The organism is Luteibacter sp. 9133, from assembly GCF_000800155.1.
Classification (GTDB): Bacteria; Pseudomonadota; Gammaproteobacteria; order Xanthomonadales; family Rhodanobacteraceae; genus Luteibacter; species Luteibacter mycovicinus.
Map to the genome: position 1 here is coordinate 635,172 of NZ_JUHO01000001.1, position 230,686 is coordinate 865,857.

Below are 230,686 nucleotides of genomic sequence, written 5' to 3' on the forward strand. Positions count from 1 at the left end.
CCCCGGTACCAGGTCGCAAGCTGGCGATGTGCACAGCCAATAACGCTTCCCGTGTGAGGATTCGCACGAGAACACTAGCCCTGTCGTAACGTGATCATCCGACAGCCGATCGGTGCTCAGGTACTCGTTTAATGCATGATAGATAGCGCCGTCTTCCACTTGCTTGTCAAGCTTGCTCCCAGATCGCGCGTGCGTAATGGCTTCAACTCCTGCTTCAATCTTGAGGAGTTGCTGGCCGAAGCTAACGATTCGCGCATCAGCAGTACGAGCGAGGTCGCTGGATAGGCGACTGTAGAGCTCAATAAGTCGGCGTTCCCGCTCGTTATCGGATTTCGCCAGAAGTAAATAAAGATGGAGTCCGGATTGCTTTCGAGCATCGCCAAGTGCAAGCGACTCTGACATGCTTCCTGTTTTTTCGAGTGCGCTTCTAGCGTGCGTCAACAGTACGCGGAGTGGTTCGGGATTCCAAAGTACCAATGCATCCAAAAGCTTATCGACTAAGACGCCCGCGTCCTCGCGCTTGTTTACGATCGCTACAAAGACATTTCCCGACGCAACCCAGGGTACGTCGCTTGTTGCCTGAAAATCTACTGAGTGCGGAGTATTTTTGGGTCGGTGGTCAATGGTCGATGCAGATAGTTGCAGGGCTAACTTACTGTCAATAAGTGCGCGCAGATGCTTTTCCTGAAGAGCACGCGGAACGTCAAATTCTTCTTCGAGCCGCTTCCGTATGGCTACCGCTTCAGGTGGTAGTGACTTCAGCGAAAGGTGAGCGTCAATAAGTGCTGCAGAAAGATCGTGCTCAAACTCATCGAATTGTCCAGTTGTTTCCCAGTATTGGCGTGAATCTTCGTCTACAGCCGGGCCCGCGCCGAGTGCATAAGCAACATCGCGTGCGACGGCAGGAGCCTCCGCAGATGTGTATATAACGACCAAGTTGAAGTGCTGTGAGGCGGCGAGTTTCTGAAGAATTCCAAGTGCGCGTGTCGGATCTTCTGGTCTCGATGGATCCAAGTGATAATCGAGGACCAAGAGGTCTGACTGATGTAAGTGTTTGTTGTCTTCGAATCGCTCGGCAACGTGAATGCCATTGTCGATATCACACAGCCAGCCCGAGCGCCGACACAACTCGAACAAGCCTACAGCTCGCGCGTGCTCTTGAAGACCGGTCTCGTCTTGCGCATTTTTCGTAGCGTAAGTCGGGAACTGGTCATCGAGGATTAAAGCGAAGCGTATCGGTTTTACGAAAGCTTCCTCGAGGAGGTCTCGCGGTACGTTAGGCATCGAATCCGTTCCTGAGTGAAATCTTGAAGTTTGCGCCGCTCAAAATCTTGTCTGAGGGCGACGTTACATAAGAAATTGTGTGGCCGCCGGCAGCTAACGTTTGCTGGCATAGATATAAACCGACGCCTCGGCCCCGAAGTCTTCGCGTGAAGAAGAGCTCAAAGAGATGGGGTACGTCGTCGCTATCGATGCCGGTTCCAGAGTCGCCAATGATAATTGACGAATCTTGTCGCTCGAGCCGAATAGCCTTCTTTGGTGTTCCGCTAATCCAGTGAACCGCGTTATTCAAAAGATTAATGAAGACAGGAAAAATGCGTGACGGGTACTCTGTGATAGTACTTTGCTTGAATTCGTCGGACGCCGAAAAATCTATACCCCTTTCCTCAAATGATCCGAAGAAACGGTGTAGATAGTCGAATATCTCATCACCCGAGATCTGCCTTCGGAGGTCCCTCCCCGAAACTTGCAGTTGCGACAGGAATCTAAGGCGCTCAACAAGCTCTCGGCGTGACGCGTCGAGACGAAGAAAAGCTGGTGTCCCGTGAACTTCGCTAGGCATCGACTTCATGCTGGCGGTCATTCTGCTATCTAAGGACTGCAGCTCGTGACCAAGAATCTCAACGCTAATTCCCACTTGAGCAAGGCTCTGAATCTGCTCGAGCTTTCGTTCAAGCGTCTCGCTGTGCGCTCCTGCATACGCGAAGGCGCTATCAAGGTCGACCCCGTTCGCGAGCTGCGATAGCGCGCGTAAGTATGGTTCGTAATAATTCCGATGTTGCTCGCCGAGCTTCTCTCTTATCTCATCCATCTCGTCCAAAATCGCAGCAAGAGACGCACGGCCGCTTTCGATGTCCGCGACTAGCGGGCTCGCTGCTTTGTAAAATTCACTTCCATCTGCGCTAAGTTGTTGATCAAGACGAGCGTGCTCAGCTCGCAATAGTTCGCCCGACTCCCTCCGCCAGTGCGCTAATCTGTCTGTAAGAGCTTTTTGATTGCTTGAGAGCCTTGAGCGAGCGACCTCGACGGGTGGCTTTGCGCGTAGATCTTGTACGCCAGAATTCCACTTTTCTTGGGTCGCAGTGAGGGATGATGATGCCCTTGCGAAACTATCCCGAAAGACGCGATAACGGTCTTCAAAGGTTCCAAGAGATTTTGGCTTCGGCGGTAGCTTCAAGTCGGCGCGCTGTCTAGCCGCTTTCTCAATCTTTCCTGCAAGTGACCATAATGCGTCTCCATCGCCTTGCGAAATGGCGAGATCGACCTCTTGCATGAGGTCTTGGGTTGACTCCATCAGCTCGCTAAGAAGCGTCTCTCGATCTCGCACGATGGCCCGAAAAGCATTCAGCTGAGAGCGACCGGCTGCTTTGGCCTTCTTGGCGGCGGCTTCATTTTCAGCCTGAATTGCAGGCAGCAGTTCGGTTCGTGACTGCGATCCATGTCCGAAGTACCGGCGGGCAGCAGTTCGGAGCAGCTCGATGACGAGCATTTGCATGGCACGACTGGCAGCGTTGTCTATGAGGCCTTCCCGTCCCGCTTTGTCGCGAAGGTTGGGATTCTCGGATCTAGTTATTCCGAGCCGGCCAAACATTCGGCGACTTGCCCAAAATTCTCGGCCGGCGTGGTGGCTTCTGCGCTCCTCGATCTTAAAGAAGTCGTTCTCCGGCCTGCCATAAGGCATGACACGGAGCCCGTCGCGGTACATACTGAGCCCCGAGTGTGTTTCTGCACGAGAGTGCACCGCTTGATGAATTTCGGGAGGCAGTGCTGATGACCGAAGCTCGACCTCATAGGTTCCGATGCTCACTTCAAATGGGCCCACAAGATCCTTTACGGCTGTGGGTGGCGGAGACGCAGGGGTGAGCTCGATTTCGCCGAGATCTCTACCGAACGCGCGCACTTTTCCTCGAAAGACGCCAAACTCGTCGAACCGGCCGAGAAGCGCGTGTTCGAGTCCTTCAAGAAATGCTGATCCGTAGTCATCGCTTCGGCCGAGTACTTCGTGCTCGCCCATGCGGTCGTGAACGACTACCCGATAACTCATCGATGAGTCACCAGCGTCACTGTAGGGATCGGAAAATCCTGTAAGCGTTCTTACAAGCGAGGCGCGAATAGCCTCTGATTCATCGGTATCGTACTGAGGAGTTCCTCGAATCCAAGCCGAGAGCGCACCGTTTATATCGCTTAAGAGTAGTGCAGTTCCAGAGTGCGTCTCGCCGCGCCAAAGTGCCCACGTCTCGAGGCAGTCGAGGGGAACGGATTGTGCGCTAACGGAGTCGTAAATTTGATTTGATGTTGTGGCCTGGGTTCCAGCATCAGCAGCCTCCGCTGCATCGAGCGAGCGCCAGGCGTTCGAGAGGCGTTCTCGGCGATCATCGGGTCCAGCGGAACCGTCAAGATTTTCCAGGATGGTAAACTTCATCTCTTCGAGTCGACTCTGCAACTCATCCGGATGCGAGAACTCGACTACAGGGATGCGTACATCGTGAAGGAGGACGAAGGGATTCTCGAACAGCCGCCAATCGACAAGTGCAGCAATGTATGCACTATCCTGTGACTTCGAGACAATTAAGACTGAAGAGGCGAGGGCTGCAACAGAGAGGCGCCCGATGCCTTTTTGTCCTTGCCTTGGACGCGCGGATAAGCCGAGTTGATCGCCGACTTCTTGGTCCTCCGAACCAACTTTTGAGGACGTACCTACTACGAGCCACTTGCTCACGAATTGCGTAAGCGACATGCCGTGACCGTCGTCGCAAATCAAAGCAACGTTGGTTGGGATTCGTTCGAAAATTTGAAGGTCTACAGACCTTGCATAAGCATCGTAAGCGTTCTTCCAGAGCTCACTTATCGCCGTAGGAACGTCTGCAATTTGTTCTCGGCCAAGGTGGTCAATGGTCCTTGCACGCGTTTGAAATGACAGGGCTTCGGTCATCGTTGTCTCGATCCTTGGGTCGATTGTATCGTTCCCAGAGTCAGGCGTAAGCGATCGGCCGGACGCCAAGATTTTTCCATTATTTCGGATATCGGCTTCTACGCGTGAATCTTTAACGACTGCTGCTCCGGCCGCGAATGGTCAGAAGAGTCCCTGATTGTCCATTGAGCCAAACCCTTGATAGACGGTTCTCCAAACCTGCACTCGACAGCTTGCTTTTCCGGACAGCGCGCACTCCCAGACAGTAACCACGAGCCAACCGAGCTCGACAAGTTGAGCGTCGTTTCTCTGGTCTCGTGCACGATTAGCGGCTATCTTTCGTGCCCAGAAATCTCGCCGGGTTGCTGGGAGACTGCCTTTGTGGCAGTCATGTCCGTGCCAAAAGCATCCATTGACAAAGATTATTGCACGGTATTTCGGCAGGACAATATCCGGCGTTCCGGGCAACGAGGTGACATGAAGCCGGAACCTAAAGCCTAGCTTGTGAAGGAGTTTCCGTGTTGCGATCTCTGGTCCCGTATGTCTCCGACGGATCCTTGCCGTCGATGCTGACTTACAGTTGGGCTCACTATTGCCCATGAGGGTCTTACAGTTTTCTGCGCGCGCGGACGTTCTCACAGTGACCTCGGGTAGTGCGTGGACATGTAGAAGCGCCGCTCGGTGTAGCTTCACCACGATGCCTTTCGTGAACTATCGCCGCGAGGCCTTGGCCCGCTTGCGATGATCCTCCCATCAGGGACTACGCGCGCCCGTTGGAGATTTGACTCGAGAACGGGTCAGCACTCAACCGGAATGCAAGCTTGACGGACTGAGAGGATTCGTTCGCGTCCGTTATTCTCACTGGTTCATGAAAATCAGATGGTTACTGCCGTCATCGGTCTGTATTCTCTCGCGCCTCCCACCGCAAGGAGCACCCGCGAGTGCATTGGAAGACCAAGTTCTGTCTAGGATTGACCCTGCTTTTCGCCGCAGTCGCCGGGGCCCTCTACCTCTCAGGTTTCCTCACCCTCACGCTCATCGGCGTGCAGACCCAACTCACCTGGAACCTCTGGTGGCTCTACTGGCAAGCCATCGCCTTGCCGCAATACGCCCCCTACGTCTGGAAGATCCAGCTCGCCGGTGCCGTGGGTTTCATCGTCCCGCTCGCCGCATGGATCGCCATGCTCGTCCCGCTGCTCAAGACGAAGCCACGCGCTCTCCAAGGCGACTCTCGTTTCGCCCGCCGATCCGATCTAGCCAGGGCTGGCCGTCTTAAGAAGTCCCCGAGCGGAATTGTTGTAGGCAAATTCGGCAGGCAGCTCGTTCGCCTCTCCGGCCAGCAGTTCGTCATCCTCGCTGCGCCGACGCGCTCGGGCAAAGGCGTCGGTGTTGTCATCCCCAATCTGCTCGAGTACCAGGAATCCATGGTGGTCCTGGACATCAAGCAGGAGAACTTCGACCTGACCAGCGGATGGCGCAAATCGCAGGGGCAAGAGATCTACCTGTTCAACCCGTTCGCCGAGGACCGGCGCACGCATCGCTGGAATCCGCTGAGCTACGTCTCACCGAAGCCATCGTTCCGGATCTCGGATATCCAGTCGATCGCGGCGATGCTGTACCCCGATGGCGACGACGCTCAGAAGTTCTGGGTGAGCCAGGCACGCAACGCCTTTACCGCGTTCGCGCTGTACCTCTTCGAGAACTACGACGTGGAGTGGCGGCTCAACGTGACCAGTGAGTCGTTGCGCTTCCCGACCCTGGGCGAGGTGTACCGTTTGTCCTCGGGCGACGGTCGGGACCTGCGGGCGTATCTGCGTGGCCTGTCGGAGAAGACATTCCTGGGCCTGGAAGCGAAGCGTGCCTTCGCCAACCTGCTGTCCCAGGCGGAAGAGACCTTTGCGTCGATCATGGGCACGTTCAAGGAGCCCCTCAACGCCTGGATCAATCCGGTGCTGGACGCGGCCACGAGCGACAACGACTTCCTGCTGACGGACGTGCGCAAGAAGCGCATGACGATCTACATCGGCATTCAGCCGAACAAGCTCGCCGAGAGCCGGTTGATCATCAACCTGTTCTTCAGCCAGCTGATCAACGTCAACACCAGGGAGCTCCCGCAGAACAATCCGGACCTCAAGCACCAGTGTCTGCTGTTGATGGACGAATTCACGTCGATCGGCAAGGTGGAGATCCTGGCTTCGTCCGTGTCGTACATGGCCGGCTACAACATCCGCCTGTTGCCGATCATCCAGAGCATGGCGCAGCTGGATGCGACCTACGGCAAGGACGTCTCGCGGACGATCATCACCAACCACGCCATGCAGATCATCTACGCGCCCCGGGAGCAGCAGGACGCGAACGACTATTCGGACATGCTCGGCTATACGACGGTGCGCAAGGAGAGCGTCAGCAAGGGACGTGAGCGCTCAGTCAGCCATTCGGACGAGCGTCGGGCCTTGATGCTGCCGCAGGAGCTGAAGGCGATGGGGACGGACAAAGAGGTGATTCTGTTCGAGGGTATCCCGCATCCGGTGAAGTGCGACAAGATCAGGTATTACGAGGATCGGCGGTTTACGAGTCGACTCCTCAAGCGGGTCGATGTACCCGCCCTACGGATTGACGAGGCGCTCAGTATGGCGAACAAGAAGGTGACGTTGACGGCCGCCGCGGGGCTAGCGGTGGCTGGGCTTTTCCAGGGTGCCGTGGCTGAAGCTCCGGCGACGCAGACTCATATCAGCCCGCCGCGAGCGGCGACGGCGCATCAAAAGACGACGGAGGTGGTGGGCCGGTTTGTCGAATTCGTGGAGGGACTCAAAGCGCCTTCCGATATCACGCCAGCCAACCTGGAGAAGGCATTGGCCATCAGGCTGGACCATGGGGATCGCAACTACGGCTACACCGGACCTACCCTGGGCGGCGGATGGTCGTTTTCGATCCTGTTTCTTGCCCCGGACGGGCCTACGAAAGCCGTCGTGCTGATGTTCGAGAACAATGATGTGTCAGCGTCGTCAGCGCCCGCTTGCCTGATGGATCTGGAGAGCACGCGAGCCGCATGGCGTGCAGCGGGCTACCGCGAGTCGGAAGATCGAGGCGAAATCGGCCAATTCCTTGCGTTGCTCTATTACAAGGGCGACGTCGAGGTAAACATAGACGCGCGGCGCATCCTGGTAGACGGCGAGCGTAAGTGCATCGGCATGGTGACTGTTACCGGATAAGCCCCAAGGAGGGGACATGACAAAGTTTGAGCCCGCGCTGGATGCAACTGTGGCGTATTTTGCAAATCAGCCAGGAGTGACGCCGGATCAGGTGAGTCAGCTCCGGAGCACGATTGAAGCCGATCATGACGTCCTGAAGGGACTTAACGGTCTGGCATCAACGGGACACTTGAATGGCTTCGCACCGTCGAACGAGAGCGTTCCCGTCGGTGCCCTCGACCCCAGGAGCGGAGTTGTGGCTTTGCCCGCAACGGCGCTCGACGGCTCGAGCGAGGGCGCTGGAAACAGCGACCTCCATTCGGTCCTGCGTGTTCAACGAATGGTCGGCGAGATGTCAGCGTCCACATACCCGGATGCGCAGGGAAGGTCGAGGCATGTCTCTGCCGATATGGTCGACAACCTTCAGGATGTGCTGAACGGCTCACCCGTGCTGGCCGGACAGATCAAGCGCGCGGCTAGCACTCCGGATCCTGTCTCACCAGGAAGTCGGCTTCTGGACCACATATCGGTAATGAAGAGCTCCGGTGGGACCGGTGGATCCTACGACGGCGACAAGCACACGATGAACATTCCATCGACGGCGCTGGCCTCGAAATCGTTTACCGCAGATCATGGGGCCTTCAGGTCTGGAAGCCTGACCTTTGTCATCGGCCACGAAGTACAGCATGCCTTCAATCGCCAGATGGCGGCCGAAGCAAAGCGCACGCTGGTGGCTGATGTGAAGGCTGTTGCCCGGGGTGCTTATTCAGTCCATGACTACACACACGTTGTCAAAACGTATCTTGATGCGACGCGAAGAGACGAGGCGTCAGCGGAAATAGGAGGCTGGAATGCCCTCCGCAGCCGCCTTCAGATGAACAATCGCACCGTTACAGCGGACGACATGCTTGCGAAGGATGCTTCTAGGATCGGTGACTTCGTTATCTTTGATGCGAAGACGAGGACAGCCAAATTGCGTCCGGGACTTGAAGTCAACGCTGATCTGACAATGCCGCAGTCTGAGAACAATATCGAGGCCATGGGGCGCAACTATTACGAGCGGCCATCGCCACGTCATATTCCCGAGGGCAACCGGAAGAATGTCATGAGCCTTGGTGAACGCGGCGAGCTGGATTACCCGAACCACTACGGCGCATACCCAGTACATGTCATTGCATGGGCGGAGTCGAATGCGCCGGTCAGGCCGGGCCCGAAGCCAGAGATTACCATCAACATGGCAGAGACGGGGCTTTGGGAGGACCTTCTGGAGCGAAACGGCCTCAGCCTGGGAGATAAAGTGGAAGACGATGCCGTATTACGACAGCAGTCAGCTTCCCTCCGCGCCGAAAGTCTTTGACCATACCGTTGGTGCACCCGCTAGATCGTCCTCTCGGCCGATTTCATGGGTTGACGAAGACAATTCCGGCCATCGCCTGAATACCCCTCTGCATCGCGAGGTGAGAGAAGGACTGCCTGACGGAACGTCCGAGGATCGCATCGCGGAGATAGCGCTAGCGGCTAAACGGGGCGGCATCGAAGCGGGCCAGATCAGAACGCTGGACGTCCAGGGCGACCGCCTGATGATGACGGGGGAGACAGTCGGCACCCGCGCAATCGTCGACCTGAGCAGCGCACCCCCGCCCGCGCAGGAAAGCAATCAACAGTTCCAGGCGACGGAGCAGGCACAGCAGCAGATGATCCAGGAGCAGCAGGCCCAGGCGCAGAGCGCTCAGCAGAGCGCTCCGGTCATGTCGATGGGGGGATAACCCAACCGTCCCTGTCTAGCTCTCAGCGTGCGCCCTTTACCCCCTGGAGCTGAAGGCGATGGAGACGGACAAGGAGGTGATCCTGTTCGAGGGTATCCCGCATCCGGTGAAGTGCGACAAGATCAGGTATTACGAGGATCGGCGGTTTACGAGTCGGCTGATGCCGAAGGTTGAGGTTCCGGCATTGGACATCAAAGGGACGGGAATCATGGAGAGCAAGGCAATCGCGGCGTCAGCGCTCACTGCCATGGTGATCGCAGGATTCTCGCAGGCAGCCGCGAGGTACCCGCAGGGTGAGTCAGTGGCTAACAATGCGCCGGCGAATATGGTCTCCGCAGCGCGCATGGTGCGGCCCATGAGCGCCGAGGCGGCGTCTCAGAAGATGCTAGCGTATATTACGGGTCTGACGTCGAGGTCCGATTTGTCCGTTGCGAGTATCGAACAGGCGATGGGCGTCGTACTCGAGATGCAAGACGGCATCGCTGGATACCAGAGCGCCGACGTCGGCGGCGGCTGGATTTACTTCGTGAAATTCATTCAGGAAACCCGTGCCGTAAAGCGTGGCGTGGCGTTCGAATTCTATAACCGAGACCGATCGGCCGACATTGGCGCCGTCTGCGCGCTGCCCATCGAGAGCTACAGGGCAACCCTCAGGGCATCGGGATACGAGGAAGATGAGCAGCGTGGCGAGCTCGGTGAGCATTTGTCGTCCCTTTATTTCAAGAACGACATCGTGCTTTCTATCGAAACGCAAGAGAGCTACATCGGCGGTAAGGCGGTGACGTGCGTTAGATCCATGCGCACCAACAATTGAGTCCCACGGCAAGGAGCCTGTAAGTGTCGCGTCCAAATCATCAGCTCGAAGCAACGAGCCATACATTCTCAACGCAACCGGGCGTGACGCCTGGGCATTTTTCCCTCGAACACTTCGCGGTTCTGCGGCCAGGCTTGGCAGCTGGCGTGAATGCGCTAGTGGCTACGGCGAGCCTTGGCCTCGCATTCGCGGCGCCGGCTGGGACGTTTGGCGAATTTGCCCAGGGCGCGCCAAAGGCGCCGGAGAAGACCGCTACCGAACTGGCTGCCGCCAGTACAGATGCTGCCGTTCCGAGTGTAGATGAGATATCCAGTAAGTTTTTTGCCTATGCAGGTTCGATCGTTCTTCGTTCGGAAGTCACACTCGACGGCTTGAGAACAGCTTTTGGTGTTCCCGTGAAGATGCGGGATGGTTTTGCCTCATATGGAAGCGGCGACCTTGCCTCGGATCTTTTCTACACCCTTCGATTCGTACCAAAGCACGGTAATCGAGAGTCGACATTCCGCATCGGGTTTGGTGAGTCGTCCGGGACGGATGGTCGCCTGAGAACCCTATGTGCTATGGAGTTCACGTTGCTGAAAGATCACCTTATCGCACTTGGCTACTACGAAACGATCATTCCGGACGAGATCGGGCGAATCGAGTCCGTACGCTACTCGCGAAATGAAATCGACCTGTGGGTGACGCCGTCACTGATCCACCAGCATGGGCGTGATTCCCATTCGACGATGTGTGTCGAGTCGGTATCGATGTTCGAGTAAACGAATTCAGGGAGGAAACATCATGGAACGGATCGACGTCCCCCCAGATTTGAGTAGCGGCCCGGTTTCGAGTCCGATCCCCCACGAGAAGTAGACTGGACGTGAAGAAGCGCTTTTCAGAAGAACAGATCATTGGCTTCCTGCGTGAGGTCGAGGCCGGCATGCCCGACAAAGATCTGTGCCGCAAGCACGGTTTCAGCGAGGCCTCGTATTACCTGTGGCGGAGCAAGTTCGGTGGCATGAGCGTGCCGGAGGCCAAGCGGCTGAAGGACCTTGAGACCGAGAACGGCCGACTGAAGAAGCTGCTGGCCGAGCAGCTCCTGGAAAATGAGGTCATTAAAGATGCTCTGCGATAAAATGGTGAGCGAACCGGACCGGCGTGAGCTGGTGCGCTATCTGGTCGACCGGGAACTGAGCGAGCGTCGTTCGCTGGCGATTGCCGACATGAGCGCAAGCGCCTACCGCTATGAGCCGCGCCCCGACCGTAACGTCGAACTCCGCCAGATGATCTGTGCGCTGGCAAATCGCCATAAACGCTATGGCGTGGGCATGATCTATCTGAAGCTCCGCCAGGCCGGGCAGGCGGTGAATGACAAGCGAGTGGAGCGCCTGTATCAGGAGGCCAGCCTCCAGGTGCGGCGGCGCAAACGAAAGAAAGTCCCGCCGACCGAAAGGCAGCCGCTGCTTCGTCCAGCGGCTGCGAACGAGGTCTGGTCGATTGATTTCGTGTTTGACCGCACCGCCGAGGGCCGCGTCATCAAATGCCTGTGCTAACGATTTGGCGAAAGGCTCACAGTGATTCCGGACTCAAGACCGGACCGCCATTGCTCTGGCTCATTTTTACTAGGCAACCGGAATCTGGCCCGACGAGGGCGCACTGATCATGATTCAACGGTAAATGCGCCATCGACCCAGGCGATCCAGGTCAATCGAGGTTCCCCGTGTGCCTCATTCGGGTTCGCCCTGAATTAGCTTGCGGATCCTTTCCGAGGATCGGACCCCTATTTCTTTTGCTACTAGTCGGCCGTTCTTGAATACTAAAGTTGCAGGAACACCCGTTACTCCATATTTTGCCGCTACGTCGCGGCAATCGTCGACGCTGGCTTCAACTATTCTGACGGACTCGGCAGCGGCGGCGGATTCGGCATCCGGTGCCGCCGTGATACCAGGTCTGTTCCAGTCCGCATTGAAGTAGCAAACTAAAACGTTCTCGCCCGTAAGGGCAATATAGTCCGACAGCGTCTTGTCGTCTGAGAGCTTGTCCATTGTCTGTTGCTCCTGAGGCGCTCGGCTACTGTTAGCCGAGATCATTAAATCACGGCGATCCGGCGTCTGCCGGGTGGTCGGCCGTCTGGCCGAATGCGAAAACGGCAAGGTCAAACAAACGTGTCTGTATTTTCGATTCGAGATACAGATATGCTCTGCAGCCGTCTCCAGTAAGGTCGATATCAGTGAGATCGAGCCTCCTTGCATGCTTATTCCTTACGGCTTGGGTAACCGGCCCCGCCTCGGCCAAGGACCTCGGCGTAGCGCCTCTCACCGGCCCCGACCTCGAAGACGTCACCAGCTACTACGACAACGGCGCCCAGCTCCTCAAAAGCCTCGAATACCGCGACGAGTACGGCAACTACCGCATCCTCGCCTTCGGCGCGAACAAGCAAGGTCCCAAGCTCGAGCCGAACGACTACGTCACCCTTCACGCCTACGGCTTTATCCAGGACCACGGTGGCTATGACACCCGATGGGAGATCAAGGACAACAACGGCAGCGAGCTCTGTGGCCTGCGGTTGCTGACGCCTCTGGTCGACGTCATCGATGGCGGCGACGGCAACGCCCTGGTCACGGTCCCCTACTGGACGGCCTGCGATGGCCTCGACGCCACCGTCGTCAAGCTGATCATGGTCTACAAGGACAAGAAGTACGCCATCCGGGGCAGCCTGCCGAACCAGGCGAGCGACGAGATCACCCGCACGCCGGGAGACAGCTTCAAAACCCTGCCGGAGGTCGTCCAGAAGACCGCGCTTGCCTACTATGCCAGGGTAGAGGTCGCCGCGAAGAAGGCGGCGGACTGGAGCGATCCCTCCTCAGGGAAGTAAAGGCTCTTGATCCAGGCCCGGTGATGTATGCAGGATAGGCGGTCAGGGGTTCACGGAGACTAACGGTGCTTGAACGCACATCGCGCCTGCTACGTATCGCTTTGATCGTCCCGCTGCTCGGCCTCCTTCCCGGTGTATCGACGGGCGCCGAGCCGAATGATTTCCCGCACTTCGTTGCTCACGCGCAAGTCATCTTCCAGGGCAAGGGTGACGACTTCGCCTCTTATGTCGCGCTTCACGACGCCTACGACCGGCTGACACCTGCGGCTCGCAAGGGCGCCGGCCAGCTCCTGTCCATGATCGACGCCATGTACGGGCGCTACGACGAGGCGAGTGGACACTACGCCGACACGTTCCCCGCCAAGGCGCCGCCGCTCTGCCCGTCGAGTCCGTACGCGCAGACACCTTTGGATGCGGCGATACTCACGGTAGCCGCCAGGTCACGCGTGCTGCTGATCAACGAATCCCACTCGATGGTCCAGGCGCGAGCGGCGATCATCGAGCTGCTTCCCACCTTGCGCAAAGCAGGCTTCACGGACCTCGCGCTGGAGGCTCTCAACCCGGCGAACGCCGATCCACTGATCAATGCACCCGCCGGCGCAGGACGCAGCGCCCTCCCCGACGACATCAAGGCAGGCTTCTACCTCCGCGAGCCCGTGTACGCGAGGATGGTCGAGAACGCGAAGTCCCTGGGCTTCGGCCTCGTCGCCTATGAAAGCGAAGACGTCGATCACCGACGACGGGAAGCCCAGCAAGCAGATCATCTTCAGGAATGGCTGAATTCGCACCCCAAAGGGCGGTTGCTCGTCATCGCAGGCTACTCGCACATCTGGAAGAACGAGGGCTGGATGGCCGAGAAGCTCATGGCGTCAACGGGTGGCGCCGTCGTGTCGATCGATCAGATCGATGGCCTTGGTGGATGCCGGGGACCGAAGCCAGCGGCCGTGCCGTCCCTGTGGCTCTCGTCGGCAGGGCAGGCCTGGACATTACACCCGGAGCGAGTCGACGCGACGGTAACCTGGCGTACGAGCGACCGGCGCGGTCACGCTTCGACCTGGTTGTCTCTTGGCGGGATGCGGAAGCCCGTATCGGTCCCGAGTGCATGCCACGGTAAGCGGCCATGTCTTGTGGAAGCGACGCGGGATGACGCGCGCGGTGGTGTCCCGGAAGATCGCCTCGTTACCTTTAAGGCATCGGAGTCGTCCATTCTGTACGTCACTCCTGGAAACTATGTCGTGGTCGAGCGAACGCTGAAGGACGTACGGAGACGAAGTCTCGACGTGCAGCGCGATGGGACCCCGGTCTGGAAGCTCCTGCCTTAAGGGACTCGCATAACGTAGCGCGGGCTGATCAGTTGGTCATGTTCCACGTTAGGATGCCCCATCGATCGGCAACTCACGCTGCCGGAAGGGGGTGCGCGTGAAGCGCGGCAGCCCTCTGACGTTTTGCCTGATTCTCTTGGCCCCGTCGTCGTTGCCAGGAGCAATTCAGCGGCGGATAGCAGATAGGACGATAATAAGAAAAGGACCGGGAATGCCCTCACACACACCAGACCCCTCATTAGCCGGCCCCCTCTACGGAAGGGATCCCTGGCCGCTCCGCTTCCACTCCCACAGTTTTGACGCAATCTGCTTCAACACGCTGGCATGCAGCATCGTCTACGACCGTCGCCAGTTTGGCACCCAGAAGCTTGACCAGCGCGGTGAACCTTACGACGACATCTCAGGTGAGCCATCTTTTGGAGCATGGCGTCAGCGCTGGACAGGACATCACAGTGTCACTCCCGCCAACGGCAGGACATTCCCGTCCGATGTTGAAATCAAATGGAAGTCACTGAGCGGTGACTGGCAAGCGGCAACGCTCGATCTGGACAAGATATTCAGGCGCCGCATCGTTCTCCACAACGTGGCCCGGGAGGACGTAAAGGAAGCCTGGCTGGACGCTAAGTCCGTACATCCCGTGAGCCCGGACGTTCTTGTTGAAGTTAACGACCGGACGATCAATGTCTTCATGCGCGCACTCGTCGTGACGGAAGTCGCGCAGGAGCCTGGCAATGCAAACAGCCATTACCGTGACGACCTGATGCTGGCATGGAGTCGCCGTGACTGATCGTAAGGCCATTGCCGCGACAAAGGTCCGGATTGCCGCCGATGGCATCGGCGATGATGGCGTAGGACATACCTGTCTTACGGATGCACAGCTGGATCCCTATGCCGTCGCCATCGGAGCCCTGAGCCACTTCGACGTACCCATACTCGTCAGGGCCGGCCATCCTCACGAAAGACTCTTCGTCGTCATGTTCGATGTGACCCAGCGAGAGAAAACGTCGGTCGTCGATCGCCCGCAGAACGTGTGCAAAATATCCGATGACATCAGAGCACGGGTCCAGCTTGGCAACGACGAGGTGCGAGGCGTCTACGTCACTGGCCCTGGCGTGCCGGACGGCTGGTTCGCACCGTTCACCGATCGCTACCGGAAGAAAATCTTCGAGCAGGGCATCCACCGGGCATACGATGACCTGATCGTGACAGCCAATCGCTGGAGGCGCGATGATCCTGACGCCGCTATCCGTGTGCACAGCATCGGCTTCAGCCGCGGTGCCAGCCAGGCCGCCGTATTCGCCCGGTTGCTCCACGAACGAGGAATCCCATACCTCGACAGCGAAGTGCGTTCCGCTCAGGGCTCGGTTCGCTATGAGCGATACATCACTGAGCCCGGGCAAACGATTCAGACGGTCGGACTTTTCGACCCCGTCGCGACCGGGTTGCCGATACTTTTCGATAGGCGGCTACCACCCAGTGTCGTCTCAGGACTTCAACTTACGGCGGTGCATGAGCGGCGGGTCGCATTCCGGTCGGATCAGATTCTCCCGCCCGGCTTGTCGGAGGACGGTCGCTTCCTGCATCTCATGCTTCCCGGCACTCATGCGGACGTGGGCGGCGGGTATTGGCGAGACGGGTTGTCGATACGTGCAGGTAACATCATGCGGAATTACAGCAACGCGCTGTGCGAAAGGCCTTACCTGACGCTGGACTTTGAGCCAATGGACCAGCGCCTGAATGTCATTCACCAGTCTCACGAGCACACGACGATCTCTCGCCTGGATCCCCGTGTGGCCGAGCGAGGCACTCCCAGCGGAACCAACACGGTTCTGGTTCCGGAGAAGGTGGATCGGTAGCTGCCACGTGGCACCTGGCGCGCCGTCAGCTGACCGTGCTTCCGTCACTTCTTCGGCACGTCATCCAACGTCATAAACATCTCCATCCCCGCCCAGTTCTCCGTCACACCACTAAGCACCCGACCATCGCACGTATACGTCGTCTCATTGGTGGTCGATTGCGCACGCACCTGGCTCGGGTCGGTGACGTCGTAGTTGGTAATCACACGGTAGTCGACAAAACGTGCGCGCCGGGCGGAAAGTATCTCCACGCCCATCGTCGGGATGGTCTGTTTTCCCCACACGTTGCCGTTCTTCTCGATGGGCGTACTCGACCAGGCTTTCAGGTCATCCTTCATGGCGTCGAGCCTAGCCTTTGCACGCAGCGAAGCTTTCCATGCCGGTGTGTTTGAAGGGCAGCTTGAGCGCTTTGAGGAAGCTCGGTGACGACAGGTCGGCGGAAGCATTCAGGGCGCCGAGCGCGTTGAGCGCCCGGGTGCCGATGGCCGGAATATCGACGCGTTTGGGCGGGGCTTCCGCCGCGGCAGCGAAGGGCAGGGTCGCTGTAAGGACGAGCAGGGGTAGCCGCGAGCGCGCCTGGGGTGTCGTTCCCGATGCCATGTAAGTCACTCCTTTGATGTGCCGCCGAAATGTACCGCATGGTGTTCGATTTTTTCTCAAGCCGAGGGCGATTGTTCAGCCCATAGCAGGTCCCTCACCCACGCGGCATACTTGCCGCCATCAAGGGGGGAATATGGCGTACGGAAAACGATGGGCAATGGCACTTACGATCGCCACGCTGCTCGGCAGCGGCCATGCATCGGCGCAGCGCGACGATCCTGACTATCCGCCCGTCGTGCCTCCCCTGGGGACCGTCGTCGCCAGCCCCGAAGCCTTCCTGACGAAGCTCTTCGGTAAGCCCATTGGCTGGATCATCAAAGCGACAGGCGACCTCGATGGTGACGGGCGCGACGACTGGGCGGGTGTCGTCCAGTGGGATGCCTCATCGGTGAACCAAGCGCAGCTCTTCATTCTGCTGCAACGGGCCGACGGAACGTTCGTCCTTACGGAGCAGTCCAGGGCGTCGGACACATACCGTGCCGGCGTCGAGTATCTGACCATCGAGGACCGTGGTGTATTGACCCTCCATTACAGCGTGTCCTGTTCAGCCACCTGCCACGCTGGCGTCAGGCTGCACTACAAGTTCTACAAAGGTGCCTGGACACTTGTGGGCAGCGACGAGGAGTCCTTCGAGACGGACTCCCAGGCCGAAACCCGCTATTCGACGAACTTCCTCACCGGGCGTACGGTCACGGACGTGATGGCAAGCAACGGAAAGGTCGCATCGTCGACGGTGGGACATACCGACAAAGCGCCCGCCCTGTTGCACGACGTAAGCGTGTTCGGCAATTAACGACCACAAGATCGGTTGCGCCTACAGACAACCGCAAGTTGATTTGCTAGTTTCACCTCGTTGCCTGCGTCGTCGCTGTCGAAGCCTCGCAGGCAACCATCGCTTAAAGCGGTGAGAAGCGCGGCCCAAGGGTGCTACCAACACCAGAGGGCCGCTGACCACAATAAACTCTAGGAAGTGCATCGTGGCTACCCCCGATCATACGGTACTCGCTCGCCCGCCGGATCCCCCCGGCGACAACCCCACCGGTCACCGGGACGTCTGCCGACCTCGCAGACACGGTTGAAGAACCGCGGCCGCAGCCGTTGAACCGCAAAGCGCGCTGACGCCGCCACACACTTCGTCAATCACGCCGCCCCGGCGCCTGGTCGCAGGCAGCCGATGAACCCGCGAATCCGTTTGATCCGCGGCACGCCCGGTTGTGCCTGGCGTGCCGCACCTGGAAACGCAAAAGGCGGCCAGCAAGGAGACTGCGATGTCGGTATCGAAGGAACATCAGACAGAAGGTCCGCTGTGCTATCACGCGGATCCGGAAGCAACGGCGCATGCGCTGTTGAATGAAGCGACCGAGTGGCTCCAGTTCGCGCGGGGGCTTACAGGGCTATTGGCCGATCTGATTCATGAGGCGGACTCGGTGGATTGCCGGCGCATGGCGTTGGGGCTCGAGGCCATTGGCGCGCTGACGAATATGGGGGTGCAGTGTGCCGCGCAGGCGCATGTGCGGATGTGTTGGGAGCAGGCGAGGGCGGAATCTTCGGAATGACTGACAAACGAGTCCCTCCTGATCGCCCTTGAGGCGCCGTAATCAAGCAATCCATAGGGTGAGGCCTGTCCGGGTTTCGTGAAGAAGCCCGCCGTGTGGCTGTTTGCCAGCCATGGAGCTCGGTAGACTGTATCGCGCACGTATCCGTCGCGGACTCTGATCGGATAAAGGTGTAGGAACTACGTTGATATGGAGAATCGAGGATGCCGTCGTACAAGCCGCTCGCTTCGCTAGCCGGACCCCTTTACGGGAAAGACCCTTGGCCATTGAGGTTCTTCGGGCATAGCTTCGCTGCCGCCTGCTTCAACACGATGGCATGCAGTCTTATCTATAGCGGGCACCAGTTCGGAACTCGTCGGCGGAATCGTGATGGCGAGCTTTGCGATAAGCCGTCCGGCCCTGTGCCTTTTGAGAACTGGCGCGACGACTGGAGTGGCAGCTACAGCATTATTCCCGTCGATGGTCGTGAATTTCCCGGCCCTGTGGAGATTGAGTGGACGTCCATGGATGGGACCAGTCATTCCCTCTCGATCAATCTTGATGAAATTTTCAAGGATCGATTGATCCTGCACAGAGTTACTCGTGACGAGGTAAAGGAATCTTGGCTGGATACGTTGTCGATTCAGCCTGAAGTTCCGAGCATTCTTGTTGAAGTCAATGATCGGACGGTCACCGTCTTTATGCGTGCCTTGATCGCCACGAACGAATACGTTCCGGAGGGTGCTATGGGGCGCTTCCGCAATGACCTGATTTCGGCTTGGACGCATACCTACTGAGCAGGGAGTGCTCGCAATGAATGATTCATCGGCACCCGTCGCAACGATCCGCTGAAGCACCTGATGCGCTACGCCAGAGAGAGAACCGGATGAAGTTCATGAGAGCCGCGGCGATATCCTTCATGGCCAGCTTTTGGCTGGCCGCGTCAATGACGAGTGCGGCCATGGCAGCACCTGCGAAGGCTGCCTCCGAGCCCACCTCAATCCATGCAGCCGAACGCTTTCTGTCGTTTGTCGCGGGCCTTGGTCGGCTGTCAGATGCATCCGCTGAAAGCCTCGAGAAGAAGCTTGGCGTGAGCTTTCAGCGTGAGGGCACAGTTTCCGGATACCGGAGCGCAGCCGGTCCAGGAGGGTGGCAGTACTTCATCGACTTCTATTTTCGAGATCCGCCCAGCCGGAATGGATTCAGCTTCGAGTTTGTCAACCTTGGCGGATCTGCCGACCTGTCCCCTGTGTGCTTCAACTTTGATCGACTGAGGAGCACCCTGCATCAGGCTGGTTTCGATGAGCAAAAACGAGTGGGAGAAATCGGGGAGTTGATTTCCTTCAACTACTTCAAGGGTGATCTCAAACTGGCCGTCCTGATTCAGTCGCCGACGACCGGCGACAGGAATCGAAACTGCGTCCGCCGCATACAAAGGCTTCAGTAGCGAACGCAGCGCACGCGGCCACGGCGAGGTAACATTCCCCGTCCCGAGCCAGCAAGGATTCCGCCATGTCCCCCGCGCCAGGCATCCCCCCGATCCCACGGGATGCCCTGCAACTGCCAGCCGACGTCCTCTGGCTGGCGCATTGCAAGGATGGCCCCATCCCTCGCGTCGCGGCGGAGGGTGTACGTGCGCTGTTGGAAACCGAACTCGAGCCCTGGAACTTGCGCTGGCAGGAAGACTTCCTCGACGTCCAGGCGCGCCTGCGTCACGCGAGCGCGGCGTTCTTCGCCGTCGATGAAGCCGACATCAGCCTCGTCGCCTGCACGTCGGCCGGGCTGGAAGCGATCTCGCTGGGGTATGCGTGGCAATCGGGTGACGAGGTGCTTATCCCCGCCGGGGAGTTCTCGAGCAATCGCCTTCCCTGGCTGGCGCTCTCAGCTCGCGGCCTCGTCTGCCGCGAGGTGGAGCTGTGGCCAGACCAGCTGGCCGCCAACCCCGCACCACCCCCGCCCGGCATCGAGCCCGAGCAACGCCTGCTCGATGCGATCACACCGCGTACGCGACTGATGTCGGTGTCATGGATCCGCTTTCAGGACGGCACACGGCTCGATCTGGATCGTCTGGGGCAGGGCTGTGCCGCTCGTGGCGTGCATCTCGTGGTCGACGGTATCCAGGGTGCTGGCACGATGGTCCCTTCGCTTACGCATGTGGATGCGTTCGTCAGTGGCGGTCACAAGGGCCTGCTCGGCACGCAGGGGCAGGGCGTGATGTGGACCCGTCCGACGTTTCGGCAGCGGTTGGTGCCTCTCGGTACATGGCTGTCCGCGCCCGCGGCGTTTTCGCAGTCGGGCACGCAGGCGGATGCGGGCGACCTCTGGGCGAGTGACGGGCGCCGGTTGGAGGCGGGTAGCCCGTCGATTCTTTCGTGTGGCGCGCTCGGTCATTCCGTGCAGCTGTTGCTCGACAGCGGCGGCGCGCGCGCTATCCAGGCGCACGTCATGGCGCTGCAACGGTTAGTACTGGAACGACTGCTTCCCCACGAGGAATGGTCCTCTGACGTCGCGCGTCTTCAGGGCTTGCTCGAATCCGACAGACTCGGACCGACCTTGTCGTTTCGTGTCGAGGACGATCGCGCCGAGCGGCTTCTCGCGACAGCGGCGAAGCAGAAGATCGGTACGAGTACACGCGAGGGCTACCTGCGCGTGGCGTTGCACGGCTGGCATTCGGTGAGAGATGTCGAGCGGACGGTGGCGTGGCTGACGCAAGTGGACATCCCCCGCTAAGCACGTCCATCCGCCAGCGGCTCCCTGTTCTCGGTCGCTTCCTGACAATTCGTCTGGGCTGATACTCCGCATGGAGGATCGAAGACGCTGTCCCGCACGCCTGTCGCCTCGTAAAAGCCAGAAAGCCGACAGGCATTCACCCGAGGCGGCGCCCAGACTCGGAAAAAAACGAGAGGGGACGTCGTGAACATCCGGATCATCACCCTGTTTCTTATCGCGTTTGCCGCAAACGTAAACGCAGGCACCGATGTCTGGCAGCCCACCGCCGGACATACGCAAATACCGTTGTGGCCGAAAGCACCGCCCGCGGCAACGCCTATGCCCGGTCCGGAATATGTCAGGACGAGCACGAAGCCCTTCGGCGGCAAAACGATGGTAACCGTCAGCAACGTGTCGCAGCCCACCATGACGGTCTACGCACCGAAAGGCGAGAATACGGGTGCTGCAGTCGTCGTATTTCCGGGGGGTGGCTTCGAGATTCTGGCCATGGATCTCGAGGGCACCGAAGCATGCGACTGGCTGACGTCCCGGGGCATCACGTGCGTGCTGGTGAAGTATCGCGTGCCGAGTCTGCCCTACGTGGCGGCTTGCGATTGCCGCCCGCACAACCGTGCGCTGTCGACACCGTCGTTGCAGGATGCGCAAAGGACCATGCGACTGGTGCGCTCGCATGCGGCGGAGTGGAAGGTCGATCCGCACAAGATCGGCGTGCTGGGCTTTTCGGCGGGTGGCTTTCTGGTGGCGGAAATCAGCACGGTTTTCGACCGCAAACTATACGCGCCGGTGGATGCTGCCGATAAGGAGAGTGCCCGGCCGGATTTCGCCATGCTGATCTACCCGGGGCATCTCGCCACCGACGACGACAAAGCCAATCCCAATCTTCCGATCACCGCCCATGTGCCGCCGTCATTTCTTGTCCAGGCGGAAGACGATTACACGGACGGCGTGCATCAGTCGCTGGTGTACTATGCCGCGCTGGCCAGGGAGCACGTGCCCGCGGAAATGCACCTGTATGCACAGGGCGGGCACGCGTTTGGCCTGCGCTCGACGAACCTGCCGATCAATGGATGGCCCGCACTGGCCGAAGCCTGGATGCGGACGATCGGTATCACCCACTGAAAACGCATGCGCTGGCGGATCACTCCCCCGCTGCGAGCAACTCGTCCAGCTGCGCGAACTGTTCCGGCAAGCCTTCCGCCGAGCCGGTGATCGCCTCGTCGCGCGCCGCTTCCGTCGGATACAGTTCGTGCAGGGTGACCAGCGTCTTGCCGTCCTTTTCTTCGAACGTCACGGTGGTCAGCGCGCCCTGGTCGCTTTCTTCGTTCGTCCATACGAGCCGCGTGTTCTCAGTCACTTCCTTGTAGGTACCGAAGAACGCCATCGGCTGATCGAAGGCCGGATGTTTGAACACCAGGCGATACGTGCCGCCGGTGCGGATGTCCATGTCGCCCGAGACCAGCGACATGCCGGCGGACTTCGGAATCCACCAGCGTTTGAACAGCTCCGGGTTGCGCCACGCCTCGAACACGAGGTGCACCGGCGCATCGAACGTGCGCGTCACGACGAGCTCGCGGTCGCCTTTGCGTTCCACGGCGGTGCGCTTGCTTGCGGCTGAACTACCTTCGCTTGCCATTGGCCTTCTCCTCGCGTTTAAGGTGGTCGACGATTTCATCCAGCGCGTCGAAGCGCGCGCTCCAGAGTTCGCGGTGCCGCTCGATCCAGGCGGCTTCTTCTTCCAGCTGACGTATCCCCAGCCTGCAGGTGCGCACGCGCCCGACCTTCTCCGTGGTCACGAGCCCCGCGTCTTCCAGAATGCTGACGTGCTTGCCCATGCCGGTAAGGGTCATGTGGAAACGTTGGGCGAGGTCGCTGACCGATGCGTCCGAACGGCCAAGCTGCTCCAGCACGCCGCGTCGGGTGACGTCGGAGAGGGCGGCGAAGGTGGCATCGAGGCGGGCTTGATAGTGAACCATGTGGTTCACTGTATGCCCGTGCAGGACGGTTTGCAATACCTCCGGGGCCTTGGCCACCGCGGTGGCATGGGCCTCCGTCTGGTGCGCCGCTTGCTTGCACTGAGGCACAACGGCACATCCCGCCTAGCAGTCGCCGAGGAAGTCGTAGTGGGTCACGCCGTTCAGGTGTTGAATGCGCGCGCCTGGAATCGCCTTCGCTGCGATATCCACGTTCGGCGCCGCCGGTGCGACGTTATCGGCTGTTCCCGTGGCTGGATGCAAGACGGTGATCGACAGGGTGGGCGAGCCGTCCGCATTGCGCAGCGCGGCGGTGGGTGTGGAGGATCGTTCTTGCTCCCCGACGTCGCGCTGGGTCTTTCATTCGACGGCTGACGGTCGTCTTCATCACCGTGACGTAATGCGATTCTCCGGAAATAGGTTTGGAGCCCGAGCTTGTTCGTCATGGCTTGGGACATTCGAGGCGGAGGGTAGATGCGTCTTTCAGCGCTTAGTACTCGCGACACACCATGTGACCACGCTGAGCATTTCGTCGCCCCAAGTCACTGGCCTCCGAGAATTCGAAAAGCGAAGTGTCTCTGTCCCGGTGCCAGTCCATTTCGGACCAAACGTATTGTGTGTCCCACGAAGCGGGACATCGCATCGACACGTACAGGAATGCACATGTGCCCATTACTGTAAGCAGCAGCAAGAAGCTCCGCCTGTCGATCTCACCAATAAGGGTCGGTAGCATCACTATAGACGCCACTTCAGTCCCGTCTCGGTTGAAAGAGAAGGGGTGGTTATGGCGTTGAGGGGGCTCCATAACGTTCGTTTCGATAACCGGTCTGACGACGCTTTGAAGTTCCGCATAACTCCGAACGCCGACACTACGGTCAGCAGCCAACAGGCTACGTGCGTAGCAAGAGCTAACACGAATAAACAGACGAAAATCACGAATGGCGATAAATCAGTTTGAGAAGCAGTATCGACAGTCCCGTTCCCGCGAGACGCCATAAGAGACCGACATCGCTGAGACGTGTGGGTTTTCGTTGACGGTGGCTGAGTTGCTACATCGGTTGCATTTGGCGCGCTGACGTAGCGGCGTGACCCGTGCAGGAAGCTGGGTCATTACATTTCTCTCATGGAGAGGGTTTGTGGTCAACGACATGTCTGGAGACATTGCCCGCCTCGTCATATACGTCTAATACGCGATGTTGGCCGTCTGCATCGAAGTTTTCAATCGAAAAGATGCGACCCCACTCTGCGGTCATCAGCGTGCCAGCTGGTTTTCCGTTTATATCGATACATGACTTCGAAAGCCCCGCCTCCCCCCATGCCGCATAAACAGTTCTTGCCGGTGCCTTGCAGGCATACCCTTGGTGCTGGTCGAGAACTGACCTGTTATCGCTTTTGGAACACGACGTCATCGAAACGACTACGAGCATGAGAGCAATTATCTGCGTTTTCATTTGTATGGGTCGGATAGATAGGGTCTCGGGATGGGAAGTCCTACTGGTTTCCCGGATTTGCACCCGCTTGCGCGGTGCCCATGCCAGCGTCTTGGGTGTCTGTCTTGAGCCAGTAATGATCAATCGGCCCGAGCTTTCCATCAAACGCTGGGTCGCGGCAAGCCCACACGGCCAACCTGACTTAAGACGTTTGGAGATGACCGTACACGCGCCGGGCCGGGTGATGGAATGTGTTGCGGGTCACTGGGTGCCGAGCTCAGGCGTAGTCTTCTCCAGAATCTTCATGGCCTTCGCGTTCTCGCTTTGCCAGGTCGCGATCTCGGCCTCGGAGGTCGGGGTCGATCCGGTCACTACCGGCGTGCCGTCGGGCCTCGTGATCGCGGGCCGGGGCGCGGCGGTCGGCTGGGTCATGGTCGCGTAGCTTTGGTGCGACACCACGGGTGGCGTGGCGAGCCTGGATGAGTAGTAATCGCTCGGCCGCGTCGCGTAATGCGGCGTCGGTGCATTGGCGCTCGCATGGGTGTTAGCTGCGCCCTGCGAGGTCGACCGGATGAGCGATTTGCCCATGTTGTCGAAAATGCGCGGGATGGACAGATAGCTGAGAAGGAGCACCGCGACCACGGCGATAAAGGCGACGATCGGCGTGCTGGACGTGGGTCTGCCACGCCTGCCATGCGCGTCGCCAGCCATCACCCAGCTCGGCCTGTCATCCAGCGGCGGCATGTCCACCTCGGGAATCGGCCCGAGCATGCTCCGTATCTCCGCACCACCGATCAGCTGGATCGGCATGAACTTCGCCGCTGACCGCATGGCGTGATCGGTGAACTCGCCGGAGGAGATCAGGATGGCGCGCTGTGCACCCTCCGTGTGCATCACGCCGATCAGTTCATGCACCGCGTTATGCGGCACCTGTCCCGTGTTCCAGTGCTTGCACTGCACGACGATGTATTCGCCGTCGCGGTACAGCTTGAGGTCGATACCGCCATCGGCCATGGCGTAGCCAACACCCGTGCCGGAGTGATCCACCCGGTAGCCTTGCCCACGGTAGTACTCGGCGACGCGTCGCTCGAAGTCGTCCCAACGCACCTGGGTGAGCGGGTCGCTCCAGCGCGAGCGGACGGGTTTCCAGCGGCGGCTCATGGGCCTGCGCCTGATCTGTTCAACGCCATGTCTTCCCCTGACGTCCGGGTGTCGAAGGTTTCGCGCACGGTCCGGGCGTTCCGGATCGATGGTACTGAGGCGGCGACGCGGTGGGCAATGATCATGTATGCCGATTCGGCCCGGTACGCCGGGACCTGGTGTCGCGGGCTGCAGCTCACTTGCCGCCGGTCACGTCCAGAAAGGTGCCGGTAATGAATGAGGCCTCGGCACCTGCAAGCCACAGGATCGCGCGCGCCACCTCGTCGGGCTGACCGCCACGCTTCATCGGTATGGATTCCTTGACGCGGTCCACTCGTCCCGGCTCGCCACCGCTGGCGTGCATGTCCGTGTAAATGTGTCCGGGGCGCACGCAGTTGACACGGATGCCCTCGGCGGCGACTTCCCTGGCGAAGCCAGTGGTGAAGGTCTCGAGCGCACCCTTGGATGCCGCGTAGTCGACGTACTCGTTCGGGCTGCCCAGTCGTGCGGAAGCGGACGAGACGTTGATGACGGATCCGCCCCGGCCGCCGTAGCGATGCGACATCCGTCGTATGGCGTGTTGCGCGAAGAGGATGGGGCCGATCGCGTTGACCGCGAAAATGCGCTGCATCCGGTCGAAGCTCAGATCCTCCAGACGGGATTGCTGCGCGAGAACGCCTGCATTGTTTACCAGCACGTCGATGCGACCGAACTCGCGGTCGATCGCGGCGAAGAGCCCGTCGATCTGCCTGGGATCGGCGCTGTCCGCGCGGACGGCCAGCGCGCGACGTCCGGCCGCTTCGACATCGGCAACGACGGCGAGTGCCGCGGACTCATCGGAGACGTAGGTGATCGCCACATCGTAGCCCTGGGCGGCGGCCAGTCGTGCCGTGGCCGCGCCGATGCCCCGGCTGCCGCCGGTGATCAGGATGAGCGGTGCCTGCGAATCGTCAGTCATGGTCGAAACCCTTATGTCGTGGAAGCGGTGGCGCGCAGATGAGGTTTCAGCAACATCACCAGCGGCGCAATCAGGGCGGCGGTCGCGGCCGAGGCGAGGATGCCGATCGTCTGATTGCTGTGATCGGCGATGGCGCCGTACAGGATGGGCGCGGCGCCGCCCGAAACGACAACGCTCGTGTAGAACACCGCGAACGCGCGACCGGTGTCACCGTCGGAGAGCTCCGGCACGGTCCCGTAAAGCACCGATGATGTGCCATTGAGCACGACACCGAGCAAGGGCAGCACGATGAGCGTAGGTATCAGCGGTGTGAGCAGCGTCGCGGCCATCAGTGCGGCCGTGGCGACCTCGGTCACGATGACGCTCCCGACCACACCCAGTCGCTCACCCAGCCATCCGCATGTCGCCTTGCCCAGCGCGCCACCGATAAAGAGCAGGGCCAGCGCGACGCCCACGGTCGGGGAGTTGCCGCCCTTGGCATGAATCAGAAACGGAAGGAACAGCAGATAGCCCATGCGGGTCGCCGTATCCAGCGCGCCGATGGTCGTCAGGATGCCGAAGCCGCCACGGCCGTGACCACGTTGCGTCTTTGCCCTGGCGCGTGCGATCACGGGAGTCTTCGGCGCCCAGGACCTCAGTCCCAGCGCGACAACGATGCCAAGCAGCGCCATCAATCCCAGCACGGGGCGCCAGGCGAGCACGGGCAACGTCACCGCGACAAGCGCCGGCACGATGGCCTTACCGAGGTCGCCGGAAAAGTTGTACATCCCCAGCGGTCGTCGCGATGCGTCGCCGTAGCTGTCGGTGACGAGCATCGAACCGCGTGGATGCTGGATGCTCGAACCCACGCCCGCCACGACGAGGCCGACGCAGAGTCCCGCGAAGCCGAGCGGCAGCGCCATGATCAGAAATCCCATGGCCGCGGTGACGGTCGCAAGTATCAGTGCGGACCGGGCCGATACGCCACGCAGGGCGCGATCGGCGGGAATCTGCAGGCCACCCATGGTGCCGTAATAGAGCGCGCGCACCAGGGCCAGCGCCGCATAGGACAGACCGAACTGCGCCTGCCACACGGGAAGAAAGGCATAGAGGCCGTCGGTATAGCCGTCATGCAGTGCGTGGGTAAAGCACGCGGCCAGCAGGTTGCGCGAACGGGGCGCTTGGGGTGTGCGTTCGCCGTCGAAGGTGACGGGGAGGTCGGTCGAGGCTGCCATGCGGCTATGCTAGATAAGCGAGAAATAATCAACAAGACAACCATGACTCACCTTATGCGTGAGCATAAATCACGGATAGCCATGCGCAACCTGCCACCTCTCCATTCTCTGAGGGTCTTCGAAGTCGCCGCCCAGACGGACAGTTACGCCGACGCGGCGGCGGAACTCGGCGTGACTCACGGTGCCGTCAGCCGTCAGATCGCGGTGCTGGAAACGTGGCTGGGCCAGAAGCTCTTCGTCAAGGACGGTCGCCGCATGGTGGCGACGCCGGCCGCGAGGCTGTTCGCCGCCGAGATCGGCCTGTCGTTCGATCGCCTGGTGGTGGCGGCCGAGGCGTGCGGACAGCCAGGCGCACGGCGCATCGTGCGCGTCAGCGCGCCGACCAGTTTCGCGATGCGCTGGCTGATCCCCCGGCTCGGTCGCTTTCACGCCGGGCATCCGGACACTGAAGTCGTTGTCACCACGGTATCGACGCTCTTCGAGGAACTGCGCGGCGGCGTCGATGTGACGATTCGGCGTGGGCCTGGGCGCGATCGCCTGTTGCCTCAGCATCGTGTCGTCCCCGTGCTGGATGACGTCGATACGCTGATCATGAGCCCCACCTTGTTTGCCCGCCAACCCGTGCTGAAACCGTCCGATATCCAGGGCCACACGCTGTTCGCCACGGAGACACGACCGGGCGACTGGCGTGACTGGCTCGAGGCCGCCGGTGTACATCACCTCGCAGGACTTCCGCGCCAGCGCTTCGATCATTTCTTTGTGACCCGCCAGGCCATCGAGGATGGTCTGGGTATCGGCATCGGGCCCTTGCCGATGCTGGAGATGGATGTCGCCAACGGACGGCTGATGACGCCGCTGGCGGATATCCGGGTGGTGCGGACGGGGTATGTCGCGATCGTCGGGCGGGAGTCTGACGAAGGTGGCTCGGTCAACCGGTTTGTCGAATGGCTTGTGGGGGAAAGGCCGACGACGATACTCGCCCAGGTTCAGCCATCAAGCCTCTGAGAATCTATTCAACATATGGACGCATGAAGTCTATAGTTAATTGATTTATAGAGATTTTGACAAAAAGTATCTATTCAAGTATCTATTCAGCGATGGCAAAGCCTGCGCCCATGACCGAGACCTTGATCAACGTGCTTCGTCGGCGCGGGCCACTTAGCGCGAGAGATCTGGGCGAGGCACTCGGCGTCAGCCAGCCGACGATTTCCCGGTTGCTCGACACCAGTGGGGCGGAGGTGACGCGTTTTGGTCGAGCCAGGCGTACGCGTTATGCAGCACGGCGCGATGTCCGGGGTCTCGGTTACGAGTGGCCGCTTTTCCGAGTCGATGCGCAAGGTCGACCTCACGAGTTTGGCCTACTTGCGGCGCTGCACGGCGGCGGATGTCTTCTGACAGGGGCCACTCCGGTGTGGTTGCGCGACGAGTTCGTCGATGGGCTGTTTCCCGGTGTGCCCTGGTTCCTCGACGACCAGCGGCCACAAGGATTTCTTGGCCGCCAGTTCGCGCAGCGCTGGTCGCGCGAATTGGGACTGCCCGCCGATGTGCTGCTCTGGGACAACGACGCGGTACTTACGGCGTTACTCCGTCACGGCGAGGATGGTCCGGGAAATTTCATTCTGGGCGAGGCTGCGCTCGAGCGTGCATTGCAAAGTGAGTTCGACGTCGTTGCCGAGGAGACTCGATGGTCTCGTTACGGTGACATGGCTAATGTAGCCATCGCCGGTGAAGCCGTCGGATCATCGGCGGCAGGCGAGCAGCCCAAGTTCACAGCCACGGTGATCGACGCGGAAGGTGCCACCCGCCACGTCATTGTCAAGTTCACCGAGCCGGTGGAAGCCGGTGCTACGGCACAGCGCTGGGCTGATCTCCTGATCTGCGAGCACCTGGCTGGCCAGCTCCTGGCCGAGCAAGGCAACGCCAGTGCGCCTACCGAATTGATCTGGTCGCAAGGCCGCCTTTGCCTTGAAGCGACCCGCTTCGATCGCATAGGCGCCTACGGGCGGCGAGGCTGCGTCAGTCTGGCGGCGTGGAGCGATGCGCACGACGGCAACCGCGACGACTGGGCCACTGCTGCCAGGCGCATGCATGAAGCTGGGTGGATCGACGACGCATCGCTGGCGCAGGTTCGTCAGCGCTGGTGGTTCGGCCGGCTGATCGGCAACACCGACATGCACTTCGGTAACCTCTCGTTCTTCCTCGATGACACGCTGCCAATGGCGGTGACACCGAGTTACGACATGTTGCCTATGCTATATCGGCCTGCTTCAAATGGCGCCATACCACCCCGCGTCTTCCAGCCCGCTGTGCCGAGTCCGGGGGATATGACGTACTGGCTGTGCGCTGCACGCTGGGCTGTGATCTATTGGACGCGTGTTAGTCAGCATGCGGAAATCAGTGAGGGATTCCACGATATCGCCAAGGCAAATATCGAAGCGATAGCCCGCCTGCGCGAGCGCTTCGATACCTGACATCCGTAGTGATCGGCGCAGGCCCTGCTGCTAAAGTTTTTCCCTGCCCGCACTCAGGACCCTCGTTATGGACAACATCGAACGCTTCGACACCGGTGTCCCGGCCACCGCGTTCCGCCTGTCCTGGGTAGCCTATGTTCGTCCCGTCGTGACCCTCGCTGCCGCGCTCGTCATCGCCTGGTTCCTCCCCGTGCTGTATCGGTCGATCCTTGCGGTGCTGGCGTTGGCCTGGTTCGTGTACTCGGTCATGGAGGCAAGAGAGGTACGCCTCTTCGTCAACGACGACGGCATCTGGGTACGCAGCGGCATCCTTCCCTGGAACCGCGGCGTCAGTGGAGTGAAGTGGCGTGACCTGGACGAAGCCTCGTTTCATACGGGCTTTTTCAGCTGGGCCGCCAGGTCCTATCGGGTGCGGATCGGTCACCGCTTTACGAAGAGCAGTGAGATCCTTCTGATGCACGTACACGAAGGCAATCGTGCGGTGGCGGAAATCAATGGGATTCATCGTGCAAGGATTTCGCGCGGGCACGAGTGATCGCCGCAGGAAGCTTTGACCGGCTTTGATCGCTGCCCGGCGAACCGCGGCTCACCGGACAGCGAACGACTTACATGCCCGCGGCATCCAGCAGAGCGTTACCGCTTTGTCCCGCGCTTCCGCTCGTCTTGTAGGCATTGAGAAGAATGCCCTTCTTGTCGAATTCGAAGACAGCGTCTTCGTGCTCGTTAGGCTGGAACGGCATGGCGGCGATACGTGTGAACGTATAGTTCCAGACTTCCTTGCCCATCACCTCGGACTTCTTTGGCGGCTGGCCGATGGCGGCGATGACGTCTTCTCGGCGGGTCTTGCCTTTGGTGAAGGAGTTCAGGGTCTCCTGGCTGATCTGGGTGCCCGTTTTGTGGTCGAGTGCGCTGCATCCGGCCATGGCGGCGACGGTCAGGGCTGCGACGGCAAAAGCTCCAGCGATCTTCATATGAGTTCCTCTCATGGTCTTGCGTGGGGATATCGTCAGCTGACGACCGCCCATTGTGCGTTGGCAAGAAACCGTTTGGGGCTGTCTTCACGCATTTTCAGACTAGTCCTATGCCGCTGCGCGGACGCGGCCCCGGCATGCGGGTTCTCCGACATCGACGACGTCAACTCCTTATTTACATTCCGCACCGCTTCCCGGTAGCCTCTCTTCCGCCCAAAACCATGGGCTACCTCATTTGCGCCACCGGACGGAGCAGTCAGTTGTTGAAGGTCAGGGATCCCCGCCGCCATTGCGCGGCGCAGGCTGCAAGCTCCACACGCGCCAAAGCTCATATCCATGAATCGCGACGTTTCTCCGTGCGAGGCGCATCTCTTTGCGACGCACGTGGACCGCTGGCGCGTGCCCGTGTGAAAGCACTTCGCGAACTACGTCACAGTTTCTGACAGGCACATCAGGGAGGCCACCGCATGGATGGCGGACGCATGTGTCTGTTTCCAAAGATCGACAATCATCGGTTGTGCTGCCCAGGCCAGCCACGATATCTCCAGGGGAACATCGAATGAATCGCACTTACCGTCTCGTATGGAACAGAGCCCTGCGCGTTGTCCAGGTCGCTTCGGAACTCTCGTCGAGCGAGGGCGCCGCAGCGGACGGCACGAATGCCGCGCCGCCGCGGATGACGCGTCTGTTCAGCGCGTTGCTGGCAGCCGGCCTTTGCTTATCGTCTGCCGTGGTCTTCGCGCAGAACGCGGCGCCTGGCGGCTCCGGCAACTCCGCGGCGGCCGGAACGGTCCTCTCGGGCGCGGGCGGCGCGGGTAACGGGACGGGCGGGCAGGCGACGCATGTCGATTCGTCCTTCGACGCGAGCGTGATCGACGGCGCATCCGCGAACAACGGCGTGGGTGGCTCGGGCGCGTCAGGCATCGACGACCCCGAAGGGGCGACAGGCGTGGGTGGCGCGGGTGGTGCCGTAGGCGCGCCCGGCACGGTGATCGTCGGCGGACGCGGCGGGGATGGCAGCACGGGCCATGCCCCGGGTGGCGGTGGCGGTGGCGGCGCGGGTGTCTATACCACGGCGACGAGCTACAACGTTTCCGCTACCACCATCACGGGCGGCGCGGGCGGCCATGGTGGCGGGCAGGATCTGATTGCCGGTGGGGCCGGGGGCGGTGGCGGTGGGGCCGGTCTGGTGTCGGGCGTCGCCAGCGGCTTCGTTCTCAATCTGTCAGCAGGGCAGTCGATCACGGGCGGTGCCGGCGGCGCGGGTGGCGCGGGCAGCACCACCGGCGTCTCGGTCGGTGGCGGTGGTGGCGGTGGTGGCGACGGCGTACTCATCACGGGTACGGCGGGTAAGGTCACCAATGCCAATGGAGCCACGATCACAGGCGGCGTGGGCGGCGCCGCCGGTGGGGGCAATTCGGCGTCGGGCGGCAGCGGCGCGTCCGGCGCCGGTATCCGTGCGCTGGCCTCGGGATTGCACGTCACCAACAATGGCACGATCGCCGGTGGTGCGGCGACCGGCAACGGCGCGGCGGGCAACGCGATCGTGACCCAGGACAGCGCCGACATCGAGAACTACGGCACCCTCGCGGGTGGCGCGTTCACCGGCGGCCATGCATCGGCGGTGCTCTTCAACGGCGCCGGCAATGTGCTGGGGCTGCACGCGGGTACCGTGATTCAAGGCGCCATCGAGCTTGCCAGTAACGCGAGCGCCTCGATCGTCGCGGATGCCGCCGTATCACTGAATGGCGTCACGCTCGACGGCGGCACGGCCGACGTCGTCTTCAACGCGACCAACGGCGGCTCGATCGACCTCGGTGGCGACCTTACCGGCACGGGCAACGTCCGTAGCACGGGCGTGGGCAGCCTGACGCTGGACAACGTCAACCTTACCGGCTCGCTGGCGCTGAGCCACACCGGCGGTACCCATACCGCGGGCACCGTGCAGACGACCGGCGCGCAGACCTACCTCGGTGGCGTGACGCTGGACGGCGCCACGCTGTTTTCCAGCGCCTCGAACATCGGCTTCAACGGCGTGACCGCCGGCACCGACGCCCTCAGCGTCACCGCCGGTGGCACGATCACCGCCAGCGGCGTGGTCACGCTCGGTGGCAGCAGTGTCTTCACCGCGCTCGGTCATGACATCACGATGACCAACGCGGGCAACCGCTTTGCCGGACTGCTGACCGCGACGGGCCGCAATATCGCCATTGCTTCGAACAGCGCGTTATCCGTGGGTCCGGTCAGCGCCACGGGCAATGTCACGCTGACCGGCACCGCCATCACGCTGCAGAACGATCTGCAGGCGACGGGCACGCTGACGCTCACCGGTGACAGTGTCACGCAGACCGCGGGCGGCGTAGTGGTCGGGACCCTGACGGGCAGCACGACCGGCGACTTCGTCCTTGCGAGCACCAATAACGCCATCGCCACGCTGGGTAACCTCACGGCGCAGAACGCGACGCTTGCGGGCGCCACACCACTCAACATCACCGGCACGGTCAACGTGCAGTCCCTCGCGTTGTCGTCGGCCGGCCGCTCGGTGCTGACCGGTACGCTCACGTCGACCGGCAACATCACGCTCCAGTCCGGGACGGAACTCGCCGTCGGTGGTGGCGGGACTACCGGTGCGCTTACCGGCAACGTGGTGGACAACGGCACGCTGTCGTTCAACCGTTCCAATAACGTCAGCTTTACGGGCGATCTCAGCGGCGCGGGTGCGCTGGTGAAGAACGGCGCGGGCAAGCTGTTGTTCGACGGCGACGGCAGCGGCTTCACGGGGAACACCACGGTCAGCGCCGGCAGCCTGATCGTCGGCAGCGCGGGGAACAGCACGGCGGTGCTTGGCGGCCCGACCGGCGCGGGTGCCGGCGTCACGGTCAATGGCAGTGGCACGCTCGGTGGCCACGGCACCATCGCGACGAACGTCGACGTCCTCTCGGGCGGTACGTTGTCGCCGGGCAATTCCGTAGGAACGCTGACGGTCGACGGCAATCTCACCCTCGAGCAGGGCAGCACGTTGCAGGCTGAGTTTGGTGGGCTGGGCTCGGGCGACCAGGTGGTCGTGTCGGGCAACCTCGCTCTCAACGGTGCCACGCTCAACGTCGTCGATGCCGGCGGCATGACCAACGGCGTCTACAATCTTTTCAGCACCGGTGGCACGCTCAGCACGAGCAACGGCGGTCTGGTGCTCGGCACGACGCCGGCGGGCCACCCGCTGACGCTGCAGTATCTGACCAGCTTCGGCCAGGTGAACCTGATCGATAACTCGACCTCGAACCTGAGCTTCTGGAACGCCAACGGCCTCGCCTCCGCTACGCAGATGGGCGGCGGCACCGGCGTCTGGTCGACCACCGCGCCGAACTGGACCGACGCCACTGGCACGCAGCCGAACGGTCAGATGTCGCCGCAGCCGGGCTTTGCCATCTTCGGTGGCGCCGCGGGCACGGTCACGGTCGACGGTACGCCAGGCCAGCTCCAGGCGACGGGCATGCAGTTCCTCACCGACGGCTACACGCTGACCGGTGACTCGGTACAGCTGCTGACCACCGATGGCACGACGCCGATCATCCGCGTCGGCGACGGTACGGCCAGCAGTGCGCCGTACACAGCGACGGTGTCCAGCGTGCTGACGGGCAACCAGGGCCTGGAGAAGGCTGACGCGGGTACGCTCGTGCTGACCGCGGCCAATACGTATACGGGTAACACTGTGGTTTCGGGTGGCACGCTTGCCGTCTCTGCCGATAACAACCTGGGCGATGCCGCCAATGGTGTGACGCTTCAGGGCGGCACGCTGGGTATTACCGGCACGTCCTTCACCACGACCGACCGGGCGCTGACTCTCGCCTCCGGCACGGGCGGCACGCTGGCGGTCGCCGATGCGGGCAACGTCTTCAACTGGCACGGCGGCATCACTGGCGCGGGTACGCTCACCGTGCAGGGCCCGGGCACGCTGCTGCTCGATCATGCCAACAGCTATACCGGCGACACCGTGGTCAACGGCACGCTGCAGCTCGCCGCGAACGGCGCCATCGGCACCGGTACGCTGGTGCTTAATGGCGGTAGTCGCGTCGCGCTATACGCGCCCGGCACGACGCTGGCCAATTCGGTCGTCGTCGGCGGCGAGACCACGCTCGACACCGGCGCGGGCACCGCCACGCTGACCGGCGCGGTGTCGTCCGCGGCGGGTAGCGACACCTCGCTCGACATCGTGCACAAGACCGGCACGGGCACGCTGTTGCTTGCGAACGCGTTCTCGCTGGGCGCCGTCAATATCGACGCCGGTACGCTGCAGATCGGCAACGGCGCGACCAGCGGCAGTCTGGCGGGTAATGTCGTGAACAACGGTGCGCTGGTTTTCCAGCGCGCCGACAACACGAGCTTCGGCGGTGTGCTCAGCGGCGCGGGTACCGTCAGCAAGCTCGGCGCAGCCAATCTGCAGCTCACCGGCGACAGCTCGGCATTCGCTGGCTCGACCACGGTGAGCTCGGGCAGCCTCCAGGTCGACGGCTCGCTCGGCGGCTCGCTCACCTTCGCCAGCGGCACGACGTTCACCGGTAACGGCACCGCGGGCAACGTCACCTTGCAGAGCGGATCGATCCTGTCGCCAGGCGGTGCGGGCATCGGCAAGCTCGCCACCGCGGGCGACCTCACCGTCGCCGCCGGCACGCAGTACTCGCTGGACCTCGACAATACCGGCCATAGCGACACGGTCAGCGTCGGCGGCAAGGCGACGCTGCAAGGGGGCTCCGTCGTCAGCCTTGCGAGTGCCGCAGGCAAGTGGAGCCCGACCGCGACGTACACGATCCTGACCGCCGCCAACGGCGTCAGTGGCACGTTCAGCAATGTGTCGAGCAATCTCGCGTTCCTGACGCCGCAGCTGGCGTACACCGCCAACGCGGTAAACCTCACGCTGATCCGTAACGACATCCTGTTTGCCGACATCGGTGCTACCCGCAACCAGAAGGCGACGGCAGCGGCGATCGAATCGATCGGCGAAGACCAGCCGGTGTTCGACACGGTGGTGAAGCTCGACGCCGCTTCGGCACGTCGTGCGTACGACCAACTGTCGGGTGAAATTCACGCCAACCTGCAGGGTGCCATCGCGGACGACGACCGTTACAAGCGCGAAGCGATCAACCAGCACCTGCTGACCCAGTTCGCCGATGAAACGGAAGACTCGTTCGCGACGTGGGCGTCGGCATGGGGCCATCGCGGCCACCATGAAGAAGACGGCAACGCGTCGAAGCTGGATGCCAGCGGTAGCGGCGTCTTCGTCGGTGCGGACAAGGGCATCGCGGATCGCTCGCGTATCGGTGTGGCGCTCGGCAGCGGTCGTGTCTCCGCGGATGCGCGCGACGATTCCGCGAGCGGCAATACGCTGACGGCGGCGATCTATGGCGGCGCGGACTTCGGCGACGTGATGCTTCAGGCCGGTGGCATCTACTCGCGTTACGACATCGACACGCATCGCACGGTCGACGTGGATTCGCTGGCCGGTCGCCTGAGCGGCACCACCAAGGCGCACTCGCTGCAGGGTTTCGTCGAAGGTTCGTACGAGTTCCGTTGGGACAGCGGTGCGCTGGCACCGTTCCTCAACATCGCCCAGCAGCAGCTTCGCACCAACTCGTCCGACGAGCGCGGTTCGGACGCCGCCCTGCACGTGATGGGCAGCAAGAGCGACCTGACCTACGGCACCCTCGGCGTACGCGGGCGTAAGGACTTCGGCGAAGACGGCCGCTTCGGCATCTTCGGCAGCGTGGGCTGGCAGCACGCGGCCGGCGACACCGACACGAGCAGCAAGCAGCGCTTCCTCGAAGGCGGCAACGCGTTCCAAGTGATGGGCACGCCGGTCGGGAAGAACGCGGGCGTGGGCGTCTTCGGTGTCCGTTTCCTCGCGACGCCGACCGTCACCATCGATGCCTCGTGGAATGGCCAGTTCGCCAGCGAGGCGAAGGACCAGTCGGCTCGCCTGGCACTCAACTGGGTGTTCTGATCGAAGGCCCGGGCCACGTTTCGGCGTGCGCCCGGGCCGTTCCGACTTACGGAACGTCGGGTACGACCGGGGCGGGAGTCTGTGCCACGCGCTCCGCCGTTCCGGCGTGAGGCTGGCTTGCCGACTGCTGCATGGCCTGCATCTGTGCCCGCTGGATCTCGTGGATGTACACGCCGTACATCACGCACAGCATCAAAGCCATCACGATCACGGCACCCACGGCGGCGAAGACCGGCGCGCGACCTGGTGTCCGGTCGTCCACGTCGGCCCAGGGCGCGGTGTCATTGGCGGACAGTACGGGAAGCGGCGGCTCGGAGACCTTGCCGAGCATGGCGCGTATGCCCACTCCGTCGATCAGCGCGACATGCGAAAACCGCGACGCCGCCTCGATGGCGGGGCGGGTGAATTCACCCGAGGTGACCACGATGGCGCGGGTGGCGCCGGCCGCATGCATGACGCCCATCAGCTGGTGCACGTCATGGTGCGGCACCTGCTGTGCGACCCAGTGCTTGCACTGAACGACGGTGATTTCGTCGCCACGCGTCAGCGTGAGGTTGCTGCCGACGCCGACGTCGTCACTGCGACCTGCGAGACCCGGGCCGGCATGCTCGACGATGTAGCCTCGTTCCCGATAGTAGGTGGCGACGAGTCGCTCGAACTCACTCCGCGATACACGGGTGAGTGCGTCGTCGTGCCGAAAACGCACAGGCTTGGTGAACCTCATCGCCAGCCACCCGCGATGACCAACCGAAAGTCGCGCCCATGGGCGCCGTGCAGGACTGCCATGGTATTCCCCCTGATCGAGCGTCGCGCCCCCTTGGTACGTCGCTGGATGCTGTGGAATATAGCGCGTTATCCTGTGGATTCCTGTAGGCGAACGCCTACATCGCATTGCCTAAGTAGGTAATCGTTTTCACTCGTAAGTAGTATCTGCGTACTCGACGAAGCAAGGACATCGTTTTGCGACATGCCATGAGATCGATCTTCATCGGCGCCGCGGTACTCGCGCCCGCGCTCAGCTACGCCGCAGGCTTCGACTGCGCGAAGGCATCCACTCCCATCGAGAAGGCGATTTGCGCATCCCCCAAGGTGTCGGCGCTGGATGGTGAGCTCGGCGACGCGTTCAAGGTCGCCCTGGCCGGCCACCCCGGTAAAGCCGACGCGCTCAAGCTCGATCAGCGTCACTGGCTGGCCAGTCGCGATGAAGCAATCAGCAGCCAGATACGCGACGAGCCAGGCAAGACGTTGTCCGGTGACGTGGCCCGGTATCGCGACCGTATCGACTTCCTGAAGGGTCTGGACGCACCCGTTCCTAAACCACTGGAGGTGATCGCCGCCGCGCTGCCGAAGCTCTCGGGGAGCCAATACGACGTGCTTCACGGGCTGGCGGCCAAGGGCGTGCCGCTGGTGGTCGCGAAGAGCAGCGACATGAGCAAGCCGTCCGACTTTCCCTACGAGGCGGATAAGACCGTCGCGAACGCGCTCACTGAAGAAAGCGGCGACGCGCAGTACCGCGTTCTCGCGGGATCGCCCGTGAGTTCCGTGTATTCGTTGCAGGGGACGGCGCACTGCTGGTCGGAGACGCCGTTCCGCATTGAAGGCAAAAAGGCTATCGCCGTCGAGGCCCCGGACGCCTGGAGTGCCGACTGCATGTCGTCGCACGAGCTTGTGAAGATTGCCGGCGATTACGCGGCGGTGGTCGTGGGCTATGGCGGGGCCGATGAGCTGAGGGTGCAGGCCGCCCGTTGGGAAGGAAAGGCCTTCGGCAAGGACGCGCTGCTGGTCGCGCGCTTCGACCACACGCTTTCGATCAAGGGCAGCGCCTGCGCACCGAAGCAGTCACCGTGTGACGACTTTGCGGCGACAGCGATGACCGTCGCCAGCCGCTTCGACCGCAGTCCGCTTGCCGACACGCTGGCGCGGCTGCCCCAGGGCGCCGACAAGGCGGCTTATGCCGCGGCGTACGCGTCGGCGACCGCTGACGACGGGATGGCAGCAAACAAGAGCCAGACGCGGCCGAGCCTGCCGGACTTCGGCACCGGTTTCACGGACGGTTCGATGGCGGATTACAGCGCCGAAGGCAAGTTGTTTCCGCTGACCTTCCGTGGAGAAACGCTGCTCGGCTATATCGACCACGGTCACGTCGGCTGGCGCGTCAACGACGACTGGATCGTCTCCGCGTGGCGGCTGAAGGCCGGCCAGCTCGAGCCGGTCGCCTCCGCCTACATCGAGGTCAAGCGCGGCGCGTTCCTGCTGTCGTCGATGGTGCCAGTGCCCGCGCCGGATCCGCACTGAGCGCTTACCAGCGCACCGCGACGTCCAGCCTCGCGCCCTGATCCTTCCCTCCACCGCCGAAGCGACCCTGGTAGCTCGCGCCCACCGTCGTATGACGACCGATGGCGAAGGTCAGGCCGAGGTCGGCGATACCGGCGTTTCTCGCGAGCGGGGCGCCCTGGATGATGAACGTGTCGCCGCCATCGAGGAACCGCTGACGATCGATCGGCGTGAGATCGCCATAGGCGCGCTGGTAACCGAGCTTTGCGTGCGCGTCGATACCATCCCCGATCGACATGCTGCTACGCAGGCCGGCGGTGACGACCGTGGCGTTTTCACGCGTGCCACGTATCACAAGCGCCGCATCGGCCTGTTGCTCGGTGAACCCATCCTGCTGCGTGCGGATACGCGCGACATTCGCAAACGGTGTGAGCGAAGCGGCCGACACGGCGATGCGATAACCGGCATCGAGCCATCCCTGCGCAAGGTTGCCGTCGTAGCGCGCCGAGGCGTGATGCGTGGCGAGGCCCGGAACGTCGAGTCCACGATGCGCATCCATACGCTGCCATGCATACGTCGCGCCTGCACTGAGCTGCCACGCATCGACGGTGGCGGCGGCATAAAGGCCCGCGACGCGGCTCTTCGCGTTGACGCTGTCGTTGCCACTGCGCGTGCTCAGGTCGCCGGCACCGCCAAGCGCGCCGACGCGTACGCCATCAAGGTCACGGTCGAGACCGGCCAGCAGGCCGCCGCCGTTCGATCGCGCGCGTTCGAACCCGATCGCGCTGCTGCCGCCCGCGTTACCCCAGTGTCCCCAGGTAGCCGTCCATGCGCCGCTGCCGGGAAGCGCGTCGTCATTCGAGGTGTCGAGGTGTCGCTGCACGGTGTCGCGCACCTGGCGCGCGTCGTCCGCGCGCGCGCTGCGCGACGAGGCGTAGACGGCGCCGGTAAGACTGTCGAGCGCAGGCATCACGTCGGCATGGCCGAGGACCGCCAGCGTATCGAACAATGCGCCGCCGATGCCCTGCGACTGAATCGCCGTGGCGGTCGATCGTGCGTTCCGATTCGTCGCGAGCGTCGCGAAAGCGATATCGTTGCGATCCAGTTCGAGATAGACGGCTTGCGCACCGTAAGCCAGTCGTGGCGTGAGGAAGGGCTTGTCGACGGTCACGCTGTCGAAGGTGCCAGTCACGCCGCCCGCTGCGGTCAGGATGGTATAGCGCGTCGACGGCTTCACCGTCGTGCCGCTGAAGCGCGCATCGACGAGCCCGCCTTGCAGGGTGGCGGTTCCGCTGGCGGCGATCAGGTCGCTTGCACCGGCAGGTGTCGCCGTCACGATATAGCGCGAGGCTGCCGCCAGCGTGACGTTCCCCGTAATGCGTAAGCTGCCGGTCGTGCCATCGCCAGCGACGCTGAGGCTGCTGCCGTTCGAAGCGACGAGTGCACCGATGGCGCCTTGACCCGTCAGTGCCGCGTCGATCCCAAGCGTCACGCTCCCGCCAAGCGTACCGCGCAGGTCGAGCGTTCCGGCATCGACCTGCGTTGCGCCTGTGAATGCCGAGCCATCGCCGATGGCGAAAGTACCCATACCGCGCTTGATCAATCGACCCGTGCCCGACAGCGCGCCATCGAAGGTGACATCGTCGGCACGGTCGAAGACCAGCGTCGCGTTGTCGACCACCGAGCCGATGAGCGAGCCCGCCTGAGCACCGTCGCCGACGATCAGTGTGCCGGCGTCAACCGACGTGCCGCCGCTATAGCTGTTGGTTCCCGTGAGAAGCAAGGTGCCCGCACCGAGTTTGTGCAACACACCGCTGCCGGTGATGCCCTGTGTGAGCTCTAAATCGCTCGCAGTCTCGATGCCGCCTCCGCCGCTTCCCACGGATACGTGGCGATCGCTGGTGAAAGCTCCGGTGTTGCGCACCACGCCACCGTCCAGCGTCACCGCATTCGATGCATCGCCGAGGCTGGCATCGCGTGCGATGGACAACCGGCCGCCGTTGACGGCAACGCCGCCGCTCCACGCGTTGTCAGCCGTGAGCACCAGCGTGCCGGCGTCGGTCTTCGTGAGTCCGTGCGTGCCCTGGACGACGCTGTCGATGGTCGCGGTGACGTTTGCGCTTGCCGCCGAACCGTCGCCCACCCGCACATTGGCCGGGCCGCTGGCGTCACCCGCCAGGACGAGCGGCGCGCCGGTCAGACGATAGCCGTCGCTCATTACCTGCATTCCCGTCACCGCGATGTCGCCGGCGCTCGCGTCCAGTGTCACGGTGCCCGCCGTTCCGCCGAAGACGGCGAAGCCGGGCTGCGGCGACATGGGCGCGGTGACGCTGCCGGTCGCGTCGGTGAAGTTCACCGAGGTGAGCGACCACGTGCCGTCTCCACCACCCATCGTCGTGGCGGAGGCGCGACCGTCCGCATTCCAGAAGGAGAGGGTGGTGCCCTGCGTGCTGAGCAGGTCGATAGCGTGATCGGCGGCAAGATAGCGCAGGGTCAGGCGGGCCCCGGCCGGCGTCGAGCCCAGCTGAATGCCCCCGTTGGTAAAGGTGGCCACGCCACCTACGTCGAACAGCCGGTAGACACCGGCGCCGAAGCCGGACGACGTGACGAGATGGAGCGTCACATCGTCGAAGGATGCGTCACCCCCGACGCTTATGCGATCGCCGATGCCCGTGTGGAGAAAATCCGCGCCAGGCGAACCGAGTTCATAGCTCAGGCTGCTACCGGACTGCATCGTCAGATCGCCACCGACGGTGAGCGTGCCCACGCTGTTGCCGGGGCTGATGCCGCCGCCGGACGCGATGGTCACATCGCCATCCACGCGTCCATGACCGGCCAGCGTGCCGCCGCTCTGCACGAGTGCATCGCCTTGCAGGTACGCGGCCGACCCGGCGACGGAGCCGACGGTCAGCGTGCCCTGCGCCACGGTGGTCGTAACGGTGTTGGTCGTGTGCCCGTCGATGATGAGCTTGCCGGTGCCCGTTTTGGTCAGCCCGGAGATATCGGAGATCGTGCCCGTGAGTGTTCCACTGCGGCCGGCGTCGACGTTGAACGTCACGCCGCTGCCAAGGCTGAAGTCATTGGCGACGGAGAGGTCGTCGGCGCCGAAGTCGAGGGCGAACTGGGCGCCCGCCACCAGGCCCGAACCGAAGGCGGTGCTGCTGGTGGCACGTACGCGGCTACCCGTATCGATGAAGGTCGAGCCGCTGTAGCTGTTGTTTCCCGCGATGGTGAGCAGGCCACTGCCGCCGAAGGCGAGACTGCCGTTGCCCGACAGATTGCCAGCCAGAGTCTGGTCAGCCGAACCGACCACGCTGAAAACGCCCCGGTTGACGACATCGGCGGCGATGCTGCGTGTGCCGCTCGTGGCGAACAGCTGAAGCGCGCCGGCATCGATCACGATGTGATCGGCGTTCAGCGCGCCGCTCAGCGTGAGCCACGCGCTGCCGGTTTTCGAGAGCGTGCCGATGGCGACATTGCCGGCGTACGTCGCATCGGAGGATTGCTGCACGCTGAGCAGTCCCGTCCCCGTGATGCTGCCACCCGTACCCGTCAGGTTGCCGAGGTTGTACGTCGCGCCGCTCAGCTGCAGTGTGCCGCCGGTGATGTTGTATGCCGCTCGTGCGCTGTTTGACTGGGTCAGGGCCAGGACGCCGCCGGAGAGCGACGTGCCGCCCGTATAGGAAGTGTTGCCGCTGAGCGTCAGCGTGCTGTCACCACTCTTGACGATGCCGCCTGCGCCGGTGATAGCGCCCGACAGCGTGGCGGACTGACCCGTGGGAACGCCGAGACTGGTGGCGCCGCCGAGCGTGATGGCGTTGGCGATGGACATGCCGTTGGTGGTGAGGGTCAGCGCGTTGTTACCTGCCAGCGCCAGCGTGCCGCTGCCGAAGGCCGCGTTGCTGGTGGCGCGTACGGACGATCCGTTGGCGACCGTCGTGCCGCCGGTGTAGCTGTTGTTGCCACCGAGCGCGACAAGGCCCGTGCCGCCGATGGTCAGGTTACCGGTGCCGGACAGGTTGCCGCTGATCGTCGTCGCCGCCGTGCCGAGGATCGCCAGCGTGCCCTGATTGGCGATGTTCCCCCCGACGACGCGCGTGTTCGCGTTGTTGGTGAGCTGCAGCGTGCCGGCGCCGATGGCGAGTTGGGCCGAGGTCACGTTACCCGTGAGCGTCAGCGTCGCGGCGCCGGCCTTTTGGAAGGAGGCCACGCCGACATCGCCCGCGTACGTGGCGGCAGTGGACTCCTGAACGTTGAACACGCCCGGTCCCACGATCGAACCGCCGGTACCGGACAGGTTGCCGATGTTGTACGTGCCGCTTCCCAGTTGCAGCGTGCCGCCGTTGACGATGTACGGCGCACGCGCGTTATTGGACTGTGTCAGCGCCAGCACGCCTGCATTGAGCGTGGTGGTGCCGGTATACGTATTGCTGCCAGAGAGGGTCAGCGTGCCCGCGCCGTTCTTGATGACGTCGCCGCCGCCGGTGACGGCACCGGCCAGTGTTGCCGTCGCGCCGCTGGCGATCTCGAAACGCGTGCTGCCACTCCGCAGAAACGCACCGTTGAGCGCCCAGCTCGCGTTGGCGGTCGCGGAAACGACGTCGAAGCCGGAGACGTTACTGGCTGTCGAGCCGTTGCCACCCAGGCGTAACTCGTTGGATGCGCCATAGGCATAAACGTCCCCCGTCAGCGACGTGCCGGTCGAAAGCGTGAGGAGGTTGTTGCCGCCGTAGAGGTCGAAGGCATGAGCCCGTGCGCCCGTGCCGCTCAGCCCGCCGATGACGGTGCCGGCGTTGACGAGGGAGGCGCCGCCGTTGTCGGAGACGATGCCTGCACCGCCGCCGCCCGCACCACCGGTGTCACGTGCCACACCACCGTTACCCCCGGTGACCGTCCCCTGATTGGTAAAGGTGGTGCCAGGTGCCAGCCACACGCCCGCACCTCCGCCACCGCCGCCGGCGCCTTGCCGGGTGGGGTCGGTCGCTGCGCCGCTGGCGCCACCGTTACCTCCGACGATCAGGCCGGCATTCGTGAGCGTCGCGCCGTTCGCCAGCGACGCTCCGGAGCCGCCGCCACCGCCGCCGCCCGCACCACCGCCGACGTCATCGCCACCATTGCCGCCGCTGCCGCCCCGAAGCGTCGTGCCCACGGGAACCGTGTTGCCCGCCGTCGTGAAATAGACCGAGACGCCGCCGCCTCCACCGCCCGCCGCGCCATTGGTCGAGTTGGCACCGTTGCCGCCAGTGAACGTCGCCGCGGCGAAGGTACTTGGGCCCGACGTGGTGATCGAGGCGTTCCCCCCGGCGCCACCGGCGCCGCCAGGGCCGCTGCCCGCCCAGCCCGCGTTGCCCGCGCTGCCGTTGCCGTTCGAGCCGTAACTGAAGAAGTTGAGCTGGTAATAGCCGCCGGCTCCGCCGACACCACCGCCGCCCGGTGAGCCGGATCCCGATCCGCCGGCACCGGCGTAGTTCTGGCGGGAGCCACCGTTATCCTGGCCGGCAAAGGCGATGGCCGGCGTCACAGCGCAGGCGGCAAGAATGCAGAGCGTCAGGGTACGACGGCGCGGCACGCGCGCACCGTATACCGACGTGCGTGCCGCCGGGCGAAAACGGATAACCATGTGGCACGAACCCCTGCTGATTAGCGACCGCGCGCGCGCGTCCCCCGAAGCCCTGCCTCGACGACGGGCAGGGCATCCCTGTGATCGCCGTCTCACGCACCCGTAAGTGCAATTTTGAGTGGCGCCACCAAGTGTGACGCATGTCACATATTTGGTGTATCGGCGCCTGGCGGCTTTCCTTTACTGGCGGATTTCGATCGCAACCGACATGAGCTAAGGGACGTTCCGGTGTGGCTTGCACCCGCCAGCTCACCGGTGGGAGCTGAGCCTGTCAGCGTTTCACGCCTTGCGGCGGCGCAAGGCATAGCCGATCGCCAGAATCGCAAACCACACCGGGCTCGCGATCAGCGCCTGACGCGTATCGCTTTCCAGGGCCAGCAACACCAGCACGAAGGCGAAAAACGCCAGACACACCCAGCACATGAACACGCCGCCCGGCATCTTGTAGGACGACACCGCGTGGAGCTCCGGGCGCTTGCGCCGGTACGCGATATACGCCGCCAGAATCAGCGACCACACGAACATGAAGAGAATCGCCGCCAGGGTCGTCACCAGCGTAAATGCGGTCACGAGGTTGGGCACCACGGCAACCAGCATCGCGCCGCCCAGCAGGCAGATGCACGAGAAGAGCAGGCCGCGCGAAGGCACCGCGGCCCTGGACAACGTTGCGAAGGCCGACGGAGCGTGGTTCTCTTCGGCCAGACCGAACAACATGCGGCTGGTCGAGAAGATGCCGCTGTTGGCGGACGAGGTGGCCGAGGTCAGCACCACGAAGTTGATCAGGCTGGCCGCGGCAGGGATGCCGGCCAGCAGGAACAGTTCGACGAACGGGCTCTTGCCCGGCACCACCTGGCGCCACGGCGTCACCGACATGATCACCACGAGGGCGAGCACGTAGAACAGGATGATGCGCACGGGGATCGAGTTGATCGCCTTGGGCAGGTTGCGCTCCGGGTCGGCCGTCTCGGCGGCTGTCGTGCCGACCAGTTCGATACCGACGAAGGCGAACACCGCGATCTGGAACCCGGCAAAGAAGCCACCGATGCCCATCGGGAAGAAGCCACCGTCACTCCACAGATTGGACAGGGAGGCGACGTGGCCATCGGGCGACCTGAACGCCCAGGCCACCATGCCGAAGCCGGTGACGATCAGTGCGCAGATGGCGATGATCTTGATCAGCGCGAACCAGAATTCCATCTCGCCGAACAGTTTGACCGTCGTCAGATTCAGCACCAGCAGGAGCGCCACGCACAGTACCGCCGGTATCCACGGTGCCAGTCCCGGGAACCAGAACTGGGCATACGAGGAGATCGCGATCACATCCGCGACGGCGGTAATGATCCAGCAGAACCAGTACGTCCATCCGCAATAAAATCCGGCCCATGGCCCGAGCAGGTCGGTCGAAAAATCGATGAACGACTTGTACTCGAGGTTGGACAGCAGCAGCTCGCCCATCGCCCGCATGACGAAGAACAGCATCACGCCGATGATCAGGTAGACGAAGAGGATGGACGGCCCGGCAAGACTGATCGTCTTGCCCGAGCCCATGAACAGGCCGGTACCGATGGCGCCGCCGATGGCGATCAGCTGCAGGTGGCGATTGGACAGGCTGCGCCTGAGGTGCTGCTCGGGGGACTGCTCCGGCGGAAGGGACATCGGCATGCTCGGGTCGGGACGGAAGCGGTGAACATACGGGGGTGGCCCCTATCCGGCAAGGATTCTCAGTGCGTTCCGGCGACGTGGGCTCAGCGAGGTCTCACCACGCTCGCCCCACCCAGCACCTGAGGCATCACCCGCGGCAGGAACGAGTGCGGAAAAATGGGTGTGACCGCACTCGCCTCATCCAGTCGGCGCAACTGCGCATCCGTAAACGTCACCTCCAGGGCCGCCAGGTTTTCTTCGAACTGCTCCGCCGTGCGTGCACCGAGGATCGGAATCACCGTCGGCATGTGCTTCGCCAGAAGCCAGGCGATCGCTGTCTGCGCCAGTGAATACCCAAGCTCGCCGGCAACCTGCCTGAGCACGTCGACAATGTCGAAGTTGCGCTCGGTCAAACCGCCCATCCCCGACACGACGGCAGAGCGCGTACCGCTCCATACATCCGCCCCCTTATGCTTCTCGATGTCTTCGCGCGTGTACTTGCCGGTGAGCATGCCCATGCCCAGCGGCGACCAGGCGAGCACGCCGAGACCCAGCTCCTGCGCCATCGGCAGGAGATCGTGTTCGACGGTGCGCTCGATCAGACTGTGCTCGATCTGCAAGGCCACCAGTGGCGCCCAGCCGCGCAGATCGGCCAGCGTCTGCATGCGCGCGACCTGCCATGCCGGTGTGTCGGAAATGCCGGCGTAAACGATCTTTCCCGCGGTGACGAGGTCGTCGAAGCCGCGCATGATCTCCTCGATCGGTGCCAGCCCGTCCCAGACATGCAGGTAATAGAGGTCGATGTAGTCGGTATCGAGACGGCGCAGGCTCGCTTCCACCGCGCGGACCATGTTGCGGCGGTGGTTGCCGCCGGCGTTCGGATGGCCCGGCTCGGTGTTGAGCGAATACTTCGTCGCGATCACGGCGTTGTCGCGGCGGCCGGCGAGGAACCTGCCGAGCAAGGTCTCCGACGTACCGCCCGTGTAGAAATTGGCGGTGTCGATGAAATTACCGCCGCGCTCCATATAGATGTCCAGCATGCGGCGCGATTCCGCTTCGGCGGCGCCCCAGCCCCAGTCGTCGCCGAAGGTCATCGTGCCCAGCGAGACCGGGCTGACGCGCAGGCCGGAGCGGCCGAGGGTGAGGTAGTCGTTCAGTCGCTTGCTCATGGTCCACTCCAGGAACGGGAAAGAGGCTGAAACCATAGGCGCCCGATTCCGCTGGATAAATGGGGTTGCTCGCCATAGGCTATGAAGTCCGGCTTCACAATGGGGGGTGCCCGATGTCGTCCGACCTGCTGCCCGCCATCGCCGCCTTCGCGCGCGTGGCGCACCACGCGAGTTTCACCCGGGCGGCCGCCGAGCTGGGCGTGTCGCCCTCGGCCTTGTCGCAATCGATGCGGAATCTGGAGCGACGCCTCGGCGTGCGTCTGCTGGACCGTACGACGCGCCGGGTCGGCGTCACCGAGATCGGTCAGCGTTTCCTCGACGATGCCCGTCCCGGGCTGGATGTCCTGTCACACGCGATGGACACGGTCACCGAGTTGCGTGAATCGCCCGCCGGCCTGTTGCGTATCAACCTCGCGCGTGTCGTGGCGGATGTCATTGTCCTGCCGCATCTGGCTGCCTTCACGGCCGCCTACCCGGAGGTGATCGTCGACCTGCATTGCGATAACACCTTCCTCGACCTGATCGACGGCGGTTTCGACGCGGGCTTTCGTATCGGCGAGAGCCTCGCGAAGGACATGGTGGCGGTACCGATCGGCGGTCCGCAGCGCATCGCGACCTTCGCCTCGCCCGGCTACGTCGCGCGGCACGGCCTGCCACGCACGCCCGCGGACCTGCTCGATCATCGATGCGTGTCCATCCGCCTAGCGAACGAACGCAGCGTGATGCTCTGGGACTTCGAGCAGGACGGCCGTATCGTCGAGGTCGAGACCACACCCGCCCTCATCAGCAACGATGGCGATGTGCTGCTCAGCGCGGCGCGGGCCGGTGTCGGCATCGGCTGCCATTTCGAGCCACTGGTGCGGGAAGACCTCGACGCGGGCCGTCTGGTCCCTGTGCTGGAAGACTACTGGCCCACGTTCGAGGCGTTCCATGTGTACTATCCCAGTCGAATGCACATGCCGCGGAAGCTGCGCGTCTTCATCGACTTTCTGCGCGAACGCCACGCGCCCGACGCCACCCAGGGAGCCATGCCATGACCGCCGATTATCACCAGGCCCTGATCGAGGCCTATATCGATGCCTACAACCGCTTCGATGTCGAAGGCATGCTGGTGACCCTCACCGATGACGTGCGCTTCGAGCACCATGCGGCGGGTGAGCTGGCCGTGGCGACGGATGGCAAAGCCGACTTCGAAAAGCTCGCCCGCGTCGGCGCCGCACTGTTCGCCTCGCGGGCGCAGACTCTGGTCGAGCTACGCGACGAGGGCGAGGTCGTGGTGGCGAAGATCGATTTCCACGGCGAGATCGCCGAGGACATCCCCGACGGGCCGGGCGCGGGCACCATCATCGAGATGCAGGGCACCTCGGAATTCAGCTTCCGCGACAGCAGGATTTCGCGGGTGATCGACCGCGGCTGACCGACGGCAGCGACTCAGGCGGCCAGCCTCTGCACGGCGGCGAGGAGGCTCTTGCGGTCGTACGGCTTGGGGAGGTATCCCATGGGCTCGCGAACCCATTCATGCTGCTCTTTCGCCTCGCCGGACGTGACCAGAATCGGCATGTCGCTGTGGCGCGTGGCGAGTTCCTGACCCGACACCGTGCCGGGCATGCGCACGTCGGTGAACAGCAGGTTGGCCTTGCCCGTCTTCAGCCAGGCCTCGGCTTCGTCACCGTTGCGCGCGGTGTGCACCTCGTAATCCCCCTCGAGGATCATCGCCGTGAGTTCGCGGATGGCGTCATCGTCCTCGACGAGCAGGACGACAAGCTTCGGGTCAGTGGTCATGGGACGGTACTTTTGAAGGAGTTAACAGCGAGGCAGATACCGGTTCCGACGTGAACCCGATGTCAATGAAAGTCGTCCGGTGGGTGCTATTCCATTGCGCCCGACGGGCACGCATCATATGACTTTTAAGGGGGATCACCATGACCGCACTGAGCCAGCGCACCATAGAAGCCATTCGCACGCACGAGGCCCAGCTGCTGGCCACCTGGCAGGCCAACCTCGAGACCAGTGGCGCGTCACGGGACGCCCGCATCAACCAGGTCGAGTTCGACGGCCAGACCCGCGACTTCCTCCGTCTGCTGGTCGGGGGTGCCAACGCCGGTGAGGGGAGCATCGCCAATCAGGAGTGGTCCGAAACGCGTGCCTTTCTCGAAAAGCTCTCGCGCAGCCGCGCCCAGCAGGGTTTCGATTCTCAGGCCACGGCCAGCTTCATCTTCTCGCTGAAGCGTCCCCTGTTCGACCTGCTGCAGACCGTCTATGCGTCCGAGCCGGTCGAGCTGGCACAGCAGCTCTGGGCGATTTCGGAGTTGCTCGACTCGCTCGGCATGCACACGATCCGTGCCTTCCAGAAGTCCCGCGAAGAGGTCATCGCCCGTCAGCAGGAAGAACTGCTCGAACTTTCCACCCCGGTGGTGAAGCTCTGGGAAGGCGTGCTGGCCCTGCCGATGATCGGCACGCTGGACTCGCAGCGTACGCAGGTCGTCATGGAATCGCTGCTCCAGCGTATTGTCGAGACCGGCTCGGAAATCGCCATCATCGACATTACCGGTGTGCCCACGGTGGATACGCTGGTGGCGCAGCACCTGCTCAAGACGGTCACGGCGATCCGTCTCATGGGCGCCGATGCCATCATCAGCGGCGTGCGTCCCCAGATCGCGCAGACCATCGTGCACCTGGGCCTCGACCTGCAGGGCATCGTGACCAAGGCCAACCTCGCCGATGCGCTGGCGCTGGCGCTGAAGCGCTCGGGTATCACGGTCTCCAGGGCCGACTGACGCCATGGACCGCATTCCTATCCTGCGCATGGGCGAGTTCCTGCTCGTCACCATCCAGGTCGACATGCATGACCAGCTGGCGCTGACGCTGCAGGACGATCTGTCCGAGCGGATCAGCCGCACGTCGGCGCGTGGCGTCCTGATCGACATCTCCGGACTGGATATCGTCGACTCCTTCATCGGCCGCATGATCGGGACGATCTCCGGCCTGTCCAGGATCATGGATGCCGAAACCGTGCTCGTCGGCATGCAGCCGGCGGTCGCCATCACCCTCGTCGAACTCGGCCTCACGCTTCCCGGGATCAGCACGGCGCTGGACGTCGAGCGCGGCATGAAGCTGCTACGCGAACGCGTGCACGACCAATGAGCGTACTCAAGAGCGGGTCGCAAGCCGTCCGCATCGAGCAGGACGTGGTCCTGGCGCGACAGACCGCCCGTAAGCTGGCGGTTGAGTGCGGCCTGCGTCTTGTCGACCAGACCAAGCTGATCACGGCGGCCAGCGAGCTCGCTCGCAATGCCGTGATCTACGGCGGTGGCGGCGACATGGACTGGGAGATCCTGGAGGAAGAACGTCGCAAGGGCCTGCGTCTGGTCTTTCGCGACGAAGGCCCCGGCATCCCCGATCTCAAACTGGCCATGACCGATGGGTGGACCTCCGGCGGTGGCCTGGGTCTCGGCCTCACGGGCGCGAAGCGTCTGGTCGACGATTTTTCGGTGGAGAGCACGCCGGGCGTCGGCACCCGGGTGATGATCTGCAAATGGACCTGACCTTCGATGGTGGCCTGACCGACGTCGTACCGGTGGAGGAGACCAGCCAGATCGGCCAGGCGAGGCGTGTCGCACAACAGATCGCCACGCAGGCCGGTTTCGATGCCACTGACGCGGGACGGGTCGCCCTGATCGCCACGGAACTGGCCACCAACGTGCTTAAGCACGCCCGTGGTGGCGAGATTCACGTGGCCACCGTCCCCGGGATCGATACCCGGGGTGTCGAGATCATCGCGGTCGATCGCGGCCCCGGCTTCAATCTGGCCGACTGCCTGCCCGACGGTTTTTCCACGGGGGGGACACGTGGTGAGGGCCTGGGCGCGGTGAAGCGTCAGGCCGATATCATGGACATGTACGCCGACGCGCGAGGGTCGGTCGTGCTGGCGCGCATGTATCCGAAGGGCTTCACACGCGCGGACATCCGCTTTGGTGCGAGTCACCATGCCCTGCACAGCGAGCCGGTCTCCGGCGATGGCTGGGGCATGGCACTCAACGCCGACGCCGCGGAGATCGTGATGGTCGATGGGCTCGGCCACGGCGTCGCGGCGCACGAGGCCGCGCGCGCGTGCATCGACGCCTGGCGAGCGACGCCGTTCGAGGAACCCGTGAGCCTGATGGTCTTGCTGGACACGGCGATGCACGGCGGCCGTGGCGGTGCGGTGGCGGTCGCACGGTTCGACCGCAGGAGCGAAATCCTTCGCTACACCGGTATCGGCAATATTTCCGCCGGGCTGCATACGCTGGACGGTTCGCGCGGGCTCGCCTCGCATCCGGGCATCGTGGGCGTGCAGGCGCGTCGGGCGCAGGCGTTCGATTTCCCCGACGTGGCCGGCCGCCTGTTGATCATGCACAGCGACGGTCTGCAGTCGCGCTGGTCCCTGAAGGATTATCCCGGCCTCGGCACTCGCCACCCGGCGGTGATCGCGGCGCTCCTTCACCGGGATTTCTGTCGTGGTCGCGATGATGCAACCGTCTTTGCGATACGACTGGAGGCCACGGCATGAGCGATCCCGAAGAGATCGAACGCCTGCGCGCCGAAAATGACGCGCTGCGGGCCGAGCTGGAAGAAACCAACCAGGGTGTGCTCGCGTTGTACGCGGAGCTCGACTCCCAGGCGGAGCAGTTGCGCCAGGCCTCGGAGCTGAAAAGCCGGTTCCTGTCGTACATGAGCCACGAGTTCCGTACACCGCTCGGTTCCATCCTGAGCATGACGCGTCTGCTGGACGACGAACTCGACGGCCCACTCACGGATGAACAGCATAAGCAGCTGGGCTTCGTCAGCGGTGCGGCGCGCGAGCTCAGCGATATGGTCGACGACCTGCTCGACCTCGCGAAGATCGAGGCTGGCCGGATCACCATCTCGCCGGCATGGTTCGAACTGATGGACCTGTTCACCGCGTTGCGTGGCATGTTCCGTCCTATCGTCGATGCGACGGATGCCGACCTCATCTTCGATGCGCCCGAGGGCATGCCGAAGCTCTACACCGACGACAAGAAGCTGGCTCAGATTCTGCGCAATTTCGTCTCCAACGCGCTCAAGTTCACGCCGCGCGGGGAAGTGCGCGTCACGGCGAAAATGGAAGAGGGTAACTTCGTCCGCTTCGCCGTCAGCGACACCGGCATCGGTATCCCCGAAGACCTGCAAGGCATCCTGTTCGAGGACTTCACCCAGATCGACTCGCCGCTGCAGAAGCGCGTTCGCGGCTCCGGTCTCGGCCTGTCGCTGTGCCGTCAGTTCGCCCATCTGCTGGGCGGGGAAGTCGGCCTGGAGAGCACGCCCGGTGTCGGTTCCGTGTTCCACGTCGTGTTGCCCCTGAAGTTGCCGACGGAGGCGCTCGATGCCGCGCAATAACCGCATCCTGATCGTCGACGACAACGCCCCCACGCGCTACGCGATGCGGCGCACCGTCGAACGGCACGGCTACACCGTGCTCGAGGCAGGGACGGGGACCGAAGGTCTCGCGATGATCGCGGGCAACGACATCGCCTGCCTCGTGCTCGACGTGAACCTGCCCGACATGAGCGGTTTCGATATCGTGCGCAAGCTGCGCGATACACCCGAAACGCTGTTGCTTCCAGTCGTGCACGTGTCCGCGGCGTCGATCGAAACGGGCGACATGATCACCGGCCTGGAAAACGGCGCGGATGCGTATCTCGTGCATCCGGTCGACCCCGATGTCCTGCTGGCGACGATCCGCACGCTCGTACGCGTGCGCGACACCGAACTGGCGCTGCGCGAGTCCGAGGCCCGCTTCCGCGAGATATTCACCAGCATCGCCGCGCCCATCGCCGTCGTGGATGCCAGCCTGTCCGTCGTCGAGTCCAACGAGGCGTTCCGTCGCCTCGTCGGTGAGGCCGGCGGAACGGACCAGCTCGATGGCTGCTTCGACGTGGGCCAGGATGAGCTGCTGGCGCAGATGCGCCTGCACGTCGCCGACAAGCATCGCTGGCGCGGCGTGCTGTGCATGAAATCCCGCACGGGCATCCGCGAAACCGAGTGGCGGATGACCCCGCACCGCGACGACACCGGTCTGGTCTTCGTCGACGACGTCACCGAACAGCGCCGGCGCGAGCGCGAGCAGCTCGAACAGATCGACACCGCGACGATGCAGCTGGCGCTGGAGATCGCCGAGCGCGAACGTACCGAGTCACAGCTGGTGCAGGCGCAGAAAATGGACGCGCTCGGCAAGCTCACCGGCGGCATCGCGCATGACTTCAACAATCTGCTGACCAGCATCATCACGGGTATCGACCTGATCAACCGCCAGGTCGAATCCGGCAAGCCGGAAGGCGTGCAACGATTCGCCGACGCCGCACTGGGCTCCGCCCGTCGCGCGGCCGCACTGACGCATCGCCTGCTTGCCTTCGCGCGTCAGCAGCCACTCAACACGCGCTCCACCGACGTCAACGAGCGCATCCTGTCGCTCGAAGACATGTTGCGCCGGACCATCGGTGAGCACGTGACGCTGGACCTGTTCCTCTCATCCACGCCGGTGATCGCCAGCGTGGATGCCAACCAGCTCGAGAACGCGGTGATCAATCTGGTGATCAACGCGCGCGATGCCATGCCCGGCGGAGGCACGGTCCGTGTGTCGACGCGACTCACTCATGTGAGCGGCGACGCCGAGCTGCCCAGCGGCGACTACGTGATGCTGACGGTCTCGGACAACGGGTCGGGTATCGAGCCGTCCATCCTGGATAAGGTCTTCGAACCGTTCTTCACCACCAAGCCGGTGGGGCAGGGTACGGGCCTGGGTCTGTCGATGATTTACGGCTTCGCGCGCCAGTCCGGCGGCCATGCGCGGATCAGCAGCGTCGTCGGGGAAGGCACGGACGTGTCCCTGCTCCTGCCGGTCGGCGAGGGCGAGGTCGTCACGCCGACGCCGCACCGCGGTCCCCTGGCGGGCGGCAACGGCGAGCGCGTCCTGATCGTCGAGGACACCGAGTCGGTGCGCATGATGGCCCTGGAGATCCTCACTGAGGCCGGCTACGTCTGTGTTGCCACGGAAGATACGGGCGAGGCACTGCGCATCCTCCGCGGAGACGACGATATCGACCTTCTGCTGACCGACATCGGCATGCCCGGCATGGACGGGCGGGAGCTCGCCGATGTCGGCCGGGCCTGGCGGCCGACGCTGCCGGTGCTGTTCATGACGGGCTATGCGGAAAGCGCCGCCGAGCGCACGGGTTTCCTCGGTCCCGGCATGGACATGATCACCAAGCCCTTCGAGATCGATGGCCTGCTGGAGCGTGTGCGAAACATGCTTGACTGAAGCAGGGGTCGTTGCCCCGCGTTCGCGCGACAACGACGGTTCGTCGACTGGAGATGCGGATGCTGAGGCGTTCAGCATCTCTTTATTCAGGAGACCTTCCATGACCGACGACTTTTCCGCGTCACGGCGTCGCATCGTCCAGACAGCGTCACTCGGTGCGGCCGCCGCCGCTTTTGCCGGCCCCACCTTTGCCGCCGTCGGTGCGACGGCTACGGGGGTGGGTGGCACACGCGGGCTGGTGGACCCCCGCGAGGGTTTTCCGAAACCACCCTTTGCGGCACAGAATCAGCCGTGGCCCGGCCTTGCCGGCAAAATGAATCCCCGGCCCGATCACGGCGAAACCAGCTACAAGGGCAGCGGTCGGCTTGCCGGCCGTAAGGCGCTGATCACAGGCGGCGATTCCGGCATCGGCCGTGCCGTCGCGATCGCGTACGCTCGTGAAGGCGCCGACGTCGCCATCAGCTACCTGCCGGATGAAGAGGCGGATGCGAAAGAAGTCATCGACCTGATCCGCAAGGCGGGACGCAAGGGCGTAGCCCTTCCCGGCGACATCCGCGATGAAAACTGGTGCAAGCAGCTCGTGCAGAAAGCCGTCGATGGCCTCGGCGGCCTGGATATCCTGGTGAATAACGCGGGACGCCAGCACAGCTTCGATTCCATTCTGGACATCTCCACCGAGTATTTCGACTGGACGATGAAGACCAATCTCTACGCGTTGTTCTGGATCACCAAGGCCGCCGTGCCGCATCTGCCGCCGGGTGCCGCCATCGTCAATACGACCTCGGTCAACGCGTACAGCCCCTCGGCCAACCTGCTCGATTACGCCACCACCAAGGGCGGAATCATGATTTTTACGAAGGCGCTGGCGAAGCAGCTGATCAAGAAGGGCATCCGTGTGAACGGCGTCGCGCCGGGCCCGTTCTGGACGCCGCTGCAGGTGTCGGGCGGCCAGACCGAAGAGAATCTGAAGAAATTCGGTGCGGATACGCCTATGGGTCGTCCCGGCCAGCCTGCCGAAATCGCGCCCATCTACGTCCAGCTCGCATCGTCCGAAGCGACCTACGAAACCGGACAGATCGTGGGTGCCTCCGGTGGCGCGGGCAACCCGTAAGCCGACTGCCAAAAACGCGGATACCCCCGGACCTCCCGTTCCCCTATCATGCGCCCACGATCGACAGGCGTTTGCAGGGGAAACGGGATGTCGGAAGCAAAAGGTGGCTCGCTGCTCGGCGACCGGCGTTATGCCGCCGAGATGGACGCGCTGCAGCGATTCGGCCGGATGGAAAAAGACGCCCAGCTTGGCGATGCGCAGGCGCAATTTCGTGTGGCCAACGCTTACGTTGAGGGAACGGCGCATGTGACGCCGGACGCGAAGCGCGCGGCGCACTGGTTCCGGCGTGCCGCCGAGCAGGGGCACCAGGAGAGCCAGTGCCGGCTTGCCGCGCATTACGCCGACGGCCTGGGGGTATCGCGTGATCCGTTCGAGGCGGCCGGCTGGTACCGCCGCGCGGCCGAAGCCGGTTTCGCCGACGCCCAGTGCGCGCTGGGTTCCCTGTATGCGCGCGGGCAGGGTGTGAACGTCGACCGGGCGGAATCCCTCCGCTGGTGGGGGCTTGCCGCCGACCAGGGCCATGTCCAGGCCTGTGTGAATCTTGGCGTGTCCCATTACTTTGGCCGCGGCGTGCCGCGCGACGCCGAACTCGCCTTCACGTACTACAGCAAGGCGGTCGAACGCGGCCAGCCCGGCGCGGTCGGCTACGCGGATGCGCTGTGCAGCGTCGCCCACATGCTCCGCGACGGCATCGGCGTGGCGCGCGACCCGGTCATGGGCGCACGCCAGTACCGCCGTGCGGCTGAACTGGGCAGTGCCAATGCGCAGTTCGAGCTCGGCAAGATCTACCTCGAGACCAGCGATCTGGACAGCGATCGTGAACAGGCGCGTCTGTGGCTGGGTAAGGCGGCGGAGCAGGGCGATGGCGAAGCCAGGCGTCTGCTCGATGAGCTGATCGCCTCCGACGATCGCCGTGCGGTCGTGCAGGACGCGGGCGGCGCGCGGCCGGCATCGGCAGGTTCACACGATGCAGCGTCGCAGTTCCTGCTCGGCCAGCGACTGGCGGCGGGCGACGGTGTGGCACGCAACGATACCGAAGCCGTGCGCTGGCTGACGCTCGCGGCGGAGCGCGGTCACACGGGCGCGCAGTTCGCGTTGGCCCGCATGGTCGAGGGAGGGCGCGGCGTCGAGCGCAATCCGGACGAGATGGTACGGTTGTACCGGTCGGCGGCGAACGCGGGCCACGCGGATGCCCAGTTCGAGCTCGGGGTACTTCACGAGCACGGCGACGCCGTGCCCGCCAACCTGGCCATCGCCCGGGCGTGGTATCGCAAGGCGGCGGCCCGCGGTCACCTCAAGGCGCTGCGTAAACTGGAAAAACGGCAGTGGTGGCAGTTCTGGTGACCGGCGTCGGGTGAAAGGCCTGGGCGTCTATTTTCCGCGTCCATGACTTCCGGCGCTTCTCCCCGCACCGACACGCGCCCACCATCGGCGGACCGAATCCAGGGTCTCCCCCGCATGCGCACTCCCCTCGTCAGCGCGATCGCCTTCGCGCTCGCCGGTTTCTCCGTCGTCGTCGCGGCCGCCCCAGCCGCCGACAGCAGCCATCTCGCCACCACCCAGCTGCCCCGCAGCGTGCGCCCGTCGCACTACGATGTAGCCGTGGTGCCGCATGCCGACAAGCTCGCCTTCGACGGCAAGGTCGCCATCACGGTCGACGTGCTCGAGCCCACCACGTCGATCACGCTCAACGCGGTGGACATGGCGTTCGCCAACGTCACCCTGGCGCCGGTCAAGGGCAAGGTGACGTTCGCCGCGCCGAAGGTCGCCATCAATGCCGATGCGCAGACCGCGACCTTTACCTTCGACCACGCCGTACCGGCCGGCAGCTATACGCTGTCGATGGATTACACGGGAAAGATCGGTACGCAGCCCAACGGTCTCTTCGCGATCGATTACGACACCCGGACGTCGGGCAAGAAGCGCGCGCTCTACACGCAGTTCGAGAACTCCGATGCCCGTCGCTTCATTCCTTCGTGGGATGAGCCGGCGTACAAGGCCACCTTTACGCTCACGGCCACGGTGCCGTCGGCCGACATGGCGGTCAACAACATGCCGGTCGCCACGAGCAAAGACGTCGGCAACGGCCTGAAGAAGGTGACCTTCGCGCAGACGCCGAAAATGTCGACGTACCTGCTGTTCTTCGGACTGGGCGAGTTCGATCGCGCCACCACGATGAGCGACGGTGTCGAGATCGGTGTGATCACGCAGAAAGGCCTGACCTCGCAGGCGCAGTTCACGCTCGACTCGGCCAAGGCCGTTCTGCACGAATACAACGGGTATTTCGGCGTGCCGTATCCGCTGCCGAAGCTCGACAATATCGCGTCGCCCGGCCAGAGCCAGTTCTTCGGGGCGATGGAGAACTGGGGTGCGATCTACACGTTCGAATATGCGCTGCTGCTCGACCCGTCGATCTCCACGCAGGCCGACAAGGAAGAAGTGTTCAACACCGCCGCTCACGAGATGGCTCACCAGTGGTTCGGTGATCTCGTCACGATGAACTGGTGGGACGACCTGTGGCTCAACGAAGGCTTCGCGTCGTGGATGGCGTCGCGTACCACGGCGCGTCTGCACCCGGAGTGGCACACGAACCTCGACGCCATTTCGATCCGCGAACAGGCGATGGGTCGCGATGCGATCGCCACCACGCATCCGGTCGTGCAGAAGATCGACACGGTCGAACAGGCCAGCCAGGCCTTCGATTCGATCACGTATTCCAAGGGTGAATCGGTGATTCGCATGCTCGAAGCCTACGTCGGTGCCGACACGTGGCAGAAGGGCGTGCAGTCCTATATCAAGGCACATGCGTACCAGAACACGGTGTCGGATGACCTCTGGAAAGAGATCGACGCCGCGGCCGGCAAGCCGGTCAGCACGATCGCGCATGACTTCACGTTGCAACCGGGTATTCCGCTCGTGCGTGTCGAGTCCGTATCGTGCGCCGCGGGTTCGACCACGCTCAAACTCTCGCAGGGCGAGTTCACCCGTGACCGGCCCGACAAGAAGCCGCTGCTCTGGCATGTGCCTGTGATCGCGAAGACCGTCGGCGGCGCACCGTCCACGACCTTGCTCGAGAACGGTTCGGACTCCGTCACGGTCGCCGGTTGCGGTCCGGTCCTGGTCAATGCGGGTCAGACCGCTTACTTCCGTACCTTGTATGCACCGGCGCAGTTCACGGCCCTGAAGAACGCGTTTACGAAGCTGGATCCCATCGACCAGCTGGGCATCGCCTCCGATGTGTGGGCACTCGGCATGGCTGGCCTTCAGCCAGCGTCCGACGTGCTCGACCTGATCAAGGCGACGCCGCTGGATGCCTCGCCCTTCCTCTGGGACGACATCGCCACCGACTTCACCTCGCTGGACAGCTACTTCAAGAACAACGCCAGGGGCCGTGCCGCCCTGCGCAGGTTCGCCAGCGCGCGGCTCTCGCCCAAGCTGGCTCAGGTCGGCTGGGAGGCGAAGGCGGGTGAAGAGGCGCCCGTCGCCAACCTCCGCGCTCACCTGATCGGCAGCCTGGGCAACCTGGGCGATGCGAAGGTGATCGCCGAGGCGCGCCGTCGCTACGAGACGAACGAGATCCCGCCCGAGTTGCGCAAGACCATCCTTGCCGTGGTCGCGACCAACGCGGACGCCGCGACGTGGGACAAGCTGCACGAACAGGCGAAGGCGGAGAAATCCCCGCTGGTGAAAGATCGCCTGTATGGCCTGCTGGCCGACCCCGTCGACGACGCGCTGGCGCAGCGCGCGCTCGACCTCGCCCTCACCGGCGAAGCCGGTCAGACCAACAGCGCGGCACTCATCTCCGGCGTCTCGCGTCGGCATCCGGAACTCGCGTTCGACTTCGCCGTGGCGCACAAGGATGCCGTGGACAAGCTCGTCGATTCCACGTCGGCAACGCGTTTCTACCCGATGCTGACCGCTGGCTCGTCCGACCTCGCTCTGGCCGACAGGATCAAGGCGTTCGCGGACAAGAGCATCGCCGCCAGCTCGCGCCGCGACACCGACACGGCGATCGCCGGTGTCCGTTATCGCAATCAGGTACTGACGCAGCGCATCCCGGCCGTGGAAGCGTGGCTCAAGAAAAACGGTTGATCCTCAGCTGAGGGGCGGACCCGCCGGTCGAGAGACCGGCGGGTTTTTTTGTGTTCCGGATAGGAGCATTTTGGCCATCCGACAATGACCATCGGTTGTATGACAAGCATATACGTGGATACCCACGCCTCACCGCGACGTTGACGGCTGAGCAGCCACGAGCGAGGTCGTTAGGGTGGAGAAGCGTGCCCGTGATGGGTAAACTTCAGGAACTCCCTAAGGATGAATGTCCTCAAGCGAAGGGACTTCGCACGTTGGCAAAGGCGTCATCATCTCGACGACGCAGCTCTGTGTCAGGCCATCGGCGAGATGGAGCGCGGCTTGGTGGACGCCGATCTGGGCGGCGCGCTTTATAAAAAGCGTATCGCTCGCGAAGGTGGTGGAAAGCGTGGTGGCTACCGCACGCTGTTGGCAGCACAGATGGGTTCGCGATACGTTTTCCTGCATGGCTTCCTGAAGAGCGATGTGCCGAACGTCACGTCTTCGGAGAAGAGGGCGCTTCAGTGTCTCGGTTACACCGTTTTATCCATGTCGACGAAAGCGGTCGCGCAGGCTCTTAAGGAAGGTTCACTACTGGAGGTTCGCTGTGACAAGCAAGATCATCGAATCCGCACGTAAAGACATGCTGGCCTTCCATAAGGCTGGTCTTATTGACGATGTAAGGATGCGAGAGTTCGAGGCGATTTGTGCGGCATCCGCACGCGAGGTTCCTTCGGACGACAACATCCTTTCGGATGAGTACCTAGGGGCTTCTCTGCAGCAAGCCTAAGCCGCGCAGGCGGCCATCAACGCATCCCGAAAACACGGCGCATCCACCAGCCGTGCCGCCAGCGTTCCCTTGAACGCATCCCCGGTGCCACAGATCGGCACGCGGTAAAGATCCGCCTGATCGCCATAACGATCGCTGCCGTGCGACACCAGGCAGCTCTTGTCCAGCGACACCACCACGGTGCCCGCGCAAAGGCGCCGGGCGAGGGCGTTGATCGTCGTGTCGTCCATGCCGGTCACCGCACTCGCGGTGATGTCGATCGACAGAAACCGTCCGCAGCACCGCGCGAATTCATGCAGGCTCAGCAGAAGGATATCGGTGCTGGCGAACTCGCGTACCGACAGACCCGGCGGCAGCGGGCCCGGATCGAGAATACGGATGAGCCGGTGCTCGCCCGCGAGGTCCAGCGTCGCGGCAATGGTGTCGATATTGGCTTCGGTCGAAGCCAGCAGGATCTTCGCGCCTTCGAACAGATCCTTCTGCGCCGCGACGAACGCCATCGACAGATGGTCATTGGCGCCCGACGACAGCGCGGACAAGGTCTGGCCTTTCGCATCGACAATGAGCGCCGTTCGCCCTGTGCGCACACCGGTCGTCGACTGCCAGCGCGCATCCACCAGCGGCGGAAGCCCCGAGGGATCGATGACGTCGTCACCAATGGCGGCGATCAGTCCCGTCGACACACCGGCCTGCGAAGCGGCGACCGCCTGGTGAAAGGCCTTGCCGCCCGGACGACGCTCGAAGCTGTCGGCATAGGCGGGCTCGCCAGAGCGGGGAAGGGCTGGCGTCTGCCAGCGCTCTTCCTCGCTGTAACCGCCGACAACGAGCAAGCGTACCGACGACACGCCTCAGAATCGCTCGAGCACGCCGGCGATGGTCGCCGTCATGAACGTGGCGATGGAACCACCCAGCACGGCGCGCAGGCCGAGGCGGGCAAGGTCGCCGCGACGGTTCGGGGCGAGGCCGCCGATGCCGCCGATCTGAATGGCGATGGACGAGAAGTTGGCGAAACCGCAGAGCGCGTACGTCGCGATGAGGCGGCTCTCCGGCAGCAGGTCCGGCAGATGCTTCGCCAGATCCGCATAGGCCACGAATTCGTTGATGACCACCTTCTGGCCGATGAAGCTGCCGACCAGGGTCGCGTCCTGCCAGGGCACGCCGATCAGCCAGGCGACCGGGGAGAGCACCCAGCCGAAGATGGTCTCGAGGCTGAGCTTGATCTCGTGGCCGCTGTGAACGGTCAGCCAGGTGTTGAGGCTGTGGTCGCCGCCGACCGTGCCGAGCCACTGCACCGGGCCGTTGACCAGGGCGATCAGGGCGATGAAGGCGAGCAGCATGGCGCCGACGTTCATGGCCAGCTTGAGGCCGTCGCCCGCGCCGGTGGCCGCCGCGTCGATGACGTTCGCGGTGGTTTTCTCGACGTCGATCTTGACCGTGCCGCGGGTGAGCGGCTCCTGGGTCTCGGGGACCAGGATCTTGGCCAGCACCATGGTGGCCGGGGCGGCCATCACGCTGGCGGTCAGCAGATGCTTCGCATAGAACATGCGCTGCGCCGGATCGTCGCCGCCGAGCATCGCCACGTAGGCGGCCATGACGGAGCCGGCGATGTGCGCCATGCCGCCGATCATGACGGTCATCAGCTCCGCCTGGGTCATCCGCTCGATGTACGGCTTGATGGTCAGCGGGGCTTCGGTCTGGCCGATGAACACGCTGGCGCAGACGCTGGTTGTCTCGGCGCCGGACACGCGCATCACCTTGGTGATCACCCAGGCCATGCCCTTGACGATCTGCTGCATCACGCCGATGTGGTACAGGATGCCGGTGAGGGCGGCGAAGAAGACGATGGTCGGCAGCACCTTGACGGCGAAGATCACGCCGAACTTTGAGCTGTCCAGCAGGCTGCCGAAGATGAAGCGCGAGCCGACGTCGACGTAATCCAGCAGATGCACGAAGCCCGTGGCGATCGCGTCGAACACGTCGCGACCCAGCGGCACCTTGAGCACGATGGCGGCGAAGGCGATCTGCAGGGCGACGCCGGTGGCGACCAGCTTCCAGTCGACCACACGCTTGTTATTCGAAAAGCAAAAAGCGATGCCGATGAGCACCGCCAACCCGAACAGGCCAAACAAAACGTGGCCGAACAGACCCAGCATCGCGACTTACCCCTATGAAGGCCGGGGGTAGCCCCGTGACCGCTCGTAAAAACGCGAGGTTACGGGAGGTGGTCTCGTGGGGCAAGGTACAGTGCGAAATTGGGGTGAAGACGGGTAATCTCGGAGGCATGAATCTGTTTCTCACCATCGCGATCGTGCAGATCGTCGCCCTGATCACGCCGGGGCCCGATTTTTTCTTCGTCTCCCAGCTCGCCGCCAGTCGTTCGCGGCGTGAGGCCTTTGCCGGTGTGATCGGCATCGCCCTTGGGGTGGCGGTGTGGGCCGCGCTGGCCTTGCTCGGCCTGCAGCTGCTCCTGCACCGGCTGGCGTGGCTGGAACGGGGAATCGCCATTCTCGGCGGCGCTTATCTGTGCTGGATGGGACTGCAGATGCTGCGCGCGTCGTGGAAGGCACCCTCCGACGCCGCTGTGCCCGTGGTCGATGTCCGTGGCTCCAGCGCCGGGCGGGCCCTGATGCGCGGCCTGGCGACCAATCTGGCCAACCCCAAGGCGGCTGTGTACTTCGCGTCGATCTTCTCCGCCTTCGTGGGCGATGGCATGAGTGGCGCGGCGCGGTGGGGCCTATGGGCGATGGTGACGGCCGAGACCGTGCTGTGGTTCGGGCTGGTGGCGGCGATCTTCGCGATGCCCGCCATGCGCCGGGCCTACGTGCGGGCCGGCCGCTGGATCGACGGCGGTGCGGGCGCGATCTTCACCGCCTTCGGCCTGCACCTGGTCTGGGCGGGCGTCAGGCGCTGACGACTCAGAACGGACGTTCCAGGTTTTTGATCACCTGAGCCAGGCTTTCGGCCAGGACAGCCAGATCCGGATGACCGACGCCCTCCAGCGCCGTGCGGGCGAGGTCGGCGATCAGGGCACGAACCCGCTCCGCCATGCGCTTGCCCGCCACGGTCAGCACGATGTTGACCAGCCGACGGTCGGCCTCGTTGCGGTCGCGCCGCAGCAGGCCGCGCTCGATGCAGGCGTCCACGGCATGGGTGACGGTACTGGCGTTGACCCCGCAGGCGCCCGCCAGTTCGGTGGAGATCATGCTGCCGCGCGTGGCCATCAACAGCAGCATGTCGCTCTGCAATGCCGTGATGCCGAACTCGCGCTGGGCGCGCCGGCCCACGGCGTCGCGAAGCCGGGAGCCGGCCAGCATCAGGTGCCGCCCCAGATCCACGGCGGTGGGCGTGTCGTTGCGGCCGCTCATGGGCGGATGGATCGCACGGTCATGATGAAGTGTCCTGCCTTCTGCCCGGCGCAAGGATACTCATGGAATGACGCCATGGATTGACTGAAACCGCATGTGTTTGTCGATTCCGTCCGGCGGCGGCGCGGAGTCAGTCGACGTTCCGGCGCCACGCGCCCGGTGGCATGCCTACCGTCCGGGTGAACACCCGGGTGAAGTGGCTCTGCTCGGCGAAGCCACAGGCCAGAGCGATGTCGGCCAGCGACATGGCGGTCGCCCGGAGCAACTCCCGCGCGCGGTCGATACGGCGGTCCAGCAGCCAGCGATGGGGCGGCTTGCCCAGGCTCCGGCGGAAGGCGCGCGAAAAATGATTGACCGAAAGCCCGCAGGCGTCGGCGACGGCGGACACCGGGAACGACTGGTCGAGGCGCTCTTCCATGAAAGCGGTGGCGCGACGTTCCTGCCAGCCGGCCAGGCCGCCGCGCGCGGCGCCCGCTTCGGCTCGCGGGCCGGCGCAGGGCAGAATGGCGCGCAACGCCAGGGCGACATGCGCCAGCAGAGGAGCGTTCGGCGCCTCGGCACGGAGCCCGTCGAACAGTACCTGCGCGAGCGTGCGCACCGCGGGCGGGTGACCGTGGGGTATCGCTCCATCGGTGTGGCGGCGGAACAGGATCGCTCCCCCGTTTTCGGTATCGGCCGGGCGGGTGGGGCGGTAGATGAGCAGCAGATCGTCATCCTGCCCGTCGACGGCGTCGATATGGATCTCGGTCAGCTGGTCGCGGTTGCGCAGATCGTCGACGCGTCCGTGTGCCGCCGACGCGCCACGATGTTCGAGGGCAGCCGAACGGCGCACCGGATCCACAATGATCGTGGCGGTACGTGGACGACAGCTGGCGGTGACAGATTCGGCGCGGTACATGGCCGATCCCCTTCAATATCGGATGGCCACCCAAGGATTGCGCACGCAAGGACCGCCTCCCTACCCCCATTAGAGGTAGCCCTTCATTTTTCATAAGCGCGCCGGTGATTTTCAGACGCCGTCGACTTCCTTGCGCTTGAGGATGTAGCCCAGTCCGCCCTCGCGGAACCACCGGTAACCGTATGGCTCGAGCAGGATCCGATGGCGGCCGTTCGGGTCCTGCTCGCTGTGATCGTCCGACAGCAGGTTGGTCAGGCGATCGTCCAGCGGGAACACCGCCTCGCACGGCGCGTCCGACAGGTTGTGCAGGAACATCACGCTGTTGCCCCGCCATGTGTAACGGATCATCAGGATCGCGTCGTCGTCCAGAGGCATGACTTCGAAGTCACCCCATGACACCTCCAGCACCTCCTTGCGCATGCGGATGACGCGTTCCATCCAGTTGAGCAGGGAGCCGGGGTCGCGGCGCTGTTCGGCGACATTGACGTGCGGGTAGCCGAAGGGCCCGTCGCTGATGACCTTGCCGACGGCACGCTTCGCGTCGGTGAACCCGGCAAACCGTTCCGTCGACCATTGCATCGGCGTGCGCGCGCACTCGCGCTCGGGCAACGAAAGATCGTCGCCCATGCCGATCTCGTCGCCGTAGCGGATGACCGGCGTGCCGGGCAGCGTGAGCATCAGCGAGTAAGCGAGCTCGAGCCGGCGACGGTCGTTGCGCAGCATCGGCGCCAGGCGTCGGCGGATGCCGCGGTCGTAAAGCTGCATGTCCTTGTCGGGACCGAACTCGGCGAAGACCCGCGCCTGCTGCGCCTTCGTCAACCGGCCCAGATCGAGCTCGTCGTGATTGCGCAGGAACAGCGCCCACTGACCGGTCGACGGCCGCGGTTTGGTTTTTTCCAGCGCCTTGACCAGGGGGCGCACATCCGCCGCCGCCAGCGCGTAAAACAGATTCTGGTTGACCTGGAAGTTGAACATCATCTGCAGACGGTCGCCGTCGTCGCCGAAATACTCCAGGTCGTCCTTGGGCAGCACGTTGGCTTCGGCAAGGATGATGGCGTCGCCCTGCCGCCACTGCAGCAGTTCGCGGAAGGAACGCAGCATGTCGAACTGCTCCTTCGGCTTCTTGACGTCGGCGCCTTTGGTGGCGATGACGAAGGGCACCGCGTCCATCCGGAAGCCCGACACACCCAGCTGCGTCCAGAAGCCCATGATCTTGAGGATCTCGGCCTGTACATACGGGTTGGCGGTGTTGAGGTCGGGCTGGAAATCGTAGAAGCGGTGGAAGTACCAGGCCTTCGCGCGCTTGTCATAGGTCCAGGTGCTCTTCTGCACTCCCGGGAAGACCATGCCCTCATCCGCGGTGGCCGGCTTCGTCTTCGACCAGACATACCAGTCGCGGTACTTCGACGAGGGGTCGCGGCAGGCCTCGCGAAACCACGGGTGTTTGTCCGAGGTGTGGTTCACCACGAGATCGATCAGCACGCGCATGCCGCGTTGCCGCGCCGCATGGGTGAACTCGACGAAGTCACCCAGCGTGCCGTAGCGCGGATCCACGTTGTAATAATCGGCGATGTCGTAACCGCCGTCGCGCAACGGCGAGGTCTGGAAGGGCATCAGCCAGACGGCGGTGACGCCCAGCCCCTGCAGGTAATCCAGTCGCCGGCTCAGACCCTGAAAGTCGCCGATGCCGTCGCCGTTGGAGTCCTGGAAACTGCCCACGGACAGGCAGTAGATCACGGCGTTTTTGTACCAGAGGTCGTTGATCATGACGGCACTCGCGGCTTCGGGTTCGCGAGAGCGTACGGGGGGACGTGTGAAGGCGTTTCCTACACAACGGATTGGCGAGGCTCAGCCATCGCCGACAGCCAGCCTGCTGGCGGCGCTCCCGCCCCGCTGGGAGGCAACCCTGTTAGCGATGCTCCGAGGAAACCGCATGCCCGATCGTTCATGGTGGCGCAACGGCGTCATCTACCAGGTCTACCCCCGCTCGTTCGCCGATGCCAACGGCGACGGCATCGGCGATCTCGACGGCCTCCGCGGCAAACTCCCTTATCTTGCCGACCTCGGTATCGATGCCATCTGGATCTCGCCGATGTATCCCTCGCCCATGGCCGATTTCGGCTACGACGTGAGTGATTACCGCGGCGTGGACCCGCTGTTCGGCGACATCGAACGGATGGATGCGGTCATCGCCGACGCCCATGCGCTGGGCCTGAAGATCATCCTCGATTTCGTACCCAATCACAGCTCGGATGAGCATCCCTGGTTTCGTGAAAGCCGGCGTTCGCGCGACAGCGCGTTCCGTGACTGGTATCTCTGGCGCGACCCCGCGCCCGACGGCGGTCCGCCGAACAACTGGCTGTCGAACTTCGGCGGCAGTGCGTGGACCTTCGATGAAGGCACGGGCCAGTACTACCTGCATCTCTTCCTCGACAAGCAGCCCGATCTCAACTGGCGACACCCCGCGCTGCGCGAGGCCATGTTCGAGTCGATGCGGTTCTGGCTGCGGCGGGGTGTCGACGGCTTCCGTGTCGACGTGCTTTACCACGTGATGAAGGACGCCGAATTCCGTGACAATCCGCTCAATCCGGCCTACCGCGACGGTATCGATTCCGAGGCCAACCGTTTTCTGCCGACCCATATCGCGGACCTGCCCGAAACGATGGACGTGGTCGCGGCGATGCGCGCCGTCGTCGATGAGTTTCCCGACCGCGTACTGATCGGCGAGTTGTACCTTCCGCTCGAACGCATCGTCGCCTACTACGGCGACCGGTTGCAGGGCGCGAATCTGCCCTTCAATTTTCTGCTGATCGGCGCCGCGTGGGACGCGCGCACCATCGGGTCGCTGGTGGAGCGTTACGAAGCGGCCTTGCCTCCCGGTGGCTGGCCGAACTGGGTGCTCGGCAATCACGATAAGCCGCGTATCGCTTCGCGCGTCGGCGACGCGCAGGCGCGTGTCGCGGCGATGCTCCTTCTGACCCTGCGCGGTACGCCGACGCTCTATTACGGCGACGAGATCGGCATGCGTGACGTAGCCATTCCGCGCGCCGAAGTCCGTGACCCGTTCGAGATCAATGAGCCGGACAAGGGGCTTGGCCGCGACCCGCAGCGAACCCCGATGCGCTGGACGCCGGCGCCCGGGGCGGGTTTTACCGACGGCACACCATGGCTTCGGCTCGGCGACGACGTCGCAAGCCGCAATGTGGAAACCGAGGCTGCCGATCCCTCGTCGATCTGGTCGTTGTATCGATCGCTGCTGTGGATGCGACGCGCCTCACGCGCATTGAGCATCGGCAGTGTCCGCATTCTCGGTGTCAGCGATCAGGCGCTGGCGTATGAGCGAGTCGATGGCGACGAGCGCATCGTGGTGTGCCTGAACTTCACGGAGGTTCCAGCCGTTCTTCCGATCGACGAGCCCGCCGGCCGCGCCGTGCTGTCGACCCATGGCGATATCCGGCAAGGTCCGTTGCGTCCCTCGGAGGGGCGTATCTACCTCTCGTGACCGAAGGGTGTCCCGCCGCCGATACGTGCAGTGCGCGTCACATCGCCCAGCGCAGGATCGCCGCGACGATGGCTATCAGAGCGGCAACCACGACCACATGTCGCAGGTACGCGCCGCCCGACACGCCACCGTCGTAACTGGCGTCGTCGAATTCATGCGATGCGTCGTGCGGGTGTCGCACGAAGGGGAGGCGGAAGCGTCGTTTTCGGGCCATGAGGCATCTTAGCCGTTACCGACCCGGGAGGTGTTCTTCAGTTCCTCGAGAATCTCCGGGCCGCGTACGTCGATATGGTCGAGATTGTTGACGTAGAAGCGGACGAACGGTTTTTCGGCATCCTTCGGCATCCAGGGCTTCGCCCAGACGAAGACCACGCAATAGCCATCGGCATCGGCGATGAGCTTGTCGAGGCGCGCCCGAAGCAGCTTGCGCACGGGATAGGCGTCGATGTCCTTCGCGGTGAGCGTGATGGTCGGGCGCAGTTCCTGGTCGTCGTGCCGGAAGGGGCGCGAGAAGCGGAGGTAGTACCCGCCTTCTCGGGTGGCCCGCAGCGATGCCGTGCCCCACCAGACCGCACGGGTTCCGGTCAGCTCGGCGGCTTTCTGGCGAAAGACGTTGCGGAACAGCGCCTCGTAGGTGGTGGTCTCTCCACCGATCTCCACTTCGGCCTCGGCGAGGTCTTTGTCGCGACGGTGCTCGAGGAATTTCTGGACGAGCGAGGAGAGGCGATAGTAGTGGCTGGGGCGGGGGGTGACGCCGGGGCGTGGGCCACGGGGCGTCGCGCCCGCTGCCGCGGTATCGCCGGCGGGGCTGGCTCCTGCACGGGTCGCGGCGCTTTCCGCGGATGGGGCGGTAACGGCGGGGAGGCGGCGGAAATGATCGGCGGGGCGTTCGGCCTCGAAGATGTCGGGGCGTTTTTCTTTTTTCGTCTCGTTCGCCGGGTGGGCGACTTCGCAGCTCGCCGCGTGATCTTCGATGCGCCGTGAGCGGAAATAAGGGCGAATGCGCAGGTTCTGCTCGGCTTTGTCGAGGCAGGCGCAGATCAGCTGGGCGGTGCAGGCGTGGCCCACGCAGAAAAAGGTGGGCGCGTCGCCGAGCAGGTCGGCCCAGTAGAGCTCGTAGGCGCGCTCGGCGGTCAGTGGCTCGTGGCGGCTGGGGGTGGTCGCTTCTTCGATCGACACGTTCGTGGTCCGGCGTCCCTGGTTGGGCCCACTTTACCGCGAGGTGGTTCCGCCAGCCTCCTAAAACGCCCCGAACCCGTGCGGTGCTTCAAGGCCAAGATCCCGCCGCACACCCCGCAGAAACGCGAGCACCTCCTCATACCTTCCGGAAGCGACCAGCGCTTCGGCGGTCTCACGACCCAGCACACCGATCGGGTCCTCGCGATACCACGCGATCCGGGCATCTTCGTCGGGCTCGAGCCGGGCCGCTTCACGCAGCACCTGCCAGGCGTGGGATTTGCGCGCGGGGCCCGGCGCGGAGCGGATATCGACAATGCGTGCGTACGACATGCGACTAACCTCGATGCGTTGGCGGGACGTCGCCGATACGCGGCGTAAACGCCAGCGTGCCTACCTTGTCATTCCCGATGCTTTCAAAAGAGGAGATCCACCGTGGCGAAGGTCCTCGTTCTTTATTACTCCACGTACGGTCATATCGAAAAAATGGCCAACGCGGTGGCCGAAGGCGCCCGTGAAGCCGGTGCCCATGTCGATATCAAGCGCGTGCCGGAAACCGTGCCCGAAGACGTGGCCCGCAACGCCCATTTCAAGCTCGACCAGCCCGCGCCCATCGCCCGCGTGGATGAGCTGGAGTCGTACGACGCCATCATCGTCGGCACGGGTACCCGGTACGGCCGGATCACCTCGCAGATGGCCGCGTTCCTCGATCAGACCGGCCCGCTCTGGGCACGTGGCGCGCTCAACGGCAAAGTCGGCGGCGCGTTCGCGTCCACGGCGTCCCAGCATGGCGGTCAGGAAACGACCTTGTTCTCGATCATCACCAATCTGTTGCACCTGGGCATGATTCCCGTGGGCCTTCCCTACAGTTTCCAGGGCCAGCTGAAGCTGGACGAGGTGACCGGCGGCAGTCCCTACGGCGCTACGACCCTCGCCGCGAGCGACGGTTCCCGTCAGCCGAGCGAAAACGAACTGGCCGGCGCACGTTTCCAGGGCAAGCACATCGCCGAAGTGGCCGCAAAACTTTTCGGCTGAGGCTCAGGCTTCCTGCCAGCGCGACCGCCGCCAGTGGCTCGGGCTCTGCCCGACCAGGCGGCGGAACAGGTTGCACAGATGCGCCTGGTCGGAGAGACCGCAGGCCAGCGCGATCTGGCTGAGCGGCTCGCGGGTCTGCAGCATCAGGCTCTGCGCCCGTTCGACGCGGCGACGCATGATGTACGCATGCGGCGGATCGCCAAAGGTGTCCTTGAAGGCGCGACAGAAATAACTGCTCGACAGACCGGCGATGCCCGCCAGCTGATCGATGGTGATCGGGAAGCCGAGATTGTCGTTCACATGAGCGGAGACGCGTCTTGCCTGCCACGGTGCGAGACCCGCACCGACGCGGCGACGAACCACCGGGTCCGCCGGCGCGGTCCGAGTGGCCGGACGGGCTTTCTCCTCACGTTCCAGAAGGGCCGCCACCTGGGCGACGCAGGCACGGGTCGTGGCCAGATCGGTTTCGACGGCGGTCAGGGCCTGCTCGAGCAGGTGGGCGACGGACGGATCGACGGCGCGGAGGCTGGCGGTCCCGGCGAAGGCTTCGGTCTCAAATCGCATCGTAGGCTCCATGTCGAACGTGGCATGGGCCATTCGCCCACCCTGACAGCCTAGGCGCGAAGTGGGGGTCGACAGAATTCTACATTCGGTCGTACGGTCCCATACCAAAGGGTTAACCGATCGACCCGTGCGCTTTCTTGTAGCGGTTGTGCCGTAACGGTCAAAAACCATCACCGGCGTGCAAGACGTCCTGACCCCGTTCGGACACGATCGCGGCCGAATCTGTCTACGTCGCCAGGCCAGAACCCGAGCCCATGTCCCTGAACAGGCCTTTGCACAGTCGTGCCTACGCCACCGTCGCGCAGCCGCGCAGGGGCGCGGCCGCGCTGCTGGTAGTCGCGGGAGCGTCGCTGGCCCTGTGCGTCTTCCTCGTCGACAGCTTCACTTCGCTGCAGGGGGCCGTCGCGGTCGTGTACCTCGTGGTGGTGCTGCTCATGGCCGCCACGGGCAGTCGTCGCGCCATCATCGGCTCGGCGGTGGCCTGCATGCTCCTGACCACGCTGGCCTTCCTGCGTGTGCATGGGGTGCCGACGCTGGAACCGGCCATGCGCTGCGCCGTCAGCCTCGCCGCCATCGCGACCACGGCCGTGCTGGCCCTGCGCAACCGCGAACGCATGGTGACGATCGCGGGACAGGCGCGCCTGATCGAGCTGACCCACGATTCCATCTTCGTCCGTGACATGGACGACGTGATCGTGCTCTGGAATGCGGGTGCCGAGCAGCTCTACGGCTGGACGGCGAACGAGGCACTGGGACGACGGGCCAGCGAACTGCTGGCCACCGCCTTCGCCGGCGATCGCGTCAAGGCCGACGCCGCGCTTTTCCGGGATGGTCGCTGGGAGGGTGAGCTGATTCAGGAGCATCGCGAGGGCCGTGTGGTCATCGTCTCCGTACGCTGTGCCCTGCTGCGCGACGAGCGCGGTGCGCCGCGGATGATCCTCGAGGCGGGCACCGACGTGACCGCACGCCGGGCCGCGGATGCGGCGCTGGTGGACAGTGAACGTCGCTACCGGGGCATCTTCGACACCGCCCGCTTTTCACTCTGGGAAGAGGATTACACCCTGGTTGTGGAGCGTCTCGCCGAACTGCGCGAGCAGGGCGTCGTCGAGCTGGCCTCCTACCTGGAGGCCCATCCGGAATTCATCCGGGAAGCCGCCGGTCTGGTGCGCGTCACCGATATCAACGAGGCGACGCTGCGCATGCTGGGTGCGCATAGCCGCGACCAGCTGATCGGTCCGCTCGACCGGTTTCTGCCCGCTACCGATCGCACGTTCGGCCAGGTCCTGCTCACCGTCCTGGAGGGCAATGGACTGGCCGAAGGCGAAACGCACATGGTCAACCTCAAGGGCGAGCGCCTGACGGTGCTCTTCGCCCTGAGCATGCCGCTCGGTACCTCGCGCTATGACCGCGTGCTGGTCAGCGTCGTGGATATCAGCGACCGCAAGCGCGCCGAGCGGGCGCTGATCTCGATGCAGGCCGAGCTGGCGCAGGCCGCGCGCGTCACGGCGCTGGGTGAGATGAGTGCGTCGATTGCCCACGAGGTGAACCAGCCCCTCGGTGCCATCGTCACGCTCGGGGAGGCTGCTCTTCGCTGGTTGCGGCGCCCCGAACCCGACCTCACCGAAGCCTGCGACGCCATCGAGCGCGTGGTGCATGACGCACGACGCGCCGGTGAAGTGGTGCACCGCGTCCGCAGTCTGGCCAGCAAGGAACCGCGACAGCACGTGCACTTCGATCTCGGCGCGCTGATTAATGAGAGCGCGCGGCTGCTCGAGGGTGAACTGACCCAGCACCACATCGTGCTCGAGGTGGACATCGCGCGCGACGCGCCCATGCCGCGCGGCGATCGCGTGCAGCTGCAGCAGGTGGTGGTGAACCTGATGGGCAACGCCATCCGCGCCATGTCCGCCGTGTACCGGCCACGCGTCCTGCTGATCCGCGGGCGGGCGTCCGCCGAGGGCCTGCTGGTGGAGGTCGAGGACAGCGGCACGGGTATTCCCGAGCACATCGCTCCCCACCTGTTCGACGCCTTCGTGACCACGCGCGGTGGCGGCATGGGCATGGGGCTTGCCATTTGCCGCACGACCGTCGAGTCTCATGGCGGGCGCCTGTGGGCGACCAACCGCTCCGAGGGGGGAGCGATCTTCCATTTCACGTTGCCCGTCGCGGTAGTCGAGGAGGTGCGCGCATGACCCGCTTGCCCGTGGCCAACGCCGCGCGGACCCCTATCGTCTGCATCGTCGACGACGATGCCTCGATCCGCGAGGCCTTGTCGTCCCTGTTCCGCTCCGTCGGCCTCACCGTCGCCACGTTCGGCAGCGCCGCCGATTTCCTCGCCCGCGACAACGCGGATGCGCCGGGCTGCCTGGTGCTCGACGTGCGTCTGCCCGGTGTCAGCGGACTGGACTTCCAGACCCAGCTGCTGGCGATGGAAAACCCCCTGCCGATCGTCTTCATGACTGGCTACGGCGATATTCCGATGTCGGTGCGTGCGATGAAAGCCGGCGCGCTCGACTTCCTGGCCAAGCCGTTCCGCGACCAGGACATGCTGGACGCCGTGACCAACGCGATCGAGCGGGATGCCTCGGGCCGTCGCGATGCCGATGCCCTGCACACGCTGCGTCAGGCGTACGCGTCGCTGACGCCGCGCGAGCGTGAGGTCATGGGGCACGTGACCACGGGCCTGATGAACAAGCAGGTGGGCGCCTTGCTGGGTCTGTCCGAGATTACGGTGAAGATCCACCGCGGCAACGTGATGCGCAAGATGGCGGCACGATCGTTGGCGGAACTGGTCAAGATGTCCGAAGCGCTGGGTGCACACACCTCCGTATGATTCCCACTGGCTGCGCGCGGGCGCACTGTAGCCAGCGTCACTCAGCGTCACTCAGCGCCACGGAGGATTCCAGCTTGGCCGGAAACAGGATCGTCGCGATCGTGGATGACGACGACGCGGTGCGTCTCGCCACCGTGAGTCTGGTCCGCGCGCTGGGGCACGAAGCGCGTGGGTTCGCCTCGGCGGAGGATTTTCTCCGGCCCGGCGGCGACGACGGGGTCGACTGTCTCGTGACCGATGTCCACATGCCCGGCATCGACGGCACCGTGTTGCAGCGTCGTCTCCTGGAGCGGGGCAGGACCTACCCCATCGTCTTCGTATCCGGCTTTCAGGACGACCACGTACGCGACAGCGTCATGGCCGCCGGCGCCTTCTGCTATCTCGGCAAACCCTTCGTCGGCGACACCCTCGTCACCTGTCTCGAAAAAGCTCTGGGCGTGCCGTAGGAGCGCGCCGCGCGCGCGACGTACTTGCGGTCACAATTGTTACCGGCCTTTGCTACGCTCGGCCCCATGACCCTGACCCTCTTCCTGCTCCTCCTCGTCATCGCCCTCGTGCTGATGCGTTTTCGCCGGCGCCTGAGCGGCCGCGTCTTCATGCTGCTGGCGATCGCGTGGCTGTTCTTCGCCGGCTGCGGGCCTTTGACCGGCATGCTGTTGAGCAACCTGCAGTCCGGTTATGCGCCCGACGTCACCCAGTGGGGCCAGCGCAACGTCATCATCCTGCTCGGTGCCGGGACCGTCCGTAGCGGAGCAGGGGGGATCGAGCCGAGCCTCTACGCCAACGGACGCATCCTGCGCGCCGCCGAGTTGTATCGCGCGTGCAAGGCGACGGGTGCGGACTGCAAGGTCGAGGTCAGTGGCGGCGATGCGATGCATCTGAAACAGGCCGAAGCCGACGTTTACGCGATCAGCCTGGATCGCCTCGGCGTGCCGCGTGCGGATCTCATGCTCGAAGCGCAGAGCATGAACACCTTCCAGAACGCCCAGTTCAGTAAGCCGTTGCTGGTGTCCTACGGCGCGGACAAGGTCGTGCTCGTCTCGTCGGCGGTGCACCTGCGTCGGGCGATGCTCTATTTCTCACATTTCGCCATTCATGGCGAACCGGTCCGTGGCGATTACGTGACCGCCCGCTACGACTGGCTGCCGACGTCGGAAAATCTGTCGTTCGCCGACTTTGCGATCCACGAATACGTCGGGGTCTGGCGCTATCGCCTCTACAACGTCATGGGCTGGAACGCGCCGAAGATTCCTGAAGAAAACGCAACGCCGCCGACGCATACGTAACATCCGGCGCCTTAAGCTGTTTTACCGTCCAGCACGAACCCGTACCTGAAGGAGTTGCCCGTGAAGTCTCGCTATATCCTTGCCGCGCTGCTGGCGACCGCCTCGGTGGTCCCCGTTTCCACGTTCGCCCAGGAAGCCGCTCCGGCGCCCGCGGCCAACCCGGCTTCGCAGATCCCGGCTGCCGACAAGCAGGCCATCCAGAACTACGACCTCAACGACGACGTGTTCAACCGCATCGTCAAGGTCTCGCAGGAAGCCAAGGCGCAGGGCATCAAGCCAAAGGACGCGAAGACGGATTTCTCGAAGATCCATTCGCTCGACGATCTGGCCGCCCAGGTGACCAATGCCGATCCGCGCATCGCACCGCTGATCAAGAAATACGGTTTCACCCCGCGTGAGTTCCTGCTGGCGAACCTCGCCGTCACCAATGCGGCCATCGCCTCCGAAGCCAAGAGCAACCCGCAGATGTCCGCGTACGTCGACCAGAAGAAGGTCAACCAGAAGAACGTGGCTTTCTACGAAGCGCACAAGAGCCAGATCAACGCGCTGATGAACGAAGACGACGCCGGTTCTTCGCAGTAACGGTTGGGTTCGGCCTCGGGGCTGCAACGCCGCTCCGAGGCAAGGGACCGAGGCAAGGGAGCCGTCGGCTGCCATTCTTGTCGCTAGGTCCTCCTCCGGCCTTCGCCTACGTGCGGAAGCGCTCCAAGAACGGCAGCGGACGACTCCCTCTCAGCGCGACAGTAATTTGCTAGCCGAGCAGAGCGGGTAGAGCAGAGCGCTGCGGCATCACCTGCAAATCTCGTGAAGTCGTCAATGCATTGCGCTGCAACACGAGGTCCTCTGGTTTGCGCTTGTGGCTTTGCATCCAAGAAACCTCATGAGTGGGTGGGTGCCGTCGGGTGTCGTGCTCAGAGCGATTCCGCACGTAGGCGAAGGCCGAAGGAGGACTTAGCGAAGAGCAGGGTAGCCGACGGCGCCCCTGCCTCAACGGCTTCGCTCCCAAAAAAAAGGGCGGAGCCAAAACTCCGCCCTTCATCATTCAAGTTTCAGCGAAATCAGTTCGTGCCGTGCAGCGCGTGCTTCAGATCGCGCATCTGGTCATGGCCGCTCTTCACCGAGACATAAGCCTCGTTGATCAGCGAGCGCGTGCCTGCGGTGATCTCGGTGTCCTTCAGGGCGTCTTCGTACTTCGCCTTGATGTGGTCTTCGCCACGCTCGACTTCGTCGACGATCGCGGTGTCGTCCTTCGAGCTCATCTTGGCGCGCAGCTCAACGAACATGCGATGCGCCTTGGCCAGCACGGTGCCGTCGTCTTCCGGCGTGCCGCCGAGCGAACGGACCTGCTGCTGCAGACGCTGCGTCACCTGGCGGCGCTCGGAAGCGCGGGCCTGGAAGGTCGCGGCGTAGCGCGTATTCTCGGCATCCTTAGCGGCTTCGCCGTAGCCCTCGGCGCTGTCGATGGTGGTTTCGATGAGGTTGTTGAGAACCTTGATATCGTGGTCGGTGCTGGTCATCGTCTGGGCTCCTTGGGGTGACTCGGGTCGAGTCGTTTCGGGAGCACAAGCTTCGCGTTCCGGGGGTGCACGGAGTCGTGAAAGTAGCGTCGCATGCATCAACACACGTGGGCTCCGTTCATCTAAGCCTGGCGCATACTTCAGCGCTGTAGTGCATCAAGGAAATACTTTCCATGGCATCCAAACGTCGCGCGCTGGTCACCGGCGCATCCGCTGGCATCGGTGAGGCCTTTGCCCGGGAACTCGCGAGACGCGGACACGATCTGGTCCTCACGGCGCGTCGTGCCGACCGGCTGGAAAAACTCGCCACCGAGCTGCGTGACAGTTACGGCGTCGAGGCGATCGTCGCGCCGCTCGACCTCGCGCGGACGGACGGCCCCGAGGCACTGGTCGCCGCGCTCGACGCGCAAGGCCTCACGATCGATGTGCTGATCAACAACGCGGGCTATGGCGTCACGAGGTATTTCGAAGAGCAGCCCTGGACGGCGCATGCCGCCTTTATTCAGGTGCTGATGACCGCACCCAAGGAGCTTGCCTGGCGCCTCCTGCCGGGCATGAAAGCGCGTGGTTACGGCCGGATCGTCAACGTCGCCTCGCTGGCCGGTCATGTGCCCGGTTCGGCGGGGCATACCCTTTATGCGGCCTCCAAGGCCTACATGATCAAGTTCTCCCAGTCGCTGGCGCTGGAGGGCAAAGGCACCGGCGTGCACGCCACGGCCGTCTGTCCCGGCTTCACGTATTCGGAGTTCCACGACGTCACCGGTTCCCGCGAGCTGGTGTCGAAAATGCCGTCGTATCTGTGGATGGATGCGGCGACCGTGGCCCGCCAGGGGCTGGATGCCGTTGACTCGGGCACGGCGGTTTACGTGAATGGCTGGGTCAATCGCGTCATCAAGACCCTTTTCAAACTGCTGCCCGACGGCGTGGCCCTCGCCATGGTGGAGCGGCAGGGCAGGCGCTTCCGGGCCGGTCCCCGCAGCCACTGAGGGCCTGCGGCGGCCCAGGCCCATGACCTATGGCATACGCCGGGCGCCCCGGCGGCGGCTAGCCTCGTCCGGTTCGCGGCGCGCCCTGCGCCGTTGTCGCTGTCATGGGGACCCCACATGTCGACCAAACGCAACGCGGCGCTTTCCGGCGCCGTCCTCCTCGGACTGATCGGGGCTTCCGCCTCGGCCCAGACCGTTACCACGGACGATTACAAGCGCGCCGATTCCTTCCTCGGCAACGCGGCCACCCTGGTGGACCACTCGGTCCAGCGCGTCACCTGGATCGATGACGGCCACTTCTGGTATCGCGACCACGACAAGGACGGCGATCAGTTCATCACGGTGGATGCCGCCACGGGTCAGGCATCACGCGCGTTTGATCGCGACAAGGTGGCGGCGGCGCTGAGCACCAGCACCGGCAAGAAGGTCGATGCGGGCAAGCTCCCGGTCAGCGCCTTCACGGTACGCCCTGACGACGGCCTCGACATTACCTCTCGCGGCAAGAACTACAGCTGCGACAAGGCCATCGGCAAGTGCGAGCTGGCGGCGGTCAGGAAAGACGCCAACGGCAAGGCCTACGGCGAAGAGCCGGGCCTGAAGTCGCCGGACGGCAAGTCCGAAGCCTTCATCCGCGACTGGAACCTGTGGACGCGCGACCTGGCCAGCGGTGCCGAGACCCAGCTGACCACCGACGGGATCAAGGACTTCGGTTACGCCACCGACAATGCCGGCTGGAAGCACACCGACGAGGCGATCCTCGTCTGGTCGCCGGACTCGAAGAAGATCGCCACGTTCCAGCAGGACCAGCGCAAAACCGGTGAGATGACCCTGGTCAGCACCAATGTAGGACATCCGAAGGTCGATACCTGGAAATACCCGCTGCCGGGCGACAAGGACGTGACCATGATCGAGCGCGTCGTGATCGACGTGCCGACGAAGAAGGTCGTCCGTTTTAAGATGCCCGCCGATCAGCACCGCTCGACCTTGTGCGACGACGTGTCGTGCAGCCCGGGCGTGTGGGACGATGTGCGCTGGTCCGCCGACGGCAGGAGCATCGCGTTTGTCTCCACCTCGCGCGACCACACGCATGAGTGGTTCCGTGTCGCCAACCCGGAGACCGGCGACGTGCGCACGGTGTTCGAGGAAAAAGCGAAGACGTATTACGAAAGCGGCAACGGCATGGCCAACTGGCAGTACGTGCCCGAGACCGACCAGGTGATCTGGTTCTCCGAGCGGAGCAACTGGGGTCACCTGTACATGTACAGCCTGAAGACGGGCAAGCTCGAGTCGCAGATCACGAAGGGCGACTGGAACGTCACCGAAGTGCTGCGCATCGATCCGAAAACGAAGACGATCTGGTTCCGTGGCGTCGGCCGCGAGAAGGGCATCGATCCGTACTACCAGCAGTTCTACAAGGTGGGCTTCGACGGCAAGGGCCTGACTCTGCTGACGCCGGAAAACGCCGATCACAGCGTCTCGCTGTCGAAGGACGGCACGTACTTCTTCGACTCGTATTCGACGATCGACACGCCGCCGGTAGCGGTGGTGCGTCGTGCCGACACGGGTGCCACGGTGAAGGAAGTGGCACGCGCGGACATCTCGCGTCTCAAGGCGATCGGCTGGGTGCCACCCACCGCGTTCACGGTGAAGGCACGTGACGGCAAGACCGATCTCTACGGCCAGATGTTCAAGCCATCGAAGTTCGATCCGTCGAAGAAATACCCTCTGATCGTCTACATCTATCCGGGTCCGCAGACCGGCTCGGTGCGCACGCGCAGCTTCGCTCCCGCACACGGCGACAACCAGGCGCTGGCTGAACTGGGCTTTGTCGTGGTGGCCGTCGATGGCATGGGTACGCCGTGGCGCTCGAAGGCCTTCCACGACGCCTATTTCCAGAACATCGGTGACAACACGCTGCCGGATCAGGTGCTGGCGGTAAAGCAGCTGGTGCAGAAGTACTCGTGGCTGGACGGCGACCGCGTGGGTATCTGGGGTCACTCCGGCGGCGGAAACGCCACGGCGACCGCGATGTTCCGCTATGGCGACGTGTTCAAGGTCGGTATCTCGGAGTCGGGCAATCACGACAACCGCAACTACGAAGACGACTGGGCCGAGAAGTGGCAGGGTCTTCTGGTTACCGACAAGGACGGCAAGAGCAATTACGACGACCAGGCCAACCAGAAGTGGGTCTCGGGTCTGAAGGGTCACCTGATGATCGCGCACGGTACGTTCGACGATAACGTCCCGCCGTACGAGTCGCTGCTGGTGGTCGATGCGCTGATCAAGGCGAACAAGGATTTCGACCTCGTCATGATCCCGAACGCGCATCACGGTTACGGTGACGCGACGACGTACATGACACGCCGCCGTTGGGATTACTTCGTGCGTTACCTCAAGGGGGAAACGCCGCCGAAGGAATTCCAGCTGACACCGATGCCGCCACGGGGTGGCTGATTAAAAAGAGGGCCGCCGAAAGGCGGCCCTTTTCGTTGTATTCGCCAGCGCGGGCCGGCTCCCACCAAGCCGGTATGCCTGACGTACGCACTCAGGCAGTCACGGCGGCGAACCGCATCGCCCCGGCATTCATGCAGTACCGCAGCCCCGTCGGGTCCGGGCCATCGTCGAACACGTGGCCCAGGTGGGCATCGCACCGCGCGCACTTCACTTCGATCCGCTCCTCGATCAGGCTGCGGTCGGTTTTCTGAACGATGTTCCGCTTCGAAATCGGCTGCCAGAAACTCGGCCAACCCGTGCCCGACTCGAACTTCGTCGCCGAGTCGTAGAGCGCCGTGTCGCAGCCGATGCAACGGTAGATACCGTTGTCATGCCGGTCCCAGTTCTCACCGGTGTAGGCCGGCTCGGTACCCTCGTGCCGGGTGATGTAATACGACTTGCTGCTGAGCTTGGCTTTCCACTGGTCGTCGGTCAGCACCACGCGCGCCTCGACCTTCGCTCCCAGCGGCTTCTTGTCGGCGGCGAATTCGTCGATCGTCACCGTGCCACCCGGGGACGGCGGGGCGTCGGCAGCCATCGCCGGGCGCGTGGCGCGGAAGAGGAAGGGCAGGGAAGCGGATGCCGCGACGGTGGCGGCGAAGACGCCCAGGAAGCGGCGGCGGGCAGGATCGGCGTTGCGCATGGAGCCTCCGGAAAGCAGGGAGGGCGCTCGGTGGCGCCCTCCCTATAAGACCGGCCCTTGCGGGTCTGGCTTACACGATCAGTCGTTGACCCAATGGCACTCGCGGTGGGTTTCGTACTGGGCGTTCTTGTTCTGGTGGTTCTTCTGAACCTGATTGCCGACGTAGCCGCCGGCGACAGCACCACCGACGGTCGCAAGGGTCTTGCCCTTACCGCCACCGACCTGATGGCCGAGCAGGCCGCCAGCCACGGCGCCAACGCCGGTGCCGATCAGGCGATTGTCATCCTTGGACTGGATCTCCTTGGTCTGGACGTCGCGGCAGACCTGATGCTGGCTGCGACGCGTCTGGGCATCGGCCGGCGGGGCGGATACGGCGGCGCCCGTGGCGACAACGAACATGGCGGCGGCGAGTAAATGGGTCTTCATGATCTGTCCTCTCTCTGGGGCTGCGACAGGGATACCTCCGGCCTCGTGATGGGGGGGTCAATCCCGCCCTCCGGAGCCGTTCTGGTGGACATTGCGTATGGCCGCGGTTTAATCGGCGTGCCCCGGGCCTCCGCGACCGCTTCGGTCAGTTCGGCCCCGAGCAACAGGATCAGCGCCGAGTAATAGACCCAGACCAGCAACACGACGACGCTGCCGGCGGGCCCGTACGGGCCGCCCACATTGCTGCGCTCCAGGTAGATACCGATCGCGAACTTGCCGACGACGAAAAGCAGGGCGGTCAGGCTGGCACCGATGACCGCGTCGCGCCACTCGATGATCGCGTCCGGCAGCACCTTATAGATGGCGCCAAAGATGACGACGAACACAGCCAGCGAGATCGCCGTCTCCAGCACATGCCAGCCGGTGGTGCCGCCACGGACGAAGACCGCGATCATCGCGCTGGCCGAGAAGGAGATCACCAGCAGGAAGGCCAGCGACAGCAGCAGGCCGAGCGCGTGCAGCCGGGCCCGCAGCCAGGTCAGAATCGCGTGCGAGGCTTTGCCGGGGCGTGGCTGCAGGCTCCAGACCCGGTTGAGCGCGCCCTGCAACTGGGCGAATACGGCGGAAGCGCCGATCAGCGTGACGCCAAGGCCGATCACCCCCGCCATGCTGCCGACATTGGGCTTCTGCTTGGCGTTCTCGATGACGAGCTTCACGGCATCCGAGGCGCGGGAGCCCACCAGACCGGTCAGGCTGTCGATCAGCTGCGCCTGCCACTCGGGGCGCAGTGAGGCGACCACCCAGAGCAACAGCACGAGCAGCGGCGCGAAGGACAACGCGGAGTAGAAGGCGAGGGCGGCGGCCCGCGTCATCAGCTCATCGTCACTGAACCCCTTTATGGTGGTTCGGACCACCCGCCATCCCATCTTCAACCTCGAATCCACGTGCCTGCCTCCCGTTTGTTTCATCGGGCAGCTTCGCGGCAATCGCGCGAAATTGGCGTGGAATGTGGGAGCGCGCCCTTTGGGCGATGGGCGGGGCGACGTCACCGCTTCGTTGGCTTTTCGCGCGCGGGGCGCGCTCCTACGGCGCGCGGGTGTGCATGGTGGCAATGGCTGCGGGGATGGCTTCAGCGCCGGCGACCTCGATCACCCGGTCGCCCATGGCGAAATCGGCCACCATCTCGTGTGCCCAGGTGCTGTGATACGGCATGTAGACACCCCAGCCGCCCAGTGCGACCACCGGGGCGATGTCGGATTTCAGCGAGTTGCCGACCATGGCGAAGCGGTCCGGCGTGAGCTCGAACTCCCGGAACAGGCGCGTATAGGTTGCCGTGTCCTTCTCCGAGACGATCTCGATCCGGTGGAAGACGTCGGCCAGCCCGCAGCGCGCCACCTTGGCCTCCTGGTGGAAAAGGTCGCCCTTGGTGATCAGCACCACGCGATGGTGGGCGGCCACGGCCTCCACGGCCTCACGGATACCCGGCAGCAAATCGACAGGATGGCTCAGCACGTCCTTGGCCAGCCGCACGATACGGTGGATATCCCGCGCCTCGATCCGGCCATCGGTCAGCTCGATGGCCGACTCGATCATCGAGAGGGCCATGCCCTTGGCGCCGTAGCCGAACAGCGCGATGTTACCGCGCTCGGTCGCCAGGAGCGATGCGCGCAGGCCATCCGCCGTCAGATCCACGTAACGACCAAGGATGCCTTCGAAGGCCGCCTGTGCGTCGTCGTAGAACTCCTGGCTGCGCCAGAGCGTGTCGTCGCCGTCGAAGCCGACCAGATCGATCATGAATACAGATCCTGCAGGAGCGCGCCTTGCGCGCGATAACCGTAAAGCGGAACCTACAAGCTTGGCGCGAAAGCGGTTCGCGCGCAAGGCGCGCTCCTACAGGGTCCCTATATGTACGAATTCACCGATATTGCCTGTCCCTATTGCGGGGAAACCATTGAGATCGCCGTCGATACGTCGGGCGGCAGCCAGACGTATATCGAGGATTGTCAGGTGTGCTGCCGGCCGATCGTGATACGGCTGGCGGTCGACGAAGGGGATGACACTTTCGACCTGACCGCTTCGGCGGAAAATGACGGGTGAGGTCGTTCCGTCGGGAGCTGACCCTGCTCACGATAGCCCGGATACGAAAAGGCCCGGGTTTCCCCAGGCCTTTCCGATCAACCACCGATGAGATCGCTTAGAACGCGACCGACATCTTCAGGCCGAGGATGAACGCGTCATCGTTCTGCTTGCTGCCGCCCGGATCCTTGATGTACTGCAGGTTGGGACGCAGTGCGATCGAGGGAATCGGCGAGTAGCTGTAGAACACTTCGGCAACCTTCTCGTAACCGTCGTTGACGACGGTGTCGGAGCCGGTGATCGAGTTGATCAGACGCTGGTTCTTGGCAGCGTAGCCGCTGGCGTGCGAACCACCGATGGCCGCGCCGATGAAGTCGTTCGGGCGATCGAAGATGCCCTTGTACTCCATGCCGAGCGAGATCTGGTTGTTCGTCGTCGAGGTGGCGTGGTCGGCCGAAGCGATGTTCAGGAACACCGTGGTGCCCTTGCCGCCGGCTTCGCCGTTGACCTGCTGCTGGAAGGTGATCCACGCGCCCTTGCGGGAGTCGTGCTGCAGCGCGCGGCCACCGAACTCGGCGAGCGGCTGATGATCGGTGTTGAGGTACAGGTCGTCACCCTTGGAGGTGTTGTACCAGACGCCGGCGCGGTACGAACCCGGCAGGCCGTTGACCGACGGCTTCCAGCCGAATTCCAGAGGAATCAGCGCGCCGGTGGTGCCGCTCGGGAAGTTCGGCTTCAGACCGTTGTGCGACGCGTAGGAGTCGTCGACGTATTTCGGGTTGACCTGATACGCGGCGATCTGCACGAAGGTTTCCTTCGTGGTGTCGAACTTGATGACCGTCGCCCACTGGCTGGTCGGCCAGTTGACCCAGTAATCGCCGACGATGTTACCCGGCTGCGCGCCGCAGAACGTCAGGTTCTGGAAGTCGCACGAGAACTGGTTGATGTCTTCACCGACCGGCAGACGGCCGATCTTCCAGGTCAGGCGGTCGTCAAAGAACTTCTGCACCAGCGAGAAGACCGTCAGGTGCCAGGTCTGGCCACGGCCGTAGACTTCCTGGATCAGCTGGTTGTTGCCGATGTTGGCGTCGGCACCGATGTTGCGACCGTTACGGTCGGTAACGACGATGTTGAACGCGGCGCCGTTCCAGCCCCAGAGTTTCTGCAGATCGAACGAAGCGCCCAGCTTCCACTGGTCGGTGTAACGCGTGATGTTCTTCGTGCCGCCGGAGTAGTTGTGCGCGGCTTCGCCACCGTACCCGAGGTCGAACTTGACGCCGGCGTCTTCGAGACGCGTGCGCTCACCGTTCCAGTCGCCGAACAGATATTTGCTGGTCGAGAGGTCGTCGGCATGCGCCGCCGTAGCGCCCAGACCGAGGCATGCGAGAAGCACGCCCGCGATGGGACCCTTTGCGAGTTTGTTGAGCATGTACCCTTCTCCCTGAAAAAATTATGCTTTTACGTTTATGGCTTTTGATTATCTTGGTTGCAATGCACAATGCTCCCCGCGCATTCAACCGCCGCATAATAATGTTTTTGTCAGACTAATGTGTGGGCATCGCGAATTCGGCTCCCGCGCTTTCATCGTGGTTCAGCCAACGCTGTGTAACGGCTTTCTGCCTCGTGTAGAACCGCACCGACTCGGGGCCATGCGCGTGATGATCGCCCATGAGGCTCTTTTTCCAGCCCCCGAAGCTGTGAAAAGCCATCGGTACGGGGATCGGTACATTAATTCCGATCATGCCGACCTGAACGCGATGGGCAAATTCGCGCGCCACCTGTCCATCCCGTGTGAAAATCGCCGTTCCGTTTCCGAATTCGTGATCGTCGACCAGTTTCAGCGCACTGGCGAAATCCGGCACGCGAACTACGCATAGCACCGGCCCGAAAATTTCTTCCTTATAAATGCGCATGGCCGGCGTCACGCGGTCGAACAGCGTGCCGCCGACGAAGAAACCCTGCTCGCAGCCCGCCACCTGATAACCACGTCCGTCGACCACGAGCTCCGCACCGGCCGCTTCGCCGTCGTCGATGTAGCTGGTGATGCGATCGCGATGCACGCCGGTCACGACAGGTCCCATCTCGATGGTCTCGTCCAGGCCGTTGCCGATGCGCAGGGCCTTCACGCGGGGGGCGAGCTTTGCCACCAGTGCGTCGGCGGTCGCTTCGCCGACAGCGACGGCGACCGAGATCGCCATGCAGCGCTCACCGGCGGCGCCGTAGCCGGCACCCATCAAGGCGTCGGCGGTCTTTTCAAGATCCGCGTCGGGCATGACGATCATGTGGTTCTTGGCGCCGCCCAGAGCCTGCACGCGCTTGCCCTTCGCCGAACCTTGCGCATAGATGTATTCGGCGATCGGCGTCGAGCCGACGAAGCTGACCGCGCGAACCAGCGGGTGATCGAGCAACGCGTCCACGGCGGTCTTGTCGCCATGGACGACATTGAAGACGCCGTCGGGGAGTCCTGCCTCCTTGAGCAGCCTGGCCAGCTCGACGCCGAGCGACGGATCGCGCTCGGAGGGCTTCAGCACGAAGGTATTGCCGCAGGCGATGGCCATGGGGAACATCCACATGGGCACCATCGCGGGGAAGTTGAACGGCGTGATGCCCGCGCAGACGCCCAGTGCCTGGCGCATGGTCCAGGCGTCGATGCCGTTGGCGATCTGCTCGGTGTACTCGCCCTTGAGCAATTCGGGAATGCCGCAGGCGTATTCGACGACCTCGAGGCCGCGCACGATCTCGCCCTTCGCGTCGGACAGCACCTTGCCGTGCTCCGCGACGATCACGCGCGCCAGGCGATCCATGTCGCGCTCGATCAGGTCCTTGAAGCGGAACATCACGCGCGCGCGCTTGAGTGGCGGTGTTTCCGACCAGGCGGGGAACGCGGCGTGCGCCGCGCGCACCGCGACGTCGATATCGTCGACGGAGGCGAGCTCGACCTCGGCGGCGGGCACGCCGCGCGCGGGGTCGTACACCGGGGCGGTGCCCGCGGGCGAACCACTGTACGGCTTGCCGGCGATGAAGTGGCCGATGCGGGGGAGGGACTGGGTGGACGGCTGGGCGGACATGCTCTGTTTACTCCGATGGCGGCGCGGTCAGCGCGCGATCATCCATTCGTGGGCGGGATCGTTGCGGAAATGCCATTCACGGCGCGGACCGGCCATGACGTTGAGGTAGTAGCCGCGGTAACCGTGCGGCATCACCACGGGGTGGTAGCCACGCGGCACCATCACCACATCGTGGTTGCCGACGGCCATCGACTCGTCGATGTCGCGCTCGTCGGTGTAGACGCGCTGAAACGCGAAGCCTTGCGGCGGATCGACACGGTGGTAGTAGGTTTCCTCCAGCACGCTTTCTTCAGGCAGTGCGTCCGTGTCGTGCTTGTGCGGCGGGTAGCTCGACGAGTGACCGGCGGGCGTCAGCACCTCGACCACGAGCAGCGACTCGGCGTCTTCGGTTTCCGGAAGAATGTCGCAGACGTAGCGGGTGTTCGCGCCCGTACCGCGCGCCGAACGCTTCATCGACGATGGCTCGATCAGGCGCGCGGCGAACTTGCCGGTGGCCGGTGCGGAAGCGAGTGCCAGCTCGGCATCGGTCCGCGCGGTGATCGTGTACACGGATGACGGCGGTGCATATACGGCATGCGGCGAGCGATCGTCGAAGACGCTGTCGCGGCCACCGAGGTCTTCCCACGCGTGGCCGGCCACCGCGATATCGACGCGCCCGACGAGCACCACGAGACACCCCTCGCGGTCGGCGGGCAGCGCGATCTCGACGGTCGAGCCCGCTTCGATACGCCTCGCCTCGAAACCCACGTGATGCCAGCGGGCGGTTTCCGGCGTGACTTTGACGATGGCTTCGCCGGTGGGCATCGCCTTGACGAGCAGACTCATGCGACCTCCCCGACCATCTCGCGGTCGAGCAACGAGCGAAGCGTGTCGTAACCCTTCTTCGCGTAACGGTAGCTGGGCGCCACCGTCGGATCCTGCTCCGCCTCGACCACCAGCCAGCCCCGGTAACCGTGGGTTTTCAGGCGATCGATGATGGCCGCGAAGTCGATCACGCCATCGCCCGGCACGGTGAACGCGCCGTTGAGCACGGATTCCAGGAACGTCCAGTGACGATTGCGCGCCAGACGCACCACGCCGGGGCGCACGTCCTTGCAGTGAACATGGCAGATGCGGGCGATATGGCGGTCGAGCACGGCCACCGGATCGCCACCGCCGAAATACGTGTGGCCGCTGTCGAACAGCAGGCCGACTTCATCGCCGGTATGCGCCATCAGCTGGTCGACATCATCCGGGGATTCGACGTAGGCGCCCATGTGATGGTGATACGCCAGGCGAACGCCACGGGACAGCGTGAATTTCGCGAACTCGGTGATGTTCTCGCCATACCGCTTCCAGTCGTCGGCGGTGCGGAAGCGGGGCCGCTTGTAGAGCGGCACCGGCTCACCCTGGATGGCATGAGCGACTTCACCGTACACCATGACCTGGCAGCCGTTCTCGGCCAGGAGGCGCAGATGCTTCTCGACGGCGACGATTTCTTCTTTCGCGGAGCGCTCGGCGACGCGCCCGGAGTACCAGCCGGACACCACGTCGAGTCCGTAGCCGGCCATCAGGTCACGCAGCTCGACGGGATCCCTGGGAAATTTATTGCCCAGCTCGAAGCCTTCGTAACCGATCGCCTTGCCTTCGGTCAGAGCGGTCGACAAGGGGATCTCGCCGCCGAGCGAGGGAAGGTCGTCGTTGCTCCACGAAATCGGGTTGATGCCGATACGGATGGGATCGTTCTTCATACGGGCGTGTTCCTGGCCTTGCGGCCCACGATGGCGGATTCGTAGCCGCTGCGCGCCTCGCGCACGGCCTCCCGCGTGGAAACTTCGGGGATCGCCACGTCCCACCATACGCCGCCCTCGTCGGTCGTACGCGTGTGGTCGGTGTCGATGCTGATCAGGTAGGTGCGGTCGGCGGCGCGGGCTCGCTCCATGGCGGCTTCGAGGCCGGCGATATCGGCGACGTGTTCCGCGATGGCGCCCAGCGAGCGGGCGTGGGCGGCGAAATCGACCGTCGGCGCACCGTGCTTTCCCTGGACGCAGTTGTCGAACATGTTGTTGAACGGCGCGCCGCCGGTGGCCTGCTGCAGGCGGTTGATGCAGCCGTAGCCGCGATTGTCCAGCAGCACGATGATGAGCTTGGCGTCCAGCATCACCGAGGTGGCGATCTCCGAGTTCATCATCAGGTAGCTGCCGTCGCCGACCATGACGATGACTTCGCGGTCCGGCCTGGCCATCTTGACGCCAAGACCGCCGGCGATCTCGTAGCCCATGCACGAGAACCCGTATTCCATGTGGTAGCCGCCGGGCGTCTCCGTGCGCCACAGTTTCTCGAGCTCGGCGGGCAGCGTCCCGGCGGCGCAGACGACGATGTCGCTACGTGCGGAAAGCGGCGATGAACGCTGCACCGCGCCGATCACTTCGCCGTCGTAGGGCAGACGGCCTTCCGGTGGCTGGCGCGCATCGGTGATGCGGGAAACGATGTCGACCCACTCACGCGCGACGTCCCGGGCGCGCAGCGTCCACGCTTCGGGAGCGGCCCAGTCCTCCAGGCCGAAGCTCAGGTCGTCGAGCACGCGCGCCGCATCGCCGATCACCTCCAGGCCGTTGCCCTTGAGCGCGTCGAAGGTGTTGACGTTGACCGAGAGGATCGGCACATGAGCGAACAGGGCGTTGGAGCCGGTGGTGAAGTCCTGCAGTCGCGTCCCCACGGCGATGATCAGGTCCGCCTCGCGGAGCAGGGCATTCGCCGCGGTGGACCCGCAGACGCCCGCGGGGCCGAGATGCAGCGGATGATTCCAGGGCAGGGCGCCCTTGCCCGCCTGCGTTTCACAGATGGGCACACCGTGCTTGTCGGCGAAGGCAAGCAGTTCCGGTGTGGCTTTCGCGTACAACGCGCCGCCGCCGGCGACGATGACCGGGCGCTCGGCCGCCTCGATGGCATCCAGCGCGTGCATCAGCTCATCGTCGGTCGGCTGCGGGGCGCGGAACACGATCTCACGCGGTTCGAAGAAGGCGAGCGGCCAGTCGTATGCCTCGGCCTGGACGTCCTGAGGTAACGCCAGCGTCACCGGGCCGCACAGCGCGGCGTCGGTCAGCGCACGGATGGCCCGGGGCAGGGCCGTCAGCAGCTGCTCCGGACGCATGATGCGATCGAAGTAGCGGGAGACGGGACGAAAACAATCGTTGACCGACACCGTGCCGTCGGAGAAGTCCTCGAGCTGCTGAAGCACCGGATCCGGCGCACGCGACACGAAAATGTCGCCCGGCAGCAGAAGCACCGGCAGACGGTTCACATGGGCCAGCGCCGCCGCGGTCACCAGATTGGTCGCGCCCGGGCCGATCGATGTCGTCACCGCCATCATGCGTCGACGCATATGCGCTTTGGCATACGCGATCGCGGCATGCGCCATGGCCTGCTCGTTATGCGCACGGTACGTCGGCAGTTCATCGCGGATGCCATACAGCGCTTCGCCCAGTCCCGCCACGTTGCCATGCCCGAAGATGGCGAACACGCCGCCGAACAACGGCGCCGACTCATCGCTGTCCGCATCGCGCCCGTGCAACGCCGCGAGATACCGTACGAGTGCCTGCGCCGTCGTGAGGCGCACGGTCGCACCGGCGGTGGTGGGAGCCAGCCCGGTTGACGATTCCAGCCTGTTCATGCCGCCGCACCTTCAGTGACTCGCTCCTGCGGCACCCGCCGTCCCTCGCGCCACAACGCGATCATCCGTTCGAACGCCGCGCGCGCCTGGCTCACCAGCGCCTCATCGTCGATCGTCCCGGACAGCCACGCTTTGGCCGGCTCACTGAACAGCGTGCGCCCCACGGCGAAGCCGCGGCAGGTCACGCTCTCCAGCGCGTCGGCGAATCCGGCGGCCAGCTGTTCCACCGGCGCATTCAGGCCCAGCAGCAAGACGCCGCGGCAGTGCGGATCGCGTTCGGCGATCAGGGCGTCGATCGCCGCCCACGCCCCCCGCTGCGGCGGACAAAGCTTCCACCAGTCCGGACGGATGCCGAGGTTGTAGATACGCTTCATGGAGCGCAGCACCAGATCGTCACGCTGCGAAGGGTCCTTGCAGCCCGGAGGAATGATTTCCAGGAGCAACTCATGGCCACTGATCTTCGCCGCGTCGTAGAGCGAGCGGATCTGCGTTTCCTGCTCCACGCGATCCATCGGCGTGGCATCCGGATCGAAGGCGACCAGGCACTTGATGACGTGCTCCGCCGGCCACGAGATCAGCTGACTGCCGATGGACCGGCCACGCTCCAGTTCCAGGGGGTTGGACCCCGGCACTTCCACGGGGCGGCCGATCCACCAGCCACGCCCGGTCGCGGCGTTCAACGCATCCTGACCGTAGCGGTCGTCGGCGAGCAGGCCAATGTGTCCGTGCAGTTGTCCGGCGCGCTCGGTCGCCGCCACCGCCTCGACCAGCAGCTCTTTCAGCCGTGGCAGGCGTGCTTCGTCACCGCCGGCGGCACGCGTCAGCTCGAAGAAGGGCGTGCGATGGTCGAAAGCGAATACATACAGCTCGTTCCACGCCTTGCGCGGCACGGCCGTGCGATGCAGATGCGAGAGCTCGGCATCGAGGTCCGGGCGACGGATGCCACCGTCGCGCGACAGGAAGGCATCGAGTTCAGCGCGACCGGGCATCGCCGGCGCACAGGCGTGGCGGGACACCACGATGGCACCGCATGCGTTGGCGTAGGCACACGAGCGCTCGATGGATTCACCATCCAGCCACCCGGTAAGGAAGCCGGAGAGGAAGGCATCGCCGGCACCGAGCACGTTGAGTACCTCGACCCGCGAGCCCTTGTACGTCGGCGCGTCGTCGATGTCCGAAGGGATGACTCCCTCGATGACGCTGCAGCCGACGGCACCGCGCTTCACGACCAGCGTCGCGGCACTGATGCCGCGAACCGCGCGGAGTGCCGAGAGCAGGTCCTCGCTGCCACCGGCGATGTGGAACTCTTCCTCGGTGCCGACGATGAGGTCGAACCCGGGCAGGCTGGCCTGCAGATGAGCGGTGACATGCTCCGCGGCGACGAACCGGCGCTCGCCTTCGCCGCGTCCTGTCAGACCCCAGAGCACCGGCCGGTAGTCGATATCGAGCACCGTGCGTACATCGTGCTTGCGCGCCAGTTCGATCGCGCGGGTGGCGGCGGCATGCACGCCCGGTTGCGACAGGTGTGTGCCGGTGACGGCCAGCGCACGGCAGCGCGCGATGAACGACTCGTCGATATCGTCGGGCGTCAGCGCCATGTCCGCGCAGTTCTCGCGATAGAACAGCAGCGGGAACGTCTCGCGATCCTTGATGCCGAGAATCGCCAACGCGGTAAGCCGCTCGTGATCGGTCTTCACCTGGCTGATGTCGCAGCCTTCGGCTTCCAGTGTCTCGGTGAGGAAGCGCCCCATATGATCGTCGCCGACGCGGGCGAGCATCGCCGAGCGCAGGCCTAGCCGAGCCGTGCCGAAAGCGACGTTGGCCGACGACCCGCCCAGATACTTGGCGAAGCTGGTGACGTCTTCGAGGCGCGCGCCGATCTGCTGGGCGTAGAGATCCACCGCGAGCCGGCCGAGGCAGGCGACATCGATGGGGCGGGAGGGGGAGCGGGGAAGGAGACTACGCATGGGGGTTATCCGTGTTCAGGCCGCGCGGCCTTCCAGTTCGTCGACCAGGCTCTGGATCTCGGTACCGCCGGCCATCATGTCGAGCACCGCTTCCTTCGTTACGTCGGTTTTGGCGAAGGTGCCCATGGACTGGCCGCGGTTGAGCAGCGTGAAGCTGTCCGCGATGGGGTAGGCGTGGTGCACGTTATGGGTGATAAAGATCACCGAGATGCCGCGCTCGCGGGCTTTGTGGATGAGCTTGAGCACGTTGCACGACTGCTTGACGCCCAGCGCCGCCGTGGGCTCGTCGAGGATCAGAACCTTCGCACCGAAGTGGATGGCGCGGGCGATGGCGAGACACTGCCGTTCGCCGCCGGACATCGTGCCGACCGGCTGGCCGGCATCGCGCACGCGGATGCCCATCTCCGCGAGTTTGTCGCGTGCGGTTTCGTTGGCGTACTGCATGTCGATGACCGAAATCACGCCGAACATCTTCTTGCGCGGCTCACGTCCGGCGAAGAAATTGCGCGCCACGCTCATCAGCGGAACGAGGGCCAGGTCCTGGTAAACCGTGGCGATACCATCGTCGAGCGCTTCGCGCGGCGAGTTGTACCTCACCGCCTTGCCTTCGACGCGATATTCGCCGCTGCTGGGCTGGTGCACGCCGGCGAGTGTCTTGATCAGGGTGGACTTGCCGGCACCGTTATCGCCGAGCAGGCAATGCACCTCGCCGCGTTTCAGGCGAAGGGTCACGCCCTGCAGCGCGATGACGGTACCGAAGAACTTGCTGACGTCGTCGAGTTCGAGAATGTAATCGTCGGCCATGGTGGCGCTCCTCACTTCGTGCTCGCAGCGCGGCTGCGGATGTAGTGGTTGAACAGCACCGCCAGCAGCAACATGCCGCCAAGGAACACGCGGTACCAGTCCGAATCGATGTTGGTATACGAGATGCCGATCTGCACGACACCGAAGATTAGCGCGCCGAAGCAGGCGCCGATCACCGAGCCGAAGCCGCCGGTGAGCAAGGTGCCGCCGATGACGACCGCGATGATGGCTTCGAATTCTTTCTGCAGGCCGCGATCGGCCGCGGCGGAGCCCACGTCGGCCACCTGCAGCACGCCGAACAGGCAGGCGCAGAACGCGGTGAGCACGAACAGGGAGATCTTCACGCGACGCACCGGCACACCGACGTTCTTGGCGGCGTTGGAGTCGCCTCCGACGGTGTAGATCCAGTTGCCGAAGCGCGTGCGGGCCAGGACGAAACCCGCTGCGACACCCATGACGAGCCACCACACCAGCACCTTGGGAATGCCGCCGACGACCGGGTCGCCGCTGGGCAGCTTCTCGATGAGGTTCATGCCGGCCAGACCGGTGAACAACCAGTGCAGGGTGGTGCCCGAGAACAGCGCGTTGATGACCGGGTCTTCGGCGAACTTGTCGCCCACGCCGCTGACGATGGTGCTGTTGGCGAAGCCGGTCGACAGCACCAGGGTCAGGCCGCGAAGGATGAACATGAAAGCCAGGGTGACGATGAAGGACGGCAGCTTCGTGCGGACCACGAGGTAGCCGTTGAGGGCGCCGAGCGCCATGCATCCGGCGAAGGCGAACAGTACCGACGCCCACAGTGGCCAGCCCATGTACATGGGCGGAATGGCGACGAGAACGCCGGCGAAGCCGATCATCGAACCCATCGACAGATCGAATTCGCCGGCGATCATCAGCAGGCAGGCACCTACGGCGAGGATGCCGAGGTAGCCCGCCACCTGGGCCCAGTTGATCACGCCATCGAGCGCGAACATGCCCGATCCGCCGGCGAAGATGCCGAAGAAGACGAAGACGAGCACGGTACCCGCGATCGAGCCCAGTTCGGGCCGGTCGAGCAGGATGCGCCACGGCGAGATCCGCCGTACGCGTTCGTCCGTGGAGGTCGGTGCTTCCGGCGCTGTCGCGCGGTTTTCCTGGATCATGTTGGAAACGCTCTCATTGATGGCGCTCATGGTTCACTCCCCGACGGTCAGCGGTACTGGCCGGCGTACTTCTCGACGGTGGACACGTTGTCCTTCGTGACGAAGGCGGGGCCTGAACTGACGCCCGTGGCGGTGTAGACGGGCTTGAGGTCGTACTGCTTCAGGCGGGCCTGGAACTTCGGGTTGGCCTTCAGCGCCTCGATGATCTTGGCCGGGTCCTTGGTGTTCTGGTCGTGCGCGATGACCAGCGCGGCGATGCCCATATAGCCCTGCAGGTAGGGCTGCTGGTCGATCGCGTACTGGATCGTGCCGGACTTGATGCCGTTGATGATGGCGGGCGACAGGTCGAACGTGCCGAAGTCGATCTTGCCGGCCAGGTGCATGTCGTTGACCACCTTGATGGTCGGCTCCGCGGCGTTGGGGCCGAGGGCGAGGATCGCCTGCGTCTTCGGGTTGCTGCGCAGGTAGGCACTGACCTTGCTGGCGACCACGGTCGGGTCCATGCCGCTGTCGATCATCGAGGTCTTGCGCCAGTCCTTCACGCCGATGGCCTCGGCGAAGCCCTGACAACGCTGGAACGAGGCATTGTTGGTGGCGTAATGGTTGACGCAGACGAAGCTGGTGACGCCCTTGGCCTTGGCCCGCTCGCCGGCGGCTTTGCCCGCGTCGTATTCGCCCTGGCCCACGTGCATGATGGCGCCGAGCTTCTTGCTCTCGTCCGGGGTGCCCGAGTTGATCGTGACGATGGGAATGCCCTTCGCGGAGACTTTGGCCGCGGGTGCCTTCAGCACGGCGAAGCTGGCGATATCGAAGGAGACGCCCTTGTAGTTGCGGGCGGCGGCGGACTCGAGCTGGCGGGCCATTTCGGCGAGGTCGCCATTGCCCGAGCCGCGGTAGTCGACCTCGACGCCGAAATCCTCACCGGCCTGCTTGATGGAGTTCTTGATGGTGTTCCACCACGAATCCGAATCGGCGGCGTGGGTGACGAGAACGTAGCGGTCGCCGGGAGCCGCCTGGGAGGCGGGGGCGGCGAGGCCGAGACCGAGGGCAAGAGCTGCCGCCAACGAGGCGTGGAACAGTTTGGAACGCATATGGCCTCCACAGATGACCGCCGTGCGGTCGGGTGATGGATATCGAACTGCGACGACGGCCGGGCGGCCGCTGTTTTTGCCGAAAGCGGACCGAGCATGGACCTGCTTTTCCATGGTTGCAATTTGCATTGCAGCAAAAAAATAAATGGAAAATCTGTTCCATATCGTGCTTGAATGCCGCCGGTCCCCCGTGGAGCGCCTGATGGCCAAACGCAGCGAAGCCGATGCCCTCATGCAGCGCATCGCCGATGAATTCGAGGCCCTGCCGCGCCAGCTGCAGGGTGTCGCCCGTTACCTTGAGGAACATCGCAGTTCCATCATGGTCCAGCGCGTCGGTGAGATCGCCGAAGGCTGTGGCGTGCACGCCTCGGCGGTCGTCCGCTTCGCCCAGCGCTTCGGCTACTCGGGCTTCACCGAGATGCAGGCGGTGTTCCGCAACGCGTTCACCGCGCAGACGGCGCCGCAGCGCAGCTACAAGCAGCGCATCCGCAGCGTCATCAAGGGCGGCACCGGCAGCATGCCGGCGGCGGAGATCGCCTCGCGCTTCATCGACGCCAGCCGCGCCGGTCTCGACGAACTCGCCGCCGGAATCGACGAGGTGCGTTTCCAGAAAGCGGTGGACATGCTTGCCGCCGCGGAGAATATCTACGTGATCGGCGTGCGCCGCTCATTCGCGATCGCCACATACATTGCCTACGCACTTCAGCACACGCAGAAGCGCGTGCACCTGGTCAACGGGCTGGGTGGCATGTTCCGCGAGCAGTTGCGCAGCATCGGAAAGGGTGATGCACTGATCGCGATCAGCTTTCCACCGTTCGGCAAGGAAACCCTTTACGCCATGCGCGTGGCGCAACAGCACAAGGCCGGCGTGCTCGGCATCACCGAGAGCGATCTCGGTCCGCTGGCGCGTCACTCGGATGTCCTGCTCAAGGTGAAGGAGGGCAGCGCATTCGCCTTCCGCGGTCTCACCAGCACCATGTGCCTGTGCCAGGCGCTGTTCGTCGCGCTGGCCTACAAGCTCGAACTGACTGTCGAAGAAACACTTCCCCGAGGAGAATACGATGATTGAAGTTGCCGTTTTCGGTGCCGGTCGCATTGGCAAGATCCACGCGGGCAACGTTGCCCGCCATCCCGAAGCGCGCCTGCGCTATGTGATCGACGTGCACGCGCCCTCCGCTCAGGAACTCGCCGACAAACACGGTGCGAAGGTCGCCAGCGTCGATGAAGCGCTGAACGATCCGGCGGTCGGTGCCGTGGTCATCGGCTCCAGCACGGACACGCACTCGGACCTGATTCATCGCGCGGCCGCCGCGGGCAAGGCGATCTTCTGCGAGAAGCCGGTGGACCTCGACGTGGAGCGTGCGCGTTCGTGCCAGGCCGCCGTCGAGAAAGCGGGCGTCACCTGCATGATCGCGTTCCAGCGCCGCTTCGATCCCACGTTTGCGTCACTGAAGAAGCGCCTCGATGCCGGTGAAGTGGGTACGCCGGAACTGCTGATCGTCACCAGCCGCGATCCGGGCGCGCCCCCGGTCAGCTACATCAAGAGCTCCGGTGGCATCTTCAAGGACATGCTGATCCACGATTTCGACATCTTCCGCTGGATCCTGGCCGACGAGGCCGTGAGCGTGCACGCGATGGGCAGCTGTCTGACCGACCCGGCGATCGAGGAAGCCGGCGATATCGACACCACCGCCGTCACCATCCGGACGAAGAGCGGCAAGCTCTGCCAGATCAACACGTCGCGGCGCGCCGCGTACGGCTACGATCAGCGTTTCGAAGTGCTCGGCAGCAAAGGCATGTTGCAGGCGGGCAATGTCGCGCCGACCCAGGTCGTCTCGCACACGTCGACCAGCATCGCGCATGACCTGCCGGAGCACTTCTTCCTCGAGCGCTATCGCGAAGCCTACGCGGCCGAGATTGCGCACTTCTTCGACGCGCTGGCCGCGGGCACGCCCGTTCGTACCACCATTGCCGATGGCATCAAGTCGCTGGAACTGGCGGAAGCCGCCGCGCGCTCATGGCGCGAAGGCAAGGTCGTCGAGGTGAGCATCTGACGATGGCCAACCTCCGTATCGGTCTGGCCGGCCTCGGTCGCCTGGGTCAGCGCTATGCAGAAAACCTCGCGCGCGCCGTGCCTCGCGCCGAGCTCGCGGCGGTGTGCAGCCCGGTCGAGGCGGAGCGCGCGTGGGCGCGTGACACGCTGGGCGTCGAGACCATCCACACCTCGTATGAGGAGATGCTGGCCGACCCTTCGCTGGACGCCGTGTTCCTCGTCACGCCCACCTCGCTGCACGCAACGCAGATCGAGCAGGCGCTGGACGCCGGCAAGCACGTGTTCTGCGAGAAGCCGCTGTCCCTGGAACTGGAAGACTGCCGCCGGGCTGCCGCCCACGCGGCGAAGGCCGGCAAGCGGGCGATGGTCGGCTTCGTCCGCCGCTTCGACGAAAGCTACCGCCATGCCTTCATGCACATCGAAGGCGGCGGCATCGGTCGTCCGTTTCTGGTGTACTCGCAGACGACGGATCTCGCCGATCCGAGCGGCGCCTTCCTGAAGTTCGCCCCGACCAGCGGCGGCATCTTCCTCGATTGCAGTGTGCACGATGTCGATCTGGCTCGCTGGCTGCTGGGCCGGCCGAAGGCGACCAAGGTCTATTCGACCGGTACGGTGGCGATGTATCCGCCGCTGGAGGACATCGGCGACGTGGACAACGGCATCGCCATCGTCGAGTTCGAAGGCGGCCGGATGGCCATGTTCTATGCGTCGCGTACGCAGGCCCACGGGCATGACACGCACACCGACGTGACCGGGACGGCCGGACGGGTCAGCGTCGGGCGTAACCCGCGGGCGGACCGGGTGGAGATTGCGGATGCCAATGGCGTGCGCAATACCGTGGTCCCGTCGTTCTATGAGCGTTTCGCGCCGGCGTTCGTGACTCAGGCGAAGCACTTCGTCGATGCGGTGCTCGACGACACCCCGTTCGACCTGACGATGGACGATGCGGTGGAGGCAACGCGGATCGCTGTGGCGTTGCGCGAGTCGCTGCAAAGCGGGCAGCCGGTCCTCCTGTGACCGGCGACCATCGACCGCCGGCGTGACCATGAAAAACGCTTCACCCGGCGCCGTGCCGCAGTGCAGCATCGAGGCGCTATAATCGGCCCATCATGTCTCTCCCATCCCTGGTTCCCCAACGCGGGCGGCGTTTCGCCGTGACGGCGCGGATTCTTTCCGCCGTCGTCTTCACCTTCATCTGCTACCTCTGCATCGGCATTCCGCTGGCCGTGCTGCCGGGTTTCGCACACCTGACGCTGGGGTACTCCACGGTTCTCGCCGGTCTGGCGGTCAGCGCGCAGTACCTTGCGACGCTGCTGAGCCGGCCGCATGCGGGACGGATGGCGGATGCGATGGGGCCGAAGCGCACGGTGCTTGCCGGTCTGGTGGTGCTTGCCCTTGCGGGCCTGTTCCTCGCTCTGGCCGCGCTGGTGCCGAAGATTCCCGCGTTGTCGCTGGTGCTGATCCTGCTCAGTCGTCTGGGCCTGGGGTTCGCCGAGAGCTGGGTCGGCACGGGCTCCATCACCTGGGGTATCGGCGGCATCGGCGGCGAGCACACTGCGCGCGTGATCTCGTGGAACGGCATCGCTACCTACGGCGGGATCGCCCTGGGCGCGCCGCTTGGCGTGATCCTGGCCCGTGACTACGGCTTCATCGCGCTGGGCGTCATCTCCTTCGCGCTCGGTCTGGTGGCTCTCCCCATCGCCCTGGCCAAGGCGGCGGTGGCACCCAGCCACGGCGAGCGCCTGCCTTTCCGGAGCGTGCTCTCGCGGGTCATGCCTTATGGCGCCGGCCTGGCGCTGGGGTCGATCGGCTTCGGCTCGCTGTCGACCTTCGTGGCGCTTTACTACGCCAGCCGGGGCTGGGAGGGCGCCGCGGTGTCGCTGTCGGTCTTCGGCAGCTGCTTCATCGGCGTGCGCCTGGTGTTCGGCAATGCGGTGGATCGCTTCGGCGGCTACCGCGTTGCGATGGTCTCGCTGGCGGTGGAGGCGCTGGGCCTGATGGTGCTGTGGCTGGGCGTGACCCCGCACGCGGCCATGATCGGTGCGGCATTGACCGGCTCGGGCTTCGCCCTGCTGTTCCCGGCGCTGGGTGTGGAGGCGGTCAGCCGCGTCAGCACGCACAACCGGGGCGCGGCGCTCGGTGCGTATTCCGTCTTCCTCGACGTTGCCCTGGGCCTGACCGGTCCGGTCGGTGGATGGGTCGCAGGCATCTACGATTACCCGGCGATCTTCCTGCTGGCGGGTTTTGCCTCGATCGCGGCGGTGATCCTCTCGGCCTCGCTTTATCTGCGTTTTGGCCGCGATGGGAACGCACGCGGGAAACCGGCCGACGCAAGGGCATAATGAGGTCCTGACCCCTCACGAGTTCCCTCCATGCCCTACGATCGCAGCTGGACCGGCTTCGGCATCATCGGTGCCCTCGAAACCGGCGGTATCGCGCTGCTGGTCGGCTTCATCCTCTATGCGCTGGTCCGGGCGTTCGGCAAGAGCAACGGCTGGAGCCATGGCAAGGACCTCAGCGTCGCGTTCGCCCTGTCGGTATTGCTCGCCGCCGGGCAGGACCTGTGGGACCTGTTCTACTTCAACTTCGTCCCCATCCAGTCGCCGACCCTGATCCGCCTGAAGCTGGCCGCGGTGCACGACCCCGACAGCATCGGCCTGCGCGTGTCGTTCGAACTGATGGGGGCGCTGATCGGCGTCTGCCTCGGCTGGGCGATCTTCTCCGGCGGCTTCAAACAGCTGATGCACGGCATGCGCAACAGCTGACCGTCAATGTAGGGGCGCGCCCCGCGCGCGATTCAATCCGGCGACACGCGTGAATGCCGTCAGCGCGCATGCCCAAACATCCAGCTCCACAGCTCCGGCGTCGCATACGCCTTTTCCCACGAGCCATGATTCACCCCCGGGAACTCGCTGTACTTCACCTCGGCCTTCCGCGCGAGCAGCGCCGCATTCATCTTGCGCGACTGCTCGGTCGGCACGACGTTGTCGTCGCCACCGTGGAAAATCCACACCGGCAGCTTGCCGATCTTCTGTGCGACCCACGCCGACGGATCGGTGCCCGCCGGTACGCCGTGCACGTAAAGGCGCTGGCCTTCGCCTTCCAGCGGCGTGACGCCGCCACAGATGATCGCCGCCGCGGCAAACGTCCCGGGATGATCCACCGCCAGCTGCCATGAGCCGAAGCCGCCCATCGAAAGGCCGGTCAGGTAGAGGTGCTTACGGTCGCCATGGAACTCGCTGATGCTCTTTTCCAGCGCCGCCATCGCCATGTCGGCATCGGCCTTGTCGGTCCAGGCGGTATCGTCCGGGGCCTGGGGCATCACGACCACCGCCGGAAAATCCATGTGCTGCTTCAGCCACGGCGGCAGGCCTTGCGACATCTGCTTCTGGTTGTCGCTGCCGCGCTCGCCGCTGCCATGCAGGAACAAAACGACGGCCGGGTGGGGCTTGATGTCGGCGGGGACGAAGACCTGATAACGGTAGGTCTTGCCGGCGACGTCGACGCTGCGCTCGACGAACTGCGCGGGCGCGGCGGAGGCGCCGACGGCGGTCATGGCGGTGAGGAAGGCGAGGGTGCGGAGCATGGACTGAATCCCGTCGGGTACCAATGTAGGAGCGCGCCCTGTGCGCGACATGGTCTTGCGTTGTCTCTCAAGGCTCTCGCGAAAAGGTGTCGCGCGCAAGGCGCGCTCCTACAGGCGAAGGGACACAAGGCGGTCGGTGGCATGCGTGCCCGTCAAAGCACCGGATCGAACAACCGGGCGACATGCAAGGCCACCCGCCGCAGGTACGACAGCCGCCGGTAGTCATTGGCGTTGACCTCGTCGGACTTCGCGAAATCCGCTTCCAGCATGGCTTCGACTTCGCCCGCGAACGCCTCATCGACATTCAGCGCCGCAATCTCGAAGTTCAGCCGGAAACTTCGGTTATCCAGGTTCATGCTGCCCACCACCGCCGTGTCCTCGTCGATCAGCATCACCTTCTGATGGACGAAGCCGGGCTGGTAACGAAACATGCGAATACCGGCGACGATCGCCTCGTGCGCATACAGCGTGCTCGCCATGAACACCGTGCGGTGGTCCGGCCGGCTGGGAATCAGGATGCGCACGTCCACCCCGCGGAACACGGCAAGCCGTAACGCGGCGAATACGGACGGGTCCGGCACGAAGTAAGGCGTGGTGATCCATACGCGCCGCCGCGCCGCATGAATGACCTGGGTGAAGAACAGCGAGCAGCTCTCCTGCCGGTCCGCGGGCCCGGTCGCCACGATCATCGTCGACGCACGGCCGCACCGCTCCGGCGGCGGCAGCGAGGGAGGGCGTTCCCCGGTGACCCAGTACCAGTCTTCGGCGAACACGCGCTGCAGATCGGCCACGGCGGGCCCCTCGATCTGCATATGCGTGTCGCGCCAGGGTGATAGCGGCGGGTTCGCGCCAAGGTACTCGTCACCCGCGTTGAGCCCGCCGACGAAACCACGCTCGCCATCGACCACGAGCACCTTGCGGTGATTGCGGAAGTTGAGCTGGAAGCGGTTGCGCCAGCGTCGCGTGGCGAAGCGACGGACCTCGACACCGCCCGAGCGCAGCGATTCCACATAGCGGTCGGGCAGGGCATGGCTGCCGATGCCGTCATAAAGCAGGCAGACCTGCACGCCCGCCGCGGCGCGCTCGAGCAACGCATCGCGCAGGCGACGGCCCAGAACGTCGTCGTGAATGATGAAGAACTGCACCAGCACGTAGCGCTCGGCCCGGGCGATGGCAGCGAACATGGCGGTGAAGGCGGCTTCCCCGTCGATATGCAGGGCCAGGGCGTGCCCCCCGTGCATCGCGCTGTTGATCATCCGCCCGATCGCGTCGTAGCGGTCGTCGTGTACCGGGACCGACGGCGCGAGCAGGCCGGTGTGGCCCGGATGCGCGGCTTCTTCGTGCAGCATGAAGAAGCGCGCCTGACGCTGGCGATGCAGGTCGACGTAGCCGCCGAAGTGGCTGGCGCCGAGAAACAGATAAGGCACCAGCGTGACGTAGGGAACGAGGACCAGCCCGAGCACCCACGCGAAGGCGCCCTGCGCCGTGCGGGCGTTCATGACCGCGTGCATGGCGGCGAGCACGCCCGCGGCATGCAGGCATAGCGCGGCGATGGCGATGAGCGTGGCGATCATGCGCCGGGGTCTCCACTTTCCAGTTTGCGACAACAGTGTTTGTCGCGGTTGAGTGTTTTTACACGAATGGCTCGCGAGGACAATGGACGTCATCGCTTTCCATCGAGCCCGTCCCATGCATGCCTCTTCGTCCCGCCTGCCTTTGCTGGCACTTGCGGTGGCCGCGTTCGCCATCGGTACCACCGAGTTCGTGATCATGGGCCTGCTGCCCGAAGTCGCCGCCGACCTGAAGGTAGGCATCCCGGCCGCGGGCATGCTGGTCTCCGGGTACGCCCTCGGCGTGGCGGTCGGCGCCCCCCTGCTGGCCGCGCTGACGGCGAAGCTGGAACGCAAACGCGCTTTGCTGCTGTTGATGGGCCTGTTCATCCTCGGCAACCTGCTCTGCGCCATCGCTCCGAATTACGAGGTGCTGATGGGCGCCCGCGTGGTCGCCGCGTTCTGCCACGGCTCGTTCTTCGGTATCGGCGCCATCGTGGCCGCCCACCTCGTGCCGGCCAACCAGCGGTCGCGAGCCATCGCCTTGATGTTCGCCGGCCTGACCCTGGCGAACGTGCTCGGCGTGCCCTTCGGTACGTTTCTGGGCCAGTGGGCGGGCTGGCGCTCGACCTTCTGGGCGGTAACGGTGCTGGGCGTGATCGCGACGATCGCGGTGGCCCGGCTGGTCCCGGCGCTGCCCCACCTCAAGGCCCCGCACATGGCGCGCGAGCTTCGCGTACTGCGCGAACCGCAGGTACTGATCGCCCTGGCGATGACCGTGCTCGGTTTCGGCGGCGTCTTCACCGTGTTCACCTATATCGCGCCGATCCTGCAACAGGAATCGCACGTGAGCCCGCACTGGACGGGAGCGGTGCTGGTGCTGTTCGGTCTGGGCACGACGATCGGCAACATGCTCGGCGGGCGTCTGGCGGACTGGAAACTGATGCCGTCGCTGATCGGCATCCTCGTGGTGTTGTCGCTGCTGCTGGCCGTGTTCGCCTGGACGATGCATTCGACCGTGGGCGCCATCGTCACCGTATTCGTCTGGGGGATCGCCGCGTTCGCCACCGTGGCGCCGCTGCAATCCCGCGTGGTGCATGTGGCGGGCGATGCGCCCAACCTCGCCTCGACGCTCAATATCGCCGCGTTCAACCTCGGTAACGCCGGCGGCGCATGGCTTGGCGGCGCGGTGCTGGCCGCCGGGTTCCCGATGCCGACGGTAAGTCTGGCCGGCGCTGCGGTTACCGTCACGGGGCTGCTTGCTACGATGGTCAGTGTCGCCCTGGAGCGCCGCGCCTCACCGGCGGTGCCCGCAGGCACCTGATACCCGTTCCCAGGAGTAACGCATGAAAGCCGTCGTCTACCGCAAGTCGCTGCCCATCGCCGATACGCAGAGCCTGCTCGATGTGGAACTGCCGGACCCCTCGCCCGGCGCCCGCGACCTGCTGGTCAGGGTCGAGGCCGTCTCGGTCAATCCGGTGGATACCAAGATCCGCCGCAACGTCGACCCCGCCGGTGCCGACAAGGTCCTTGGCTGGGATGTCGCCGGTACGGTGGTGGCGGTCGGCGACGAGGTCACTCGGTTCAAGGTGGGCGACAGCGTCTGGTACGCGGGCGAGCTGGAGCGTTCCGGTGGCAACAGCGCGCTGCACGTGGTCGACGAACGCATCGTTGGCCGCAAGCCGTCGACGTTTTCCATGGCCGAGGCGGCGGCACTTCCGCTCACGGCACTGACCGCGTGGGAGCTGATGTTCGATCACATGGGCATCCCGCACGGCACGACGGGCCGCCCCGCGACCCTGCTGGTCGTCGGCGCCGCCGGCGGTGTGGGCTCCATCGCGGTGCAGCTGGCCCGCCGGCTCACCGGCCTGACGGTGATCGGTACCGCATCGCGCCCCGAGACGCGTGCGTGGGTCGAGTCGATGGGTGCGCATCACGTGGTGGACCACTCGAAGCCGCTGGCCGACGAAGTGCGCGCGGTCGCTCCGGAGGGCGTCGACTACGTGCTCAGCCTGACCGCCACCGAGAAGCACTATGCCGCGCTGGTCGACGTGCTCAAGCCGCAGGGCAAACTCGGCCTGATCGACGACCCGGCCGAGGCGATCGACGTACGCCTGATGAAGCGCAAGAGTCTCTCGTTGTACTGGGAGTTCATGTACGCGCGGTCGATGTATCGCACCGACGACATGGCCGAGCAGGGTCGCATCCTCGACGAGGTGGCCAATCTGGTCGACGCGGGCGTCATCCGCACCACCGTGCGAGAGAACCTGGGCACGGTGAATGCGGACAACCTGCGTCGCGCGCACGCTTTGCTCGAGAGCGGCAAGGCGATCGGAAAAATTGTCCTGGAAGGATTCTGACAACCGGCAGGAGCGCGCCCCCTCGAGCGCGCATGAGCGTGCCCCGCGCGCGCGTAGGAGCGCGCCCTGCGCGCGAAAAGCCAACAAGGCGGCGACGCAGAACACCCCCTGTTGCGCGCAGGGCACCCCCCCCTGTCGCGCGCAAGGCGCGCTCCTACATTTAGTCGATCAGCATGGTGGCGACGTTCTGCGCCTGCTTGCGGATTTCCGGGATGGCGGTGGACTCCCACAGCGTCCCGCGCAGCATGCTCCCGATGGCGAACAGGTTGGCGCGCGCCTTGCCGTTGCCATCGAGCAGGTGGCCGTCAGGTACGGCGCGGAGGCCCATGCCCAGCGGATCGGGCTGGACGAGCCCGTCGACCACCAGCTGGCGCACGAGACGATGCTCCGTGCGCTGGGTGTCGGTATTCAGGCCGACGGTCTGGATGACCAGATCGTAGGACTCCGTGGATTCGCCACCACCTGGCAGGGCGCGCACGACATCCAGGCTGCCTTCCTGCGACAACCTCACCGCGCGCATGCGCCCGCGACCGCGTTCGAAACGGCCCTCGGCTTCGAGTTTTGCCACCGACGCGGCCACCTGCGGCGGCATGCGATGGCGTGCACGTTCCCACGCCCAGCGCGCATGACGCAGGAAGCGGGCACGCTCGGCGGCGGGTAGCTCGCGCCACAAACCCTGGGTATGCGGACGCATGCCGTCGACGACCGTGCGCCAGTCTTCCGCGCCGGCCGTGGCTTCGCGCAGGCGGCGCAGCCAGGCACGGACGTTGGGATCGTCCCGCATGGCTTCGATGAGTTCGGTGCCGTCATCCGCGGGCGCCGACGCGGCAGCCAGGTGCGGCTCGGGCAGCTTGCCGTGGCGCGACAGGGCGGTGAAGTGCGCCTTCGGCCAATGCGCCGACAGCTCCAGCAGGACGTCCACCGCGGTCAGGCCGAGGCCGATCACCAGCACGCGCAACGGACGGTCGTCGTCCTGCGCCGCGGCCATGAACGGCCAGGGATCCGTCACGTAACGACCGCTGGCGATCGCGGCGTCTTCCACGCCCGCGAGGGGGCGCGGGGGCAGTGAGCCGATCGCCAGCACCGCCGCGTCCGCGCGCGACGTTTCATCGCCGAAGCCGATGGTGACGCCTTCGGACGTGGGCACCAGTGAGTCGGCTTCGAACGGATGCACGTTGATATCGTGCCCGAACGAACGGGCATTCATGACCGCCTGCTCGACGCGCGAGCGCAGGAAATCGCCGTACAGCCTGCGCGGCAGGAAGTCGGAGCCTTTCACCTTCGGGTCGAGACCCTGGGCGTACTCGAGAAAACCGCCGGGTTTGCTGACGAACATGCCCATGGACGCCGCGCGGACGTTGAGCAGATGACGCCCGGAGGGCGTGCCGTAGGCGACACCGCGCCCGGCATCCGGCGCGCCGGCATACCAGTCCAGATGCAAGGGCTGGGGCGTACGCCGCTCCAGCAACTCACTTACCAGCGTCGCCGCTGCAGCGCCACCGCCGATGATGGCGACTTTATGAAACATGCTTTTGGTCCTTCGCCCGATGGCTGGGGTGGAGGGCCGTAGACCGTCAGGCCGTCAGGCGTCCCGCGATGATCGATTGCCTCGGTCGTGCGATCCAGTGTCCCGAAGGACCGGGCTGCTCATACGCGAGGTACTGTGCCAGATCGCCACCGTACACGTGAAGCGTGAGGGCCGTGTCATGCCGCGACAAATTGCGGCAGCGATGGGCATGGGTGTCCGTCGAGTCGAACCAGGTCGCGTCGCCCGGGCCCAGCCAGGTGCGGCCGATACTGCGAAGCGAATGCCGGTCCTCGCCCTTTTCAAACGATTCGACCTCGAGTGCGCCCGAGATGGTGGCCTCGAGGCCCCACAGCCTGCCGTGATCGTGCACGGGCGTGGCGTAGCCGGGCGGCCAGACCATGATCATCACGCTGACCGCCGGCTTCGACCGCTCGGCCAGGATCCACCGCTCGAAGCCCTTCCGGCGTTCGCGCAGCGGGCCGAGCAGATCGGTCAGCGCATTACTGTGTGCGTGGAGCGCACGACCGACCTCCCGCCCCATGGAGGCGAGATCCGGGTGCCCCACATCCGACAGGTCGAACGCGATGTCGCGCAAGGCCCTGACGATGGAAAAACGCTTACCCATGTGCTGGGCCGTCCCAAGAATCGACTGGCGGGAAGTGGAGCATGGCGTCCGTTAAACCCTCGTAACCCCGCGCTTTCGACTGACGCTTTAAACCTTCGATTCCGTACGTGCATCCAAGGCCATGAACCCGCCCACCGGGCGGCCTTCCACGGAGTGCAACGCCATGATCGTCCTGACCTCGCTTGTCGTAATGGCCGCCGGCTTCTGGCTGGTATTCGCCCTCATCGGCGCGGTGCTGAAGCTGGTCTTCGGCATCATCGGCGGCGTTTTCAGCGTGTTCGCCAGTCTGATCGGTGCCGCCATCGGTGGGCTGGCGTTGCTCCTTGTCGCTCCGATGGTCGCCCTGGCCCTGATCCCGGTGCTGTTGCCGGTCGCCGCGCTGGCGCTGATCGTCTGGGCCGTCGCACGCGCCACCCGCCGTCGCCCGGACGTGGTGGTGATGCCCGCCTCGCGTTGAGCATGAAGGGGAGCGACGGGCGTCGCTCCCCTCGCCTTGACCTCAGAGATTCCTGAGGTCGAAGCTGATCGGGATGCGCGCCCAGGCCTGAACCTTCTGGCCGTTCCGCTGAGCCGGCTGGAAGCGCCACTTCGCCAGCACCTGATCGCGTGCCGCCTTGTCGAGCACGGGATGGCCGCTGCTGCTCTCGATCACCACGTCCAGCGGCTTACCGCTTTCGTCCACCAGTACGCGCAGGGTCACCGTGCCGTGCATGCGGCCTTGAATAGCGGCGCGCGGGTAGGTCGGCGCGGGCGCCGAGACATAAGCCAGCGTGGCCTCGACGGGCGCCGGCTGGACAGCGGGTGGTGAGACGGGAGCGACCTGAACGGGCGCCGGAGGCACCATGGGCGCCGTTCCCTCATCCGTCGGCACCGCCGTCTGCACGGGCGGGCTTTCGACATGCCGGGTCACGGTCGTCACCGGATGGGGCGGTCTGACCGGCAACGGCTTGAGATCGATCGGTGGCGGCGGAACCGGCGTCGGCTCCGTCAGGTGCTCGATGAGACGTATGGGTTCCTGGACGAGGGGCGCCGTGGCGATATCCGCCACCATCGGCCGCATGACGGCGATGAGCGCGGCGGCGTTGAGGGCGATCGCCGCGCTCATCGCGACGATGCGGACGGTATCCGGATGCACTCCGGCAAGGACGTGCGGACGAGCGAACGACATGAGCCACCTCCTGCGATGGGGGGAAGGAGCAGCGCGGTCGGGAACACGGCCAGCGGGGACTGGCGGGGATCGTGTTCAGGTCCGATGGCAGATTAGGCAGGCTTCGCGGGAAGTTGCAATAGCGGACGTCTGGATGGCTATACCGGTTAGCGGTGACGCAATCAGTGCGCTACCAGCATGGGCACATCCGACTGCATGAACAGATACCGGGTCGTCCCTCCCAGGACCATCTCCGACAGCCGCGACCGTCCCCAGGCCCCCATCACGATCAAATCGGCCTTTTCCGCATGCGCGGTTTCGAGCAGTGCGGGACCCGGCGATGGACGTGCACCTTCATCGAGACGCCGCACCTCGGCCTTCACCCCGTGCGTGTCGAGCCAGCCACAGATGTCGGTGTCGGGCAACGCGCAGGTCCCGAGGTCTTCATCGCGGCTGCCGTCGATGACGGTTACGCGTGCGGCCTTGCGCAGCAGGGGCAACGACGATCGCACCGCCAGTGCCGATTCGCGACTGCCGCTCCAGGCGATCAGCACGTGCTCCCCCAGCGTTTCCACCGGCGCCGCCTCGGGGACCACCAGCACGCCACGACTGGAACCGAACACCGTGCGCGAGACGACACCGAAACCCACCGGCGCATCGCCGCGCATCGTCGAAGAACGCTCCATCACCAGCAGGTCGTAACCCGCCGCCGCGTGCGTAAGCAGGGTGACCGTGTCGCCGTTGCCGACGCGCCAGTTTCCCTTCAGGCCGCGGGCTGCCATGAGCGTCGCCCAGTCGCCCGACACCGCTTTTGCATCGGTGGCGCGCTGGCGCACCGCGTCCAGCTGCATCGGTACGGCTTCCGGCACCGTGAAGGCGGCGGCGGGAAGGTCGACCACGTGCAGCGCGTCGAGCCGTGAACCGAGTCGTGCCGCCAGACTGAGGGCCGCACGCAGGCCGGCGCCTTGCGGCGGAAGTCGGGTGATATGCACGAGCAGTTCGAGGGTCATGGCCCATGGAACAACGACGGGGGCGGTGCGGTCAATGTCCCAGTTGCGACCTTTTCTCAATAACGCCCCGGATCGGTTACCCTCGGGGTTCGACGTATTCCGGAAAAGCCCATGTCCTTCGACAGCGCAGAGCCGCGCTATCCCCTCGGTGAAGAAGTCGCCAGCAGCGTGATCCACGCGATCGGGCTCGTGCTCAGCATCGCGGGGCTTGCCGTGCTCGTGGCGTTCTCGGCCATGTACGGCGGCACGCGGGCCGTGGTGGCCAGCTCGGTATTCGGTGGCTCCCTGATCCTGCTTTACGCGGCGTCCACGCTGTATCACGCGATCCCAGGTTCGATGGCGAAGCGCGTCCTGCGCACCTGCGACCACATCGCGATTTTCCTGCTGATCGCCGGCACGTACACCCCGTTTACGTTATTGGCGCTCCCGGGTGCCTGGGGTTGGGGGCTGTTGGTGACGATCTGGAGCGTCGCGATCATCGGCAGTCTCGCCGAGCTCGGTCTGCTGAAACGCTATCGGAAGGCGGCCGTCGCGATGTACGTGGCGATGGGCTGGGTGGCCGTGGTGGCGATCGAACCGCTGCGTGCCAATGTGCCGACAGGCGGCCTTCTGCTGCTTCTGGCCGGCGGCCTCTGCTACACCGGCGGCGTGCCGTTCTACATGGCGCGGAAGATGCCGTACCACCATGCGATCTGGCATGTGTTCGTGCTCGCTGGCAGCGTGCTGCACTACCTGGCGATCCTGCTTTATGTGATTCCGGACGCCCCGGGGCATTGAACGGTCCCGGCCGCCGATCTGTAGGAGCGCGCCTCGCGCGCGACACCAAAACATCGCGCGCAAGGCGCGCTCCTACAGGTGGTTACCGCCTTGCGGCGGTCATTTTTTATTCAATACGGCCGGCACGAACCGCGTACGCACGGCGTCAGCCAGCAGGTCCGGCGGCAACAGCCCCTGCGCGATCAGGAAATCGTTGAAGGCCTTGCGGTCGAACTTGTCGCCCAGCTTCGTCTGCGTCTCCGCGCGCAACTGCAGGATGCGCGTATAGCCGTAGAAGTAGGCCGTCGCCTGGCCCGGTGAATTGAGCGTGTAACGATCCAGCTCCTGCCGGGCCATCGGTTCGGACAAGCCGACGTCGTGCACGAGAATGTCGTGCGCACGATCGCGCGACACCAGGCCCAGGTTGAGCATCGGATCCAGGAACGCCCGCGCCGCACGCAACAGGCGGAACTGCAGCGCGATGAACTGACCCGCTGGCGGCTCGTACGGCATCATCTCCGCTTCGGAATACAGCGCCCAGCCCTCGACGTTGACGCTGTTGAAGGCGAACATGCTGCGCGTCAGCGATACACCCTGTTCCACCATCGCGGCGAACTGCAGCTCGTGGCCTGGCCGTCCTTCATGCGCGGTGAGCGTCCATGCCGCCGCCTCGAAGGTGAAGTCGTCGTAGGTCTGCGTCGCGTCGCCGTCGGCCGGTGGGTTGCCGGTGGTCAGCACGAAGGTGCCACGCTGGCCGGTATTGCCGACGAAGGGCGGCGGATCCATGTGCGGTGCGGGTGTGCGCGCATTCTCCGCTTCGGAGGCGACGCGCATCGCCATCTGGCGCTTCGGCAATTCGACGATGCGCTGCGTGCGAATGGTGTTTTCGATCTTGCCCAGTACCTCGTGATACACCGGCTCGACCTTGTCCTTCGCCAGCTGCTTTTTCTTCAGCGCTTTCAGTACGTCGCGGTAGTCGCCATCGGGAAGACCCTCGGCTTTAGCGACGACGGGCGCCAGCATCTGCAGCGCATACGTGGTCTCCATGAATTCCAGCTGCGCGCGGCCGATCAGGTCGCGCGGGGCGATGTCGAGCCCGACCTGCCTGAGGTTGTACGCATACAGCGGCTCGGGCAGGCGGAAGTCGGTACGCGCGCGAGGCAGCACCGTCTTCTTCACCCACGCGTTGTACTGCTTCAGCTGCGCGTCGAGCTTGTTCATCGCCTCGTCGCTGCCGGCGACTTTCTTCTCCGCGAACAGCTTGCGGATGCCGTCGACATAGCGCTGCGTGTTGCCCAGCTTCTGTTCGACATCGGCCTTGACCGGACCGAGCAGGCCCTTTTCGCCCAGGCGCTCCGTGGTGCGTGCCCTGGCCTGGTCGACCAGTGGCGTGCAACCGGCCGCCATGCCGACATAGCACTTCAGCCGCCCCAGCGCGGCCTGATTCTGCTCCGGGGTGCTCTGCGCGTTCAGCAGAGAGAACTCACCGCTGAAGATCATCTGCCCGGCGTCGAACCAGGGCAGCAGATACTTGTCGTTGAGATCGATACCCTCGATATTGCCGTCGATCTGCTTGGCCAGGATCTGCAGGTCCTGGCTGACGTTGGGGTCCTTCTCCTCGGCGAGGCGTCTGGCAACCTGCTGACGCACCTCGACCAGCGCGGCACGCTGGCGCTTGTCCACGTCGGGCCCGAGATCGGCGGTCTTCTCGTCGTAGCCTTTCAGGCCGATGTCCGTGGCGGACTCGGGGCTGAAGCGGGCGGTGAGGTCCAGCAGCGGTTGGGCATCGGCGTTGCTGCGCGCGATCCAGGCCGGCGGCGCGGTTTCGGCGTGAAGGGTGCCGACCGCGAACGTGATCGCGGCCGCTAGGGTCAGTCGTCTGAACATGCGTGTCTCCCCGGTGAAGTCCGGCGAGACTAGCCTTTGCGGGTCGGGGCCGCCAATGTGCCTTTCGGCGGTCAGCTGAAGAGCAGGGCGAGGGCAGCCATTCCCAGCATCAGAAACGACAGCACGGCCTTGGCGATGATGCCCAGCAACATGCCGAACCAGGTGCTGATACCCACATGGGCCGAGCGCAGCACGCTCTTGCCCGACCACAACTCACCCGCCACGGCGCCCAGAAAGGGGCCAAGCAGCAAGCCGGGCAGGCCGAAAAACATCCCGACGGTCGTGCCGATGCCCGCGCCCCACAAGGCGCGCGGACTGGCGCCGATTTTCTTTGCCCCCAGCGAGGCGGAGACGAAGTCCAGCGCGACCCCCACAGCGCCGACGATGCCGATCGCAACCAGCCAGCCCCCGCCCAGGTGCTGGTAATCGTCCACGGCGGCGGCGAGCCAGATGCCGCCGAAGATCATGGGGATGCCAGGCAGGATCGGCAGCACCGCGCCCGCCACGCCCCCAACGATCAGGGCGGCGGCGAGCAGGTAGAGGAACAGGTCCATCAGCGGAAAGCCTCTCTGTATTCGGGTTTCAGATAGGCCGAAAACGCGTCGCTGGATACATCGATCGCCTGTGGCCCTGCCGAATACGGCGCGACCTGATACGGCGGGAAGATGAAGGTCAGCCCGTGCACCTTGTCGTCGGGCCCCGTGAGGAGGGTGAACACGCGGTAGTGATCCTTGTCCGGCGCCGTACCCGCGTCGATCTGCTGGCTGTCCGAAGACAGCGGGTCGTCCTGATCGTCCAGCGCGGTCAGCAGCTGGCGCCGGGCCTCGGTGGCGAATGCGCCCTCCGCCGCGTGCGCATCGTCGAACAGCTCGCGAATGCCCACGACGCGCCGCTTCCGCAGGTCGTAGGTGAAGCTGTCGACGATGGGCGCGGGGTGAGCGCCGCCGGTGAAGGCGGAGCCGTCGACCTGCACGTTGATGAAGCGATCGGTGCGAGCCGCGACCGCGATGTCCAGGTTGAGGTCCCAGGGCAGCTCTTTCGCCTGCTCGCGGGCACCCGGGGCATCCAGGCTGTCGAGGAAGGCGCGTTTCTGCCGCTCCACGTAGCGCTCGATCGTGGCGCGCAAGGGCGCGGCCGACGTAGGCAGCTGGGGAAGTTTCACTTCCATCGTGTAGAGGCCTTCCTGGCTGGATTGGGTATCCTTGTGCGCGGTCGCTCTGGATGGCGATGGCATCTTCCCGACGTTCGAACGGTCCGCGCCATCCTGGCAGGCGGCGAGTCCGACGGCGACAAGACACAGCGACAGGATGTGTCGCGACAACATTCGGCATTCTCTCCCTGCGAGAATCGTCATCTTAGCGTAGCTGCCGCGCAGCGCAGAGCGCGTCAACGAATCGAAGGAAGGGCGTGCATAGCGCAACGACGGAAACTGTCACCCTGCTCAAGGCTGACGAACTCGGCCGCATCGAGCGCGTGGAACGCGACGGTGTCGTTCTTATCCGCCGCGACATCGCTGCCGCACGCTGGTGGGCGCGCTGGTTCGCACGTCGCGCCGCCGCGCGCGAGGCGCGGGCGCTGCTGCGCCTGGACGGTATCGACGGGGTGCCACGGCTGCTCGCGTGGAATGGCCGGATGCTCGAGCGCAGCTACATGGCGGGACAGCCGATGCAGCTGGGCCGGCCGCTGGACCCCGCCTATTACACACGGGCCCTTCGCCTGCTGGCCGTAATGCACCGTCGCGGCATCGTCCACAACGATCTCGCCAAGGAGCCGAACTGGCTGGTGCGCGAGGACGGCACGCCCGGTCTGGTGGATTTCCAGATTGCCTGGACCCGTGGCCGGCGTGGTTCGCTGTTCCGCCTGCTGGCGCGGGAAGACCTGCGCCACCTGCTCAAACACAAGCGAACCTATGCCCCGGACCGCCTGTCAGCGCGCCAGCAGGCCATCCTGGCCCAACCGGCACCGCATTCACGCCTGTGGCGGGCCACCGGCAAACGTCTCTACAAACTCATCGCCCGCCGCATCTTCGGCTACTGGGACAACGAAGGCCAGGGCCGTATACGCAAGTAGGAGCGCGCCCCGCGCGCGAAAAGCCAACGCAGCGAAAGCGCCGCACCCCCCACTCCTCGAAACGCTCCGTTACTTCTCCACAAACGCCCGCTCGATCACGTAATCCCCCGGCTCCCGCGTCCGCGGCGACGCCTGAAAGCCCTCGCCATCCAGCAACACGCAGATGTCTTCCAGCATCGAGGGACTACCGCACAGCATCACGCGGTCTTCGGCCGGATTGATCTGCGGCAAGCCGGTCGTCCGGGCCATCTCACCATCGGCGATCGCGTCGGTGATGCGTCCCCGGTTCCGGAATGCTTCACGGGTCACCGTCGGGTAGTAGATGAGCTTCTCGCGCACCAGGTCGCCCAGGTACTCGTGCTTCGGCAGCTCGTTCTCGATGTAGTCGGAGTAGGCCAGGTCGTTGACGTGACGCACGCCGTGGGCCAGCACGATCGTGTCGAAGCGCTCGTAGGTCTCCGGATCCCGGATGATCGACATGAACGGCGCCAGGCCCGTGCCGGTGCCCAGCAGGTAGAGACGCTTGCCCGGCTTCAGATCGTTCAGCACCAGCGTGCCCGTGGGCTTGCGGCTCACGATGACCGGATCGCCGGGCTTCAGGTGCTGCAGCCGTGAGGTCAGCGGGCCGTCCTGCACCTTGATGCTGAAGAACTCCAGATGCTCTTCGTAATGCGCGCTGGCGATGGAATAGGCGCGCATCAGCGGCCGCCCGTCCACTTCCAGGCCGATCATCACGAAGTGACCGCTTTCGAAGCGGAAACCCGGGTCCCGCGTCGTACGGAAGCTGAAAAGGGTGTCGTTCCAGTGATGCACGTCGATCACGTGCTCGGTCGCCAGTGCCACCATGGTGCGTTGAACCTCGGTAAAGACAAGAAGGGACGGAGCCTCCGCGCCGTGCGCGGGAGCCCTTGGGGGTTCTTGGCTGGGGAAGCGGCCCGCCGGGCCGCGCTGCCTCGCGCGACGCGTCGCACCCTACATCGGCTGCGCGCTCATGGACGTAAGGATACGGCATTCCGCCACAGGCCGCTTCGGGCGGGGCCGGGCGCTGGCCTTTAAGCTTCCGCTAAGATGCTCAGTCTGTAGGCGCCCCAAGGAAACCATCGTGACGAAACCCGCCTATGCCCCCGGCCAGGCCTGGACCTACCGGACCCGTCCCGGCGAGGAAGATTCCCGTGTAGCGATTCGCAAGATCGACCACGAGCCGGAAGACGGCGAGGTTTTCCATGTTTCCATCCTCGGCGTGAAGCTGCGCAACCATCGCGTACCCGGCGGCCTGCAGCCGGCGATGAACCACGCCGCCGTGTCCCGCGCCACGCTGGACGCCAGTCTGCTCACCACCGACGGTCCCGCCGACGCCGATGAAGGCTGGCGAGACGGCTACGCCGTGTGGCGCCAGGCCTATGACAACGGCGACGCGGGCATATTCGACCTGCCGGTTCCCGAGATTCTGGGCTACATCGAGATGGTGGTGGCGGCCTCGGGCGAGGCCCGCTGAGCAAAAAAAGAGCGCCCGATCCCCGGACATCGGCCGGGGAGGTGCCGGTGTCCGGGAAGGGGCGCAAGAGTTGCACAGGGATCTGGGTTTACGCTTTCTTAGAAGTCGTAAGTGACGGCGAGACGGCCGTAACGCGGATCCTGCGTGTAGAGCGGTACGCGGTAGATCGTATTGAGCGTGTTGGCCGGGCCTTCGCTTGCCGGATAACGGAACGTCGCCCGCTGCTGGTTGAGGACATTGAACACGTTCGCAGAGAACGCGAGCTTCTGGTCGCCCCACGACGGACGGTAGGTCACGCCGAGGTCGAGCTGGAACGTCCAGGGCAGGCGGCCATGGCTACCCGGGGGCGACGGCTCGCCGTTGCAATAGCGGTAGGAGCTGCCGTAGGACACCGGATCGGTATGCCCCGCGCCGTAGTAGCCCGTGCAAACTTCCGGTGCGCCGGAAATCGCCTGGACGTTGCCCGACAGCTGCCATTCCGGTGCGAACTGCCAGTAGCCATACGCCTTGAAGACGTGGGTATGGTCATTGCCCTGCGGGCCGTTGGCGTTCTCCATGACATAGCGGTTATCCCAGTCGACGCTGCCGGCCGCACCATCCTGGCGAGTGTCGGTACGAGCCTGACCCTCGGTATTGCCGTAGCTGCGTGAGAACACGTAGTCGAACTTGCCGTACCAGACACCGTCGAAGTTGTGTTCGGTGAACAGTTCGAGGCTGTAATAGCGACGCTTCAACGCGGGGAAGCCCATTTCTTCGCGGCTGAGCGGCACCTTGACGGCGTTCCCGCCGGTATCGATCAGTGTGAAGGTGTTGGAATGACCACCGTTGATCAGGTAGCAGCTGTTCGTCGATGCGATGTCATAGCCGAGAGCCGCCGCCTTATCCGTAACGAGGCCGACATCGCAGAAGTCGTCGATCGCGGAGTTGAGCACGCGCTTGGTCAGCTTGGCACCGTAAACCCAATGGTCGCCGAAGGTTTTGTCAAAGCCGAGGATGTACTCATCCTGGTTCTCAGCCTTCAGGCCCTTGCCCGCAACCGTACGGGGATCGGGTGGGATGCCGTACGAATTGTTTGCCGAGACTGGCTGGCTGATCTGAGTCAGGCCCGTCGGCGCACCGGTCGCATCGATTCCGCTGTAGGTGTAGTACTGCTGTGTCGCCGTATAGCCTGCGGCGGCGCCAGTGGCCGGATTCAGAGGAAGGCCGAGGTAGTAACGCCCGGCGTTGCCGAAGACCTTGAAGCTGCCATCTCCATTAACGTCCCACGATGCGCCGAGTCGGGGCGCCCACTGCGGCTTCGTTTGAGTGATGAATGCCTGGCCGAACTGGTTGTAGTCGGTAAACTGGTCATTGCGGACGCCCAGCGACAGCAGCACGGTGTCCGTGACCTGCCACTTATCCTCGATGTATTGAGCCCGCTGATCCGAGCGCACATTGACCAGGTTGTTTACGACGTTGCGGCTGACGTAGTAGCCGCCCGCCCCGTTGGCATAACCGGCCGTACCCGGTACGAAGTTGATGCCCGGAGCATCGGAAATCGGCTGCGTGGGGTCCGCCTGCTGGCCGTAGTTCCAGGCGTATCCAGGACCCGGGCTAGCCGTGCCGAAGTCGTCTGCCCGCGACTTGACGTTATCGATGCCGACAGCAATCGTGTGGTCACCGAGCGTATAGGTGACATCGAAACGGAAGTTCGTCGCCTTATTGCTACGGCCCGGCTGACTGATGTCATCGACCTGATTATTGCGAATGGCGGTGCCGCCGTTCAGTGCGGGATTCTGGAATTGTGAGCTATCGACCCGGGCCAACGTCGGGTCATAGTCGCCCGGCTGGTCGTAGTTCTTCGAGCGCATCTGGCCGTACATGGCACTGAGGGTCAGGTTGTCCGTGATGTAGCTCGTGTACTTGGCGACATACAGGTCGCCGCCGGTCTTCGTGTTATCGACGGGACCGATCTTGCTGGTCCGGTTAAGATTGGCGTAGTCGTAGTTGTATCGCGTACCCGAACCTTCGCGCTTGTCGGACGCGCCGGTCAGTTCGAGGATGTTGCTATCGGTGATGTTCCAGTCGAGCTTGCTGTACCACCGCGGTGATCTATAGTCGTTGGTCGATGCCGGGGTGTTATTGCCCACGGCGTTCACGTTACGGCGGCCGGATTTTTCAAACTCACCCGCGACGAAGAAGAACAGCTTGTCCTTGATCAGCGGGCCGCCTGCATAAGCGCTGACCGTGGTCGTCCACTGGTCATTCTGGCTCTTTGGCTGGTAAAGATTGCCCGCGGGTGCGGTAGCGGGGACGCGCGCATAGTGCAGATCGTCAGCGCTTGCGCGAGCAAAGGCGGGCTCCCAAAGGACCTGAGCACCAAAGTGCCATTCGTTCGTGCCGCGCTTACCGACCTGGCTGATGACGCCGCCGTCGGAACGCCCGTACTGTGCGCTGTAGCCGCCGGTATAGACTTCCTGCTGGTCGATGGCGCCATAGGGCAACTGCAAGCCGCCCACCGCGTTGAGTGGATCGGTCGTATTGAAGCCGTTGACGTAGTAAGCGTTTTCATTGGCCGCGGCGCCGCCGAAACTGGCGACCGAGCGGCCGGTGTCGCTCGCGAATCCGCCGCCGTTGTTGACCACGCCAGGTGCAAGGCGGGCGATCGCTTCCGCACTGCGACCCAACGGCAGCTTGGCAAGCTGCTCGGATGTGATCACAGTACGTGAATCGACCGACGTGACGTCGATATTCGGAAGGGCTGTGCCGGTGACCGTGACGCCGCTGAGTGATGTCGCATCGGACGCAGGTGCGGCGCTCGCTGCATTGAACGAGATATCGGTGCTCGCACCCACGCGCAGGCTCACGTCCTTGCGTGTATCGACCGCTGCGCCATCGCGCATGAGGGTCACGGTATACGTGCCGAGCGGAATCTGGTTAACGGCATAACGGCCGCGTGCGTCCACCGGAACTTCGCGACGGAAGCCGGTGCCGCTCTCGACCACGACGGTCTCATTGGCGCCTGCGGGCACGCTGCCGTTGATGCTACCCGTCGTCGACTGTGCGTAAACGCTCGAAACGCCACCCAGGCAGGTACAGACCGCCAGTGCGAGTGCGCTCCTGCGAGTGAGAAAATGGTTCTTCATGCCTTCCCCGGAAAGTGATGCCATTAATTGACGGCAACACGGGGCCGTAACGACAGGCCCCCGCCTGTCGCTTTGCACGGAGCCGAAAGACCCCTCCCCGCGCTCCGTCGCGACACGCCCATTTGCCTCGATCCAAATGGACTTAACGCAAGGTGTACATGAGGCGATTCGGGTTGTCCAGAGCACGCACCGCCCGGGCGGATGGCCGTCCAGCCGTCTAAACGCCTTGCTGCGCCGCAGCAAAATTAAGTGTAACTATGGGTATTTGGGTGCTTTTATGCCGGCGCGACGTCTTGCCGCAAAGGTGCCCAATGGCATAACCGCAAGGGGTGTAAATTTTTTCGAAACGCGGATTTTTAGAGGTCTCAAACCTTCACGCACCGTCTACATTTGGATCGAGGCAAAAGGCGTGCCAAAGGTCGGGCAGGCCAGAGGTGCATCAACGTGCCGCCGTCACCGGCTGTCCACCCCGGGTCGGGAAAAGTCCTGCGTCATGAAGATCGCCACTTTCAACGTCAACGGCATCCGCTCCCGGCTTCCGCACTTGCTGGAGTGGCTCGGGCGCGAGGCGCCGGACATCGTCTGCCTGCAGGAACTCAAGGCGGTGGACAAGGCGTTTCCCGTCGCGGAGATCCATGACGCAGGCTACGGTGCCCTCTGGGCCGGGCAGGCCTCCTGGAATGGCGTGGCCATCCTCGCGAAGGGTGCCGATCCCGTGGAGAGCCGCCGCGGCCTGCCGGGCGACAGAAAGGACCTCCAGAGCCGCTACCTCGAAGCGGCGGCCCATGGCGTTCTCGTCGGTTGCCTTTATCTGCCCAACGGCAATCCGTGGCCAGGTCCGAAGTTCGATTACAAGCTGGCCTGGTTCGAGCGTTTTATCCAGCACGCCGGGCAATTGCTGGATTCCGGTCATCCGGTGGTATTGGCCGGCGACTACAACGTCGTGCCGACCGACGGCGACATCTACGACCCCAAAAACTGGCGACGTGACGCCTTGCTCCAGCCCGAAAGCCGGAATGCTTACGAGCGTCTGCTGGCCCAGGGCTGGACCGACGCCCTGCGCCAGATGCATCCGGACGAAACCATCTACACCTTCTGGGACTACTTCCGGCAGCACTGGCCACGCAACCGGGGGCTGCGGATCGACCACCTGCTGTTGTCGCCGGATCTCGCGACCCGGCTGAAGAAGTCCGATGTCGACCGATGGGTACGCGATCTGCCCAAGGCCAGCGATCACGCGCCGGTGTGGGTCGAACTGGGCAAGCCGGCCCGGGCAGCGGCGACGAAAAAGACGGCGGCAACAAAGACGGCCGCGAAAAAGACGGCCGCGAAAAAGACGGCCACGAAAAAGACGGCCACGAAAAAGACCGCCGCAAAAAAGACCGCCGCAAAAAAGACCGTCCTCAGGAAATCCGGGCAGACTGCGTAAGTTCCGACGTAAACGAATTTACCAATATGAATGCGCTACCCGCACTTGCCAGCGGCGCGCAAGATCATAGACTAGGAGGTTATCGGGGGAAGTCGCGGGTTCAGGCTGGCATGAAGATCGATGGCGGTAGCGGTAAACGCGCCGAGCCAGTGATGCTCAGCGAGGTCGCGAAGCGTCTGCGCAATCCGCGCATCGACCGCATCGTGGCCAGCTTCAGCGAGTACCACGTCTCGCTGATGCGTGCAGTGATCCTCGGGTTCGTCGTCGTCTGGAGTGCCGCGTGGCTGCATGGCCCGGTGCCCATGGCCACCGAATCGCATCACGTCGTGCCGGTCGCCGTCCTGATGTTCGTCCTCAGCACCTTCTGGATGCTGTTCGTCCGTGCAGGTGCGCCGCGCGAGACGCCGGTGATCGACGCTATCGGCAACGTCACCAATTTCGTCATCGTGGCCGTGCTGCTCAAGGCCGCGTTCATGCTGGTGATCACGGTGACGGCCGTCCTTCCGTTCCTGTCCGTGGCCGTCGGGGTGAGGTACAGCCGCCGCGCGTTCGCCGCCAGCGTAGTGGCCTCGGTCGCGATCCTCGCGGTCGTGGCGCCCGATGGCTACTGGCTGGGTCGTCCCGCCTACGCCTTATACGCACTGGCTCTGGTCATCGTGTTGCCGGTGATGCTTTACCGGATGATGTATGCCTTGCGCGAAGTGTCCGCCGAGGCGATCGCGTCGCGTGAAGCGCAGCACCGGTTCATCTCGATGATGAGTCACGAGATGCGTACGCCTCTGAGTACGGTCATTCATGCGGCGTCTCTGATCGACACCTCGGTGATGTCGGAAGACCAGCGCGGCCTGGTCGCGCTGCTGGCGACCAATGCCAATGCTTTGCTCCACCGGGTCAACGCCGTCCTCGATGTAGCGTCGTTTGCCGGCGGCAGTTTCAACCTGCGTCACCAGACGTTCGCGTTCGACGAAGTCCTGAGTACGGTGGGCGCGGTGTGCCGTCCTTACGCGGCCGAGAAGCGTGTCACCTTCAGCGTCTCCCGCGACGCATCGGTGGAAGGCGTCTTCAGCGGCGACCCGGGCCGTATCGAGCAGGTGCTGTCGAACCTGGCTTCCAACGCGGTGAAATTCACGCCGCCCGGCGGCTCGGTGGACGTGCGCATCGAGTTGCGCGAAAGCGTCGGCGGCCATGATCCGACCATCGCCTGTACGGTGAGCGACACCGGTATCGGCATCGCCGACGCCGACAAGCAGCGCGTGTTCGATCCCTTTCATCAGCTCAGCGGTGGCGAGAGCCGGCGCCAGGAAGGCGTCGGCCTGGGTCTCTACATCGTCCGGAACGTGTCCGAGCAGATGAGTGGCTCGCTCGAGGTGATGGACAATCCGATGGGCGGCACCATCTTTGTCTGGCGTTTTCCCTTGCGCCGCGCGGCCGCCGGTTCGCGAAGCGTGGCGGAGACGCCGCTGGTCGACCTGCTCGACGAGCATCGCGGTCGCGTCGCCCCGCAGCACTGCCTGGTGGTGGACGATAACGCGGCCAACCGCGAGATCGTCGGTCGTATCCTCGAGCGTGCGGGGCATGTGCCGACCTTCAGTGCCAGCGGTGACGAGGCGCTGGCGCGTCTGTCGACCGAGACGTTCGATCTGATCTTCATGGACCTGCACATGCCGGGCAGCTCCGGCTGGGATGTGCTGGGACGGATCGAAGTGGCGCGTCGTACCGAGGCGGTGCCGCCTATCGTCATGCTGAGCGCGGACTCCAGTCACGACGCCGTACGGATCGCATTCAAGGCCGGTGCACGCGCGTACCTTACCAAGCCGATCGCGGCGCAGCGGCTGCTCGACGTGATCGAGTCCATCGCCGACGAACGTCGTCTCGACGACGCGGCGCGCCACTGGCATCCCGCCATTGGCCTGCCCACCGGCCGGCAGGAGAGTTCGCCGCTGGACGAAATGCGCGCGCTCAGTACGCGGGAAGACTTCAAGGCCTTCGTCGACCTGTGCTCGCGTACGGCGGACGACCATTGCGTTTCCCTTCGCTCGGCGATCCATTCGCACGATATCGCAGCCGCCTCCGAGGCCATCCATGCATTGCGCAACGTCCTGGGCAATCTGGGGGTACCAGGAGCCGACCACGTCTGCGGCGACATTGCCTTGCTGATCGATGCCGGTGCGGATGTACAGCGCGTCACCGAAGAGCTGGACACGCTCTCCCGGTCGGTACACCGTTTCGTCGACGTGCAACGGCGTTACGCCGAGGCGGCCGCCAGCGCGTGAACGATCTGGAGGCACTGGCCGAGGACGTCGCCGGGCGCGAGCGCTCGGCGCCCGGCCTCAAGCCGGACAACGAGGCACGCATCGTGTTTCACTCGCAGAAACCCCGTAGCCGGCTGCCGCTCGCGGTGGTTTATCTGCACGGATTCACCGCCAGTCAGGCGGAGGGGGATCCCGCGCACCGGGCCATCGCCGAGGCGTGTGGCGCCCATCTGTTCCTCAACCGACTCAGTGACCACGGCAGCGACCTGCCCTCCGCGATGGCCGGCGCTTCGGCGGAGCGCTGGCGCGCGGACGCCGACGAGGCCCTGCGCATCGGTCTGGAACTCGGTGAGCGGGTGTTGCTCGTCGGCACCTCCATGGGCGCGTCGCTGGCGCTCGACCTCGCCGCGCGACACGCGTCTCAGATCGCGGGCGTGGTGGCCTGGTCTCCCGGCATCCGCGTTTACGATCCCGTACAACTCAATGCCGCGGTGCTCCTGCGCGGGGCGGTGGACGTGCCGGGTGAGCGCACGCCGTTTCAACGGCGGTACTGGTCGTCCGTGATTCACTCCGACGGATACCGCGCCGTCGCCGAACTCTTCCTCGGCACGATGCAGCCCGGGCACCTGCGCGATGTCGTCTGCCCGGTCCTGTTCGGTGTGTGGGACGGCGGTGCCGATGACCATGACACGCTGACGTCGGTCGCCGCCATGCGCGAGGCGTTCGACTGGCTGGGCTCGCCCGAGCCAGGCCGCCGCCTGATCGCCTACGATCACGCGGCGCACGTGCTTGCTTCCCCGCAGCGTTCCCCCGCGGCGGCCCGGGTGCTGGCCGACGCTGTCGCCTTTGTCGGCGAGCTGGGATTCGCCGGCTAAGACGTCTCACCTCCGGCCCGGGCGACGCGGGTACCTCTTAAGAGGTATCGTTGCCACCGGGTCGGAGAGGGGTGATCAGGGGTGGTTTCCGGACGCGCGCTCGCCGCGTGCATATCGCTGTTGCTCGGCGTCATGGTCGGGTGGTGGCCCACCTCGGACGCCGTCGCGAGGGATAGCCGCGACCGTCGTATCGAGCAGTTCTATCACACCGCCTGGACGGTGCGCGAAGGTGCGCCCGGACAGGTCACGGCGCTGGCGCAGACGGCCGACGGCTACCTGTGGCTGGGCACGCAGACGGGGCTGTACCGGTTCGATGGCGTGCGCTTCGAACGCTACCGCCCCCGCGAAGGCGGTGACTTCCTTGCGTCCAGTGTGGCCTCTTTGTACGCACCCCCGTCAGGCGGCTTGTGGGTGGGCTTCCGTTACGGTGTGGCCAGCTTCATCGATCACGACCGTGCCACGCACTACGCCGCGGGCTCCGGCCTGCCGACCGCGACGATCTACGCGATGGCCAGCACGCCCGATGGGCGGGTCTGGGCGGCGACCTTCAACGGGCTGGTTACGCTCGCGGGCAATCGGTGGCGGGTGGTCGGTCCCGCCATGGGGCTGCCCGGGGTGCGCGCGCGTAACCTCGCGGTCGATAGCGCGGGTCGCCTCTGGGTCGCGACGGAGCAGGCGCTGGCGTGGCTGGCACCGGGTGCTCAGCGTTTCGAGGTCGCCACGCGATCGGTCGGCCGGATCAACCGCATCGCCGAGGCCCCCGACGGCAGCATCTGGGTCGCCGAGGCCGACGATGGCGTACGGCCGGCATGGAACGGCGGACGCGACCCGGCGCTGTCAGGACCGAAGCTGCACATGTCGTCGGCGGGCCTCCTGTTCGATCGCGACGGCGCGCTCTGGGTGCCGACGCTCGGCGAAGGTATCCGTCGCGTTCCGCACATCGACTGGCTCGCCAGCCAGACGATCGAAGCGGACAGCGCGGCGGCCGAGCGTTTCGTTGAACGTAACGGTCTCAGCTCCGATTATTTCAGCGCGGTGATCCAGGATCGCGAGGGCAACATCTGGATGGGCGGGAGCCGCGGCCTCGACCGCTTCCGCCGTGGACGCCTGCTTCCCGCGCCGCTGTCACCCGGCGCCACCGACTTCGCGCTGGTCCCAGCGCCCGGGCATGGCGTGTGGGTAGGCACGAAGAACCGTCCGCTGACGCATGTCGACGCGACCAACATAACCGGCACGGCCTTCCCGGAAGCGATCACCGCGGCGGCCCGCGACGGCGACGCGACCTGGCTCGGTGGACCGCGCGGTCTGTGGCATATGGTAGATGGCGTCCCGCGGCCGTTCGCATCGCTCCCCGCGGACGATTACACGGGCGTCCAGGCCATCGTCGGCGACGGCCACGGCGGCGCCTGGTTGTCGATCAATCGCCCCGGCATCTACCACTACACGGGCGAGGGCTGGATTCACGACACGCTGCCCAGCGTGTCCAACGACCCCTCGCCGCTGGTGTTGCTCCGTGACGCCCGGCAGCGGTTGTGGATGGGTTTTGCGCGCAACGTGCTCATCGTCCGCGACGGGGGCCGGGACAAGGTGATCGGCGCGGCCGATGGTCTGCAGGTGGGCAACGTCACCGCGCTGCTGGACGACGACGACACCGTATGGGTGGGCGGCGAGCTGGGTATCGCCGCCATTCGCGGTGGCAGCGTGCGCAGCATTCCGACGGCTGGTGAGCCGCTGCGCGGCGTGTCCGGACTGGTGCGCGACCGTCGCGGGGATTTCTGGATGAATGCCGCGCAAGGCGTCGCGCGGATCGCCTCGGCCGACATGCGCCAGGCCCTCGACGAGCCGGGCTACCGTCCGCCGGTCATGCTGTTCGATTCGCTCGATGGCTTGCCAGGTACGCCGGCGCAGTTTCGTCCCTTGCCCACCGCGGTGGTGGCCGACGATGGACGGTTGTGGTTCGCGACGACCAGCGGCGTCGTGTCGATCGATCCGTCGGCCATACGGCGCAACCCGGTCGCGCCGCCGGTGATGGTCCGGGAAATTTCCACGGATGCGGGAACCTGGTCGGCCTCGTCCAGCGTCACGCTTCCGGCGAACACCGAGCGTCTGCGCATCGCCTATACCGCGACCAGCCTGTCGATGCCCGAGCGCGTGCGCTTCCGCTACCGGATGGATGGTCTGGATACGCGCTGGCGTGAAGCGGGTACGGATCGCGAAGCCGTGTACACCGATCCGCCGCCAGGCCATTACGTGTTTCGAGTGACCGCGTCCAACGAGGACGGTGTCTGGAACGAGCAGGGCACCTCGATCGCGGTCACGGTGTCGCCGGCGTTCTATCAGACGCTGTGGTTCGCGCTGGTCTGTACCGTCGCCTTGCTCCTCGCCATCTGGATCGCACTGCTGCTCAGGGGCCGGCGCGTCGCGGCGCTCGTGCGGGGGCGCCTGGACGAGCGCCATGCGGAGCGCGAACGCATCGCGCGCGAACTGCACGACACGCTGCTGCAGAGCATTCACGGTCTGACCATGCGCTTCCAGGCAATCGCCAATCGTGTCGCGCCGGACGATCCGGTACGCACAGCGATGGAAGGCGCGCTCGACCGGGCGGAGGAAGCGCTTGTCGAAGCGCGTGACCGCGTCCGCGACCTGCGTGCGCACGGCACGGACGACATGCCGCTGAATGACGTTCTGGAAGCGATGGCGCGGTTGTACGCGTCCGATCACACGGTGCCGGTCATCGTCAGTGTGCGGCTCGACGTGCTCGATCTGGATCCGCTGGCGCGCGACGAACTGCACGGCATCGCACGCGAAGCCGTGCACAACGCGGTGACGCATGCCGGGGCCAGTCGCATCGACGTCGTCCTCGAGGAAGATGACGGTATGCTGCTCTTTTACGTGCGCGACGACGGACGCGGTATCGAGGATGCCGTTTCCCGCGACGGTCGTGCGGGTCACTGGGGGCTGCGCGGGATACGCGAGCGCGCGCATGCGATGGGTGGCATCGCCACCATTGCGGCCTGTCTCCAGGGAGGTACCGAAGTAGCCGTGCGCGTGCCGATGGATCGGGCCTTTCCGTCGCGCATGAGCTGGCTGCGTCGATGGTGGCGCCGTTTTCCGGAGAGACATTATTGAACGAGCGACTGGTGGCCTACCTCGATGAACTCGATGAACGCACGGACTGGCACCGGCCCGATGCCTTCCTCGTAAGAGCCGATGCGGCGGACCGGCTCGACCTCGGGCAGGTCGGTCTGCGCGATGCGACGCTGACTCGTCGGGTGGTGCGTCTCCTCGACGCGCTCGATGCCGTGGATCGTCAGTTGTACGACGCGCTGCGCGAACGAATCCGCGCGGGTGAAGGCAGGCAGGCGCTCGCGCCCTGGCTCGACGTCGGAATCCCCTCGGGTCAGCATTACGATCCGCTCGACGCGCTCCTGGCAGGCGTGCTGGCCCTGGACGAGCCGCTTCCGGATGCCGGGCCGCTGCCGCCCGAGATGGTCTTCTACCAGCCCACACCCGCCCGGCATATCGTCGACGGCCTGGCCAGAGGCGGAATCACGGCAGGCGACGTCGTACTGGATCTTGGCTCGGGACTGGGTCACGTCCCCTTGCTGGTACACATCCTGACGGGCGCGCGATGCATCGGCATCGAGCGCGACGGGGGCTATGTCGATGTCGCGACGCGTGCGGCGACGTCACTTGGGCTGACGGGAGTGCGGTTCGTCGAAGGCGATGCACGCGAGGCGGATTTTTCCGGCGTCGACGTCTTCTATCTGTTCACGCCGTTCATCGGCACCGTCCTGCGCGACGTCGTCGCCAGGATAGAAGCCGAGGCGGCCCGGCGTGCCGTGCGTGTGGTGGCTCTGGGCCCGTGTACGCGTACGTTCGCGCGGCAGCCCTGGCTGGTCAGTGACGACCCGGACCCTGAGGCAGCGGAGCGGATCGTGCTGTTCCGCTCGGTCTGATCAGCGGATGCGGCCGCCGCCGAAGTGGCCCTGGCCGGCACCGACGGAGATGCTGACGCCGCCGGTGGGATGCTCACAGCTGCCGAAGGCCTGGCTGAGGTTGACGGCCCCGGCCTGGTAGTTGCCGCTGCCGCCATGGCTGGAGCTGACGACGCCGGTGGTGACGCTGCCATGCACCTGGGGCTTGTTGTAGGCGGCGTCGTCGCAGCGCGGCGTGCCATCGTCGGCTTCCACACCGTCCATACGGCCAGTGGTGTCGCCGTAGTAGGTACCGGGGGGATCCAGCGGGCGGGACTTCGTGACCGCGATGTTCTCGCCGCCGTTTTTGGGCGCCACCGTAGGGGCCTTCGGATCGGCGGAGACCCTGGCGTCGGCGGCCGGGGCAGGCGCGGGGGCGCTGCTGGCGGGAGCCGGCGTGTAGTCGGCGGGCAAACGCAGGTTCAGCGGCTTCGTAGCGTCCTGCGCCATCGCGGTCGAGGCGGCGAGGAACAGGGTGGCGAGGACGACGATCGGTTTCATGCGGGGCAAACTCCGGGGACTACGCCTTGGATCGCTGAGGGGCCATGCTAGTTCCCGACCCCTTGCAGCTACCTTACTCCGCCATGGCCTCATCGGCGTCCTCGGGTAAGCTCTCGCCCAGACGGACCCGCAATGTCTCGATTTCGCGGCGCAGGTTTCGGTTTTCCGCTTCCAGGTCGGCGATCTGTTCGCGCAAGGCCAGCACGTCGTCACTCGGCTTCTCGCGCGGCTTGCGCTTCGACTCGCGCACCCGTTTGGCGGCCTGCTTCAGCTCGGCATCGCCGCCGGTCGCGGCCGCGCGTTGTTCGTCTTCGGGCAGGGTGGCGACCGCCGCGGCGGCGCTGATCGACAGCGTGCCCGACTTGACCGCCGCGACCACCTCCGGCGCGGCCTCCTTGCGGATCTTCTCGATCATGCCGACCTGATTGCTGCTGATCCTTGCCTCGCGGGCGATTTCCTTGCGGCTCTCGTTCGGGTTGACGCGGGTGGGCTTCGCGGCCGCTGGCTGAGCGCCTTCGGTGTCGAAGGGCACCTCGGACCTCTCTTCACCGCCGTTCGCCTCGATGCGTGCGCGTCGCTCGGCGAGGATTTCGCGCTTGCGCAGGGCCAGCACGCCGCGCTGAAAATCGGACACGCTGCGCCGGCCCAGGTGCTGCTCGATCATCCACAGGTGCACATCGTCGATCGACTGAAAGCGCTCGTTCTGCACGGTGTTGAAAGGAATATCGTGCTTACGGCAGATGCCGTAGCGGTTGTGCCCGTCCACCAGCGTGTCGCCCCAGAGCACCAACGCATCGCGGCAACCCTCGGCGAGCAAGCTGCGCTCCAGTGCCTCGTATTCGTCCGCCGACAGCGGGTCAATGTAAGCCTTGAGTTCTTCGTTGACGACGATATGCATGGGGAGGGCAGGGCGGTGAAGGCGAGGGGGCGCATTCTAGTGGGTGCGGGGCCTCGCTGCTCGTCCCGTCGTTCACATGCGCAAAGCCGTTGATCCGGTTGACTTTGCTGGAGCGTCCGGCTGCACAAGCCGGAGGACGGTCGGAATCCGGCAAAAGGCCGGTGCCGGAACATCGCCTTGACGCTCCCGTTGCCCTGGCCGCAAACTCTCGCACGTCGTGCCGGGGGCTCGCACGACTTTCACTGGAATCATGAATTCGCGCCGGGGGCGCGAGTTTCGTCGCGCTTGCGCCTGCTCACCGGAAGGAGCTTCTCGTGGTCCGCCTCTATCTTTTACCTCGGCATTCTGAGCTCGCTGGAGAGCCCGCATGACTGGATTTGCAAGGAAGTTGGCAGTCGCGCTCGCGCTGTCCCTCGTCACCGCGCTCGCCAGCGCCAACGAATTGTCCGACCTGCCGTGGAAAGTCGGCCCGACCAAGGTGCAGCTCGGCGCGCAGGCCACGCTCGATGTACCCGACGGCTATGCCTTCCTCGATCCCGCGGGTACCAGGCGCCTGAACGAACTGATGGAAAATCCACCGGACGAGGCGGACACGTACACGCTTGCGCCGACGGATATGAAGTGGACCGCGTTCTTCGACTACGACGATGTCGGCTACGTCAAGGATGACGAGAAACTCGATCCCGACGACATTCTGGCGTCCGTGAAGCAGGGCACCGAGGAAAGCAACAAGGAGCGTCGTTCACGAGGCTGGGAAACGCTCACCCTCGTGGGCTGGCAGAACAAGCCGCAGTACGACACCCAGTTCAAGTCGCTGACCTGGTCGTTCCTCGCGCGCAGCGATAAATCGCACAGCGACGTGGTGAACTACAACGCGCGCATCCTGGGGCGCAGCGGCGTCATGAACGTCGTGCTGGTGTCCGACCCCCAGGTCCTCAACCAGGCGGTGACCGACTTCAAGGGCACGCTGGGTGGCTTCGCATTCGCGCCGGGTCAGTCGTACAGCGATTTCCACACGGGCGACCGCGTCGCCGAATACGGCCTTGCCGCACTGATTACCGGCGGTGTCGCCGCCGTCGCCGCGAAGAAGGGTTTCTTCGCCATCATCGGTACGTTCCTGGCGGCGGCGTGGAAGTTCATCCTCATCGGCTTCGCCGCGGTGGGCGGAGCGATCAAGCGTCTGTTCACGCGCAAGAGCTCCTGATCGCGATGTTGCCGAACACGGAGTGGCTTTTGCTGGGCGTCGTGGGCATGTACGTCTACGACGCCACGCTGCTGCTCTATCACAACGAAGTGGTGTTCTTCGAACGCCGCGACGGACGCTGGTCGTTTTCCGTCGGCACGGAGTTCGAACTGGCGGGGCGGCATGTTTACGTGCCGCCCCTTTTCGCACCGACACGTGCGTTGCTCCGTCTGCGCTGGTCGTCGCAGAAGGAGCCTGGCAACCCGGCGCCGCTGCACGGACTGCGAGCGTGGCGAGCCGGTGTGACCGCCACCACGCTTCCCGTGCTTGTCGTCGCGCTGCTGTTCGCCGCGATGCCCGCGGTACTTGCGGGCAACGTCTATGGCCTGCTCGGCTGGATGATCGCCCTGTACGCGGCGATCGGCGCGGCGGTGTGGCGTGTCTGGCGCATGCGCAGGATCACCGGCCTCGCCGGGAAGACGTTCTCGGGTATGGCGTCCGACGCGCTGCTCTGCGCACCGTACGCACTCAACCTCGTTCGTAAACAGGGCGCGCGTGCCGCCGAGCGGTTCGACCTTTTTGCCGTCGCCCATGCGCTGCTGGACGCCGATGAGCGGAGGCGTCTCGGCGATGCCATCCGCACGCGACTGCAACGCCAGCTCGACATCGAAGAGGCGGGCAGCGATCGACAGCAACAGCTTCAGACTTACCTACAACAGATCGAAGGCGCTCTGGCATGAACGTCATGGAGATCGTCGTCGTCGGGATCTGCCTGGCGATCGGCTACAAATTCGTCTCCGCGATGATGGCGACGCCCAAAGGTGATACGCCGAATGCGCCGGATACGAAGCCGCCGCTGCAGCTCGATACCCGCCGCCCGTGGTACGACGTGCTCGGCGTGTCGCCCGAGGCCACGCGCGCGGAGATCAATGCGGCCTACCAGGCCCTGATCATCCAGTACCACCCGGACAAGTTCACCCAACACGGTGATGAGATCCGGGAGATCGCACAGAAGCGCGCCAAAGAACTGAACGCGGCGTATTACCTGGGTTGCTCGCTGCGACCGGACTGAAGAGGCACCGCGAGCCGGGGTTGAGTCGAGCGCCTGGTTGCGTGGCGCCCGATGCCTGCTTAGGCTATCTTCCGCCGACAGACATCGGATGACTGATAAGGAAGGGGTAGGTTATGACGCCACGGCAATGGTTCGCGCTGGTTCTTCGCTACCTGGGTGCAAGCAGCATTTTGACGGCCATCAGCTATCCGCTGACTGCCGAGGTTGAGTCGTGACGCTGGATACGGTGGAGATCAAGGCCTTCGTTCCCGCGAAGGATTTCGAGTTATCGCTGCGTTTTTACCGGGACCTGGGTTTCACCGTTGCATCGTCATCCGACGGCCTTGCGTATCTCCATGCGGGTAACTGCAGCTTTCTTCTGCAAGGCTTCTACGTCGAGGAACATGCCACGAATTTCGTGATGCACTTGCTCGTGGCCGATGTGGATACGTGGTGGCAGCATGTGGAGGCGCAGGATCTCGTCGGTCGCTACGGCGTCCGGTCAGAGCCGCCCGCGGATCGCCCATGGCGGATGCGAGACTTCACGCTGACCGATCCCAGCGGTGTCCTGTGGCGGATCGCGCAGAACATCGGAAATCCTCTCGGCCACGAGGCCTGATTCGACGATTTCTATGGCTGCAATGTGCGTCGCGCGATGGCTTACGGCTGAACCGCCACGAACGAGGGATGGTGGGCCGTGCCAACGGTTGCTATGACCTTGTTGGTCCGTGCGTCGATCACCGTGACGGTGTCGGAACCGAAGTCGCTGGTGTAGATACGACCCGTGCGGCGGTTGAAAGCGATCGCCGCGGGTGACGTGCCGACGGGTATCGTGCTTATGACGGTCTTCGTAAAGGGATTGATCACGGATACGGTGTTGTCATCCGCGTTGGCGACATACAGCGGAATGCCGATCGGGCTCGTTGCCACGGCATCGGGGCCTTTACCGGCCTTCAGTACGCCTGTCACCGTATTCTTGAATGTATCGATGACGGATACGACGTTTTCGTTGTAGCTGGCGACGTATAACCGTACTCCCAGCGGACCTACGACCAGAGAGTCCGGACTTGCCGTTACCGGCATGTTCTCCGTCACCGTGTGAGTGGCGGTGTCGATGACGGACACCGTAAAGTCACCCACGTTGCCGGTGTAGACACGCGTGCCGCTGGCATTGGCGCCGATCGTCAGGGGCAGGCTTCCTACGGCCACCGTCGCCATCGTGGTGTGGGTGGCCGTGTCGACGATCGACACGCTGCTTTCATTCGCATTGGCAACATACAGCTCCGCGCCGTTGGGGCTGACCGCGAGCGCGTTCGGCGTGTTTCCGACGGGTATGGTTGCGGTCACCGTATTGGTCGCGGCGTCGATGACGCTTACGCTGTCGCTATTGGCGTTGGCGACGTAAACCGTCGACCCATCCGGGCTGACGGCGAGGCTGATCGGGGCTTTGCCGACGGGAATCGTGGCGGTAACCGTATGGGATGCCGCATCGATCACGGAAACCGTATCCGACGATTGACTGGCGACGTACACGTTGTCGTTGCGGGCGAGTGCGGGAAAGGCCGTGCAGGCCAAGGCGAGGGCAAGCAGACGGCGCACGCCGGTCGAAGCGAATGTCATCGATAAGTCCTTGTAGACGATTACTTTCGGTGGTCCCGCGCGGGTGGCGGAACCTTCCCCTTGGATGGCCTCCCCGGCCATGCAGGCATCGACGTTAGCCGAGGCGCCGACAAATCGCCATAGGGCGGCTAGGGGGTACCGTTCCGTCCATGTACGAGAGACGCAGCGTCCGTCCCAGGGCGGTGACGCGTCGAATGAGACGTACGTCTCTTTTGCTTGTAGGGGAAATCCTACACGGCACGTTTGCCGTGCCAATCTTTGCCTTTGCCGCCCCGACAACTTACCATCGCGTCGAAGAACGAAGCGGCCTCAGGGGGCTTTTTTTCGTTCTTCCTAAAGGGGGAGCCACTCACAGGTCAGGCACGTCGCCGACGGCCGTCTTCCCCTTTTGTCTGTCGCTTTGTCAAGACTCAAGGAGAGGTCGTTCGTCATGAAATTCAAATCACTCGTCGCGATGGTTTCGCTCGCCGTGCTCGCTGTATACGCCCCGATCTCGCTCAGCGCGGGCCGTTCCGACGACGCGGTCGAACGCATCGGCACGCCGGCGCCGGACAGCAAGTTCGCCAAGGTCCACGATGGCATGTACTCGAAAGAGATCATGGACCTGATCGGACCGCCGACCGATCAGAAGTCGTACCAGACGGGTAAGGCATTCATTCCTTTCCATTTCGGCAGCGACAACTACCGCACCGAATTCCACTACAAGGGCGAAGGCGTGCTGACCTTCTCCGGCGGTGGCATGGGTGAGATGGGCTCGCTGAAGCTGATTCGCATCGAAGCGAATCCGGCCGAAAGCGGCTACATCCACTAACAGGGCTTGATCGGCCGCCCGGAGGACGAATGTCTCGTATCGAGCTTGTCCGCCGGGCAGCTGCATGGTTGACGGCGGCGCTGTGTCTTCTGCGTGTCGGCCTGTTCGGGATGTGCAGGTATGCGCGACGGTTTGCTGCTGCCCTTTGTTTACTGGCTGCTTTCGTGCTTCCCGTGGGTTATATCAATCCCTTCAACGCGATGGATCACGGGGTCGATGCGCCCGTTAGCCATATCCTGCTGTGGATGGTGCCGGCTGAGATCGGACTGTTGGGGCTGGCCTGGGCGCTCGATCCGCCGCTAACCGGACCCACCGGCCGCCGCTAAAGCGCGGGGTATCAAACCGTTGCAAATCACGCCGCATGTTCGTCGTCGAATGAACGTCGCGCGTCACGTACCGCCGCATGATTCTTGTCGGCCCACTCGATCAGCTGGCTGATGGGCTCGAATATCGACCTTCCCAAGTCGGTCATGCTGTACTCCACCGCAGGCGGCCGTGTGGGGAACACCTCACGATGGACGTAGCCCTCGCGCTGAAGCTCTTGGAGCGTCTGCGTGAGCATGCGCTGAGAGATGTCGGGTACCAGGCGGCGTAACTCGCCGAACCGGTAGGGCCGCTCGGCAAGCGCCACAAGCAGAAGTGTGCTCCACCGTCCGTTGACGGCGTCCAGGACATCCCTGACCGAGCAGTTATGGATGTTCCCGTCGTTCTTCAGTCGCTCGTGAGTGAGTCGTTCGGTGAGCGTGCCTGTTGTCGACATGGTGGTTACCCTTTTGTGCCTATGTGCCGCGAAACTGCCTCCTTTACGGAAGCGGCTGCTACCTCGATCTTAGAGATGCTCTCAAAAAGAGAGTATCACTCGAAAGGAATAGCGGAACATGTCCGAAACCATCTTCATCACCGGTGCGTCCGGGCACCTGGGCGGCGCGGTGATCAAGCATTTGCTGGCACGCGGCGTGGCAGCTGAACGCATCGTGGCGGGAAGTCGCAACCCGGAGAAGCTGCAGCATCTGACGGAAAGTGGCGTTGCTGTCCAGCGCGCAGACTTTGACGATGCGCAGGGGCTTGTCTCGACCTTCAAGGGTGCCGATACAGTCCTGATTATTTCGACCGATGAATTGACGGCCGACGGGCGCCGGCTCCGACAGCACCGCAACGCGGTAGAGGCAGCTGTCGTCGCGGGTGTTCAGCGCATCGCCTACACCTCGCTGCCGAATCCGACGGCATCTCCGCTGAGCTTCGCACCCGATCACGCCCTGACCGAGCAGGCTATCGCCGAAACGGGATTGCCGTCGCTGGTTTTCCGGAACGGCTGGTATCACGAAAACTTGCTCATGGGACTTCCTTCCGCTCTGCAGAGCGGGCACTGGTATACGGCGTCCGAAGGGGCGAAAACGGCCTATGCCGCGCGCGATGAGATGGCCGAGGCCATCGCGGCCGCCCTTGCCAATCCACCTGCCGGCAGTAAGACCTACACGCTGACGGGATCGGAGGCACTTTCCGTGGATGCGATCGCATCGTTGGTCCGCGATGCCACAGGGCGCCCGCTGGAAGTCGTCAACGTGACCGACGAGCATCTCGCGCAGGGCCTTGCCGCCGCCAACGTGCCGCAAGCGATCGTCAAACTGCTCGTGTCAGTCGAAGCGGCCGCGCGGTCGGGCACTCTGGCTACGGTTACGGGCGATCTGGAGTTTCTGATCGGTCGACCGGGCAAGTCTCTCGCAGCATTTATCGAAGAAAGTGCGGCGCTGCTGAGCTAAGCGGCGTGCCAGCGCAAGGATCATCGGATGACTCCGACGGGGAGCATCGGCCGAAGCACGAAGGCGTTTGCCCGTCATGTGACATTGGCGGGCAAGCGCACTCCACCTGCGATTGCTAAAATGGCCGTATGCAACGCATTGATCCCTCAGCCTTCCGCCTCACCGTCGCTCCCATGATGGACTGGACGGACCGTCATTGCCGGTACTTCCACCGGCTTTTGTCGCCCCATGCCCGCCTTTACACCGAGATGGTCACCAGCGCGGCCCTGGTACGCGGCAACCAGCTGCGTCTCCTGGAGCACAGTCACGAAGAGCACCCCGTGGCGCTCCAGCTCGGTGGCAGCGACCCGGTCGAGCTGGCGAAGGCGGCGATCCTTGGCGCGCAAGCGGGCTACGACGAGATCAACCTCAACGTCGGCTGCCCCTCGGATCGGGTCCAGTCCGGCAAGTTCGGGGCGTGCCTCATGCGCGAGCCTGACCTGGTCGGCGAGTGTGTCCGGGCCATGGCGGACGTCGTGGATGTCCCGGTCACCGTCAAATGCCGCATCGGCGTGGACGACCAGGACGAATACGCCGACCTTCAGCGTTTCACCACCACGATGGCCGAGGCTGGCGTTGGCATTCTCGTGGTGCACGCGCGCAAGGCCTGGCTGGAAGGCCTGAGCCCGAAGGAAAACCGGGAAATTCCGCCGCTGGACTACGAGCGGGTCTACCGGCTGAAGCGCGAATTCCCCGACCTGACCATCGTCATCAACGGTGGCATCACCACGGTCGAGGCGGTGCGTGAGCACCTTGCCCATGTGGACGGGGTGATGCTTGGCCGTGCCGCCTACCATGATCCGTTCGTGCTCGCCCGGCTGGAGTCGGACCTCTACGGCGCGGCGCTGCCGGACCGGGCGGATGTGCTCGATCGCATGCGCATCTATATAGAGGCGGAACTGGCCCGGGGCACCCAGCTCAAGCACATCACCCGGCACATCCTCGGCCTGTTCCAGGGGGAGCCGGGCGCGCGCGGATTCCGTCGCCAGCTGAGCGAGGGATCGCACCTGCCGGGAGCCGACTGGGGCCTCATCGAGTCCGCGATGGCACCCTTGCGGCAAGCCGCCTAGGTTTCGTTCAGCTTCAGGCGGGGCGCCCCTCGGCATGATCGGTCGACTACTGCCCGTCGTGCTGCCCGCGCCAGACATGAAAATCACGTTTCGTCCGCTACTTTTCGCCGCGCTCTGCGTCAGTTTGCCCGTGGCCGCCCAGGCGGACCAGTCGCTGACGCTGGAGCAAGCCGTGAGCAAGGTCCAGAAGGACACCGGGGGAAAAGTGCTGTCGGCGGATACGCGACTCGTAGAGCGCGGCCGGATCACCGAATACCGGGTCAAGGTCCTTACGCTGGACGGTCACGTCCGCGTGGTGCCCGTCCGAACCGAAACCGCCAAGCCCCTGGACGTCAGTGCCGGGGACAACAAGGAGAAACATTGATGCGCATCCTGCTCGTTGAGGACGAGGCCCCGCTTCGCGAGACCCTCGCCGCGCGGCTGAAACGTGACGGCTTTGCCGTCGATGCCGCCCAGGACGGCGAAGAGGGCCTGTACCTCGGTCGCGAGGTCCCCTTCGACCTGGCCATCATCGATCTGGGCCTGCCCAAGCTGTCGGGCATGGATCTGGTCAAAGCCCTGCGCGAGCACGGCCAGCGCTATCCCATCCTCATCCTCACGGCGCGTGGCAGCTGGCAGGACAAGGTCGAAGGCCTCAAGCACGGCGCCGACGACTACCTGGTCAAGCCCTTCCACGTCGAGGAATTGCTGGCCCGTATCAATGCGCTGGTGCGTCGTGCGAGCGGCTGGTCCAAGCCGGTCCTCGCCTGCGGCCCGATCAAGCTCGACACCACGGCGCAGACGGTCACCGTCGAAGGCCGTCAGGTCGACCTGACCAGCTACGAGTACAAGGTCCTCGAATACCTGATGCTGCATGCGGGCGAGCTGGTCTCCAAGGCCGACCTCACCGAGCACATCTACCAGCAGGACTTCGACCGCGATTCCAACGTGCTGGAGGTCTTCATCGGCCGCCTGCGCCGTAAGCTGGATCCCGAAAGCGCGCTCAAGCCGATCGAGACCGTCCGCGGTCGCGGCTATCGTTTCGCGATTCCGCGTAACGAAGCGGACGAAGACTGAGCGAACCGTGGACGGTGCAGCAAAGTCGCTGCACCGTCCCGAGGTAAGCTGGACGCATGGATAACGCTCCACCGACCAAACGCCGGCCGCTGTCGCTGGCCGCGCGCGCGGCGTTGGCGACGGGCTTCGCGCTGGCCGCCTTTCTGGGCCTGACGGGCCTGGCGCAGAACAAGGCCAACTACGCGTCCGAGCTGTCGGCCATGCACGACCGGCTGCACAACTACGCCATCGCCTATATCACCGGCACCGACATCACCCGCGCCGGAAAGGTCACCACGCCCGACAGTCAGCCCAATCCCGATTTCTCGCGGCCGGGCTCGGGGCTCTACGCGATCATCGTCGGCAACGACGGTTTCCGCTGGGAGTCGTCGTCGGCACTGGGTCGCGATTTCGATTTCGTGCGCATGCTGTCGCCCGGCGAGACGGCGTTCGAGCCGGTGGAAACGCGCAGCGGCAAGCTCTATGTCTTCAGCTACGGCGTGTCGCTGGACAGTACCGATAAACGCAGTGTGCCGCTGACCTTCGCCGTCGCGCAGACGGAAGATCAGTTCGAGCGGCAGGTGGCGACCTACCGTCGGACGCAGTTCCTCTGGCTGGCCATGCTCGGCATGATGCTCATGCTGCTGCAGCTGTTCCTGCTGCGCTGGAGCCTGCTGCCGTTGCGCCGTGTATCGAGCGATCTCGCGCACATCGAGCGCGGCACGCGCGACCACCTCGACGGTCCGTATCCGATGGAGCTGACGGTGCTCACCAAGCGCCTCAATGCCTTCATCGACAGTGAGCGCGAGCAGCGTACGCGTTATCGCGACACCCTGGCCGATCTGGCGCACAGCCTGAAAACCCCGCTGGCCGTCGTGCGCTCGCAACTGGAAAACGAAGCCGACGCACGTTCGCTGCGTGGCGACATCCTCGAGCAAGTGCGCAAGATGGACGAGCTGGTCGCATACCAGCTGTCTCGCGCGGCCACCTCCGGTCGTCGCACCATCGCCTCGGTCGAGCCGATCGCCGGTCATGCGGAAGATCTGGTGCAGAGTCTGGAAAAGGTCTACGCCGCAAAGAACGTGCTGTGCGAGTTCGAGATCGAAGACGGTGTCTCGTTCCCGGGCGAGCAGGGCGACCTGCTGGAACTGATGGGTAACCTGGTCGAGAACGCCTTCAAGTGGGCCTCGCATCGCGTCCTGCTCACCGCGCGTTCCGTGGCGAAGGTGCGCGGGCGCGCGGGTCTCGAACTCATTGTCGAAGACGACGGCCCGGGCATTCCGGACGAAAAGATCGAGAAGATCCTGCAACGTGGCGTGCGCGGCGATGAGCGCGTGCAGGGCCACGGCATCGGGCTGTCGATCGTGCAGGACATCGTCAAGGCGTACCAGGGCGAGCTGCACGTCGATCACTCGGAAGAGCTCGGTGGCGCACGTTTCAGCGTGCGTATTCCGCCCGCCTGAGGATCGTCAGTCGGCGGGCGAAGGTCCGTAATAAGCATCGAGCAGGCGCGCCACGTCCGGCTCCGCCTCACGCAGCAAGGCGGGCTGCGAGAAATGCATTTCGCTTGTCACCGCGAAATATTCCTCGGGCGCTTCCGCCGCATAGGGATCGATCGCCGTCTTGCGTCGACGACCCACCGCCTTCGAGAGTCTTTCGAAGCCCTGTTGCATGCTGCCGATCCATTCCCTCCGGCTGATGCCCCCTGGTAGGGGCGGCACGCCATTGGCGGGGCCGGCGAGCATGTCCAGCTTATGCGCCATTTCGTGGATCACCACGTTGACGCCATCCCAGGGGGCTTCGAGATCCAGCGCCACGTCGGCCAGCGAAAGGATCATCGGGCCGCGCTCCCACGCTTCGCCGATCAGCGTGTCGTCGCTCTCGGTGATCACGCCGGTGGGTGCGTCATGGTGACTGCGACGGACGTTGAATTCGCCGGGGTAGACCAGGACATTGGTCCAGCCTTTGAAGACCTTCGGGCCGTGCGGCAGGGCAGGGAGACTGGCCTGCATGGCGATGGCAAGACGCCAGAAATCATCCAGCGCGGCGTCGCCCAGTGCGTGGAATCGCTTGGTGTGGAGAAAAGACGCAGCGAGTTGGCGCAGGTAGTGGGCTCGCGGCGCATCCAGCGCGTTCGCCAGCGGAACGCGGGTCAGGGCGTGTGCCCAGAGTGTGTCGTCGATGGGCGGGACGGGGGCGCGAAAACGCGCGAGCAACGACTGGAAAACGCTCACACGACGGCCGGCGGATTCTTAGAAGATCGACCCGGGAAGCATGGACTGCCAGGTCGGCCCCGCGCCGTGACCGCTCGAGGAGCCATCATGCATATCGGCGTCGGCCTCGACGGGGGGTGGCATGGGCGCCTGACCCGGGCTGGCCTGCGCGTTATTGACCTGCCTCGCGGTGGTCACGTCGCCGCTGCCGCCGTCGCGGCTGCTCTGGCTTGAACTGGAGCGCGAGGTGGATCCGGCATCGAACGACGACGACACTGACCGGCCCAGCGAAAGCAGGCTGTTGGTCACGCTGACGTCGGAAGCGGCGGCGGTGCCGATGGCACCGACGAGGCACAGACATCCGAAGATGTAGGGTCTGGCGTTCATCGGTATACCCCGTGGGCCCCGGACGTGCCGGGGGACCGACCGATCCTCTCAGATATTTCGAAACGGTGCCAGTGCTGGAGGTGTGTCATCGGGCTCTGCGGCGCCATGCGGGCGAAATCCTCGCGGCTGCCCTAGAATTACCCGATGCCCCGGCTCTCCCTCCCCCTGACACCGGCCGCCTGACGGCCTCACGGCAGCCCATGCTCGCACGCGACCTCCTGGAAGCCCTTGCCGGCGGCGATGCCGTGTCCGGCGCCACTCTGGCCCGTCAGGCCGGTGTGACCCGTGCCGCCGTCTGGAAACAGATCGAGTCGCTGCGTCTGAAAGGCGTGCCCGTCGAAGCGAAGGTGGGCGGCGGCTATCGGCTTCCGTGGGCGACCGAACTGCTTGACGGTCAGCGCATCCGCACGGCGCTCGAGCCTGCGCTTTCGTCGCACGTGGGCATGCTCGAGGTGCACTGGGATATCGACTCCACGTCCAGCGAGCTGGCGCGGCGTATTCCTACGCTGGACGACCTGGCTTTCGTCATGGCCGAAGCCCAGTCGGCAGGGCGCGGGCGGCGTGGCCGGACCTGGCTCTCGCCGCCGGGCATGAATCTCTACCTGTCGGTGCTGAAGCGTTTCGACTCGGGGTTCGCGTCGTTGTCGGGCCTCTCGCTGGCGGTGGGTGTCATGCTGATCCGCGCGCTGGACGAACTCGGCGTCCGCACGGCCGGGCTCAAGTGGCCCAACGATGTGCTGGCGGGCCAGGCCAAACTGGCCGGCATCCTGGTGGAGCTGTCCGGCGAATACTCCGGTCCCTGCGCGGCGATCATCGGCGTCGGTCTCAACATCCGGCTCCCGGACACCCTGCACGAGCGTGCGGGACAACCGATCACCGATCTGGCGGAACTCACTGGCGGCCAGCCGCCGGGCCGGAATCGCGTCGCCACGGCGGTCGTGTCCGCGCTTGCGGAGGGGCTGCTTGCCTTCGAGCGACATGGCTTCGCGGCCTTCGCCGACGAATACGCGGCCAACGACCTGTTGCGCGACCAGCCACTGCGCATCATCGATCCTCGCGGCGAGTACAACGCCACCGGAGAGGGTGTCGACGAGCGCGGTGCCTTGCGTGTGCGTCGTGCCGACGGCCAGTCCGTGACCGTCGATAGTGCGGATGTCTCCGTCCGCAGGAGTGGCGCGTGATTCTTCTGCTCGACCTCGGCAACACCCGACTGAAATTCGCGCTGCTCGATGGCGCCGAATTCAGTCATCGCGGGGCCTTTGGCTGGGATGCGGATATCGCGCACGAACTGGCGACGTTGTGGGCGTCCTGGCCGGCGCCGGTTCGTGTCGTCGGTGCGTCGGTGGTGGATCCCGCCCGGGAGACCGCGGTCGCCGTGGCGGCGCAGAAGGCGTTCGGCCTCTCGCCGGTCTGGGTCCGTACGCCCGCGCAAGCCTGCGGCGTCACCAATGCGTATGCCGAACCTCATCGCCTCGGCGTGGATCGCTTCCTCGCTCTGGTCGATGCGCACGCGGCGGGTCGCTCGCCCTGCGTCCTCGCCAGCGTCGGCACGGCTCTGACGCTCGATGCGCTGGATGCCGATGGCCGGCACCTCGGCGGATGGATCGCGCCGGGGCCGCTGCTGATGCAGCAATCCGTACTGGGCGCGACCGTGCAGGTGCGCCCCGGTGGCGCAGGTGCGGTACGCGACCTTGCCGATAACACCGCCGACGGTCTGGCATCGGGCTGCTGGCAGGCATGCGCCGCGTTGGTCGATCGCTTTGTCGAGCGTTCGGCACCCCTGCTTGGCGGCCACCCGACGGTGACCCTCGGCGGCGGCGATGCGGGTGTACTGGCGCCGTTGCTCGAGCGCGAGGTGCTGCTCGTGCCCGACACCGTCCTTCGGGGTCTGGCCGTCTGGGCCAAAGCACACACCGAGACCGCCAAGATCGCCTAGAATCCGGACGCCGCCGGTTCTTACAGGGGAACGCGAGCAGGCCCCACCGTAAGCCCAAGGCCACCATGCTGCTGCGTTTGTTCTTCGTCTTGCTGATCGCCCTCAATATCGCGGTAGCCGCGTGGCTGCTGCTGGGCGATACCGGTAAGCACGCGGTGGATCCCACCGACAGCGGCGTGCCCCGACTGAAATTGCTGGCCGAAGTGCCCGCCGCCGCGAGCACGGCGCCCGCGACCGCTGCCGGGCGCCCGGTTGCGGCCGGCACGACCACGTCCAGCATGGCGGCACCGGCACCGGCACCGGCACCGGCCCCTGTAGCAGCGCCAACGCCACCCGCGACGGCTGCAAAGAGCACGCCGGGTAGTTCTTCGCCCGTGACGCCGGTCTCCGGCAGCTCGGCGACAGCGGCGCTGGCTGCCGCCGCGGCGAAACCGGCACCCACGGCGCCCAGGGCGGCGGTGGATACCGCGCCGACACAGCCCGACGCGCCGACCAGTCCCCGCCGCAGCTACAAATGCCTGGCCATCGGTCCCTTCGCCAATCAGGTCGACCTGCGCACCGCGCGTACCGCCATCGCGCCGCGCACGGTCCGCAGCCGCCAGCGCCAGGAGACGACCAGCGAATCCCGCGGCTGGCGCGTCTTTCTTCCTTCGCAGTCGACACGCGAACTGGCGCTGGCCCAGGCCCGTCGGCTCGAAGCGAAGGGCATCAAGGATTATTTCGTCGTGACGGCCCAGGGGGAGTTGCAGAACTCGGTTGCGCTGGGCCTGTTCCATGATCCCGCCAACGCCCGCAAGCGCCGCGACGAAGTCGTTGCCGCCGGGTTCCCCGCACGGATGAGTGAGCGTACGGAGACGACGCCGGTCTGGTGGCTGGATGTGGTTGTCCCGGATGACGGTGGCGCCGACCTTCGCCGCAACCTGCGCAATCCGGCGGTGAGTGCTCGACCGACGGGCTGCTTCTGATAAACTTCGCGACTTCGCCGGCATAGCTCAGTTGGTAGAGCAACCGCCTTGTAAGCGGTAGGTCCCCAGTTCGAATCCGGGTGTCGGCACCATCGGATGATCAACCATCCGTCGAGCGCGTGAGCGTTTCCCACCTCGTCATGTCGTCCGCCATCGCCTTGAGCTTGTCGCGGACCAGAGCCAATGCATCGCTGCCGAGCAGGAGATGCGCTGGCGGGGCGGGCAACTCGACCAGGGCGAGCATCGCCTTCGCCGCCTTTGCCGGATCGCCGAGCTGCTTGCCGCTTTTCTCCTGGCGTGCCTGCCTGATCGGATCGAACGTCGCGTCGTAGTCCGGAATGCTGCGCGGTGAACGCTGCATCGACCGGCCCGCCCAGTCGGTACGGAAGCTGCCGGGTGCCACGGCGGTGACATGGACGCCGAAGGGGCTCAGTTCCTTGCCCAGCACCTCACTGATGCCTTCCAGAGCGAACTTGCTGCCGCAGTAGTAGGCGATGCCCGGCATCGTGATAAAGCCGCCCATCGAGGTGATGTTCACGATGTGGCCGCGGCGACGTTCGCGAAACCGTGGCACGAAGGCCTGCGTGACCGCCACGGCACCGAACACGTTGACCTCGAACTGTCGGCGCATCTCATCGAGAGGCGATTCTTCGAAGATCCCTTCGTGCCCGTAACCGGCGTTGTTGACGAGAACATCGACCGGTCCGAAGCGCGCTTCCGCGTCGGATACGACAGCGGGAATCGCGTCGATATCGGTGACGTCGAGAAGCATGCCGTGGGCGCGCGTCTCGTCGAGCCCTTCGAACGCGCGGCGCGCCTCTTCGTTGCGCACGGTGCCGATCACGCGATGGCCGGCAGCGAGGGCCTCGCGGGCAAGGGCCTCGCCGAAACCGCTGCTGACACCCGTGATGAAAAAGGTCTTGCTGGACATGGATGGTCTCCTGGTCAGGTAGGGGAGCCATGCTAGGCTCCGTACCCCTTGCCTCCCATGGCCTGGGGTGTGGCGTGCTTGCCTGATCCTATGAGTGGCGATTGCCGGGACAGGCGATAAGGCGGACCATGTCGTCATGGATTCCCACCTCCGACGCCGCATGATCGACCTGCTTCGCGAGCTCGCACCCGCGGAGGGTTACACCCTGACGCCGCTGTCCGACGTGCGTCTCCTGCGGTCCGACCGGCCGCTGAGTCGTACGCCCGTGCTCTACGAACCCGGCATCGTCGTGGTGGTGCAGGGGCGCAAGCGGGGGCTTCTCGGTGATGAGGTCTTCGTCTACGACGCCGAGCATTACCTCGTGGTTTCGGTGCCCGTGCCCTTCACGATGGAGACCGATGCGTCCGCCGACGAGCCGTTGCTGGCGATCTACTTTCGCCTCGATCACGGGATGGCGGCCGACCTGTGCATGCGGATCGACGAACGACAGGGATCGTCCACCGCGTCTCCGCGAGGGCTGTATGCCTCGCCGATGGAGGACGCACTCGCGGTATCCGTGCTTCGCCTGCTCGAAGCGTTGGCCAGGCCACCGGAAGCCGACATCCTGGGCCCGGCGTTCGTGCGCGAAATCTACTACCGGATACTGTCCGGTGCGCAGGGCGGGTCGCTGCGCGCCGCACTGGCGCAGCAAGGCAAGTTCGGCATGGTGGCGAGAGCGATACGGATGATCCACAGCCGCTACCGCGATGCGCTGAGCGTCGATGAACTGGCTGACGAAGCGGCCATGAGCGCGCCGACGTTTCATGCCCACTTCCGCGCGATGACCGGGACGTCGCCCATGCGCTACGTCCAGTCCACACGGCTGCACCAGGCACGTCTGCTCATGCTTCGCCAGCACGCGACAGCAGCGGCGGCGGCAACGGCGGTAGGTTACGAAAGCGCGTCGCAGTTCAGCCGGGAGTTCAAGCGCCTGTTCGGCAGGCCGCCGGTCGAAGAGGTCGAGCGCATGAAGCGGAACTTCGCGCTGCCCGCGGCGATGACGCCGTCGCCCTACGTCTCATCGCATTGACCGGAGGCCTGTCGGTCTTCACATGCCCTGACGCGCTGCAACGTGGGTGTTTTAAAGGCCCGTGTAAACTTGCCGGATGCTGAGTACATTCCGATGAGTCCCACCACCCGTTCGGTTGCCCTCGTGGGCGCCCCCACCGACATCGGCGCCGGCCACCGCGGCAGCTCCATGGGCCCCGAGGCCCTGCGCGTCGCCCGTCTGGCCGAGCGCCTGGCCAGGCGCGGCATGCATGTCGTCGATCGCGGCAATCTGGTCGGCCCCCTGAATCCGTGGGAGCCCCCGGTGGACGGTTATCGCCACCTCGATGCCGTCGTGGCCTGGAACACCGCGGTGCACGACGCGATCCATGCCGCGCTCACCGAGGGGCACCTGCCGATCATGCTCGGCGGTGACCATTGCCTGGCGATCGGCTCGATTTCCGCCGTGGCGCGTCACTGCCGTGACACGGGCAAGAAGCTTCGCGTGCTCTGGCTCGACGCCCACGCGGACTTCAACACCAGCCAGATCACCCCGTCCGGCAACATCCACGGCATGCCCGTGGCCTGCCTGTGCGGCTACGGCCCAGACGTCCTGACCCATATCGGCGGCACGGTGCCGGCCACCTCGCCGGACGTCTTCCGCCAGATCGGCATCCGCTCCGTGGACGAGGGCGAAAAGCGTTTCGTCCACGAGGTGGGCATCGACATCTACGACATGCGTTACATCGACGAGATCGGTATCAAGGCCGCGATGGAAGAGGCCCTGTCGGGCGTCGACGAAGACACCCATCTGCACGTGAGCTTCGACGTCGACTTCCTCGATCCGTCGATCGCCCCCGGGGTGGGCACGACGGTGCGCGGAGGACCCAACTACCGCGAAGCCCAGCTGGTGATGGAGATGATCGCCGACACCGGCCGGGTAGGCTCTCTGGACATCGTCGAACTGAATCCGGCCTTCGACAAGCGCAACCAGACCGCCAAGCTGGCGGTGGACCTGGTGGAATCGCTGTTCGGTAAATCCACCCTGATGCGCTGATCGCGACGACGCGTCGCAGGCCCGGGTCGCCCCCGGGCCGCCTCGCGGGCTACACTCGGACGGTTATCGTCCGTAGCCCATCAGGTTCCCATGCATACCCGCGTCCTCACCGGCATCACCACCACTGGCACGCCGCATCTCGGCAACTTCGTCGGTGCGATCCGCCCGGCCGTTCTGGCCAGCAAGGATCCGAACGTCGATGCGTTCTACTTCATGGCCGACTATCACGCTCTGATCAAGAGCGACGACGCCGACCGCGTCGAGGCGTCCCGTCTGAAGATCGCCGCGTCGTTCCTGGCCGCGGGCCTGGATCCGGATGTCGCCACGTTCTACCGGCAGTCCGATATTCCTGAAGTTCCGGAGCTGATGTGGCTGCTGACCTGCGTGACGAGCAAGGGTCTGCTCAACCGTGCGCATGCCTATAAGGCCGCCGTGGACCGCAACATCGAGCAGCAGGAAGACGCGGACGCCGGCGTTACGGCGGGTCTCTACATGTACCCCGTGCTGATGGCGGCGGACATCCTCGCGTTCAACGCGAACAAGGTGCCGGTCGGCCGCGATCAGATCCAGCACATCGAAATGGCGCGCGACATCGCGCAGCGCTTCAACCATACCTACGGGCGCGAGTTTTTCGTGATGCCCGAGGCGCACATCGAAGAGCAGGTGGCGACCCTGCCGGGCCTGGATGGTCGCAAGATGTCCAAGAGCTACGACAACACCATTCCGCTGTTCGAGGGCGGCACGAAGGGCATGCGCGAGGCGATCATGAAAATCGTCACCGATTCGCGTGCGCCGGGTGAGCCGAAGGACAGCGCCAACTCCGCGCTGTTCACCATCTTCAAGGCGTTCGCCACACCGGCGGAGACGCAGGCCTTCGAAGAAGCCCTGCACGGCGGTATCGGCTGGGGTGAGGCCAAGACGGTGCTGTTCGAGCGCGTCGAGGCCGACGTCGCGCCGATGCGCGCGCGTTATGAAGACCTGATGGCCCGCCCCGACGACATGGAGGACATCCTTCTTGCCGGTGCGGCCAAGGCACGCGCCATCGCCGCTCCGCTGGTGGAAACGCTGCGCGAGGCCGTCGGCCTGCGTAACGCGCGGCATCGTCGGAAGGTGGCTGATGAGCCGGCCGCTGCGGCTGCGCCGGCTGCCGCGCCGAAAGCGAAGCCGCCGCGTTTCGCCAGCTTCCGGGAGGATGACGGCAGCTTCCGTTTCCGCCTGTTCGGCGCGGACGGCGAAGAGCTGTTGTTGTCACGGTCCTTCGCCGATCCCAAAGCCGCGGGGACGCTGCGCCAGACGCTCGCTACGCTGGGTGGCGCTCAGGCCGCGCTCGAGTCGCAGGGCGACCGTATCGTTCTGCTGGTCGACGGCGCGGTCGTCGCCGAAGGCCAGTCGTATCCGGATGAGGCGGCTCGCGCCGCCCTTGTCCTTCGCCTGCGTACGGCACTCGACGTGCTTGCCGCCGTGACGGCGGACGAAGCGGCGGCTAAAGCCGCGAACAAGGCGGCGGGCTGAGGCATGGTCCATCCCGGCGACATCGGGCAAGGCGCCTGACGCATGCGCTATCTCGCGCTCATGCTGCTGGCGCCCTGGCTGATCGTCCTGGGCTGGGCGTACTGGCGCTATCCGAAGTCGCTGCTGACCAACGGCACGCGGCGCAGCTTCGATGTGCTGGCGTTGCTAGCCGCCGTGACCGCGGCGATCCAGTCGGCGTTGATCGCCTTCGACGCGGTGCAATTGCCCGCGGCCGATCAGTTCGGTCCGAAGAGCGGCGCCATCTGGCAGCAGGTGGTGCCGGCGCTCTGGGCGTACGGAGCGTTCGTCGCCGTGCTGGTCGTGGCGCTCATCGTGCGGCAGCTGGTATGGCGGCGGCGCTGAGGCGCTCGCTGCCATGCGTCCCTCTCACGCCCCGCGTACCTGCGCCGTCAGGCCTTTGAGAAAATTCCGCAGGAACTGATCGCCGCACAGACGAAAATTGCTGTGCTTCGGCTGGCGGAACAGCGCATTGATCTCGCCGCGCGACACGCGGAAACCCACGTTCGCCATCAGCGCCAGAATGTCGTCCTCCTTCAGCTCGAAGGCGACGCGCAGCTTCTTCAGCACGAGGTTGTTGTTGATGCGCGCCTCGACCGGGCGGGGAGGCTGGCTCTCGTCGCGGCCGCGGCGATGAATGATCAGGCCGTCGAGAAAGTGCGCCAGCGCGATGTCCGGCATCTCGACGAAGTCGGGTTCGTCTTCCTTGCGCAGCCAGGGAGCGACCTGTTCGCGGGTGGCATCGAAGCCGGTGAGCTTGAGGATCTCGACCACATGAACCTCGCCGAGGTCGAGCATGTAGCGGATGCTGCGGAGGGTGTCGTTATTGAGCATCGGCCTAGGGTACACCGGCGGATCTGCCGCAGGAACCGAAGCGGAATCCACGCATCATGACGATGCGTGGATCCGCGGCCGGTCAGAACGCCTTCTCGATGCCCAGCAGGATCGACTGGTTGGCATGCGTGCCCGAGTCGAACAACGCCTGGTATTCGGCGCGCAGCGTCAGCCCGCTGTCGAACTGGGCCTGGACGCCGAGGCCCAGCAACGTGTGGTTGCGTGCGGTATCGCCGACGTTTGCCCGATAAAGCGGCCCGGCCAGCAGGTCCGCATAGGACATCTTCGCGTTGCTGGCGCCCTGGAAGTCGCGCTGATACTCCACGCGCACACGCGGCACCAGCGTCCCGAAATCGCGTTTCAGGCGGAACTCCGCACGCAGGCCGAGGGCGCCCGTGGAGGTGCGCACCGTCTGTCCGCGGTAATCGAGGGCATAGGTGGCATCACCACGCTCGGTGTAGCCGTCGAGCTGCGCGCGGGCCACGTCAAGTCGCCCGTAGGGCGTCAGCCGCGTGGTGCCATCGTCGTGCTCGTAGCCGAAGGCCACCGAGGCGAAGGCCTGCCTGCCGTTGCGGCTGCCGGTAACGCGGCCGCCATCCGCCGTGACATAGCGCAGGGCATCGAAGTCCAGCCACTGGTAACCCAAGAGGGTATCGACATACGTGCTGTCGCTCGGCCTAAGGCTCGCGTACAGCGCCATGTTGTAAGCCGTGGTGGTGCTGCGGCTGCCCATCTTGCCGATGTCGCTGGCGTCGTGGCCGTAACCGACGCCGAGGCCCAGGGTGAGCGCGTTGTAGAGGCGTTTGTCCGCTCCCACGCTGACACCCGAGGTGGTGAAGTCGACACCGTTGCTCGCCGTGCCGCGGTCGGTCGCGCCGAAGTTCACGGCACCGCCGGTCCAGAACGACACGTCGTCCGGCGACGCCTGCCCACCGCTCTGGGTCGGCGCCGGGCGCGCGTCGGATTGCAGGAAAGCGGGCGCGTCGGGATCGTTCATGGACTCGGCCACACCCTTGCCCGGACGCTCGCTTTGCACGGCATTGCGTCCGCCGCCGGAGCTGAAGCTCAGACCGTTGCTGAAGCGCGACGACGCGGCGCCGTGCAGCGATTCCAGGCGTTGCTGGAAGTTGCTGATCTGGCCGGTCGCCATGCGACGCGTCGCGTCCACCTGCGCACCGAGGATGCCGGTGACTTCCGGATCGCGTGACGGATCCGGCCGCGCAGTCACCGTGATCGTCACCGTGGCCGGCTGCGAGACGGCATACGCGTTGGACAGCGTGTAGACGAGCTGCGCCTGCCCGGAGAACGCCGCGGCGGCGGCGAAGTCCAGGCGATAGCCCGTGGCCGTCTTGACGATGGTGGCCGCGCCCGACTGCGCGGGTGAGAGCGAGACCACGGCGGCATCGGTGAACGGGCCACCGCGCGCGGCGCCGGTCAGGTCCACCTGCACGGACTGGCCGGCACCGACCGTGGCGGTCAGCGCCACCGCCACCGGTCGCGGCTGCACCGTCACGGTGACCGTAGCGGGCTGCGAGACGCCGAACACGTTGGTGAGCGTATAGGTGAAGCGCTGCGTACCGCTGGCATCCGCCGGAGCGGTATAGGCGATCGTGGTGCCGTTCACCGTGGCGGTTCCCGCCGCCGGTGGCGTGACGAGGGTCACCGCGGTGAACGGACCGCCGCTGGCGCCCTGGGTCGCGTTGACGTTGATCGCCTGACCGGCGACACCCGTCACCGCCTGGTCGGGCACCACGGGTAGCGCACCCGCTTGCACGTTGACCGTCACCGTCGCGGCATGGGAGCGACCGCCCGGACCGATGGCCGTGTAGGTGAAGGTGTCGGTACCGAAGAAGTTGGTCGCCGGTGTGTAGCGCACCGACGTGCCGTCGGCCACGGCGGTGCCGTGAGTCGGCGCCGCGGCAACGGCCACCGACGTGATCACGCCGGTATCGTTCGCCGTCACCGGAATCGTCACCGCCTGGTTGGCCGCCGTGCTGGCCGTATCGGCGACGGCCACGGGCACCGCATCGCCGATGGTGACCGAGTACGCCTGCGTGCCGGCCATGCCATGCGCATCCGTCGCACGCACGGTGAAGCTCACCGCGCCACTGCGCGTCGGCGTACCGGACAGCGCGCCCGCCGGTGAAAGCGTGATGCCCTCGGGCAGCGCGCCCGTGCTCACCGCGAAGGTGTAGGGCGCGGCACCGCCGCTGGCGCTGAGCGAACCGCTATAGGCGGTGCCCACGACACCGCCTGGCAGCGTGGCCGGACTGACGACCACGGTGACGGCCGCGATGGTCAGCGTGTAGTTCCGGCTGAGTGTCGCTGGCGTCAGGCTGCCGTCGGTCACCGTCACGGTGAAGGGGAAGCTGCCGGTCACGGTCGGCGTACCGGACAGCACACCGGACGCCGGATCGAAACTCATGCCCGCCGGCAGCGCACCGGTGAGTGACAGGGTGCGCGGTGCCGAGCCGCCGCTGCTGGTAAATGTGATGCTGTTGCTGACGCCGTAGGTGGCCGTCAGCGCCGGACTGGCGGGCGTCAGCACGAGAGGGTCCGCATCGACGGCCAGCGTCATGTTGACCGTCGCCGTAAACGGGCTGCCCGCACCCGTGCTGCTGTCGGTGACGTGAATAGCCACCGGGAAGTTGCCCGCCTGCGTCGGCGTCCCGCTGAGGGTGCCGTTGTCCGCCAGCGAAAGCCCGGTCGGCAGGTTGCCGGTCACCGTGTAGTGGTAAGGCGCGGTACCGCCCGTCGTCGAGTACGACGTGGTGTAGGCTTGGCCGACGTGCCCCGTGGGCTGGCTGGTCGGGGTAAGCACCAGCGTCGGTCCGCCGGCGGTCACGGTATAGGCGCGCGCGCCATCGAAGCCGTTGCCGTCGGTGGCCGTGACGGTGAAGTTGAACGTACCCGCAGCGGTTGGCGTGCCGCTGAGTACACCGGCCGCGCTCAGGCTCAGCCCGGAGGGCGTGGCACCGGCCGTGACGGCGAACGTGTAGGGTGCCGTGCCGCCCGAAGCGGTCACGGTCTGCGAGTAGGCCGCGCCGACGGTCGGGTTGGGCAACGTGGCCGGTGCGACGACCACGGACGGTGCACCCACCGTGAGCGAATACGCACGCGAGCCGCTGAACGGTGCACCGGCCCCGCTGGAACTGTCGGTGGCGCTGACCGTGAAGTTGAACGTGCCGGCCACCGTGGACGTGCCTGACAGCACGCCGGTCGATGAAAGGGTGATACCGCTGGGCAGGGAGCCGCCCGTGACAGCGAACGCATAGGGCGCGGTTCCGCCACTGGCGGTGACCGTGCTGGAGTAAGCCTGGCCGGCCACCGCGTTGGGCAGGTTGGCTGGGGCGATCGCGATGGTCGGCGCCGCCACCGTGATGGTGTAGGCGCGGCTGCCGGTGAAGCCGCCGTTGTCGGTGGCCGTGACCGTGAAATTGAAGGTGCCCGCCGCCGTCGGTGTGCCGCTGAGAGCGCCGCCGCCGGCGAGGGTCATGCCGGCCGGCAGGGCTCCCGCGGTTATCGCGAAGGTATAGGGCGCGGTGCCGCCCGAAGCGCTGATAGTTTGCGAATAGGCCACACCGACCGTCGGGTTCGGCAAGGTGACCGGAGCGACCGTGATCGTGGGTGCGCTGACGGTGACCGCATAGGTCCGCGTCGTGCTGAAAGGCGCGCCGCTGCCCGTGGAGCTGTCCGTGCTGCTCACGGTGAAGCTGTAGTTGCCGGGCGTCGTCGCGTTGCCGGACACGTTGCCGGTACTGGAGACGCTGATGCCGGGCGGCAGCGTGCCGCCGCTGATCGAATAGGTATACGGCGCGGTACCGCCGGACGTGCCGAGCATCTGGCTGTAGGCCGTCCCGATCACGGGGTTGGGCAGTGTCGCCGGCGTAATCGCCAGGGTCGGGGCGGACACGTTGAAAGCGATGGCACGCGACGCGGTGCGGTTACCGCTGTCGGTCACCGTGAACACAGGGTTGAAGCTGCCGGCCTGGGTCGGCGTGCCAGTGACTACGCCTGCCGAGGAAAGGGTGAGGCCGTTGGGCAGGCTACCGCCGGTCAGGCTCCAGGTGTACGGCGTCGAACCGCCCGACGCGGCCAGCGACTGGCTGTACCCGGTGCCTACCGTCGCGTCGGGCAGGGTGGTCGTCGTGATGGACGGACCCGCCTGCTGCACGGTGACGCTGAAGGGAATGACCGAGTTGTCATCGCCGTCGATGACGGAAAAGCTGTCGGTGGTCGAGCTGTCGCCGTTGTTCGTGTAGTAGACCAGGCCGGTGGAGTTGTTGTTACGGCTGTCGTTCACCCCATGCTGCGGGGGAGACTGGTAACCATTGATGCCGCTGGTCGTGCAGTTGCTCAAGTCCGTGACGACCGTGCCGCCGGAGGCCACGGTGATCGACTGCGACGGGCAGTTCGAGGCATGGGCGACGCTTGCCAGCAAGAGCAGGCACACGCCAACCAGCCAGGTCGACATGCGCGAACGGGCACGAGCCGGCGCGGCCGCGTGGCGGCCGCCGAAGAATAACGATGTCATGTGAACCCCTGAATCCCGCTGAAGCAGTCGCCTGCGAGCGCATTATGCGCAGCCGTTCGACCCCACCAGTGTGTCTAATCGGCAACGTTGACGTGAACTTGAATCCAACTACTTGTTTGCAGTCTTTCCATCGACCACAGTCCATGGACGCAGCCGCCGACTGACGCGGCCGAACGCAGGGGACATCGGATGAGTAACTATTTCCTCGGGCAGATCATGCTCGCGGGGTTCAGCTTCGCACCCAGGGGTTTCGCGGCATGCAACGGCCAGTTGATGCCAGTGCAGCAGAACCAGGCGTTGTTCTCGCTGCTTGGCGTGCACTACGGTGGTGACGGCCGGAACACGTTTGGCTTGCCCGACCTTCGCGGCCGCTCACCGGTCGGTTCCGGGCCTTCGGTCGATGCCAACTGGCAACCGCCGGCGTATACCGTGGGTGCCGCGGCCGGTCTGGAGAATGTCACCCTCCTGCAGGGTCAGATGCCGATCCATACGCATCCATTGAATGCCACCACCGCAGCGGGCACCGTGAAACTGCCCACGAACGCGTTGTACGGCAACTCCGGGGCGGAAAATTTCTACGCTAACCCGGCACACCCGACGCCGTTGATCGGGTCGACCATCGGGATGGCCGGGGGCGATCAGCCGCACCCGAACCTGCAGCCGTTCAGCGTGGTCGGCTTCAACATCGCCATGACCGGCATCTTCCCGTCACGCGGCTGACGCAGAACCAGGAGATCGACCATGTCCGAGTGTTATGTCGGTGAAATTCGCATGTTCGGCTTCAGCCGTGTTCCGGATGGGTGGCTCGCCTGCGACGGCAGCCTGGTCGCGATCAACCAGTACGAGACGCTCTATGTGCTGCTCGGCACTACCTATGGCGGTGATGGGGTCAACACGTTCGGTCTTCCGGACATGCGCGGCCGCTTGCCGGTCGGGCAGGGACAAGGGCCTGGGCTGGGCAGCTACGTGTGGGGCCAGAAGGCCGGCACCGAAACGGTGACCTTGTCGACGCCACAACTGCCCATGCACAACCACACCTGCATCGCGACCACCGACACGGGTACCAGTGCTTCGCCCGGTTCCAGTGCCGTGCTGGGTGGTATCGCACCGGACACGATGTACACGCCGAGTATCGCCGGCCTGACCGGCTATCCGCTGGCAACGGCCGCCGTGAGCAACCAGGGCGGCTCGCAGCCGCACGACAACCTCATGCCGACGTTGAGCATACCGTTCTATATCGCATACATCGGCGTCTATCCCACTCCCCCTTGATCCCTCGCAGGCGACTACGACATGACCGAACCTTACTTCGGCGAAATTCAGGTTTTCGCTTTCGACTTCGCCCCGGTCGACTGGGCATTCTGTAACGGTGCGACGTTGCCGATGACGCAGTACATGGCATTGTATTCCTTGCTGGGGATCACTTACGGCGGCAACGGTTCGACGACCTTCATGTTGCCCAACCTCACGTCGCGTGCGCCCGGCGGCACCGGTGCCGGGCCCGGACTGACGCCGCGGTCGGCGGGCAATGCGTACGGTGAATTCCAGCATGCGTTGACTGTGCAGGAGATGCCCTCGCACGGGCACAGCGCGACGGTTTACGTCCAGCGTGATCAGACCAAGCGGACATCGGTTCCGGCAGCAGGCAGCGCCGTGGTGTCACCCAGTACCACGGCACCGTTCGTTCCGGCCGGGGTACCGTCCACCTCGCTTTATCCGATGGCGCTCCAGCCGGCGGGTTCCGGCTTGCCGCATGAAAACCGGCAGCCGTTCCTGGCACTGAATTTCTGTATCGCGCTACAGGGCGTGTACCCCGATTTCAACTGATGGTCCTGCCCGGCTTTCCTGCCGCCGGCTCCGGCAGCGATGCGCTGGCGGAAGCCCTGGCCGTCGCCGGCGTGCGTTTGCGCACCGGCCGCGAATGCGATCTGCCCTTCCTTCGCATGCTCTACCGCCAGACGCGCGACGACGAACTGGCCGTTACCGGCTGGCCGGAAGCCACCCGTGCCACCTTTGCCGACCAGCAGTTCGGCATGCAGCACATTCACTTCGTCAGTCACTTTCCCCACGCGCACTTCTTCGTGCTTCAACGTAAGGGTCGTGACATCGGTCGCTACTACCTGGACGTGACCGGGGAGGCGTGGCACGTGGTCGATATCGCACTCGTGTCGGACGCGCGCGGGCAGGGTATCGGCACGGCGCTCTTGCGGGCGACGCGTGCTCTCGCTCCCGCCGTTACCCTGAGCGTGGCCGTAAACAATCCCGCCGCCATGCGGCTGTACACGCGCCTGGGATTCGTCGACGAAGGCGCGGCCGGCGGCATGCACCGGCGCATGCGCGCTAGTTGAAGACGGCCTGGTAGACGAAGCCGTCGCGATCGCGCGCGACGGGCACGAGGAAGATACCGAATTCGCCCAGTTGCGGATGGCGCATCGTGTAGGTGCGCTGGGCGAAAAGAATGGCCGCCGTGTTGTGGAACAGCAGTGAGAACGCCTGGCGGAACGAGGACGCCGAAGCCAGCGGTTGCACCTGCATCAGCACGAACGGCGCGTTGCCGTCCCCGGTGTCGACGTCGGCCTCGAAGGTCTCGTTCACATGGCCGGCGAAGTGGTGGATCTCGAAGAACTGCATGGGTGCCCTCCCGGTGACCTGCGTGGCAGGTCGGTTGCGATGGGGGGAGCATCGCGCACATGGTGCGTTCCTACAAACTGCGAGCACCGCGCGCGGGGCGCGCTCCTACACCATCGTGTAAGAGCGCGCCCCGCGCGCGAATGGACCCACAGGATCGCCGCGACTTACTGCGGCAGCCCCAGGTCGTCGATCATCGCCTTGAGGAAGCGCGCCGCTTCGCCGCCGGTGGCGGCGCGGTGGTCGAAGGTCAGCGAGAGCGGCATGCGGCGATGCACTTCGATACCGCCCATCACGGCGACCACATCGTGGCTCAGCTTGCCCGCACCGATGATCGCAACGGTCGGCGGCACCACCACCGGCGTAGCGTAACGACCGGCAAACATGCCGAAATTGGACAGGCTGATGGTGTAGCCGGAGAGTTCCGATGCCGGGATGCTGCGATCCTCGACCGACGAACGCAGTCGCTTGATCGCGGCGCGGACACCGGCACCGTCGAGCACGTCGGCGTTACGCAGCGCGGGCACGAACAGGCCGTCTTCGGTGTCCACGGCGATGCCGATGTCCACGTGCGGATGCAGCGTGCGGGTCAGGTCCTTGCCGTTGAACCAGGCGTTGAGCGCCGGCACGGCCTTGCAGGCCACGACGATGGCGCGGATCAGACGCGCGGTGATGTCCTGCTTGCCGATCCAGGCATGCAGATCGGCATCGTCGACGATCGTGGTCGGGACGACCTGGGCATGCGCATCGGCCATGACGCGTGCCATGTTGCGGCGGACACCCTTGAGCTGTTCCGGCTGGCCCATCGCGTCCTTGCCCGGAGGCGCCGTGCGCACGGCCTTGCCCGCGAGCGACACCGGCGTACGCGAAGGGGCGGTACCCGGCTCGGGCAACGTGGGTGCCAGGTGCTGGGCCGAGGCGGGGCGCGTGGGTGCGGCAGGCTGCGAGCCGGATGCCCCGAGCGCGGCGCCCCCGTTGGCGGCGGCGTTCTTCACGTCGGCCATGGTGATCACGCCACCGGCGCCCGTGGGCGACACGCGGGTGAGGTCGATCTTCATCTTCTTCGCCAGCGCGCGCACGGCCGGTACGGCCTTGACGCCACCGGCGCTCGAGACCTGCTCGGTGTGCACGGCGTTGCCGCTGACCATGGCGCCGACGACGGTGCCTTCGTCTTCGCGCTGTGCCGGGGCCTTGCCATCGGATTCGATCTCGCCACCGTCGTCGGAGGCGACGACCTTGGACGCGTCATCCGGTGCCGGGCTGCCGACGCTCTTCTTCGGGCCGTGGTGGTGACCCGTGGATTCGGCTTCGGCACGCTGGCGGGCGTTGGGATCGATTTCGAAGTCGGCCAGCGACGCGCCGGTTTCGATGATGTCACCCACGCCGCCGTGCAGCTTCTTCACAGTGCCGGAGAAGGGCGACGGCACGTCGACGACGGCCTTCGCGGTTTCCATCGACACCAGCGGGGCGTCGAGCTTGATGGTGTCGCCTTCCTTGACGTGCCACTCGACGACGGTCGCGTCGGGCAGGCCTTCGCCGAGGTCCGGCAGGTAAAAGGTCTTGATGTCGGCCATGTCTATCGTTTCCTCAGGAGGCGGCGAGCGTGCGCTGGGCGGCTTCGACGATGCGTTCGACGCTGGGCAGGTACTTCATTTCCAGGCGGAACAGCGGGATGTGGGTATCGAAGCCGGTGACGCGTTCGACCGGCGCGAGCAGGCTGTACAGGCATTCCTCGGACAGACGGGCGGCGATCTCCGCACCGAAACCGGCCGTCTTCGGAGCCTCGTGCACGATGACGCAGCGGCCGGTCCTGCCGACCGACTCGGCAATCGTGTCGAAGTCCAGCGGGGTCAGCGTGGCGACGTCGATGACTTCGGCGCTGATGCCCTGCTGCGCGAGTTCGTCGGCGGCCTCGAGGCATTCCTTGACCTGCGCGCCCCAGGTGACCAGCGTGACGTCGGTGCCGTCACGCAGCACGAAGCACACGTCGAGCGGCAGCGCTTCGCCGTCATCGGGCACTTCTTCCTTGTACTGGCGATAGATGCGCTTGGGCTCGAAGAAGATCACCGGATCCGGATCGCGGATGGCGGCGAGCAGCAGGCCGTAGGCACGCGCGGGGGACGACGGCATGACTACGCGCAGGCCCGGGATGTTGGTGAACAGGTGCTCGTTGGCCTCGGAGTGATGCTCCGGCGCACGAATGCCGCCGCCCCAGGGGGCGCGCCACACGGCCGGCACGGTCATGCGACCGCGGGTGCGGTTGCGCATGCGCGCGGCGTGGCAGGCGATGTGCTCCATCATCGGGTAGATGAAGCCTTCGAACTGCGCCTCGGCGACCGGCTTCATGCCCTGCACGGCCAGGCCGATGGTCAGGCCGGCGATGGTGCCTTCGTCCAGCGGCGTGTCGATGACGCGCTCTTCGCCGAACTGTTCCTGCAGGCCCTGGGTGGCGCGGAACACGCCGCCGTTGACGCCGACGTCCTCACCGAGCACCACGACGCTTTCGTCGTTGCGCATTTCGTAGGCGAGCGCCTGGGTCACTGCTTCGATCAGAGTGATTTGTGCCATGGGAAGAGATCCTTACGACTTGCGATCGAGGGAAGCGACGTAGTCACGCTGCGCTTCGAGGTCGGCCGGGACTTCGGCGTACAGATAGTCGAACATCGCCGTTGCCGGCTGGTTCTTCGTCTCCAGGTACGCGTTGACCTCGTTGTCCATCCAGTCATCGCACTCGGCCTTCCAGGCCTCTTCCTTCGCGTCGTCCCACTTGCCCTTGGCTTCGAGCCACTTGCGCAGGCGCGGCACGGGGTCGCGCTCCCAGGCGTCCTTCACTTCCTGCTCGCCTCGGTAGCGACGGGCGTCGTCGGCGGTGGTGTGGTCGCCGAGGCGGTAGGTCACCGCTTCGATCACGCTGCCACCCTGGCCGGAACGGGCGCGCTCGAGCGCGTCTTCCATCGCCTTGCGCACGGCGATGATGTCGTTGCCGTCCACCTGGATGCAGAACAGGCCGGCCGCGATGCCCTTCTGGGCCAGCGTGCCGGAACCGCTCTGGATGCGGCGCGGGACCGAGATGGCCCACTGGTTGTTCACGATGACGGCGACCAGCGGCAGGTTCTGCGCACCGGTGACGTTGATCGCGCCGTAGAAGTCGCCCTTGGACGAACCGCCGTCACCGATCGTGCAGACCGCCACGCGCGGTTCCTTGCGGATCTTGAAGGCGAGCGCCGAACCGGCGGCGTGCAGGCACTGCGTACCGATCGGCACGCACCAGGCGAAGTCGTGCGCGGGGGCATCGGCGAAGTCGTTGCCACGCTCGTCGCCACCCCAGTAGGTGTAGACCTCGCGCGGCTTGACGCCGCGATACAGCTGCGCGCCGTATTCGCGGTAGGACACCGCGAGGGAGTCTTCGCGGCGCATGGCGCTGCCGATACCGACGTGCGCGGCCTCGTGACCGAGGCACGACGCGTAGGTACCGAGCTTGCCGGTGCGCTGCAGCGCGATCGACTTGGCGTCGAAGACGCGTGTGGAGACCATCAGCTTGTAGAGCTCGACCATATGGTCGAGATCCTTTGCGAATTCAGGGAGTTCCTTACCGGTTTCCTTGCCATCCTGGTCAAGGTACTGCAGGTATTCGATTTCGAACTTGGCGGCGACGGACACGACTCGCTCCCAGGGGAAGGTTAGAAACGACACGCACGAGTGGGGAAGCGGACGGCCCATCCAGCGGGGCACGAGCGGCTTTTCGATCATTGCGAGCCGGACTAGATATCAGGGGTATTATCACCCGGCAAGGCACGGCGCAGCATGAGACCGGCCGTCGCAGCCCCGGAATGGCGGCGCGGCGCGGGTTTCAGGGCTTCCAAACCCCTTTTTGCGAATCGACTCACCCATGACCAATCCTCAGCGCGACCTCGAACCGGGCATCCGCACCGACCTCGACGGGCGCCTCACGTATGGCGACTACCTGCGACTGGACAAGGTGCTGTCCGCGCAGGAGCCCCGCAGCAATCCGCCCCAGCATGACGAGATGCTCTTCATCATCCAGCACCAGACCTCGGAGCTCTGGCTGAAACTGCTGATCCACGAGCTGGACGCGGCGCTGGTGCATCTCCGCATGGACGACGTCGACCGCGCGTTGAAAATCCTTGCCCGTGTCAAACATATCCAGCACCAGCTCTACGAGCAGTGGGGCGTGCTCGAGACACTGACCCCCACGGAGTATCTGCAGTTCCGCGACGTGCTCGGTCCGTCCTCCGGATTCCAGTCGCTGCAGTACCGCATCGTCGAATTCGTGCTGGGCAACAAACACGCCGACATGCTGCGCGTGTTCGAGCACGATCCGCTTGCCCACGAGCGCCTCAGGGCCACTTTCGAAGCACCCGGGCTTTACGACGAATACCTGCGGTTCCTCGCACGCCGCGGGCACGCGGTGCCGTCGAGCGTGCTGCAACGCGATACCAGCCAGCCGTGGCAGCGCGAACCCGCCTTGCTGCCGGTCTTCAAGCGCATCTACGAAAACACCGCCAGCCACTGGCCTGAGTACCATCTCAGTGAGCAACTCGTGGATATCGAGGAATCGTTCCAGCTCTGGCGCTTCCGCCACATGAAAACCGTGGAGCGCATCATCGGCTTCCGCTCCGGCACCGGCGGTTCCTCCGGCGTGGCTTTCCTGCGCAAGGCGCTCGAGCAGAGCTTCTTCCCCGAGCTGATCGAAGTACGCACCATCCTGGGCACCTGACATTTGACGTTCCCGCCCGGTCCAGCTAAACACCCTTGATCGATCGACCGATCCATCGCCAAGGGAAGCCATGACACCGACCGCCCCAAGCCAGACACGGCCCGTGCCCGACTATCCGCAGACCCTGGGGCATCCGCGCCCCTTGTGGATGCTGTTCATGACCGAGTTCTGGGAGCGCTTCGCTTTCTACGGCATGCGCTGGGCGCTGACGCTGTACATCGTGGCCGAATTCTTCAAGGGCGATGCATCGGGGCAGGGCTACGCCAGCCGCACCTACGGCGCGTACCTCGCGCTGGTCTACGCGTCGGCCATCTTCGGCGGCTGGGTCGCCGACCGCATCCTCGGTTACCAGCGTTCGATCCTCGTCGGCGCCGCGGTGATGGGCGCGGGCCTGTTCATGGTGATGGTGCCGAACCAGCAGGTGTTCCTCGCCGGTCTGGCCACGGTGATCGTGGGCAACGGTCTGTTCAAGCCGAACATTTCTTCGCTGGTCGGCCAGATCTACCCGCAGGGCGATGACCGCCGCGATCGCGGCTTCACCATCTTCTACATGGGCATCAACATGGGCGGCTTCCTCGCCCCGCTGATCACCGGCTGGATCGCCTCGGTGATGAGCAACACGCCGTTGCAGGACAACTACCGCGCCGTTTTCGCCTCCACCGGCGTCGGCATGGTGATCTGCTTCATCTGGTTCCTCATCGGCAAGAAACAGCTCAAGGGCGTCGGCGTGCCGCCGCCGGAGCGCCACGAGGGCAAGAGCCTGATCGCAGTGATCGTCGGCATCCTCGTCGCCATTCCGCTGGTCTACCTGCTGATGGCCAAGGCGGGAGCGATCTTCATCGCGTGGCTGCTCGGCGTGCTCTTCATCGGCGTGGCCGCGATGCTGGTCGTCGAGGCCGTCCGGCACGACCGCATCCAGATCCACCGCGTCATCGCCATGCTCCTGCTGTTCGCCTTCAACGTGCTGTTCTGGATGTTCTTCGAACAGGCCGGCAGCTCGTTCAACTTCCTCGCGCAGAATATCGTCGATCGTCACATGTTCGGCGGCTGGGAATTTCCCACCGGCTGGTTCCAGTCGGTGAACTCGGCGGCGATCCTGGTCTTTGCGCCCATCGTGGCGCTGGCCTGGGGCTGGTCGGCACGGCACCGCAAGGAACCGTCGATCCCGCGCAAGTTCGGCCTCGGCCTCATGTTCAACGCACTGGGTTTCCTGGTGTTGATGTACGCGCTGAGCGCGCTCGTCGGCACGGACAACCTGATCCCGTTCTGGCCGCTGGCGCTGTGCTACGTCATGCAGACCATCGGCGAGCTGTGCCTGTCACCGATCGGCCTGTCGATGGTGACCAAGCTGGCGCCGCTGCGCGTGGTCGGCCTGGCGATGGGTGGGTGGTTCCTGTCCACGGCGATCGGCAACAACCTGTCCGGTCTGCTGGCGGGTCATATCAGCGGCGAAACAGGAATGACCGTGGGTTCCGCGCTGAGCGGGTTCACCTTCAGCTTCGAGCTCTTGATCGGCGCGGGCATCGTGTTGTTCGTGATCGCGCCGCTGATCAACCGGTTGATGCACGGGGTGAAATGACGCGGCGCGCCGCTTCACGGCGCCTCGTGTCACTGTAGGAGCGCGCCTTGCGCGCGATTCGGTAATGCCCCCACCTCGCATCACCGAATCGCGCGCGGGGCGCGCTCCTACGTAAGCGGTCGCGGTGTGGTTTTACCGCGCCGTGTCGAGAAGCTTGTCCAGAATGCTGTTGAGCTGGGCCCTCTCGCCCTCGTCCAGCTTCGCGAGCAACTCCCGCTCATGCGCCCGCGCCATCGGCGCGACCTCGTCATGAATCGCCCATCCGGCCTCGGACAGCTGCAGCACCGACCGGCGCTTGTCCCCGTCATGGGTGCCCCGATCCACGCGCCCCTTCTCGACCAGCCGCGCCACGGCCCGGCTTACGGCGACCTTGTCCATGGCCGTCCGCTCGACCACCTCCCGCGCCGAAATCTCGGGGAACCGGGCCAGAATCGTCATCACGCGCCATTCGGTCATGCTGAGCTGGAACCGGTCCTCGTACTCCGCGGCGATCGACTGGCTCACCGTGTTCGACAGGATCGACAGGCGGTAGGGCAGGAAGTGCTCCAGTTCCAGCGGGGCATGGGCGGGCACGGGTTCAAAGGTCATTGCTGCGCTGGTCCTTGCAAATGGTTACAAGTGAAACTATAAGGTGCGAGTCGACGGCGTAAGCCGTGCCCAAGCCAGGAGTATCGCCCATGAGCGCCCAGCCCAATATCGGTATGGAAGTCACCACCTTCGAAAACCCGCAGGGTGTCGATGGCTTCGAGTTCGTCGAGTTCGCCGCGCCCGACAGCGCGCTGCTGCACACGCTGTTTCCGAAGCTTGGCTTCACGGCCGTGGCGAAGCACAAGACCAAGGCTATCACCCTGTATCGCCAGGGCGACTGCAATTTCCTGGTGAACGAAGAGCCGGGCTCCTTCGCGTCCGATTTCGCGGCCGCGCATGGTCCGAGCGCTTGCGGCTTCGCGATCCGTTTCAACCGTCCGGCGACCGACGTGCAGGCCACCGCGCTGTCGAACGGCGCTGAGAAGGTCGCGGACAAAGCCGACACGCTGGCGCTGAATGTCCCGACGATCCAGGGCATCGGTGGCTGCGCGCTGTATCTCATCGATACCTATGCCGCCAAGGGCGATGTGTTCGATTCGGAGTTCGAGTGGATTCCGGGCGTCGACCGGCACCCGAAGGGTTTCGGCCTCACCTTCATCGATCATCTGACCCACAACCTGCACTTCGGCAACATGCAGAAGTGGTCGGATTACTACGAGCGCCTGTTCAACTTCCGCGAAATCCGCTATTTCGACATCAAGGGCGCCAAGACCGGCCTGGTGTCGAAGGCGATGACCGCGCCGGACGGCATGGTCCGTATCCCGCTCAACGAGTCGTCGGACGAAAAGTCGCAGATCAACGAGTACATCCGCGAATACAACGGCGAAGGCATCCAGCACATCGCGCTGTTCACCGATAACATCTATGAGTCGGTGGAAGCGATGCGTGCGCAGGGCGTTGCCTTCCTCGAGACGCCGGACACGTATTACGAAGTGATCGACATCCGCGTGCCCGACCACGGTGAAGACATCCCGCGCCTGCAGAAGAACAAGCTGCTGATCGACGCCGACGACGAGACCAAGAAGAAGCTGCTGCTGCAGATCTTCACCCAGAACAACATCGGGCCGATCTTTTTCGAGATCATCCAGCGCAAGGGCAACGAAGGCTTCGGCAACGGCAACTTCAAGGCGCTGTTCGAGTCCATCGAGCGCGACCAGATGCGTCGCGGCGTACTCTAAGATCACCGTCGACACGTAGGAGCGCGCCTCGCGCGCGACAGGACCCCGATGAGCCACATCGAAGACACCCGCGCCTACCAGACCGGCTTCGGCAACGAGTTCGCCACCGAAGCGGTCGCTGGCGTGCTGCCGACCGGACAGAACTCGCCGCAACAGGTCGCTCACGGCCTGTACGCCGAGCAGTTGTCCGGCAGCGCGTTCACCGCGCCGCGTCACCGCAACCGGCGCAGCTGGCTGTACCGGATCCGTCCCGCCGCGCAGCACTCGCCGTTCTCGGCGCTGGGCCACGAGACCTTCCATAACCGTTTCCAGGAAGCGCCGGCCACACCCAACCAGATGCGTTGGGATCCGTTGCCGATGCCGTCCACCCCGACGGATTTCCTCGACGGTCTGGTCACCATGGGTGGCAACGGCGGCGCGGAAGAGCAGGCGGGTATCGGCATCCACCTTTACTGCGCCAATCGCTCGATGGAAGGGCGTTACTTCTACGATGCCGATGGCGAGCTGCTGATCGTGCCGCAACAGGGCCGGTTGCGCATTCGCACCGAGCTGGGCGTGCTCGACGTCGCCCCGCTCGAGATCGCGGTGGTTCCGCGTGGCGTGCGTTTCCTGGTCGAGCTGCCGGACGGCGAAGTGCGTGGCTACGTCGCCGAGAACTTCGGGGCGCAGCTGCACCTTCCCGACCTCGGTCCGATCGGCGCGAACGGACTTGCCCACCCGCGTGACTTCCTTACGCCAGTGGCGTCCTACGAGGATCTCGACGGTGATTTTGCACTGATCGCGAAGTTTCAGGGCGCGCTGTGGTCGGCCACCATCGACCACTCGCCGCTCGACGTGGTCGCGTGGCATGGCAACTACGCGCCCTACAAATACGACTTGCGCCGCTTCAACACGATCGGCTCGATCGCCGTGGATCACCCGGATCCGTCGATCTTCACAGTGCTGACCTCGGCCAGCGACACGCCGGGCACGGCGAACATGGATTTCGTGATCTTTCCGCCGCGCTGGCTGGTGGCCGAGCACACGTTCCGCCCGCCGTACTTCCATCGCAACGTGGCCAGCGAGTTCATGGGCCTGATCGACGGCGCGTACGACGCGAAGGCCGGTGGTTTCGTGCCGGGTGGTTCGAGCCTGCACAACTGCATGAGCGGCCACGGCCCGGACGCGGCGAGTTTCGAGAAGGCCTCGAGCGCCGATGTCTCGCGTCCCGACCACATCACGGGCACGATGGCCTTCATGTTCGAGACCCGCAAGGTCATCCGCCCCACCCGCCAGGCGCTGGCATCCAAAGCGCTGCAGGGCGACTATTACGAATGCTGGCGCGGTCTGAAGAAACACTTCACGCCGCCGACGGTCTGATCGCAAAGGACATCCATGAAACTCGCTTCTCTGAAGGAAGGCGGCCGTGACGGCACGCTGGTCGTCGTCAGTCGTGACCTCACCCGCGCCGTGAAAGCGGCGGGCATCGCGCCGACGTTGCAGGCCGCGCTCGACGACTGGAGTGCCATCGCGCCGCGTCTCAATGCTTTGTCGGAAGATCTCAACGAGGGCGGGGCGACCGGTGCTTTCGATCTCGACGTGACGAAGCTCGCCGCGCCGCTGCCGCGCGCCTATGAGTTCGTCGACGGCAGTGCCTATCTGCCTCACGTCGAGCGCGTCCGCCGTGCCCGTGGCGCGGAAGTACCCGCCTCGTTCTACACCGATCCGCTGATGTATCAGGCGACCAGCGCCGGTTTTCTTGGGCCCCGCGATCCGGTCGTCGTGCCCAGCGAGGACTTCGGCATTGACCTTGAGGCCGAAGTGCTGGTCGTCACCGATGACGTGCCGATGGGCGTGACACCCGCACAGGCGGCTGGCCACATTCAGCTGATCGGACTGGTCAACGACGTTTCGTTGCGTGGCCTGATTCCCGGCGAGCTGGCGAAGGGCTTCGGCTTTCTGCAGTCCAAGCCGCGTTCCGCGCTGTCGCCAGTGTTCGTCACGCCCGACGAGCTGGGCGACGTGTGGAAAGACGAGAAGCTGCACCTGCCGATGCGGACGTGGATCAACGGCCAATGGTTTGGTGAGGCCGAGTGCGGTGTCGATATGCAGTTCGACTTCTCTCAGCTCGTTGCTCATGTGGCAAAGACGCGCCCGTTGACCGCCGGCACGCTGGTGGGCTCGGGCACGATTGCGAATGAGGATACGGGCAAGGGGGCTTCGTGCCTCGCCGAGCAGCGTACGGTTGAGACGTTGCGTGACGGCAAGCCGACGACGCCGTTTCTTTCCTTCGGCGATACCGTGAAGATCGACATCACGGATGAGAAGGGTGTGAGCATTTTCGGCTCGATCGAACAGCGCATTCAAAAATACTGACGGCCCCGCATCCGGGCGACTCATGCGTGCGTATCTATTGGTACCCCAATCACGGGGACAGAGGATCCGCCATGAAAAGTCGCATGCTTGCTCGCACGCTTCACGTCGCGTTTGCCCTCACGGCCGTTTGCGGCGTGATCAATGTTGCTTTCGCCGACGACGCCATGGGGGCGCAGAAGACGGTCATGGTCGGTGGCGCCGCGATGTATCCGACGAAGAACATCGTCCAGAACGCCGTCAACTCGAAAGACCACACCACGCTGGTTGCTGCCGTGAAGGCTGCCGGGCTCGTCGATACGCTGTCGGGACCGGGTCCCTTCACTGTGTTCGCCCCAACCAACGAAGCGTTCAATGCGCTACCGGCCGGTACGGTCGATACGTTGGTCAAGCCCGAGAACAAGGCGACGCTGACCAAGATTCTTACCTATCACGTGGTATCGGGTCGCTACACCGCGTCCGACCTTATGGCACTGATTGCCAAGGGTAATGGCAAGGCGAGCCTGACCACGGTTCAGGGCGAGCCGCTGACGGTGATGCAGTCTGGCAAGACACTCGAAGTGACCGACGCCAAGGGCGGTGTTGCGCACGTGACCATTGGCGACGTGCTGCAATCGAACGGCGTGATCCACGTTGTCGACAAGGTTCTGATGCCGTAAGTCAGGTATGAAAAAGCCCCGCACGTTTCCGTGCGGGGCTTACTTTTAGAGCATCGCGCGCGGAGCGCGCTTCTACAGAAAGACCCCTCCGCTCACCGCCGGCACGCTGGTCGGCTCAAGCACCATCGCCAACGAACACACCGGTAAGGGCGCGTCCTGCCTGGCCGAGCAGTACATGGTCGAAACCTTCCGCGACGGTAAGCGGGCGACGCCGTTCCTGTCCTCTGGCCATACGGTGAAAATCGAGGTCACCGACAAGCGTGGCGTATCGATCTTCAGTTTGATCGAGCAAGTGGTCCAGAAAGCATAATCGCTCGATCACTCGCTGTGCGCGAAGGAAGTACTGTTCCCTGATGACAGGAGAACATGCCTAGCTCCGAAGCAGGGAATTCCTACAGCAGAAGTAAGCTTGGCGCGGTACCGTGTGCCGATCCTTTCATTGGATCAAGTCATGAAGACGGTGTGCTGGATCGTCGGATGTGCCGCGTTCGCACTGGTCATTGTGTTTTGCGGACCGACAAGGCCGGAGGACGGCGAGCGTGATGATGCGATCGCCGACGCCCTCTCGCTTACCAGGAAACGCGTCGACGGAGAGCCGCGCGCTTACGACCCGCCTCCGCAGCAAAGGGATGAGCTCGCTCATGCTCTGTCTTTGAGGCCCGGCGAAAGTGGAATTCGAGCTACGAGGGGGCGCGGTGTTCGGTGTTACCACAATTGTCCGCCGCCGGTAGGTAGCGTGACCGCGTCGCCTCAGGTCGTGAGCGTGCCGGTCGGCGCCCTCGGCAATGTGACTGTTCACTGGCGATGGGATCAATCTTCCACGCAGGAGGTTAGCCAGCACGGCTGCCTCTGGGTGAGCGTAGGCAAGGAGAGCGAGGCGCATCTCGTGGATTGCGGTGCTCCGGGCCGTAATCACGAAACAAGCGTGCGGTGGGTCGGAATGGACACCTACGTTTTTCGCGTCGCACCGGGCAATCCAAAAGGACCGTTCACCAAGCCACTTGCGGGACTGTTCCAGCTTGCGCAGACGCTTGTCATAGGCGTATCCCAACGCTACGAATGAAGAAGCCCCGCACGTTGTCGTGCGGGGCTTCTCTTTAAAAGCATCGCGCGCAAGGCGCGCTCCTACAGGGGGAGCGCGCTTGCGCGGGTGCTTTTATTTCGCGGCCATCAGCGCCTTGGTCATATCGAGCATGCGGTTCGAGAAGCCCCACTCGTTGTCGTACCACGAGAGGACCTTGACCAGGGTGCCTTCCATCACGCGCGTCTGCGTCGAATCGTAAATGGACGAGTGCGGGTTGTGGTTGAAGTCGATCGACACCAGCGGCGCGGTATTGACGGCCAGGATGCCCTTGAGAGCGCCGTTGGCGGCTTCGTTGATGGCGGCGTCGATCTCTTCCTTGGTCGTCGCGCGGGCGGCGGTGAAGGTGAGGTCGACCACGGACACGTTGATCGTCGGCACGCGCATGGCGAAACCGTCGAGCTTGCCGTTGAGCTCCGGCAGGACCAGGCCGACCGCGGCGGCGGCGCCGGTCTTGGTCGGAATCTGGCTGTGCGTGGCGCTACGGGCGCGGCGCAGGTCCGAGTGGTAGACGTCGGTCAGCACCTGATCGTTGGTGTACGCGTGGATCGTGGTCATCAGGCCGTGCACGATGCCGATCTTCGAGTGCAGCACCTTGGCCAGCGGCGCGAGGCAGTTGGTGGTGCAGGACGCGTTGGAGATGACTTCGAGCTTCGAGGTCAGCTTGTCGTCGTTGACGCCCATGACGAAGGTGCCGTCCACGTCCTTGTCGCCCGGGGCCGAGATGATGACCTTCTTGGCGCCGCCGGCGATATGGGCGCTGGCCTTGGCCTTGGAGGTGAAGAAGCCGGTGGACTCCAGCACCACGTCCACGCCGTGCTCGCCCCAGGGGAGCTTGGCCGGATCGCGCTCGGCAAAGACCTTGATGCGGTCGCCGTTGACGATCAGGTCGCCGTTGTCGACCGAGACCTCACCCGGGAAACGGCCGTGAGCCGTGTCGTACTGGGTGAGGTGGGCGTTGGTTTCCGCGTTGCCGAGATCGTTGATCGCGACGATCTGGATGTCCTGGCCGTTCTTCTTCGACTCATAGAGCGAGCGCAGGATGTTGCGACCGATGCGACCGTAACCGTTGATGGCGACCTTGATGGTCATGTGCAGCCTCCGGGTGGGATTTGCTAACGAGGTAAGGGCAGGTGCGTAAACCTCCATGGTAGCGGAACGTCGCAGGGGCCTGCTTGCTGCACCGCCGCGATCTGTCATCCGAGTCTCAGTCCGGCTGTGGCACACTTGCCCGTTCGCCCCGTCCGGAATCGTTTACAGGCTCATGAACGCCGTTCTCAAGCGCCGCACCATTGCCGCCCTGCTGGCCCTCGCCGTACCCGCCTTCGCCACCACCGTTCAGGCCTGGGGCGACATCGGCCACCGTATCGTCGCCGAGCTGGCCTTCCGCCAGCTGGACCCCTCGGCCAAAGCCGAAGTGGAGCGCCTGCTCAAGGCCGACGGGGACGATTCCCTGCCCGACGTCGCCAGCTGGCCGGACCGCCTGCGCGACAACCCGGAGACGAAGGAGCTGGGCAAGGCCACCGGCCCCCTGCATTACATGGACTTCGTCGACGGTAAGTGCCACTACGTGCCGGCCCGGCAGTGCGCCGGTGGCAAGTGCGTGGTGGGCGGCCTCGAGAAGTACGTCGCCATCCTGGGCGACCGCCACAAGTCCAACGCCGAGCGGGCCGAAGCGCTGAAGTTCGTGGTCCACTTCGTGGGCGACGTGCACCAGCCGCTGCATGCCGGCAACCACGACGACAAGGGCGGCAACGACTACCAGGTCCAGTTCGACGGCAAGGGCACCAACCTACACAGCGTGTGGGACTCGAAAATGCTCTACACCCGCGACCTCAAGTGGCAGGCCTACGCCGACCGTCTGGCCGCCGAAGGCCAGGTCACGCTCCCGAAGCCCCAGGCGCCGCTGGATAACCCGTACGCCCAGTGGGCCGAGGAATCCTGCGAGATCGTGGCGAAGCACGGCTTCTATCCGGACTCGCACAAGGTCGACGACGCCTACGTCGCCAGAAACCTCCCGGTCGCCGAGACCCGCCTGCGTGAAGCGGGCAAGCGTCTCGCCGACCTGCTCAACAAGACGCTGGACTGATCCGCGCCCCGAATTCGCATTCGAAGACAAGGTAGACACAGATGACCGATATCCAGGTTCGCCGTACCAAGATCGTCGCCACCCTCGGACCCGCCACCGACGTGCCGGGCATGCTTGAGAAAATTCTGGAGGAGGGCGTGGATATCGTTCGCCTCAACCTCTCGCATGGCGTGCCTGACGACCACCGCGCCCGCGCCAATGCCGTGCGCGCCGCCGCGCTGAAGGTCGGTCGCGAAGTCGGCATCCTGGCCGATCTGCAGGGTCCGAAGATCCGCATCGAGAAGTTCGCCGACGGTCCGATCGACCTGATGGCCGGTGACAACTTCACCCTCGACTGCCGCCCGGACGCACCGGCCGGCACCCAGACCCACGTGGGCGTCAGCTACTACGACCTGCCCAAGGACGTCGTCCCGGGCGACGTGCTGCTGCTGGACGACGGCCTGATCGCGCTGTCGGTGCTGGAAATTTCGGGTACCGAAATCCGCACCCGCGTCATCATCGGTGGCCGCCTGTCGGCACGTAAGGGTCTCAACCGCCAGGGCGGTGGCCTCAGTGTGTCCGCGCTGTCCGACAAGGACCGTAACGACATCAAGCTGGCCGCCGAGATGGGCGCCGACTTTCTCGCCGTCTCCTTCGTCCGTTGCGCCGAAGACCTGCACGAAGCCCGCCGCCTGATCCGCGAAGCCGGTGGCGACGCCGCCATCGTTTCCAAGATCGAGCGCGCCGACGCCATCCCCGTACTCGGCGAAATCATCGACGCGTCCGACGTCGTCATGGTCGCCCGTGGCGATCTGGGCGTGGAAATCGGTGACGCCGAGCTCCCGGGCCTGCAGAAGAAGATCATTCGCGAGTCCGTGCAGCGCAACCGCTCGGTGATCACCGCGACGCAGATGCTGCAGTCGATGGTCCGCGCGCCGATTCCGACCCGCGCCGAAGTGCTCGACGTGGCCAACGCCGTGATCGACGGCACCGACGCCGTCATGCTTTCGGAAGAGACCGCGGCCGGTGCGCACCCGGACAAGGCCGTGGCCGCCATGCGCCGCATCTGCCTCGGCGCCGAGCGTCAGTTCGAGCCGCGCGGCGACCTGCGCCCGGACGTGCAGTCGCTCGACCGCAGCGACCAGGCCATCGCGCTCGCCGCCATGTCGCTGGCCGCTCAGGTCGGCGTGCGCGCCATCGTGGCGCTGACTGAGTCGGGTGCCACGGCCCAGTGGCTGTCGCGCTATCGCTTCGCGGTGCCCATCTATGCGATGTCGCCGTCCGACATGGCCCGACGCCGCATGCTGATGCTCCGCGACGTGCAGCCGGTCGACTTCGCCCAGGGCAACCTCGATCCGGCGCACACCGCGCGCGCCGCGCTCCAGCACCTGTTCTCGCTGGGCAAGCTGACCAAGGGCGATCGCGTGATCCTGACCCACGGTGACCACATCGGCCGTGGCGGCGGTACCAACACCCTGAAGTTGCTGGTGATCGGGGACGACGGTATCGCGGACAGCCTGCGCGACCTGTAAGACGGTGTGGGGGCGTGCCTTGCGCGCGCCCCCACGTCAGGGTGTGATTTCACACGCAACGCAAACGCCCACAGGGTTAAACTCAACGCCCTGGTAAACCACCGAGGGCGTCATGATCCGCATTTCTTCCCGCACCGGCGCCATCGCCGCCGCCGTCCTCCTCCTTGCCGCGGGCTCCGCGCAGGCGCAGAACCTCCGCCGTGTCGCCCCCGAGCGTCTGACCGGCTACTGGTACCTCACCAACAAGTCCGTCAGCCCGGACGTGCCGAACACCGGCAAGAACCTCAATCAGCCCACCTGCGTCGCCGTCAGCTACATGATCGGCTCGGACGGTCGCACCCAGAACGCGAAGATCGAGAAAGTGGTCCCCGCCGGCGACCTCGGTCAGGTCGGCGTGAGCATCGTCAATCAGCTGGTCTACGTGAAGGGCAACCAGAACGGCACCGCCGTTCCCGTGCAGACCTACTACGTCACGGGCTTCAACCTGCCCGAAGACCCCGCCGCCAAGACGGCCCTCCTCGATAAGTGCAAGCTGCCCGGCTACGACCAGACCACTTGATCGCATCGCACAACATGATTCGCGGGGTAGCCGTTTATACTCCGTCGGCTTTGCATACCACTAAATCCATGGAGTCCTCATGAGCATCGAAAACCTCGAAGAAATCGCGCAGGCGATGGTCGCCACCGGCAAGGGCATCATTGCCGTCGACGAGTCGACCAACACCATCCGGAAGCGTTTCGAAGCCGCCGGCGTCGAGAACACCGAGGAAAACCGTCGGGCCTACCGCGAGCTGCTCCTCACCGCACCGGGCCTGGGTGACCACATCTCCGGCGCGATCCTCTTCGACGAGACCATTCGTCAGAAGACCGGCGACGGCACCCCGCTCGTGGATGCGATGAAGAAGGCCGGCATCATCCCGGGCATCAAGGTGGACAAGGGCCCGGTGCCGCTGGCCGGCTTCCCGGGCGACGTCGTGACCGAAGGCCTCGACGGCCTGCGCGACCGTCTCAAGGAATACGCCCAGCTCGGCGCCCAGTTCGCCAAGTGGCGCGCGGTGATCAATATCACCGAGGACAACCCGAGCTCGACCGCCATCGAGGCCAATATGCACGCGCTGGCCCGCTACGCCGCGCTCTGCCAGGAAGCCGGCCTGGTGCCGATGGTCGAGCCCGAAGTCGTCATGGACAGCCCGGACAGCACGCACGACATCGACGTCAGCTACGACGTGCACGAGGCCGTCCTGCGCAGCCTGTTCAACGCGCTGTACGAGCAGAACGTCATGCTCGAGGGCACGATCCTCAAGGTCAGCATGGTCATCGCCGGCAAGCATTCGCCGGAACAGGCCTCGCCCGAGGAAGTCGCCGAAGCCACCGTCCGCGTGCTGAAGGCTACCGTGCCTGCGTCGCTGCCGGGCATCGTGTTCCTGTCCGGCGGCCAGTCCGACGCGCAGGCGACCGAGCATCTGGACCTGATCAACAAGCTGGGCCCGCATCCGTGGCCGGTCAGCTTCTCCTACGGCCGCGCCCTCGTCGCCGAGGCGCTGAACGTCTGGTCGAAGGATCTGAAGGGCAACGTCGCCAAGGCCCAGGCCGTGGTGCACGAGCGCGCCAAGGAAAACGGCGAGGCTGCATTGGGGCAGTGGAAGAAGCGCTGATTCGCTAGCTGGTTCACAGATGTGAAGAAGGCGCCGGAACGGGCGCCTTCTTTTTTGCGAGCTACTGCCGATATTTCATATTGGCCACTTGCTGCGGGCATCGGCCCATTGTCTGATGCGAGGTAAGTGGAAGTCCTCAGCGCGAGGGCGGCGGGTTCCCGTGGAGGGTCCCGGTCCAGGGGGAATCGGGGAGCTGGCGATGAATCGTATGAAAGGGGCCGCGTGGGCGGCAGTCGGTGTCGTCGCATTGAGTGCGGCGGTTCTCTGGCGTGTATCCGGGGACGCAACGATAAGCGGGCAGTCACACGCGCGTGTTTCCACGCCCGTCGTGGCAGCGCCTGCCGCCCCCAGGGTGGTGTCGACCCCGCTTCCTCCGCAGCAGCGTGGGCGCATGTCAGCAGTGGCTCCGGCCAGCCCGGCATCGTCAGGTCGAGCGGCAGCGGCAAGCGCATCCAGCGGCGAGTTGTTCGCTTACTCGAAGACCGATACGCCGCATCGCGAGGGCCCTTACACCTACTATCCCGTCGATATCGATGTCGATCAGGTGCTCGCATCGGCTCTGTCAGGACGCCTCAACTTTACCGCACCTGATGGATCGCAGATCGCTCTCGACTACGACCGTCACGTCTCGCATGACGACGGCAACTGGACCTGGATGGGGCGTGAGGCGGGAGGAACGGCAAGCCAGGATGCGGTGATCACGTTTGGGCCGGACGCGACCTACGGATCGCTGCCGTCGTCCAACGGGCAGCAGTTGCGCATCACGACGATCCAGGGGAAAACGTACGTGACCAGTGCGTCGTATAGCCAGTTGCAGCAAGGGATTCGCGCAGGCGGCGATACCGTGGTTAAAGCGGCGGGCGCGGCGTCGACAGAGGTCGTTACCTCACAGCCTGTGGTCGCCGCTGCGGCAGCCGTCACGGGTACTCCGGTCGACGTGGTCATCGGCTATTCGACGGGATATCGGACGTCGCTTGGTTCGACGTCCGCTGTGACGACCCGGCTGACCAATCTTGTCGATGTAGCTAACCGTGGGCTCGGCAATTCGGCGGTGACGACGGCGTCGTTTCGCCTTGTCGGGACGCTAGAGATCAACTACGCCGACGGCACCGATAATGGCGTGGCATTGACCGACCTTGCTTCCACATCCGCCTCGTCGCCGCTTGCCGCCATGCGCGCGGCACGTGCCCAGTATGGTGCGGACATGGTGAGCTTCGTGCGTCGCTACGCGACGGGTCAGAACGGCTGTGGGCTGGCGTACATCCCTCAGGCACCCTATGCCAGTACCGGGCGCGACCAGACTTTCTCGGTCGTTGGCGACGGAACGATCGATCAGGGTGGCGGCGCGTACTCGTACTGCCCGGATACCTCGCTGGCGCATGAAATGGGGCACAACCTAGGTGCTCAGCACAATGCACAGACGAACTCTACGGGTGGTTTGTATGCCTACTCGTACGGCTATCGGAACGACGACGCTAATTTCTACGACATCATGTCGTATAGCCTGAACGGTCAGGAACCTGAGTTGCTCTACTCGAACCCGGGCGTCTCGATCTGCAAGGGCTTGCCGTGCGGCGTGGCAAATTCGGCTGACCTAGCGAGGACGTTTCGTGAGACGCTGCTAGTCGCAGCGAACTTCCGTGCGCCGCCGGCGCCTGAAGCCAATCCGAACGCAGCAGCAGGTACCTTGATGCTTGCGAATGGCTCTGGCCGTTGCCTCGAAGTATCTGCTGGCGGCACCGCTAACGATTCAGCGATTCAGATGTGGGCGTGCAATGGCCTTCGCTGGCAACACTGGGCGATGAAGGCGGATACGAGTTCGCTGGTGTCCTCGGGAACCTCTTCAGCGCTCGATGCTGTTGCTTACGGTACGACGAATGGAACGCTTCTTCATCTGTGGCAGCTGACGGGAGCGTCCAATCAGGCTTGGCGTTTCACGCACTCGGCTGTCATTTCGTCGAAGTACGGTCGCGGGCTTGACGCCTTGGCGGCCGGGTCGGCAAACGGCACGCGCATCCAGGTTTGGGATAACGCTGGCTCGCCGAACCAGAGCTTTACCTTCGACCCGGCAACCAGTCAGTTCAAGATCGATACGGGGCGTTGCCTCGACGTTACTGCGCTCGGGACGGCGAACGGTACGCCACTTCAGCTCTGGGACTGCACAGGGGCCCCAAATCAGAAGTTTCAGTTGGCGTCCAACGGTAGCATCGTTGGCTACGGAGGGCTCTGCGTCGAGGTAACCAACGCAGGATCGGCTAACGGTGCTGATGTCCACATGCAGCAATGCGACGGTACACCGAAGCAGATCTGGCGTTTGCGTGGAGAGGTGCGGGGTGTGCAGAGTAACCTTTGCGTGGATGATCCATCAGGCGGACAGGTCAATGGATCACGTCCTCACCTGTGGGATTGCTATCACGGCGCCAACCAGATCTGGGAGTACCAGCCGAACTAAGAAAGAAGGGCGCCTCGCGGCGCCCTTCTTTTTAACGCTATCGATTGAGCTTAGAAGCGGTATTCAGCGCTGACCGACGTCATGTTGGTCGACAGATCCAGACCGTCCTTCTTGGCATCGTAGTGGTCGTAGTTGATGCCCATGCTCCAGTTCCTGTTGAAGTCATAGCCTACGCCCGCACCCGCATACCAGCTGGTCTTGTCCAGATCGTGGCGGTTGATGTCGTCGTTGCTGGTGCCGTGGCCCTTCCACGAGTAGATACCGGCACGGCCGCTGATGTACCACTTCGGATCGATATTGAAGTGGCCATTCACGCCGGCGGTCCAGCCGTGCAGCTCGGACTTGCGACGATCGACGACGCGATCGCTGTTGAAGACATTCTTAGCGTGGATGTTGCCCAGGTCGTTGTAACCGGCCTCGACACCCAGGGCGGCCCACGGGCTCACGGCCCAGCGGTAGCCGCCGTTGACCGCGTAACCGGTGTCGTGGCCGTCATAACGGCCCTTGTCCACGGATGTGCGACCGACGTTGCCGTTGACGAACCAGCCAGCGCCGTTGGCGTCTTGCGCAAAGGCCGGAGCCGCAACGGAACCGGCGGCGACGAGGGCGAGCGCGATGAGGGTCTTCTTCATGGTGGATCTCTCCTGCTTTTCTTCTTGTTCGCTGTGACGGCCATGGGGGGAGTGCCATCGACAACGGCGCGGGGCCGGGGTGCCTCGCGTGAAAAATTAGATAAGGCCAGGCCTTCGATATTCAATACCGGTCAGTGCAGTATTAATAAAAATTTAAGCCGCGACGGGGGTGGCGTCGCGGCTTAAAGGTTGAGCGTAAAACGTTGTTACGTGGCGAACGTGTCGCTTAGAAGCGGTATTCACCCGCCAGCGAGACGATACCGGTCGAGCGCTTGATGCCGCGCGAGATTTCGCCGGTAGCGTTGTTCTTGACCTTGCCCGCGTCAGCATGGAAGTAGTCGTAGTTGGCACCAACGCTGAAGTGCTCGTTGATATCCCAACCGGTGCCGACACCGCCGTACCAGCTGCCACGGTCGGCCTTACCGCCGTTGGAGAAGCCGAGGTCCTGGCTCACGCTGTTGTTGTAGTTCTGGTTGTTGTCGTTGGCGCGGAAGTAGCCGCCATGTGCGCTCAGGTACCAGCCCTGGACCAGGTTGACCTTACCGTTCACACCGACCATCCAGCCGCGCAGCGCGTTGCGCGTGCCCTTCTGATCGACGTCCTGGCCGTCTTCGAAGACGTTCTTGACGCGGTAGTTGCCGAGATCCGCATAGCCGGCTTCAAGGCCCAGGCCGAGATCCGGGCCGACCTTCCAGCGATAACCGCCGAGCAGGCCGTAACCGGTGCGACGATCCTTGTTTCCCTTGAGGAAATTGAAACCGCCGTTGTTGCCGTCACCGAAGCCGCCATTGTCGCTGCCGTTGGTGCGGCCGACCTGGGCGCCGATGAACCAGTTACCGCTACCGACGGCCTGGCTGGGCTGATAGTTGCCGGTCACTGCCGGGTTGGAATCCTGTGCGAAGGCCGGAATGGCCGCAAACGAGGCGCAAGAGACTGCAAGGGCAAGGGCTGCCTTTTTCATGGGACTGTTCCTCTTATTTTCGGGGCGGCCAGCACCATGGGGGAGGGGGAGTGATGCTGGCCTTGTACGATTAGAGGCCTTCGTACCTGAAGAGATTCAAAAAGCAGAACTAAAAGATTAAGGCTTGGTTAACTTCCCTGCCGCGGCATGAACATCCACGACAAGCTCATGCCGGATGCGCGACAATCGTGGTTTTTCCGCCGCCTGTTAACTGGAGAATGCCGATGACGACACGCCGCGAACGCGCAAACGCGATCCGCGCCCTGGCCATGGATGGTGTCCAAGCCGCCAATTCCGGTCATCCGGGCATGCCCATGGGCATGGCCGACATCGCCGAGGTTCTGTGGGGAGATTTCCTTCATCACAACCCGACGAACCCGCACTGGCCCAATCGCGACCGCTTCGTTCTGTCGAACGGTCACGGCTCGATGCTCCAGTACGCCCTGCTGCACCTGACCGGCTACGATCTCGGTGTCGAAGATCTCAAGCACTTCCGTCAGCTGGGTTACCGCACCGCGGGTCATCCCGAGTACCACCACACCCCGGGCGTCGAGACCACCACCGGTCCGCTTGGTCAGGGTCTGGCCAATGCCGTGGGCTTCGCGATCGCCGAGGAAGTCCTCGCCGCGCGCTTCAACCGCCCCGGCCATAACATCGTCGACCACCACACTTTCGTGTTCGTCGGTGACGGCTGCCTGATGGAAGGCATCTCGCACGAAGTGTCCTCGCTCGCCGGCACGCTCAAGCTCGGCAAGCTCGTCGCGATCTACGACGACAACGGCATCTCGATCGACGGCGAAGTCCACGACTGGTTCACCGACAACACGGCGGAGCGCTTCCGCGCATACGGCTGGAACGTCGTGGTCGGTGACGACGACAAGCCGGTCGACGGTCACGATGGCGACGCCATCAAGAAGGCCATCGCTTCGGCCACCAGCCAGAGCGAAAAGCCCTCGCTGATCATCTGCAAGACGATCATCGGCTTCGGTTCGCCGAACAAGGAAGGCAAGGAATCCTCGCACGGTGCCGCTCTGGGTGCGGACGAAGTCAAGCTCACGCGCGAGCGCCTGGGCTGGAACTACGGTCCTTTCGAAATCCCGCAGACCATCTACGATTCGTGGTCGGCAAAGGAGAAGGGCGCACAGAGCGAGCAGGCCTGGAACGAAAAGTTCGACGCGTATGCGAAGGCTTTCCCGGAACTCGCCGCCGAGTTCAAGCGTCGTACCTCGGGCGAGCTGCCGGGTAACTGGAAGAAGGATTCCGACGCCTACATCGCCAAGCTTCAGGCCGAAGGCCCGGTCGTGGCTTCGCGCAAGGCATCGCAGATGGCGCTCGACGCGTTCGGTCCGCTGCTGCCCGAGCTGATCGGTGGCTCCGCGGATCTGGCTCCGTCGAACCTCACCATCTGGAAGGGTTCCAAGAACATCGCCACCGGCGGTGCTGAAGGCAACTACATCCACTACGGCGTGCGCGAGTTCGGCATGTCGGCGATCTCCAACGGCATCGCGCTGCACGGTGGTTTCGTGCCGTACGACGCGACGTTCCTGGTCTTCTCCGACTACGCCCGCAACGCGGTGCGCATGTCCTGCCTGATCCCGGCTCACGCGATCCACGTGTACACGCATGACTCGATCGGTCTGGGCGAAGATGGTCCGACCCATCAGCCGGTGGAACACCTCGGTTCGCTGCGCCTGATCCCGAACAACCGCGTGTGGCGCCCGGCCGATGCGGTCGAGTCGGCCGTGTCCTGGCAGAAGGCGATCGAGCGCACGGGCAACCCGTCGTGCCTGATCTTCTCGCGTCAGAACCTCAAGCATAATCCGCGCACGGAAGAGCAGGTCGCCAACATCGCCAAGGGCGGCTACGTCCTCTGGGAATCGGCCGAGAAGTTCAAGGCGATCATCATCGCCACGGGCTCCGAAGTCGGTATGGCCGTCGAAGCCGCACAGGCACTCGGCGACCAGGGCATCCCGGTCCGCGTCGTCTCCATGCCCTGCACCGAGGAATTCGACGCGCAGCCGGCCGAATACCGCGAAGGCGTCCTGCCGTCGTGGTGCCGCGCCCGCGTGGCGGTGGAAGCCGCCAGCGTCGATTTCTGGAGCAAGTACGTCGGCCTCGACGGCACGGCGGTCGGCATGACGACCTTCGGCGCCTCGGGCCCGATCGACAAGCTGTATGAGCACTTCGGCATCACGACCACGGCGGTGGTCGATGCGGTCAAGAGTGTCGTCAAGTAAGTCGCGTTCTTGCCTGTAAAGCTGGCGACCCAGGGGCCCGGGTCCGGTATCGCACCGGACCCGGGCCCGTTCGTTTGAGGAGGCCCTAGAGTAAACATGACTATGAAGATTGCTGTTGTCGGCACAGGTTATGTCGGACTGTCGAATGGCGTTCTGCTTTCGAAGATCGCCGAAGTCGTCGCGCTGGATATCGTCGAGAGCAAGGTGAAGATGCTCAACGAGCGCCGCTCGCCGATCGTGGACGCCGAACTGGTCTCGGCTCTGGCCAGTGACGGACTGAATTTCCGTGCAACCCTGGATCCACGGGACGCCTACGAAAATGCCTCGTTCGTCATCATCGCGACACCGACCGACTACGACCCCCAGACCAACTATTTCAATACCGGCTCCATCGAGACGGTGATCGGGCAGATCCTGGAGATCAACCCGAAGGCGACGATGATCATCAAGTCGACCATTCCGGTGGGCTATACGCGCAAGCTGCGCGAACGTTTCGGCGTCGAGAACATCATCTTCTCGCCGGAGTTCCTGCGCGAAGGCAAGGCGTTGTACGACAACCTGCACCCATCGCGAATCATCGTGGGGGATCACTCGCCGAAGGCGAAGGCCTTTGCCGAGCTGCTGCAGCGTGGCGCGGAGAAAAAGGACATCCCCGTCCTCTTCACCGATTCCACCGAGGCTGAGGCGATCAAGCTGTTCGCCAACACCTACCTCGCCATGCGTGTTTCGTACTTCAACGAGCTCGATACGTACGCGGTGACGCACGGCCTGGACAGCCGACACATCATCGAAGGCATCTGCCTGGATCCTCGCATCGGCGCCGGCTATAACAATCCATCGTTCGGCTATGGCGGCTACTGCCTGCCCAAGGATACCAAGCAGCTGCTGGCAAACTATCAGAGCGTGCCGCAGACACTGATCAAGGCCATCGTCGAGTCGAACACGACGCGTAAGGACTTTATCGCTGACGATATTCTGCGGCGAAAGCCGAAGGTGGTGGGTATCTATCGCCTGATCATGAAGAGCGGATCGGATAATTTCCGCTCGTCGAGCATCCAAGGGATCATGAAGCGCATCAAGGCCAAGGGCGTGGAAGTCATCGTGTATGAGCCCGTACTCGAGTCGGAAGAGTTCTTCCATTCCCGAGTCGTCAACGATTTGCCGAAGTTCAAGAAGGAGGCTGATGTGATCATCAGTAACCGGATGGCTGAGGCGCTTTCCGATGTGGCGGATAAGGTCTATACGCGCGATTTGTTTGGCGATAACTGAACTCGGGGCCGGGCGCCTTCGCGCCGGGTGATCCTGTCGTCCGCTTCTCGGGTGCACCACGCCAGCTTCGCGTGGTGCATGCCGATCGTCTGGTGCTGTGTGAGGATCTTGCGACGGCCACGCTGCCCCGCCGGTCCTGCGTGGATGCCAGTGTAGCCAGGCAGGTTAGGGCGAAGGGCGAAGGGCGTACCAAATTCTGTATTCGTGAGGCGGAGATCCTGTAACGACGCTCCAGGTCGTCGGCGATGGCTCTCATTGAAGCGGCGTTTGTCTGGCGTGGCGCTTAATTCTAGGTGATCTGAACACGCCTGCTTTCAGCGTCCACTCCTAGAACGATTAGTGCACGCCGCCTATGCCGCCGCTGAAGGCGCCGAACGAGCCGAAAGAACTGTCGCTCATCGTCGGTGGCTGATCGGCTCGCTTGATGGGATCGCTCTGATTGCCGGGAACAGCGCCGGTAATATTCCCTGTGGCGGCGAGCGCGGTGATCACCGCAGTCGTGACCCAGCGCGTCGTTGCGCTGTAGCGGGGCCGATTGGCGAAAGCCGTACCGATGGCCTGATGATACGGCGAAGGATACGAGGACGATGAAGTCGGCTTCGCGACCAGTAGCGACGGTGGAGGTACGAATACCACCTGCGTTGCGGGGGGTGTGAGGTTGAGGCTCGGGCCGGCTACTGATGTGCTCTCAGAAGCCATGCCGACCGCGGGACCAGCCGAGGCGACGAGCATGATGAGCAGATAGTTCGACAAACGCATGATTCTTCCTTGGACGCGGGGCCGTTATGCGGAAGATAGTTCAGCCGGGTCGATAGCGAAAGTGCCCATGCTCAGAGGAGGGGTGTGAGCAGGTTCGCCAATCGATCCGGCGTGCCCCCAATCCGCTGGAGGTGGGGATAGCGCAATGGCCCTGTCGGCTGGATTTTAACGCTGGATTTTGCGTCGTTGGCGCTCAGGCCGAGGGTCAGACGCTGAGGCGCGGCAACGGTCAGAAGAGAGCGCAGGGCGTCTGCCGAGTAAGGTCTGCCATCCACACTTTCCACCCGCATGCCAAGTGCCACGCCGGCATCGAAAGCCGGCCCATCCCACGCGACACTCCGGATCATTCCGTCCTTCCCCAGAGTCATGCCAACCGCACTCGAGAAATCCTGTACGTCGCTGTCTGCTTCACTCGCCTTGGCGTAGTCAGTGGGGTTGCCATCGAAGACCAGCCGATAACCCTCCCGCTCGATGCCGTCGAGTATGTCGGCTGGGTCGTGGGTGTTGAGCCGTTTCCGCAGAAACGTCGCCCAGTCGTTGGGCGCGACGCGGCGCAAAGCGGTGCACACGTCGTCGAAGGTATAGGTTTTTGTCACTGTATCGCCTAACGCACCGCCAGCAAAGAACTCGCTGGCAAAGTCGTCGATACTTTTCGCGTCGTGAGTGCGTTCACGAATCTCTGCGTCAACAGCCAGCCACAAAAAGACGCCTTCCCCGTAATAGTCTTCGCGTCGCTGCCAGTCGCGCCACGATGTGGAACGGCCGCCTGCCGTTACGATCGCATCGTTGGTACTGTCCTGCAGCGACTTCCAGGTGCGTCCTTTCTGAGCGAGCACCTGCGCCGCACCCACCGCCAGCGCATCCAGCGTTTCCTGTTTCGTCCGCAGTCCGGATCGCGCCGCCAGCACGCGCCCCCAGAACTCGGTCTGGCCTTCGTAGACCCAGAGCAGGCTCCCACGTACGGGAGTATTGAAGTCTGCGGTCCACAGATCGGCAGGCTGGCGATAACGCCCGTTCCACGAATGGACAAACTCATGCGCCAGAAGGTCCGCGTTGATGAGGTCGCGCTCGTCGCCGGCAAAATAGTCGGGCGGCAAGGTGTCGGTGCTGGACTGTGCCTGCTCGCTGCCGCCGGGGCCGGGTAGCGCGTCGTCCAGCGCCAGCAGGAAATCGTAGTGTCGGTAATGCCGCGTCGGGAACACCTTGCCTGCCTGTTGCACCATCGCCCGAAGCGCGTCGAGTTGGGCTGGTTTGATGGCGATCCTGCGCTCGTCATCGGCAAACACATTCAGGGTGACCGGCGCTTCGCCTCTGCGCGCTAGCGCATAACGCCCGACGTGGCGCGACGCGTAGACGGGCGAGTCGACCAGTGTCTCCAGTGAAGTGGTGCGAAACCCTGTGGCATCGCCCGGGCTGTTCTCCAGCGCCGTGGCGGAGGCGAAGCCATTTGGCAAGGTAACTCGTGCACTTACAGGGATATTGCGCGTGAACCACCCTGCCGGGTAAAGCACAACGTTTTGCCAGGGTACCGTGACCGTGGACGCTGTCATGACAACGGCGCCCTGGCGAAGACTGAAGGGCGACAGGTACTGGAACGACACGTCGAGCGCTTTCGCGTCGGCCGGAACGTCCACATGGAAGGCGAACATGTTGACAGTATCGCGTTCCCATTTCAGGGGCCGGCCGTTCGATACGACGGTCAAGCCTGTGAGGCCCGCTACCGACGCCGTCGGGGCATGGCTTGCGGTTTCCCATTGAGGGTACAGGAGGACCATGGGTCCCGCTGCCTGTACCGGGATCGACTCCCGGACGCGGTAGATGCGCTGGCTCAGGTTGGATGCGTCGACATCCAGCGTTATCTGCCCGTTGAAAGGCACATCGCGTGCGACAGGAATCGGCGGGGGAAGGGGTGCCGGCTGCGGGCCTTCGGAAGCGAGGCTTGCCTGAGCGAAGAAGAAGGACAGAACGACGGCGGAAGCAACGACGCGCATGCGGTGCGAACCTTGGCGGGAAGAAGTGGTGCCAGCTGGGTGCCCCCACGATAAGCGCATCGTCGCGGGGCACCCAGTGACCATCGGCATGGCCGCCCGGTCGTCCATTCAGGCCTCAGCCGGGAACGGTGGCACACACCAGCGTCGCGATTTCAGCCGGTGTTTCAACCACCTTCCAGGCCCCGGCCTTATCCAGTTCCTCGCGATCGCCGAAGCCCCAGAGCACGCCGATGCCACGAACACCGTTGGCGACCGCGCCGTCGATGTCGAAGTGGCGATCGCCGATCATGATCACGTCGTCCACGATGTGCCCGAAGTCCGCGACCGCCGCGGCGATCATCTCGGCTTTCTCGCTCTTCGACGTCGACGGATCGGGCGCATAGAGCGCATCGAACGCGTCGCCGAAGGGCAGGTGGGCGATGATCGGCTCCGCATGCGGACGCACCTTGCTGGTGACGACCGCCAGCTTGTGACCGGCGCCCGCCAGCGCGGAGATCAGGTCGGCGATGCCCGGGTACACGGTGTGCTCGGACCAGCCGACATCGTGGAAGCGCTGCGAGTAAGCCGCGACGGCCTGCTCGACGCGTTCGCTATCACCATTCAGGAGCTCACCGAAGCTGACCCGAAGTGGAGGACCGATCCATGAGCGCAGCACGGTGTCGTCCGGAACGTCCGCGCCGACGGTTGCCAGCGAATGGCGAACGCCGGCGAAGATGCCGATCTCCGAGTTGATGAGGGTGCCGTCCAGGTCGAAGAGAATCAGCATTACTTCGAATCCGCGCGAGCCTTGAGCGCGGCCACGGCCGGAAGCTCCTTGCCTTCCAGGAATTCGAGGAAGGCGCCGCCGCCCGTCGAGATGTACGACACGCCGTCTTCGATGCCGTACTTGTCGACGGCCGCCAGGGTGTCGCCGCCACCGGCGATCGAGAAGGCCTTCGACGAAGCGATGGCACGCGCCAGCGTTTCCGTGCCCTTGCCGAACGCATCGAACTCGAACACGCCGACCGGGCCGTTCCAGACGACCGTACCTGCCTTGGCGATCAGGTCGGCATAGCGCTTCGCGGTATCCGGACCGATGTCGAGGATCATCTCGTCGTCGGCGACCTGATCCACCGCCTTGACCGTGGCCTTGGCGGTGGCGGAGAACTCGGTGGCGACCACCACGTCGGTCGGCACCGGCACATCGGCGCCACGCGCCCTGGCATCCGCCATGATCTTCTTCGCGGTGTCGAGCAGGTCCGCTTCGACCAGCGACTTGCCGACCTTGTGACCGGAGGCGAGGATGAACGTGTTGGCGATGCCGCCGCCGACGATCAGCTGCTCGACGCGACCGACGAGGTTCTGCAGCAACTCGAGCTTGGTCGACACCTTGGATCCGGCGACGATGGCGAGCAGCGGCTTCTGCGGGTTTTCCAGCGCCTTGCCCAGCGCATCCAGTTCCTTCGCCAGCAGCGGACCCGCGGCGGCGACGGGAGCGAAACGGATCACGCCGTGCGTGGAGGCCTGCGCGCGGTGCGCGGTGCCGAAGGCATCCATGACGAAGACGTCGCACAGGGCGGCGTACTTCTTCGACAGGGCCTCATCGTCCTTGCCTTCGCCGACATTCATGCGGCAGTTCTCGAGCACGACGACTTCGCCGTCGGCCACGTCGACGCCGTCGAGGTAGTCGCGTACCAGGCGTACGTCTTTGCCGAGCTTTTCGCCGAGCCACTCAGCCACCGGCTTCAGCGAGGAAGCTTCGTCGAATTCGCCTTCCTTCGGCCGGCCAAGGTGCGAGATGACCATCACCTTCGCGCCAGCGTCGCGCGCTGCAACGATGGTGGGCAGGGAGGCATCGAGGCGCTGGGTGGACGTGATCTTGCCGTTCTCGACAGGCACGTTCAGATCTTCACGGATCAGGACTCGCTTGCCTTTGAGGTCGAGGTCTTGCATGCGGATGACGGGCACGGTGAGGCTCCAGCTAGGGGAAGGAGAATTCGCCATTGTCCGCGTCCTTGATGGGGTGGCGCAAATCCGTGTCGCCAGCTGGGCTGGCTGTTACAGGTCGCCAGCGGAGCTGGCTCCTACAGGTCTGCCGTAGCCCTGTAGGAGCCACCTCCGCTGGCGACCCGCGCGGCAGCGCGGCAAGGCTTGCCCCGGTCCCAGCGCTAGAATCGGGAATTCCCCGCCAAGGAAGCCCCTCATGTCCCTCACCCTTTACACGTATTGGCGCTCCAGCGCCGCCTATCGCGTCCGTATCGCCCTCAACCTCAAAGGCCTCGACTACGAAGCGCGGCCCGTGCATCTGGTCAACGAGGGCGGCGAACACCTGAAAGCCGACTACCGCGAGCTCTCCCCCCAGGCCCAGCTCCCGACTCTGATCGACGGCGATCGCATCATTCGCCAGTCGATGGCGATCCTGGAATACCTCGACGAGACCCGGCCGGATCCGCCCTTGATGCCAGCGGATGCGCAGGGCAGGGCGAAAGTCCGCGAGCTGATGCAGGCGGTGGGCACGGATATCCACCCGCTGGGTAATCTGCGTGTCCTGAAAGCGATCGAGACGGAATTCGGGGCCGATCAGGCGGCGAAAGAGGGGTGGTCGCGGCGCTGGATCCAGCACGGTTTCGACGGCATCGAGGCCCTGCTCGCCGAGGGTGCGGCAGGAACGTTCAGCTATGGCGATACGCCGACGCTGGCCGATTGCTGTCTCGTCCCGCAGTTCTACAACGCGTTGCGCTGGGGGGTGGATCTGGCGCCGTATCCGACGATCCGGCGAGTGGTGGAGGCATGCCAGGCGCTCGAGGCGTTCCAGCGGGCGGCCCCAGAAGTTCAGCCAGACGCTCCAGCCTGACCTCAGAACCGTGTAGGAGCTCGCCCCGCGCGCGAAAAACCAACGAAGCGAAGAAGCGGTGACTCTGCGACCCCTGCCCTGCCGCTGTCGCGCGCGGGGCGCGCTCCTACATTAGTGGGTGGTGTCAGACCCCGATCCCGTAGGGATCGCTCGACGCAAACTCATTGCCCGTCGCACCTTCCGACAGACGAATCTTCAGCGCCAGGCCATCGCGCGAATCCGCCTTGTTCAGGCACTCCTCGAGCGTGATCTTGCCGTCCTTGTACAGGCGGTAGAGCGACTGGTCGAAGGTCTGCATGCCTTCCTGCAGGCTGCGGTCCATGGCGTCCTTCACCTCGTGGATCTGGCCGCGGCGGATCATGTCGCGGATCAGCGGGGTATTGAGCAGCACCTCGGTCGCCGGCATGCGGCGGCCGTCCTTGCCGATCACCAGGCGCTGGCTGATCACCGCGCGCAGGTTGAGGGCCAGGTTCATCAGCACGTTCTTGTGCGCCGACTCGCCGAAGAAGTTGAGGATGCGCTCCAGCGTCTGGTCGGCGTTGTTCGAGTGCAGGGTGGCCAGGCACAGGTGACCGGTCTCGGAGAACGAGATGGCCGCCTCCATCGTCTCGGTGTCGCGGATCTCACCGATCATGATGACGTCCGGGGCCTCGCGCATCGCGTTCTTCAGCGCCTCGTGATAGCTGTGGGTATCCAGTCCCACCTCACGCTGGTTGACGATGGAGCGCTTGTGCCGGTGCAGGTACTCGATCGGGTCCTCGATGGTGAGGATATGGCCCGAGCTGTTGCTGTTGCGGTGGTCGAGCATGGCCGCCAGGGTGGTGGACTTGCCCGAGCCGGTAGCGCCCACGACCAGGATCAGGCCGCGTGGCTCCATGATCAGATCGCGGAAAATCGTCGGCAGCTGCAGCTCTTCCAGCGAGGGTATCTCGCTCTTGATGGCACGGATGACCATGCCGATCTCGCCGCGCTGCTTGAACACGTTGATACGGAAGCGACCGGCTTCCTTCACGGCCAGGGCCATGTTCAGCTCGAGATCGCGCTCGAACTGCGGCACCTGACCCTCGTCCATGAGCGAATAGGCGATCTTCTTGACCATGCCGCTCGGCAGGCCGGTATTTCCCAACGGGTACAGCTTGCCTTCCACCTTGATGTTCACAGGGGCGCCGGTCGTCAGGAACATATCCGACGCGCCCTTGTCCACCATCAGCTTAAGGAAATAACCGATATCCACCTAAACCCCCGGACGTTCATTACAATCGAGTCGAGGTCATAGCCTGACCGTTATATATATCGACAATATCTCGCAAACCTGTACGAGGAACGAGTGATGGTGCACAACTTGCCGTCGAAAGCCCTTTCCAAGGGCCGCCGGCTCATTGCTCAGGCCGCCCTGGGCCTTGGTATCGCTACGCTCGCCGGCTGTGCCAGCGCCCCCCCACCCGACGGCTCGATGAACCAGGCACTGGCCCAGCTGCAGGCTGCCAGAGACGCCGGAGCGGCCGATTATGCGCCGGTCGATCTCGATTATGCGCAGGGAAAATTCCGTCAGGCGCAGGCCGCGATGGCCAGCCGCAAGTACGACGAGGCGGCGGTGCTCGCCGACGAGTCGCGTGCCGACAGCGAACTGGCCCGGGCCAAGGCCCGTCTGGGTGCCGCCCGCGCCCAGAACACGGCCAAGAGTCAGGAAAACTCCCGCATGCGCGTCGAGATGATCGACAACCATGCCAACGACACGGTGCCCATCCCGACCAACGTGCAGGAAACCGAATCGGTCCTGCCCGAGCCGACGGACAGCACGCAGCCGCCGGTCGGTGGTCAGACCCAGCCCCTGAATGACAATTCGGGCAACCAGATCCAGCCGTCCACCAACCAGGGAGGCCAGTGATGAAGCGTTCGACCCTCCTTACCTCCGCGCTGGCCCTCGCGCTTGCCGCGGGCAGCGCCATGGCCGCCACGGACGACCTGGACATCCGCCGTCTCAATTCGAGCCTGGACCAGCTGTCGTCGGACCCCGTGCTGGGCAATTACGCCCAGGCTGAACAGGCTCGCGCCCGCGAAGCGATCAGCCAGATGGCCCAGTTCCGTCCCAAGGACAAGGAGCACGGCCATCTGTTGTATGTCGCCGAGCGCCGGGTGGACATCGCCAAGGCGATGGCCCAGTACCAGGATGCCCAGGCCAAGAGCGCCCAGCTGGACCGCGAGCATGACGCCATCCTGCTGGAGGCCAGTCGGCTCGACGCCGAGATGGCCCGTCGCCAGCTCGAGCAGCAGCGTGCCCAGAACCAGATGATCCAGGAAGAGGCCGCCCGCCTGCAGCAGCAGGGTGTCGACTACGCCCAGGCGCTGGAGCAGGCCAAGGCTGAAGGCGACAAGGCCAAACAGGTCGCCGCGGCACAGGCCAAGGTGGCTAACGCCGCCAAGAAGCAGGCCGCGCTGGCCGAGGCCGCCGCGCGTGCCATGCGTGATATGAACTCGTCCGACGGTGGGGCGCCAGCCTCCACGCCTGCACCGAAAAAGAGCAAGAAAACCGACGGCAACTGAGAAATATCGCTCTTGCAGGCGCATGGCTAGCGGAGTAGCTTCGGTCTCCCGGCACCCGAAAATTCAGGGTGCCGGTCCTGCCGGAGCATGCGAAGAACTTGCCCGCATGGCTCCCCTCACGACCGGCCCGCGCATCGGGCCGATCCCACCGCGAGGAGTTTGCAATGTTCGAAAACCAGCAGCGCGACGACGTCGAAAAGTTCATCCATGCCGATGCGGAAACCCGTCGTCTCTTCTATCGCCACCAGGAACTCGATACCAAGTTGCGTGACGCCAACATCGGCTGTCTGCCTATCGACGACGTAAGCCTTGGGGGCCTCAAGAAGGAAAAGCTGCAGGCGAAGGAAAAGCTGCAGCGAATGTGGGATAGCTGGCAAAAGTCGCCACACTGACCACCCTCAATCAGTTCATTAATTGACCGACGGGCGCCGAAAGGTGCCCGTTTTGCATCTGTAGGAGCGCGCCCTGCGCGCGACCCCTCCCCTACGCCCTTTCGCCTCCGCCAATCAGCCGGGCATCCGTTCACAGGCACACCCTTTATGATGTGCGCCCATAGGGCGAGGTCGAAGGGGCCGCGCCGTTCCAGACGATTGGAGTTTCAATGAGTGTTCATGACAGCGTCCTCGACCTGATCGGTCATACCCCGATGGTGCGCGCCCAGCGCCTGGACGCGGGCCCGTGCGAGCTCTTTCTCAAGCTTGAGAGCGCCAACCCGGGCGGATCCGTCAAGGACCGTATCGGCATGTCGATGATCGAAGGCGCCGAGCGCGCCGGCAAGATCAAGCCGGGCGACACCCTTGTGGAAGGTACCGCCGGCAATACTGGTCTCGGCCTGGCGCTGGTCGCCCAACAGAAGGGCTACCGGCTCGTGCTGGTCGTGCCGGACAAGATGAGCCGGGAAAAAATCTTCAACCTCAAGGCGATGGGTGCGGAAGTGGTGCTGACCCGTTCGGATGTCGCCAAGGGACATCCGGAGTACTACCAGGACATGGCCGAGCGCATCGCGCGCGAAACCCCGGGGGCGTACTTCATCAACCAGTTCGGCAACCCGGACAACCCGCTCGCGCACGTGCAGACGACGGGGCCGGAAATCCTCGCGCAGATGGACGGCAAGGTCGACGCCATCGTGGTCGGCTGCGGCTCGTCCGGCACCATGAGCGGCCTGACCGCCTACCTGAAAGAGCACTCGCCGAACACGCGGATCATCCTCGCGGATCCGGTGGGCTCCATCCTTGCCGAGTACATCAACGAGGGTACCCTGTCGGAGAAGTCCGGCAGCTGGATGGTCGAAGGCATCGGTGAAGATTTCCTGCCATCGATCAGCGACTTCTCGCTCGTCGAGAAGGCATTCGCCATCACCGACAAGGAAAGCTTCCTGGCCGCGCGCGAACTGCTGGCGAAGGAGGGTGTCCTCGGCGGCTCCTCCACCGGCACGCTGCTCGCCGCCGCGCTGAAATACTGCCGCGAACAGACCACGCCCAAGCGCGTGGTCACGCTGGTCTGCGATACCGGCAACAAGTACCTCTCGAAGATGTACAACGACTACTGGATGCTGGACAACGGCTTCCTGGAACGCGAGCGCTACAACGACCTGCGCGACCTGATCCTGCGCCCGTATGCCCAGCGCGACACGGTCGTGATCAAGCCGGACGACATGCTCGTGACCGCTTATAACCGCATGAAGCTATACGACGTCTCGCAGCTTCCCGTGATGGAAGGCGACCGTATCGTCGGCATCCTCGACGAATCGGACGTGCTGCTCCACGTGCATGCCGACGAGGCGAAGTTCCGCGACCCCGTGTCCACCGCGATGATCGCTTCGCCGGAAATGCTCCAGGTCCGGGAGCCGATCGAGGCACTCCTGCCCGTGTTCGAGAAGGGGCACGTGGCCATCGTCGTCGACGGCGACCAGTTCCTCGGTCTGATCACCCGGATCGACCTGCTCAATTACCTGCGCCGCAAAGTTAACTGATAAGGATTCTGAACCATGTGTGGAATCGTCGCCGCTGTCGCCCAGCGTGATATCGCACCCATTCTGATCGCGGGCCTCAAAGCCCTCGAGTATCGCGGCTACGATTCCGCGGGCATGGCCATCGCGGACGCCGGCGAGATTCGCCGGGTGCGTGCGAAGGGCAAGGTTCGCGAGATGGAAGCGCTGTACGACGCCGATCCCGTCCCGGGCGGCACCGGTATCGCGCATACCCGCTGGGCCACGCACGGCGTGCCCAGCGAAAAGAACGCGCATCCGCACGTACAGGGCCGGATCGCCATCGTGCACAACGGCATCATCGAGAACTACGCGTCGCTGCGTGAGGGTCTGAAAGCGAAGGGTCGTACCTTCCACTCCGAGACCGACACGGAAGTGATGGGCGCGGTCATCGACGAGCACGTGCAGGCCGGTAAGCCGCTGCGCGAAGCGGTTACCGCCGCCGTGCGCGAACTCGAAGGTGCGTACGCCATCGCGGTGATGAGTCTGGACGAGCCCGAGCGTATCGTCGGTGCCCGTCGCGGCTGCCCGCTGCTGGTTGGCATCGGCATCGGCGAGCACTTCCTCGGGTCGGACGCGCAGGCGCTGATCAAGGTCACCAACCGCATGATGTACCTCGAGGAAGACGACGTCGTCGAGATCACCCGTGAAACCGTCGAGGTGTTCGATCTCGATGGCAAGCGTGTCGACCGTACCGCGCACGAGAGCGAGATCAGTGCCGACTCGGTCGAGCGCGGCGAATACCGTCACTACATGCAAAAGGAGATCTTCGAGCAGCCGCGTGCCGTGGCCGACACTCTCGAAGGGCGCATCGGTCCGCACGGCGTGTTGCCCAATATCTTCGGCATCGACGCCGATCCGATCCTCGACAAGACGCGCACCATCCATATCGTGGCCTGCGGTACGAGCTACCACGCCGGTATGGTCGCCAAGTACTGGATCGAGGAATTCGCCCGTATCCCGGTCGTCGTCGAAGTGGCCAGCGAATACCGCTACCGCGATGTCGTCGTGCCCGAGAACACGCTGTTCGTCGCCGTCTCCCAGTCGGGCGAAACCGCCGATACCCTGGCGGCTATGCGTGAATCGCGTCGTCGCGGCTACCTCGCTACGTTCGCGATCTGCAACGTGCCCGAGTCGTCCGTCGTGCGCGAGTCCGATCTGCGTCTGATGACACGAGCGGGCCCGGAGATCGGCGTCGCCTCAACCAAGGCCTTTACCACGCAGCTCACCGCATTCGCCCTGCTGGCGCTGGACCTCGGCCGCCGTCGTGGTCTGGACGAGGCAAAGTACCTCGAGCACTGCAAGGAGCTGCAGTCGCTGCCGCGCTATATCGAGAACGCGCTGAAGAGCGAAGCGGAGATCGTCACGATCGCCGACCACTTCGTGGCCAAGCAGCATGCGCTGTTCCTGGGGCGTGGTGCGCAGTTCCCGGTGGCACTCGAGGGCTCGCTCAAGCTGAAGGAAATCTCGTACATCCACGCCGAGGCTTATCCGGCGGGCGAACTGAAGCACGGCCCGTTGGCGCTGGTCGACGAAAATATGCCGATCGTGGCCGTGGCCCCGAATGGCCCGCTCCTGGACAAGCTGAAGTCCAACCTTCAGGAAGTTCGTGCACGCGGCGGCGAGCTGATCGTTTTCGCCGACGAGCGTGCGGAGCTGGACGAGGATTCTCAGGAGAACATCGCGACGGTGCGCGTCGACGGCGGTGGCGATCTGATCGCGCCGGCTGTGTTTACGATTCCGATGCAGCTGCTTGCGTACCACGTGGCCGTGATGCGCGGGACGGATGTGGACCAGCCGCGTAACCTGGCGAAATCGGTGACGGTGGAATGAGTGACGCGCCGTTTGGTTTACGTCGATGATCCTGCGTCGTAAGCGCCGCTCATTACCGTACGCAGTTCGCTTCTCCAGTCCGGCGGCGTGATGCCGAACACCGTTTGCACTCTGGTCGTGTCGAGCACAGACCATGCGGGGCGCTTCGCGGGCGTCGGAAACCCCGCCGTATCGGTTGGAAGCAACAATGGGGCTGCATTCAAACGGCCTGTTTGAACTGCCTCTTCGAATATGGCCTGTGCAAAACCATGCCATGTTGTCTCGCCGCTTGCTGTCAGATGGTAAATGCCGCTCGCCTCGCGACGTGATCGGCGTTCCCTCATCCACTTCTGTGCGATAAGTGCGGTGGCTTTCGCGAGGAAGCCGGCACTCGTAGGCGTCCCATGCTGGTCGTCCACGACGGTCAACGAATGGCGCTCGGCGCCGAGGCGGAGCATGGTCGTCAGGAAATTACGACCGCGCAGGCTGTAGACCCAGGCGGTCCGCAATATCAGATGATCCGCGCTCATTCGGGAGAGTGCGATCTCTCCGTTGAGCTTGCTCTTTCCGTAAACGCCAAGCGGCCCGGTCGGGTCGTCTTCGACATATGGCCGGGTACCCGTTCCGTCGAATACGTAATCGGTGGAAAAGTGGATGAGCGCACCATTCCATGATGTGATCACCGAGGCGATCACCGCCGGGAGGGCTGCGTTGGCCAGCATGGCCTCCTCGCTGTCCGCCTCGGCCTGGTCCACGGCCGTGTACGCCGCCGCATTCACCACCAGGTCGGGGCTCTCTCTGGCGAGGAGCGAGAGCAGCCCCGCCGTATCCTTAAGATCGATGCGCAGCGATTCATCGAGAGCATGGCGCGACGATGCCCGTACTGTGCCTATATCAGCAAGCGACCGCTGCAAGTAGCCGCCCAGCTGACCTTCGGCCCCGAGCAGCAGGATCTTCACGGCACGTAATCGGGTAGCCGTTCGCGCGGCACCTCGTCGACGAGGGGGGCCTTCCGATCCTTCGGCGAGAGTTCGGGGTCGGTGACCGGCCAGTCGATGGCGAAGCGCGCATCGTTCCAGCGAATCGCCGCATCGGCGGCAGGGTCGTATAGGGTCGTGCACTGATAGGTGAACGTCGCCTGCTCGGAGACGACGCAAAAGCCGTGGGCAAAACCGGGGGCGATCCAGAGATGCCGCTTGTTCTCGCCCGAGAGCATGACCGCTACGGACTTTCCGAAGTGCGGCGAGTCAGGTCGGATGTCGACGGCGACGTCGTAAACCTCACCGTCGAGAACGCTGACCAGTTTCCCCTGCGGGTTCGGCCACTGATAGTGCAGTCCGCGCAATACGCCACGGCGTGACTTGGAGACGTTGCTCTGCACGAAGCTGGCGTCAATGCCGTGAGCGGCAAAGCGCGCCTGATTGAACGCTTCGTAGAAGAAACCGCGCTCGTCGCCGAATACCGTCGGTTCGACGATGACGACGCCGGGTAACTGAGTGGCAATGCATTTCACGCTGGTCCATCCTGCTCGGCGAGGCGCAGAAGATACTGTCCGTAGCCTACTTTGGACAGGGGCTCTGCCAGGCGCACAAGCTGGTTGCGATCTATCCAGCCATTGACGAACGCGATTTCCTCAGGGCAACAGATCTTGAGGCCTTGCCGGTTTTCGATGGTCTGGATGTAGTTGCCCGCTTCCATGAGGGACTCGTGCGTTCCTGTATCCAGCCACGCGTGACCGCGGCCGAGCTGTTCCAGGTGCAACTCCTGCTGGCTCAGATAACGTCGGTTGAGGTCCGTGATCTCGAGCTCGCCGCGCACCGAGGGCGTCAGCTCGGAGGCGTAGGCGGGCGCGTGCTCGTCGTAAAAATAAAGGCCCGTGACCGCATGGTTCGACTTAGGGTGGGTCGGCTTTTCTTCGATGTCGATCACCTTGCCATCGGTGCCCAGGGTAGCTACGCCGTAACGCTGTGGGTCACGTACCCAGTAGCCAAACACGGTTGCGCCGCGCTCGCGCGTGGCGGCACGGCGCATGCGTTCGATCAGCCCGTCACCATAGAAAATGTTGTCGCCCAACACCAGGCAGCTCGGGGCGCCGTCGAGGAAGTCCTTGCCAATGAGGAACGCCTGAGCAAGGCCATCCGGGTTTGGCTGCACTGCATAGTCGATCGAAATACCCCACTGCGATCCGTCGCCGAGCAAGCGCTGGAACATGCTCTGCTCGTGGGGCGTGTTGATTACCAGGATCTCGCGGATACCGGCCAGCATCAGCGTGCCCAGCGGGTAGTAGATCATCGGCTTGTCGTACACGGGCAGGAGCTGCTTGCTGACACCCTGGGTGATCGGATACAGCCGTGTGCCCGATCCTCCGGCCAGGATGATTCCCTTGCGATTCTTCATTGTCCGAGTCGTTCCATCCGATAGCTGCCGTCGAGGATACTGCTCACCCATGTCTGGTTGGCCAGATACCAGTCCACGGTGCGTGCCAGGCCCGAAACGAAATCGTTGCGTGGTGTCCAGCCGAGTTCACGCTGGATCTTGCCGGCATCGATCGCATAGCGGCGGTCATGTCCCGGACGGTCCCGGACGAACCGTATCAGCGACTCGCGCGGTGTGGCGCCGGGTACCCGCTGATCGAGTAAGCGGCAAAGCGCCCGGACCACGTCGATGTTGGTCTTCTCACTGTCTCCACCTACATTGTAGGTTTCGCCGGGGCTTCCCTTGTCCAGCACCGCGGCGATGGCGTCGCAGTGGTCCTCGACGAAGAGCCAGTCGCGCACGTTCAGGCCATCGCCATAGACCGGCAGCGGCTCGCCCGCCAGCGCCTTCTGAATGACCAGCGGGATCAGCTTTTCGGGGAACTGGTAAGGCCCGTAGTTGTTCGAGCAGTTCGTCGTCAGCGTCGGCAGGCCATACGTGTGATGGAAGGCGCGGACCAGATGATCGGATGCCGCCTTGGACGCGGAGTAGGGCGAGTTGGGCGCATACGGTGTGTCTTCGGTAAACCGCCCCTCGGCGCCAAGTGAGCCGTACACCTCGTCCGTGGATACGTGCAGAAAGCGGAAGCGCTTCGCGCCGTCCTCGTCGAGCGTGCGCCAGTAATCGCGGGTCACCTCCAGCAAGGTGAGCGTCGCCGCCACATTGGTCTGAATGAACGCCGCCGGCCCGTCAATGGAGCGGTCGACATGGGACTCCGCGGCGAAATTAAGCACGGCATCGGGCCGGTGCTCCGCCAGGAGTGCGGCCACCAGCGCGGCATCACCAATATCCCCTTCCACGAAGACGTGGTCAGGATGGTTCCTGAGCGAGGCCAGTGTGGACAGGTTGCCGGCATAGGTCAGCTTGTCCAGGTTGACCACGTGGTGGCCAGCGGCCATGGCGCGATGGACGAAGTTTCCGCCGATGAAGCCGGCACCGCCGGTGACCAGTAATGTGGGCATGAAGAACCTTATCGATGGCCCCGGCAAGCTCCCGGTGGCGATGGCGCCGATTATGGGCGATTGGGCCCGCGCCGTCCCCTTGCACGGGGACTTGATGAATATCGCTTCAGACTCCTCAGCCGAGAGACCGGCAAGACGGTAATATAAGTCGCTTTGCCGTGGCGCATGGTGCGCGCTCGGAACAATTATTTCAGGTAGATCAATGGCTTCCAAGAAAGCGACGCAAGTACTGGGTCTGGGCACGCGTGCCATTCACGCCGGGCAGCATCCCGATCCGTCGACGGGCGCCATCATGACGCCGATCTATGCGACCTCTACTTACGTGCAGTCCAGCCCCGGTAAGCACCAGGGTTATGAGTACTCGCGCACCCAGAACCCGACCCGCATGGCTTACGAGCGCTGCGTGGCCGACCTGGAAGGTGGAGTCGCGGGCTTCGCCTTCGGCTCCGGCCTGGGCGGCGCTTCCACGGTGCTGGACCTGCTCGATTCGGGTGACCACGTCATCGCCATGGACGACCTCTACGGTGGTACCTACCGGCTGTTCGAGCGCGTTCGTCGACGCTCCGCCGGTCTGGATTTTACGTTCCTGGATCTCAATGACGCGGTCGCCCTCAAGGCTGCGCTCAAGCCCAACACGAAGATGATCTGGGCGGAGACGCCGACCAATCCGATGCTGAAGCTGGTCGACCTGGCCAAGCTGTCCGCTTTCGCAAAGAAGCACGGCCTGATTCTGGTGGTGGACAACACCTTCTGCTCGCCCATGCTGCAGCGCCCGATCGAATACGGGGCTGATCTTGTGCTGCACTCGGCCACCAAGTACCTCAACGGTCACTCGGATATGGTGGGTGGCATCGTGGTCGCCGCGAACGACGAAATGGCCGAGCGCATGGGTTTCCTGCAGAACTCGGTAGGCGCCGTGGCGGGTCCTTTCGACTCGTTTCTGGCGATGCGTGGCCTGAAGACGCTGCATCTGCGCATGAAGGCGCACTGCGAGTCGGCGCTGGACATCGCGCGTTGGCTCGAGAAGCACCCGGCGATCGAGCGGGTGATCTATCCCGGCCTGAAGTCGCATCCGCAGCACGCGCTGGCGCGCCGGCAGATGGATGGCTTCGGCGGGATCATCTCGGCGGAAGTGAAGGGCGGGATTCGCGCGGCGCGCAAGATGCTCGAGCGCTGCGAGATTTTCGCCCTGGCCGAATCGCTGGGCGGCGTGGAAAGCCTTATCGAGCACCCGGGGATCATGACCCATGCGTCCATCCCGCCGGCGACGCGCAAGCGGCTGGGGATCAGCGATGGGTTGATCCGGCTGTCGGTGGGTGTGGAGGATGTGGAAGATCTGCGTTCCGAACTCGCGCGTGCCCTTGCACGTTGACGCACGACGTCCCACCGTCCCTCGATTCGTCGAGAACGAGGTGCGATGGTTTCATCCGATATCAGAGCTAGGTCGCTGACATGACGTTTATCAGCTACGCACAGAACTTCGAAGACGTCATGCTGTATCGGGCACTAAAGCACGTGCAACGGGGTGTATATGTCGACGTCGGCGCCCAGCACCCGATAGTCGACTCGGTGACCAAGGCCTTCTCGCTAATGGGCTGGCGAGGCATCAACGTTGAACCGGTCCAGCGCTGGTTCGAGCTACTGGTAGCCGACCGCCCGAATGACATTAACCTTCAAGTGGCCGTAGGCGCCGACGGCGAGGCAACAATCTTCGATGTCGAGGGGACGGGGCTCTCGACATTGGACCCACACCTTGCCCAGCGTTACATCGCCGAAGGCCGGGCCGTGTCGGAGCACCGGGTTCGCACGGTTCCCTTGGATAACATTTTTCCTTCGCTCGAGGCCGACGATATTCACTTTCTGAAGATCGACTGCGAAGGCGCTGAGCGCGCTGTCCTCAAATCGGGCTCATTTGACGCGGTTCGCCCTTGGATCATCGTGGTCGAAGCAACCGCGCCGAACAGCCGAGTGAACACGGCCGATCAGTGGGAGACGTTATTGGCGGATAGTGGCTATCTGCGTGCTCACCACGACGGACTTAATATTTACTTTGTTGCGAAGGAACACGCATCGTTGCTTGACGCGTTTACTCTCCCACCCAACGTATTCGATGACTTCATCCGAGCCAATGAGGCGGAGGCCCTCAAACGCGCAGACTCTGCAGAACACCGGGCGCAGAAGCTCGACGTCGAAGTGCGCTCGCTGCGATCGAACGTGGACGATATATCCCGGCGATACGCCGCGGAACGGGAGGCGAAGCTCGAAGCGCTCGCAGGACTCGCGGAGTTGCGCCACGACATGCAGAGGCAGGTCGGACGCCTATCCTCGGAACTCTCGGCGCGGGACGATTTTATAGCAGCTATCCTTCAGAGTACTTCGTGGCGCATCAGCGCCCCGATTCGAGCCGCGAAGGCGGTGGCGCGGCGCGTCGGTCGTCTGAGCTGGCGGCTGGTCGGTCCTGCAGTGGTTCGTGCAGCGAGGGCCGCGCGCCCGCTTCTCCGAAACGTTCTTGAGATTCCGAGCATTCGTTCTGTCGCCAAACGTCTCTTTGGACCCGAGACGCGCATCGGCCGTCGTGCACGCTTGTTCATCCTGGGCACGGTTCGCAGCGCCGACGATCCGGCCCCACTGGCGATGACCGAAGGTGCGGAAGCGATTGAAAAGATATTGCGCGCTGCCATTGGCAGGCGGACACGCTGATGGTTGTGGAACAGAGGGGGCATTGATGCGTTTACTCATCGATCTGCAGGCGTGCCAGTCGCCTGGAGGAAGCATTCGTGGCGTAGGTCGCTACTGTCTTTCTCTAGCGCGAGCCATGGCGCGTGCCGATCGCGGCCACCAGGTTTGGTTTATGCTCAATGGGAGCATGGAGTTATCCGCCGCAAAGCTGCGAGATATACTTCGTGAGCTTGTACCGCCAGAGCGTGTGGTGTGCTGGCAGTCGGTACGACCGACGGCGGCCATCGAGCCGGCCAATGCGGTTCGTGCATCGATTGCGGAATGCTTGCGGGAGGAATTCATAGAGGAATTCGCCCCAGATGTTGTGCTGACCATGAGCATGGTGGATGGCTACGGCGATTCCGTGGTGACCTCCGTGCGGGCGGGATCCTCGGCTATGCAAGCGGCCATCGTATTCGACTTGATACCGCTCGCAATTCCCGACGTCTATTTGGCGAACCCGAGCGTCGAGCGTTGGTACCGGAAGAAGGTGGAACACCTGAAGCAGTGCGACCTTCTCCTGGGTATTTCAAGGTTCACGACGGACGAAGTCCGCAGTTTCCTCAATCTCCCTGCTGAATCGGTTGTTGACATATCGGCAGCGGTCGGTCCCGAGTTCCGTCCTCTACGTGATTCTGCTCACGCCGGCGCGGTGGGCCGAAAGTACGGTATCGGCAAGCCGTTCGTTATGTACGCCGGTGGCTACGACCCGCGGAAGAACCTTGTTCGGCTGATTGAAGCGTTTGCTGTGTTGCCGCGGGAGTTGAGAAAGTCGCACCAATTGGTATTTGTCGGCGGTATTGGGGAACCCGAACTCCTGGCGCTCAAGCGGGCTGCTGAGGCGCATGGCCTCTCCGCCGACGATCTTGTTTTTACGGGCTTTGTCAGTGACGAGGAGTTGGTCCGCTTCTATAATGCTTGTGCTCTCTACGCTTTCCCATCGACCCACGAAGGATTCGGGCTCCCCGCCCTCGAGGCCATGTCCTGCGGCGCGGTGGTGATCGGGTCAAACACGACCAGCCTGCCCGAGGTTATCGCTTGTGACGAGGCACTGTTTGATCCGTATGATGTTTCGGATATGGCTCGGAAGCTTCATGAGGGGCTGATCGACGAAGCCTTTAGGGGTCGGATGCGTGAGCACGGTCTTCGTCAGTCGCGCCGTTTTTCTTGGGCTCACTCCGCCAATTTGGCGTGGGCCGCGTTGGAAAACGGTCTCGCTTCCTTCGAGCGTAAGACGCAACTTGCCGTTGGTGCGATGTCACCGCCGTCTCGACGTGTCGCTTTGCTCTCTAGCGGGTCTCCAGCATATGCGGTCGAGGCACTCGCAGCTTTCACTGCGGGACCGGTAGCTCTGTTTGGCGACACTCAGGACCCGAAGCTTGCGAAAGCGCTTCTACCGCCGTCGTGGTCGATGCGAGCCTTAAGATCGTTCGACCCGTCGAAATTCGACGATGTGTTCGTCCATGTGCGTGACGTCGCTGAGGCTGTCCCTCTCCTCCAAGCGGTAAGCGATTGTCGTGCGATCCTGATCTTGCAAGGTGAACGCTGCACGACGATCGCCACATCACTCGCAGGTCAGAAGTCAGCTCTTCTGGATGCGATGCTTTATGGATCGGGCGGCTATCGTGACCTGGCTCACCGTGCCCGCGATGATGCATTCACGGATCTTCCGATGCGAGCCGTGTTATTCGGCTCCCCGCTTTGGTCCAGTAGTGAGCGTTTCTTTTCCGGATACGGCGACGATGCGCGCGCTGAGCGTATTGCGGCGATCAAGGGTGTCGCTGAGTTGAGCGCCGACGAGTTGAGGCAAGTGGCGGTCGCGCTCTCCGAGAATGGTCCACCTCGTTACGGTCAGAGAACGCTTTACGTCGACATTTCACAGCTGTTCACTACTGATGCGGGGACCGGCATCCAGCGTGTGGTCCGTCACATGGTGGCCGACCTTGTCGGTGCGGTACCGCCAGGCTTTCGCGTGGAACCTGTGTATCTCAGCGCGGGGGACGTGTTCCGTTACGCTCGCTCGTACATGGCAAAGCGTTTCCACAGTGGTGCTGAGCTACCCGGTAACGCCGCCGTTGATTTCCGACAAGGAGACATCTTCTTGGGTCTGGATTTGTCGGCACACCTAGTACCCTCGCAAAAGAACATCTTCGTACGCATGCGTAGCCTGGGCGTCGCTGTCACCTTCGTGGTGTACGATATGCTTCCGCTCCAACGCCCCGATTGCTTCGACATCCACGGTCTTCCCATGTTTCGGAAGTGGTACGAGGCGATCGCCGAGGTGGCCGACGGCATCTTGGCGATATCGCGCACGGTAGCGGACGAGTTCAAGTACTGGCTCCCCCAAGCGGACCCAGTGCGGCTGTCTCCACTCCGCATCGGTTGGTTCCACCTCGGAGCCGATCTAGCAAAGGGAGTTAACGCAGGGCTCGATGCATCGGTGCTGCCGCAGGGGCTCGATGGTAGCCCCACCCTGCTCATGGTCGGAACTGTCGAGCCCAGAAAGGGGCACGCGCAGGCTCTGGCGGCGATGGACCAGCTCTGGGAACGCGGTGCTGACTTGAATCTGGTCCTCATCGGCAGGGCTGGCTGGCGCGTCGAAGAACTCGTCAAGCGGTTGCGCAGCCACCCTCTGTCCGGCCGCCGATTGTTCTGGCTGGAGCATGCAGACGACCAGCAGCTGGTCGCGATGTATCATGCTGCGTCTGCGCTACTGGTGCCCTCAGAAGGCGAGGGATTCGGCCTTCCGCTGATCGAGGCGGCACAATACGGACTGCCGATCATCGCTCGCGACCTTCCGGTCTTCCAGGAGGTTGCAGGTCGGCACGCGTTTTACTTCAATGGTCTCGAGCCTGCTGCCATGGCGGACGCGATCTCGCGATGGCTAGTCTTGTTCGAGCAGGGGCTCGCTCCTCAGTCGCGGGATATGCCTTGGTTGACGTGGGAGCAAAGCGCTGCGCAAGTCGTTGACGTTATAGTGCGAGGAGGCTGGCAAGACGTCTGGACGCAGGGTGTTTTTCGTCGATTCTTGGCTACCGACTATCGAGCGGAGGCGACCACAGGTTTGCTGACTCGTGGAGAGAGGCGATCGAACGGCCAATTCGGATTGCTCTACGAGACGGCTCCGTTTGCGCTCACGGAGGGTCTGTATTCCGTTCGCGTAATTGGACGGATGAGTAGTTCGGGTGGCATGGCATGGCTCGATGTCGTGGCCGGCAAGGGGTTGGTTCGTTGTGAATCAACGCAGCTCGTCGCTGACGCGAGCGCTATCGACGCTCTCGATCTCATCGTGGAAGAAGACGCATGCGGGGTGCAGATCAGGGTCATGGTCGACGCCGACATCGACCTCGCGTTTCAAGCCATAGAGATTTCGCCGATGGCCTCGCCGTGAACAGCCTTGTACGTACTTGAGTCACACCGGCCCCTCATGGAAAATGAGCGGCCCAGCTAAATCAATCATTTGCAGCGACGGACACTGATGAAAACAGCATTGATCACCGGAATTTCGGGCCAGGACGGCGCCTACCTCGCGGAGCTCCTCCTTGAGAAGGGCTACCGCGTCTACGGTACCTATCGGCGCACCAGCTCCGTCAACTTCTGGCGTATCGAGGAGCTGGGCATCCAGAACCACCCGAACCTCGAACTGGTCGAATTCGACCTGACCGACGGCGGCTCGGCCATTCGCCTGCTGCAGACGACGGGTGCGACCGAGGTGTACAACCTCGCGGCGCAGAGCTTCGTCGGCGTATCGTTCGACCAGCCGGCCACCACTGCCGCCATCACCGGCGTCGGCGCGCTGCACCTGCTCGAAGCTATCCGCATCGTCAATCCGAAGATCCGCTTCTACCAGGCGTCGACCTCGGAGATGTTCGGCAAGGTGCAGGCCGTGCCGCAGAAGGAGGACACCCCCTTCTACCCGCGCAGCCCGTACGGCGTGGCGAAGCTCTACGCCCACTGGATCACGGTGAACTACCGTGAGTCCTACGGGATCTTCGGTTCCAGCGGCATCCTGTTCAATCACGAGTCGCCGCTGCGCGGCCGTGAGTTCGTCACCCGCAAGATCACCGACTCCGTTGCCAAGATCAAACTCGGCAAGCTGGACGTGCTGGAGCTCGGCAACCTCGATGCCAAGCGCGACTGGGGTTTTGCCAAGGAATACGTCGAAGGCATGTGGCGAATGCTGCAGGCGGACGAGCCGGACACATTCGTGCTCGCCACGAACCGCACCGAAACCGTGCGCGACTTCGTCACGCTTGCCTTCGCTGCCGTCGACATCGATATCGACTGGAAGGGCAGCGAAGAGAACGAAACAGGTACCTGCCGCAAGACCGGCAAGCTGCTCGTCAAGATCAACCCCAAGTTCTACCGCCCTGCGGAAGTCGAACTGCTGATCGGCGATCCCGCCAAGGCGTTCAAGACGCTGGGCTGGAAGCCCGAGACCACGCTCGAAAACCTGTGCAAGATGATGGTGGAAGCCGATCTGCGCCGGAATGAACGTGACGCCTCGTTCTGAGGCGAAGCCCGGCCGGGTGCTCGTCACCGGCCACAAGGGCTTTACCGGCCGCTACGTCGTCGACGCGCTCCGCGCGGCGGGTCACCAGGTTGTTGGGCTGGTCGAGCAGTCCGATGATCTCGAGTCGGCATCCGTCAACCTTCTGGACCGCGCGGCGGTTGCCCGCGCTGTCGCCGAGGCCGATCCGGATGCCGTGATCCATCTTGCCGCGATCGCGTTCGTTGCCCATGGTGACGCGGATGAGATGTACCGCACCAACGTGGTAGGCACACGCCATCTGTTGGAAGCGTTGGCTGCGTCGCCGACGACTCCCCGCGCCGTGCTTCTTGCCAGCAGCGCCAACGTCTATGGCAACAGTGATGTCGAGCTGCTCAGCGAGTCGGTCGAGCCATCGCCGGCCAACGACTACGCGGTCAGCAAGCTTGCCATGGAATACATGGCGAAGCTCTGGTCGGACCGCTTGCCGATTGTCCTGGCCCGCCCGTTCAACTACACGGGTGTCGGCCAGGCCGAGAACTTTCTGTTGCCGAAGATCGTCTCGCATTTCCAGCGCGGGGAACGGGTGATCGAGCTAGGCAATATCGACGTGGCGCGCGACTTCCAGGATGTGCGTTTCGTGGCCGATGCTTATGTGCGCCTGCTGTCCACCGGCGCCGCGGGTCAGACGGTTAACCTTTGCTCCGGCACCTCCGTCTCGCTGATGCAGGTCATCGGCATGATGCAGGAGATCGCTGGCTACGAAATCGAGGTTCGGGTCAATCCCGCCTTTGTCCGCGGTAACGAGGTGGCTCGTCTGACGGGCGACAATCGCCGGCTGCGGTCCTTGATCGGTCCGCTCGATATCATTCCGCTGCGTACCACGCTCGAGTGGATGTTTGCCTCCAGGAAAATCGCATGAAGTGTTTCAAGGCTTACGACATCCGCGGCCGGGTCCCCAATGAACTCAACGCCGATATCGCCTACCGGATCGGCCGCGCCTTCGCACGCACGGTGGGAGAGGGCGAGGTGGTGGTCGGGTACGATATTCGCCTGGATAGCCCGACCTTCGCCGCCGAAGTAGCGCGAGGGCTTGCCGATGAAGGCCGCGACGTGATCGACATCGGCCTGTGTGGGACGGAAGAGGTTTACTTCCAGACGGCCCATCGCGGTGTCGCCGGCGGCATCATGGTGACCGCCAGCCACAATCCGATCGACTACAACGGCATGAAATTGGTGCGCGAGGGAGCGCGTCCGATCAGCGGTGACACCGGCCTGCGCGATATCGAGCGGATGGTCGAAGAAAACGCCTTTGGCGAGTCGTCCGTGAGCCGCGGAAGCGTCCGAGCGGACCACGACAAGTCCGCCTACATCACGCACCTGCTTGGCTACATCGATGTCACCTCCCTGCGGCCGCTTAAGATTGTCGTTAACGCGGGTAACGGAGGCGCTGGCGCCATTGTGGACCTGCTCGAGCTGCACTTGCCGTTTACGTTTGTCCGGGTAAACCATGAGCCGGATGGTACGTTCCCCAACGGTATCCCCAATCCGCTGCTTCCGGAAAATCGGGATGCGACTGCGAGGGCGGTGATCGAGTCCGGTGCCGACCTGGGCATTGCCTGGGATGGCGATTTTGATCGCTGCTTCCTTTTCGATGCACAGGGTGGCTTCATCGAGGGCTACTACATCGTCGGGCTTTTGGCGGCCCAACTGCTCGAGAAGCATCCGGGCTCGAAGATCATTCACGATCCGCGCCTGACATGGAATACGATCGACATGGTCGCAAGCGCGGGCGGCACTGCCGTGGAGAGCAAGACGGGGCACGCCTTCATCAAGGAACGCATGCGTTCCGAGGATGCCGTCTACGGCGGAGAGATGAGTGCGCACCATTACTTCCGCGACTTTGCCTACTGCGATTCGGGGATGATCCCTTGGCTCCTGGTAGCTGAGCGCATCGGTAAGACCGGTACGTCGCTTACCGATATGCTTGCCGAGCGGATGGCCGCATATCCATGCAGCGGCGAGATCAACTTCCGCGTGGACGACGCGGCTGCCACGGTGGGGCGGATCGTCGAGCACTATAAGGCGTCGGCCGAAAGCGTGGAAAATATCGACGGCGTGAGCATGTCGTTCGGGAAGTGGCGATTTAATCTGAGGTCGTCGAATACCGAGCCGTTGCTGAGACTGAATGTCGAGGCGCGGGGCGATGCGAAGCTGATGGCTGCGAAAACGTTGGAGTTACAAGGGCTCATCGACGGCACTCCGGCATAAAAAAAGCGGGCAAAAGCCCGCTTTTTGTTCTTGAGGCGCGCTTGTCAGGCGCGCCCGTAGACATCTTCGAAACGGACGATGTCGTCTTCACCCAGATAGCTACCCGACTGCACTTCGATCAGCTCGAGCGGGACCTTGCCGACGTTGCGCAGGCGATGCGTTACGCCCAGCGGGATGTAGGTGCTCTGGTTCTCGGCAAGCAGGAAGACCTTCTCACCGCAGGTGACCTCAGCGGTGCCCGATACGACGATCCAGTGTTCCGCGCGGTGATGGTGCATCTGCAGGCTGAGCACTGACCCCGGCTTGACTACGATGCGCTTGACCTGGAAACGCTCGCCCATGTCGATAGAATCGTAACTGCCCCAGGGGCGGTACACCTGCCGATGAGCCAGGTGCTCGCCACGGCCGGCGCTGCTGAGGTTGTCGACGATCTTCTTGACGTGCTGGACCTTGTCACGCGCGGCGACCAGGGTCGCATCCGGCGTGGCGACGATCACGACATCGTCCAGACCGATGGTTGCGACCATGTGGCGCTCGTGCGTGCGGACCAGTGTATTGCGGGTGTCGAGCGTGATGACGTCACCGTCAGTCGCGTTGCCGTCCGCGTCCTTGTCGGCGGCTTCCCATAGGGCCGACCACGAGCCGATATCGCTCCAGCGGCAGCTGACCGGCACCACGGCGGCGCGGTCGGTCTTTTCCATGACGGCATAGTCGATGGAGTCGTCTGGGACCTCGACCATGGCGGCTTTGTCAAAGCGGACGAAGTCGAGGTCGGGCTGGGCTGACTCGAAAACCTTCACAGATGCCGCGTGGATCGCCGGCGAATGCTTCTGCAACTCATCGAGGTAACGGGACGCCTTGAAGAGGAACATGCCCGAGTTCCAGTCGAAGTCGCCACTTTCAACATATCTGGCGGCCGTTTCGGCATTCGGCTTCTCGACGAACTGGGCCACCTTGAAGCCGCTGTCGGAGACTACGTCCGCCCGTTTGATGTAGCCGAAGCCCGTCTCGGGCGCCTCGGGGCGGATACCGAAGGTGACCAGCCAGTCCTGGGTTGCCAGGGGAGCGGCACGCTTGACCGCATCGACGAAGCTGGTCTCGTCACCGATGAGGTGGTCGGCCGGCAGGACCAGCAGCACCGCCTCGGCATCCTTCTGTACGGCCTGCATAGCGGCCAGCGCGATGGCCGGCGCGGTGTTGCGCGCGGCGGGCTCGAGCAGGATGGATGAACCCGTGATGCCGAGTTCCTGCAGCTGTTCGGCCACAGTGAAACGGTGATCCTCACTGCAGACCACGATCGGCGCCGCCGTGCTTTCCAGCTTGCGCGTGCGCTTGACGGTCTGCTGGAACAGGGTGGTGTCACCCACCAAGGCGAGGAACTGCTTGGGGCGGTTCTTTCGGGAAAGGGGCCACAGGCGGGTTCCGCTACCGCCGCTTAAGATGACTGGGACGATCATGGGTTCCGCTCCAAGGCTAAGTTAACCCCGCAATTATACCGGGTGCTCGGTGTCGTGGTCGGGAGGTTGAACCAGCCATTCAGTCGCACAACTCAGCATCCCGATGGTTTCGATATAGCCAGCGCGGTCTGCCGGGTTTGGCCGGTCGACTGTTCCCCGCCCGAATAAAGATGTACTGCCCCAGGTCGTATCCTCGATTGGGAATGGACAGAATCTCCCTGACCAACCGTTCGGTGGGTTACTAGTTGTCCGAGTGGTTTTCATGGACATCGGCTGAGAACGTGCCTTCAAAGGCTAAGCCGGCGTGGTCGAGCATCAGGAAGAGTTTGTGCTTGTTGTATTCGCGGTTATGACGGCTCTATATGCCGTATCCCGATACGGGATCGTGGGTATTATGCTCAGCCATCATTTTGGCGATGTTCTCGAGGCGATTTGCATTCGGTGTTGTCAGAATCAGCGCCCCGCGAGGGCGCAAGCGCTTCTCGATTCGGCAAAGCGCCTTCGGGGATCGGTAACGAGGTGCTCGATGACCTAGCAGATCAGAGTGACGTTGAATGGACCGGAAAATGAAATCTCCTCAAGGTCGACGTTGTTGTTAAGGTAATCGAGAATAAGCTCTTCGCCAGAAGGCGCATGGGCTACCATCTGAGAACTTCCGCCGCCGTCACTCACGCCGAAATAGTTCGTACAGTGAACGTGATATTGGCGAAATCGCCTACAACCACCGTTGTGAAATAAGGATTCGCGCCGATTTCCAGCAGTCGGCCACCTTGTTCAGGGACAATCCCGAGCGCATATGCGCATCGCCAAAAAATCCTGGGTCAAGTAGTTGGCCAGTTCCGCCTGAGGCGCCTCATTGAGGCACAGGCCTTGCATGTAGGCTCGGAGTGACTTTTCGTCCTCGCCATAGGGCAGCGGCAGGGGTAGCGCGATTGCCGAAGGAGGCGTTCGAGAGCAGACGGCACGCTAATCCTTCGACTGGAAAGGAACGTCGAGCCCGTCGCCCTTGGGGCGCTGGGCCTCCAACCGGCGGCCCGTAGTATCATGCGCGCCCCAGGATCGAGGCGCCGCGTGGCCAGCCTTCATGCCTTGGAACTGCCAAGACGCGGATAGGTATTGGTCGTACGTCGCGGCGACTGGCTCAAGTTCGCTTACAATCGAAAGAATCAAGGGGCGGCCTGCTCAGAAGCAATCATTGCCTGGGGCCCGCGCCCATCCCGTGCTCCCGAGGATAGGAAATGTCTGAAAATCAACAACGTGTGCTCGTAACCGGTGGAGCTGGCTTCCTCGGGTCCCATCTGTGCGACCGCCTCGTCGCGGCCGGCCACGACGTGCTCTGTGTGGACAACTTCTATACGGGAAGCAAGGCCAACGTTGACGGGCTGCTGAGTCACCCTCGCTTCGAACTGATGCGCCACGACGTCACCTTCCCTCTTTACGTCGAAGTCGACCGCATCTTCAACCTGGCGTGCCCGGCTTCGCCGGTCCATTACCAGCACGACCCGGTCCAGACCACGAAGACCAGTGTCCATGGTGCGATCAACATGCTCGGGCTGGCCAAGCGCGTCGGCGCCCGCATTCTCCAGGCCAGCACTAGCGAGGTCTACGGCGACCCGGAGATCCACCCGCAGGTGGAGGGCTATTGGGGCCGGGTCAATCCGATCGGCATCCGCAGTTGCTACGATGAGGGCAAGCGTTGCGCCGAGACTCTGTTCTTCGATTATTGGCGACAGCATCAGCTCGAGGTCAAGGTCATGCGTATCTTCAATACGTATGGCCCGCGCATGCATCCGAATGACGGCCGCGTGGTCAGCAACTTCATCGTGCAGGCATTGAAGGGCGAACCGATCACTATATACGGCGATGGCACCCAGACGCGCAGCTTCTGCTACGTTGACGACCTGATCGAGGGCATGCTCCGCCTAATGGACTCCTCCGCTGATTTCACCGGCCCCGTGAATATCGGTAACCCAGGCGAGTTCACCATGCTCGAACTGGCCGAAACTGTCGTGCGCCTGGTTGGCGGCAGCTCGAAGATCGAACACCGTCCATTGCCGTCGGACGACCCGAAGCAGCGTCAGCCGGACATCAGCTTGGCCAAGGCTACCTTCGACTGGGAGCCGAAGGTCAATCTGGAAGATGGGCTCAAGGAAACCATCGCGTACTTCCGACACCGACTGCAGGCATGACGATGGCAACGGCGCAGAAGGTCGTGGTGATGCCGGTATACGAGGACGTCGAGGCGTCCTCGCGGCTCTTCCAGGAACTGGCCCGGACGCAGGGTTCCGATGCTTATGTAGTCGCCGTGGATGACGGCTCTGTCCGCCAGCCGCTGGACGTCGCCGCGATCACCGCTGCTGGCCTGGGCGGCGTTGTCGTCAAGCTGCGCCGAAACGTTGGTCATCAGAGGGCTATCGCCATCGGCCTTAGCTACGTCGCCGAGCACTTCGACGACGACGTCGTGGTGGTGGTGATGGATTCCGATGGCGAAGACACTCCTGAAAGCATCACCGAGCTGGTCTCCGGTCTGGCCTCGCCTGACGTTGATGTGGTGGTGGGTGCTCGCAAGAGTCGTGTCGAATCGCTCAAGTTCAAGACGTTTTATTTGGTTTACAAGACACTGTTTTCGCTCTTGAGTGGTCGAAAGATCAGCTTCGGCAATTTCATGGCGGCCAAAATGCCCGCTGTGAGGCGCCTCGCCTCGATGCAGGAACTGTGGACACATGTAGCCGCCTGCGTGCTAGGGTCGAAGCTGCGGGTTCAGAGCTGCCCGCTAGATCGCGGTCCGCGCTATGCGGGCAAGAGCAAGATGAATTTCGTCGGGCTCGCACTGCATGGTTTCCGTGCGCTGATGGTCTTTGCAGAAGACGTGCTTGTCCGCGTGGGCATCGCATGCACCTTGGTCGCGGGTCTGTCGGTCGTCGGCGGCGTCACTGCCATGGTGCTCAAGGCCGCCGGTTTTGCGACCCCTGGGTGGTTCTCTCTGGCCTTCGGCATCCTTTTGCTGGTTTTCCTGCAAACCGCCGCATTGACTCTGATTATCCTCATGCTCTCGGGAATGGTCCGCAGCGGCGGTGTGCTGGGTGTTGGCAGTTACCGTGAGTTCGTGGACGAGGTGTTGTATGCCCGCGAGCGCTAAGCCGGCGCTTGGTGGGCAGGTCGTTCGCTACATCATCAATGGACTGTTCGCGACAGCGATCCACTTTTCCGTGCTGCGATTCTGCATGGAGGTGCTTCATGTGCCCTTGGCGGGCGAGGCCAACGCTATTGCCGCATGCTTCGGCATCACTGTCTCGTTTCTCGGCAGTCGATATTTCGTGTTCAGAGGGCAAGAGGGTAGTGTTGTAAAGCAGGGCTCCCTTTTCCTCGTGGTCTATGCCGTTATCGCTCTGCTCCACGCGATGGTCATGTACGTCTGGGCCGATCGCTTAGGTTATGACTATCGTATCGGCTTCGTGCTGGCTACGGGTATGCAAATGGCTTTTAGCTTCGTTGCGAACAAACTCCTGGTATTCAAATGAACAACTATATGCGTGCGCTGGTGGCGTCAGTCGTCTTCGTGATTGGCTTGCTGCTTACGTATTACGTCCATATGCGGTATTTCCGCGTCAACGTGGTGTTCTACGCAGCGATTCTTGACGCTTTCATTGCCCTAGCCATAGTCATGGCTAGTTTGGTTGCGTTCGGCTGGTTCAAGTCTTTCACGCGGCTTGAAATGATCCAGCTCGGCATGATCTGGCTGCTGGGTGGCTACGCATTTGCTATCTCCGTGCCGACGGTGATAGACCGCTCGCTTTCCTTCTACATTCTCGAAAAACTGCAGCAGCGTGGCGGTGGGATCCGTCAGGACGCGTTCCACGACGTTTTCACGGAAGAGTATGTCCGTGAGGATCACTTGGTAGCGGTTCGCCTTACCGAGCAGTTGCAGTCGGGGACGATAAAAATCGATAACGGCTGCGTCAAGCTGACGCCCTGGGGCGAGAAGCTGGCGACCTTCAGCAGCTTCTACCGGAAGAGGCTCTTGCCGACGCATCGCCTGCTGATGGGTGAATACACCGACGCCCTGACAGACCCTTTCCGCGACAGTGTCATGCCGAAGGATTACCGCTGTCGCTGACGGTGGACACACTGTGGCATGAACAGAATGGTAGATACCGCGCCGAGCGCTGATTGGAAGAATCGAACAGTGAAGTGGCTGTTGCCTGTCGTCGTCTTCCTAGTGGGCTTCTGGTTCGTACCTACTGCTCACACGTGTGGGTTCAAATGCGTGCCGGGCGACCTGGGGGATGCGCGGTTCAACAGTGTCATTCTCGAACACTTCTTCCGGTGGCTAACGGGTCAGGACGCCAGTCTGCAAAGCCCGCCCTTCTTCTATCCGATGCCGGGCGCGCTCGCCTTCTCCGATAATCATTGGGGAACGGCGTGGATTTACTCGATATATCGTGCGGTCGGCCTGGATCGCTACGAGGCGTTCGACGCGTGGTATCTGACGGGCTACCTGGCGAATTTTATTGTTTGTCATTGCGCTCTTCGTCGACTTCGATTCTCGAGTCAGGCGAGTGCGCTCGGGGCCTTTGCGTTCGCCTTCGCGCTTCCCGTCATTGCCACTCACGGCCACGCGCAACTCACGTATCGTTTCCTCGTGCCGATAGGTTTGCTGCTGTGGCAGCGCTTCCGGGAAACCGGCGGCTGGCGGTGGTTAGGGTGGTTGGCCCTGGCGGTAGCTGCTCAGTTCTACGTCGCAATCTACCTCGGATATTTCATGCTGCTGTTGATCGCCGCATGGGCCGTGGCGCAGTGGATTGTCGATGGATTCGGCCCTCGGCAGTGGTTCGGTCAGTGGGCTCGATGGTCGCAACCCGCAGCACGGTCCGAACTGATTGGATCCCTTGCGATGTCGATCTGTGCATTCGCCGCGCTTGCATTGCTGATGCAGCCTTATCTGCACTATTCGAAACTTTACGGCTTCGGGCGCGCGCCGGATGAAATCGCTACCATGTTGCCGAGAGCCCAGAGCTACCTGCTTGCGGACATCTCGACATTCTGGGAAGGGTTGAGCTCTCGTTACATTACATCGGTGCCGATGCGTCCCGAGCAGCAGATGTTCTTCGGTGTCGGCATTACAGGCCTGGCCCTGTTCGGAGTAGTGCGTTCTGCCAATAAGGCGCGATGGGTTGCGCTGGGTGCTTTTCTCGCCTTGGTGATCCTGACACTGAACCTGGGTGGCCATTCGATTTATCTGCTTGTTGCGCGAATGCCGGGACTTGCTTCCATTCGCGCCGTCTCGCGCATTGGCGTGGTCATGGCGATGCCTTTGGCATTCCTGGTTGCCACCGGTGTGGATGCCGCGCGTAAAAGCGCCAATCCCTGGCGCATTCTGGCGGCTTTACTTGCTGTCGCGATGGTCTCTGAGTCGATCGCTACTTGGACGATCAAGATTGATATCGCCCAGACCCGTCAGCGCATGGAGCGACTGCGCAACCGTTTGCCATCTCCGCTTCCTGCTCATGCGGTCATTTTCAACCCGTTGACGCCTGACGTTGCGTTCTACGATTCTGAGCTCGATGGCGTTGTCCTTTCGCAGGATCTGGGCATGCCGACCCTGAATGGCTACTCCGGCAACATCCCGCCGGGTTACGACCCCAAGGCAGGAGACTCAGCTTGCAGGCAAACAATGTCGCGAGTAGCAGCAGCGAGTGAGTTCTTCGCGAAAACACTAAAGCGGCCGTCGCCGTTGACTAGCTCTGGGCCACTTCTGGTCATCGGCCAGGACACTTGTTCCGACATGGCGTGGCAGGTTGTCCCGCTGAATCAGCTGAGCAGGATCACTTTAAAAATTAATAGTATCGAGCGCCACGATCGGTTGTATCGAATCCACGTGTCGATACACAACGGCTCGGAGTATGCGCTGAACACCGCGTTGGACGCATCCGAACCGCTGCGTTTGTCTTGGCAGAAAGTCACTGGAAACCAAGCTTTGGCCGCGTCGGCATGGATCTCTCGGGTCGAACTTGGCGGGAAGAGAGACTTGCTGCCCGGTGAAAGTTGTGAGGTCGTCGTCCCGGTTCCGGTCGAGCCAGGGGAGCGTGTGCGCGTTGCCGTCAGCGCGGTGCTTGAGGGCCGAGCCTGGTTGCATGACCATGGTTTCGAGCCAGCATGGGTGGACATGTCGTCGCAGCCTTAGTGACGGCTGTGTGGCATACAGTCGCGTTGAGAATTTACGGTATGGGTCGAAGCGAGGGCCACTCAAACCGGTTGCCGAATTCAAAGTTGATTAGCCAGGGAAAGCCGTGAGATATCCAAAACAGCTGCTGTCGAAATTGCCCGATTCAAATCGAATTTTGATCTCGTGCGCGGCCATTCTCTTCGCAGCGCTCCTGGTGGGCGTGTTGCTATTGCACCCGTTTAGGAATTCGCCCGACATTCGATCCGATGGCGTGGGTTATCACGTGTGGGCCCACGCCATCGCTCGCGGCGACTTTACGTTCTGCAACTATAAGCCGATGCTACAACCCGTAACGGCCCTTTCGGGGGAAAGCGCCGATGGATTGCGTTGCAAGAATAAATATCCACCCGGTGTCGGCTTGTTGCAACTGGTCTTCTCTTGGCCTGTGCTGGCTGACGATCCTGTGACTACCGGCTTTTCCGTGGGCGAGAATCGCGTTGTCTTCTGGGGTGGTGGCGTTTTGCTTTTCGCGACGACTGGGCTGCTTTACTCGGCCCTAAGACGAAGTGGTACTGCGTCGGTACCATCGCTAATTGGGATAGTTGCGTTCGTTTTCGGTACCGGTCTGTTTCACTACGCGACTTATGATGCTTCGTTCAGCCATGTATACAGCGCATTTGGTGTGGCGCTTCTCCTATGGCTTGCGTACGGGATGCAACATTTATCGTTGAGGCGGTTGATTGCCTTTTCGGTCATCGCTGCCTGGCTCTATATTGTGCGTCAGACCAATGCGGCCCTGAGTCTCGCAGTGGTCTATGTATTCGTTCGTCAAACCGGTATGCAAGGCCTCTGGCGTCTGCCTGCCGCATGGTTCATCGGGACTGGCACCGCGGCAGCTGTGTTGTTGGCTTACAGCCGTTACGTGACAGGGGAGGCCTCGTTTTCGAGCTATGGATCTGAAGGTTTTCCTTCATTCGCCGGTCATTCGCTCGAAGTGCTTTTTTCCTATGAGCGCGGCCTTTTCAGCTATTACCCGGTCTTCATGGTCGGCGTTGCGCTTGCGATACTGCAGCGGAAAAATGCTGTGAGCCAAGCCTTTCTGAGCCTGATCGCGATCTTTGCGCTGCTTTATGGCTCTTGGCACGCCTGGCACCTCGGTGCAGGCTTCGGGCATCGGGGTTTCGTTGAGCTTGCGCCGTTCGGAGTGGTCATCGTTGCCAACGCTTTGCAGGGCGCACGGCCCTTAGCTAAAGGATTTTTGTTCGCCGTCATCGGGCTGTGTTGCCTGGCGACGACCTTGGCTATGGCCGCTTACTGGCGAGGCGATCTTCCTTTCACCGGAGCCGGGTCGACCCAGTATTGGCGGAGCATTTCTCCTGTAAAGCTCTCTTTCCTCAAGGATCCTCTTTATTCGAAAAAAGAGATTCGGCGGATCCATCTGACTTTTCAGAGTGTCCGCAAGCGTGACGACGGGCATTGGCAGGTGCGCATTCTCGTCGCCAACGGGAATGAAAGCACGCCTTTGCGGGGTGCTGGTGGGCCCTATCCCGTCTTGCGCTTGTCCTGGCGTCTGGTTGCTCCACGGGCCGGTCTGAGTGAAGGCTGGGATGCACGGTACGATCTCCCGGCGATAGATGCCGGGCTGTCCAGGTCAGTGACAGTAGACGTCCCAGACCCGGATATCACTGATGCTGATCTTCAGCTACAGTTTTCAATTGTCCAAGAGGGATACTTCTGGGCACACGACGTCGGCGTGCCCCCCCTTTCCATCAGTTGGGGTCGGGACCAGGTCGCCACTCTCAACAAGACAGAATGAACATGAAAATAAAAATTGCCGTCGTCGGCACCGGGTACGTAGGTCTTTCGAACGGTGTCCTCTTATCGAAAGCCAACGAGGTTGTAGCCTTGGACATCGTCGAGAGCAAGGTAAACATGCTCAACGAAGGGCGGTCCCCTATCATCGATGCCGAGCTCGAGGAGGCTTTGTCCGGTGGCGGCCTCGACTTTCGCGCAACGATGGACCCCGAAGATGCGTATAAGAACGCCTCGTTCGTAATCATCGCGACTCCGACCGACTACGATCCAGATACAAATTATTTCAATACGAGCTCGATAGAAACGGTTGTGAGCCAGGTGCTGAAGATCAACACCAGCGCCACGATGGTCATTAAGTCGACCATCCCGGTCGGCTACACGGCAAAGCTTCGCAAAAAATTTGGTGTCGATAGCATCATATTCTCGCCGGAGTTTCTCCGCGAGGGGAAGGCGTTGTACGACAATCTTCATCCGTCTCGGATCATTGTCGGAGATCACTCGTCTGCCGCGAAAGTATTTGCCGAACTTCTTCAGCAAGGAGCCGAAAAGAGGGGTATCCCTGTCCTTTTTACCGACTCGACCGAGGCCGAGGCGATCAAACTCTTCGCCAATACTTACTTGGCCATGCGCGTTTCGTATTTCAATGAACTCGATACCTATGCCGTTACGCATGGTCTCGACAGCCGGCATATCATCGAAGGTATCTGCCTGGATCCGCGTATCGGCGGGGGCTACAACAATCCTTCATTCGGATATGGTGGCTACTGCCTGCCCAAGGATACCAAGCAGCTGCTAGCCAACTACCAGAGCGTCCCGCAGACCCTTATCAAGGCCATTGTCGAATCGAATACGACGCGTAAAGACTTTATTGCTGACGACATTCTTCGCCGCAGACCGAAAGTCGTCGGTATTTATCGTCTGATCATGAAGAGCGGCTCGGACAATTTTCGATCTTCCAGCATCCAAGGGATTATGAAGAGGATCAAGGCGAAGGGAGTGGAGGTGATCGTTTATGAGCCGGTTCTCGATTCGGATGAATTTTTCCACTCGCGAGTCGTCAACGATCTGGCAACGTTCAAGCAGGAATCCGATGTCATCGTCAGCAACCGTATGGCCGACACGCTTTCGGACGTCTCCGACAAGGTGTATACCCGCGACCTATTCGGCGATAACTGAGCGACGCTCACGAACAAAAAAAGGCCGCGAGCGCTCACGCGGCCTTTTTTGCTGCCCAGAGAAGGGGAAGCTCAACCCAGCGCTGCTTCCAACTCCGGCAGGATCTTAAACAAGTCGCCCACCAGCCCGATATCGGCGATCTCGAAAATCGGCGCTTCGCCGTCCTTGTTGATAGCCACGATCGTGCCAGCGTCCTTGATGCCGGTCAGGTGCTGGATAGCGCCCGAGATGCCTATGGCGATATAAAGCTCCGGGGCGATGATCTTGCCGGTCTGACCGACCTGCATTTCGTTCGGCACGTAGCCGGCGTCGACGGCGGCGCGCGAGGCGCCCACGGCGGCACCGATCTTGTCGGCGAACTTGTAGACGATCTCGAAGTTTTCCTTCGAGCCCACGCCGCGGCCGCCGGAGACTACTTTGGGCGCACCCTGGAGGTCCGGACGGTCGCTCTTGCCCTGCTGCAGGCCGACGAAGCGGGTGTGCAAGGGCAGGGCGGCATCGACGCTCAGCGCTTCAACCGCTGCGGAGCCGTTAGAGGCCGCGGCCGGCCAGGAGGCGGTGCGGATCGTCGCCACGACAGTCGAGGCCGAGTCCACTTCGACGGTGACGATGGCGTTGCCGGCGTAGATCGGGCGCCTGAAGCTGTGCGGGCCCTCCACGGTCATGACGTCGCTGACCTGCGACACGCCCAGCAGAGCCGCCACGCGCGGGGCGAGGTCCTTGCCGAAGGTGGTCGAGGGGACGAACACATGGCTGTAGCCTGCCGCCGCTTTGGCAATCTGCGGAGCCAAGATGGCTGCGAGGGCATGGGCGTTCTCAGAGCGGGCGACCGTCAGTACTTTGCTGACACCGTCGATCTTCGCGGCTTCCGCGGCGATGGCATCCGGAGCGTCAGACAGGACGATGACGTCGATGGCTTCCGGCTTGACGGCCGAGGCGGCGCTGACCGCACGTGCAGTGGCACCGTTGAGCTTGCCGTCGAGGTGTTCAGCGATAACGAGGATCTTGGACATATCGATTCTCCGGTCGGCTGCTTTACAGCAGGCCCTTCTGCTTGAGGGCCGCGACGAGCTCGGCGGCATCCTTCACCATCACACCCTTGCTGCGCTTGGGCGGGGCGGCGTAGTGAGTGGTCTTGATGTGGTCTGCTGCGTCGACGCCCAGGGAGCCCAGTTCGATCACATCGATCGGCTTGGACTTGGCCTTCATGATGTCCGGCAGTTTGATGAAGCGCGGTTCGTTGAGACGCAGGTCCGTCGTGATCACGGCGGGCAGGTCGGCTTCGATCGTCTCGAGGCCGGCATCGACCTCGCGGGTGACCGTGGCCTTGCCGTCAGCGATCTCAACCTTGCCAGCGAAGGTCGCCTGGGGTCGATCCCACAGGGCCGCCAGCATCTGGCCGGTCTGATTGGCATCGTCGTCGATGGCCTGCTTGCCGAGGATCACCAGACCCGGCTGTTCTTTTTCGATCAGCTTCAGGAATGTACGGGCGGCGGTAAGCGGGGAGACCGCGTCCGAAGTCTGGACTTGGATCGCCCGGTTGGCGCCCATGGCCAGGCCGTTACGCAGGTGGGCCGTCAGGTCGGCGGGACCGATGCCCACGACGATGACCTCCTCGGCCACGCCCTTCTCGCGAAGGCGCAGGGCCTCTTCAAGGGCGATATCGTCGAACGGATTGGCGGAGAGCTTCACGCCGTCCGTAACCACGCCGCTGCCGTCAGGCTTGACCTGTATACGGACGTTGTAGTCCACGACGCGCTTGTAGCCGACCAGAATCTTCATTCGGGGTTCCTATGCCTCGGAGTTCATCCCCCCATTCTAACCAATCTTCAAACTATCGTTTGATGCGCCGCGGAATGGTGTCAAAAGCTAGACGGGCGGTGTGTGGTAGTCGAGCGCCAACACGTCAACGCCGATAAGTAATAGCCGTTGTTCAAATGGTAAGGAGGACAGGGATGCAGGAAAGCTTCCCCATTCTGCCGAATCGGTGCCATGCTATCCATGGCGCCGATTGCATTATGGGATTTGGGCAAGCCGCCAACTTCCTTCAAGCAGTGAGCACTGATAACAGCCTGATCGCAAAAGGCTGCCTCGGCCAACTCGGCCAACTCGGCAAATCGACGGTCCAGTCAGACGAATCCGCGAGGATCATTCACGTGGCGACTTTGTTTCAGATGGGCGACGCTCACGGCGGTATTCTCCAAGATCTCAGGGTGACACCAGGGCAGGCCAGCGAGTTGCGCCGAGCCAGTGGTGACCTCCCGTCAGTGGTGCTCGACGAGCGACAACTGTGCGACCTTGAAATGCTGATGCACGGTGCGTTCTCGCCTCTGCGAGGCTTCCTTTCGCGTGACGATTACGAGTCTGTAGTTGAGAGAATGCGCTTGGCGAATGGGACACTTTGGCCCATACCCATCACGCTTGATGTCCCCGTCGCCCTTTCCGGCGGGATCGGTCCTGGCAGCAAAGTGGCCCTGCGAGATGCACAAGGCGTCCTTCGAGCCGTGCTGTCCGTCACGGACGCGTGGATCCCTGATCGTGAGCGGGAGGCAAGTAAGGTGTTCGGCACAACCGATTCGCTACATCCTGGCGCGAGGTATACGCTCGGGTGCGCTGGTTCGCTAGCGCTTGGCGGGCCGGTAAGCGCAGTCTGTGACGTCGACCATCACGACTTTACTGAGCTTCGTGACACGCCTGCCACCCTGCGCGCGTGGTTCTCGGCGAAAGGTTGGGACCGTATCGTGGCGTTCCAGACACGCAACCCCATGCACAGGGCTCATCGAGAATTGACTCTTCGCGCCGCGGAAAAGGTGGGTGGCAAGCTCCTCATTCATCCTGTGGTCGGTCAAAGCAAGCCGGGCGATGTGGATCACTACACGCGTGTGCGCTGCTATCGCGCGTTGCTTCCGTATTACCCGGCAGATAGCGTGAAGCTGTCGCTGTTACCGCTCGCTATGCGAATGGCGGGACCGAGGGAGGCAATATGGCACGCCATAATCCGAAAAAACTACGGCGCGACGCATTTTATCGTCGGGCGCGACCACGCTGGTCCAGGTAACGACAGGGATGGTCGTCCCTTCTATGACCCATTCGCTGCTCAAAGACTTTTGAAAATCCACGAGGCGGAATTGGGTATTGTCAGCGTGCTTTTTCCGGCCATGGTGTATGCGGTGAACCGCGACGCATATCTGCCGTCGGACGAGGTCTTGGATGCTGACGAGGTGAAGGACGTCTCAGGAACGCAACTTCGCCAGCATCTTCGAGATGGTACTGAGATACCGCCCTGGTTCAGCTTCCCGGAAGTAGTTCGAATTCTGCGGGAGCGCCATCCCATGAAAAAAGCGCGTGGATTCGCCGTCTTTTTTACAGGGCTCTCAGGTGCGGGAAAGTCGACGATCGCGCAAGCTCTCATGGCTCGCCTGATGGAAGGATCAGCCCGCCCGGTGACGCTGCTTGACGGTGACGAGGTACGCCGCCACATATCGCGAGGATTAGGTTTTTCTCGTGAAGATCGCGCAGCGAATGTCGAACGTATCGGATATATTGCGGGAGAAGTAGTCCGCCACGGGGGTATCGCCATCTGCGCACCGATTGCACCGTTCGCCGATTCTAGGGCCGACGCTCGCAAATGGGTCGAGGCGCATGGAGCCTTCGTTGAGGTTTATGTATGTACAGACATCGAGGTATGCGAATCGCGAGACATCAAGGGCCTTTATGCCCAAGCACGCGCGGGTAGGTTAGCCAACTTCACCGGCGTGAACGATCCTTACGAAGCGCCAGAGTATCCCGAACTTCGCCTTGACGGAAATGCCGGCACGCCGAGGGAACTCGCGGGCAGGGTAGTCGAACTCCTTGTGAACATGGAGCTGCTCGAAACTGCTGAAACGGTCTCGTGGCGCGGAGGGCGAGCGAGTTGACCCGGGTCATCCTGCATGTAGGTCAGCCGAAGGCCGGCTCCACTGCCTTGCAGCGAGCGCTCGGACGTGACGAACGAGAGCTTCGCGAGCGCGGCGTTTTTTACCCGATCGAAGGCGCAACCGCAAGCGGTCGCATGGACGGACATGCGACTTACAGTCACAATCTGCTCGCAGGCTTTGGTGTTCCGTTCGAGGCAGTCTACGCGCCCTTACGCCGGTATTATGTTGATCAGGATGGCCTAACTCAGGCCGTGCGACATTTTTGCGATAGCGTGCGCACTAGCCTGCTGATGCATGCCTACGGGACGCTCGTGCTATCTGGAGAAATGATCTGCGAAGCTTCCCACCAGGTGCTCATGGCGATAAGAGACTGGCTAAATTCGCTGCCTGCCGTTTCCACGATCGACGTTTGTGTCTATTTCCGTTCCCCTGTGGACGCCTACCGGAGCCGTGTGGCGCAAGATGTCAAGGCAGGCTTGGATTTCACTCCGCCAGACAGGTTTTTCGTCGACTACGAGGGCCAATTCGCTCGCCTTACTCAGGTGTTTGGTGCCGACAGGGTCCATCCATCCCGCTTCGGCAAAGCTGAAGATGGGTGGGACGTGGTGGATGACTTTGCCTGTCGTTTTCTCGGAACGGCGCTCGAGGGGACTAGAGCTAATGAAGCTTTGGCACTGGAAGCTACGTTTTTTCTGGCTGCTTACTGGACTATCTGTCGAGCCACGGGAGCGTTGGGTCGAACAAAATATGAACTGCTCGTTTCATGGCTAGAATGCAATCCGTATCCCGGAGGTGACGGTTCGAGAGCGCGCCTGCGCTCGTCGCTCGTAGCGCGTCTCGTACAGCGCCACGAAGCTCAACTTACCTGGCTCCGGTCCAGGGGCATCGACTTCAATTACCCACAAGTGCCGCTATGCGAGACTGCCTCAGAGCCGGCTGCTTCAATATCGGAACTCTTTGAGTACGGGCCGGATGCCGACGCAATGCGTGCATTCGATGTCTTCGCTATCGATGGCCTCCTGCACGCCTGCATCGTGATGAATGAAGCCTTGAATACCAGGGAAGGAAAAATCCAGACCTAAGATGTTGATTGGATGGAGATGGAAATCCTCGGTGCGCGGAAGAGACGACTAGCGAGAAGACCGTCCCTGATCTTGACATGCAGACGCTCGTCGAGGATGGAGTGGGCAAAGGCTGCGACAAGAATCGAAATCGATGTCGTCAGAATCACATGGCCTATCGTCGGGATCAGTGGCATCAGGCCGTAGTGCAGGAAAAGTTCCTTTGCGACCATGTTCACCAATGGATGAACGAGGTAGAGCGCGTAAGAGATGTTGCCTATCCATGCCAAGACTGCGGGGAAGGGTATGTGTGTGGACTTCGATGCTAAAGAGATCGCGAGCACCATCGCCACGGCCCAGCCTCCCCAGCCAAGCAGACCGTTGTCCGACGCGATGTTTTCGAGTATGCACCACAGGAACCCGACACATCCGGAAAAAGCGACCAACCTGGCCGTCAGCGCGTCTCGAATAACGAACGACGAGCAGTAAATCTTGCCGATTATGACCCCGCCAAGAAACTCGAAAATGATCGGATTGGTCATCAACTGCAGATAAGCGTTGTCCGAATTGACCCTTGCTGTGACAAGGAGCGACGCATGGCCGTGGTCCCAGAGTGGGACGGCGATGAGACAGATGCCACACCATCCGAAGAGAGCAACGTAGCGAAACCGGGCAAACAACATGGACAAGCCGAAAATCAGATAAAAGTAGGCTTCGTAGTTCAGTGACCACGCGACATCGGTGAGACCTCCTCCCAGATAAAGAAAAGAATGAGCATCGGGCGGTATGAAAATCAGCGATTTGGCGATCCAGATGAGATTTTCGTGGACAAATATTCCCGTCCCCTTTGCCACGGCAAAAGTTACAATGCCAATGACTGCGTACGGGATCCAGATCTTGGTGAACCGCCTTATATAGAAGCGCATCAGGCTTGCGGGTGAGCCATCGTTTCCCTTCGTCGTATAAGCCATGATGAAGCCACTTATGACAAAGAAGATATCCACACCTGCCGCGCCGCCATGCAGAAGCGTTTCCGCAGTCTGCTGGTAAGGGGTGACGAGGAAAAACCACCGCGCATGGCTGAGAACGACCATCATAATCGCAAGGCCCCTAAGGGCCTGCAGAAAGTCGAGCTTTTTGTCGTTGCTCATTCACCCCCCCCCACCCTGTTATGCGCGGTGCACGCCCGGCTGGTACGATCGTCTTACACGATACCACCGGTGGGGCCGTCGAACGCTGTCTGTAGATCCTAACTAAGCGTTAATTAAGTCAATTCGCCGAACGCACAAGTTCTATCCTGCCGAGACGGACGGATGCGTCCTCCAAGGCGTATGCCCGCAGCTCGAACTGACGTAGATCGCGGGGCAGGAAGAAGCTCCCTTCGAGGGCGTTGGCGGAAAGCTCGAAGTCGAAGTTCAATGCGGAGTCGTCGCCCCCAATGATAATCTGCACTTTTCCTGTCACCGAGCCATCGACGCGAAACGTCCACTTGCCTGCGGGGAGATTCCAATAAGGGCCAAAAAAAAGCACGTCACCTGCCAAAGCGCGATACAGGGTTCCGTGACCTTCGTGCTGGCCCTGCCCGATCAACTGTCCCGGATAGACGGAGAAGCGTGCACGGTCGAGTTCTTCAATGACTCCGCCACGCGCTGCGAGGATGTCGCCGACGCGCGCAGCAAACGTTGGCCTATCCAACGGAACGAGCGAAGCGCCTGGCTCGATTCCGTAAAGATCCAAGCCGAGGCTTTGCAAGAAATCCGCGATGGCGCTGGCTTCGTCATCGGCCCCACCGTCGAGTTTCTCGAAGAGAATCTTGATATCCGGTGAGTTTCGTATAGTCGCCTCCATGCCACGTAGTACGGCCAACTCAGCGCCTTCCACATCGATCTTCACCAGGTCGAACGTCATTTCCGCCGGGAGAACGTCGTCCAGGCGTCGCGCAGGAGCCTTGATCGACTGCCCGGCGGTGTCGAACTGGCGTACGCTCGAGCCTTGGCCGACGTGGCCATCGGGATAAAACAGTTCGATCACACCTTCGCGGTCGGACGCGGCTATGGCGTGAACTTTGACGACGGGTTCGAGGTGGTTGAGCTGTATGCTTCGCTCAATGAGATCCACCATGCGGGGATGTGGCTCAAATGCGACGACGTGCCCCGTACCCTTTGCCAACCTGTTTCCGACGATGATCGAGTAATAGCCAACATTCGCCCCGATATCGAGAAAATTAGTCGATGCCTTGATAAAGCTTCGCAACACCTCGGTATTTTCAGGTTCCCACTCGCCTCCGTTGATGATGGGTGAGGGGCAGCCCAAGTCGCCAGTATTCACGAAGATCGGACTCTCATCCCGTAGGTAGGTGAGAACAGCATTGTCTCCCGCGAAACTGGTGAGGCGCGACTTGATAAATTCAAGGCTTCGACTCAATGACGCCGTGCTCGCCGTGGTCGCCGGGTCGCCTGGTGCGGACGCTGCTGCCGCCGCGCGAGTCTCGGCCCGCTCAGCCGTCTGGCGCAATTCCTGCGCCATCGAATGCACGGCGTGTGCAAGCTGAAGAAGCTTGAAATCCAGGCTTTCGATCTTCGCAAGCGTCGCGTCTTCGCAGGCTTTTGCCCCGACCTCTAGCGCGTGAAGCCGGTGAGTGAGCGGCGATCGCTCAGAAAATTCGTCGCTCATCTGTCGCGCCAAATCGGAAATCTGATGCTCGAGAGGAACGATCGATTCTCGCGTTATCGTCCGTAATCGCGATGAGATACGTCGTGTTATAGGCCGGAACAGATTATAGAGACGACGCAAGACGCCCAGAATGATTTTCTTAATCATGGCGAGGTAATCCCGAAAGTTTGCTGGCGATTGAAGTGGTTGAGAGTCATGCCGGCATGACCTGAAGCATGCGTAGGGACAAAGCCGTCTCGTCGAAATATTTGGTATAAATAGCCGGGCAGTGCTCCATCACTTCCTCTACCTGGCGCTTGTCGAGCATGATGATCTGGAAGGCAAGATCGCTCGTGTGGAATCGCCACGCCGGCACGATAGATTGATCGTTGTCAGCTGGAGGACACGGCCAAGCCGGGATCAACCAGCCGGTATGATTCTGCAACACGATTTCATCATGCGGTGGGGCCTTGAGCGACACCACGGGCGTATTGCGGCTCACGGACTCGTAGAATCCAAGGCCTAGCCCCTCATGCGAAGACACCTGGATACTGACGTCGTGCTCTTCGTACATGTCCATGATGTCGTCCCGCGAGAGTACGCGGTCGATGATATGAACTCCTGGCGGAATCTTGTCTGGATAGTAGGTCGCGACAGGGTCCATCGAGGTCACGGTTAACTCGATGTCATCGCGCGAAGCGCGCGCTATGGCAAAGGCATCGATGACTTGACGTGTATTCTTGCGAACGTTTGGATTGTGTCCGGCTACGTGCAATAACCTCAGCTTGTCATTCTGACGCAGTCGGCGCCGCTTGCGTTCGGACCTTGCCGGCGGCAAAGCTCGCTGAAAGCCATGTCCGAGGAACGCGCCGTTGACGACGCCCTCGTCTCTCAGCGCTTTCTCCGCAATGCGCGTACAGAACAACGTCGACGTGAGCCGGTTATGCAGGTGTGCCTCGCCCTTCAGTACGATCTCTGCCATGGGGATAGCGCATACCTTGAGGTTGGCTATGTTCAGACTGAACAGTCGGTCCCAGTTTGGCTGCCAACATATCTCGGGCACCCACAGCGTATGTATCTTGTTGGCGAGAATGAACTGGCTTAGTTCATTTACCGTAACTTCTTCGCGGCAATTGAACGAATAGTAGACGGAGTCCGCGTGCGCGGGCACAGTCCAGTCTTCAGGATCTCGTTGACGGGTGAGCGATCGTCCCAGTGCGGAATATGGCTGGAACGAGAATATGTGAACCGTGTAGCCCATACCACGGAGTAGCTTCGCATGTGTATGCGAGAGATTACCGAGTCCCTGGTCGCCCCAGACGGTAAAGATGCCCACGTTCTTGCGTATGCTTTGATCGATGAGCCGCATAGTCATCGACATGAAACCAGTGGCGCCAGCGTCGAATGTCGACGTGACGCGCTCCTTCTGCATTTTTCCGACACGGTTGAGTAGCACGGCGTCATGGTAGATCCGGGCGATCGTGTCCACCCACGTCTGTGGATCCTCCTCGAGGTAGAAGCCGTGTTCGCCGAACATTTGCGGGAGGAAGCCGTTTCGGGTGGTCAATACGGGTATCCCGTTCATCGCCGCCTCGTAAGCGACCCGGCAAAAGGTCTCATCGACCAGCGTCGGTACTACGACTATACGAGCACTGCGATAAAATTCACGAACACTGCCGTATCCATGAATCACACAGAGCGGCCGGGATGTCAGGTCGTCTTGAAGCTCGTCGTACAGCGTTGAGGCCTCCGGTTCGGTCTGAACGCCCATCATCGGGATGTGGTCGCCCAGTTCTTGCACCATGCGCTGGAAGATCCGCCCTCCCTTAAGCGCGCAGATATTGACCTGCAATACATACGTGCCCATGTCGCTTCTATCGGCCATGAACTGCGCAGGATCAGAGGTCGGGTGGATTATCTCGAGATTGTCTGTTCCACCCAGTGCGGTATAAACGTCGCTCATGAATTCCGACGCGACGTATTTGACTACCGTATCCGAGTCTGGGCCGCGTTTGCGGGCTAGCTTATGCCTGCCAAGGTGTTCAAGGATATGCTGGTTGCCAGTGTCACCCAGTTCGATCAAGCCACCCCAGAAATGGCAACCGACCAAGGCTCTGCAGCGCATGGTCCTGGAGAGCTCCATGATGGCATCGCTCGTTCCCCCGTGGCCGTGGAGAAGGTCAGGCGCATAGTCGTCGATGGCTTGTCGTATGTCGGCTTCGCAATTAGCTCCCGCGTTGCGTATATCGATGTAGTAGGGGGTGTGGGTGAGAGAGGTTTCGGTGTAGGCGCCTGTTCGGGGGTCGAAGAAACTCTGCCAGACGCAGCGCACTCCGAATTCGACCAGAATTTGGCAGGTCTGATGCACGAACGACTCCCCTCCACCCATCGGGTAGCCGAGATGTGTGCTCACGAGATAAGTAGGAACCAGCGCCTTTAGGGATGCGGCTGCCTGGATGAAGGCGGCGCCTTCATAGCGTCGAGCCAGCTCGATCGCGTGGTCTGGCGAGAGCCACGCCAAGCGCAGAAGAGCGTTAAAGATCGCGCTGGGCATGGCTATGCGGTGTTCATCCAGGGGCGCAACGCGCTCCGGTGACGTCACGTGATTTTCTGGTGCCTGCAATATGAGGCATCGCAGATGCTCTACATCGATCAGCGGCGTTCCCGTGGTCAGGCAGTCCAGCTCGTAGCCCTTCAGTGCCCGGAAGAGCTTCTTCGTGGGATGGTGCTCGGCCACGTATGGCAATACGGTCGATGCGATCATCTTTGCGCGGGCACCGGCGATGCCGTAATCCAGAATCCAGTCGTGCGCCTTGTGCTCGCTGGTACCGAGGGCCGCGCTGATTACGGAATATCGCTCGCTTCGGTCACGCTCAGTGAACGATATGTTCGATAATGCTGCATGCACTGCTTCGTGCTCACCTGCCATGCGAAGCGCAAGAAGAACCTCTTGCAGACGCTCGGTACTTAATAAGAGCAGTGCGTCGATCGATTCTCGATCCATCGCGGCCAACCGGGCATGGTCGAATTCCGGTGGGAGCACCGTCGTGGTGGCCAGTTTGTCGTCGGCTCGCCGCCCGGGTTGGTCGTTCGAGGATGATGTGCTCATGGTTGTCGATTATGTGGTTGCGGCCGGGCGACGGATGGCGATGCTCGTGGCGATGCAGACGAGAGCGGCTGCGATACCCCAGTAGATATAACGAAAGTCCGGGGCAACGCCGCCGAAGATCAGGGGGGCCGTATAAAGCATGCCGGAAAGCGAAATGAATAACGGCAGGAAGGCTTCACGACGCCGGCGGACCGTGAACTCGACCGCGTATAAGCCCGTCATCATTATGTTAAGCAAAACCCAGGTGTTATTTACGAAGAGCGGCTTCATGACGGGTAAGGCGGCGGCGTCGAGGACATACTTCTTCATAAGAAGGTACGCCGAACGCTCTTCGAAGCCGTATTCACGCGACTTCTTCGAGCTCCCGACAAAAAGATGATCGTTATCCGACTTGCGGAACCATGAGTTGAAGTAGCTGGCGCGGTGTGCTGCGTATGCGGCAGGGTGCGATACGATCGCCGAGATCCAGCGGCGGCCGAGATGCTCCCACTCCCCTGTTGCGCGCAGGTCGTCGATCAAATCCTCGCACCGGAGCCAGATCAGATCCCAGCCCTTGTCTTCATAGCAGGCGGGAAGGTTCGCCAGGTTGTAGTTGGCGGAAGGCGGAAGTAGCCACTGATGCGTGCGTAAGGAAATGCCCACCAGGTCATATAGGAAGAGCTGCGAACTGGGGTAGGTTTCTTTGGGCTTTGTAATTGTTGTTATCGCGGCATGCATCGCCCCGAATGCACCGACGTATAGGAGCGTCCCGACCACGGCGGCTTTCAGCATTCCCCGCCACTCGTCTCGAGGAAAATTGAATGTGTAGCAGAGTATGAGAATCGTGAGCGCAAGGCCGGTAAAGATTGCATTGTGCCGCGCACAAACGGACGCTGCCACGAGAAGTACCAAAATCGCCGCCGTCAATCGGTGGAGGCGGACACCCCGGAAGTGCGCACGGATGACTACGGCACATGTGACGAGAAATCCTATGACTAGGAAAACGTCTTTCCAGATCGTACCGACGAAATTGATCATCACCGGAGTAAAGGCGAAGATGACGATGAGCCATGCCGCGAAGGCGGAGCGCCGAGCTAAAGCTTGGCTTATGACGCAGAACGACGCCCAGTAGCCGACAAGAAAGAGGCCCAGGATGGTCACAGGGCCATCGTGAATCCAGAGTAGGCCGCTCCAGACCAGCGACATTACGGGTGGGTGCCAGTCGCCGAATTCGAACGACTGCGCCTGAAGAAGCTGGAAGTCCGAATCCTGCGTCATCAGGCCCGGATAATAGGCCGCCGCCGTCAGGGCGAGCCCCACCGCACATACGACGGCGAGAAGTATGCTGTTGACCCGTGAGCCGGCTATGTTGTTTGCGATCGCCATGAGGCAACCTTCCCCCGTTGGTTGTCCCTGTCGTGCCTCGTCGCAGCGTATCAGCTGCGAGCGACGCTTCAGCGGCTGTCGGTACCGACAGCCTCTTCGTACGCGCTCACTACTTCATCTGCCGCACCGAACATACGCATTGAGCCGTTCTCCATCCAGAGCACCTTGTTGCAAACTCGGCGGATTTCGCGATTCGAGTGCATGGCGAGGACTACAATTTCGGAACGTTTTTGCAGGGAATCGAGACGTTCCTCGGCCTTATGCATGAAGGTGGCATCACCCACACCCATCACTTCATCTAGCAAAAGGATTTCAGCATCCACGGCCGTGGAGATGGCGAACGCTAGACGCACGCGCATGCCGCTGGAGTAGGTGCGAATGGGGAGGTCGAGATATTCGCCGAGTTCGCAGAATTCTGCGATTTGCTGCTGTTTGGACTTGATTTCACTATCGGTCATGCCCAAGAGCAAGCCACGAAGACGAATGTTCTGGTAGCCAGTCGAATTGTCGTCCATGCCCATGCTGATATCTAGCAGTGGAACAACCTTCCCGTCTCGCGCGATGCTTCCTCGCGTCGGCGCGTAAATGCCGGACATGAGTCTGAGCAAGGTTGATTTGCCGGCGCCGTTGTGGCCGATGAGTCCAATCCGGTCGCCCGTCTGCAGTCGAAGAGTCAGGTCGCTGAGTGCGCGTACGACGACCACGCCTCCCGTGTCCGCCTCGATCGTGTTTCGGCGACCCAGCCGCATCACCTGCCGCTTCAGCGAGCGGCCCTGAACGCCGTAGACCGGGAGGTCAAGGCAGACGCCGTTGAGTTCAATGAAGGCCATCGTGCTTATACCCAGTAAGAGATCCGCTGCAGATAGCGGCCGGTGAGAAAAAGTGCTACCAGCCAGCCCACGACGGCCATGACGATCGCGACAAGCCACGCTGTTGCGGACGGCTCGATGCCCAAGAGCGGTTGCCGAACGATATCAAGGAGATAGGTAAGCGGATTGTATTCCGCGATGTAGGCATGACGTGCAAGGGCCTCGGGCTTGAAAATCACCGGGGTCACATAAAATGCCACCTGGATAATCGATGCGATGATTTGGGGAAGGTCGCGGAACCGCGCCGAAAAAAGCCCAGCTAGCATGGCCAGCCACATCGCGTTAAGGGTCAGCAGCAGCAAGCCAGGAATGAATAATGGCATTACGGCGAAGCGCTTCACGCCGAAAATGCAGAACAATACAACGATGATGATCAGGTTGTGAGCCAGGATGATCAGATTCCTCCAGGACAACTGGAGAATGAAAATCAGCTTTGACGTCGCGACTTGGCGGATATATGACGCATTTGCGATATATGCCGTGCTCCCTTCGGTAACCATGCTGGAAAACAGGCCCCAGGCGATGAGACTGATCGCCGCAAAGGGTAGGTATTCACTGAGGTTCTGTCCGAACAGCGTGCCGTACACGATGCCGATTGCTGCTACGAGCACGCCCATGCTGATCGTGAGCCAGAATGGCCCAATGCGAGACCGCGCATAACGCTGGCGTATCTCCATCCACCCCAGCAGCATCCAGAGACGCCAGGAAGCGACACTACGCATCAGGTCGGATAAAGCTGCACTTAACATCGTATTATGTCTAACCCGATTGAAATGTTGTTCTGGAGCAGCCCTCAAGAGGGCTTAAAAGCTCGCAGGTATAGGACACGAGCCGGTATCGACCGACTGAGCCCAACGGAAAATGATAGCACCACGGGCCGGCGCGGTGCCGCTCCCAACCTGCCGCGACGGTCGTCAGTCGACATGGCAAGCCGACCGACTCTGCTCACCCGATACGGCGCGCGCTAGCAAATTGGCGCTCTCCCGCCAGGATTTCCAGGGTGGGTGGGTCCCAGGGCTGGGGCGTTCGGCCAACCATCGGGCAATGTGGGTAGCAAGCCCTGCCGGTGTATCGGTGTCGAAGTACGAAGGGTAGTCGCCTGCGACTTCGCGGAACACCCTCAGGGCCCTAGCTATAACAGGCTTGCCGCGCTGGGCTGCCTCGATCAGGGGAAGTCCGTAACCTTCACCTCGTGATGCGTTAAGCAATACGGTAGCTCGCTCATAGACCGCATAAAGTGTCTCGTCGCCAGCAGTGTCCAACCAGAACAATCGGTGGCCATTCTCGCGATGAGTCTGGAGCCTCTTTATTAGATCGTTCACGAGCCATCCGCGTTGGCCAATGATGATAAGCGTCACGTCAAGCCCCGATTCCCACAGTAGCTCCAACGCATCCAGAGCCTGGGCATGCCCCTTGCGAGGCTCAAGCGTGCCGACCATCAAGAGCGAGGGCCGACTGGCAAGGGCTTTTTCCAGTCCGGGAGATAACGATCCGCCAACCAGTGTTGGGCCGACATCGGCGCCGAGACCGAAGGCAGTCACCTTCGGGGGCAGAAGCGGGCCGTGATCTTCGAGCCAAGCTTGGAGGTCGGTCGCAGTTGAACGTGAGACGCAATGCAGCGAGTCCGCCAGCCCGGTAATCGTTCTTATCCAATTTGAGAAGCTTTGCTGAGTCTGGGAATGGAACGTGTCGGGCAAAATAAGCGGGAGAAGGTCGTGGACGATGAAATGCATCTTCACGCCCGCACGGCGCCAGGTCTGGAGCAAGGCGGCGCTTGAGGGAAGGCTGTCCATCGTCCAGTCGAGCGCTATATATGTCTCATTGCCAAATATGCTCACGATGTCTTCCGGAAGCTCCGACGGCCACACGGCTCCGATGAGCTTGCACGCATAGGCATGAGCGTGGTGATAGCGCCCGTCGCGGTAAGCGATCGGCTCGATTCTTATTCCTTTGGGTGGTTCGCGTAGCCACTCGCGCAATATTGACCTGACGACGCGATGAACTCCGGTTCCG

General features: G+C 63.5%; 200 protein-coding genes, 1 tRNA gene and 6 pseudogenes (2 of these 207 only partly in view). 120 read left to right on the forward strand and 87 right to left on the reverse strand.

All coding sequences use genetic code 11. The features are described from left to right. The 3 genes from FA87_RS20615 to FA87_RS20180 all read right to left on the reverse strand — a co-directional run. Positions 1-1,284, reverse strand: the 5' portion of a protein-coding gene (locus FA87_RS20615; protein ID WP_156128480.1) for a response regulator receiver domain. Its footprint begins 459 nt before the window's first position; 1,284 of the gene's 1,743 nt are visible here — the first part of the coding sequence; its start codon is at positions 1,282-1,284; its stop codon lies off the left edge, out of view. Beyond that, a complete protein-coding gene (locus FA87_RS20175) occupies positions 1,277-4,213 on the reverse strand; it encodes a sensor histidine kinase (protein ID WP_043692151.1) in 2,937 nt (978 codons plus the stop codon). Before FA87_RS20175 ends, FA87_RS20615 begins: the two co-directional genes overlap by 8 nt. Positions 4,214-4,354: 141 nt before the next feature. Next, positions 4,355-4,792 carry a very short patch repair endonuclease gene (locus FA87_RS20180; protein WP_197062458.1) on the reverse strand — a complete coding sequence of 146 codons (438 nt, stop codon included), beginning with the start codon at positions 4,790-4,792 and terminating at the stop codon, positions 4,355-4,357. Positions 4,793-5,163: 371 nt separating this feature from the next. Between FA87_RS20180 and FA87_RS02555 the strand changes: the two are divergent. The 6 genes and pseudogenes from FA87_RS02555 to FA87_RS20625 all read left to right on the forward strand — a co-directional run. Further along, positions 5,164-6,816, forward strand: a pseudogene (locus tag FA87_RS02555) (type IV secretory system conjugative DNA transfer family protein); the annotation flags it as partial. Positions 6,817-7,420: 604 nt separating this feature from the next. Beyond that, positions 7,421-8,740, forward strand: coding sequence for a hypothetical protein (locus FA87_RS02560; protein WP_043692154.1), 1,320 nt, complete (start codon positions 7,421-7,423; stop codon positions 8,738-8,740). Further along, positions 8,691-9,149, forward strand: coding sequence for a hypothetical protein (locus tag FA87_RS02565; protein ID WP_156128481.1), 459 nt, complete (start codon positions 8,691-8,693; stop codon positions 9,147-9,149). Before FA87_RS02560 ends, FA87_RS02565 begins: the two co-directional genes overlap by 50 nt. Before the next feature lie 34 nt (positions 9,150-9,183). Next, a pseudogene (locus FA87_RS21060) lies at positions 9,184-9,345 on the forward strand (type IV secretory system conjugative DNA transfer family protein); the annotation flags it as partial. Between the two features lie 641 nt (positions 9,346-9,986). After that, a complete protein-coding gene (locus FA87_RS20620; RefSeq protein ID WP_156128482.1) occupies positions 9,987-10,724 on the forward strand; it encodes a hypothetical protein in 738 nt (245 codons plus the stop codon). Between the two features lie 161 nt (positions 10,725-10,885). Further along, a pseudogene (locus FA87_RS20625) lies at positions 10,886-11,489 on the forward strand (transposase); the annotation flags it as partial. Positions 11,490-11,672: 183 nt separating this feature from the next. Here the strand turns inward: FA87_RS20625 and FA87_RS20920 are convergent. Then, entirely contained in the window at positions 11,673-11,990 is a 318-nt protein-coding gene (locus FA87_RS20920; protein WP_043692167.1) for a thioredoxin family protein, read from the reverse strand. A gap of 185 nt (positions 11,991-12,175) precedes the next feature. Between FA87_RS20920 and FA87_RS02595 the strand changes: the two genes are divergently transcribed. The 4 genes from FA87_RS02595 to FA87_RS02610 all read left to right on the forward strand — a co-directional run bounded on the left by FA87_RS02595 (position 12,176) and on the right by FA87_RS02610 (position 15,998). After that, on the forward strand, positions 12,176-12,820 hold the full coding sequence (locus FA87_RS02595) for a hypothetical protein (protein WP_043692169.1): 645 nt from the start codon (positions 12,176-12,178) through the stop codon (positions 12,818-12,820). Between the two features lie 65 nt (positions 12,821-12,885). Further along, positions 12,886-14,142, forward strand: a complete 1,257-nt coding sequence (locus tag FA87_RS02600; protein WP_043692172.1) for a hypothetical protein — start codon at positions 12,886-12,888, stop codon at positions 14,140-14,142. 211 nt (positions 14,143-14,353) lie between these two features. Next, the gene (locus tag FA87_RS02605) at positions 14,354-14,929 is read left to right on the forward strand and encodes a hypothetical protein (RefSeq protein ID WP_052191100.1); all 576 of its coding nucleotides are present in this window, start codon (positions 14,354-14,356) and stop codon (positions 14,927-14,929) included. Beyond that, entirely contained in the window at positions 14,922-15,998 is a 1,077-nt protein-coding gene (locus tag FA87_RS02610) for a DUF2235 domain-containing protein (RefSeq protein ID WP_052191101.1), read from the forward strand. Before FA87_RS02605 ends, FA87_RS02610 begins: the two co-directional genes overlap by 8 nt. Before the next feature lie 44 nt (positions 15,999-16,042). On the opposite strand, the gene FA87_RS02615 is transcribed toward FA87_RS02610, so the two are convergent. Then, positions 16,043-16,336 carry a hypothetical protein gene (locus tag FA87_RS02615; protein ID WP_043692174.1) on the reverse strand — a complete coding sequence of 98 codons (294 nt, stop codon included), beginning with the start codon at positions 16,334-16,336 and terminating at the stop codon, positions 16,043-16,045. Between the two features lie 10 nt (positions 16,337-16,346). Then, positions 16,347-16,598: a hypothetical protein gene (locus tag FA87_RS02620; RefSeq protein WP_043692177.1), complete on the reverse strand. Its 252-nt coding sequence runs from the start codon at positions 16,596-16,598 to the stop codon at positions 16,347-16,349. A gap of 157 nt (positions 16,599-16,755) precedes the next feature. Here FA87_RS02620 and FA87_RS02625 point away from each other — a divergent pair, with 157 nt between their 5' ends. The 6 genes from FA87_RS02625 to FA87_RS02650 all read left to right on the forward strand — a co-directional run bounded on the left by FA87_RS02625 (position 16,756) and on the right by FA87_RS02650 (position 21,982). After that, positions 16,756-17,391: a hypothetical protein gene (locus FA87_RS02625; RefSeq protein WP_043692179.1), complete on the forward strand. Its 636-nt coding sequence runs from the start codon at positions 16,756-16,758 to the stop codon at positions 17,389-17,391. A gap of 475 nt (positions 17,392-17,866) precedes the next feature. Continuing rightward, positions 17,867-18,154, forward strand: coding sequence for a hypothetical protein (locus FA87_RS02630; RefSeq protein ID WP_043692182.1), 288 nt, complete (start codon positions 17,867-17,869; stop codon positions 18,152-18,154). Positions 18,155-18,357: 203 nt separating this feature from the next. Next, complete coding sequence (locus tag FA87_RS02635) at positions 18,358-18,930, forward strand: hypothetical protein (RefSeq protein ID WP_052191102.1); 573 nt, start codon at positions 18,358-18,360, stop codon at positions 18,928-18,930. A 20-nt stretch (positions 18,931-18,950) separates the two neighbouring features. Further along, positions 18,951-19,580: a hypothetical protein gene (locus FA87_RS02640; protein WP_156128483.1), complete on the forward strand. Its 630-nt coding sequence runs from the start codon at positions 18,951-18,953 to the stop codon at positions 19,578-19,580. A gap of 65 nt (positions 19,581-19,645) precedes the next feature. After that, the gene (locus FA87_RS02645; protein ID WP_043692187.1) at positions 19,646-20,863 is read left to right on the forward strand and encodes an aminotransferase class V-fold PLP-dependent enzyme; all 1,218 of its coding nucleotides are present in this window, start codon (positions 19,646-19,648) and stop codon (positions 20,861-20,863) included. Between the two features lie 183 nt (positions 20,864-21,046). Beyond that, a complete protein-coding gene (locus tag FA87_RS02650) occupies positions 21,047-21,982 on the forward strand; it encodes an alpha/beta hydrolase (RefSeq protein ID WP_043692190.1) in 936 nt (311 codons plus the stop codon). A 19-nt stretch (positions 21,983-22,001) separates the two neighbouring features. Here the strand turns inward: FA87_RS02650 and FA87_RS02655 are convergent, their stop codons facing one another. From FA87_RS02655 to FA87_RS02680, 5 genes are all read right to left on the reverse strand, one after another. Next, complete coding sequence (locus tag FA87_RS02655; protein WP_043692193.1) at positions 22,002-22,496, reverse strand: SRPBCC family protein; 495 nt, start codon at positions 22,494-22,496, stop codon at positions 22,002-22,004. Next, positions 22,480-22,893, reverse strand: coding sequence for a metalloregulator ArsR/SmtB family transcription factor (locus tag FA87_RS02660; RefSeq protein WP_239708951.1), 414 nt, complete (start codon positions 22,891-22,893; stop codon positions 22,480-22,482). Before FA87_RS02660 ends, FA87_RS02655 begins: the two co-directional genes overlap by 17 nt. 1,631 nt (positions 22,894-24,524) lie before the next feature. Beyond that, positions 24,525-25,424, reverse strand: a complete 900-nt coding sequence (locus FA87_RS19650; RefSeq protein WP_052191103.1) for a restriction endonuclease — start codon at positions 25,422-25,424, stop codon at positions 24,525-24,527. Between the two features lie 175 nt (positions 25,425-25,599). After that, positions 25,600-26,361 carry a glucose 1-dehydrogenase gene (locus FA87_RS02675; RefSeq protein WP_043692199.1) on the reverse strand — a complete coding sequence of 254 codons (762 nt, stop codon included), beginning with the start codon at positions 26,359-26,361 and terminating at the stop codon, positions 25,600-25,602. A gap of 11 nt (positions 26,362-26,372) precedes the next feature. Beyond that, positions 26,373-27,575 (reverse strand): MFS transporter, encoded by a 1,203-nt coding sequence (locus FA87_RS02680; RefSeq protein WP_052191104.1) that lies wholly within the window; start codon positions 27,573-27,575, stop codon positions 26,373-26,375. 81 nt (positions 27,576-27,656) lie between these two features. On the opposite strand from FA87_RS02680, the gene FA87_RS02685 reads away from it, so the two are divergent. From FA87_RS02685 to FA87_RS02695, 3 genes are all read left to right on the forward strand, one after another. Then, on the forward strand, positions 27,657-28,580 hold the full coding sequence (locus FA87_RS02685; protein ID WP_052191105.1) for a LysR substrate-binding domain-containing protein: 924 nt from the start codon (positions 27,657-27,659) through the stop codon (positions 28,578-28,580). 110 nt (positions 28,581-28,690) lie between these two features. Beyond that, positions 28,691-30,046, forward strand: a complete 1,356-nt coding sequence (gene yjjJ / locus FA87_RS02690; RefSeq protein WP_239708953.1) for a type II toxin-antitoxin system HipA family toxin YjjJ — start codon at positions 28,691-28,693, stop codon at positions 30,044-30,046. 67 nt (positions 30,047-30,113) lie between these two features. Next, on the forward strand, positions 30,114-30,581 hold the full coding sequence (locus FA87_RS02695) for a hypothetical protein (RefSeq protein WP_043692204.1): 468 nt from the start codon (positions 30,114-30,116) through the stop codon (positions 30,579-30,581). Positions 30,582-30,651: 70 nt separating this feature from the next. Here the strand turns inward: FA87_RS02695 and bamE are convergent, their stop codons facing one another. Further along, a complete protein-coding gene (bamE, locus tag FA87_RS02700) occupies positions 30,652-31,017 on the reverse strand; it encodes an outer membrane protein assembly factor BamE (RefSeq protein ID WP_036116065.1) in 366 nt (121 codons plus the stop codon). 559 nt (positions 31,018-31,576) lie between these two features. Between bamE and FA87_RS02705 the strand changes: the two genes are divergently transcribed. Then, a complete protein-coding gene (locus FA87_RS02705; RefSeq protein WP_043692207.1) occupies positions 31,577-37,012 on the forward strand; it encodes an autotransporter-associated beta strand repeat-containing protein in 5,436 nt (1,811 codons plus the stop codon). A gap of 46 nt (positions 37,013-37,058) precedes the next feature. Here FA87_RS02705 and FA87_RS19655 read toward each other — a convergent pair whose 3' ends face one another. Then, complete coding sequence (locus FA87_RS19655) at positions 37,059-37,736, reverse strand: restriction endonuclease (RefSeq protein ID WP_052191106.1); 678 nt, start codon at positions 37,734-37,736, stop codon at positions 37,059-37,061. A gap of 248 nt (positions 37,737-37,984) precedes the next feature. On the opposite strand from FA87_RS19655, the gene FA87_RS19660 reads away from it, so the two are divergent. After that, positions 37,985-39,307, forward strand: coding sequence for a lysozyme inhibitor LprI family protein (locus FA87_RS19660; RefSeq protein ID WP_052191107.1), 1,323 nt, complete (start codon positions 37,985-37,987; stop codon positions 39,305-39,307). A 4-nt stretch (positions 39,308-39,311) separates the two neighbouring features. Here the strand turns inward: FA87_RS19660 and FA87_RS02720 are convergent, their stop codons facing one another. The 3 genes from FA87_RS02720 to FA87_RS02730 form a co-directional block, all read right to left on the reverse strand. Continuing rightward, complete coding sequence (locus tag FA87_RS02720; protein ID WP_043692209.1) at positions 39,312-44,906, reverse strand: autotransporter-associated beta strand repeat-containing protein; 5,595 nt, start codon at positions 44,904-44,906, stop codon at positions 39,312-39,314. A gap of 279 nt (positions 44,907-45,185) precedes the next feature. After that, positions 45,186-46,562, reverse strand: coding sequence for a D-serine/D-alanine/glycine transporter (gene cycA / locus FA87_RS02725; protein WP_043692212.1), 1,377 nt, complete (start codon positions 46,560-46,562; stop codon positions 45,186-45,188). Between the two features lie 89 nt (positions 46,563-46,651). Further along, positions 46,652-47,716: an aldo/keto reductase gene (locus FA87_RS02730; RefSeq protein ID WP_043692214.1), complete on the reverse strand. Its 1,065-nt coding sequence runs from the start codon at positions 47,714-47,716 to the stop codon at positions 46,652-46,654. A gap of 113 nt (positions 47,717-47,829) precedes the next feature. Between FA87_RS02730 and FA87_RS02735 the strand changes: the two genes are divergently transcribed. After that, positions 47,830-48,753 carry a LysR family transcriptional regulator gene (locus tag FA87_RS02735; protein ID WP_043692218.1) on the forward strand — a complete coding sequence of 308 codons (924 nt, stop codon included), beginning with the start codon at positions 47,830-47,832 and terminating at the stop codon, positions 48,751-48,753. Next, on the forward strand, positions 48,750-49,133 hold the full coding sequence (locus FA87_RS02740) for a nuclear transport factor 2 family protein (RefSeq protein ID WP_043692221.1): 384 nt from the start codon (positions 48,750-48,752) through the stop codon (positions 49,131-49,133). Before FA87_RS02735 ends, FA87_RS02740 begins: the two co-directional genes overlap by 4 nt. Before the next feature lie 14 nt (positions 49,134-49,147). Here the strand turns inward: FA87_RS02740 and FA87_RS02745 are convergent, their stop codons facing one another. After that, the gene (locus tag FA87_RS02745) at positions 49,148-49,498 is read right to left on the reverse strand and encodes a response regulator (protein ID WP_036116048.1); all 351 of its coding nucleotides are present in this window, start codon (positions 49,496-49,498) and stop codon (positions 49,148-49,150) included. 140 nt (positions 49,499-49,638) lie between these two features. Here FA87_RS02745 and FA87_RS02750 point away from each other — a divergent pair, with 140 nt between their 5' ends. From FA87_RS02750 to FA87_RS21355, 11 genes and pseudogenes are all read left to right on the forward strand, one after another. Beyond that, positions 49,639-50,493 (forward strand): STAS domain-containing protein, encoded by an 855-nt coding sequence (locus FA87_RS02750; protein ID WP_036116045.1) that lies wholly within the window; start codon positions 49,639-49,641, stop codon positions 50,491-50,493. Between the two features lie 4 nt (positions 50,494-50,497). After that, positions 50,498-50,860, forward strand: coding sequence for an STAS domain-containing protein (locus FA87_RS02755; protein ID WP_036116042.1), 363 nt, complete (start codon positions 50,498-50,500; stop codon positions 50,858-50,860). Further along, a complete protein-coding gene (locus FA87_RS02760; protein ID WP_036116037.1) occupies positions 50,857-51,261 on the forward strand; it encodes an anti-sigma regulatory factor in 405 nt (134 codons plus the stop codon). Before FA87_RS02755 ends, FA87_RS02760 begins: the two co-directional genes overlap by 4 nt. After that, positions 51,252-52,265 (forward strand): ATP-binding protein, encoded by a 1,014-nt coding sequence (locus FA87_RS02765; protein WP_043692225.1) that lies wholly within the window; start codon positions 51,252-51,254, stop codon positions 52,263-52,265. Before FA87_RS02760 ends, FA87_RS02765 begins: the two co-directional genes overlap by 10 nt. Further along, the gene (locus FA87_RS02770) at positions 52,262-53,113 is read left to right on the forward strand and encodes an ATP-binding protein (RefSeq protein WP_043692228.1); all 852 of its coding nucleotides are present in this window, start codon (positions 52,262-52,264) and stop codon (positions 53,111-53,113) included. Before FA87_RS02765 ends, FA87_RS02770 begins: the two co-directional genes overlap by 4 nt. Then, positions 53,100-55,034, forward strand: coding sequence for a response regulator (locus FA87_RS02775; protein WP_043692230.1), 1,935 nt, complete (start codon positions 53,100-53,102; stop codon positions 55,032-55,034). Before FA87_RS02770 ends, FA87_RS02775 begins: the two co-directional genes overlap by 14 nt. A 100-nt stretch (positions 55,035-55,134) precedes the next feature. Continuing rightward, positions 55,135-56,145: an SDR family oxidoreductase gene (locus tag FA87_RS02780; protein WP_043692233.1), complete on the forward strand. Its 1,011-nt coding sequence runs from the start codon at positions 55,135-55,137 to the stop codon at positions 56,143-56,145. An 87-nt stretch (positions 56,146-56,232) separates the two neighbouring features. Further along, a complete protein-coding gene (locus FA87_RS02785) occupies positions 56,233-57,489 on the forward strand; it encodes an SEL1-like repeat protein (protein ID WP_051943989.1) in 1,257 nt (418 codons plus the stop codon). Positions 57,490-57,603: 114 nt separating this feature from the next. Beyond that, positions 57,604-60,237 (forward strand): M1 family metallopeptidase, encoded by a 2,634-nt coding sequence (locus tag FA87_RS02790; RefSeq protein ID WP_043692235.1) that lies wholly within the window; start codon positions 57,604-57,606, stop codon positions 60,235-60,237. 222 nt (positions 60,238-60,459) lie between these two features. Then, positions 60,460-60,855, forward strand: coding sequence for a type II toxin-antitoxin system RelE/ParE family toxin (locus tag FA87_RS02795; RefSeq protein ID WP_043692238.1), 396 nt, complete (start codon positions 60,460-60,462; stop codon positions 60,853-60,855). After that, a pseudogene (locus FA87_RS21355) lies at positions 60,824-60,925 on the forward strand (transcriptional regulator); the annotation flags it as partial. The gene FA87_RS02795 and the pseudogene FA87_RS21355, both read left to right, overlap by 32 nt. A 77-nt stretch (positions 60,926-61,002) precedes the next feature. On the opposite strand, the gene FA87_RS02800 reads toward FA87_RS21355, so the two are convergent. Then, entirely contained in the window at positions 61,003-61,851 is an 849-nt protein-coding gene (locus tag FA87_RS02800; protein WP_043692241.1) for a PfkB family carbohydrate kinase, read from the reverse strand. 3 nt (positions 61,852-61,854) lie between these two features. Beyond that, positions 61,855-63,159, reverse strand: coding sequence for a nucleoside transporter C-terminal domain-containing protein (locus tag FA87_RS02805; protein WP_036116018.1), 1,305 nt, complete (start codon positions 63,157-63,159; stop codon positions 61,855-61,857). 128 nt (positions 63,160-63,287) lie between these two features. Here FA87_RS02805 and FA87_RS02810 point away from each other — a divergent pair, with 128 nt between their 5' ends. After that, complete coding sequence (locus tag FA87_RS02810; protein ID WP_043692243.1) at positions 63,288-63,917, forward strand: LysE family transporter; 630 nt, start codon at positions 63,288-63,290, stop codon at positions 63,915-63,917. A 4-nt stretch (positions 63,918-63,921) separates the two neighbouring features. Here the strand turns inward: FA87_RS02810 and FA87_RS19665 are convergent, their stop codons facing one another. From FA87_RS19665 to FA87_RS02825, 3 genes are all read right to left on the reverse strand, one after another. Beyond that, positions 63,922-64,371: a MarR family transcriptional regulator gene (locus FA87_RS19665; protein WP_052191108.1), complete on the reverse strand. Its 450-nt coding sequence runs from the start codon at positions 64,369-64,371 to the stop codon at positions 63,922-63,924. 130 nt (positions 64,372-64,501) lie between these two features. Next, on the reverse strand, positions 64,502-65,269 hold the full coding sequence (locus tag FA87_RS19670) for an AraC family transcriptional regulator (RefSeq protein ID WP_052191109.1): 768 nt from the start codon (positions 65,267-65,269) through the stop codon (positions 64,502-64,504). A gap of 111 nt (positions 65,270-65,380) precedes the next feature. Further along, on the reverse strand, positions 65,381-67,036 hold the full coding sequence (locus FA87_RS02825; RefSeq protein WP_043692246.1) for an alpha-amylase family protein: 1,656 nt from the start codon (positions 67,034-67,036) through the stop codon (positions 65,381-65,383). 166 nt (positions 67,037-67,202) lie between these two features. On the opposite strand from FA87_RS02825, the gene FA87_RS02830 reads away from it, so the two are divergent. Further along, on the forward strand, positions 67,203-68,771 hold the full coding sequence (locus FA87_RS02830; protein WP_043692249.1) for an alpha-amylase family glycosyl hydrolase: 1,569 nt from the start codon (positions 67,203-67,205) through the stop codon (positions 68,769-68,771). A gap of 37 nt (positions 68,772-68,808) precedes the next feature. On the opposite strand, the gene FA87_RS20630 is transcribed toward FA87_RS02830, so the two are convergent. Genes FA87_RS20630 through FA87_RS02840 form a run of 3 tightly spaced genes read right to left on the reverse strand, consistent with a single transcriptional unit; the run spans position 68,809 to position 70,280 of the window. Then, positions 68,809-68,985, reverse strand: coding sequence for a hypothetical protein (locus FA87_RS20630; RefSeq protein WP_156128485.1), 177 nt, complete (start codon positions 68,983-68,985; stop codon positions 68,809-68,811). An 8-nt stretch (positions 68,986-68,993) separates the two neighbouring features. Further along, the gene (locus tag FA87_RS02835) at positions 68,994-69,950 is read right to left on the reverse strand and encodes a hypothetical protein (RefSeq protein WP_043692252.1); all 957 of its coding nucleotides are present in this window, start codon (positions 69,948-69,950) and stop codon (positions 68,994-68,996) included. Between the two features lie 60 nt (positions 69,951-70,010). Then, positions 70,011-70,280 (reverse strand): hypothetical protein, encoded by a 270-nt coding sequence (locus FA87_RS02840; RefSeq protein WP_043692255.1) that lies wholly within the window; start codon positions 70,278-70,280, stop codon positions 70,011-70,013. Between the two features lie 102 nt (positions 70,281-70,382). Here FA87_RS02840 and wrbA point away from each other — a divergent pair, with 102 nt between their 5' ends. Continuing rightward, positions 70,383-70,982 (forward strand): NAD(P)H:quinone oxidoreductase, encoded by a 600-nt coding sequence (wrbA, locus tag FA87_RS02845; RefSeq protein WP_036116006.1) that lies wholly within the window; start codon positions 70,383-70,385, stop codon positions 70,980-70,982. Positions 70,983-70,985: 3 nt separating this feature from the next. On the opposite strand, the gene FA87_RS19675 is transcribed toward wrbA, so the two are convergent. Continuing rightward, positions 70,986-71,546: an AraC family transcriptional regulator gene (locus FA87_RS19675; protein ID WP_197062355.1), complete on the reverse strand. Its 561-nt coding sequence runs from the start codon at positions 71,544-71,546 to the stop codon at positions 70,986-70,988. A gap of 254 nt (positions 71,547-71,800) precedes the next feature. On the opposite strand from FA87_RS19675, the gene FA87_RS02855 reads away from it, so the two are divergent. From FA87_RS02855 to FA87_RS02875, 5 genes are all read left to right on the forward strand, one after another. Next, positions 71,801-73,738 (forward strand): ATP-binding protein, encoded by a 1,938-nt coding sequence (locus FA87_RS02855; protein ID WP_081996444.1) that lies wholly within the window; start codon positions 71,801-71,803, stop codon positions 73,736-73,738. After that, positions 73,735-74,379 (forward strand): response regulator transcription factor, encoded by a 645-nt coding sequence (locus tag FA87_RS02860; RefSeq protein WP_036116004.1) that lies wholly within the window; start codon positions 73,735-73,737, stop codon positions 74,377-74,379. Before FA87_RS02855 ends, FA87_RS02860 begins: the two co-directional genes overlap by 4 nt. Before the next feature lie 74 nt (positions 74,380-74,453). Further along, entirely contained in the window at positions 74,454-74,825 is a 372-nt protein-coding gene (locus FA87_RS02865; RefSeq protein WP_036116002.1) for a response regulator, read from the forward strand. Positions 74,826-74,891: 66 nt separating this feature from the next. Beyond that, complete coding sequence (locus FA87_RS02870) at positions 74,892-75,665, forward strand: YdcF family protein (protein ID WP_036115999.1); 774 nt, start codon at positions 74,892-74,894, stop codon at positions 75,663-75,665. 60 nt (positions 75,666-75,725) lie between these two features. After that, entirely contained in the window at positions 75,726-76,247 is a 522-nt protein-coding gene (locus FA87_RS02875) for a hypothetical protein (protein WP_036115997.1), read from the forward strand. Positions 76,248-76,723: 476 nt separating this feature from the next. Here the strand turns inward: FA87_RS02875 and FA87_RS02880 are convergent, their stop codons facing one another. Next, the gene (locus tag FA87_RS02880; RefSeq protein ID WP_036115995.1) at positions 76,724-77,182 is read right to left on the reverse strand and encodes a PA2169 family four-helix-bundle protein; all 459 of its coding nucleotides are present in this window, start codon (positions 77,180-77,182) and stop codon (positions 76,724-76,726) included. A gap of 173 nt (positions 77,183-77,355) precedes the next feature. Between FA87_RS02880 and FA87_RS02885 the strand changes: the two genes are divergently transcribed. Both FA87_RS02885 and FA87_RS02890 read left to right on the forward strand, forming a co-directional pair. After that, the gene (locus FA87_RS02885; protein WP_043692260.1) at positions 77,356-78,168 is read left to right on the forward strand and encodes an SDR family oxidoreductase; all 813 of its coding nucleotides are present in this window, start codon (positions 77,356-77,358) and stop codon (positions 78,166-78,168) included. A 117-nt stretch (positions 78,169-78,285) separates the two neighbouring features. Continuing rightward, entirely contained in the window at positions 78,286-80,622 is a 2,337-nt protein-coding gene (locus tag FA87_RS02890; protein ID WP_043692263.1) for a S9 family peptidase, read from the forward strand. A 91-nt stretch (positions 80,623-80,713) separates the two neighbouring features. On the opposite strand, the gene msrB is transcribed toward FA87_RS02890, so the two are convergent. From msrB to FA87_RS02910, 4 genes are all read right to left on the reverse strand, one after another. Then, complete coding sequence (msrB, locus tag FA87_RS02895; protein ID WP_036115988.1) at positions 80,714-81,304, reverse strand: peptide-methionine (R)-S-oxide reductase MsrB; 591 nt, start codon at positions 81,302-81,304, stop codon at positions 80,714-80,716. 78 nt (positions 81,305-81,382) lie between these two features. Continuing rightward, entirely contained in the window at positions 81,383-81,730 is a 348-nt protein-coding gene (locus FA87_RS02900; protein ID WP_052191112.1) for a glycine zipper 2TM domain-containing protein, read from the reverse strand. Next, positions 81,727-82,674, reverse strand: a complete 948-nt coding sequence (locus FA87_RS02905) for a YihY/virulence factor BrkB family protein (protein WP_239708955.1) — start codon at positions 82,672-82,674, stop codon at positions 81,727-81,729. Before FA87_RS02905 ends, FA87_RS02900 begins: the two co-directional genes overlap by 4 nt. 139 nt (positions 82,675-82,813) lie before the next feature. After that, positions 82,814-83,524 (reverse strand): HAD family hydrolase, encoded by a 711-nt coding sequence (locus FA87_RS02910; protein WP_036115986.1) that lies wholly within the window; start codon positions 83,522-83,524, stop codon positions 82,814-82,816. Positions 83,525-83,635: 111 nt separating this feature from the next. Between FA87_RS02910 and FA87_RS02915 the strand changes: the two genes are divergently transcribed. Then, positions 83,636-83,827: a CPXCG motif-containing cysteine-rich protein gene (locus FA87_RS02915; protein ID WP_043692266.1), complete on the forward strand. Its 192-nt coding sequence runs from the start codon at positions 83,636-83,638 to the stop codon at positions 83,825-83,827. 97 nt (positions 83,828-83,924) lie between these two features. Here the strand turns inward: FA87_RS02915 and FA87_RS02920 are convergent, their stop codons facing one another. The 9 genes from FA87_RS02920 to FA87_RS02960 form a co-directional block, all read right to left on the reverse strand. Beyond that, positions 83,925-85,235: a carbohydrate porin gene (locus FA87_RS02920; RefSeq protein WP_081996445.1), complete on the reverse strand. Its 1,311-nt coding sequence runs from the start codon at positions 85,233-85,235 to the stop codon at positions 83,925-83,927. 115 nt (positions 85,236-85,350) lie between these two features. Continuing rightward, the gene (locus FA87_RS02925; RefSeq protein WP_043692269.1) at positions 85,351-86,874 is read right to left on the reverse strand and encodes a CoA-acylating methylmalonate-semialdehyde dehydrogenase; all 1,524 of its coding nucleotides are present in this window, start codon (positions 86,872-86,874) and stop codon (positions 85,351-85,353) included. Between the two features lie 27 nt (positions 86,875-86,901). Beyond that, positions 86,902-87,699, reverse strand: a complete 798-nt coding sequence (iolB, locus tag FA87_RS02930) for a 5-deoxy-glucuronate isomerase (protein ID WP_043692272.1) — start codon at positions 87,697-87,699, stop codon at positions 86,902-86,904. Further along, complete coding sequence (iolE, locus tag FA87_RS02935) at positions 87,696-88,604, reverse strand: myo-inosose-2 dehydratase (RefSeq protein WP_043692275.1); 909 nt, start codon at positions 88,602-88,604, stop codon at positions 87,696-87,698. Before iolE ends, iolB begins: the two co-directional genes overlap by 4 nt. Then, the gene (gene iolD / locus FA87_RS02940) at positions 88,601-90,526 is read right to left on the reverse strand and encodes a 3D-(3,5/4)-trihydroxycyclohexane-1,2-dione acylhydrolase (decyclizing) (RefSeq protein WP_043692278.1); all 1,926 of its coding nucleotides are present in this window, start codon (positions 90,524-90,526) and stop codon (positions 88,601-88,603) included. Before iolD ends, iolE begins: the two co-directional genes overlap by 4 nt. Then, complete coding sequence (gene iolC / locus FA87_RS02945) at positions 90,523-92,493, reverse strand: 5-dehydro-2-deoxygluconokinase (protein ID WP_043692280.1); 1,971 nt, start codon at positions 92,491-92,493, stop codon at positions 90,523-90,525. Before iolC ends, iolD begins: the two co-directional genes overlap by 4 nt. Before the next feature lie 15 nt (positions 92,494-92,508). Then, a complete protein-coding gene (locus FA87_RS02950) occupies positions 92,509-93,297 on the reverse strand; it encodes an ATP-binding cassette domain-containing protein (protein WP_043692283.1) in 789 nt (262 codons plus the stop codon). A gap of 11 nt (positions 93,298-93,308) precedes the next feature. Further along, positions 93,309-94,469: an ABC transporter permease gene (locus FA87_RS02955; protein WP_043692286.1), complete on the reverse strand. Its 1,161-nt coding sequence runs from the start codon at positions 94,467-94,469 to the stop codon at positions 93,309-93,311. A 17-nt stretch (positions 94,470-94,486) separates the two neighbouring features. Beyond that, entirely contained in the window at positions 94,487-95,530 is a 1,044-nt protein-coding gene (locus FA87_RS02960) for a sugar ABC transporter substrate-binding protein (RefSeq protein WP_052191485.1), read from the reverse strand. A gap of 202 nt (positions 95,531-95,732) precedes the next feature. Between FA87_RS02960 and FA87_RS02965 the strand changes: the two genes are divergently transcribed. The 5 genes from FA87_RS02965 to FA87_RS02985 all read left to right on the forward strand — a co-directional run bounded on the left by FA87_RS02965 (position 95,733) and on the right by FA87_RS02985 (position 100,348). Then, positions 95,733-96,599, forward strand: coding sequence for a MurR/RpiR family transcriptional regulator (locus FA87_RS02965; protein ID WP_036118388.1), 867 nt, complete (start codon positions 95,733-95,735; stop codon positions 96,597-96,599). Continuing rightward, positions 96,592-97,584, forward strand: coding sequence for an inositol 2-dehydrogenase (gene iolG, locus FA87_RS02970; RefSeq protein ID WP_036115964.1), 993 nt, complete (start codon positions 96,592-96,594; stop codon positions 97,582-97,584). The genes FA87_RS02965 and iolG overlap by 8 nt, the downstream gene beginning before the upstream one ends. 2 nt (positions 97,585-97,586) lie before the next feature. Then, positions 97,587-98,600: a Gfo/Idh/MocA family oxidoreductase gene (locus FA87_RS02975; RefSeq protein WP_043692289.1), complete on the forward strand. Its 1,014-nt coding sequence runs from the start codon at positions 97,587-97,589 to the stop codon at positions 98,598-98,600. Positions 98,601-98,692: 92 nt separating this feature from the next. Further along, the gene (locus FA87_RS02980; RefSeq protein ID WP_036115960.1) at positions 98,693-99,925 is read left to right on the forward strand and encodes an MFS transporter; all 1,233 of its coding nucleotides are present in this window, start codon (positions 98,693-98,695) and stop codon (positions 99,923-99,925) included. A gap of 30 nt (positions 99,926-99,955) precedes the next feature. Further along, positions 99,956-100,348, forward strand: coding sequence for a hypothetical protein (locus tag FA87_RS02985; RefSeq protein ID WP_036115958.1), 393 nt, complete (start codon positions 99,956-99,958; stop codon positions 100,346-100,348). Positions 100,349-100,407: 59 nt separating this feature from the next. On the opposite strand, the gene FA87_RS02990 is transcribed toward FA87_RS02985, so the two are convergent. Both FA87_RS02990 and cls read right to left on the reverse strand, forming a co-directional pair. Beyond that, a complete protein-coding gene (locus tag FA87_RS02990) occupies positions 100,408-101,169 on the reverse strand; it encodes a dienelactone hydrolase family protein (protein ID WP_043692292.1) in 762 nt (253 codons plus the stop codon). Between the two features lie 152 nt (positions 101,170-101,321). Further along, entirely contained in the window at positions 101,322-102,743 is a 1,422-nt protein-coding gene (gene cls, locus FA87_RS02995) for a cardiolipin synthase (RefSeq protein ID WP_036115954.1), read from the reverse strand. A 115-nt stretch (positions 102,744-102,858) separates the two neighbouring features. Between cls and FA87_RS03000 the strand changes: the two genes are divergently transcribed. Together FA87_RS03000 and FA87_RS03005 are read left to right on the forward strand one after the other, a co-directional pair. After that, positions 102,859-104,043: an MFS transporter gene (locus FA87_RS03000; protein WP_043697259.1), complete on the forward strand. Its 1,185-nt coding sequence runs from the start codon at positions 102,859-102,861 to the stop codon at positions 104,041-104,043. A 22-nt stretch (positions 104,044-104,065) separates the two neighbouring features. Continuing rightward, positions 104,066-105,079 carry a zinc-binding alcohol dehydrogenase family protein gene (locus FA87_RS03005; RefSeq protein WP_043692295.1) on the forward strand — a complete coding sequence of 338 codons (1,014 nt, stop codon included), beginning with the start codon at positions 104,066-104,068 and terminating at the stop codon, positions 105,077-105,079. Positions 105,080-105,239: 160 nt separating this feature from the next. Here FA87_RS03005 and FA87_RS03010 read toward each other — a convergent pair whose 3' ends face one another. Beyond that, positions 105,240-106,607: an FAD/NAD(P)-binding protein gene (locus FA87_RS03010; RefSeq protein WP_043692298.1), complete on the reverse strand. Its 1,368-nt coding sequence runs from the start codon at positions 106,605-106,607 to the stop codon at positions 105,240-105,242. A gap of 46 nt (positions 106,608-106,653) precedes the next feature. Then, entirely contained in the window at positions 106,654-107,232 is a 579-nt protein-coding gene (locus FA87_RS03015) for a cysteine dioxygenase family protein (RefSeq protein WP_043692300.1), read from the reverse strand. Between the two features lie 163 nt (positions 107,233-107,395). On the opposite strand from FA87_RS03015, the gene FA87_RS03020 reads away from it, so the two are divergent. After that, positions 107,396-107,689: a hypothetical protein gene (locus FA87_RS03020; protein ID WP_036115944.1), complete on the forward strand. Its 294-nt coding sequence runs from the start codon at positions 107,396-107,398 to the stop codon at positions 107,687-107,689. 42 nt (positions 107,690-107,731) lie between these two features. Here FA87_RS03020 and FA87_RS03025 read toward each other — a convergent pair whose 3' ends face one another. Beyond that, positions 107,732-108,400 (reverse strand): energy transducer TonB, encoded by a 669-nt coding sequence (locus tag FA87_RS03025; RefSeq protein WP_043692303.1) that lies wholly within the window; start codon positions 108,398-108,400, stop codon positions 107,732-107,734. 161 nt (positions 108,401-108,561) lie between these two features. Next, the gene (locus FA87_RS19680) at positions 108,562-109,389 is read right to left on the reverse strand and encodes a universal stress protein (protein WP_052191113.1); all 828 of its coding nucleotides are present in this window, start codon (positions 109,387-109,389) and stop codon (positions 108,562-108,564) included. A gap of 111 nt (positions 109,390-109,500) precedes the next feature. On the opposite strand from FA87_RS19680, the gene FA87_RS03035 reads away from it, so the two are divergent. Beyond that, on the forward strand, positions 109,501-110,166 hold the full coding sequence (locus tag FA87_RS03035; protein WP_036115938.1) for a hemolysin III family protein: 666 nt from the start codon (positions 109,501-109,503) through the stop codon (positions 110,164-110,166). Positions 110,167-110,265: 99 nt separating this feature from the next. Here the strand turns inward: FA87_RS03035 and FA87_RS03040 are convergent, their stop codons facing one another. The 3 genes from FA87_RS03040 to FA87_RS03050 all read right to left on the reverse strand — a co-directional run bounded on the left by FA87_RS03040 (position 110,266) and on the right by FA87_RS03050 (position 113,356). Continuing rightward, entirely contained in the window at positions 110,266-112,032 is a 1,767-nt protein-coding gene (locus tag FA87_RS03040; RefSeq protein WP_036115935.1) for a DUF885 domain-containing protein, read from the reverse strand. A 71-nt stretch (positions 112,033-112,103) separates the two neighbouring features. Next, entirely contained in the window at positions 112,104-112,586 is a 483-nt protein-coding gene (locus tag FA87_RS03045; RefSeq protein WP_043692306.1) for a DUF456 domain-containing protein, read from the reverse strand. Continuing rightward, the gene (locus FA87_RS03050) at positions 112,586-113,356 is read right to left on the reverse strand and encodes a DUF3298 and DUF4163 domain-containing protein (protein WP_036115931.1); all 771 of its coding nucleotides are present in this window, start codon (positions 113,354-113,356) and stop codon (positions 112,586-112,588) included. Before FA87_RS03050 ends, FA87_RS03045 begins: the two co-directional genes overlap by 1 nt. Before the next feature lie 83 nt (positions 113,357-113,439). Between FA87_RS03050 and FA87_RS03055 the strand changes: the two genes are divergently transcribed. After that, positions 113,440-114,102, forward strand: a complete 663-nt coding sequence (locus FA87_RS03055; RefSeq protein ID WP_197062356.1) for an RIO1 family regulatory kinase/ATPase — start codon at positions 113,440-113,442, stop codon at positions 114,100-114,102. A gap of 69 nt (positions 114,103-114,171) precedes the next feature. Here the strand turns inward: FA87_RS03055 and FA87_RS03060 are convergent, their stop codons facing one another. Then, complete coding sequence (locus tag FA87_RS03060) at positions 114,172-114,948, reverse strand: ferredoxin--NADP reductase (RefSeq protein ID WP_036115929.1); 777 nt, start codon at positions 114,946-114,948, stop codon at positions 114,172-114,174. A gap of 256 nt (positions 114,949-115,204) precedes the next feature. Between FA87_RS03060 and FA87_RS03065 the strand changes: the two genes are divergently transcribed. Further along, positions 115,205-115,597 carry a hypothetical protein gene (locus FA87_RS03065; protein WP_051974353.1) on the forward strand — a complete coding sequence of 131 codons (393 nt, stop codon included), beginning with the start codon at positions 115,205-115,207 and terminating at the stop codon, positions 115,595-115,597. Positions 115,598-115,695: 98 nt separating this feature from the next. Here FA87_RS03065 and FA87_RS03070 read toward each other — a convergent pair whose 3' ends face one another. Next, positions 115,696-118,722, reverse strand: coding sequence for a TonB-dependent receptor (locus FA87_RS03070; protein WP_036115926.1), 3,027 nt, complete (start codon positions 118,720-118,722; stop codon positions 115,696-115,698). Between the two features lie 493 nt (positions 118,723-119,215). Here FA87_RS03070 and xth point away from each other — a divergent pair, with 493 nt between their 5' ends. The 5 genes from xth (at position 119,216) to FA87_RS03095 (ending at position 127,237) form a co-directional block, all read left to right on the forward strand. Next, a complete protein-coding gene (xth, locus tag FA87_RS03075) occupies positions 119,216-120,151 on the forward strand; it encodes an exodeoxyribonuclease III (protein WP_043692309.1) in 936 nt (311 codons plus the stop codon). 110 nt (positions 120,152-120,261) lie between these two features. Beyond that, positions 120,262-122,424: an ATP-binding protein gene (locus FA87_RS03080; protein WP_052191114.1), complete on the forward strand. Its 2,163-nt coding sequence runs from the start codon at positions 120,262-120,264 to the stop codon at positions 122,422-122,424. Beyond that, complete coding sequence (locus FA87_RS03085; RefSeq protein ID WP_052191115.1) at positions 122,421-123,278, forward strand: alpha/beta hydrolase; 858 nt, start codon at positions 122,421-122,423, stop codon at positions 123,276-123,278. The genes FA87_RS03080 and FA87_RS03085 overlap by 4 nt, the downstream gene beginning before the upstream one ends. A gap of 81 nt (positions 123,279-123,359) precedes the next feature. Next, positions 123,360-126,407, forward strand: a complete 3,048-nt coding sequence (locus tag FA87_RS03090; protein ID WP_043692312.1) for a sensor histidine kinase — start codon at positions 123,360-123,362, stop codon at positions 126,405-126,407. Further along, on the forward strand, positions 126,404-127,237 hold the full coding sequence (locus FA87_RS03095; RefSeq protein WP_052191116.1) for a methyltransferase domain-containing protein: 834 nt from the start codon (positions 126,404-126,406) through the stop codon (positions 127,235-127,237). Before FA87_RS03090 ends, FA87_RS03095 begins: the two co-directional genes overlap by 4 nt. Here FA87_RS03095 and FA87_RS03100 read toward each other — a convergent pair whose 3' ends face one another. Together FA87_RS03100 and FA87_RS03105 are read right to left on the reverse strand one after the other, a co-directional pair. After that, positions 127,238-127,756 (reverse strand): hypothetical protein, encoded by a 519-nt coding sequence (locus tag FA87_RS03100; protein WP_043692315.1) that lies wholly within the window; start codon positions 127,754-127,756, stop codon positions 127,238-127,240. It lies immediately after the preceding gene. Positions 127,757-127,829: 73 nt separating this feature from the next. Next, the gene (locus FA87_RS03105) at positions 127,830-128,654 is read right to left on the reverse strand and encodes a hypothetical protein (RefSeq protein ID WP_043692318.1); all 825 of its coding nucleotides are present in this window, start codon (positions 128,652-128,654) and stop codon (positions 127,830-127,832) included. Between the two features lie 367 nt (positions 128,655-129,021). Between FA87_RS03105 and FA87_RS03110 the strand changes: the two genes are divergently transcribed. From FA87_RS03110 to FA87_RS03125, 4 genes are all read left to right on the forward strand, one after another. Then, positions 129,022-129,858 carry a DUF2167 domain-containing protein gene (locus FA87_RS03110; RefSeq protein ID WP_043692321.1) on the forward strand — a complete coding sequence of 279 codons (837 nt, stop codon included), beginning with the start codon at positions 129,022-129,024 and terminating at the stop codon, positions 129,856-129,858. 5 nt (positions 129,859-129,863) lie between these two features. Beyond that, entirely contained in the window at positions 129,864-130,577 is a 714-nt protein-coding gene (locus FA87_RS03115; protein WP_043692323.1) for a hypothetical protein, read from the forward strand. 5 nt (positions 130,578-130,582) lie between these two features. Further along, positions 130,583-130,909, forward strand: coding sequence for a J domain-containing protein (locus FA87_RS19685; protein WP_197062357.1), 327 nt, complete (start codon positions 130,583-130,585; stop codon positions 130,907-130,909). A gap of 211 nt (positions 130,910-131,120) precedes the next feature. Next, positions 131,121-131,507, forward strand: a complete 387-nt coding sequence (locus tag FA87_RS03125; RefSeq protein WP_036115916.1) for a VOC family protein — start codon at positions 131,121-131,123, stop codon at positions 131,505-131,507. Between the two features lie 41 nt (positions 131,508-131,548). Here FA87_RS03125 and FA87_RS03130 read toward each other — a convergent pair whose 3' ends face one another. Continuing rightward, positions 131,549-132,508, reverse strand: a complete 960-nt coding sequence (locus FA87_RS03130) for a beta-propeller fold lactonase family protein (RefSeq protein ID WP_052191119.1) — start codon at positions 132,506-132,508, stop codon at positions 131,549-131,551. Positions 132,509-132,938: 430 nt separating this feature from the next. Between FA87_RS03130 and FA87_RS03135 the strand changes: the two genes are divergently transcribed. Both FA87_RS03135 and FA87_RS03140 read left to right on the forward strand, forming a co-directional pair. Further along, positions 132,939-133,319 (forward strand): hypothetical protein, encoded by a 381-nt coding sequence (locus FA87_RS03135; RefSeq protein ID WP_051943962.1) that lies wholly within the window; start codon positions 132,939-132,941, stop codon positions 133,317-133,319. A 29-nt stretch (positions 133,320-133,348) separates the two neighbouring features. Next, a complete protein-coding gene (locus FA87_RS03140; protein WP_036115913.1) occupies positions 133,349-133,645 on the forward strand; it encodes a hypothetical protein in 297 nt (98 codons plus the stop codon). A gap of 26 nt (positions 133,646-133,671) precedes the next feature. Here FA87_RS03140 and FA87_RS03145 read toward each other — a convergent pair whose 3' ends face one another. Continuing rightward, entirely contained in the window at positions 133,672-134,079 is a 408-nt protein-coding gene (locus tag FA87_RS03145) for a helix-turn-helix domain-containing protein (protein WP_036115910.1), read from the reverse strand. A 118-nt stretch (positions 134,080-134,197) separates the two neighbouring features. Between FA87_RS03145 and FA87_RS03150 the strand changes: the two genes are divergently transcribed. The 5 genes from FA87_RS03150 to FA87_RS03170 all read left to right on the forward strand — a co-directional run bounded on the left by FA87_RS03150 (position 134,198) and on the right by FA87_RS03170 (position 138,686). Next, on the forward strand, positions 134,198-135,079 hold the full coding sequence (locus FA87_RS03150) for an NmrA family NAD(P)-binding protein (protein WP_043692327.1): 882 nt from the start codon (positions 134,198-134,200) through the stop codon (positions 135,077-135,079). 128 nt (positions 135,080-135,207) lie between these two features. Then, complete coding sequence (dusA, locus tag FA87_RS03155) at positions 135,208-136,188, forward strand: tRNA dihydrouridine(20/20a) synthase DusA (RefSeq protein ID WP_043692329.1); 981 nt, start codon at positions 135,208-135,210, stop codon at positions 136,186-136,188. 34 nt (positions 136,189-136,222) lie between these two features. Next, the gene (locus FA87_RS03160; protein WP_156128487.1) at positions 136,223-136,552 is read left to right on the forward strand and encodes a PepSY domain-containing protein; all 330 of its coding nucleotides are present in this window, start codon (positions 136,223-136,225) and stop codon (positions 136,550-136,552) included. Then, on the forward strand, positions 136,552-137,244 hold the full coding sequence (locus FA87_RS03165) for a response regulator transcription factor (RefSeq protein ID WP_036115892.1): 693 nt from the start codon (positions 136,552-136,554) through the stop codon (positions 137,242-137,244). Before FA87_RS03160 ends, FA87_RS03165 begins: the two co-directional genes overlap by 1 nt. Positions 137,245-137,300: 56 nt before the next feature. Continuing rightward, positions 137,301-138,686 carry an ATP-binding protein gene (locus FA87_RS03170; RefSeq protein ID WP_036115890.1) on the forward strand — a complete coding sequence of 462 codons (1,386 nt, stop codon included), beginning with the start codon at positions 137,301-137,303 and terminating at the stop codon, positions 138,684-138,686. 6 nt (positions 138,687-138,692) lie between these two features. Here FA87_RS03170 and FA87_RS03175 read toward each other — a convergent pair whose 3' ends face one another. Together FA87_RS03175 and FA87_RS03180 are read right to left on the reverse strand one after the other, a co-directional pair. Further along, a complete protein-coding gene (locus tag FA87_RS03175; protein WP_043692332.1) occupies positions 138,693-139,457 on the reverse strand; it encodes a M90 family metallopeptidase in 765 nt (254 codons plus the stop codon). 18 nt (positions 139,458-139,475) lie between these two features. Then, positions 139,476-139,823 (reverse strand): hypothetical protein, encoded by a 348-nt coding sequence (locus FA87_RS03180; RefSeq protein WP_043692335.1) that lies wholly within the window; start codon positions 139,821-139,823, stop codon positions 139,476-139,478. A gap of 200 nt (positions 139,824-140,023) precedes the next feature. Between FA87_RS03180 and FA87_RS03185 the strand changes: the two genes are divergently transcribed. From FA87_RS03185 to FA87_RS03200, 4 genes are all read left to right on the forward strand, one after another. Continuing rightward, the gene (locus tag FA87_RS03185) at positions 140,024-141,004 is read left to right on the forward strand and encodes a biotin--[acetyl-CoA-carboxylase] ligase (protein ID WP_043692338.1); all 981 of its coding nucleotides are present in this window, start codon (positions 140,024-140,026) and stop codon (positions 141,002-141,004) included. Beyond that, on the forward strand, positions 141,001-141,759 hold the full coding sequence (locus tag FA87_RS03190) for a type III pantothenate kinase (protein ID WP_043692343.1): 759 nt from the start codon (positions 141,001-141,003) through the stop codon (positions 141,757-141,759). Before FA87_RS03185 ends, FA87_RS03190 begins: the two co-directional genes overlap by 4 nt. Positions 141,760-141,824: 65 nt before the next feature. Then, positions 141,825-142,724, forward strand: a complete 900-nt coding sequence (locus FA87_RS03195) for an SPOR domain-containing protein (protein WP_043692345.1) — start codon at positions 141,825-141,827, stop codon at positions 142,722-142,724. 16 nt (positions 142,725-142,740) lie between these two features. Then, positions 142,741-142,816, forward strand: a tRNA-Thr gene (locus FA87_RS03200). An 8-nt stretch (positions 142,817-142,824) separates the two neighbouring features. Here the strand turns inward: FA87_RS03200 and FA87_RS03205 are convergent. Beyond that, a complete protein-coding gene (locus tag FA87_RS03205; RefSeq protein ID WP_043692348.1) occupies positions 142,825-143,655 on the reverse strand; it encodes an oxidoreductase in 831 nt (276 codons plus the stop codon). 136 nt (positions 143,656-143,791) lie between these two features. Between FA87_RS03205 and FA87_RS03210 the strand changes: the two genes are divergently transcribed. The 4 genes from FA87_RS03210 to FA87_RS03225 all read left to right on the forward strand — a co-directional run bounded on the left by FA87_RS03210 (position 143,792) and on the right by FA87_RS03225 (position 147,613). Then, positions 143,792-144,724 (forward strand): AraC family transcriptional regulator, encoded by a 933-nt coding sequence (locus FA87_RS03210; protein WP_043692351.1) that lies wholly within the window; start codon positions 143,792-143,794, stop codon positions 144,722-144,724. 93 nt (positions 144,725-144,817) lie between these two features. Further along, complete coding sequence (gene rocF / locus FA87_RS03215; protein ID WP_036115869.1) at positions 144,818-145,738, forward strand: arginase; 921 nt, start codon at positions 144,818-144,820, stop codon at positions 145,736-145,738. A gap of 90 nt (positions 145,739-145,828) precedes the next feature. After that, positions 145,829-147,250 (forward strand): tryptophan--tRNA ligase, encoded by a 1,422-nt coding sequence (locus FA87_RS03220; RefSeq protein ID WP_052191120.1) that lies wholly within the window; start codon positions 145,829-145,831, stop codon positions 147,248-147,250. A 42-nt stretch (positions 147,251-147,292) separates the two neighbouring features. Then, positions 147,293-147,613, forward strand: coding sequence for a hypothetical protein (locus tag FA87_RS03225; RefSeq protein ID WP_036115867.1), 321 nt, complete (start codon positions 147,293-147,295; stop codon positions 147,611-147,613). Positions 147,614-147,637: 24 nt separating this feature from the next. Here FA87_RS03225 and FA87_RS03230 read toward each other — a convergent pair whose 3' ends face one another. After that, entirely contained in the window at positions 147,638-148,102 is a 465-nt protein-coding gene (locus FA87_RS03230) for a DUF1456 family protein (protein WP_043692352.1), read from the reverse strand. An 82-nt stretch (positions 148,103-148,184) separates the two neighbouring features. Next, positions 148,185-152,636: a putative Ig domain-containing protein gene (locus FA87_RS03235; RefSeq protein ID WP_052191121.1), complete on the reverse strand. Its 4,452-nt coding sequence runs from the start codon at positions 152,634-152,636 to the stop codon at positions 148,185-148,187. Between the two features lie 189 nt (positions 152,637-152,825). On the opposite strand from FA87_RS03235, the gene FA87_RS03240 reads away from it, so the two are divergent. Genes FA87_RS03240 through FA87_RS03255 form a run of 4 tightly spaced genes read left to right on the forward strand, consistent with a single transcriptional unit; the run spans position 152,826 to position 154,984 of the window. Beyond that, positions 152,826-153,356, forward strand: coding sequence for a tail fiber protein (locus FA87_RS03240; RefSeq protein WP_043692355.1), 531 nt, complete (start codon positions 152,826-152,828; stop codon positions 153,354-153,356). Between the two features lie 21 nt (positions 153,357-153,377). Continuing rightward, a complete protein-coding gene (locus FA87_RS03245; RefSeq protein WP_043692357.1) occupies positions 153,378-153,908 on the forward strand; it encodes a tail fiber protein in 531 nt (176 codons plus the stop codon). Between the two features lie 21 nt (positions 153,909-153,929). Next, on the forward strand, positions 153,930-154,463 hold the full coding sequence (locus tag FA87_RS03250; protein WP_043692360.1) for a tail fiber protein: 534 nt from the start codon (positions 153,930-153,932) through the stop codon (positions 154,461-154,463). Continuing rightward, positions 154,463-154,984 (forward strand): N-acetyltransferase, encoded by a 522-nt coding sequence (locus FA87_RS03255; protein WP_043692362.1) that lies wholly within the window; start codon positions 154,463-154,465, stop codon positions 154,982-154,984. The genes FA87_RS03250 and FA87_RS03255 overlap by 1 nt, the downstream gene beginning before the upstream one ends. Here the strand turns inward: FA87_RS03255 and FA87_RS03260 are convergent. The 4 genes from FA87_RS03260 to pdhA form a co-directional block, all read right to left on the reverse strand. Beyond that, positions 154,977-155,267, reverse strand: a complete 291-nt coding sequence (locus FA87_RS03260; RefSeq protein WP_043692365.1) for a hypothetical protein — start codon at positions 155,265-155,267, stop codon at positions 154,977-154,979. The genes FA87_RS03255 and FA87_RS03260 overlap by 8 nt on opposite strands. Positions 155,268-155,431: 164 nt before the next feature. Further along, entirely contained in the window at positions 155,432-156,838 is a 1,407-nt protein-coding gene (locus FA87_RS03265) for a dihydrolipoamide acetyltransferase family protein (RefSeq protein ID WP_043692368.1), read from the reverse strand. A 13-nt stretch (positions 156,839-156,851) separates the two neighbouring features. After that, entirely contained in the window at positions 156,852-157,832 is a 981-nt protein-coding gene (locus tag FA87_RS03270) for an alpha-ketoacid dehydrogenase subunit beta (protein ID WP_036115856.1), read from the reverse strand. A 12-nt stretch (positions 157,833-157,844) separates the two neighbouring features. Continuing rightward, on the reverse strand, positions 157,845-158,924 hold the full coding sequence (pdhA, locus tag FA87_RS03275; RefSeq protein ID WP_036118354.1) for a pyruvate dehydrogenase (acetyl-transferring) E1 component subunit alpha: 1,080 nt from the start codon (positions 158,922-158,924) through the stop codon (positions 157,845-157,847). Positions 158,925-159,153: 229 nt separating this feature from the next. Here pdhA and FA87_RS03280 point away from each other — a divergent pair, with 229 nt between their 5' ends. Together FA87_RS03280 and FA87_RS03285 are read left to right on the forward strand one after the other, a co-directional pair. Then, complete coding sequence (locus FA87_RS03280) at positions 159,154-160,002, forward strand: tryptophan 2,3-dioxygenase family protein (RefSeq protein ID WP_043692370.1); 849 nt, start codon at positions 159,154-159,156, stop codon at positions 160,000-160,002. 70 nt (positions 160,003-160,072) lie between these two features. Next, positions 160,073-161,581 carry a peptide MFS transporter gene (locus FA87_RS03285; RefSeq protein ID WP_043692373.1) on the forward strand — a complete coding sequence of 503 codons (1,509 nt, stop codon included), beginning with the start codon at positions 160,073-160,075 and terminating at the stop codon, positions 161,579-161,581. A 132-nt stretch (positions 161,582-161,713) separates the two neighbouring features. On the opposite strand, the gene FA87_RS03290 is transcribed toward FA87_RS03285, so the two are convergent. Then, complete coding sequence (locus FA87_RS03290) at positions 161,714-162,169, reverse strand: MarR family winged helix-turn-helix transcriptional regulator (RefSeq protein WP_036115847.1); 456 nt, start codon at positions 162,167-162,169, stop codon at positions 161,714-161,716. Positions 162,170-162,258: 89 nt separating this feature from the next. On the opposite strand from FA87_RS03290, the gene hppD reads away from it, so the two are divergent. The 6 genes and pseudogenes from hppD to FA87_RS20635 all read left to right on the forward strand — a co-directional run bounded on the left by hppD (position 162,259) and on the right by FA87_RS20635 (position 167,421). Continuing rightward, the gene (gene hppD / locus FA87_RS03295) at positions 162,259-163,347 is read left to right on the forward strand and encodes a 4-hydroxyphenylpyruvate dioxygenase (protein ID WP_043692377.1); all 1,089 of its coding nucleotides are present in this window, start codon (positions 162,259-162,261) and stop codon (positions 163,345-163,347) included. 48 nt (positions 163,348-163,395) lie between these two features. Next, positions 163,396-164,706: a homogentisate 1,2-dioxygenase gene (gene hmgA / locus FA87_RS03300; protein ID WP_043692380.1), complete on the forward strand. Its 1,311-nt coding sequence runs from the start codon at positions 163,396-163,398 to the stop codon at positions 164,704-164,706. 15 nt (positions 164,707-164,721) lie between these two features. Then, complete coding sequence (locus FA87_RS03305) at positions 164,722-165,702, forward strand: fumarylacetoacetate hydrolase family protein (RefSeq protein ID WP_043692382.1); 981 nt, start codon at positions 164,722-164,724, stop codon at positions 165,700-165,702. A gap of 188 nt (positions 165,703-165,890) precedes the next feature. Then, positions 165,891-166,358: pseudogene (locus tag FA87_RS03310) on the forward strand (fasciclin domain-containing protein); the annotation flags it as partial. Between the two features lie 79 nt (positions 166,359-166,437). After that, a pseudogene (locus FA87_RS21075) lies at positions 166,438-166,668 on the forward strand (FAA hydrolase family protein); the annotation flags it as partial. A 426-nt stretch (positions 166,669-167,094) separates the two neighbouring features. After that, positions 167,095-167,421, forward strand: a complete 327-nt coding sequence (locus FA87_RS20635) for a hypothetical protein (protein ID WP_143025891.1) — start codon at positions 167,095-167,097, stop codon at positions 167,419-167,421. Positions 167,422-167,514: 93 nt separating this feature from the next. On the opposite strand, the gene gap is transcribed toward FA87_RS20635, so the two are convergent. Continuing rightward, positions 167,515-168,531: a type I glyceraldehyde-3-phosphate dehydrogenase gene (gene gap, locus FA87_RS03315; protein ID WP_043692388.1), complete on the reverse strand. Its 1,017-nt coding sequence runs from the start codon at positions 168,529-168,531 to the stop codon at positions 167,515-167,517. 172 nt (positions 168,532-168,703) lie between these two features. Between gap and FA87_RS03320 the strand changes: the two genes are divergently transcribed. The 5 genes from FA87_RS03320 (at position 168,704) to FA87_RS19690 (ending at position 175,146) form a co-directional block, all read left to right on the forward strand. After that, positions 168,704-169,528 carry a S1/P1 nuclease gene (locus FA87_RS03320; protein ID WP_043692391.1) on the forward strand — a complete coding sequence of 275 codons (825 nt, stop codon included), beginning with the start codon at positions 168,704-168,706 and terminating at the stop codon, positions 169,526-169,528. 41 nt (positions 169,529-169,569) lie between these two features. Further along, positions 169,570-171,039 carry a pyruvate kinase gene (gene pyk, locus FA87_RS03325; protein ID WP_036115828.1) on the forward strand — a complete coding sequence of 490 codons (1,470 nt, stop codon included), beginning with the start codon at positions 169,570-169,572 and terminating at the stop codon, positions 171,037-171,039. Positions 171,040-171,151: 112 nt separating this feature from the next. Further along, complete coding sequence (locus FA87_RS03330) at positions 171,152-171,598, forward strand: hypothetical protein (RefSeq protein WP_036115826.1); 447 nt, start codon at positions 171,152-171,154, stop codon at positions 171,596-171,598. A 79-nt stretch (positions 171,599-171,677) separates the two neighbouring features. Next, positions 171,678-172,694 carry a class I fructose-bisphosphate aldolase gene (locus FA87_RS03335; RefSeq protein ID WP_043692393.1) on the forward strand — a complete coding sequence of 339 codons (1,017 nt, stop codon included), beginning with the start codon at positions 171,678-171,680 and terminating at the stop codon, positions 172,692-172,694. Between the two features lie 199 nt (positions 172,695-172,893). Then, a complete protein-coding gene (locus tag FA87_RS19690; protein WP_197062358.1) occupies positions 172,894-175,146 on the forward strand; it encodes a ricin-type beta-trefoil lectin domain protein in 2,253 nt (750 codons plus the stop codon). Between the two features lie 50 nt (positions 175,147-175,196). Here the strand turns inward: FA87_RS19690 and FA87_RS03350 are convergent, their stop codons facing one another. Both FA87_RS03350 and FA87_RS03355 read right to left on the reverse strand, forming a co-directional pair. Then, positions 175,197-175,778: a porin family protein gene (locus FA87_RS03350; RefSeq protein ID WP_036115822.1), complete on the reverse strand. Its 582-nt coding sequence runs from the start codon at positions 175,776-175,778 to the stop codon at positions 175,197-175,199. Positions 175,779-176,004: 226 nt separating this feature from the next. Continuing rightward, entirely contained in the window at positions 176,005-176,739 is a 735-nt protein-coding gene (locus tag FA87_RS03355; protein ID WP_036115820.1) for a hypothetical protein, read from the reverse strand. Between the two features lie 224 nt (positions 176,740-176,963). Here FA87_RS03355 and tkt point away from each other — a divergent pair, with 224 nt between their 5' ends. Both tkt and FA87_RS03365 read left to right on the forward strand, forming a co-directional pair. Next, positions 176,964-178,976 (forward strand): transketolase, encoded by a 2,013-nt coding sequence (gene tkt, locus FA87_RS03360; RefSeq protein WP_043692397.1) that lies wholly within the window; start codon positions 176,964-176,966, stop codon positions 178,974-178,976. A gap of 102 nt (positions 178,977-179,078) precedes the next feature. Beyond that, positions 179,079-180,245, forward strand: coding sequence for a nucleotide sugar dehydrogenase (locus FA87_RS03365; protein ID WP_043692399.1), 1,167 nt, complete (start codon positions 179,079-179,081; stop codon positions 180,243-180,245). A 336-nt stretch (positions 180,246-180,581) separates the two neighbouring features. On the opposite strand, the gene FA87_RS03370 is transcribed toward FA87_RS03365, so the two are convergent. From FA87_RS03370 to FA87_RS03385, 4 genes are all read right to left on the reverse strand, one after another. Then, on the reverse strand, positions 180,582-181,004 hold the full coding sequence (locus FA87_RS03370; protein ID WP_043692402.1) for a hypothetical protein: 423 nt from the start codon (positions 181,002-181,004) through the stop codon (positions 180,582-180,584). 71 nt (positions 181,005-181,075) lie between these two features. Then, positions 181,076-182,995, reverse strand: a complete 1,920-nt coding sequence (locus FA87_RS03375) for a M61 family metallopeptidase (RefSeq protein ID WP_043692404.1) — start codon at positions 182,993-182,995, stop codon at positions 181,076-181,078. Positions 182,996-183,110: 115 nt separating this feature from the next. Continuing rightward, entirely contained in the window at positions 183,111-183,761 is a 651-nt protein-coding gene (locus FA87_RS03380) for an HAD hydrolase-like protein (protein ID WP_043692406.1), read from the reverse strand. Then, the gene (locus FA87_RS03385) at positions 183,761-184,942 is read right to left on the reverse strand and encodes a phosphoglycerate kinase (protein WP_036115794.1); all 1,182 of its coding nucleotides are present in this window, start codon (positions 184,940-184,942) and stop codon (positions 183,761-183,763) included. Before FA87_RS03385 ends, FA87_RS03380 begins: the two co-directional genes overlap by 1 nt. Before the next feature lie 235 nt (positions 184,943-185,177). Here FA87_RS03385 and maiA point away from each other — a divergent pair, with 235 nt between their 5' ends. Beyond that, positions 185,178-185,828, forward strand: a complete 651-nt coding sequence (gene maiA, locus FA87_RS03390; protein ID WP_043692409.1) for a maleylacetoacetate isomerase — start codon at positions 185,178-185,180, stop codon at positions 185,826-185,828. 124 nt (positions 185,829-185,952) lie between these two features. On the opposite strand, the gene FA87_RS03395 is transcribed toward maiA, so the two are convergent. After that, positions 185,953-187,062 (reverse strand): PilT/PilU family type 4a pilus ATPase, encoded by a 1,110-nt coding sequence (locus FA87_RS03395; RefSeq protein WP_036115787.1) that lies wholly within the window; start codon positions 187,060-187,062, stop codon positions 185,953-185,955. A 96-nt stretch (positions 187,063-187,158) separates the two neighbouring features. Here FA87_RS03395 and FA87_RS03400 point away from each other — a divergent pair, with 96 nt between their 5' ends. From FA87_RS03400 to glmS, 5 genes are all read left to right on the forward strand, one after another. Then, on the forward strand, positions 187,159-187,716 hold the full coding sequence (locus tag FA87_RS03400; protein WP_036115784.1) for a DUF4398 domain-containing protein: 558 nt from the start codon (positions 187,159-187,161) through the stop codon (positions 187,714-187,716). After that, positions 187,716-188,372 (forward strand): DUF4398 domain-containing protein, encoded by a 657-nt coding sequence (locus tag FA87_RS03405; protein ID WP_043692412.1) that lies wholly within the window; start codon positions 187,716-187,718, stop codon positions 188,370-188,372. Before FA87_RS03400 ends, FA87_RS03405 begins: the two co-directional genes overlap by 1 nt. Positions 188,373-188,536: 164 nt before the next feature. After that, positions 188,537-188,764: a YdcH family protein gene (locus FA87_RS03410; RefSeq protein ID WP_043692414.1), complete on the forward strand. Its 228-nt coding sequence runs from the start codon at positions 188,537-188,539 to the stop codon at positions 188,762-188,764. A gap of 209 nt (positions 188,765-188,973) precedes the next feature. Then, on the forward strand, positions 188,974-190,344 hold the full coding sequence (locus FA87_RS03415; RefSeq protein ID WP_036115776.1) for a pyridoxal-phosphate dependent enzyme: 1,371 nt from the start codon (positions 188,974-188,976) through the stop codon (positions 190,342-190,344). Between the two features lie 15 nt (positions 190,345-190,359). Continuing rightward, positions 190,360-192,192: a glutamine--fructose-6-phosphate transaminase (isomerizing) gene (gene glmS / locus FA87_RS03420; RefSeq protein WP_043692416.1), complete on the forward strand. Its 1,833-nt coding sequence runs from the start codon at positions 190,360-190,362 to the stop codon at positions 192,190-192,192. 17 nt (positions 192,193-192,209) lie between these two features. On the opposite strand, the gene rfbD is transcribed toward glmS, so the two are convergent. From rfbD to rfbB, 4 genes are read right to left on the reverse strand one after another with little or no spacing between them, the layout of a single operon-like run. Then, the gene (gene rfbD / locus FA87_RS03425; RefSeq protein WP_043692419.1) at positions 192,210-193,130 is read right to left on the reverse strand and encodes a dTDP-4-dehydrorhamnose reductase; all 921 of its coding nucleotides are present in this window, start codon (positions 193,128-193,130) and stop codon (positions 192,210-192,212) included. Further along, the gene (gene rfbC, locus FA87_RS03430) at positions 193,127-193,684 is read right to left on the reverse strand and encodes a dTDP-4-dehydrorhamnose 3,5-epimerase (protein WP_043692421.1); all 558 of its coding nucleotides are present in this window, start codon (positions 193,682-193,684) and stop codon (positions 193,127-193,129) included. The genes rfbD and rfbC overlap by 4 nt, the downstream gene beginning before the upstream one ends. Beyond that, complete coding sequence (rfbA, locus tag FA87_RS03435; protein WP_043692424.1) at positions 193,681-194,568, reverse strand: glucose-1-phosphate thymidylyltransferase RfbA; 888 nt, start codon at positions 194,566-194,568, stop codon at positions 193,681-193,683. The genes rfbC and rfbA overlap by 4 nt, the downstream gene beginning before the upstream one ends. Continuing rightward, positions 194,565-195,608, reverse strand: a complete 1,044-nt coding sequence (gene rfbB / locus FA87_RS03440; protein WP_043692427.1) for a dTDP-glucose 4,6-dehydratase — start codon at positions 195,606-195,608, stop codon at positions 194,565-194,567. Before rfbB ends, rfbA begins: the two co-directional genes overlap by 4 nt. 202 nt (positions 195,609-195,810) lie before the next feature. Here rfbB and FA87_RS03445 point away from each other — a divergent pair, with 202 nt between their 5' ends. From FA87_RS03445 to FA87_RS03475, 6 genes are all read left to right on the forward strand, one after another. Continuing rightward, positions 195,811-196,980 carry a PLP-dependent aspartate aminotransferase family protein gene (locus FA87_RS03445; RefSeq protein WP_043692430.1) on the forward strand — a complete coding sequence of 390 codons (1,170 nt, stop codon included), beginning with the start codon at positions 195,811-195,813 and terminating at the stop codon, positions 196,978-196,980. 80 nt (positions 196,981-197,060) lie between these two features. After that, on the forward strand, positions 197,061-198,308 hold the full coding sequence (locus tag FA87_RS19695; protein WP_052191123.1) for an FkbM family methyltransferase: 1,248 nt from the start codon (positions 197,061-197,063) through the stop codon (positions 198,306-198,308). A gap of 25 nt (positions 198,309-198,333) precedes the next feature. After that, positions 198,334-201,717 carry a glycosyltransferase family 1 protein gene (locus FA87_RS19700; RefSeq protein ID WP_081996452.1) on the forward strand — a complete coding sequence of 1,128 codons (3,384 nt, stop codon included), beginning with the start codon at positions 198,334-198,336 and terminating at the stop codon, positions 201,715-201,717. An 87-nt stretch (positions 201,718-201,804) separates the two neighbouring features. Further along, complete coding sequence (gene gmd, locus FA87_RS03465; RefSeq protein WP_043692433.1) at positions 201,805-202,839, forward strand: GDP-mannose 4,6-dehydratase; 1,035 nt, start codon at positions 201,805-201,807, stop codon at positions 202,837-202,839. Further along, positions 202,817-203,737: an NAD-dependent epimerase/dehydratase family protein gene (locus FA87_RS03470; RefSeq protein WP_043692436.1), complete on the forward strand. Its 921-nt coding sequence runs from the start codon at positions 202,817-202,819 to the stop codon at positions 203,735-203,737. The genes gmd and FA87_RS03470 overlap by 23 nt, the downstream gene beginning before the upstream one ends. Continuing rightward, positions 203,734-205,086 carry a phosphomannomutase/phosphoglucomutase gene (locus tag FA87_RS03475; RefSeq protein ID WP_043692439.1) on the forward strand — a complete coding sequence of 451 codons (1,353 nt, stop codon included), beginning with the start codon at positions 203,734-203,736 and terminating at the stop codon, positions 205,084-205,086. The genes FA87_RS03470 and FA87_RS03475 overlap by 4 nt, the downstream gene beginning before the upstream one ends. A 44-nt stretch (positions 205,087-205,130) precedes the next feature. On the opposite strand, the gene FA87_RS03480 is transcribed toward FA87_RS03475, so the two are convergent. Further along, positions 205,131-206,543 (reverse strand): mannose-1-phosphate guanylyltransferase/mannose-6-phosphate isomerase, encoded by a 1,413-nt coding sequence (locus FA87_RS03480; protein WP_043692441.1) that lies wholly within the window; start codon positions 206,541-206,543, stop codon positions 205,131-205,133. Between the two features lie 1,238 nt (positions 206,544-207,781). Here FA87_RS03480 and FA87_RS03485 point away from each other — a divergent pair. The 7 genes from FA87_RS03485 to FA87_RS03515 all read left to right on the forward strand — a co-directional run bounded on the left by FA87_RS03485 (position 207,782) and on the right by FA87_RS03515 (position 215,700). Further along, positions 207,782-208,732: a UDP-glucuronic acid decarboxylase family protein gene (locus FA87_RS03485; protein WP_043692443.1), complete on the forward strand. Its 951-nt coding sequence runs from the start codon at positions 207,782-207,784 to the stop codon at positions 208,730-208,732. Continuing rightward, the gene (locus FA87_RS03490) at positions 208,729-209,682 is read left to right on the forward strand and encodes a glycosyltransferase (RefSeq protein WP_043692445.1); all 954 of its coding nucleotides are present in this window, start codon (positions 208,729-208,731) and stop codon (positions 209,680-209,682) included. The genes FA87_RS03485 and FA87_RS03490 overlap by 4 nt, the downstream gene beginning before the upstream one ends. Next, positions 209,666-210,064 carry a GtrA family protein gene (locus tag FA87_RS03495; RefSeq protein ID WP_043692449.1) on the forward strand — a complete coding sequence of 133 codons (399 nt, stop codon included), beginning with the start codon at positions 209,666-209,668 and terminating at the stop codon, positions 210,062-210,064. Before FA87_RS03490 ends, FA87_RS03495 begins: the two co-directional genes overlap by 17 nt. Next, on the forward strand, positions 210,061-210,660 hold the full coding sequence (locus FA87_RS03500) for a hypothetical protein (RefSeq protein WP_043692451.1): 600 nt from the start codon (positions 210,061-210,063) through the stop codon (positions 210,658-210,660). The genes FA87_RS03495 and FA87_RS03500 overlap by 4 nt, the downstream gene beginning before the upstream one ends. Positions 210,661-210,729: 69 nt before the next feature. Next, positions 210,730-212,727: a hypothetical protein gene (locus tag FA87_RS03505; RefSeq protein ID WP_156128488.1), complete on the forward strand. Its 1,998-nt coding sequence runs from the start codon at positions 210,730-210,732 to the stop codon at positions 212,725-212,727. Positions 212,728-212,833: 106 nt separating this feature from the next. Beyond that, positions 212,834-214,525, forward strand: coding sequence for a hypothetical protein (locus FA87_RS03510; RefSeq protein ID WP_043692453.1), 1,692 nt, complete (start codon positions 212,834-212,836; stop codon positions 214,523-214,525). Between the two features lie 8 nt (positions 214,526-214,533). After that, the gene (locus FA87_RS03515; protein WP_043697309.1) at positions 214,534-215,700 is read left to right on the forward strand and encodes a nucleotide sugar dehydrogenase; all 1,167 of its coding nucleotides are present in this window, start codon (positions 214,534-214,536) and stop codon (positions 215,698-215,700) included. Between the two features lie 71 nt (positions 215,701-215,771). Here the strand turns inward: FA87_RS03515 and FA87_RS03520 are convergent, their stop codons facing one another. Both FA87_RS03520 and FA87_RS03525 read right to left on the reverse strand, forming a co-directional pair. Then, a complete protein-coding gene (locus FA87_RS03520; protein ID WP_043692455.1) occupies positions 215,772-216,713 on the reverse strand; it encodes an electron transfer flavoprotein subunit alpha/FixB family protein in 942 nt (313 codons plus the stop codon). 22 nt (positions 216,714-216,735) lie between these two features. Next, positions 216,736-217,482, reverse strand: coding sequence for an electron transfer flavoprotein subunit beta/FixA family protein (locus FA87_RS03525; RefSeq protein ID WP_043692457.1), 747 nt, complete (start codon positions 217,480-217,482; stop codon positions 216,736-216,738). A gap of 173 nt (positions 217,483-217,655) precedes the next feature. Here FA87_RS03525 and FA87_RS03530 point away from each other — a divergent pair, with 173 nt between their 5' ends. Together FA87_RS03530 and FA87_RS03535 are read left to right on the forward strand one after the other, a co-directional pair. Further along, positions 217,656-219,617, forward strand: coding sequence for a bifunctional sulfate adenylyltransferase/adenylylsulfate kinase (locus FA87_RS03530; RefSeq protein ID WP_239708957.1), 1,962 nt, complete (start codon positions 217,656-217,658; stop codon positions 219,615-219,617). Then, a complete protein-coding gene (locus tag FA87_RS03535) occupies positions 219,614-220,699 on the forward strand; it encodes a hypothetical protein (RefSeq protein ID WP_156128489.1) in 1,086 nt (361 codons plus the stop codon). Before FA87_RS03530 ends, FA87_RS03535 begins: the two co-directional genes overlap by 4 nt. Here the strand turns inward: FA87_RS03535 and FA87_RS03540 are convergent. The 7 genes from FA87_RS03540 to FA87_RS19710 all read right to left on the reverse strand — a co-directional run. Next, the gene (locus FA87_RS03540) at positions 220,696-221,829 is read right to left on the reverse strand and encodes an acyltransferase (protein ID WP_043692461.1); all 1,134 of its coding nucleotides are present in this window, start codon (positions 221,827-221,829) and stop codon (positions 220,696-220,698) included. The genes FA87_RS03535 and FA87_RS03540 overlap by 4 nt on opposite strands. Before the next feature lie 118 nt (positions 221,830-221,947). Further along, complete coding sequence (locus FA87_RS03545) at positions 221,948-223,498, reverse strand: FkbM family methyltransferase (RefSeq protein WP_156128490.1); 1,551 nt, start codon at positions 223,496-223,498, stop codon at positions 221,948-221,950. 46 nt (positions 223,499-223,544) lie between these two features. Further along, positions 223,545-226,439 carry a glycosyltransferase gene (locus FA87_RS03550; protein ID WP_081996453.1) on the reverse strand — a complete coding sequence of 965 codons (2,895 nt, stop codon included), beginning with the start codon at positions 226,437-226,439 and terminating at the stop codon, positions 223,545-223,547. Positions 226,440-226,448: 9 nt separating this feature from the next. Continuing rightward, positions 226,449-227,804, reverse strand: a complete 1,356-nt coding sequence (locus FA87_RS19705; protein ID WP_052191126.1) for a hypothetical protein — start codon at positions 227,802-227,804, stop codon at positions 226,449-226,451. A gap of 68 nt (positions 227,805-227,872) precedes the next feature. Then, a complete protein-coding gene (locus tag FA87_RS03560; protein ID WP_043692473.1) occupies positions 227,873-228,634 on the reverse strand; it encodes an ABC transporter ATP-binding protein in 762 nt (253 codons plus the stop codon). A gap of 5 nt (positions 228,635-228,639) precedes the next feature. After that, entirely contained in the window at positions 228,640-229,422 is a 783-nt protein-coding gene (locus FA87_RS03565) for an ABC transporter permease (RefSeq protein WP_043692475.1), read from the reverse strand. Between the two features lie 165 nt (positions 229,423-229,587). Further along, on the reverse strand, positions 229,588-230,686 hold the end of the coding sequence (locus FA87_RS19710; protein ID WP_052191127.1) for a glycosyltransferase family 1 protein. Its footprint extends 1,691 nt past the window's final position; only the last 1,099 of its 2,790 coding nucleotides appear in the window; its start codon lies off the right edge, out of view — the gene reads right to left on this strand; its stop codon occupies positions 229,588-229,590.

Coding starts and splice junctions, on each gene's coding strand:
- FA87_RS20175 (WP_043692151.1), bottom strand. CDS start 4,213: ATGACCGAAGCCCTGTCATTTCAAACGCGTGCAAGGACCATTGACCAC.
- FA87_RS20180 (WP_197062458.1), bottom strand. CDS start 4,792: ATGGGCAATAGTGAGCCCAACTGTAAGTCAGCATCGACGGCAAGGATC.
- FA87_RS02560 (WP_043692154.1), top strand. CDS start 7,421: ATGACAAAGTTTGAGCCCGCGCTGGATGCAACTGTGGCGTATTTTGCA.
- FA87_RS02565 (WP_156128481.1), top strand. CDS start 8,691: ATGCCGTATTACGACAGCAGTCAGCTTCCCTCCGCGCCGAAAGTCTTT.
- FA87_RS20920 (WP_043692167.1), bottom strand. CDS start 11,990: ATGGACAAGCTCTCAGACGACAAGACGCTGTCGGACTATATTGCCCTT.
- FA87_RS02605 (WP_052191100.1), top strand. CDS start 14,354: ATGCCCTCACACACACCAGACCCCTCATTAGCCGGCCCCCTCTACGGA.
- FA87_RS02615 (WP_043692174.1), bottom strand. CDS start 16,336: ATGAAGGATGACCTGAAAGCCTGGTCGAGTACGCCCATCGAGAAGAAC.
- FA87_RS02620 (WP_043692177.1), bottom strand. CDS start 16,598: ATGGCATCGGGAACGACACCCCAGGCGCGCTCGCGGCTACCCCTGCTC.
- FA87_RS02625 (WP_043692179.1), top strand. CDS start 16,756: ATGGCACTTACGATCGCCACGCTGCTCGGCAGCGGCCATGCATCGGCG.
- FA87_RS02630 (WP_043692182.1), top strand. CDS start 17,867: ATGTCGGTATCGAAGGAACATCAGACAGAAGGTCCGCTGTGCTATCAC.
- FA87_RS02635 (WP_052191102.1), top strand. CDS start 18,358: ATGCCGTCGTACAAGCCGCTCGCTTCGCTAGCCGGACCCCTTTACGGG.
- FA87_RS02640 (WP_156128483.1), top strand. CDS start 18,951: ATGATTCATCGGCACCCGTCGCAACGATCCGCTGAAGCACCTGATGCG.
- FA87_RS02645 (WP_043692187.1), top strand. CDS start 19,646: ATGTCCCCCGCGCCAGGCATCCCCCCGATCCCACGGGATGCCCTGCAA.
- FA87_RS02655 (WP_043692193.1), bottom strand. CDS start 22,496: ATGGCAAGCGAAGGTAGTTCAGCCGCAAGCAAGCGCACCGCCGTGGAA.
- FA87_RS19650 (WP_052191103.1), bottom strand. CDS start 25,424: ATGAGCCGCCGCTGGAAACCCGTCCGCTCGCGCTGGAGCGACCCGCTC.
- FA87_RS02675 (WP_043692199.1), bottom strand. CDS start 26,361: ATGACTGACGATTCGCAGGCACCGCTCATCCTGATCACCGGCGGCAGC.
- FA87_RS02680 (WP_052191104.1), bottom strand. CDS start 27,575: ATGGCAGCCTCGACCGACCTCCCCGTCACCTTCGACGGCGAACGCACA.
- FA87_RS02685 (WP_052191105.1), top strand. CDS start 27,657: ATGCGCAACCTGCCACCTCTCCATTCTCTGAGGGTCTTCGAAGTCGCC.
- yjjJ (WP_239708953.1), top strand. CDS start 28,691: ATGACCGAGACCTTGATCAACGTGCTTCGTCGGCGCGGGCCACTTAGC.
- FA87_RS02695 (WP_043692204.1), top strand. CDS start 30,114: ATGGACAACATCGAACGCTTCGACACCGGTGTCCCGGCCACCGCGTTC.
- bamE (WP_036116065.1), bottom strand. CDS start 31,017: ATGAAGATCGCTGGAGCTTTTGCCGTCGCAGCCCTGACCGTCGCCGCC.
- FA87_RS02705 (WP_043692207.1), top strand. CDS start 31,577: ATGAATCGCACTTACCGTCTCGTATGGAACAGAGCCCTGCGCGTTGTC.
- FA87_RS19655 (WP_052191106.1), bottom strand. CDS start 37,736: ATGAGGTTCACCAAGCCTGTGCGTTTTCGGCACGACGACGCACTCACC.
- FA87_RS19660 (WP_052191107.1), top strand. CDS start 37,985: ATGAGATCGATCTTCATCGGCGCCGCGGTACTCGCGCCCGCGCTCAGC.
- FA87_RS02720 (WP_043692209.1), bottom strand. CDS start 44,906: ATGGTTATCCGTTTTCGCCCGGCGGCACGCACGTCGGTATACGGTGCG.
- cycA (WP_043692212.1), bottom strand. CDS start 46,562: ATGTCCCTTCCGCCGGAGCAGTCCCCCGAGCAGCACCTCAGGCGCAGC.
- FA87_RS02730 (WP_043692214.1), bottom strand. CDS start 47,716: ATGAGCAAGCGACTGAACGACTACCTCACCCTCGGCCGCTCCGGCCTG.
- FA87_RS02735 (WP_043692218.1), top strand. CDS start 47,830: ATGTCGTCCGACCTGCTGCCCGCCATCGCCGCCTTCGCGCGCGTGGCG.
- FA87_RS02740 (WP_043692221.1), top strand. CDS start 48,750: ATGACCGCCGATTATCACCAGGCCCTGATCGAGGCCTATATCGATGCC.
- FA87_RS02745 (WP_036116048.1), bottom strand. CDS start 49,498: ATGACCACTGACCCGAAGCTTGTCGTCCTGCTCGTCGAGGACGATGAC.
- FA87_RS02750 (WP_036116045.1), top strand. CDS start 49,639: ATGACCGCACTGAGCCAGCGCACCATAGAAGCCATTCGCACGCACGAG.
- FA87_RS02755 (WP_036116042.1), top strand. CDS start 50,498: ATGGACCGCATTCCTATCCTGCGCATGGGCGAGTTCCTGCTCGTCACC.
- FA87_RS02760 (WP_036116037.1), top strand. CDS start 50,857: ATGAGCGTACTCAAGAGCGGGTCGCAAGCCGTCCGCATCGAGCAGGAC.
- FA87_RS02765 (WP_043692225.1), top strand. CDS start 51,252: ATGGACCTGACCTTCGATGGTGGCCTGACCGACGTCGTACCGGTGGAG.
- FA87_RS02770 (WP_043692228.1), top strand. CDS start 52,262: ATGAGCGATCCCGAAGAGATCGAACGCCTGCGCGCCGAAAATGACGCG.
- FA87_RS02775 (WP_043692230.1), top strand. CDS start 53,100: ATGCCGCGCAATAACCGCATCCTGATCGTCGACGACAACGCCCCCACG.
- FA87_RS02780 (WP_043692233.1), top strand. CDS start 55,135: ATGACCGACGACTTTTCCGCGTCACGGCGTCGCATCGTCCAGACAGCG.
- FA87_RS02785 (WP_051943989.1), top strand. CDS start 56,233: ATGTCGGAAGCAAAAGGTGGCTCGCTGCTCGGCGACCGGCGTTATGCC.
- FA87_RS02790 (WP_043692235.1), top strand. CDS start 57,604: ATGCGCACTCCCCTCGTCAGCGCGATCGCCTTCGCGCTCGCCGGTTTC.
- FA87_RS02795 (WP_043692238.1), top strand. CDS start 60,460: ATGAATGTCCTCAAGCGAAGGGACTTCGCACGTTGGCAAAGGCGTCAT.
- FA87_RS02805 (WP_036116018.1), bottom strand. CDS start 63,159: ATGCTGGGTCTGTTCGGCCACGTTTTGTTTGGCCTGTTCGGGTTGGCG.
- FA87_RS02810 (WP_043692243.1), top strand. CDS start 63,288: ATGAATCTGTTTCTCACCATCGCGATCGTGCAGATCGTCGCCCTGATC.
- FA87_RS19665 (WP_052191108.1), bottom strand. CDS start 64,371: ATGAGCGGCCGCAACGACACGCCCACCGCCGTGGATCTGGGGCGGCAC.
- FA87_RS19670 (WP_052191109.1), bottom strand. CDS start 65,269: ATGTACCGCGCCGAATCTGTCACCGCCAGCTGTCGTCCACGTACCGCC.
- FA87_RS02825 (WP_043692246.1), bottom strand. CDS start 67,036: ATGATCAACGACCTCTGGTACAAAAACGCCGTGATCTACTGCCTGTCC.
- FA87_RS02830 (WP_043692249.1), top strand. CDS start 67,203: ATGCCCGATCGTTCATGGTGGCGCAACGGCGTCATCTACCAGGTCTAC.
- FA87_RS20630 (WP_156128485.1), bottom strand. CDS start 68,985: ATGGCCCGAAAACGACGCTTCCGCCTCCCCTTCGTGCGACACCCGCAC.
- FA87_RS02840 (WP_043692255.1), bottom strand. CDS start 70,280: ATGTCGTACGCACGCATTGTCGATATCCGCTCCGCGCCGGGCCCCGCG.
- FA87_RS19675 (WP_197062355.1), bottom strand. CDS start 71,546: ATGCGATTTGAGACCGAAGCCTTCGCCGGGACCGCCAGCCTCCGCGCC.
- FA87_RS02855 (WP_081996444.1), top strand. CDS start 71,801: ATGTCCCTGAACAGGCCTTTGCACAGTCGTGCCTACGCCACCGTCGCG.
- FA87_RS02860 (WP_036116004.1), top strand. CDS start 73,735: ATGACCCGCTTGCCCGTGGCCAACGCCGCGCGGACCCCTATCGTCTGC.
- FA87_RS02870 (WP_036115999.1), top strand. CDS start 74,892: ATGACCCTGACCCTCTTCCTGCTCCTCCTCGTCATCGCCCTCGTGCTG.
- FA87_RS02880 (WP_036115995.1), bottom strand. CDS start 77,182: ATGACCAGCACCGACCACGATATCAAGGTTCTCAACAACCTCATCGAA.
- FA87_RS02885 (WP_043692260.1), top strand. CDS start 77,356: ATGGCATCCAAACGTCGCGCGCTGGTCACCGGCGCATCCGCTGGCATC.
- FA87_RS02890 (WP_043692263.1), top strand. CDS start 78,286: ATGTCGACCAAACGCAACGCGGCGCTTTCCGGCGCCGTCCTCCTCGGA.
- msrB (WP_036115988.1), bottom strand. CDS start 81,304: ATGCGCAACGCCGATCCTGCCCGCCGCCGCTTCCTGGGCGTCTTCGCC.
- FA87_RS02900 (WP_052191112.1), bottom strand. CDS start 81,730: ATGAAGACCCATTTACTCGCCGCCGCCATGTTCGTTGTCGCCACGGGC.
- FA87_RS02910 (WP_036115986.1), bottom strand. CDS start 83,524: ATGATCGATCTGGTCGGCTTCGACGGCGACGACACGCTCTGGCGCAGC.
- FA87_RS02915 (WP_043692266.1), top strand. CDS start 83,636: ATGTACGAATTCACCGATATTGCCTGTCCCTATTGCGGGGAAACCATT.
- FA87_RS02920 (WP_081996445.1), bottom strand. CDS start 85,235: ATGCTCAACAAACTCGCAAAGGGTCCCATCGCGGGCGTGCTTCTCGCA.
- FA87_RS02925 (WP_043692269.1), bottom strand. CDS start 86,874: ATGTCCGCCCAGCCGTCCACCCAGTCCCTCCCCCGCATCGGCCACTTC.
- iolB (WP_043692272.1), bottom strand. CDS start 87,699: ATGAGTCTGCTCGTCAAGGCGATGCCCACCGGCGAAGCCATCGTCAAA.
- iolE (WP_043692275.1), bottom strand. CDS start 88,604: ATGAAGAACGATCCCATCCGTATCGGCATCAACCCGATTTCGTGGAGC.
- iolD (WP_043692278.1), bottom strand. CDS start 90,526: ATGAACAGGCTGGAATCGTCAACCGGGCTGGCTCCCACCACCGCCGGT.
- iolC (WP_043692280.1), bottom strand. CDS start 92,493: ATGCGTAGTCTCCTTCCCCGCTCCCCCTCCCGCCCCATCGATGTCGCC.
- FA87_RS02950 (WP_043692283.1), bottom strand. CDS start 93,297: ATGGCCGACGATTACATTCTCGAACTCGACGACGTCAGCAAGTTCTTC.
- FA87_RS02955 (WP_043692286.1), bottom strand. CDS start 94,469: ATGAGCGCCATCAATGAGAGCGTTTCCAACATGATCCAGGAAAACCGC.
- FA87_RS02960 (WP_052191485.1), bottom strand. CDS start 95,530: ATGCGTTCCAAACTGTTCCACGCCTCGTTGGCGGCAGCTCTTGCCCTC.
- FA87_RS02965 (WP_036118388.1), top strand. CDS start 95,733: ATGGCCAAACGCAGCGAAGCCGATGCCCTCATGCAGCGCATCGCCGAT.
- iolG (WP_036115964.1), top strand. CDS start 96,592: ATGATTGAAGTTGCCGTTTTCGGTGCCGGTCGCATTGGCAAGATCCAC.
- FA87_RS02975 (WP_043692289.1), top strand. CDS start 97,587: ATGGCCAACCTCCGTATCGGTCTGGCCGGCCTCGGTCGCCTGGGTCAG.
- FA87_RS02980 (WP_036115960.1), top strand. CDS start 98,693: ATGTCTCTCCCATCCCTGGTTCCCCAACGCGGGCGGCGTTTCGCCGTG.
- FA87_RS02985 (WP_036115958.1), top strand. CDS start 99,956: ATGCCCTACGATCGCAGCTGGACCGGCTTCGGCATCATCGGTGCCCTC.
- FA87_RS02990 (WP_043692292.1), bottom strand. CDS start 101,169: ATGCTCCGCACCCTCGCCTTCCTCACCGCCATGACCGCCGTCGGCGCC.
- cls (WP_036115954.1), bottom strand. CDS start 102,743: ATGATCGCCACGCTCATCGCCATCGCCGCGCTATGCCTGCATGCCGCG.
- FA87_RS03000 (WP_043697259.1), top strand. CDS start 102,859: ATGCATGCCTCTTCGTCCCGCCTGCCTTTGCTGGCACTTGCGGTGGCC.
- FA87_RS03005 (WP_043692295.1), top strand. CDS start 104,066: ATGAAAGCCGTCGTCTACCGCAAGTCGCTGCCCATCGCCGATACGCAG.
- FA87_RS03010 (WP_043692298.1), bottom strand. CDS start 106,607: ATGTTTCATAAAGTCGCCATCATCGGCGGTGGCGCTGCAGCGGCGACG.
- FA87_RS03015 (WP_043692300.1), bottom strand. CDS start 107,232: ATGGGTAAGCGTTTTTCCATCGTCAGGGCCTTGCGCGACATCGCGTTC.
- FA87_RS03020 (WP_036115944.1), top strand. CDS start 107,396: ATGATCGTCCTGACCTCGCTTGTCGTAATGGCCGCCGGCTTCTGGCTG.
- FA87_RS03025 (WP_043692303.1), bottom strand. CDS start 108,400: ATGTCGTTCGCTCGTCCGCACGTCCTTGCCGGAGTGCATCCGGATACC.
- FA87_RS19680 (WP_052191113.1), bottom strand. CDS start 109,389: ATGACCCTCGAACTGCTCGTGCATATCACCCGACTTCCGCCGCAAGGC.
- FA87_RS03035 (WP_036115938.1), top strand. CDS start 109,501: ATGTCCTTCGACAGCGCAGAGCCGCGCTATCCCCTCGGTGAAGAAGTC.
- FA87_RS03040 (WP_036115935.1), bottom strand. CDS start 112,032: ATGTTCAGACGACTGACCCTAGCGGCCGCGATCACGTTCGCGGTCGGC.
- FA87_RS03045 (WP_043692306.1), bottom strand. CDS start 112,586: ATGGACCTGTTCCTCTACCTGCTCGCCGCCGCCCTGATCGTTGGGGGC.
- FA87_RS03050 (WP_036115931.1), bottom strand. CDS start 113,356: ATGTTGTCGCGACACATCCTGTCGCTGTGTCTTGTCGCCGTCGGACTC.
- FA87_RS03060 (WP_036115929.1), bottom strand. CDS start 114,948: ATGGTGGCACTGGCGACCGAGCACGTGATCGACGTGCATCACTGGAAC.
- FA87_RS03070 (WP_036115926.1), bottom strand. CDS start 118,722: ATGAAGAACCATTTTCTCACTCGCAGGAGCGCACTCGCACTGGCGGTC.
- xth (WP_043692309.1), top strand. CDS start 119,216: ATGAAGATCGCCACTTTCAACGTCAACGGCATCCGCTCCCGGCTTCCG.
- FA87_RS03080 (WP_052191114.1), top strand. CDS start 120,262: ATGAAGATCGATGGCGGTAGCGGTAAACGCGCCGAGCCAGTGATGCTC.
- FA87_RS03100 (WP_043692315.1), bottom strand. CDS start 127,756: ATGAAACCGATCGTCGTCCTCGCCACCCTGTTCCTCGCCGCCTCGACC.
- FA87_RS03105 (WP_043692318.1), bottom strand. CDS start 128,654: ATGCATATCGTCGTCAACGAAGAACTCAAGGCTTACATTGACCCGCTG.
- FA87_RS03110 (WP_043692321.1), top strand. CDS start 129,022: ATGACTGGATTTGCAAGGAAGTTGGCAGTCGCGCTCGCGCTGTCCCTC.
- FA87_RS03115 (WP_043692323.1), top strand. CDS start 129,864: ATGTTGCCGAACACGGAGTGGCTTTTGCTGGGCGTCGTGGGCATGTAC.
- FA87_RS19685 (WP_197062357.1), top strand. CDS start 130,583: ATGGAGATCGTCGTCGTCGGGATCTGCCTGGCGATCGGCTACAAATTC.
- FA87_RS03130 (WP_052191119.1), bottom strand. CDS start 132,508: ATGACATTCGCTTCGACCGGCGTGCGCCGTCTGCTTGCCCTCGCCTTG.
- FA87_RS03135 (WP_051943962.1), top strand. CDS start 132,939: ATGAAATTCAAATCACTCGTCGCGATGGTTTCGCTCGCCGTGCTCGCT.
- FA87_RS03140 (WP_036115913.1), top strand. CDS start 133,349: ATGTCTCGTATCGAGCTTGTCCGCCGGGCAGCTGCATGGTTGACGGCG.
- FA87_RS03145 (WP_036115910.1), bottom strand. CDS start 134,079: ATGTCGACAACAGGCACGCTCACCGAACGACTCACTCACGAGCGACTG.
- FA87_RS03150 (WP_043692327.1), top strand. CDS start 134,198: ATGTCCGAAACCATCTTCATCACCGGTGCGTCCGGGCACCTGGGCGGC.
- dusA (WP_043692329.1), top strand. CDS start 135,208: ATGCAACGCATTGATCCCTCAGCCTTCCGCCTCACCGTCGCTCCCATG.
- FA87_RS03160 (WP_156128487.1), top strand. CDS start 136,223: ATGATCGGTCGACTACTGCCCGTCGTGCTGCCCGCGCCAGACATGAAA.
- FA87_RS03165 (WP_036115892.1), top strand. CDS start 136,552: ATGCGCATCCTGCTCGTTGAGGACGAGGCCCCGCTTCGCGAGACCCTC.
- FA87_RS03170 (WP_036115890.1), top strand. CDS start 137,301: ATGGATAACGCTCCACCGACCAAACGCCGGCCGCTGTCGCTGGCCGCG.
- FA87_RS03180 (WP_043692335.1), bottom strand. CDS start 139,823: ATGAACGCCAGACCCTACATCTTCGGATGTCTGTGCCTCGTCGGTGCC.
- FA87_RS03185 (WP_043692338.1), top strand. CDS start 140,024: ATGCTCGCACGCGACCTCCTGGAAGCCCTTGCCGGCGGCGATGCCGTG.
- FA87_RS03195 (WP_043692345.1), top strand. CDS start 141,825: ATGCTGCTGCGTTTGTTCTTCGTCTTGCTGATCGCCCTCAATATCGCG.
- FA87_RS03205 (WP_043692348.1), bottom strand. CDS start 143,655: ATGTCCAGCAAGACCTTTTTCATCACGGGTGTCAGCAGCGGTTTCGGC.
- FA87_RS03210 (WP_043692351.1), top strand. CDS start 143,792: ATGGATTCCCACCTCCGACGCCGCATGATCGACCTGCTTCGCGAGCTC.
- rocF (WP_036115869.1), top strand. CDS start 144,818: ATGAGTCCCACCACCCGTTCGGTTGCCCTCGTGGGCGCCCCCACCGAC.
- FA87_RS03220 (WP_052191120.1), top strand. CDS start 145,829: ATGCATACCCGCGTCCTCACCGGCATCACCACCACTGGCACGCCGCAT.
- FA87_RS03225 (WP_036115867.1), top strand. CDS start 147,293: ATGCGCTATCTCGCGCTCATGCTGCTGGCGCCCTGGCTGATCGTCCTG.
- FA87_RS03230 (WP_043692352.1), bottom strand. CDS start 148,102: ATGCTCAATAACGACACCCTCCGCAGCATCCGCTACATGCTCGACCTC.
- FA87_RS03235 (WP_052191121.1), bottom strand. CDS start 152,636: ATGACATCGTTATTCTTCGGCGGCCGCCACGCGGCCGCGCCGGCTCGT.
- FA87_RS03240 (WP_043692355.1), top strand. CDS start 152,826: ATGAGTAACTATTTCCTCGGGCAGATCATGCTCGCGGGGTTCAGCTTC.
- FA87_RS03245 (WP_043692357.1), top strand. CDS start 153,378: ATGTCCGAGTGTTATGTCGGTGAAATTCGCATGTTCGGCTTCAGCCGT.
- FA87_RS03250 (WP_043692360.1), top strand. CDS start 153,930: ATGACCGAACCTTACTTCGGCGAAATTCAGGTTTTCGCTTTCGACTTC.
- FA87_RS03255 (WP_043692362.1), top strand. CDS start 154,463: ATGGTCCTGCCCGGCTTTCCTGCCGCCGGCTCCGGCAGCGATGCGCTG.
- FA87_RS03260 (WP_043692365.1), bottom strand. CDS start 155,267: ATGCAGTTCTTCGAGATCCACCACTTCGCCGGCCATGTGAACGAGACC.
- FA87_RS03265 (WP_043692368.1), bottom strand. CDS start 156,838: ATGGCCGACATCAAGACCTTTTACCTGCCGGACCTCGGCGAAGGCCTG.
- FA87_RS03270 (WP_036115856.1), bottom strand. CDS start 157,832: ATGGCACAAATCACTCTGATCGAAGCAGTGACCCAGGCGCTCGCCTAC.
- FA87_RS03280 (WP_043692370.1), top strand. CDS start 159,154: ATGACCAATCCTCAGCGCGACCTCGAACCGGGCATCCGCACCGACCTC.
- FA87_RS03285 (WP_043692373.1), top strand. CDS start 160,073: ATGACACCGACCGCCCCAAGCCAGACACGGCCCGTGCCCGACTATCCG.
- FA87_RS03290 (WP_036115847.1), bottom strand. CDS start 162,169: ATGACCTTTGAACCCGTGCCCGCCCATGCCCCGCTGGAACTGGAGCAC.
- hppD (WP_043692377.1), top strand. CDS start 162,259: ATGAGCGCCCAGCCCAATATCGGTATGGAAGTCACCACCTTCGAAAAC.
- hmgA (WP_043692380.1), top strand. CDS start 163,396: ATGAGCCACATCGAAGACACCCGCGCCTACCAGACCGGCTTCGGCAAC.
- FA87_RS03305 (WP_043692382.1), top strand. CDS start 164,722: ATGAAACTCGCTTCTCTGAAGGAAGGCGGCCGTGACGGCACGCTGGTC.
- gap (WP_043692388.1), bottom strand. CDS start 168,531: ATGACCATCAAGGTCGCCATCAACGGTTACGGTCGCATCGGTCGCAAC.
- FA87_RS03320 (WP_043692391.1), top strand. CDS start 168,704: ATGAACGCCGTTCTCAAGCGCCGCACCATTGCCGCCCTGCTGGCCCTC.
- pyk (WP_036115828.1), top strand. CDS start 169,570: ATGACCGATATCCAGGTTCGCCGTACCAAGATCGTCGCCACCCTCGGA.
- FA87_RS03330 (WP_036115826.1), top strand. CDS start 171,152: ATGATCCGCATTTCTTCCCGCACCGGCGCCATCGCCGCCGCCGTCCTC.
- FA87_RS03335 (WP_043692393.1), top strand. CDS start 171,678: ATGAGCATCGAAAACCTCGAAGAAATCGCGCAGGCGATGGTCGCCACC.
- FA87_RS19690 (WP_197062358.1), top strand. CDS start 172,894: ATGAATCGTATGAAAGGGGCCGCGTGGGCGGCAGTCGGTGTCGTCGCA.
- FA87_RS03350 (WP_036115822.1), bottom strand. CDS start 175,778: ATGAAGAAGACCCTCATCGCGCTCGCCCTCGTCGCCGCCGGTTCCGTT.
- FA87_RS03355 (WP_036115820.1), bottom strand. CDS start 176,739: ATGAAAAAGGCAGCCCTTGCCCTTGCAGTCTCTTGCGCCTCGTTTGCG.
- tkt (WP_043692397.1), top strand. CDS start 176,964: ATGACGACACGCCGCGAACGCGCAAACGCGATCCGCGCCCTGGCCATG.
- FA87_RS03365 (WP_043692399.1), top strand. CDS start 179,079: ATGAAGATTGCTGTTGTCGGCACAGGTTATGTCGGACTGTCGAATGGC.
- FA87_RS03370 (WP_043692402.1), bottom strand. CDS start 181,004: ATGCGTTTGTCGAACTATCTGCTCATCATGCTCGTCGCCTCGGCTGGT.
- FA87_RS03375 (WP_043692404.1), bottom strand. CDS start 182,995: ATGCGCGTCGTTGCTTCCGCCGTCGTTCTGTCCTTCTTCTTCGCTCAG.
- FA87_RS03380 (WP_043692406.1), bottom strand. CDS start 183,761: ATGCTGATTCTCTTCGACCTGGACGGCACCCTCATCAACTCGGAGATC.
- maiA (WP_043692409.1), top strand. CDS start 185,178: ATGTCCCTCACCCTTTACACGTATTGGCGCTCCAGCGCCGCCTATCGC.
- FA87_RS03400 (WP_036115784.1), top strand. CDS start 187,159: ATGGTGCACAACTTGCCGTCGAAAGCCCTTTCCAAGGGCCGCCGGCTC.
- FA87_RS03405 (WP_043692412.1), top strand. CDS start 187,716: ATGAAGCGTTCGACCCTCCTTACCTCCGCGCTGGCCCTCGCGCTTGCC.
- FA87_RS03410 (WP_043692414.1), top strand. CDS start 188,537: ATGTTCGAAAACCAGCAGCGCGACGACGTCGAAAAGTTCATCCATGCC.
- FA87_RS03415 (WP_036115776.1), top strand. CDS start 188,974: ATGAGTGTTCATGACAGCGTCCTCGACCTGATCGGTCATACCCCGATG.
- glmS (WP_043692416.1), top strand. CDS start 190,360: ATGTGTGGAATCGTCGCCGCTGTCGCCCAGCGTGATATCGCACCCATT.
- rfbA (WP_043692424.1), bottom strand. CDS start 194,568: ATGAAGAATCGCAAGGGAATCATCCTGGCCGGAGGATCGGGCACACGG.
- rfbB (WP_043692427.1), bottom strand. CDS start 195,608: ATGCCCACATTACTGGTCACCGGCGGTGCCGGCTTCATCGGCGGAAAC.
- FA87_RS03445 (WP_043692430.1), top strand. CDS start 195,811: ATGGCTTCCAAGAAAGCGACGCAAGTACTGGGTCTGGGCACGCGTGCC.
- FA87_RS19695 (WP_052191123.1), top strand. CDS start 197,061: ATGACGTTTATCAGCTACGCACAGAACTTCGAAGACGTCATGCTGTAT.
- FA87_RS19700 (WP_081996452.1), top strand. CDS start 198,334: ATGCGTTTACTCATCGATCTGCAGGCGTGCCAGTCGCCTGGAGGAAGC.
- gmd (WP_043692433.1), top strand. CDS start 201,805: ATGAAAACAGCATTGATCACCGGAATTTCGGGCCAGGACGGCGCCTAC.
- FA87_RS03470 (WP_043692436.1), top strand. CDS start 202,817: ATGAACGTGACGCCTCGTTCTGAGGCGAAGCCCGGCCGGGTGCTCGTC.
- FA87_RS03475 (WP_043692439.1), top strand. CDS start 203,734: ATGAAGTGTTTCAAGGCTTACGACATCCGCGGCCGGGTCCCCAATGAA.
- FA87_RS03480 (WP_043692441.1), bottom strand. CDS start 206,543: ATGATCGTCCCAGTCATCTTAAGCGGCGGTAGCGGAACCCGCCTGTGG.
- FA87_RS03485 (WP_043692443.1), top strand. CDS start 207,782: ATGTCTGAAAATCAACAACGTGTGCTCGTAACCGGTGGAGCTGGCTTC.
- FA87_RS03490 (WP_043692445.1), top strand. CDS start 208,729: ATGACGATGGCAACGGCGCAGAAGGTCGTGGTGATGCCGGTATACGAG.
- FA87_RS03495 (WP_043692449.1), top strand. CDS start 209,666: ATGCCCGCGAGCGCTAAGCCGGCGCTTGGTGGGCAGGTCGTTCGCTAC.
- FA87_RS03500 (WP_043692451.1), top strand. CDS start 210,061: ATGAACAACTATATGCGTGCGCTGGTGGCGTCAGTCGTCTTCGTGATT.
- FA87_RS03520 (WP_043692455.1), bottom strand. CDS start 216,713: ATGTCCAAGATCCTCGTTATCGCTGAACACCTCGACGGCAAGCTCAAC.
- FA87_RS03525 (WP_043692457.1), bottom strand. CDS start 217,482: ATGAAGATTCTGGTCGGCTACAAGCGCGTCGTGGACTACAACGTCCGT.
- FA87_RS03530 (WP_239708957.1), top strand. CDS start 217,656: ATGCAGGAAAGCTTCCCCATTCTGCCGAATCGGTGCCATGCTATCCAT.
- FA87_RS03540 (WP_043692461.1), bottom strand. CDS start 221,829: ATGAGCAACGACAAAAAGCTCGACTTTCTGCAGGCCCTTAGGGGCCTT.
- FA87_RS03545 (WP_156128490.1), bottom strand. CDS start 223,498: ATGATTAAGAAAATCATTCTGGGCGTCTTGCGTCGTCTCTATAATCTG.
- FA87_RS03550 (WP_081996453.1), bottom strand. CDS start 226,439: ATGAGCACATCATCCTCGAACGACCAACCCGGGCGGCGAGCCGACGAC.
- FA87_RS19705 (WP_052191126.1), bottom strand. CDS start 227,804: ATGGCGATCGCAAACAACATAGCCGGCTCACGGGTCAACAGCATACTT.
- FA87_RS03560 (WP_043692473.1), bottom strand. CDS start 228,634: ATGGCCTTCATTGAACTCAACGGCGTCTGCCTTGACCTCCCGGTCTAC.
- FA87_RS03565 (WP_043692475.1), bottom strand. CDS start 229,422: ATGTTAAGTGCAGCTTTATCCGACCTGATGCGTAGTGTCGCTTCCTGG.